Below are 166,207 nucleotides of genomic sequence, written 5' to 3' on the forward strand. Positions count from 1 at the left end.
ATATTTTTCATCCATCAGTGCGTGAGCTTCTTCTCTTGCTGCCTCACCTTCTAAAAGCTCATAGATGTGTTGATCATACTTTGGTTTGAAATCAGCAACTAACTTTTCAACTAATGGCTTATCACCTGCATAATAGGCATCACAAATTCCTACTAACGCATTTGTAGTACCTGAAACAGCTGATAATACAACTATTTTAGGCTTCTCATCTACAATTAGATTTGAAACTTGAACCATTCGTTCTGCTGAACCCACCGAAGTACCTCCAAACTTATAAACTAACATCGCACTAAAACTATTTTCTTTGTTAAATCCTTAATATTATGTTACAAATATGATCGAGCCTTTTTAGATCATGAAATTTAAACATGAAAAATACCTAAATTTCACAATGTGTTATATATAAAACAAAAGCTTTTCTACCTATAAAACATAATGAACTGAAAAATTTCAAATTCAACTACATATCATAAACGTTAATCTAGAGGCTTTAATACGAAAACATTTAAAGGAATTCACAACTAAAAACATACATTATGTAATCTGCACTACCTCTATTCAATAATGATGATAATAATTACCTTCTTTCAGACTTCTCGGTCACTTCTTATTAGATGTATTTAGAGGAAATTTGAAAAATATAATAAACTGTTAAAGTAACGTTCATTTTATTATGAAATTTATACTAGCAAAAATTTGTGTTATCTATCTTACTTTCATTTCGATTTCATGTACTAACACAAAAACAAAAGAAGATAGTCACCATGGTGACACCATTGCATATACAGAGGCTGAATGCGACTTTGGAGATATACAATCCCCAATTAATATTCTTTCACAAAGAACGAAAGGAATAATCAAGTCGAGAATCAATATCGAAGCTCATTGTAATGCTGTTGAAAACAAAGGTCATACAGTACAAATTGATTTTGATAGTACATCAAAGTTAACTTTTGGAGATGATAGATATAGTTTTAAACAACTGCACTTCCATACACCTTCTGAACATCAGATTGATGGTATTACCTACCCAATGGAAATGCATATGGTGAATGTTTTAGACAATGATGAGTCTGAAAAACCTCACTTCTTAGTAATCGGTGTTTTATTTAAAATGGGAAAAGAGAATGCGTTCTTAAATGAGTTCCTTAATAAAATACCAAGAGATCACGAAGGTCTAGTAAAGGTAAATGAAGCGGAAGTAAATCTTGAAGATTTATTTGGAAGCTATGATTGTGAGGAAATGAAACATTATTTCCATTACAACGGATCTTTGACTACACCACCTTTTACTGAAACAGTATCATGGCACGTAAACCAAGTGATCTTTGAGGCTTCTGAAGAACAGATCAAAATAATGAATAAGATTGAAGGTAATAATGCGAGACATATTCAAGACCTTAAAGGTAGATATGTAGAAAAAGAAGATCTTTATGTTTCTTCAAAATAGAGCATTAAGTACCCGTTAAAGTGGACTACCCCATCTTTAACTCAATACTTATAAAATATAGACATAGTATGATAATGAAATGAAGGTGATCTTTTGAAGGTCACCTTTTTTTGTAAGTTCAAATTCAAAATTATCTAATACTAACTCTATTTATTATTTTGCGATTACTTCCTTTAAAAAACTTTCAATAGAACCTCTATTAATACGTTTTTTAGCGTTGTACTTAAATTTGTAATTCATCATTGATCAAAATAAAAATGAATTCTGTACTTCTCAGCAACAATACAAATTATTACGATTTAATTCTCCCTTTTTTGCCCAAGTTGGAGATTTACACCAATGTAGAAGACCTTAATAAAGATGAGAATGTAGAAATCTTAATTATTGATGAAGAAGTGATTTTATACCACTTGGAGAAAAACCTGAAATTTATTAAAAACAACTTCCAACAAACATTAAAATATATTATTTCAAGAAAAAATTGTATTCAAAATTTAGAACTCTACAATTTTAATGAAATACCTCACTATATCTTACATGATGAAAATTTTGAAGACAGGATTAAGAAATATTTTTCATCCATCAATATCAATACCGACAAAAACAATTTTACTTTTTCAGATTTAATAAAGGGAAATTCTCCAGTGGTACAGAAAGTCTTTCAATTAATGAAAAAAGCTTCTACCAGTAAAATCACTGTGAACATTACAGGAGAGACCGGAACGGGTAAAGAACTTGTAGCACGATCAATTCACGAAAATTCTCAACGAAGGGACAAAAAGATGGTAGCTGTTAACATTGCGTCTATTCCAAAAGACCTAATTGAAAGTGAACTATTTGGTTATGAGCAAGGTGCATTTACTGGAGCAACTCAACAAAGATTAGGTAAGTTTGAGGAAGCCAAGGGAGGCACTTTATTTTTGGACGAAATCGGCGAACTTCCTCTAGATCTTCAAACAAAACTTCTAAGAGTCCTACAAGAAGGAGAATTAACTCGGCTTGGAGGGAATGAGGTCATCAAAACAGATATCCGTTTAATCACTGCTACTCATAGAGACTTGTATTCGGAAGTCGGAAATAATACGTTTAGAGAAGATTTATATTACAGAATTTTGGGTCTACCCGTTCATCTTCCACCACTTCGTGAAAGAAAAGAAGATATTGAGGAACTGACAGACAATTTCCTATCAATTGTTTGTAAGGAAAACAACATCAAACCACAGAAGAAATTAGGGAATAGTGCACTCAAAAAATTACTCAACTATAACTTCCCAGGAAACATTAGACAGTTAAAGGCCATCATTGATTTAAGTGTAGTGCTATCCTCTAATTATGTGATAAGTGCAAGTGATATATTAATTGAAGACCAAAAAAATGACATTAATTTACTGGAAAAAGAGCGAACTTTAGAAGAATATAACATTGAGATCATAGAACACTTTTTGAAAAAGTACTCAGGAAAGGTGAACTTTGTAGCAGATAAACTTGTCATGAGCAAGTCAAAAATTTACAAGTGGATTGCTGAAGGCAAATTGACAAAACCAAAAACCTAAATTTTATACGTATGAGTACAGTCCAAAATACACAACTATATAACCTTTCACAATTAGAAATGCTTTCAAGAGGTGACCAAGGATTTGTCGACAAAATGTTGAATTCATTTATGGGCAATCTTAAAGATGGCATCAAAGAAATAACAGACGCTTATCGTTTACATGATTGGAACACTATCGGGAAAGTAGCACATAAGTTAAAACCTTCCATGTTGGTTTTAGGAGTAACAAGTTTAAAGGAAACTATCATCTACTTAGAGCAAAATCAGAAAACAGAAAATATTGATGAAAAGGAAATCAGCAGTAAAGTGGAAGGTTTTCTTGAAAAATGCGGCATTTTGTTAATGCAGATTCAACAAATTTCCAATAATTGAGAAAAAAACTGACATCAGTCACTTAGAGGGTAAAAGTATCTATCTATTTTTGCAGGGTAAAACGAAAAATTAAATTTACTCTAATGAAACAAGTTATTTTTAGTGAACTTGCCCCTTCACCACTAGGGCCCTATTCTCAAGCTATTTTAACGAATGATACACTATATGTATCAGGCCAAATTGGCATCAACCAGTCTACTGGAGAGTTTGTATCTGATTCGATCGAAAATGAAACACACCAAGTCATGAAGAACCTTGGTTACATTTTACAAGAGGTGGGATTGACTTATGAGAATGTAGTCAAATGTAGTATCTTTGTAAGAGATATGAATGACTTTGCGAGGATAAATGAAGTATATGCTACTTACTTCAATGAAGAAACTGCTCCAGCAAGAGAGACAGTTCAAGTAGCACGTCTTCCTAAAGATGTAGGTATTGAGATCTCTTGCATCGCTATTAAATAAGCAATAAGAAACTATGTTCTATAGAATGTTTTTATCAAATGTTAGCTATAATTCTAGCATTAGTATTAATTCACAATTTATTGAAACATAGAACTTGAAAATACGTGCATAAATAGAGATCTTTTCACGAATAGGAGGATCTCTATTATCATTTATCTCCTACGCATATAAAATCAACCACCATTACAAATCAAATGACAAATTCGATTTACATCAGTACTGCCGAGCCCAATAGTGGCAAAGCCTTAGTTGCCTTGGGTATTCTTGAGAACTCATTACGTAAAAGTTCTAAAGTAGGGTTCTTCAAACCTGTAATTGGAGACTTCAATTCAGGAAAAGAAGACGAACATATTTCTTTGGTTATCGAGCATTTCGGTTTAGACCAAACACACGAAGAAGCATATGGCCTTACTTTAAAAAGAGCAAATGAGCTCATCTCTCAAGGCAAAAAAGATGAGATGCTTGAAATCGTAATCGATAAATACAAAAAATTAGAAGAGCGTTTCGACTTTATTCTAATTGAAAGTAGTGATTATAAAAATAGTATTACATTAGAACATAGCTTAAACATTGAGTTTGCGAAAAACTTAGCCACGCCTGTTCTAATTCTTACAAATGCTCACAAGAAAACGCTAGAAGACTGCTCTGATTCATTAAGAGTAGCAATTGACGAATTCAAGTCAAACGACTGCCAAGTAATTGGTGCTATTGTCAATAGAGTAAACCCTGATATTGTCACTGAAGTACATACTGGGTTAGCGGAAAAATTTGCTAGCAAAAAAATGCTTTTATCAACTATTCCTGCTGATGAAAGAATTTCTAGTCCTACCATTAGAGACATTGCCGAGCACTTAGATGCTAAAGTTTTATACGGTGTAAGAAATCTTGATGTATTGGTTGACAATATGACAATTGCTGCCATGCAAATGCAAAACTTCTTACCAAAAATTAAAGATAATTCTTTGGTAATGACACCTGGTGATAGAGGTGACATTGTTTTAGGTACACTTTCAGCACACAGATCTCAAAATTATCCAAATATTGCTGGTCTACTTTTAACAACAGGATTGGAGCCTGATGAGTCGATCAAAAGAGTAATTGAAGGTATGAAAGATATGTTCCCTGTATTATCAGTAAAAGAGAACACTTATCATACTGCCAACTCTGCTGCTGATGTTACAGCTTCAATGAGAGCAAATGACTTAACTCGTATTGCATATGCAAAAGAGCTTTTTGAACAACATGTTGACTCAAAAATGCTAGAAGAGTTATTGAGCACTGTGAAGATTGATGGTATGACACCAAAAATGTTCCAGTATACGCTTACCCAACGTGCTAAAAAGAAGAAAGCGAAGATTGTATTACCTGAAGGTAATGATCCTAGAATTCTTGAAGCAACTGCAATTCTTGCAACACAAGATATTGTTGATATTGTATTATTAGGTAAAAAGGATGAGTTAGTTGATATTGCTAGAAAAAATGCCATCAACCTTGACTTTGATCTAGTGGAAGTGATCAATCCTGTTGAATACTCAAAATTCAATGAGTATGTAAATACACTTTATGAATTAAGAAAGCATAAGGGTATGAACCTAGATATGGCTACAGATGCGATGTCTGACGTTTCTTACTTTGGTACTATGATGGTTCAAATGGGTGATGCACAAGGTATGGTATCAGGTGCAGTACATACAACAGCCGCTACGATCCGTCCAGCATTACAAGTAATCAAAACTAAGCCAGGAACATCAGTAGTTTCTTCAGTATTCTTTATGAGTTTACCTGACAGAGTATTAGTATACGGTGACTGTGCTGTAAACCCTAACCCGAACTCTGATCAGTTGGCAGAAATTGCACTTTCTTCTGCTGAAACAGCAATCGCTTTTGGTATTGAACCAAAGATTGCCATGCTTTCATACTCTTCAGGATCTTCAGGATCAGGTGAGGAAGTAGAGAAAGTACGTAAAGCAACAGAAATTGCAAAAGCAAAACGTCCAGACTTAAAAATCGAAGGTCCTATCCAATACGATGCTGCAGTTGACGCAACTGTTGGTCAGAAAAAGATGCCAGGATCTGAAGTAGCTGGTCAAGCTAACGTATTGATCTTCCCTGACTTGAACACTGGTAATAACACTTACAAAGCGGTTCAAAGAGAAACTGGTGCACTAGCAATCGGTCCTGTACTTCAAGGTTTAAATAAGCCAGTAAACGATTTAAGTAGAGGTTGTTTAGTAGAGGATATCTTGAACACAGTGATTATCACAGCGATCCAAGGTATTCAGTAGTAAACAAATATTAATAATAATACTTATTAAGAATACCCTTTACAGACTGTAAAGGGTATTCTTATTATTTTGCAAAAAATTATAATTTATAAATACTTCATACATTTCAATGAAAATTCTTGTAATCAACGCAGGTAGTTCTTCTTTAAAATACCAATTGTTCGAGATGGAAGGTGAACAAGTTCTTTGCTCGGGTATTGTAGAAAGAATTGGTTTAGAAAATGGTATTATCACGCACAAAACTTTTGATGCAGAGGGTAATGCTTCTAAAACAAAACTTGAGCTTCCTATTCCAAATCATAATGTTGGTCTTAATGAGGTAGTAAACCTACTAACTGACTCAGACAATGGAGTGATTCAAAATACAGATGATATCCAAGCAGTTGGTCATAGAGTAGTTCATGGTGGTGAGTTCTTCAACAAAACAACACTTATTAATGAGGATGTTGAAGCTAAAATCAAGGAGTGTTTCCAACTTGCACCTCTTCATAACCCTGCCAACTTACAAGGTATTTTAGATTGTACTAAAATCTTTGCTAAAGCAAAACAAGTGGCTGTATTTGATACTGCATTCCACCAAACAATGCCTGCTAAATCATACAGATATGCTATTCCTACAGAATTGTATGAAAACAATGGTATTCGTGTTTATGGCATGCACGGTACTTCTCACAAATATGTTTCTGAGCAAACTATCAAATATTTAGGTCTTGAAGGAAAAGATTCTAAAGTTATCACAGTACACTTAGGAAACGGTTGTTCTATGGCAGCTGTAAGAAACGGTGAGTGTATTGATACTTCAATGGGCTTCTCTCCTCTTGATGGTTTAATGATGGGTACTCGTTCTGGTGACATCGATCCTGCTGTAGTTTTCTACTTAATGGATAAGTTAGAAATGAAATCAGAGGAAGTATACGAACTATTAAACAAAAAATCAGGTATGTTAGGTGTGACTGGCGACAGTGACATGAGAGATATCGAAGAAAGATTTAACGCTGGTGATGAAGTAGCGATTCTTGCTCTTCACATGTACACTTACAGAATCAAGAAATACATTGGTGCTTATATGGCTGCTTTAAACGGTGCTGACGCTATTGTATTTACTGCAGGTGTAGGTGAAAATGACCACGGAGTACGTCTTTTAGCAGCCAACGAATTAGAGCACTTAGGTGTTGTAGTCGATGAGGCTAAGAACCATAAATTAAGAGCTTCTGACATTGAAGAAATTCAAGGTGCAGATTCTAAAGTGAAGGTATTAGTTGTACCTACAAACGAAGAATTAGAAATTGCTCAACAAACTTTAGAGGTGATTGGTTAATCAACTTTATTGACATAAAAAATCCCATACCAACAAACTGGTATGGGATTTTTTTTTGAAAAACCGTAATTCCAATGATGAAATTACGGCCGATAATTAGGTTTTAACAGGAAGTTTCGTCTTCATTTAACGATGTTTGTTCATCCTTATAAACCTAAGTACGGCGTTTTTATACTCTAGTTAAACCAGCTTTACACTTGTTTTGACAAGTTTACAAAAGAATAACATAGATGTTAGTTTATTAACAAGTTCTAAAGGCATTTTAGTCAATTGCCTCCAACTTTTTTCTTTCTATAATTTCGGATTGATAAGTGGTAATTTTATCTACAACAACATTTTCAGGCATTGCTTGTGATGTTGCAGTTTTACATAATACAAACTGATGATTTGACATTCTACCTACGACCCCTACTTGATCGATATCATTCATATCTAATAAATCATATAATTTATCTCTATCTTTCAGGTCGGTAACCAAATATAATTTATGGCAATGTTTTAATGCTTCTAATGTTTTAGGATTGTTCTCGAAGAAAGAAAAGTCCGTTAATACTAAGAAACCTATGATCATGTTGTTTGAGCTAGAATAGATAATCGCATCAAGTTTGGTTTCTGAAGTAGGTGCATAATCTTTTTGGATTAATATTTTATTGGTCTTTAATCCTGCCTGAAGGGCAATTGATTTTCCAAAACTCTTTTTTAGGTTTCTAAAAAGTGACTCACTGATTTCATCGTACATCAGTTTAGTCGATATATTAAGAGTAGACATGTTTGTAAAATTTAGGTTATTAATAATTATTAGCCATACGTTGTAATTCGATAATTCTGTCATCTTTTGTATTACAACAGTAAATTAAATAATACAAAAAAACATTAACCTCAAAAAATACAGATTTACTTTTGCGCAACTTTCGTTTATTTTTACATAAATCATTAAAATAATTCAATTTTAAATATGCATCATAAATTAACAACTCTGTTTCTACTCTTCTTTATTAGCATACAATTAAATGCTCAAAAACTACAGGAAGTACCTTCTGAATATTTCCCCTCATACAATGAGAACTATCAAGTCATAAACCATCAAAACTATTCAATTGGGTACAGTGAGAAACATGAGCAAGCTGCTTTTATAATTTATAAACTTACCAAAAAAGAACTCAACAAAAGTGCCGATCGATCCAATCAATTTGAGACAGATCCTAATGTCACAACATTTTCAGCTGATGGAAAAGATTATTACCAGTCTGGGTATGACAGAGGACATTTGGCTCCAGCTGCTGATATGGCTTTCAATCAAACGGCCATGGAAGAAAGTTTTTACTATTCTAATATGAGTCCTCAAGCCCCTTCTTTCAACAGAGGAGTTTGGAAAAGAATGGAAGAACAAGTAAGAGAATGGGCTCTTCAAAAAGATAGTGTAATTGTAATTACTGGACCTGTTTTAGAAGATGGATTGAATGTTATTGGTCCCAATGAAGTAAGTGTGCCTCGCTATTTTTACAAAATTGTATTATCTGAAAAAGGTAACAATGAATTTGAGGCTATAGGGATGCTCGTGAAAAACACTAAATCTTCATTGCCTTTATCACAATTTTATGTAGCTGTCGACGCCATAGAGGAAGTTACTTCAATAGATTTCTTTGCAGGACTTTCAAATCAAGAAAAATTTGAAAGTCATTATGATTCAGCATATTGGACTATTGACAACACAAAGGAAAATAATCACATTATCGAACATTCTCCCTCAAAAGAAGCCCTTCAATGTGAAGGATTTACAAAAAAAGGAGACAGATGTAAACGAAATGCGAATAAAAACTCAAAATTTTGCTGGCAACATCAATAAATCTCAAATCCATTAAGGCATTTTAGATTCTTATTCATTAAATTGTCGCTAATAGCACCCAAAATGTTATTCTCGCAAATTATATGAATGTATTTCTTCAAAATGACAAAGAAAAAATAAAGAATTCTACAGCTTCAAAAACAAAAAACCATTACATCATCCTAAATAGTAATGGTAATATAAAGTTCATCTCAAAGGGATTTTTAAATGGCGCACATACCTTTGAAGAAAATAGGTCAATAGCCGTAGGACTTTCTCCAAAAAATCAAATTGTGTTCAAACAAAAGGTATTTGAAGCTTTGGACACTCAGGATTCTATTGTCTTTGAATTTACGATTTCCATTCATGCAAAACCCCATCTTTTTAAGATTACACTTTCACCTTTTTTTATTGATGAAGCCTTAGTCAATGCCACTTTTGAGGAGGTAAATAAGGAGAAGGAACTACATTTAAGAAGGTTTAAAGACACCTATATACACTCTTTAGATGCCATTATTTGGATAGATCCCTTCTCAAAAGATGTCATCTTTTCCAACCCTGCTTTTGAAAAAATAACCGGATACACTGAAAAAGAAATACTTAACCAGTCCATCTTCAACTTAATTGCTCTAGAAGACAAACAGAAAGGAAAACACGAATTTTCATTACTAAAGAAGAACAAAAGCATAGTTACTCAAACAATTCTTATCACTAAGAAAAAGAAGAGGCTTGATGTACAACTCAGTGCTAACGTAGTGACTTCTGATAATGATTCACCCTATATCGTATGTGTAATAAAAGATCAGACAGCACTTGCAAAAGCTAGGAAAGAATTAAAAGATAACTCAAGAAGATATGAAGGGGTGCTTGACAACTCAAAAATAAAAATTTGTCAATTTGACCTTCAACTTAAGTTGTTTTGGACTGGACAATCAAATGATGCTTTGACATCTAATTTTCTATCCAAAAACAATTATGGTTTAACCATCAAAGAAATAATAAAAAATGAATCGGGTGTAAATATTTATCACCTTATGCATGAAACGCTAAAGTCACAAAACACGCAGTTTGGGAGCTTTACAATTCTATATGACAAAGAATGGAAAGTGGCTGAAGTTTTCTTTACTCCTATCTTGGAGAATGGTAAAACAGTTGGTTTAAATGTGGTTTTCTTAAATATTTCAGATCAAAAAAGAATTGAAGATAAGTTAGATCACTTCGTTTACAGGGCTGCCCATGATTTAAGAGGTCCTATTACGACAATTCAAGGATTAATACAATTGATCAAAGTTGAAGATAATGGTTCAAATTTTATAAATATGTTGGAGGAAACAGTTTGGACACAGGACATGCATCTTCAAAAAATCCTAGCTTTTTACTACAACCAAAAGAAAGAATTAAACGTTTTACCTGTCGACTTAAACAAAATTGTCTATCAACTCAACTCCTTCATCAGTAATTCTGGTTATAACATTTGTATCTCTACCAATAATCTTTCAAAAAGAGTAATCTACTCAGATGGAGAACGTATACTTCTTCTGTTCAAGAATATCTGTAGTACAATTTTACAAAATGTATCGAGAGATATTCATGTAGACCTTAAGATAGTACTTAAGGATATTAAAAATGGAATCTATTTGTCTTTTGAAGATAATGTATCTCCTAAAGACTCATTCGATTCCATTATTAATCGCAATAATGCGGTTGAATATATTCACAATGATTTTTCTAAAGGTATCTTTATCACTACTGATATCATAGAAAAATTGAAAGGGAAATATCAGGTAAATTATAATTCAAACAAAAGAATACAAATGCTTGAAATTCTTTTACCTGACCTTCAATAAAACAACTTTATTTAGTCTCTTCTGAAAGACTCAATTACTTCTTTAAAATCTGGAAATTCCTCTGAAAGATGCTCGATATTAGCAATTTCGAAATCTTCAAACTCAAATCCTGGAGCAACAGTACATCCAACAAGAACATAATCATCCTCTTCCTCCACTAAAGCTCTAGCTGCAAACCAATTACCGCCTTTAATGACATATTGAGGAACTTCTCCTTCCTTAAAGTTTTTGCCCACAATAGTTTCAATCAACTCCCCTTTGGGTGTGATTTCAACGATCTTTACTCTTGCCCCATCGTAATGATGCCAAATCTCCGTATATTTTAGTTTATGGAAAGTTGAGAACTCATTTTTACCCATTAAATAGTAAATAGCAGTAGAGGCATTTCTCTCTAATCGATCCGAATTTACCTCAATTGTCTTATGAGAACGATATGTTTCATAAAAATATCCTCCTTCAGGATGAGGAGTCATATCCAAAAATTTAATGATTTCGTCTTTTTTCATCTGTATTATTTAATTATTGAGCAAAAATATATCTCCCTACCCTATTCTCCAAAATACAAATTTTATAGACGAACCTCACATAGGTTTATGAATAATAATTGATCAAATGTTGAAATACTCTTAATTTCTACCTAATCATAATATTTATAAAAACATTATTAAGAGTAAAAAGAATAAAGTACATTTGAAATATGTAAAAACCATCATATATTGATTTGTTATGAAAAATAATATTGAACAATTTATTCAAAACAGCTTCCCTACTCTCCCATTAGACCACCCGTTAAAGCAAGAGTTCTTATCCGAAGGTGAATTAATATCAATTGATGAAGGTGAGTTTTTGATAGATCTTAATGAAGAAATGACTTTTGTACCGATTGTTACAAACGGGGTATTAAAGGTTACAAGAGAAGATGATGAAGGCAATGAACTTTTTCTTTACTATTTAGAATACGGCGAAACGTGTACTATCTCTATGATGTACCAAGAAAGTGCCGTAAGAGTGACTGCTGAAGAAAAATCCTTAGTTTACAAAGTTCCTCTGACCATTATTAATGATTGGATGGTTCGTTTCCCTGAATGGAGAGATTTTGTTATGCATGCCTATAAAATCCGTTTTGATGGTCTATTAAAAGCAATTGATGAATTAGCATTTAAGAAAATGGATGAGCGGTTAATTAACTATCTCCAAAAAGTTAGGGATATAAAAGACACAAATCTTTTACATATTTCTCATTCGGAAATTGCTTTAAACTTAAATACTTCAAGAGAAGTGATCTCAAGATTATTAAAACAATTAGAAAAAATAGGAAAAGTAAAATTAGGTAGAAATAAAGTTGAATTGCTTGCGTAACATTTATCACAGAGTAATTCTTTTGTTTCGTTAATTTTGTTCTATCATCAAATATAAAAAACACACTATGGGATTTTTAAGAAAATTATTTGGTCTTGGACCTAAAGTAGACTATAACGAATTAGTAGCAAATGGTGCTAAAGTTTTAGACGTTAGAACAACAGGCGAATTTTCTTCGGGTAATTATAAAGGATCCATCAATATACCTCTGGATCAAGTCAGTAAAAGAATGCCAGAAATATTAAAACTTGGTGAACCTTTGGTGGTGGTTTGTAAATCTGGAATTAGGGCTTCTAATGCCATTTCAAAAATTAAAAAAGCAGGCGTAAAAGAAATACACAATGCTGGAGGTTGGACCAACCTAAAGTAAAAACAATAGTACATAAAGAATGCTACCCAACAAATGTCGGGTAGTATTACTTTATATACTATTATCTATGAATACATGCTATAATCCTCCTCCACTAGATTGTAACTTTCTCTTTTGACGGCCTTGGAATTGACCACCAAATGCATACGAGAATGATAATCTATATACAGGACTTTCTTGTTGGAAATCCGTCATCTCTACAAAACCATCACCATAAGCAGTTCTTTGCTCACCACTGTAAAGAAGGTTATTGATTTTGAAACTCAAGTTTCCTTTATGATTTAAAATTGATTTTTTAATGGCCAAATCCATTGAATACTGTGGATCTGTAATTCTTTGAGCATCATAATTTTGTGCAGTATATCTACCCATTAACTGTACAGTCAATGTTTTGATTGGTGTTACTTTAGCACTCAATTTTGCTGACCAGTTTATTGGATTGCTATCCGTTGGAATAGTAAACTCCTCATTATCATCTTGAATATCCAAGTAATATAAATCAACTGAACCATTCCATTCCCACCATTTCGTCATATTGTAATTTGAAGATACTGACATACCACCGGTCATTGACTCTCCTAAGTTTCTGTAGGTAATTACGGTTAAATCTCTGTCATTATCGTATTCCACAATCTCTCTAATGATATCAGTAGAATGTCTCATATATACGGCAGTATTTACACTAAACGCACCTCCCATAAAACCGTAAGAAAGTTCCATTGAGTTAGTATATGAAGGCTGTAGACCAGGGTTACCTCTCATTACACTTTGTGGATTTGAAGACATCTCAATCGGCAATAACTGCATTACATTTGGTCTCTTAATTCTTCTACTATAGCTGATACCGACTGTATTTTTATCATCCAATTTATGTTGCACATGCAAAGATGGGAATAGTGACTGATAGTCAATAGTGTAAGTTGTATCTGCGATTGAAGAGTTTGTGATCTTACCTTCCATTAAGGCTGACTCTGCTCTTAAACCTGCTTTAATTCGCGTTTTACCCAATTGTAATGAATAAGAACCATATGCTGCGTGAACCTGTTCCAAATAAGGATAAGTATAAGATAAAGTGTCATCGTCAATAAAATTGATACTTTGAACTCTCATTTCAGCATCTGTCATTTGACCTTTATAGCCTACTTCAAAAGATGATTTATCATTAATCTGCTGATCATAATCAACACCTAATTGGCTGTAGAACCAGTTGGCAGAGTTGTTATTTCTATTAATTTGTTGCCATTCCCCATTTCCGATTTTCTGTGCATTTTGAGGTACAATATCAGCCTCTCCAATATTGGCAAATAGATCAATTTCTAAATTACCCTTCTCAAATTCTTTTCTATGATTCAAGTTGAAATTATTTCCTTGGGCTAAGTTATAGTTTTTACCCAATTGAAAATTACTATCTTCCACTTGGTCACCATTCACATATTCGTTGGTAAACTCGGATAACACATCAGATTCCCATCTCCATCTCTCAAAAGCAAAAGTTGAAGTATTCGTAGAATCCCAGAAGTAATCCATTCCTAAACGTACATTTCCAAATCTGTTATCGTCATTGATTTTTTCATTTTGACGAAGACTATTGATAGTGGTATCTGTATAATCCCTGTTTAGAGTTCTAGTGTTATCCCATTGATTTGAGCTCATGTATGTCTGCCCGAAAAAGTTTAATTTCTTTACTCTGTAATTCAAACCAAGGAACCCTGAGTATTTATTATTTGAACCTGCATTCAAACTAAAGTTACCGTTAAAACCTTTTAGAGCATCTTTTTTTGTGATCACATTGATAATACCAGAAAGGCCATCTGGATCATACTTTGATGATGGGTTGGTGATGACCTCAATCTTATCCACTGCGTCTGCAGGTAATGACTGTAAAATTTGATTGATATCCATTTGAGATGGCTTACCATCCAATAACACTCTTACATTGTTATCTCCTCTCAAAGAAATAGTACCATCAGCACCTACATTCACCTCAGGTAGTGTATTTAAAATTTCTGAAGTAGAATTACCATCAGCAATCATAGCCTCACTTACATTGATGACCTTTTTATCAATTCTATTTTCGATAAAAGATTTTTCTCCAGTGATTTCAACTTCTTCTAATTGCTCCACTGACGAAACCAAAACAATTTCACCTAAATCAAGCTTTGATTTTTTGGCTGTTAATTCAATTTCTTCGATATACTTTTCGTAACCGATAAACTGTACCACTAAATTGTATTTTCCTAACGGTACTTTTGTAAGTGAAAATTCCCCATTATCATCAGACATGGCTCCAGTAATAGATTTTTTTGAAGCATCTAATAATGCAATTGATGCATATCCGACAGGTTGATTGTTATCTTGATCAATTAAACGTCCTTTCACAATTCCTTTGGCGAGGGGCTCATTGGCTAAAGTTGTAAATGACGTAAAGATTAGGCATATAAACGTAATATATGCACATACGAGTGTAGAAGTCTTCATAGATTGTATAAAATAATTTGACACTAATAGTTAATTGCTGCTCACATGAACAGTTACATAGATTTAATTGAATGTTAATTACTTAACTGGAAGTCGATTAAGTTTCACATTCTTTAATAATTAATTCAATTATAGATGTTCAATTTTAAATTCACAAACAAATCATAGTAAAAATTATAAATTCATTAAAACAGAAGGTAATTCTGTAACACTGTTGAACACACTTGTTCATTATCGTACGAAAATTATAATTTAAACTGTTTTCAATGTTAAAGACAGGGTTTATGACAAAGGGTTGCAGGAATTCGTATTTTTTTCAAAAAAATTAAATCATTTATGTAGATTAGAAGCAAAAGGAAGAATATGAATAAAGAACAAATAAAGGAACACTTTAAAAAACAACTAGAACTACTTCAGTTAGAAAGAAAGGAAGACTTAGAACAATACAAAAAATTAATGAGTGATACCTCCATTGATGAAAGAAGAAAAAGAGGTATTTGCTGGCACCCAGTTCAACTTCAAAAAACTTCTTTTGATGCAGGAGATAGGATAATTATTGAAGTTACTCGAAATGAAAATCATAAAGAAAGTCATGTATTCCAATCGGGGAAAAGTATATCATTATTTTCTACTGCTGGTAAAAATGAAGAACATAAAGATAATGTAAAAGCAGTAGTCAATTACGTGAAAAAAGACACAATGACCCTAACACTGAATGCTGATGATGCTCCTGAATGGATAAATGATGGTCAACTTGGCGCACAATTATTATTTGATGAAAGTACGTATAAGGAAATGGAAAGAGCCATTACATTATGTTTGAACAGTGAGGACACACTATTACAAAAACATAAAAACATCTTCTTTGGAGATTTACAGGCTAAATTCAAATCAATTTACAAATACGACATACCCTATCTTAATGAGAGCCAAAACAAAGCTTTAATGAATGTATTAGAAGCTGAAGATGTAGCCATCATCCACGGACCTCCTGGTACTGGTAAAACAACTACAATTATTCAATGTATCATTCAAAACCTCAAGGATACTGATCAAGTACTAGTTTGCGCTCCAAGTAACGCTGCTGTCGACCTTTTAACTGAAAAGCTTGTTGATAAAAAAGTAAATGTGGTACGTTTGGGGCACCCTGCAAGAATTACAGATACAATCCTTCAACAAACTATTGATGTAAAAACAACAAAACACATTCGCTACAAAGAATTAAAAGCGGTAAAACAGCAGGAAAGCCAATATAGAAATGCTGCTCAAAAATATAAACGTAATTTTGGTAGAGAGGAAAGAGAAGAAAGAAGAATGCTATGGACAGAGGCCAATAAGCTAAGAAAAGAAGTAAGGTCACTTTCTGAATATATTGCTAATGATATTATCGAAAAGGCACAAGTCATTGCATGTACGCTTGTTGGGTCATCAACCCAAGTTTTAAGAGGAAAAAGATTCTCAACTGTATATATAGACGAAGCTGGACAAGGCTTAGAAGCGGCTACTTGGATTCCTATTCAAAGAGCCGACAGAATTATTCTCGCTGGCGACCACCAACAGTTACCTCCTACTATTAAGTCTATAAAGGCGGCAAAAGAAGGATTAGAAATGACATTGTTTGAGCAGCTGATTACAACCAAAAAGGTAGATGTGATGCTCCAAGAACAATATAGGATGCATGAAAAGATCATGAATTTTTCATCTACCTATTTTTACAACAACAACCTTTTTGCCAATGAAAATGTAAAAGAGCATCTCATTTTTGAAGGAGATTTACCACTAGAGTTTATCGATACGGCTGGAACAGGATTCAATGATTATACCGATCCTGAATCTCTAAGTACTAGTAATCGTGAAGAAGCCGATATTTTGCAAAAACACATGAGTGTTTATTTCGATGAAATTCAGCAAATGAATAAATTCGAGGAGGTACAAAATATTGGAGTAATCACCCCCTACAAAGCTCAAGTAAAGGAATTAAAAAGTACACTTTATCATCTAGACTTCTCTGAGGATATCAAAAACAAGATTAATATTAACACTGTAGATTCCTTTCAGGGACAAGAAAGAGACATTATCTACATTAGTTTAGTTCGTTCAAATGAAGAAGGGACAATAGGTTTCCTTCAAAATACAAAAAGAATGAATGTGGCAATGACTAGAGCTCGAAAGAAACTTGTTGTGATTGGAGATTCAAGTACAATCTGTCGACATAAATTTTACAAAGCGTTTGTGGATTACACACAAGAAATTGGTGCTTATAGAAGTGCTTTTGAGTTAATGTATTAGAGGAAAAACGTTAAAATAAAATAGCATGTTTGACTCAAATAATGATCAAACATGCTATTTTTTATTCTGTCAATCCCTGAGATATGATAACATCTTTAGCTCGTCTCAGTCCATTTTGACTTGCTTTGAGTAGCCATTTTTTATAGTCTAAATCGACATAACCTAATTCTTCTAACTCCTCCTTTTGCCTGTAAATCAATGAAGAAAGTTCATACTGACAAAAAGCATTACCCTCCTTGGCACCATTTAGGAAATAAAAGTAAGCACGTTTTAGATTAGAGTGTTTTTTACAATATCTTCCTGCATAAAAACTACTCATTGAACTTCCAATATTTACAGCTGATGTGATCTGTTCTTGTAATATTTGATGATTTTCAATAGGAACGATCCCTTCTGACTGTAAGATCGTCAGCTGAAAAATATGCTCATCATTCATCATCTCAGTATGTTCTTTTTTGAAAGTGTTATATGCCAATGTGGAGAAATTCTTCACCTCTGTTTGAGTCAATTGTATTCCATGCCTGCAATGATTCATATAGGTCACCCAAAATGACGCCTCTACATTTCCATTGCGAGCCATAGTATAAAACTCATTTGCAATTTTTTGGAGCTGAACAGAGTTCAAAAAGACTTTTTTTGAAAATTCTAATGACAAGCCTTTTAAATATGCGTAATACATATTGACCAAGATATCTATCCTTTCTTGTTCATTAACTTTGGATGTAGAACTCCTTGCTTTAAAGACAAAATCGGTAATCCCTTTGGTTTCTCCATAATACCCAAAAATGGGATTTGAAGCTAAAGTTTGTAGCTCTAATTGAATTTTCTGAGCAGTAACAATACTATCGTTCGCATTAATTTCCAGAGCTTTAATAAAATCAGCTGCAAAGGGAGAATGTTGCCCATAATCTCCATCAGGAACCGGGTTTAACCTTCCCGAACTCATTACAAATCTTCCTTTTTCTTTTAATTGATTACTCAAAAAGACATTAGCATTCCAATGATAATTTCGTGAAGCACCGCTTCTATTCCGTTGAATCTGATCATTGAAAGCTCCTCCAAAACAAACATCAACCACTAACATGACTTGTCGAGAAGGAAGATTATCCGTAATATTTTTGATATACTGAAATGGTAAATAAGTCAAAAGGTTGGGATCCAGTGCTTCATTTTTGGTTTCTTTCATCACCAAAAAACCTTCCTTATAATAGACATTATCATACGTTCCATGACCTGCTATGTAAAGTAAAAACCGATCATTGGGTTTGAGTAAAGTACGGTATTGTTTTATTGTAGAAAGTACTTGGTTAGCATCAGGATTTTTTAATATTTTAGTATTGAATGCATACTTATCAGCCAATAATTTGCTTACCTCTTCTACATCGTTAATAGGATTATTCAAGGTATTAAAATAATCATAGTCGTCCGTACCAATAAACAAAGCATATTTACGAGAGGTAATCTCCCCCTGAAACTCATGTTCATATGCAGGGTTAATTACAACACTCCGAGTAGTTTGTGCATTAGACAGCAGAAGGTTGAACAGCAAGAAATACAATAAAAGTAATATCTTTCGAAAATGTAAAGTCATAGTATCTATCTTGTAAAGCTTATGTAAAGGGGCAAAAAGTATCTAAAGTCTAAATAATTACTATAATCGTGCTAATTTTTTCGATATTTGAAAAAAATAAACTTCCATCAACTTTCAAATTAACAGTGCGAACATTCAATAAATATTATTTCTTTCTAGTATTTACTACTTTCATTTGGGGTACAAATTTCCACGTTACCCAAGTAGCATTACAATACACTTCTGCAATGCTAACAGGAACTTACCGTTACACTTTAGGGGCCATTTTGCTAGTGCTCATTATGTATTTTAAACAACCAACGAAGAAAGACATTAAAGATGCAATTCTGAAGTGGAAAAGTATTGTCTTTGTCGGTGTGGTAGGTGCTTTTGTATATAATATTCTTTTTTTAGAGGGAATGAAATATACTTCAGCTTTTAATGGCGTGCTTATCATTGGCCTTACCCCTCTAAATACGGCTTTGATCTCCATACCCATGTTAGGGTTAAGATTGACAGTAAGACAGATTCTAGCAATGCTCTTCGGTTTCTTAGGTATTTTACTTGTCTTATCGAAAGGAGATATTAGTGTCATCACCAATCTTTCCTTTTCAAAAGGAGACGTCTATATACTTTGTGCTAATCTTAGCTTCTCTTTTGGTAATGTCTATATCAAAAAATATTTAGGCGGATTCGCTCCTCTATGGCTTACAACATTAGTCACTGTAGTGGCATGTATTTGTTTCATTGGTTTTAGTATCTTCTTCGAAGATTTTATCATGCCTACAAATTATGAATATTTAAGTGCATTATTTTTCATGGGAGCTTTATCTACGGCATTATGTGGTGCTTTTTGGTTTGTGTCTATTAAAGAAATAGGCGCTGAAACAAGTGCACTGTTTATGAACTTAGTTCCTGTGTTTGGAGCTTCTGCCTCATTCATTCTAGGAGAAAAAGTTGTAACTCCTCAATTATTTGGTGGCCTACTCGTCATTATCGGTCTATTAATCAACAGCGTGAAAATTAAATCAAAAAAAGCCGTTTTAGAACACTAAAAAAGTAACGGCCTATATATAGTATTTTACTATTCTAATTCCTTATTATCTGTTCATTCTTAAATTATGAATTGGTGATAAGGAATTTGTGCTTAAGAAAAGCCTCACTTATCTAATACATCTTTAAACAAATGCTTTTTGGAAGAAGTATTAATTGCAATATTACCTGACTTTGAACTATTTACCATCGATAGAATCAAAATCAAGCAAAAAAAAATACCCATCAAAAATTGATGGGCATTAATAAAATATACTCTAAATTATAATTGATATAGTCTTTCGGCAATCTCTTTATTATGAGAAAGCCCCATTTTTTTTCTCAATCTAGACTTCGCTACATTGATGGCATTTGCCGTTGTATTTCTTAATTGTGCAATTTCTTTAGAAGACATTCCTAATTTCATGTATGCACATAATTCTCTGTCATTCTTTGTTAAGACTGGATATTGTTCTATCAGTCTTACTGAAAATTCAGCATTGACGTCTTTGATATTTCCTTGTAGCGTATGTAGCTTTTTGTCGGTATCTAATTGTGACCTCAATTCAATGATTATTTTCTGGAGATCTTTCTTGATTTCAGTTTTACTGGTAAGTTCTTCCAACTGTTGGAGTACTTTCTCCTTATTCTTCATTTGAACCAACACATTCGCATTGATACTCTCAATGTCATTTTGTTTTAACGACAATTGATTTTCTAATTCTTGATTCAGGGTACTTAGCTCATTATTTCGAGCTTCCATTTCCTTCTCTGTATTTTTAAGAATTTGATTCTTTTCATTGAAGGCTTCATGTTCAATCGTTTTAGAGTGATTTTGATAAACTCTAATTGTCAAGAATATGATTCCTAAAACTACACCTATTGTGCCAATATGAAAAATTGTGGCCTGCCAATTTTCAATATCAATATAAAATTTGACAGGAAAAAGGATTTTAACGACTACAACAGACAAAATCATAGAAGAAATAATAAAAATTGTTTTACCAGTTAATTGTTGTTGTTTTTGAAAGACCATTAAAATCATTGCAGAAAGTAGAATAAAACTTTCTAAAACCGTACATGGTACAATCAATGTAAAAAAGATGCCAATAAAAGTCATCAAAATCGCATTGAGTTGGATTGACATTTCATACCTTCTATGCTTGATAAGCTTTAAATCTAAAAATAAAGCAGCAATCATAATTGATGGCATAAGAACAGTAACTGTAGTGTTACTTACCAAAAAAAGTAAAGCAGATAGAACTGTCGTTACGATCAAAGCTTTATGACCGATTAGACAAATCTTGTTTTTTAGTACACAACTAGCCAGAGATGGTTCAGCAAAAAAATTATTTTCATGTAAAGCATAAACATCCCTAACCAAAGGACTTTTTGTTTCGAGCGAATTCATTGTAATAGTAATTAGTTAATCATCATTTTACTAATAATATGATGCAAATCTACCATGCTTTCCTCTCTTGCCTTTTCAGTAGTGTTGTAAATAATTTAAACTATGTTGCAACAGTATAAATTATCACTTAAAAAAAAAAGAGGACACATAAAATGTGCCCTCACGATATATTTTTAGATGTTTTTATTTTTTATTGATAGAAATTATTGCGACTCTCACCCCTACTAAAGCATTTTGTGAACTAATCATTTTATCTGTTCCAGCATAAAAAACATGCGTTCCATCCGTCTGCGACATCGGCATTGCTTCATTTTTTAGCTTCATTATTGATTTACCAGAATTATTGACTGTCACCACTGGAGTGAAATCCTCAATATCTTTAACCGACAGATGTATATGCTCTGTATTATTATGTTCAAACTGCTTTTCTAAAAACTCAGTATATTCAATTTCAGATTTTTTAGGAACGACAAAAGAAACCGTTGGATCTTGATCTTCTCCATTTTCAAGAGTAGTGATGATATCCTTTGTGACATCAGTCAAATAATCTTTACTATCTATAGATTGAGCAACAGAAAATTGTGAAACAATAATAGACAAAGCCAATAAAAATATCTTTTTCATAATAGTCCGGTTTTAAATGTTCCTTTAACACTATATATAAACGGATTTGTAAGGAAAAAGATTCTTATTTAAATGAAAAAGTTTCTTCGAATTGAAGTATTAAGTTGCATTAACACTATTTCACTCCAATCACCTCAATATCAAAGAATAACGTGGAGTTTGCAGGTATTGGTCCAATTGCTCTAGAGCCATACCCAAGTTCCGCTGGAATCAACAACATTGCTCTCGATCCAACAGGTAAATTCATCACACCTTCATCCCATCCTTTGATGACTTCACCCACTCCAACATTGAACTCAAACGGTCTGTTTCTATCTCGTGAAGAATCGAACTTTTTACCATCTTCTAAAAGACCAGTATAATGTACGGTTACTTTTTGTCCTTTTTGTGGCTTTTCTCCATCTCCCTTTGTTAAAACTTTTATCCCTAAACCAGAAGGTAAAAATTCATAACCAATTTTAATTTTTTCATCATTCCAAACCTCTATTGCAGTTTGTATAAATAACAACTCAATTGCAGAGATTTTCAATTTCTTATTAGTGACCATTTTTTTGTAAGAAAGAGGGTCTGATGACTTATTGAAATCAAAATCAATTCGAAGTTCTTTCTTTTTTCTATCCATATAAAAATAAGATTTACCTTCTTTAAATTTTGCACACAACCCCTCAAAACGTGTGTCAGTATAACAAAAATCAACTTCTTCTGACGCCGGATTACACTTATCGCATTGAGCATAAGCTGAAACTGAAAAAATGAACGAAAGAATTGTTGTTAGGAATAAAAAATTTTTCATGTCTAAATTAATGCGTAATTCAAATATTTTAAATCAAATATACAAGAGCTATCAAATATTAAAGAAAATTGTGTTCAAAATGTACAAAAATGAACAGTTCTTAATTTTATAATTAATTCACGACTAAAGCATAATCAACAGCTTAATCATTGATTACCAGATGTTTAATAATCATAAAATTACAAAGTAGCAAAATTGGTCAAATTTTAGATTTGATTGTTTATACTAGTAAGTTGAAAACCATATCATCTAATCACTTTTTATGATTCACAATAATGTACATATAGGAAATAATGTCTTCAAAATCACTGAAGATGCTAAATCACTTTTGGATAGCTACAGAAGTGCCTTATATGAGCATTTAAAAAATTTCAACAATTCTGAGATCATCATTAAAGAGATTGAATACAAATTAGCTGAGCTTCTTTTACCTTATATTGAAAGTGAATTTGACTTTCTTAAAGAAGATGATGTCAAACAAGCTATATTGATTATAGGTCTTCCTGATGGATACACTATTCCGGATTTACAGAAAGAACCTGAATCTCAATCTCAGTCAATTTATAATGAAACTGTTTCTTCTTTATCTCAAAAATTTAAAAATCTTTACAGAGATATCGATAGACAACAAATCGGTGGTGTTGCTGCCGGTATAGCAGATTCACTTAAAATTGATCCATTATGGATCAGACTTTTATTGATTTTACCTCTCTTCATCTTAGGGACAACTAAAGGGCCTCTGTTGACAATTGCCATTGCATATTTAGTAGGCTGGTTATTACTACCAGAAAAAAGAAATATTCAAAGAGATGAAAATGTAAGAATCTTCTTTAGAGATAAAGAGAAAAAAATCTTTGGTGGTGTTGCTGCAGGTCTCAGTAATTACCTTGGCATTGATATTAATTGGATTAGGTTAGGGTTGATATTCTGCACATACTTTTTCAATGAATTAATACTTATATATGCCGTTATATGGACTGTCACCCCTTATTCAAGAAGTTTAAAAGATAAATTCCAAAGTAAAGGTGTTCAATTCAACCTTACAGAAATTGAAGCATATCTTACGAAAACTTTCGAAAACACGAACTTCTCTAGTGAATACTTTAATAGTATCTATCAGAAGATTGAGAATACCAACTTTAAAGTAAATGCGAGTCCTTTACTTTATAAGCTTCTAAGAGGTGTTTGTTTCTTAATTGGAGCTGTATTATTCATCACAACAATCACAATGGTTTTTACAGCTATTCCAATATTAGGTATTAGCTTAAAGATTATTCCTTTATACTCAATCTTTGATTATATCAGTGAAGACATTGCCAATGAAGTCTTATTTGAGTATGATCACAACCTACTCAATACCATTCAATACAGTATACCCAATACCACTGCCATTATCAGTGCTTTACAATTTACTGTATTCACGATCTTGTTATTTGTCATAAGCACCTCTTTGATTACGTTCAAAAAGAATGTCAATAACAGCTTTCTATTTGGATTAATTACTTCAAACATTGTTTTCACTATCTTGCTTTTAACTGCTTTGAACATGTCAGTTCATAATTTTGACAATCAGGCAACACACAAAGAAGAAGTAATGCTACCACTTAACCCTATGCCTTTAGAATTAAAAATGGAAAAACTAGGTAATATTCCATTGAATGAGACAAAGGTTTACATTAATGGTTATGATGGTGATAAATTAAAACTTGTATTTTTACAAGAGGCATTAGGAAAGACGAGAGAAAGAGCAATTATAAATGCAAAAGCAATAGACTATACTTCAAAAGTAGAGGCAAATAGCATTACACTAGGTTCTCATTTTTCTTTTCCAAGAGGCGTCAAATACAGAATGCAATCTTTACAACTATTCATTTATGTTCCACATGGTAAAGAGTTTACTATTGACGATAAAATCAAAGAAAAGATAAAAGAGCAAGATATAGAATTCAAACATTACGATAAAAATAGATTTCTAATGTTCGACACCGATGACATTTGCCATTCAGTTGACAAAGAAGATCTCTATGATATTCAGAACAGCGTCAAATTTTCACGCCGTTCAAATAATAATCCTCTAACTAAACATAGTGCTTCTTTAGCATCAGATAAGAAAAAACTTCACATAAAAATATCCCCTACCGATTCATTAGAAATCTACGGAAACTTTAAAGTAGATATAAATTTTGATGAGGATATTGAATTCACAAATATCAACATAAATAGTGATCAATACTTAGTCAAAACTATTAATAAAACGCTTAAAATTTATCCTTTAAATGAACTTGACAATAACGATGAGCATACTTTGAAGATTTCCTCTCCAAAAGATATCGCATTTATAAAGTTTAATGGAAAAGGCGACTTAGACCTTGCGAAGTGTAATGTAGATACCGTAAAGCTAGAACTAAATGGAAATATTGAAGCTAATGTTGATATTGAAAGTGAGTTCTTATATACAACACTAATAGGGTCGTCTAACCTTACTTTAAACGGTAAAAGTCAAAAAGCATTTATTTTTGCAAATGATGGGTCACAAATTGAAGGGAAAGATTTTATCACACAAGAAGTAAAAGCAAAAGCAAAAGGAGTTTCAAAAATAGAAATTACTGCTGAACAGAATGCTACTATTTTTCAAACTCCTTTAAGCAAAGTGACGATATTAGGAGACCCTATTCACTTTGAAAAACACACACAACGTTAATTTATCTCTATGAGCGGTTTACGATCGCTTTTCTGTGTACTCTCCAAGCATTCAAACCTCTCACTTTTTTAGCTTCACCATAGCTTGACAATGATATTTTAGGACCACTTGTTCCATTGTCTGACATGTACTCATCAAACATCATAGCCAAGTTCATGTTTAGTGTTTTTTTCGCATCTTCTTCATCAACAAACTCAAAATCTGCCGATGTATCATCGATAACTTTTACTTTATAAACATGCTTGTAGGTCAGTTTCTTTGAGGATAAGTTCGTCAAAAAGCCATTTCCATCCGGTTCTGCATAACATATTTCAATGTAATTGCTATTGGTGATTTCATCTTCCTCTTCTGTAGCAACTACTGTTTGCTTTGAGACACTACTAGATACTGACGACGAAGACTCCCCTTTCTTACCTTTGATCTCATTGACTGTAATAAACAATTCATGTTGTTTGTCTTTTACTTCTGTAAACGAACTATTAATCTTATCAGTAAGTTTATCAATGTATGATTTATTGGTAGAAATCTCATCTCTCAACATAGTTTGCAACTCCTGTTGTCTTCTAGTCATTTCATCAGACACAGTATTCACTTGCACTACTTCGTTATCGAATTTAGAATTAAGCTGATCAATCTTTTCTGAAATATTTTCTTCGATCAGATTCATCTTGTCTCTTAATTCCAGACGTTCACCTTTGATTTTTGTAAATCTTAGATCAATTTTCTTCAACTCATTACCATGATCATCAGTCAAGAAGCTAATTTCTTTATTTAACTTCTCAAGTTGTTTTGAAAATGATTGAAGTGCATCGTCTTTAACATATTCATCCTTGATATCAATAATATTTCTTTCTACTTGGTCCAGACGAGAGAAAAACTCACGAACGGATTCCTTATTAAAAGAAGATTCATTGACCTCAGAAATTTGAGCAGAAACGGCATTTAGTTTTTCTTCAAGAGCATCAAAAACTTCTGTTAGTTCCTTCTTTCTTGATTTTTGTAAAACATCTATCTGTTCCTCTAGTTTTTCAATTTTCTTTAAACTTGATTCTAAAATCAGAATTTTCTCTTGATCTTCTTTTTCTTTAGAATCAAGTCTTTTATTTTCTGTCTCAAGGTCATTAATTCTTTGCTCAAGAATTTGAAACCTCTGTAAAAACTCAACTTGTAATAGTTTGATAGGTTCATCAACAGGAGTATTCGACTCATGTTGTTCTTTATTTATCTCACTATTTTCTTCATTCTGATCTTCATGATCAGACTCCTGTAAATTCATCATCAAAGCAAAAATAAAGTTTGCTGTTTTAGTATCCGAGACAAATAATGTTACATCATTAACGGATTTTGCTTCCAAAATATTAGAATAATTATCTACGATTTCACTTTTGTAAGCAAATAATCTATCCATGTCCCATTTAGGAGTTCTATTCGACAAAGAATACAACTCGCGGCAAATATCGTCAAAAATTAATTCATCAAGGTCATTATATTCAATAAAATCTTTCTTTGAATACAAGTTTACTCCTCTCCCCTTAAGTTTAAAACATTGTTTACCATCCCCAATATTACCTTTTCCTTCTTTTAACAAAGAGTAAAAACGGTAAACTGAAAATTCAATAATTTGAAAAAAAATGTTTCTTTTATCAGGTTGAATCATCGATGATATAGTCATATTTTCCTTAGCAAACCTTGGATTATTATTGGCTGCAAATTTAATGTAATTCATTTAATAAAGAATAGATTAATAAATCGTTAACATGTATTCACATTGGACTTATAATCTAAATTGAAGCAGTTATAAACGATCTGAATATTTTTTTCAATTTAGCTCTTACTTTACTTTATAAGAAAAAGACTAGTTTATATTCCTGTTTTAAAGTATTTAATTTATAGTATTTCTTGGATAGGTTATAATATAGTACAGGTTTTTGATTTAAAATAAAGAACAACTTACATTCGTTTTCATTCGGAAAATGTAACTTTTCGTCACATTAGGTGCTTTATGAATTATACCTTATTTTTGACAAAAGGACATGTTACAATATCCTACATGTCAACTCTTAATTAATTAAACTTTTTTAAACGCTAAAAAAATGAACTTTAAAAGTCTATTTCAATACTTTTTAACAAGCTTATTATTATTATCTCTTACTTCATGTGGACCTGAAGCTCCTGAATTTGTCACATTAAAAAATATGGAGATGTTCTCTCTTGAGGATGGGAATTTCGTTGTTAAAGCTGAAGCGGTTCTTTATAATCCAAATAGTGTTTCCATCACTATAGATGAAATACATGTAGATGTATTAGTGAATGGCAATAATATAGGTTCAGTGAACCAAAACCTTACTTCAGAAGCAAAAAAACAATCTGAATTCTCCTTACCACTCGAAGTTCAGTTTCCTCCAAAAGCTTTATTTTCAAATTTATTGGGCGGTATCCTAAATATGGCAACAGGTGAAGACTTTGAGGTAAGATATACTGGCTATGTTAAAACAAAAGCTCTTGGTGTTTCATTTAAGGTGCCTTTTGACCAAAAAGAAACAATAGGATTGAATATTCTAGACTAAATAATATTTTAAAAAAGGCTGGTTCAACTTAAGCATATGAACCAGCCTTTTTCTATGTTAGAGGTCATAGATTTTTACAAATCAAAAAAGCCTAAATTTATCTGTCAGATGTTTTCTTTGCTGAGTTTTTCAGAATAGGTAATCTATCCATAATCCAATCTAATGGAGGAACATCCCAATCAAACCTTTTCACAATATTTACCCGAAATTGCCCCATCCAATAGAGTTCTGATGAATCATCTTCTATGGCGATATTATAAGATTCAATAACGGCAGAAACTCCTACAAAATACCTCCTGTTATTATACCCCAATGCTACTCTGGAATTTAACTTGAAACCAGTATTCCATATATCTTCATTTATTCTTTCATTAGGCGTTTCATACGTGGTATTCCCATAGTTCAAACCATATCCCACAGCCAAAGCTCCTGTAAAAAAGAATCGTTTATTCATGATCAGTGAAAAGGCATAACCACCCATAACACCTCCACTGCCATAAAGACCTTTTACAATATTATTTTTCAATTGATACTTATCTCTTATATCATAAGGAATCAAAGAAGAATCTGCTTTAATTTGCACGAAATTAAGATAAGGACCATACAAAAGAGAACCCGCTGTTTTCTTTTGCACTTCTGTTTGAGCAAAGGCTGCTCGGAATGAGAATTTCTCATAATTCTGTACAAAAAGAGTCGACATTCCATAAGTATTAACGGTCATATCACCTCTTAATTCGGTCGGTTCTTTACTGTTAGGTGTTCCTAAATTTTGAGATTCAGAAACATAAAAACCATTATAAAATTGTACTCCAACATCTATAGCCACTTTTCTGCCATAAACATAAGTTCTCATATCTAGTTTATTGGTTTCCCCAAACTTATCATTATCGTCATTGATAAAAGGGAAATTTAGGCCAATATTGATTCCTAACCCTCTATAAGTAAAACCAAAACCTAGATTTAGGTTACCATTCGGGGAATACACTATCCTTTGAGAATTATTATTATTACCTGTAACTACTAAACTGTTAAACTTGTAAACTGAGTACAACCTTAAGTGCAAATCAGTATTGTAGGATTTATAAAACGTAGTGTCATGATCCAAAACGGTTTGGATAGAGTCACTTTGTGCATAAACAGTGTAATAATTATTACAAATTGCAAGTGATAAAGTTAATATGAGTACATAAGTTTTCAATCAATAGTACGTCTGTGAGTCTAAAAATGACGGGGATGAATTTAGTTATTAATCAAAATCAAGACCTAATTTCTGCTGTAAAGTTTTCAAAGCAGGGTATTTATCTTGTAAGAATTGTAATTTATCTTGAGGCGAATATAAGCGTTTTGGCTCTTTACTTTCCTCAATTTGTATCAATTTTGTTGAAATTTCAATCGTTTCATTCTTCAACTCAGTTCTAAGCTGTCTTAACAACTCAGGCCTAACAATATTCAAATGTTCACTTTGGATTGTATTTGTAATTTCAACAATAATATTCAGTTGACTATCGAGTGTAATTTCATTCTCATCTAAAAGAATGCTAGCAAATTTACTTTTCCCATTTTCTCTATACTGATCAGCGAAAGATGTCCAAACCTTTTTCGCCTGCTCTAACGTAAAAGATTGTCCGATTATAACCTTACCCTTTTTAGGTTTTGTATTCCCAAAACGAGATGGTGCCGGTGGAGGTGTTGGTTGCTGAGGTGTATTTGGAATTGAACTTGAAGCCGTCTGCTGTTGCTCAGAAGCTTTAATGCTCTTTGCTTTATTAGACAGCCCTGATTTTAATTGCTCTAAATTGCCAGATACTTTTGTAGTCGTTTGAATATGTATTTTATTCTCTTGTTCTGTTAGTTCACTCACAAGAGATTTTTTCTCAACAGTCTTTTTTTCTTTATTTAATGCGTTTTGTTTGGCTTTAAGTTCAGCTAATCTTTTTTTTTTATTTCTATCTGAGCTAAACGAATGGCTTTGTTTACATGGGCCATTTTCATTAACGCCAACTCTACATGCAAGCGCTGATTTTTACTTTCTTTGTATTTAGTATCACAGTCACTTCCTATATTTAATGCTGTCATAATGAAAGACATTGGAACTTCTTTCGCTTGCTGATCGTATCTTTGCTTAACAGAATCAGAAACATCCAACAATTCCAAGGTCACTGCATCTTTACAGACTAAAATATTTCTGAAGTGTTCTGCTAATCCATTGATAAAATTATGACCATCAAAACCTTTTCTCAAAATCTCATCAAAAATCATCAATGCTTGGGATGCATCTCCTCTATTTAAGAAATCGGTTAATTTGAAATAATAATCATAATCCAATATATGAAGGTTATCTACTGTAGTTTGATAATCAATCACATTATTATTGGAGAAAGTAACAATCATATCAAACATTGATAATGCATCTCTCATACCTCCATCTGCTTTTTGAGCGATAAGGTGTAGGGCATCATCATCTGCTTTTATACCTTCATTACCAGCAATTTTAGAAAGCTGTCCCACTATTTCTTTCACCGTAATTCTATTGAAATCAAAAATTTGACAACGTGACAAGATTGTAGGTAAAATCTTATGCTTCTCAGTTGTTGCTAAAATGAAGATAGCATAAGAAGGAGGTTCTTCTAATGTTTTAAGAAAAGCATTAAAAGCTGCTGTAGATAACATGTGTACCTCATCAATGATATACACTTTTTTCTTCCCAGGTTGAGGTGCATATCTTACTTGTTCAATTAAGTTTCTAATATCTTCTACAGAGTTATTAGAAGCTGCATCAAGTTCAACAATATTTAATGAGGCATTATTATTAAAACTTGTACATGAAGCACACTCATTACAAGGATCTCCTTCTTTAGAAAGATTATCACAATTTATAGTTTTGGCAAGGATTCTGGCATTGGTCGTTTTACCCACACCTCTGGGACCACAAAATAAAAACGCTTGTGCTAAGTGATTACTTAATACAGCATTCTTTAATGTGTTTGTGATATGTTCTTGACCAACAACAGTTTGGAATGTATTGGGACGGTACTTACGAGCCGAAACAACGAAATTATCCATAAAATCCTTTTCAGTTTCTAAAAATATTGAGTACAAAGTTAAAAAAAAGTGAGTCAGTTGAAATGTTTATCTACTTTTTCTTTTCAAACGAAGTATAACAATTTGATGAATATTTAATAGAAGAACACTTCAATTGCCAATTCCATTGCACTATTTAAATATATTTTATAATGATATATTATTTAAGGAAAATAATTATTAAATTTGTATTGTAACAAAAAGTTCTTTTCACTAAGACTTTTTACAACAAATGGAATCTGATATCGAATAGATATAATTTTTATAAACGACTAGAGACAAATTTCCAACTAATTATAAAGACATAAAATTAGAACTTTACTAATCAGACTTTTAAAGATTAATAATCTAATTTAAAAAGACAAACTTTCAATTAATCAAAAGGCCACTAAATAATAGTGGCCTTTATTTTTTGTTTTAAACATAAAAAAAAGAGCTGACTTCAAATAAAAAGCCAACTCCTTCTCTTTCTTTCCTACCCTCCCATTTGAGAAGAATAGTTTTATCTATTGTGCAAGTTTTGCTTTCACAAAAAGCTCAACATCAGACCATAACTTTGATTGTCCGTCTGCTCCTTTGTGTAAGTCATAACAAACTTTATTCAACGCGTTAATTGCATCTAGACCATTCCAAGTTGCAACATCAATTGAACCTTTCATCACGACAACGTTTTTATCCGCTTTAGCAACAAGCTCAACATCTTTCGTCATATCATTCATTGTGATGCTAACAGTAGCTTTACCATTGCTCACTGACTTTACTTCACCTTTAATCGTTTCATTATTGGCTAAAGTACCGAAGAAATATTGAACGATTTTACCGTTTCTTCCCTTATCATTCGTCTCAATAGAGCTTACAGGAATTGAAAAAGTTAAACCTGGTAAAATATCAATAGCATTACTAACTTCTGCTGTTTTAGGTGTTACATCAAACTCTAAGAACTTTCCTCCAACACCTACTTTATCAGTAGTTTTAAATGCAGTAAACGAAACAACAGTTCCATTAGGGTCATAAGAGTATTTTGCTTCTGACTTCACCTCTTCATTTGAAGATGAAGAGGAAGTTTCACTTGATTGATTAGGTGCTGAGCAACTTACTGCTGCAATTAATAAAGCTCCGATAAGATAATTAACTAACTTACTCATTTGTTTTATAGATTATTTAGTTGTTTTACAAACTGTTTAAAGTGGTTGTTTTAATTTGCGACTATAGCGTTGTAATGCTATTTCAACTTCAAAGTTGTCTTTTTCTTTATAAATTTTCAAGATTTTTGCCTCCACTAATGATTGACTTTTCAATCTTGATTTAACTTCTACTGAAATATCCATATCAAGAAAACCGATTTGTTCATCGTTCAACCTTACTACTTTTATAGCAGAACTATCAAAACGGTTCAACTCATCTGGAAGTAACATCAATAATTCTCCCTCTTTGGTTTTTTTGATTATTTCTTGTCTGTTAACACCCGTGTCTTCATTGTCGTATTTTGTACCTGCTACTTTCGTGATTTGAGGTTCTAACTTTTTAAGATTAGAAACATCATTGAATCGCTTAAGATAAAGTTGGTATTTCTTCTTTGCTTCTTCTTCTTGTTTTTTAAGAGCTTGCTTTTTTGACTTATTCTTTAACCTCAGAAAGAAAATAAAAATGATAATTACGGCAATTATTATTGACCAATTGGTTAGCGACATAAATTTACTAGTTTAAATTTGTTCGAAAATAATAGATTATTAAATGTCAAAAAATAGGAAAATATAAATATTGAATAATTCTTTAAAAAATTAAATTAATTGGATGTTTATCGGTCAAATTATAAACAATTCTGTAAAAAATATTTGTATTATCATTATCTTTAATCGTAGAAAAAGCATTTGTTATGGTTAATAAGCACCAGGACAAGAATTATACGGGATAAAAGAATAGATTAAAACGAAGAGAAAACGTTTTTGAGTGACTGCATCTTAAAATGTTTCTTCCTTATATACCCCGAAAATAGTGATCCTAGTACTAACCACAAGATTATTTAAATAATGGACATTCAAGAACTCATTTTTTCAGTTATAGGCTTAATTATTTACTGGTATTTATCAAATCTTGGAAAGAAAAAGAATGATAAAAATAAGAATAAAAATATCAATCAAGAGACTATCATTCCTCCAACCAATGAAGGAGAATTAGAGCAAACCGAAGAAACCAAAACTTACCAAAGAGAAGAGGTTAAAGCGCCAAGTTCATTTACCGATTTATTGAATATTCTATCTGACCCAGGTAAAATTCAATCTCGACAAAGAGATATCAATCCATTAGACCCTCAAAAGTCGGAAGAAAGATTATTACGTGACCTTGATCAATACAGTCCCAATAATGTAGCTGAAGACACTTATGAATCTGGAATGGATCAATATTATGATGATCAAGATGACTATCAATGGCAAGACGATTTTTCAAATGCTGATCTTGACAAAGAGAAAATAGAAAAGGGTAAATCCATTACAAAAAGTAAAAAACCTAAGAAGAAGAAGAAAGTGGCCCAATTATTTAAGAACCCTAATAGAATCAGAGATGCTTTTATTATGAATGAAATCTTAATGAAAAAGCACGAATAGGTATTAAGATAGAATATCAATCAATTGACGATTGATACTTATAAAGCCAATTTCATAAATCAAGGTCGATTATTTTTTTAGAAATAAAGGTATGTTTTCTCTAATCTTCAAATATTAAACTACTTCAATTGTCATCATCTTTGATCATCTGAATATTTGAAAGATTGATTAATTTTTTAGGATAGTCCAAACATACCCAATGTAGGAGCTCAATACTACTTTTACACACTATGAAAAAAATATTGCTCAGTATGGTTGGAGGCCTTTCATCAGAATGGCCTCGAATAGCAGCACTTTTAACGTTAGGTTTTTTTACCGGTATTTTCATGGCAAGCTACAGTGTTGCCATCAATACCTTATTCATATCTAAGTTTGGAAACGAGGATGATTTCCCTTTAGCATTAGTTACTCAGGGTGTATTGGGTATCATTTTCACAATTCTTTTCTCTAAACTTCAAAACCTCATAGGTTTCCGTACCCTAGTGTACTATACTTCATTTATCATTTTTGCGATTATTGGAAGTATCACTGGAGCTTTAATCCTTCTAGATGAAAATCAATGGGTCGTATTCTTTGGGTTTGCGACTCTTGGGCCTATTGCATCCATTTCCTTATTGATTTTCTGGGGAGCTTTTGGGCGTCTTTTTAACTTTTCACAAAGTAAACGTTTGTCAGGTGGCATTGATACAGGTCAAGCTGTAGCAACTATTTTAGCCTTTTTCTCTGTCCCAATCATTCAAAGTCTACTTCCCTCCTTTTCTTACTTATCACTTGTAGGTGCAGTCTCCTACTTAGGTTGTCTTGTTTCAACGATTTACATTTTAAGAAAGTTCAAAATGCATGCTGCTGAAGCATTGACAGTCGATGAACATAAAAAGGAACCACATAAAAGAGTACGCCTACGTGATTATAAGAAGTACTTTTTAATCATTAGTACTTTTGTGATGTGTTCAAGTTTCTCTGCTGCATTTGTAGATTATTCATTTGTGACTGTTACACCACAATACTTTTTAAAAGAACAAGAATTAGCCAACTTTCTTGCCTTCTTTGAAGCATTCGTCATTATCGTTTCCTTCTTAGTACAAACATTTTTGAATGATAAAATCTTAGAAGTTTATGGACTTCAATATTCATTAATGCTCTTACCTGGCATATTGGTCTTCTTTGGAGTGATTGATTTAGTAATTGGAGGTTTATTTGGACATAGTAAAGAGTCTGGTGCCTTTCTCATGTTTTTCCTCATTATTTCAATGTCGAAACTCGTAACAGATGCATTGAGGGACTCTTTAGAAAGCCCTACAGTCAAAATATTCTTCTTCCCTCTTCCTACGGAAATTAGATATGAAGCACAAACATTAGTAGAAGGAACTGTAGCTCAAATGTCAACTTTAGGCGCGGGTATACTTATGATCATCATCTCCAGAATGGGAGGTTACAATATTTTGTACAATAACTTCGTCATTTTTGCTATTGTAGGTCTTTGGGTATTCATTACCTTTAAAATGTATGCTCAATATCGTATTTCCCTTCAAAACTTACTGGCAGCTAATTCTACTGAGAATGCTTATTTAGATGAACAGGGAAAAAGATTCCAAAACAATAAAATTCAAAACTTATTACAGACTAGGTGGAACTCTGTTTCAACCAAACTATCGCCTCTACTCTTTAAATTAATTGAACGCCTTGATATTTTTCTTTTCCGTTCAATTTTATCAGAGAAAGGAAATCTTTTAAGGTTCGTGAATAAGAGAATTGCTTTAAGTAAAATTAAGGAGTATCGTATTTATGAAAGCACTGATGCTTTACACGAGTTTGTACATGGAACCTTTGATGATGATGAATTGATTGAAGTTGCAGAGTCATTAGCTACAGAATTAAAAGCTGAAGTACTTCTTGAAAGTGACATTGATAATATCATCGAATTAGCGAAATCTCCTGATCCTAAAAGGAGAATGAAAGCTTCAAGACTAATTTTCAATTTTTACGATGAAAAATTAGAAAATACAGTTTCTAAACTCATTAGAGATTACAATTATGATGTGAGAGTGGAAGCTATGTCATTGGTGGGCTATCACAAAATTGCAAGCCTTATTCCAGTACTAGTAGAGCGTTTATCCATTAAAGGTGATGAAAGGGTTGCCTTATCTGCAATTATTGCAGTGGGTAAAGAAGGTGCAAAAATATTAGAAAATGCCTTTCACAAAAATGGCCAAATTCAACAAACGAAACGACTAATTCTTCAAGCCTATGCCAAAATTGGCAGCGAAGAATCTGTTCAGCTTTTATCCGAAAAGATCACTTCTCCAGAGAGACGAATATCCTACGAAGCCCTCTCGCTTTTAAGTGCTTTAGGATGGAACGCTGAGGATGAATATCAAATATTATTCTTAAAAGAAGCTTTAAAAAGAGAAGCAAACAACTGTTATTGGAATATTGCAGTCTCTTTAGAACTCGAAGACAATAAAGAAAATGTATTAGTACAAAGAGCTATTCAATCTGAAATTATCAGCAATTATAATCAGATGTTCCTTTTATTAGATATGCTTTACGATAGAGGTTCATTAAAACTAATCCGTAGAAACTACGAATTAGGCACTGCTGATAGTATCGGTTATGCTGTTGAACTTCTTGATGTTTTAATTGATGAAGATATCAAAGGCTATGTACTTCCATTGTTTGAAGATGCTTCTGCCGAGGAAAGAGTTAAAAAGCTTCAAGACTTATATTACAGAGAATCTTATACAAGTGATTATGCTTTAGTCAGGCTTGCAACAAGAGATCCAAACTGGCTTTCTTCTTGGGTGAGAGCTACGGCTTTGTATGCGTTAGCACATAAACCTAGAATCTGTAATCCAAGTATGTTGGTTGGGTTCCTTTTTGATACAAATAAATTAATTTCTGAATTATCAGCTTGGATCTTAAAAGTAAACTTCCCTGATGTTTTAGAGGAATCTTTCCATAGATTAGAACATAAAGTAGAATCAGATTTAAGAGAACTTGTAAGAGATGTTGATAGCTTAGACTGGAAGACCACTCCGAAATTCACGTTTTCAAAAGCTTTATTTTTCTCGAATATCACTGAATTCCATAACCTATCTGGTGATGAACTTTCTGACTTAGCAGAGATTTCTAACTTAAGGTTTATTGAGAAGGGAAAAACAATTATCAGTGCTGAAAAACTAAAAGAGGAAGGACTTTATGTTGTAAAAGAAGGAGAAATTGCCATTGGAAATGGGGATGCTCATACCTTGTTGTATAAGAGAGGAACAATGATTGGAACTTATATTTCTACTAAAGCAGATGCTTGGATTGGAAATATGTACACCCTCACCGATAGTTATGTGTATGAGATAGATGAAAAATCATTCTTTTTACTCCTAGCCACTGATATGCATATGGTAGAAATCATCATGGATAATGTAAGAAGAGCTTTCCGTACCTCTATCAACCTACAAAAAGTAGCCTTAGAGTAAATAACCTATATCATGTTATAAGTTATTTTAAACAAAAGAAGGCTGACTCACAATTTAATGTTGAGTCAGCCTTCTATATATTATTTAAGTATCTATTAATACTTTGTATTTCTACCTGAAGCTGTAATTAATCCTTTCAACTTCGAGTTGAAAGCACTTTGTTTTACAAGCTCTTCGCAAGAGAAGTGCATTCTGTATCTCCAATAGTGATGTTTAATTGCAGGCACATTAATACGCTCATCTTCCGGATTTTCTCTTCTTAATTCACCATCAATGGCCAATAGGTCTTGTAATGGGAAGATCGTCCACATTGAATCAGCATATAAATGTTGTACCAAAATCTGCTCTGCAATCCAAGGCTCACAATGCTCAGGAGCTTCACCCCAATTCCCTAGAATTTCGTTGTAGAATCTTTGAGTATCACCTCTATCTTCTGTCCACCAACCTCTTACAGTTGACATATCATGTGAAGATGGAGACGCTACTGATTCGTAAGGATAATTACCAGGGTGACCAAAGGCGATAGTAGGATCTTTTGGCATTCTTTGAATTTCTAAGCTTAAAATCTCAAGCTCAGTCATTACACCAGGAACACAGTCAGGAACCATACCTAAGTCCTCACCACAAATCAACATGTTTGTTGCTTCTTTAATGGCAGGTAATTTCTCCATTGCTTGTGAAGCCCAAAGGTCCTCTTGACGTTTGAAGAAATAATCTACATATAAGTCCCATAAAGTATGCTTTTGATACCCTTCTAACTCATTAAAAGTTCTAGACTTATCCATGGTTACACGCGGAGCATAGTGCATTCCATCATCATAACCTAATGCAGGAATCAACAATACCTCATTATGTAAGCTGTATAAGTTATCTCTTACCGCATCTAATCTCGCTTGATCTGCCTCGTCAGCAGCTTTTAGACCATTAAAGTAAGCTTGAACTTTTACTTGAGAATCATATTCTTCTTTGAAGTCATACGCTCCAGAATATTTTTCTTTTAAGAACTCTTCTTTCACCCAATCTGTATCAGCTCCAAACATTTCTCCTAAGAAATGCTCACGAATATATGGTTTACAGAAACGATCAAAATCAAATCTTACACCTCTACTTTCAAACTCATTGATGTGTAAAGGAAGTGCTGGTCTGAACTGTCCTAAAAGACCTTGTACAGAGTCAATTGGAATCTCCCAAATACGGAAGAAACCTAAAATATGGTCAATTCTGAAAGTTTGGAAATACTGCGACAAGTGTGTCATTCTACTTGTCCACCATGCATAACCATCTTTCTTCATTGTATCCCAGTCGTATGTAGGGAATCCCCAGTTTTGACCATTGACTGCGAAATCATCAGGTGGTGCACCTGCTTGACCATTCATATTGTATAAATGTGGTGCAGTCCAAGCATCAGCTGAGAATCTATAGATACCAATTGGAATATCACCTTTTAAGACAACACCATTATCTTGAGCATACTCAGAAGCTTCAAGTAATTGTGCATGAAGATGATACTGCACGAATACATAGAAGTTAACGTCATCTTTTACTTTTGACTTAGCAGCAAATAACTTTGCAACTTCTTTCTCATCGTATTTTGCAAACTTCTCAAATTTTGAGAAATCTGGTGTCTTATATTTATCTCTGAAATAACAGAAAGCAGCATAAGGTAATAACCATTCTTCCTGTTCTTTGATAAATGCTTTTACTTTAGCATCCTTAAAGAAGCTTGCTTTTTTCTCTGTCCAAATCTCCTTAAGATAATCCATTTTTGCATTCATTACTGCTTCATAATCAACAGTATCTAATGCATTTAATTTTTTCTTAAGGTTCGCAAGTTTTGTCATCTTCTTTTTATCCTTCAAAGCACCTACTGCTTCTAGGTTAATATAAAGAGGATGCAAGGCGTATACTGATACAGAAGCATATGGATAAGAATCTACCCAAGTGTAAGTAGCCATTGTATCATTAACAGGTAAGATTTGAACCAATCTCATTCCTGTTTCTTTTGACCAATCTACTAACCCTTTAATGTCCAAGAACTCTCCTACACCAAGACCTTGCTCAGATCTTAATGAGAATACAGGAAGGGCAACACCCATTCCTCTCCAAGCTCTTTTGTCATAAGAGAATCTGTGATCTGCAAAACGAACGTAAGTTTGAGGATCATTTTCTTGAATATCAAAAACATGATCATATCCACCTTCTAATTCTACATGATTAGCATCTTTAGTTGATACTAATACATATTTATATTTTAGTTTGTGATGATTCTTTTTTAGAGGAGTTGTTACTGTCCAAAGGTTACGTTCTTTGTCGTAATTCATTGGAAGGGCATTATTGATATCCCAATTTCCTAACTCATCTACAGACCCAACTACTTTTGCTACCATGTCCTTGTTAATACGAGGCACGTTCACTTCAAAAGTATACTTTGCGTCTTTAGTTGATTTTTTGACTGCTTTTTTCTTTGGTGCAGACGTTTGGAAGATCACATCAAAAGCTGCAGTATCATAAGCATTTTCTGTCTCATGATAAGGGTTCCATGCATCTTGTAAGATGTAGTTTTTATACAAAGTTTTGTCTAGTTCCACTTTTCTTGGAGCTCCATCCTCTTTGTACACAATGCCATTTGACTTATCAACCAAAAGGTAGTTGTAAGTAAAACTCTTGGCTTTAGTTTTTGACAGATCAACTTCTGCAAACCAAACCCCACCCCCTAAATATGACATTTCTAGGGCCTCATCTTTTTTGTTTTTTCCCAAACTTGGTAAAGAACCAACAATCAGTAATTGCTGACCAAATTGAGTATCATAATGTATTTTAAAGGTCGCTTTCATTAAAGAACGATTTAATAGAATTTCCAGTTTTAATGGTTTTCAACACCACTTTGCTTAGCTAAATTACTATAATGTTATTCGTATTAAAAAGGGTTTATCATACATTTTTAAGTTTTTTTTTTCGCAACGGTTTGCGTTACGGGGTGCATGATTAAAATCATCAAATTTATTCTTCTAATGATCCTCTTTCCTTTAATTTTATACTTTTTATAATACGTTGATAAGGTTGATGTCTTTCCTTTTTTCTTGCTTCAGTTCGACCCAATAACTCCCTTTTTCCAAAATTTCAGATAAATAAAAGCTCTGTATAACACGTTCGCCTTTAGGTGTTTGGATATTAGTATTATATACTGAATAGCCTTGTCTATCGTAAATACTGAACTGAATCTTTGAATTTGAATTCACCGCTTTTAACTGCAGTTTAATTGGATTATTTTTATTTTCACTCGTGTACAATAAAACCTCCAAATAAGATTCCATTGAGAGATTTAAAGTGGAAACTACTTCTGTAAATCCGTCTTGCTCTACTTTTATTATTCTATAATATTTTGATGGATAATGGTCTAAAAATCGAATTGCCACATTAGAATTGACACTGTTCGTAGTTTCAAGTTCGGTTTTCTTAAACCAATCTTTATTGTCTTCTGACCCTTGTATAAAAAGTTTTCCATCATCAACGGTAAAAGAATTTTTGAAAGTAAGCATTACTTCTTTTCCACTTACACTTCCTTTCAAATTTTGATCTGAAGAGACATTTTCATAAGTAGATTGATCTGGTTGTTGAGCGAATGATGTACTAATAAAAAATAAGTTTATTAGTAGATAAGCTATTGGTTTCATGGAATTTAAATATAGTTCTTAGGCAAATGTTGTTTTTCTATATATTAAAAACCAATTTTTTCTCTTAATAGTTTATAATTGAACTCTAATAATAAAAAATATTAATATTTCTCCATATCTTTTAGCATTTTTAGTATTCTTTCTGCTTTAATATCTTCATTCCTAGCATTATAGATCCAATTGACATATTCCTTCTTTTTTTCGTCAGATAATCCTTTAAAATTCTCTTGCACAATGTTAGACTCCAACTCTAAGCAAGATTTAATTTCATCTGGTACAACTATGCTTGCTTCATCGAGATAAAGTCTGATTGTGACTTCATCGCCTTCTTCTTTTTTAATTTTTTTTCGGATTTGAGCTTTCACTGGCAAGAAAACATTTCCATTACCCATTGGCATTAGTTTATAACTTTTTAATTCAAATTCATCAATAAAGCCATTCACTCTTACCCAGCCAAAAGGATTGTTTTTATCCATAGGAATAGTGGGTAGTTCTGCATATGTCCAACCTCCTTTTCCTGGAAATTTTTCGAGTTTGTACTTCCCTTCTACGAGTAATATCATTTTGCACTTATTTAATAGTAATAATTGAAGCCATAGACTTGAATTTCTTCTTTGCTAACATCTAATGCTTCATTTCTGACGAAACCCATTTTCTCATACATGGCCCAAGCTAACTTCATAGGTTTAGTGGAATGTATAATTAATCGTTCTCGTTTTAAAACCCTGCCTTTTTCCAAACAATATGCAACCAACTTTTTACCTACTCCTTTTCCTTGGTGTTGATGATCCACTGCTAAAAGTCTAAATCCACAAGCATTCAATACAGAAGTAGCGGCTCCTTCTGAACCATAGTCTGACATTTCTTTTATAAAAACTACAGCCCCTGCAATCTGATCATCATCTAAAGCTACATGAATTGACACGTGTTCTTTTTCAGTCAGGTCCCCTACATTTAAAAGCATCTCATAGTATTCTGGCATTTCTTCTTGTTGCGGAAAACCTTCTAATGAGGAATAAACCTGTACCATCATTTCCCCAATCTGAGGGTACTCGGTTTGGTAGGCTTCTCTAATTACAATTTGGTTCATTATTGATTGGTCAATCTTTTCGTTGGAAGAGATAATAAAGCTTTTCTCGATTTAAATTCCTGACCTTCCACATAGATGCTTCCTGATGTTTTTAAGGCTAAGTCAACATAATCCTTCAACACAATGGGTAAGCCTTTAGAATTCAAATCAGCTCTATTCAAAATTATTTCAATGGGATGCTTGACTTGTGAAATCAAAGAAAGATCTCGGATAACGGAATTATTATCTGCTACTAATATAAATGTATTACCTTCTTTAAACTCGTTTTGAGCATTAATGATTGCTTCAATATCATTTTCAGGAAGATCACCTCCATCTCCATTGTTTTTTACTTTTGTCATCAAATTAAAAACAGGAATTACTCTACTATCCCTTATCGAATATATACCACCTGTTTTGCCGATGCTTTTTTGTGATGTGATTTTGGTATCTCCATCATTAAAGAAAACGAAACCAATCACCTGATCTTGTGCTCTTTCTTTGATCAACCACGACAACAAATCTATGGTATAAGGATACATACTACCGGTCCAATCACTAACAATCACGGCTCTATTCCAATTGTCTCTATTCTTTTCAAAGACTTCTGAAGTGATATGAATAAGTTCATCTTCTACCTTTAGTTTTTTCTTAACAAGGTGTTCAAACTTTTTGTCAATGTTCTTTTTACGAATGACTTCTTGCTCAGGTAATAATGGTTTTCGGGGACGTAAACTGTAATAGGCAACAATACCATGAAACATAGCCTCGAAGTCTGCTTTGGTTTCTCCTTTGGTCTGACGTATAATTCTCCAACGGATGATAGGATCATCAATAGACCCTTCAAACCAATGAGTGAATTGTTCTATTCTGTTGGTATTAAGTTTCGAAAAGTCAAAGTTTTTGGGGTGATCTGTATATACTAACTGAACAGAATCGATCTGTAAACTGTTGATTTCTTTGGCTTCGGGTAATTCATTTATTTCGAATTGACCATAATCCATGGGAAGGGTAAAGAAATGTTTTGTAGAATCAAAGATGACTTGATCTACATCACGATAAGAGGCACGAAAATACAATTGATGGGCAGATTGTGCCCACCCATCAATTGCAAAAAATAATATAAAAATTATTAGCCATTGGCTATTTCGTCTAATTCCATCCATCGCATCATCTTATCATCTGCTTCATCCATCACCACGCCGAGTCTTTCAGAAATTTCTCTGATTTCATCAACATCAGTGACTGAACCATCTGATAATTTACTTTCTAAATTTTCCTTTTCCTCTTCAAGTACTTCAATTTCCTTTTCTAAGGCTTCGTATTCTTGTTTTTCTTTGAATGAAAGCTTCTTAGTGGTTGTTTTAGGACGTTCTTTCTTTTCTTGCTGTTGTTTTTTCTCTTTTTCCTCACGAGCAGCAATCTTTTTCAAACGCTCCTGTTCATCCATATAAGCTCTGTATTCAGAATACTTGCCATTGAAATCTTTGATCACTCCATTGCCTTCAAAAACAAATAAATGATCGACCAATTTATCCATAAAGTACCTGTCGTGTGTTACAACTATAACACATCCTTGGAACTCTTCCAAAAAGTCTTCCAAAACACTTAAAGTAGGGATATCCAAGTCATTGGTAGGCTCATCAAGTATTAAAAAGTTAGGATTTCGCAATAAAACGGTACACAAGTACAATCTTTTACGCTCTCCACCACTCAATGTCGAGATATAAGAATGTTGTTTTTCTGGAGTGAAAAGGAAACGATTTAACAACTGTAAAGGTGTCAAAGTGCTTCCATCTGACATCGCGTGATTTTCTGTAATATCACGTACTACATCAATCACTTTTACGTCTTCATCAAAAGAAAGTCCTTTCTGAGTGTAGTAACCATAGACAATCGTTTCTCCTTTTGTAATAGTTCCAGAATCGATCGACTCGCTTCCTGTCAACATATTTAAGAAAGTAGATTTACCTACTCCGTTATTACCAACAATACCAACACGCTCTTTACGCTTGAAGATATAAGAGAAATCATCTACGATTTTCTTTTCACCAAATGCTTTATTGACACCTTCAAACTCTAGGATTTTCTTCCCTAAACGAGACATGTTTACGGCAATTTCAGCTTTTTCTTCCGTCTTTCCACTCTTCGCTGTTTTCTTCAAATCATGGAAAGCGTCCATTCTGAATTTCTGCTTTGTTCCTCTCGCCTTTGGCATTCTTCTTACCCAATCGAGTTCTTTACGCATTAAGTTCTTCGCTTTATCAACTGTTGCAGCATGATTGGCTTCCCTCTCTGCTTTCTTCTCAATGTAGTAAGAATAGTTCCCTTTATGATTATAAATTACACCGTCTTCTAATTCTAAAATTTCATTACAAATACGGTCTAAGAAATATCTATCGTGAGTTACTAAAAGAATCGACAATTTAGCTCTTGTCAAATATTCTTCCAGCCATTCGATCATGTCTAAGTCAAGGTGGTTGGTAGGCTCATCGAGAATTAATAAACCCGGCTCTTCAATTAAGATTTTACTTAATGCCACCCTTTTTTGTTGACCACCCGAAAGTGACTTCATAGGAGCCGAAAGATCTTCAATTTTAAAAGCAGTAAGAATTTGCTTCACTCTCGCTTCCGCATCCCACGCTTTCAACTCCTCCATCTTTTGTGTCGCCTTATCCAATTGCTTTAAAGTCGCATCTGAATAATCTGCACCACTATCTGCTAGTGCTTTTTCGTAATCACGTACCGCAGTGATAATTGGTGAATCACTCGAAAGTACATAATCCAAAACAGATTGATCTGGATCAAATTGAGGTTCTTGTTCTAATAAACCAACGGTAATATCTTTATTGATAGCTATCGTCCCACTATCCAAGGATTCATTTCCAACAATGGCATTAAGCAAAGTGGATTTACCTCCACCATTTTTCGCTACTAACGCTACTTTTTGTCCTTTTTGAATCCCAAAGCTTATATTTTTATATAGAGGTTTTTCTCCCCAATATTTAGTTGCACTATCAACTGATATTAAATTCATCTTTTCTCTGCTAATTTTTTTCGCAAATTAGTAAAAAACACTCAATCTAACACTTGAATTCTGTTTATGATTGTTTGTTATCTTACAAAATCTCAAACTCAATCCTCCTATTCTCTTTTCTCCCCAACTCTGTATTGTTATCAGCTATAGGTTTCTTTTCCCCATACCCCACTGCTTTCAGCCTACTAGAATCAATGCCTCTTTGAATTAAATAATTTGTCACCGCTTCAGCTCTTTTCTGCGACAGATCCAGATTATATTGGTTGGAACCGATGTTATCTGTGTGTCCAGAGATTTCTACACTTAAGCTTGGGTTTAAAATCAAGAAGTCTTTGATCTTGTTCAATTCTACATCACTTTTCTTTTGCAATACATATTCATTAGAATTAAAAAAGATATTACTCAGTGTTATGTTCGTACCATGATCTACTCTTTGAAGGAAAATATCTAAAGTGACACCTTCTACTCCTGCATTGTGCATGTCAAAAGTTAAACTTTGAAACAAATACCCTGGTTTTGATACATGCAATGCGTATTCTTCATTTTGATTTAAAACGATAAGGTATTTACCTGTTTCACCATCTGACAACACCTTTGATTCTGTTTCTACTTTGTCTAAAAGCTTTAATTCTAACTGAGCCTTGATGGGTGTCTTAGTGATCGCATCATAAACGACCCCTTTTAAATAAGTACTTAAAGATTGAGGAATAATTTCTTCAGGAAGATCAAAGGATACAATCTTACTGGTTCTTTTATTTCCTTCAATATGTTCTTTTGAAAAGTATCCCTTTTTGCCATCTGCCGAAACCACTAATGAAACTTGGTCTGCATGATCATTAATGGGATAACCTAAATTTTGGGGAGTAGTCCAATTTGGACCTTCTTTTTCTGATTTAAAAAGATCCAAACCTCCAAAACCTAAATGTCCTTCTGAAGAAAAATAGAGTGTATGACCATTTGAATGTATATAGGGTGAAATATCATCATCATAAGTATTGATAGTTTCTCCTAAATTCTCGGCTGGTGTCCATTCATTGTAAGCATTCAGGTGAGATACCCATATATCTTTTTTGCCATATCCTCCTTTTCGATCAGATACGAAATAAAGCGTTCTTCCATCCGCTGACAAAGAAGGCTGCGATTCCCAATCTCGTGAATTAATACTAGGTCCTAAGTTTTGTGGTTTAGACCATTGATCACCTATTTTTTGAGTAATAAATAAATCACAACTACCATATCCCATTCTCTCCCTTGTAGATTCACAAGAGGTGAAAATCATAATTGTCCCATCTGCAGAGATAGAACAAGTTCCTTCGTTAAAAGGTGTATTTAACTCTTCCACTCGCTGAGGAGCAGACCACTCCTCATTAAAAAAGTTTGACTTAAATATGTCCTCATTTTCTCTCTCATTGCGAGCTGTAAAGTAAAGCTCTTTTCCATCAGCGGTAATTGCCGGAAAGTATTGCTGATCTTTCACATTGACCTGATCACCAATATTTTCATAAGAGTAAGGCAATACAATATGTATGTGCTGTAAAGCATAATTCGATGAAGCCAGAATTTTATTGGCCCTCTTAATTTCTCTGTACTGCCTTCTAGTAGGATTAAAAGCTAAAAAAGATTCAGCATACCCAATTGCTTTTTCATAGTTTCCCAGAGACCATTCATATTCCGCCAAAGATAAGTGCGCTAACATGAACTTTGCATTCTTACTACAGCATTCCATCAACTCTCTATACAGTTGCCTGGCACTTTCATAGTCCTTTTCAAGGATATTTAAATAGGCTAATAAATAATAACTATCGCCATTGGTATTATCCTCTGCAATAGATTTTTCGAGGTAAACTTTGGCTTCACCAAAATTTCTTTCAGCCACTGCCTTTTCTCCTTTTTGAAAAAGTTTCACTGATTTAGACGATTGTCCAAACACAGTCGAAGACAAAACAAGAAGCAATTGAATAAGTACTAAGCTTTTTTTCATCGAATCTAAGTAAATAACTTTTCTGCCATTTCGGCTACTGTTCCAACAGGAACCACTTTCATTTTATACTTTTTAAGATCGAGGCCTTTCACATTGTATTTCGAAATATACATTTCTTTAAATCCTAACTTCTCTGCCTCTACTATTCTATTTTCAATTCTTGACACCGCTCTCACTTCACCTCCTAAACCAACTTCTGCAGCTAAACATGTAGTAGATTCAATAGATATATCTTCAAAAGAAGAAATCAAAGAAGCGACTACTGCTAAATCAATAGCCGGATCTTCTACCCTTAGTCCGCCTGCAACATTTAGGAAAACGTCTGAAAAATTAAGTTTATAACCACTTCTTTTTTCTAAAACAGCCAAAAGCATATTTAACCTTTTAGAGTCATACCCAGTAGGGCTTCTTTGAGGATTACCATAAACCGACGGTGTGACTAATGACTGAATTTCTACTAACAATGGTCTATTACCTTCCATAACTGTACCAATTGCCACTCCACTCAATCCATCATCTCTTTGAGAAAGCAATATTTCTGAAGGATTACTTACTTCTCTTAAACCACTTGCAATCATCTCATAGATCCCCAATTCTGAAGTAGAACCAAATCTATTTTTAATCGTCCTTAGAATACGGTAACTCATGTGTCGATCTCCTTCAAACTGTAAAACAGTGTCCACCATATGTTCCAATACTTTAGGCCCTGCCAAACTTCCCTCTTTGGTGATATGACCAATCATCAATACTGGCGTCCCTGTATCTTTAGCAAAACGAATCATTTCTGCAGCACATTCTTTTACTTGAGAAACACTACCAGCAGCAGCTTCTAATAATGGAGAAACCAACGTCTGAATGGAATCGATCACCATCACATCAGGTGTCATTTTCTCAACATGAGCGAATATCTTTGAAGTATCTGTTTCGGTCAACACATAGGTTTCTTCCGAAGAGAAAGGTAACCTCTCTGCTCGTTGTCTTATTTGTTGACCACTTTCTTCTCCTGACACATATAAAACTTGCTTATCTTTTAAAGATAGTGCAATCTGTAGCATTAAGGTTGATTTACCAATACCAGGTTCACCCCCAATCATGACGGCTGATCCTTGAACAATACCTCCTCCTAATACTCTGTTTAATTCTTCATCTTGAGTGACAATACGACCTTCTTTTTCGTATTTCACCTCATTTATTTTGACGGGCTTCGAAGTTTCCTGTTTAGAATTAACATACCCTCCACTTCTATCATTACTCGAAGTCATTTTCCAACTTCCCTTCTTTGGCGTTTCGTCTTGAATTACTTCTTCCACAAATGAATTCCATTCATTACACGACGGGCACTTCCCTTGCCATTTTGGTGATTCGAAACCACAATGTTGACAGAAATAGGCCGTCTTTACTTTCTTTGCCATCGTACTACTTAATTTTTTACTTTAATCCCTCCGAAGTTAATTATCAAAAAGGAATTATTAGAATTATTCTATTCTCAATATTCTTTTTTTTCAAAAAAAGAGAGCACTTTTGTGTTTATATTCTATAAGCATTAGAATCAAGTGTGATTTAAAATCATCGTTTTCTTTTGTCCTAGTGCTTAAATGAGGTAACTTCGATGAAGTTGACTTTTTAAATTCTATTTTTTTGAAATAATCTTACTGCCGAATGCTTGAATTGGTTACGTATTCAGAAAACAGCCCATTACTTTTTACACAAGTTATTTTTTGGGTACTATTTGGAGCGATCATCATCATATATCAGTTTATATATAAAAATATATCAGCAAGGAACTTCTTGTTACTTTGTGCTAGTTTGTATTTTTATTATATGTCAAGTGGCTTCTATTTTGTCTTACTGATATTTTCAACAATAGTGGATTACTATATAGGTGATGCCATCTTCAATTCAACCAACCCTTCAAAAAGAAAAAAATTAGTCTTTCTTAGTGCTTTTATTAATCTGAGTTTATTAGCCTATTTCAAGTATACATTTTTCTTTACAGAGGGCATTAATGAGTTATTTCACTTAGAACTTGAACAAGAAAATTACCTTGCTGTATTCCTAAACTCCGTCTTTGGAACAGCAATGGACACCAGCAATATTTTCCTTCCAATCGGTATTTCCTTTTATACTTTTCAAACCATAAGTTATTCCGTTGATATCTACAGAGGTGATATTAAGCCGGTGGATTCCATCTGGGATTTTGCATTGTTTGTAAGTTTCTTCCCTCAATTGGTCGCTGGTCCTATTGTAAGGGCATCCGAATTTATTCCACAAATCTACAACCCATATAAAGTAAGAGAAACCGAATTTGGACATGCTTTATTTTTGATTGCCGGTGGATTAATCAAAAAGATTTTAATCTCTGATTATATCTCCATCAATTTTGTAGATCGAATCTTTGAATCACCTTGGTCTTACTCAGGATTTGAAAACTTAATGGCTGCTTATGGTTATGCCATTCAAATTTACTGTGACTTTTCTGGTTATACCGATATTGCTATTGGAGTAGCAGTTTTGCTTGGTTTTAAGCTTCCTCTAAACTTCAACTCTCCTTATAAAGCAACTGATATTACTGACTTTTGGAGAAGATGGCATATTTCCCTTTCGTCTTTCTTGAGAGATTACCTTTATATTCCATTAGGAGGAAATCGAAAAGGAAAAATACGGACTTACATCAATTTGATTATTACTATGGTATTGGGTGGATTGTGGCATGGTGCCCATTTCCGTTTTATTTATTGGGGTATTTTACATGGTGTTGGACTTGCAGTTCATAAACTTTGGCGTGAAATCACGAAGAAAAGAATTCCAAATACTCCTCTTACCCAAGCCATAGGTGGTTTTGTAACTTTTCATTTTGTGTGTTATGCATGGATTTATTTTAGAGCCGAGGATATGCAACACGCTGAGAGTATGATCAATCAAATTTTAACCAATATTGATCTATCAATAGCGTGGGAAGTGATAGTAGCATACAAACAAGTGTTTGCCGTGATGGTGTTGGGATTCTTTTTACATTGGATGCCTCAGACATGGAAAGATAAAATGGCAATTGAATTTATTGCTATGCCTGATTTCGCAAAAGCATCTTTCCTTTTCTTCATTGGATTTATTCTTTTCCAAAGTCGATCTTCTGAAATTCAGCCTTTTATTTATTTTCAGTTTTAAGATAATGATGTTGCAGACCAATGAATGATTCTCTAAACAATATAAAAACTTCAATCTATGATAAATGCTCCCTTCAACTCAACGAAATAAGTACAGAAGTAGAAGGTAAAGAATACGATGCTAGTCGTTTCAAACTTAACAGTTATGACATCACTTACAGAAAAGCGAAAGTAACTCCTAAAAAAGCTGGGCAATTTGTAACTTTTTGGAAAAGAGATGAAAAAGGAAATACTACTCCTTTCCATTCAACAGATGCAATAGACTTTTATATCATTACTGTACAAAATGAAATGAGACTTGGACAGTTTATTTTCCCCAAATCCACACTTATTGAAAAAGGAATAATGGGTTCTGACAAACAAGAAGGGAAAAGAGGATTTAGAGTTTATCCAATTTGGGATGAAGTAACAAGTAAACAAGCAATACAAACTCAAAAATGGCAACTCAATTATTTTTATGAAGTCACTTCATCTACTGACCTCCATAAAGTTTCAGAGTTATTCAAATCGAGTTGATTTCAAAAATTGAAATAATTAAATAAAAACAAACAACTAAAATACAATAAAATGTTTATCATCAATCTAACTTATAAAACTGACTTAAAGCAGGTTGACCAATACCTTGAGCAACACATTGAATACCTCAATGAGCAATATAATTTAGGGTACTTCCTTGCTTCAGGCCGAAAAGTCCCAAGAACCGGTGGAGTAATTTTATCCAATATTGAGTCAAAAACTGAATTATTAGCCATCCTTGAAAAGGATCCTTTTCATAAGAATGAACTCGCTGATTATGATATCACTGAATTCGTCCCTAGCAAAACTTGTGATGAGTTGAAGTTTTTAATGAAGTCATAGCAGTATTTTTTAATAGGTATATCATACATTAAGTGGCTGCTTCAGGTTTTGTCCACTTAGAAGATATGTATACTGCGAGTATCAGCCCTGCCATAATCAGTGAAATAATCGCTTTTATTAGGATAGAAACCACTACAATTTTTATTGATAAATATAATGCTAGTAAGATCACTATCATTGTGATAATAATTTCTTTCTTATTGAAAACAGATAAGGTGGATTGGGAAATAAAATAGCTTGCAAAACCATAAATAAAATAACTAATAAATGTAGTTATAGCTGCTCCCATAATCCCCAAAGTGGGTAACAGTACTAAGTTTGATATTACATTAAATACTGTAACTCCTACTGATAAATTAGATAGGAATTTCGTCTTTTCTTTATATTCAAGAATTGATGTACAAAGCAGGAAATAAGGTCTGTAATTCATCGATAATATGACAACAATGGCAATAGGATATACGTCCTTTAAGCTTTCATTTCTTACCAAAATTTCAAAAATCTCTTTGGTCCAAATACTCACTGTTATTGTACTTAAAACAAAGATTATTGTAAGCTTTCGAACGATGCTCTGTATCTCATTAGTATTCCCTTTTTTATATAAATCAATAATGACCGGAACTACTGCAAAACCAACACCTTTACTCAGTTGAAAAACTCTATCTCCTATAGAATAAGATAAGTTATACCTACCAATTGCATGAATTGGAATATTCATGAATTCCATCATCACACGGTCAGAGTAATCTAAAATATAATTTGAAAAATGATGAGGCATTGTTGACATACCAAGCTTTAGCATTGTCTTTATTTTAGAAAAGGATCTAAATATGGGATAAAGTCTTATTTCAATAAAAAGAGATGTATAAGACAGTCCCATTACAATAGCTCCTGCGGCATTGGCATAAAACCATCCCATATACCCCAATTGAAGTTGTACAATAAGGTGATAATTCATGGACGTGACCAATAATCCAACTCCAATTGTTCTATAAAATAATGCTTTTGGGTTCAATTGTAACTGATGATAAATGGAACCTATAAAAGTAAAAGTTGAATTGAATAATATGGGTAATGCTGCTAAGGTTATAATCGTTAATTTATTATTTCCTGCATCTTCAGGAATCACCAAAAAAAGAACTATACTTTGAAATATGATAAAGGGAAAATTCCATACTATTAATACACCAAGCACTTTTCTCCAAACCCAGATATATTTTTGGGGATACTTGTAAAAGGCATTCATCACCACTATTGTTAATCCTAAGAACTGAAATAGCCCAATACCCATCATAAAAGCATTAACCACTCCATAAAGGCCGTAATCAAAAGCAGTAAGATGAGGTGTAATCAGGGGAAGCAAAAGCATGTTTACTACCCCTATAAACTGAGGTGCTATTCCATAGATAAAGGAATTAGAAAGTACTTTTTGAAGCATAGATTAATGTTGATCCTTTAGCAAATTAAATAGGAATAATAATTGTATTCAAGGTTAAAAAGCAATTAATATGATTCTATATGATAGGATTCCCTAAAAATTCAAAGTGCTTTATCATAATTGTCTTATTTATTCATATTTTTGTTTTTTAATTATTTAAAGAGAATGAATAAATCTACTTATATTACAAAAGAAGGAATGGAGTCTCTGCAAAACGAAGTGCAGGAGATTTGGGAAGAACGAAAAGTAGTTACTCAAGCGGTAAGTGACGCAGCTGCAATGGGCGACCGTTCTGAAAATGCCGAATATATCTATGGTAAGAAAAAACTCCGTGAGATTGATGGACGTTTAACTTACTTAAGAAGAAGAATCAATACATTAAAAGTTTTTGATCAAAAGGTAGACGACACAAGAGCCATGTTTAGTGCTTATGTAACGTTTAAAGACCAAACCAACAGGGAGATGACATTGAGGTTAGTAGGCCCTGATGAAGCTGACATCAAAAAGCAAAGTATTAGTATTGCTTCTCCAATTGGAAAATCATTATTGAATCAATCTGTCGGTGACGCAGTAGAAGTAGTTACTCCAGCCGGCAAAAAAATATTTACAATTCTTAAGGTTAAATATTAACCACATACAAGTACAATGATGAACTTTATAACAAAAAGATTTTTTTTTAGTACACTGATTACTTTGTTAATCTCTCACTTTACTCTTGCCCAAGATCTTTACGTTTTACATGTTAGTGGTGACATCTTAAATACTACCAATAATGTAAACTTGAAAGTAGGCGATATGATTAGTAAAGATGCCTCTCTTTCATTTGGTTCCAACAACGCAAAAGCCATCGTTATTGGAAAAAGCACTGGTAAAATGCTTTTAGATGGAAGTAAAAGTAAAAAATCACCTACTGGCGAATTCATGAGCTTAGTTTCTGAAGTTTTATTTCCGATTCAATCCAACAAGCAAATGAGTACTCGTAGCGTACTTTTTGAATCAGTAGCCAATATTAGTGATTACTTCAATGGAGATGCCTATGTTTTCATCACAGATTCAATCATACTAGATATTAATCAAGAAAAATACCCTCTCAACGAAGAGAAACAAATGGCTTTAAGATTTACATCAGGTGAAGAGATTTTCAACAGATGGATTCCTAATTATGGAGACAATAAGCTTCTTTTAGAGAAAGAACGATTATTTGAGGGTGCAAGCCTCGATGAAATTGAAACAGTAGATGTTTACTATGTCATAAAAGCTACTAGAAAAATTGATCATATTGGTAGTTTCAATCCTATTTTTGTCAACCAAGATCAATTAAAGGAAGAGTTGATTTCTTTAAAATCATTCCTTTCTACAAATCAGACTGAAAAAGCAGAAGAAATTCAAGCTGAACTTTACCAATATGTATTAGATATCTATGGTCAAACAGATTTTGAGATGTTTAATGAGTGGATCAAAGAAGAAGGAATCATTTAATAAAAAAATATATTCTGTAAAAAAAGCAAGGCATTATTATTGTCTTGCTTTTTTTATGATTTAAGACTTTTAATAGTACAACATGACTTCCGAAAAAAAAGACAAACGTTTAATCTTTAGAATGCAAAGGAATAAATCTCTGATGTGGGGATTATCTTCCATTAATGCAATAATAATGATGGTAGGGCTATTATTTTATATGACCATCGTATATGTAATGCCTGATGAAATTCTATTGATTGAATTAATGTCAGCCACAAGAAATGCATTATTTAAAGCAGAAGAAAAACCTTCTAAAGACCGTTTCCTTTTTGTCAACTGTTCATGGGAAAAAGATCTTACCGCTAAAGTAGACACCAATGATTTTGTGATTGGAAATGTAGATATTACCAATCGAAAATCCATTACACAATTCCTGTCACTTTTAAACCAAAAGCCTGACAATCACGAATTCCTATTAGTCGATATTCGATTTTATGATAAATCAGACGATGATAGTTTAATGGAAGCAGAATTCCAAAAAGCTAAAAACACCATTGTCTCCTATCATAAAGGAGCCAATAATGCTCCCAAATATCCTGTAGTGGATGTCCCCCTCGGTTTATCCGATTTGCAAGTGCAAGAGCTAAACCATGAAGAAACCATCACTTTAAAGTATCATTTGATGCAAGGTGATTCTTTGAAAACTACCCCCCTCTTGATGGCAGAACAAATTTATGGAGATACCTTAGAAAGAGGATATTTTTTCAGTAAGTTCAGAGGTAATTATATGCTCAATGGATATATTTTAGATTACCCAATTCGACCTTATGACTTGTTTGTAGCGAATAACTACACTTACATTCAGATGCACGAATTACTAAGTATGCCTCCTTTTTTAGTAGAAGACTTCACTAAAGATAGAATTATTGTATTGGGTGACTTTGAAGACCGAGATATTCATAAGACTATCTATGGATTTATGCCTGGTCCTCTGATTCTTACAAATGCTTTTATCACATTAGAGAAAGGCTATAATAAAATCACAATTGGCTTCTTTATATTTATATTCATCTGCTTTACGTTTATCTCCCATAAAGCACTGACTTTTAAAGATCCAATTACTGTATTTATGCAGAAATTCTTCGAATCAGATCACTTCCTTGTTGAGCTACTTCAAGATTCCCTGTTCTATCTGATTTATTTTGCTGTAATGTCAGTCATCTCTTATACCTTGTTCAATATTCACCTTACTATTCTTGTACTGTCATTCTATATGTATGCACTAGAGCAAGGATTGTTATTTTATAAAGAGTGGATAGAGGAAAAAGATGCCGAATCCGACAAAAAATTGGAAACAGAAACAGTTCAAGAAGACAAATAAATTCAGAGTTGAACAAATTTGATTTCAAATTACTTTTAGTAATATAGATCATTCAATTTTATTAAAATTGTATTGTATTTTGGAGCATGTTTTGAGGATGTACTCATTACGTGCTCTTTTTTTGAGCTAAATCAAATAAACTCGATACTTATTAATATGCATACTGAATTCAAAAAAGTAGCAATGATTGCCCACGATGGCAAAAAAGCAGAGATGGTGGGCTTTTTCAAAGATCACATGGATGTACTAGAAAATAAGCAAATTGTTGCTACCGGTACAACAGGTAGTCATTTAGTAAAAGCAGGCTTAGAAGTAGATTGTAAACTTTCTGGACCAAAAGGTGGTGATGCTCAAATTGCTGCATTAGTTGCAGAAGGTGATGTAGATGCGGTATTCTTCTTCAGAGATCCACTAGGAAAGCACCCACATGAACCAGATGTTCAGATGTTGATGAGAGTTTGTGATTTATATGATGTGCCATTAGCTACAAACCCAGCTTCAGGACACTTACTCATGGAAGGTATCAGAAAATTCTCAAAGTAATTGTACAAAAACTTTGTAAAAAAGAGAGTCACCATAAAATTAATTATGGTGACTTTTTATTAAACTAGTTGTGAGTTTGAAGAAGTAATTTCTTCCTTGTGGTTATGTTACTCATCAAAATACATTAAACTTGTCTTTCGATTTCCTGCGTCATCGGTGTACCAATTTTTATTGTTAACACCGGCACTTTCAACAAACTCTCTAAAGTTTACATATGCATTTGTAATATCTATACTTTCTTTTGGCGGGTGGAATCTGTGAGCAATGTGTAATCCCCATGGATGTCCTTCAGCCGTTTTATAATTTCCACTATCTTCTCCAGCAGTTCTTAACGATTGATCATACTTCTCTGTAGGCGTTCCATTTGCCAAGTGTAATTCGTTTGATCTCACTTGGTTGATAAAGATAAATGGATTAAAGCCCTCTACAGGGAACGAACTCATGTCCACTGGATTGACAAATGTAGTTTCAATAATGAATTCATCACTTTTCTTAATATTACCATCTCCTTTCACTAGGCCAAAGTGGTTATCAAAAACAATTAATACAGGAGCTGCAGGGTCGATTCCAGTTTCTAATCCTTTAGCATCTAAAGCAACTACCCCTGTCAATATTTTAGAACCAGTCACACTTGCTATCGAATCCGCATGAATTGGTAATTGATAAGCAAAACCACACGGCAAGTCAGAACGAACAGACTTCACAACAAAAGTAGAGTACACTTTCACCACTTTATTTTGTCCATTTGCTACAAAATTATGTCTGTATTGTACCATAATATCATTGAAGTCATAATCTCCTTTTTGTGGATATAAATCTTCAAAAGCAAATGTCCCAAACCCATTTTCACCAGGAGTATATTGATCAAAGGCTTTATCAGGATCGTCCGGATAATCATCAAAGCCATCTACGATACCGTCATTATCAGAATCCTCCCCTTCAAAGTCACTCTCACTACATCTAAACGACGTAAGGTCATTCATTTTCCTTCCCACTGAAGCTACTACTATAAATGAACCATCTTTTACATCCATATAAATCAACTTACTATTTGATTCGTTTGTCGAAGCATAGATATAGTCAAAGCGGTCTATCGTCACACCTGTAAGATAATAAGGGAAGTTATCAGCACTGACCCTAGTAGCAACCAAGTTTGTACTATCTTCATTTACAGCCAATCTGAATAAACCACCCGAACATGCTTGGTAAATTGTACCATCAGACCCGAAAGTAAGATCTCCTCCTCCATTTTGGCTATTTGAAATTCCTGTTCCGGTAAGCGTTTTGACCACATTACCATTGGTTGGGTCAATCATGGCATAATTAGAACCATTACCAATGTAAAGTAAACCGTCCCATTTATTGTAAGCCATTCTTGGGTAGCCGTTGTCTAATCCACTTATACCTGTTGTTAACTTTTTAATGGTAGAAGTAGTCTCTGTATCTTTATTGTAAGAATATAAAGTTCCGTTAACATCGTAGTAAAAAATATCGTTTTCTTGATCGTAAGCCATTGCATAGCCTCCCGTGTTGATGGTACCATAATCGGTTTGATCATAAGTATCACTTTCAATGGCAATACTAAAGAAAGCACCTTGATGATTCATTGCATATACATAATCCTCACAACTTGCTAAAGCTCTTCTATTGGATGAAGTCATTTCCTGAGCCAATTTATCAAAATCAACTTCAAGTTCATTACTAGTGACTGTTACTAACTTATACCACTCTTTACCTTTGAGTCTTTTAACAACATATAATCTTTCTACATAGGATGGCAAAGTTACTCTGTAACTAGAATTACCTTCTTCACTTGAAATAGTATTACCTAATTTGGTGTAATTACCTTGATCATCTATCATATAGATAGAATACAATGCTTTACCTGTAAAAGCAGAAGATGAAATTTCAATATTAAAAGACTGAGTTACATCATAGTTAAAATCAGCAGGTACTTCAATGTCATTTACGCTACTGTTAGTTTGGGTGGTTGGATCATTATTTAAATCGTCATTGATTTCTTCTTCAACTGTTTTGGTACATGAAAAAGTAAATCCGATAAGAGATAATATCAAACCTATTTTAATAAAGGATTGGATATTCATTATGCTAAACTATTAGGTTTTAAATGTTTACAAACGCATTTACATAACACCTCAAAAGTATTATTCATTCCAATTATGTAAGTTTGAACTTCTTAAAAAAGAATAATGTAATTTAATGACTCAAATTTCATTAATAATAATGATGTATATTGGAATAATACAATAATCAAACGAATAGCCCCTTCACTTTTGTTTCCTCACATGAAAAAGGTTTAAAGCACTTTAAAATCTCATGTAAGAAATGAGAAATACAATTTTTTCACTAAAAAAAACCACTCTAATTTTAAATTAGAGTGGTTTCAAAAATCAAGATAAAGTTTAGACTATCTCTTTCTTCCACCTAAACGGCTACGTAAAGATCCTTTCTTTTTACCTTTCATTTTATTACTCATACCTGGAATACCAGACATTTTGTTTACTTTCTTCATCATCTTACGCATTTCTTCAAACTGCTTGATCAAGTTATTTACTTGTTGCACTGAAGTACCTGAACCATTTGCTAAACGCTTCTTACGAGATTGGTTTAAGCTATCTGGATTCATTCTTTCGTAAGGAGTCATTGATTGAATGATTGCTTCTACTGGTTTGAACGCATCAGAATCAATTTCTTGATCTTTCACCATTTTGTTCAAACCTGGTACCATACCAATCAAATCCTTCAAATCACCCATCTTTTTGATGTGTTGGATTTGAGATAATAAATCATTAAAATCGAATTGGTTCTTTCTTAACTTCTTATTTAATCTTCTCGCCTCTTCTTCATCGAAAGCTTGCTGAGCTCTTTCTACTAATGAAACAACGTCACCCATACCAAGGATACGCTGAGCCATACGATCTGGGTAGAACTCATCTAAAGTATTTTCAAGTTTCTCGCCTGTTGAGATGAATTTGATAGGCTTGTCTACTACTCTACGAATAGAAAGGGCTGCACCACCACGAGTATCACCATCTAACTTTGTAAGAACAACACCATCAAAATCTAAACGATCGTTGAAGGTCTTCGCTGTATTTACTGCATCTTGACCAGTCATTGAATCCACTACGAATAGTGTTTCTGACGGGTTCAATTCTTTCTTTACAGCTTCGATCTCTGCCATCATTTGCTCATCAACAGCTAAACGACCTGCTGTATCGACTACAACAATGCTTTTACCGTTTTGTTTCGCAAACTTAACAGCGTTTTGAGCAATCTCTACAGGGTTTTTATTTTCACGTTCTGTGTAAACATCAACACCAATTTGCTCACCCAATGTTTCCAACTGATCAATAGCGGCAGGACGGTAAACGTCAGCTGCAACTAATAATACTTGTTGACCTTGTTTTTTTAATCTTAATCCAAGCTTACCTGTAAAAGTAGTTTTACCAGAACCTTGAAGACCAGAAATCAAAACAGTTGCCGGGTTACCTTGTGGAGCAAAAGCGACCATTTCGCCACCCATCAACTCAGTTAATTTATCACTAACAATTTTAGTGAATAATTGACCTGGTTTTACGTCAATAAGAATGTTCTGTCCTAAAGCTTGCTCACGAATCTCATTCGTAATTTCTTTAGCTACTTTAAAGTTAACATCGGCTTCAAGTAAAGCACGACGGATCTCCTTTACAGTTGAAGCAACGTTAATTTCACTGATCGAACCTTCACCTTTCAGGTTTTTAATGGCACGATCAATCCTGTTACTAAGATTATCAAACATATATTATATGAATTCCTTGTATTAATACTATTTCTAATTAGTCTGCAAAAATAAAATTTAATGGGATCAATTACAATAAATACTTGACTTCAATAATGATTATTTTGAATTAAATAAAAACAACAATATTCGTTAGTAATTAGTGTACTTATTATAAGAGAATTACAAAAAGGAACATGATGAGCAAATTGTATTGATTTTAACTGCAAATCAATAGATTAGTAGGTAAGTAAAACGTTTTATAAAAATAGAATGAAAAATATTCTTTAAAAAATTGAAAAAATATTCGTCTTTGATATAAGAAAATACAATTAATCGGTGTTATAGTATTATAAGATTATTTTTATCGATCTTAAGTTAATTGCTTGTGTTTTTTGTCCTGTAATCAGTATCACTTTTTTGTCAGTCAAATTATACTCACTACATAGCACAAAATTCACTGAAATATCACATTCATAACTATAATGATATATAATAGTAGACTATATCTGTATACTTTTGTAATTTTCTTTTCTTTAGTATTTGTTAGTTCCTTCGCCCAAGACGTTGAGTCATTAAAAAAACAAGCCAAATTTAATAATGACCCAGAAGCTTGGTACCAATTAGGACTAACTTATGAAGAAGGTTTGGTGGAGAAGAAAAGCATTAAAAAAGCAACTCAATATTATGAAAAAGCAGTTGTTCAAAACCACCCTGCCGCAGCATTACATTTAGCTAAAATCAAAGAAGCAAAAGGTGAGACAACTGAAGTAATCAAACTATATAACATTGCAGCCAATGGAAAGAATGCTGAAGCCCATTATATTTTAGGAAAATACTATCTCAAAGGTCAAATCGTAGGAATAGACCAAGATCAAGCAATCTATCATTTACTTAGAGCATGGGATCAAGAATTTAAGGATGCAGGAGAATTGTTGGAAGAAACAGACCTTGAGGCTTATTCTAATAAAAATAAAGACATTTTTTATCAAAAGTATTTAGGAAACAGCGGTAATGCTCAATCGGAATATGCATTAGGATTAGCTTATAAAAACGGTGATGAAGTAGAAAAAGACCTTAATAAGAGCTTCGAATTACTAACAAAAGCTGCAGAAAAAAATCACCCAGAAGCTCAATATGAATTGGCTTTATTTTATAAAAATGGCCTTATAGGAAGTAAAGATTCTAGAAAGGCAGTGGCCTTATTACTTAAGTCAGCCAACAATAAAAATAAAGACGCAGTTCAACTGTTGTCAAAAATGGATGTCAAAACTTTTGTAGATCCTAATAACCTTGATTACGTACAGTATAAAGCATTAACAGACAATGATGCTGAGGCTCAATATGAACTCTATTTATTGTATGCTAACAAAGCAAATCCAACCAAAGATGATGAATTAAAAAAGGTTGAGTTTCTACAGAGAGCAGCATTACAAGATTATCAGCCTGCTATGTTATCTCTTGCTGATTTATATTTTAATGGCACACCTCCACTCCAAAAAAGCACTACATCGGCCTTCAAATGGAGAAGGCAAGCTGCCTACGTTGGTTCTGACTCTGCTGAGTACTTATTAGGCAATATGTATGCTATGGGAGAAGGTGTAGCACAAAGTGAAGCAACTGCGATTAAGTGGTACATGAAAGCTGCGAATCATGGCGTTTATTCTGCCAAAGTAGCTTTAAAACAATATGACATCTCAAAGTACTTAGACAAGAGCGACCTTGAATATGCGACGTATTTAGCAAATCAAGGTAATTTAGATGCTCAATTAATGTTAGGTAAATACTATTACAAAAAAGAAAAAATATCAGCCATCCATTGGCTAAGTAAAGCGGCTGGGCAAAATTCTGCGGAAGCAGAACTTTACTTAGGTGATATTTATAAAGATGGAAAATGCCAGACTCCACAAGATTTATCAAAGGCTGAAGTTCATTATAAAAAAGCAATTGCATTAGGTAATCAAGATGCTTATTTAAAAATGGCACAACTTTATGCTTACCAGAAAAATACTACAACTGAAGTAACCGCTGCCAGCAACCAACCTGAAGCTATGAATTATGCAAGTCAGTACATGACCCGTTCAGTGGCTGTAGATAGTAAAAATACTGATACAAACCCTGAAGCTTATCTGATCATCGCTGATATTCAAATTCAAGAAAAAAATTACTTTGAGGCCATCAAACAATATGATTTATATATTAAAAGTTTTGATGAAGCTAATGGCAACCATAAGGAATTTATCGATGTACTAAACAAACAAGCTATCGCTTATGCTTCGGTAGACGAAGTGAGTAGTGCTTTACTTCAGATCGATATTGCTTTAGCGAAATCGGATGATTTCAGCCAACTGAAAGGCTTTAAAGATGATTATTCAAACATCAAGGGAGAGCTATTTTACACTCAAGCGACATTATTATTTCAAAAAGGTGATAAATATAAAGCTTGCAATGGTTTCCAAAAAGCAAAGGCTCTAGGTATCAAAATCGAGTCTAAATACGAAGATCTTTGTATGAATTAAGAAAGCTGAATCTTTGATTCAAAAAAAGAAGGGCATTCACAAAACTAAATGTGAATGCCCTTTTTATATGAATTATCTTAAAGACTAAGACTCCATGCTTCTGATCACTTTCAATTGATCTTTCAATTTAGCAACCTCAACTTTTGCCTCATCAATCTTTACGTTGTATTCCTCTAACAACTTGTTCGCTGTTTTTGAATTTGCAAAGAATGCTAAGTTGTTTTGCCATAGAGCGATATCGTCCTCAAGGTTTTTGATACGAGTTCTGATATTTTGCTCTTGATTTCTTAGACGGTTACCACCACCCGGAAGGTGATTGAATACTGTAGCCAACGCTTGTAGCTTACCTTTTTCGTCTAGATCCTCTGAGTTACCTACATACTCCTCTACTACAGCAACAAATTTGTCAACAATAGCATCTTTTTCTTTACGAGGTACAAAACCGATAGCAAAAAATGCTTCCGCTTTCTCATCTAATAACTTTTGGTCGAAAGCCGCTTTGTCAGCAACAAGTTTAGAAATCTCTAAACATACTTCTTCTTTCTTCTTCAAGTTTTCGATAAACTCTTTAGACTCTTCTTGACGCTTGTTACGCTTTCTTTCGAAGAATGCATCACAAGCAGCTTTAAATTCAGCATATACTGAATCTCTGAATTTTTCAGGAACTGGACCGATACCTTTCCACTCTTTTTGTAAAGCGATCAATGCATCAGCAGTTGCATTCCAATCCGATGATTCTTTTAATTCTTCAGCCTTTTCAACTAAAGCTTTTTTCTTCTCTAAGTTCACTGCTCTTTGAGCTTCTAGTACTTCGAAGAACTTGTTTTTATTCGCAAAGAATTGCTTGAAATTAGCCCAGAATTGCTTGTTGATACCATTGGCCACTTCTCTTGGAACTGGACCAATAGCTTCCCACTCTTTCTGAACTGCTAATAATTTCTTTGTCTCCTCGTTCCACTCTTTGATACGATCTGTATCGAAAGTCGAGAATGGCTCTACTTTCAAGCATAATGCCTGCTTCAATTTCATGTTTTCTTCTAACACTTTCTTGAATTCTTCAGCATGCTTTCTCTTTTTGTCGTAGATCTTATCTGAAATTTCTTTGAATGCATTCCAAATATTATCCTTCTCCTCTTTTGGAACTGGACCAATGTTTCTGAACTCTTCGTGATATTGGTTTAATGAAACAACAGCATCGTTAATATTTTCTACTTCAAGAAGTTTTTGAGCTCTTTCGATTAAACCTTTTTTCGCTTTTAAGTTCTTTTGTCTATCCAACTCTTTTAGTTCAAACTCAATGCTCATTTGATCATAGAATCTGTCTAAAAGTGCTCCATATGTCTTATAGATTTCTTCAGCATTTTGTTGAGGAACCGCACCAATAGTTTTCCATTGAGCTTGTAGTTCCTTCACTTTGTTCATTACCCCCTTGTCATCTGTTGATTCGATCAACTCTTTCACTTGGGCAATGATCATACGCTTTTTCTTTAAGTTATCATCACGCATTTTTTGCATTTGCTCAAAATGTTGACGACGGCTTGTTCTAATTGTACCGAAAGCTTCGTAAAATGCTTTTGCCTCAGCATCTGCATATTCAAAACCTTCTACATCACCATTGCTAGCTTTAAATTCCTCACGAGCTTTAGCTTCTTCTTCCTTTCTTAGCGGTTCGAAAACTTCTTTGATTTGCTTCGCGATTTTCTCAGCTTTAACAACATCAGAATTACCTACTAGCTTTTGGATTTCCTTTAAAAGCTCCTCTTTTGAGTGGCTAGAGAAATCTACATCTTCTTGTAATTCTTCTTCAACTGTGTTTGAAGTCTCATCATCACCGAAATCTGCTACGTCATCACCCATATCAGCAACATCGTCTAATTGTGGAGCAGTGTTCTCAACTGCATTAGATTCTTGGATTTCGTTTGCCTGAGTTTCATCTTGTGGTGTACCCATCTTAAAAAGCGGTTAAAAGTGCATCAATATATACTACTGACCATCCAAAATAAATGAATAGGATGGACCATTGGCCAAAAAATTACCCCATAAAAGGGATAGATTTTTCTCGGACAAAATTAAACATTTTTGCTATTTATAATAATGATTCAATCATTTTGACCCCAATTTTACAGTTTTATTAATGGAATTAAGGAAGGTCTTCTCATTTTTCTTGAATTTTTGATGTTTATCTATCAATTTTGAAAATCTGAGGACAAACAAAATATGGAAAAAAGACAAATTCAATATCAGTTTCAAGAAGATCATTTAATTAATTCTTCAAAGAATTTATTTGATGAATCCAAACTTAAAATGGAGGAAATGGTGATCAACCTAGGTCCTCACCACCCTTCTACACACGGTGTATTACGTCTTGAAGTACTAACGGATGGAGAATATGTTGTTGACTTGGTCCCTCACTTAGGCTACTTGCATCGTTGTTTTGAAAAACACGCTGAAAACCTCAATTTTCAACAAATTATTCCTTACGTAGATCGTATGGATTATATGGCTGCCATTAATTCTGAGCATGCTTTTGCGATGGGAGTTGAAAAAATGATGGGAATAGATGAGAAAATTCCAAAACGTGTTGAGTATATTAGAGTGTTAGTGGCTGAATTAAACCGATTAGCCTCTCACTTTATTGCAATTGGTACTTATGGTTTAGACATTGGTGCTACTACTCCATTCTTGTGGATGATGAGAGATAGAGAGCACATCCTTCGTCTTTTAGAATGGGTATCTGGTGCTCGAATGTTATACAATTACATTTGGGTTGGTGGCCTTTATTATGATTTACCAGTTGGCTTTGAAGAAAGATGTACAGAATTTATCAATTATTTTGAACCTAAACTTCAAGAGCTAAAAGAGCTCGTAATAGATAACAAAATATTTATCGAAAGAACAGCCAATGTAGGTGTTCTTCCTTTGGATATTGCAATCAACTATGGTACTTCAGGACCTGTTCTTAGAGGTTCTGGCTTAGCCCATGACTTGAGAAAAGTAGACGGCTATTCTGTTTACCCTGAATTGGATTTTGAAGTTCCAATTGGAGAAGGTAAAATGGGTACTGTTGGTGATTGTTGGGATAGAACTTACGTCAGGGTTCTTGAGTGTTGGGAGTCGTTGAAAATCATGAAGCAATGTGTAAAACAATTGACGACTGATCATAAACGAGACAGAACTTTTGATCCTCAAGCTTTGGTTCCGAAGAAAATCCGTCCTAAAGCAATGGATTTTTACAGCAGAGCTGAAAACCCGAAAGGTGAGCTAGGGTTTTTCTTTAGAACAAATGGTAAATCTGACATACCTGAACGTTTAAAAGTAAGAGCATGTTCTTTTTGTAATCTATCAGTCTTACCTGAAATTTCAAGAGGAGTATTATTATCAGACTTAATTGCGATAATTGGCTCAATTGATGTTGTTATGGGAGAAGTAGACCGTTAACACTGGTCATTTTTGAAAGAGAATGATATTAAAGTCCAATAAGTTTAAAAATATCAATGAATACATTAGTAATAATACAGACTTAAACATTTGTATTATCACTCATTGCTATCCGCCAGATTTTGGAGCAGCACCTCATCAGTATGCTCATATGGCGGAAAGCTTTCATGCTATTGGACACAACGTCACCGTTTTGACTTCTCACCCCTATTATCCGAAAGGAAAACTGCAACGAAAAGATTTCTTTAAGTTAAGGCGTCACACAAAGATCAACGGTATAGACGTTTTTAGGCATTGGCTAATACCGTCTCAACAAAATAGTGCGATATTACGCCTATTAAGTATGACAACAATGCTGTTAAGTATGCTTTTTTCGATGAGTCTACTTAAGAAAAAGAAAATTGATGTTGTTATCGTTCAAACACCTCCTATCACATTACCTCTATTAGGTATTCTTTTAAAAAGAATCCAAAAAGTAAAACTTGTACTTAATGTTTCAGACCTTTGGCCACAAGCCATGGTTGATTTAGGGAGTATTAAAACCAATTCTATCGCATATCAAATTTTGCATAGGCTTGAAAAATTTTATTACAGTAAAGCTGATTTTATTATTACTCAATCTGATGAAACAAAGAGCTACATCCAAGATTTAAACTTCAATGATGTTTTTCTTTATAGAATTGGTGCTGACATCAATGTTTTTCATCCTCATAAAAATGTACAAAGAGGTGAAAAATTAAAAATTGTATATACGGGTGTTTTAGGTGTTGCACATGGCATATTAGATCTCATTCAAAAAGTCTCTTTTGATGCTTTAAATTGCGAGTTGCACATCTATGGTGATGGCATAGAGAAAAACAAAATCAAGAACTATATCATCAAAAATCAACTCCAAAATGTGATTTTACATCCCAAGGTCCACTACAAAGAAGTCCCGGAGGTTGTAAAACAATATGATGTAGCACTTATTTCTCAGAAGAAATATGTCAAAGGAACTTTACCTGCCAAATTGTATGAAAGTCTTAGTTTAGGAATGCCTATTTTATTTCATGGTCAAGGGGAAGGTGAGCAATTGGTACAAAAACATCAATGTGGCTTTACTTCTAGACCTAATGACCTTGTACAATTAACCAAGAATATCAAATCTTTACAGCAGTTATCAGATAAAGAATTTCAACTTTTATCAAACCAATCTAGAAAAGCTGCTGTAAGCTATTATGATAGAGATTTACAGTTCTCAACGTTTTATGAAGCATTGAAAACCGTAACTCATCATCTTATGTTTGCATAAAAACCTTTATTGATCCACAAGGTCTGTTACCTGCTTCAAGCGTTCTTTTGCTCCTGCTAGAACTAGTGTATGATTCTCACAAAGTGTAATATCCCTAAAGTCTTGAATGAAGACTTTTTCTTCTTGTTCCTCTATTTTTTTATGTACTGATTGTGAATTCTCTTTCAAACAGATCACGGATACATGATAGTTATCTCTAAATTTCAAAGTTCTAATACTCTTACCTAGAAACACTTTCGGAACATCCAATTCTACAATGTATACACCAGGAGCCACTTCGTCCATTGCTTTCACTTGATTATTCATCAACTCCAAAGCAAACCTCTTTCCTTCTTGTTTTTCAGGGAAAATCACTCTCGATATCCCCATTTTACCCAAAACTTTGGCATGCATATCTCGAGTTGCACGAGCAAAAATCTCATGTACACCTATTTCCTTCAATGCCTCTATCGCCAATAATTTTGTCTCAAAGTTCTTACCATGTGATAAAATAACAGTATCAGTAGGCTTAATGTGTTTTTTTAGTGCTAATGGGTTAGTTGTATCTGTTTCGTAAAGATATTCAAAGCCCATCTCTCTCAACCTCTTCAAAGTGATAAAACTGTCTTTTGATTCTCTTACAGATTCAAAATCATTATGCAAAATGATTAGTAAGTCTTCTTCACTGTCCCTTAAGGTGAGGGCGACTTCAATACCAAAAGCCCCCATTCCAATTAATACAAATCGTTTTTCTACCTTTTTCATTTTTAACCAACTAAAATTGATGTTTCAGGATAACGATATTTAAAGTTATCATGATTTTCACCTAATAATGACACTAATGTAAATAATCCAATTTTACCTGAAAACATAATAAGTGCTATCAGTAACTTCCCAAATATTGAAAGTTCAGCTGTTATTCCTCTGGAAAGCCCTGCCGTTCCCATTGCTGAGAAAAACTCAAAAAATAAATCTTCTGTTTCTAATAAAGGTTCAGCAATGACTAGCAAAAATAAACCAAAGAAAGATAACAAGATGGACATCATAAACACAATGACCGCTCTACGTATAGATGACTCTTCAATGGTATTCCATCCTATATGCACATGATTATGCCCTGTTATTTGAGCCTTTAAATATTTCAAAAGAATGTAGGCCGTCGTCACCTTAATCCCTCCCGCTGTTGAGTTAGGAGCTCCGCCAACATACATCAGCATGATCATCATCATAATACTTCCTACAGATAAATCTCCCACTTCAACTACAGAAAAACCTGCAGTACGACATGTAATACTAGTAAAAAATATCTGAAATATTGAATCCGATGTAGATTGACTATTCCACAAATTAAAATCAGTAATGTATAGCCCTACCGCTCCAAAAAAAATCAAAAAGAGCGTTACATTGATGGAAATACGTGATTGTAAACAGAGATTTCTTTTAAACTTTTCTTTACGCTTAAAAACTTGACTATAAGTCTTGAAACCAATACCTCCCACTATAATCAACAACATGATGATTGTTCCAGAAAACCAATCCGTAGAAAATTCATTGCCTTGCAATCCATTTGGAAAATTTGAAAAGCCGGCATTACAGAAAGCAGAGATAGAATGAAAAATGGAAACAAAGATGCGATCTGTATTTGATAGGTTTAGATCACCCCAAGCAATATACAATGCAACAGCACCTATAAGTTCAATCGTAAAAGTGATATAAAAAATCTTCTTTAGAATATCTGCAGAAGAGCTAATACTGTCCGATTCAACCATATCTTGAATCATAAACTCTTCTCTAATTTTAACTCCTTTCTGAATCGTTAAGGCTATAAAAGTTGTCAACGTCACAATACCCAACCCACCAATCTGGAACAAGAACATTAAGATCAACTGTCCTTTGAATGTAAATACTTCGCTGATATTAAATGGAGCTAACCCTGTCACACAAACAGCTGAAGTGGAGGTAAATAATGCATCGACCCAATTAATTGGTTGTAAAGTCGCTTCGGGTAACATCAATAATCCCGTTCCCATAACAATAATAAAAAGAAGGGAACCTACAATCATTGATGTACTATTTGCAGTAAAGAATAACCATGTTGAACGGTTATTGGCTAGTGAGTCTAAACTAGCAACAATCATAATAACCTGAACTACCACAATATATGTTGACCATCCCCAATGTTCGTTATCTTCTTGATAGTTATCCATAAAGAATACTCGGACAACTAGAATAACAAGAATAGAAAATATAAAAAGGAGGTTTATTGCATTTTCCTTTATGAATATTTTCTTGTCTTTTAAAAAGAAGAGCTTTACTAGAATGACAATCGCATATGTTGTGGCAATCCATCTATCATACTTTACTACTTCTACAAGTTCGGCTTTATTTAGGCTAAAGCCCTGAGTATAAATTAATGTTGATAATGCGGCGGTTCCTAATAGTAATTCAATCTTAGGATTGTGCTTTTCTAACCAGTTCTGTAGGTTATTGATCCATACATTCCTTTGCTCAACAACAACTTTATAGATTGTCAAGACAAGCTTCAACAATCTTATTTTCTGTTTATCAGGCATTTATTAGATCTTCTTAAAGAATTTTAACTGTCTATTCACTAAATATAATTGTCTTCATTAAACAGAGTTTAAAAAACAACGTATAAATTCAAGATTAACAAAAAAAATTCACAAATCCCTCATTATTATGACACAGTTAATTGTATCGGTGAAAGATGATAAAAATGCATCTATCATTAAAGAATTATTGAAAGATTTATCCTTTATTGATAAAATACAAGAAATCAATTCAGTAGAAGAAGACCTTTCTTCAGAAGAACAATTAGAAAATGTCAAAAAACACATTTTAGCCCTCAAATCAGAACATAAAGATATATCAGTTAAAGTCGATTGGAAGGGTTAATATTTCCTAATCAAACATTTCAGGAACGTGTGCTTCATTACCTTTTACTAAATCTTCTAGACACTTTATCCACATTGGGTGATCATTAAGGCTTTCAACTAACTGCCAGTGTTCTCCCCCATTTTCCTCAAATACTTCCTTATATTCTTCGCCTACTTCCACCGTTGTTTCGAGACAATCCGCGACAAATGCTGGTGAGAACGCTAGGACACTTTTCTTACCTTCCTTTGTAAGATTGATAATAGTATCTTCGGTGTAAGGCTGAATCCATGGATCTTTTCCTAGCCTAGATTGGAAACAAACACTGTATTTATCATCTGGTAAACCTAATTCTTTTGCTATTAGATCAGCTGTTTCAAAGCAGGCTGAACGGTAGCAAAAGGTATTTTTAGGGTAACTTTTGCGAACACATTTCCCTCCTTCACCTCTTAGTTTACAACATGTTTTGATACCGGCCTTGATAATTTGACGCTCAGGTAGACCGTGAAAACTAAAAATTACGTGATCATAATCATGGGAACGTAAATACTTATTTCCAATATCAGCAAACGTCTTAATATATAATGGATGACGGTGATAATGTTGTACATAACTCACATCTGGAATGACCTGCCAGTTCTGTGTTAATTCCATTACTTTTTGAGCTACAGAACCTGTAGTAGCAGATGCGTATTGTGGGAATAAAGGAACAACAACAATTTCAGAGATATCATTCTTTCTCAACTCATTTAAGGCACTTTCAATCGAAGGGTTTTGATATCTCATCCCCAAAGCTACATGATAGCCCTCTCCTAGTCTTTCTTGAAGTAACTTCTTACATTCAATTCCATAAAAAAGCAAAGGTGAACCATTTTCCGTCCATACTTTTTTATATTCAGCAGCTGATTTTGGAGCTCTAAAAGGAGCAATAATTAAGTTGACTAATGGCCATCTTTTATAGAAAGGAATATCAATCACCCTTTCGTCCATTAGAAATTCTCTTAAATACTTTCTTACATCACCTGTATTATTGCTATCAGGTGTTCCCAAATTGACTAGTAATACCCCTTTTTTCATTTGTCGTTATGTAGTAAATGCCCCACCTCAATACATCAAAGGTGGATTAATCTCTATAAAAAACGAATCTTTACTAAATCATATTGTTTAGTAAAGATTCTACTGTTATTAAACTAACCTATATGTGTGATGAAAGTTTTAATTTTCATTCACTTTTTTGAATGCTACAATAAAATCAGCTCCTTCTCCATAAGTAGACTCACAAGAAACAGTACCATTCATATCTTCCACCATTTTCTTTACGATAGAAAGACCGAGCCCTGTACTATGTTCTCCACCAGTAGGTCTTGCTGATAATTTTTGGAATCGACCGAATAACTTTTTCATATCGTTCTCATTCAACCCAGGTCCTTCATCTTTAATATGAACCTCTAAATTATCTTCTACCTCTTGGATAAAAACACTGATCTTTTTACCCTTAGGACTGAACTTTACTGCATTGGAAACCAAGTTTTGTAATATTTGTCCAAAATAAGTTTCATCAACATTTGCATATAAATTCTCTCCTGCATCCACCTCAATCGTGATCTCTTTTTTCTGAGCTGTTAGCTCAAAGCGTTCTACCCCTTCTTTTACTAGCTTTGATATATCAAGAGGTCGAATAGTCAAGTTTGAGGCTTGAGATTCTAAAGCATTTAGATCTAATATTTGAGTAATTAGTTCTTCTTGCTTTTTGATAGAATCCTGAATCATGGAAATATATTCTTTCTGCTCAGAGCTGAATGTTTCCATATCGAACTTCATCAATTCAATCAATCCATCAATTTGACTTAATGGACTTTTTAAATCATGAGCAACAATACCGATCAAATGGTTTTTCTCACCATCTAACTCAATCAGTTCCTCATTTTGAACTTGAAGTGCTTTCGTTCTACTTTTCACTTTTTCTTCCAATTTTTCATTGGCTTCTTGAAGTGAGTAGAATAACCTTCTATTTTCAACTTTAAGATTATAAGCTTCAATGGCGTTATCAATCGTTACCATTAACTCGTCTCTATTCCAAGGTTTTGTAATGTATCGGTATACTTCACCTTTACTAATGGCATTGATAATATCTTGAACATCACTGTAACCTGTCAAAACAATACGCATGATATCAGGGTACAACTCTCTGACGTTCTCAAAAAGTTCTACACCCGTCATTTTAGGCATACGCTGATCTGAAATGACTACGCTAATATTTTGATGTTCTTCTTTTAGGATTTCTAAGGCTTCATCTCCACTATTCGCTATCAGCACTTTATATACCTTTCTGAATCCAGCTCTAAAAGAAACTAAATTTTGTTGTTCATCATCTACATAGAGTACTGTTGGTTTACTCTTTTTCGTTTGAACACTATCCATATAAATAAATTCTATCTTTTTCGCTTAGGTGCCAAAATTACAAAGTAAATAGATGTAAATCGAATAAATTATATTTTTTTTACTTACTATACCCAACTTTTGGCAATGACTTCGGAATATGAATTTTCAAATCCTCGACCTCATACTTACCTGGAATGCACATTCGCTTTAAATCTTCAATGGTCCCATGAAAAACATTAAGATCTACATCTCCTTCAATTCCACGTGAATTCCCTCTATCAGTGTATTGCCACATACTCCAATCCTTCCTTTCATCTTTCAAAATAGGCTTGAAAACTTTCCCATAAGCAGCAATCCAAATAGGATATTTCTCAAATGCTTTGCGATTATAGAAAACATCGTGATAAAAAGAATGATTGGTATAAATGATTGGCCTAATACCGTATTTCTTTTCAATTAAGTTTAACCAAATACTTACATTTTCTCTAATGGTATCAATTGGAACACCATCAAACGTTTCAACATCCAAAACCGGCGGCAGATCACCTTTCCCCAATTTCACATGCTTTACAAACCAATCTACTTGTGCATAAGGGTCCACTTTTGGTCTGTAAAAATGATAAGCTGACTTTATAATCCCCTCTTGATGTGCTGCTTTCCAATTTTTATCAAAATGATGATCTTTAATATGTTTCCCCTCCGTAGCCTTCATAAACACAAAGGAAAAGCCATCATTGACCACTTCTTTGAAATCGACATCTTTTTGATAATGGGAAATGTCAATTCCATGCACATTATAGTCTACTCTTTTTCTAAAAGTTATATTAAAAAATATAAAAGACAATAGTGCGATTACAACACTAAAGAGAATTATAAGTTTTTTCACTTTAATTACTCAATCTAAAATTACTTTTAATACTATTACCGTTCCATTTTTGAAATGGTAGTTGCTGTATAAGTACTCAGACAAAACAAAACCCACTATCAGGTTTTTACTCCAATAGTGGGTCTTTATTGTATATTATTAATTATACGTTGAATCTGAAGTGCATTACATCACCGTCTTCAACTGTATATTCTTTACCTTCAACTTGTAATTTACCAGCTTCTTTGCAAGCTAACTCTGATTTGTATTCAACATAATCAGCATAATGAATTACCTCTGCTCTAATAAATCCTTTTTCAAAGTCAGTATGGATTACACCTGCTGCTTGTGGTGCTTTCCATCCCTTACGGATTGTCCATGCCCTTACTTCTTTCTCACCTGCTGTAAAGTAAGTGATTAGATCTAATAATGCGTAAGAAGCTCTAATTAAACGATCTAGACCTGATTCAGTTAAGCCATACTCTTCTAAGAACATTGCTTTTTCGTCTTCATCATCTAAGCCTGCAATTTGCTCTTCAATCGCTGCACAAACTTTGATTAATTGTGCATTTTCTTTTTCAGCAATGGCTTTCATATTATTCACGAGGTCATTATCCTCATGAATTCCCTCTTCGTCTACATTTGCTAAGTAGATAACAGGTTTTGCTGTTAAAAGCATTAAATCTGAAACTACTTCCCATTCCTCTTCAGTGGCATCAATAGAACGAGCGTTTTCACCACTTTCTAAATGTGCTTGGAACTTCTCTAATGCTGCTACGATTTTCTTCGCTTCAGCATTACCCGTCTTTGCCATTTTAGTGTTTTTCTGTAATTTTTTCTCTACAGACTCCAAGTCTTTCAACTGAAGTTCCATATCAATTACAGCTTTATCTTCCTCTGGGTCTACTTTACCTGAAACGTGAACAATATTTGGATCATCAAAGCATCTAACTACATGGATAATAGCATCTACTTCACGGATATTGGCTAAGAATTTATTTCCTAAACCTTCACCCTTACTTGCTCCCTTTACCAAACCTGCAATATCAACGAACTCAATTACTGTAGGTAATGTTTTTTGAGGGTTTACCAATTGCTCAAGAACTTTGATTCTTGGGTCTGGAACCACTACAACACCTACGTTAGGGTCAATTGTACAGAATGGAAAGTTTGCTGACTCAGCATTTTCAGCGCTTGTTAAAGCATTAAATAACGTTGATTTTCCTACGTTTGGTAAACCAACAATACCACATTTTAATCCCATGGATCTATATCTTATTTCAGAAGATTAATTCTTTGTCTATTTTTGCATGCTAAAAAGCATGAATTCCGCGCAAAGATAATGTAAACTGTGGAATATTTAACTATAAGTCTACGATCAAAATTATCTAATACTATTTATTATGATTAATTTGCGATTACTTCCTTGAAAACATAAGAGTAAAATAATTCAATAGTATTCGTAATTAAATTACAAGCTTCAAGCAAAAGAAACTGTTTTTAAGGGAGACAAAAACAGACAGGTATATGCAGGTTTTAGACTTTATAAAATATAAATTTATAGCAGGTAATGCTCATGGATTACACTCTCCATTTGTATATGAGCTTTATACGCAGGTGATTGCACCTGAAAAGTGGTATTATATTTTTGATGAAATTGAAAATATCCGTGAGCAACTTTTGAACAATAATAAAAAAATAGAAGTAGAAGATTTAGGGGCAGGTTCAAAAGTCATCAAGCAAAAAAATAGAAAAATCTCTAAAATTGCTTCCTCTTCTTTATGTTCACCTAGGGAGGGTGCATTGCTGTTTGAAATCATAGGAAAATACAAATACAAAAAGATTTTAGAACTAGGTACTTCTTTTGGTATTTCTACTTTGTATTTATCCACTTATAGCAAAGACATACAAACTGTTACCATTGAAGGAAGTAGTACGATTGCTTCCATTGCAAAAGAAAATTTCAAAAAATTGAAGGGGGTAAATATTAAGTTGATTGAAGGAAATATAGACAATCAGCTTCAGCCAATATTAGACGATTTTGGTAAAGTGGATGTGGTCTATTTTGATGCAAATCATAAATACAAGCCCACAATGAAATACTTTGAACAATGTCTTCCTCATATTCATGAAAATTCTTTGTTCATCTTTGATGATATTTACTGGTCCAAAGGAATGAAAAAAGCATGGAATGAAATCTGCGAGCATCCTAGTGTTGGCATTTCAGTTGACCTCTATGATTTAGGATTAATATTTTTCAGGCAAAAACAACCTAAGCAATTTTTTACACTACAAAATAAACCAAATGAATAAAAAAGATTTAGAAGAAGGAACCGCTATTGATATACAATTTGAAAAAAGAGGTGGTTTCGTTCCAGTTATAGTTCAAGAAGTTGAAAATATGGAAATCCTGATGCAAGGGTGGGCTAACGAATTGGCATTACAAAAAACAATAGAGTTAGGCAAGGCTACTTTTTGGAGTACTTCTAGAGATGAGCTTTGGACAAAAGGACTCACTTCTGGTGATTATTTGGAAATCGTTGAAATTTTGACAGATTGCGACCAAGATTCACTTATTTACAAAGTCAAGATGGTGGGTAATGGAGCTTGTCATACTAAAAACAGTAAGGGAATCACACGTAAATCTTGCTTTTACAGAAAAATTGAACTTGATCAATTGTCCAATCTTGACAAATAAATGATAAAGGAGAATTAATGTTTTCGTGCATTAATTCTCTTTTTTTGGACTTGATAGCTTTCCATAAGACAACGGTATAAAGCAGGAGAAATTAATTGACATTGCTTGATCATTCCCGTTAACTGTCCCCAATTCTGAAATATTATCGAGGTAATCTGTAAATGGATTGACAAATGTGGCACTTAAACCAAACCCAAAGTTATTATCAAAATAATAAGTCATTCCTACTCTTGTAGGTAAGGACATTGCAAAATTTGAATAAGTCTCATTTTTATTTCTGGTTTCAAAGACGCCATTCGTTTCATCTTTGAAGTTTTCTATTAATTCTGTGCCTTCTTCATCCAATGGATTGAAATAAAACAACCCTACTCCTTGAGCTACATACAGTTTAAAGTGTTTACTATTTATCAAGTTAAACATCAAAGACAAACTGGTATTTAAGGTATGAGATTGAAAAAAGTTATTTGGAAAAGGTGGTTCTAGTGGTGGAAGCACGTTGGGATCATTTAATTTCTGCCCTTGAAGATATAAATAACTTACATCCAATTTTAAATTCAACCTTTTTTGAGCTCTCATTATTAGCCCAAGGTTAAAACCACCATTTACTTTTGAAAAACTTGGAGATAAATCACCTTTATAAGACCCCAACCCTACGCCTAATTCTAAAATAGATTTTGGTTTTGTAGGTAATTGATCTTGTCCAAAAGAGTGAAAGGAATAGATAAAAAAAGTAAACAGAAAGAGGTATTTCATAATCAATGTTTTCTTGCCCATTCGACAAATTTACTAATCTTCTCATCAGAAAGAATTTTCTCTTTGGTGTTAAAGTTCCTTCCCAATTCTTTTTCTGAATATGAATGATGTATAAAGTTATGGCATTTTCTACAAATATTTATGCCACTTAAGGTCATTTCTTCTTTTGTGAAATTTTTCTTAAACCATTTGTTCTTGTGCGTACTTTTGGGAATAAGATGGTGAAAGGTTAATTCTTTCTTTTTTTCACACATTTCGCAAATTCCGATCAAATCTTGCTTAGGCATATAAAAATTAAGAATGTGTATGATAATAAGATGAATATAATGGTCAAATTTTTGATTGTAAACTATAACGATTACTTTTTTAATATTATTGGATGAAGTCCGTAATAAAATCAGTTGATCATTTATTTTGTTGGAATTACTGCCTTATTATTACTAAAAATAGTTCAATTTCTTGATAAGTACGTATATACCATTAAGTAGGCTCTTACCTATGCTCAAATTAAATTTATTAATGGACTTAGTCAGAATGATACAATATTTTTTTCATATGAAACTAAAAATCACATTTTATCTAATTTTCTTAATTATACCATTCATTAGTACTGCTCAAGATTTAAAGAACAAAGAAAATGTCATTGAACAATTTATGTTGAACCCCAAAGACACTTTAATGTGGGAGTGCTATATGGGGAAATCATGGACTGTAATGAATATTTATGAGAAAGAACAATGCGTTGAACTATCTAACCGATACAGCGAAAATCTAAAGGAGAAGTTGACGCAAGAGAAAATTTCTTTTGATGAAATCAATACCAATGCTTTTGATGCTGAGGTTGATTCCATTGAAGCAACAGCCACAAAACTCCTAACCAATGATCTTTTAAAACAAGAAATAGAGTTAGAACAAACCGCTAAATCAGCTGCTGAAGCAAGTGTAGCTGAATTAAAATCACTTTCTCAAAACACTAAGAAGAACCTTCTTTTGATTGAAGATCTCTTAAAAATTAAAACTCAAGAACTTAATATTGATTACCAAGGAATTGCTTCTGAAAATGGAGAAGAGGTTTTATCAAGAATAAAAATGTATGGTCAAAAGATCTATACCACTACTTACAATCGAATCATAGAAAATAATGCCCCAAAAAGAGAATAAAGACAAATCATCTTTCTTCCAAGATGTTTGGGAGGTTGTACGCCTCATCCCTCCTGGGAGAGTCACTTCTTATGGTGCTATAGGTGCTTATTTGGGTAGAAAAGGAAGTGCACGTATGGTGGGTTGGGCTATGAATGCTTCTCACGGAGACGATACTGTTCCTGCTCATCGAGTAGTCAATAAACAAGGGTTACTTACAGGAAAACATCATTTCGATGTAAAAAATCCCATGCAAGTTCGTTTGGAAGAAGAAGGTATTGTTGTCATAGACAATAAAATTCAAAATATGGATCAGATTTATTGGGATCCTTCGATTGAATTGGAATTATAATTCAACAAAAAACATCTCTAATGTGTGGTAAAATCAAACATTAGAGATGTTTTTTTATCTACTTTACTTTTTCAACTTCTATATAATCAGGCCCTCCATCTACAGGGTACCCTTCTACTTTTTGCCCAACAATTGTCACCTCCTGATCAATATAATTATCTAGATTTACTGAACTACTTCTCAATGCATACCCAGATAAGGTATGAGTGCCATATTGGTAAGTAGTAACTCCTTGCTCTTTGATGACACCCGTAATTTCAATTGTATTTGAATTTACATCGTTTTTTGCACAAGAAAATCCTATCATGATGAATGTGACTACAAAAAGGAATATTTTCATTGTATTCATTAGCAACTCTGTTATTGTAAATAATGATAAACCCATTTTTGAATTGGGATTATATCAACCAAAATAGAAAAATGAAGAATTAATTTAAACAATTCAATTTAGAATTTTAATAGAGTGTATACCTAAAACAGGAATTTTATTCTTTATCGCTTAATTACTGTTGAGATCTGATATTCTTTTTCAGAAACAAACTCATTTGTTGTTTACTCTCCTTTATCTTTTGATAAACTCTACATATACCTCTTGAATATACCAAGGAAGCAGATGACAACTAAATAATATCAACACAATCAGATTTGATATTTCCCAATACGGTATGTTGATTCAATTCTTGGCAAATACATTCTCAATTCTCTTATTTCTTTTCTCTTTGACTTAAATATTGGTGAAAGTCCCACCCTATTCTCATTCTATTTTCAGCTCTTGTACGTTTAGGGTTTTCCTTCATAAATTCAGCGTAATAGTACTCTTCACATTCTAGTGTTTTATTGTAATATTCTAAAATACTGATCAAACTTGTAAATGTAAAACCAAACCTTTCTGTTGAAATAATACATGACAATTGTTCATTGAATAAAGGGTAAGTTAAAAGGTAACCTTCTAAATCAAATGTTCTATTTTTACGGTCTCCATAACCGTATTCAAAAATGACAGTTGTATCCGCTTTTATAATAATACTTTGACTCCCAATCCACTCCCCTTTCAATGAGAGAGCATCCCATTTATTACAGAACTTTATAGAATCAATTAAAATTGGATGATGGGTAGTTATTTCTCTTGTCATTAATTCCTTGTCCCATTGTTGATTTCCTTTTTCTAAATCAGTCCAATAATACTCTTTGGTTCTTTTGGTTAAGAGCATTCTCTCTACTAGAGATTGAGAAATAATAAGACCTTCCTCTAATTTCAATCGTTCTTCTTTTTCACCTTTTATAGTGTAATCATAAGCTTCATAATTACCTTTTTTGTTTTTTTTAAAAACTAGTTCAGTCACTTTGTTATACTTCGATCCATCAGGTGAATCTATTGCTTGGAACGTCAAAGAGGTTGGACTTTGAGCCAATAAGAAATTGGATATTAAAATCAATTGAAGGAGAGATAATAGTTTTTTCATTTCAAATCAAAGTTTTTGTATTACATCTTTAAGTAATCTTTTTATCCTTCTTTGGAGAATACATCAATTCAGCCTTTTCAGCTCCTGAGCATAAATATTATCTTCTTTTGAAGGACTAATCTCTAATGCTTCAATAATTATTCCTTTTAAGTATTCAATTTCGTAATACTTAGACAGCATTGGTTTTAATTGAGTCATTTTTTGGAGAGCTATTGAAGAAATCACCCAACCTTTATATTCATCTTCCCACTCCTCTAAAAAATCGATTAATTTAGATTGCAATTGTTGATCACACCCAAAATTCGCTAAAATCTGGATTGACATTATCTGTTCGCTTCTGGAAGTGGAATGCATGTACTTCCAACAAGATTTTTTGACAGCATTTGTATCATATTCTACATATCTATCAATCAAAATATCTAGGGGTAAACCGCTGGATGATGATGACAAAAGTTGAAATAAATCATCGGAAGCCTCTTGAACTTCATTTGTCATTAAAGTAGTCGCACAACAAGTTTTAAGCAGAGAAGATTCATCAGAATGGAGTCTTTCAATTAAAACATCATCAAAATTATGATCTTTAGCCACACCAATCAATCGATATGCAAATGCTCTTTTATTCTCATTAGGAGAATTTAAAAAAATACAAATTGAGTTTTTGTAATCTGGACTATTTCTCAAAAGTCTTAAACCGTTTGAAATAGGGTAATCTTTCAAAAGATGATCAATGCGGAAAAAGTCGTCTTGACCAAATTCATGATTGAGATTTGCACTTCTTATTTCTTTGATGAGTTTGTTTGATAAATCATCATTGGTTTCTATTAGTATATTTTCAAAAATGGTGAATAGTAATATAGTAATTGACAATAGTTTCATCTGTAAAATAATTAGGTAATCGAAAATGTAATTATTAAAGCTGAATTCTGCAGGTCGATTTTTTAATCCTACCGAATGGTAGCACAAAAACAGGGCACACATTTATCTAATAAGTACTAAGCCATAAATAGATCATATTTAATTCTTGCCTTGGCACTAAATTTTGCTTTCTAAAATAGTTAATTACCTCCTGCATTCAAAGTCTGAATTTCATATAATTACCCCTCAAAAAAGAAATAAAATAAAAAAGGATCAAGGTTCCCAAATAATAGAAACACTTGATCCCAATTTACGCCACTGACCTAATATTTGATGATTTTTAAACTGTCAATAGTAGTTTTCCTTTCACTTTACCAGCTTGTAATTTTTCATGAGCTGCCTTCACCTCATCCAATGGCATTGTTTCATAAATTGGATTAATCTTACCCTCTTCTAACCATTGGAATAATTCTTTTAAACCACTTTCTACTAATTCATATTGATGATGATAAGTCGCATATAATTCAGAAAAAGAAATAGTTGGAGCCTTTCCGAAATGTTTAATACTCTCTTCCATTAAAGAGAAATCTCCAAACCCTGCCAAAAAGCCAAAAATGACGATATGTCCTAATGGTGCTAATAACTCTAGATCATCTTTCACTGAATTGCCTACCACTGGATTGAACACATAATCAATACTATTTTCTCCTATTGCTTCCTTTACTTTTTGTTTCCAGTTATCATCGGAGGTATTGAACGCATAATTTGCCCCCCTATTTAAAGCATTCTGAACTTTCTCTTCTTTACGCTCTAAGGCAATAATGTTAAGTTTGAAAAGCTTTGAAATTTGTACTAATGCCGTTCCTACTCCACCTGAAGCAGCATAGATCAAAGCAGTTTTCCCTTCTTCAACTCTTGCTACATTTTTAAGCATATGATAAGCCGTAAAATAATTCACTGGTAAAACGGCTGCTTTCAATAAATCGATATCATCATTTAAAACGACCAATTTATCCGCATCTACTAAGGCATATTCTGCATAAACTGAAGAACCTATTACCCCAAGAAAAGCTACCTTACTCCCCTTTTCAAGTCCTGTATTATTTGCATCTTCAATAATACCAGCACCTTCTACTCCTGGTATAAACGGCAAATTTGGCATCATACCAGGAGGCATATTACCTTCCCTGATAATCGTATCGATAAAGTTAACCGGGGCGGTATGTACTTTTATTAAAACTTGACCTGCTTTTGGTGTAGGTCGATTGACTTCTTTGAGGGTTAACACTTCTGCACCTCCTGTTTCAGTGATTTGAACTGCTTTCATGGCTCTATTTTATATTTATTTGACAATACAAAAGTACCCTACAAAAGGCCATAAGGAGTAATACAAAAAAAGGAAGTGCTGTCACTTTTTACCGATTCTCTCTATATGCTTTAGGAGTAATATTGGTATGTTTTCTAAAAAAGCGACCAAAATAAGAAGGCTGACTAAATTGAAGAGTATAACTTACTTCTGCAATATCCATATCTGTATAGGTCAACATGTTTTTAGCTTCCAAAAGAATTCTATTGGTAATATGTTCTTTTGCATTTGAACCTGTATAACCTTTTATTTTATCATTCAGATAGTTTGCAGTTAAATTGAGTTGTTCGGCATAAAAGGTTACTGACTTTTGTTCGATAAAATTATTCTCCACTAAACGCTTAAATTTTCCAACAAATTGTTGCTCAGATGTTTTCTCTATGCTATCGATCTGTTTACTAAAAATAGTTTTGCTTTTTTCTAATAAAGACAATAACAAGTATTTTACTAGTTTATCATTTTCCTTCTCTTTCAAAATGAGTTTAAAAAGAGTAACTATTTCCTTTTTTTCTTCTCTATTGAGATGTACAAGATTATTTTGAAGCGTACTAAAAAAAGAAAACTCTGACACAATATCAGATACATGTGGTAATAAAATTTCAGGAGTAAAGAAAATCAGAAAACCTTTCATGGCCTCACCTCTTACAAAACTAAAAACATGCTGAGGAGATTGGAAAAACAATATATCGCGTTGACTTGAATGTACATTTTGATCAATGTGCATTTCACCATCTTGCTGAGTTTCCAAAAAAATGATAGAATAAAAATTACGCCGATGAGCAGAAACCATTTTATGGGTCCCAGGATAAGTCTCCTCATGCGTAAAAACATCGAAGCCCTTATCAATTGGTGTTCTGTTTAAACCAATAAACTGGTACAGCTCTTCAATACTGGAAATGCTTTTGATCATTTTTGCTCTATTTTCAATCTACATTGCATGAGAGAGTATCTTGTTTAATCTATGTTTTTCGAAATAGTTTTCATCATTTGGTATGACTTCACTTTCAGAAATGTATTTGACAAATGCTCCATTTGTCAAATCATAAGTCCAAATAGTAGGGTATACTTTTTCAGCAGTATCAGTAGATAAACCTAAAATTGAAACCGTTGTATTATTTTCCCAATATGCCTCTTCAGGGAAACATGTTGTACCACACATCATCAATTCAATCGCTGAAGAATCCGATGTTAAAACATTTACTAATTGAACCTTTATATCAATCTCTCTCCCTAGGTATTCTAAGCTTCCATCTTCACTTTCATAAATTTCCAATCCATAACTATCCATATCTACATAATAAGTAGAATCAGGGGAATACATAAAAGTTCTAGAAAACATTCTTTCTTGCTCCTCAAATAATCCATATCTCACTTCTCTTGGTTTGATTTGTAATGAGGTTCCTTTTACATCAAACACATCTGCTGTAATATGATGAAAATGAAGCCACTTCTCTTTCGAACTTATAGCTTCGTTTTGAGTTGAGTCATTATTGATATCATTACAGGCTGCAATAAGAATTATAATTGATAGAAAAGTGAGAATGATTTGTTTGTTTTTCATTTTCTAGATTGTTTGAGTTTGAATAGAAACTATTATTATCAATCGATAGTGTAATGGTATTTTGGTTTCAAAGTTAGTGGATTGAATATTAAAATACTTATAATTCCCTTCAATAAAAAAGCCTGAAAGAAGTACTTCAAAAAAAACACAACTTTCAGACCTTAATTGTAAAATAGGCTAAAATCTTTTTAATGCTATTCTACCTCAGCTGATAGGTTCTTGAAGAGACTAATATCTTTCATACAAAAATACATAGGTGTCTTAAAATCACCTTGTGGTCTATCTGCGGGGTCAGAAGAAGCCATATCAAACGTTAGTTTTTGAATCACTCCAAGCGAAGATAAATCTACTTTCTTCCATGTATCTAAAATATCTTCCCCTTCGGCTAAGAAAACTTCAATGGTTCCAGTTTCTTGCCCATTCACATCCCATCCTTTTACAATAATTTTAAACCAGTCCCCTTCTTCAAATTTTTTGGCGATATAATCTCCTTTTGTCATGCTTAAATAACCGTAAGCGTTATTGGTGAAAGAGATTGTATGCACTTGTACAGGTTCTACAAAAGATAAACTATCTGGATTCCATGTTGGTCCAAAAGATTTCGGTGCTTTATACATTACAATATATTGCTCTCCATCTTTGACCGGTGCAGGATATGCTGCATATTGAACGTCCAATTGATTTGCGGGATAGTTATCAGGATCAACCGATGAAGCATCGTAGTTCGACAATCCCAATCCAACGATAGTCATCATATCCAAGAAGTTAAGATTACTAATTTTCACTTTCCCATCAATAATTTTCTCGTCATAACAGTCCATTTCATTGAAGGTCTCAAAATAATTTCCTCCTTTACCCCACCAAAAAGAATTTTCAGTTGTCAGTGTTCCATCATTTAGATTTACCGTTTCATAAAGGCTTACCCACTTCGCTTTTAAGACTAAATCTTGAGTGACTATACTTTCAAAGTCAAATAATTGATCCTCTAAATACCAACCGTCAAATACAAAACCTTCTTTTGTGGGAGTTTCTGGAGATGTGACGCTTTGAGCTTCCTCTACTGTAACTTTAGTCATCTCATTTCCATTATCAAAAGAAACACTATACGTCACCTTGATTTTTTCCCATTGAGCTGTTAATGTAAAATCACTTTCTACCTCTACTTCAAAATCATATTTTTCATTGTCTTTTGTCCAATGAAGAAATTCGTGTCCTGCAAGTTCTGGATTGATTGGTTCTTTTACTTTATCGCCTTTAATGATCTCTTGTGCCTGAATTTCAGTCCCTCCGTTTGTTTCAAACGAAACTGTAAAAATATTTAGTTCTACGTCATCTTTTGAAGTACAGCCTGCGAATAAAAGAAGAGTACATAAAAGGATTTGATTGAAGAATGTGGATTGTTTGTTCATCATTTTAAAATTTTAGTATGCGTGATGAACTTCTAGGAATACTATAGGCATAACTTGCCCGTGTGGCAATAATATGATACTTAACTCCCGAAGTTTCATCCTTTTTTATTTACGCTAAGTAGGTCTCCTGACTTTGCTCTTTTCCTGAATTGCCTTCTCGTTTAAACAATGGCTTTGTAATTCAAGCATTTTGAGCTTTTACAGTTGCGGGTACAGTTCTGGATTCTCACCAGATTCCCTGTTCAAAGCGTCGTAAAAGTAGAAGGCTTATAAAGTATTAAAAATGACGGGCGTCAGTTTGCAATCTCAACTTTATATAATAAATCTTAATTGGTTAATTTTTAGATAACAACAACTACACAATGTTAAATCCATAGAGTTAGTATTAAATTCTTAACTAAAAAAATGACACAATTATGGAATGAATACCATAATTGTGTCAAAATATTTTTCTATTGATGATACCTATTACTATCCTCAGGGGCTTCTTTTCTGCTCTCATTGGTATATTCTCGAATGATTTGCCCTACTCGAATTGTATACTTTGAGAAAATAGAATTTTTTCCAGCTGCTTGCTCTTCTCGATGCAGTATATTCTTTCTCCAAGTTTCTATGGACTTTTCGTCTTTCCAATAAGAAAGTGAAAGCATCTTCTTTGGATTTTGTAAACTCTGAAATCGTTCAATAGATATAAAACCTTCCATTTCCTCCAACATTGGTCTTAATTTCGATGCAATTTCTAAGTACTCTTGTTTCTGTTCTTCCTTAGGTAATACTTCAAAAAGTACAGCTATCATTTCTCATTCTATTTAAATATTGGTATTTTAAAAGTATTACAAAGATAGTACTGTAAAAAAAATGAAAAGTTCCTTTGTGTTTTTTTAACTTAACATCTACATTTTAACTACTTGATCACTAACCGTTCTTTTTTCTTGGTACAAGGAGTCATTTCTTCAATATAAATCACGCCATCAAAGATGTTTAACCAATCTCTTCTTTCAGCACCATGTTTTAATCCCTTCATAGAAAAGATTGATTTTTTACCAGAATAAGATTTAAAATCTAAGAAAGCCTGTTTGTAACCCAATGTTTGAAAGTCATTTTCAATACTCTTCTTATATGGCTTTTTGATTTCATAATTAAACCTTTTACTCGTTTGATTAGTCCAACCTGTACTTCCACTAAATGAAGTAAAACCTATACTGTAAATTTGATCACCGAGTGCTTTGTATGTCTCACCTCCAAGCGTGACTGTTTTCTTTGATATATTTCTAGCAATATGAAAATTATGAGCCCAAACTATAATTTTTTTGTCCTTAAAACGCTTGTTCGATAACCATAGTAAATTATCGGCCATGTACTTATCACGTGTATTTAGTGTTTCTTGCATATTGGGTGCCACTCTCATTTTTGAGTAACCAATTAGGCTATGTAATTCTTGCCTCCAAAAATCATCTCTAGGGTAAGAAGAATACAATTGATCCAGTTCTTTAAAATAAAATTCTAATTCCTCTTTTTCTAGATTATTGGCATTGTTGTTTTCAACCAATACATCAAAAACGCCAAAGAACTGTTCTTCATCCGAAACTTTTAAATTATTTATTTTCAAAAACTCCCTGAATTCAGAAGCGTAATCTTTGGTAAAATAGGTTTGCATATCAAATCCCGAAATGAAAAGTGGATTTTCCGTTTTTAGTGTATTTTCCAAGTAAGAAAAAATTGGCTCACACTCTCCACACCTCGTCCATATGGGGAAAATATCCTCATAGGCATCCTCAAAATTGAGAGCATCTTTTTCAAAGGCGCCATGAAGCTGATAAAAGTTACTTTCAAAAGCGATTACATCAAATCCACACTCTTCATGTAAATATTTGACAAGCCTAGCCTTCATCAAAAAAGTCGAAGCATCACCATGATCTTGTTCCCCAAGCAGGACTATTTTTGCATCACCAATGGCTTTTTTGACGGCTTTTAAATCTTCATTTCCATCATAATTGATATCAATGGATTTGATCTCTTTCGTATTGTTTTTCACATACTCTTTAATCTCTTTTTGAGCGAACAACTGAAAAGAAATTAAAGTAAACGTCAGAATAAATAGGTATTTCATTTAAGAGTAAAATAGGGTTTAGTTTTATACATTTATTTGCTTATCTATTATTCTGACAGTGAATTAGGTTGAATGGTTTGAAAAAGGTTAGAAATAAGCTTACCTCAATAACGACTGATAATCTTTCTCGATAGTTGCTTTTTGAATAGCATAAAGGTTATTCGGGTCTCCATAAAAAATATTATAAACCACCTTTTTATACCCCCAAGTATATTCCATTGGAAACCTCCAATTGGATTTAATTTGGCACCAAGAATTGTAATTTAATGTCCCTACCTTCTTTTTAATTTTCAATTGATTCCAAAAACTAATTTCAAGTGTATTGTCTGCTGTTTTATTGATTTCCAACTGTTGTTCTCTTAACTGATGTTCATTCAATACAATTGCCTTTTTAATAATTGGAGATTCAAAACATCCCTCTTCAAAAGTTGTTTCCTGAAACACGATAGCATCAGTAGAATCAATTGGCTCAATTGGCAATATTTCTGGAACACTATTTCTCAAGGTGGAGTGAGGGAATCCTCGACTTCTTTTCGTCCAATTGGTTTGTATTTTTTGGATATAGATAATCATTTTATTTTGAGCTAATGAATGATTGAAAATTCATATTTGATCGTCATCACGAATCAAAACTTAAAAATAAGGTAAAATCAATGTCTGACATCGATTATAGGATAAGTTATAATTTTCAATTTTTGCAATGAAAGATCTTAAAATTTGTAAATCATTGAAAAATATAATGGCTTCTTCTGCAGAATCATTTTTTATTTATAATTAAGCCATAAATTGTGCTGAAATTTCAATGAAGGATTAATTAACAATTATCTAAAATGAACAAAACATCAATTTTTACAGCCTTAATCATGGCATTGATTGTGTCTATTTCTTTTACAGGATGTAAAAGTCAAAAGAAGATTGCGGAGGAGAAAGCACAAGCAGAGTTACTAGCCAAAACAAACAAAGCACAAGCTGATTTAAAAGCAATGGTCGGTAAAGAGTATGCTACTCTAGATGAAGTGACTGCCGATGAAGCTCGTTTGGAAGAAATTAAATCTTACAACTTAGAAGATGCTGAAGTAAAAGAATTAATTGGACAGGTGGAGAAAAATCTTCAATTGTCTCGCGAAGCTTTAGAAAAGAAATTAGCAGCGGAACAAAAAGCAAAAGAGGAAGCTCAAAAAACAGTTGTAGAAGAAGCTCAAAAAAGAGACATTTACTACTTATTAGATAACATTGCAGGATCAGGTTCTACTCAAGAAGGAAACTTAATGATCACTGAAGCAATGGCTATGTTTGCTTCTCCTGACGTTCCTGTTTTAATTGAAATTTATAATGATGGTGACATTGTGGACTATGACAAACCTACAACTGCTCAAAAGTACTTAGAATACCTTAAGGACGTTAACCGTAACCCTGACAAAATCAAAGAATTTAAAAAGGATGCCAACGGTAAAATCACTGAATTAATCTTAAAGAAAAGATAATCTATGAAATCTCTTCAGTATCTTTTTTTCTTCGTTTTTCTATTCTCTATCTCTAGCTACTGTAATGCGCAAAGTAGTGCAAAAGAAGTATTAGCCTCTAAACTCAATACAATATTTGAGGATATTTCAGATAGAAAAACCCCTCCAAAAGAGGTTGGACGTCTGATTGATTATGCTAATAGTCTTTTTGCTCCAAAAGCAAAAGTGGAAGTAGACTATATGGGAACGAATTTAGACGATAAATTATACAGCCCTCGAAAATATTTGATCAGGGTCAGTAAAATGCCTGAACATGGCATCATTATCAAAGCGAAAGATATTGAAGGCATTGACCACAAAGGTCGGATTACAGGTTTAAAAATTATTGAAATCATATAATTATGAATACTATAAAAAAATTAAGTATCCTATTTTTCTGCTTGATCGGACTTCAAGCTTTTGCTCAAGATGCACCAAAAGAGGAACCTCCAATGCCTCCTGCAAGAAAAGCAGCCATTGACTCTTTATCTCTTGAAAAAGTACACGATTTAAGTAAATACATCAGTAAAATTGGTGACAAAGAAACTTCTTTCTCGGAAGCGAATAGAGTCATCGAAAGAGCTTTGGAACTTTTTGTAGAAGATGCTCAAATGGGTGTTTCTACGTTAGGAAAGAAACAAGTGAGATACTTTGGAATCCGTAAGTACTTAGAGCGTTTAAATAAATTAAACTACAAGTCTGTCAATATCGATTGGTTTGACATTCAGTATATTTCAGATCTTGAAAAACAGCCTGATGGTCGTTATGTAGGTGTAATCACTATCTACCAAAAGTTTACAGGTGTAACTGAAGACGGTTTAGTGTACAAAGATATCACTAAAAAAGACATCACTGTCTATGTGGAGCGTAAAACAACACAAATTGGTGGTAGAGAAATTGGTTTCTGGGATGTACTATTAGGTGACATCAGAGTATCAGAAACGAAAAAAGGTTAATAAAAATTACCATTAGTAAAGCTTGGTTGGTATGATATTGTCAATACAATAACATAGCAATCAAGCTCTATTCATATACATGAAAAAGTTATTTACACTATTTTTTTTACTCGTTTGTTGTCAAATGAGTTTTTCCCAAACTATAGGGAATTATAAAGGGGATGAGTCCAAATTATATGCGGAGACCAAACAGTTTACGCAGTTTATGAAACGATTCAACAACGAAGAAGATAAAAACGGACAACCCTACCCTACAGGCTCTTATAAATTTAGAGAAAACACCTACCGAAAAAGTTATCTTGAAATATTGTTTGATGGGCAAAACACTGGTATTTCTCGTCAAATGAAAAATGATTTCATTGATGATGTAACCAATTCAAAATCTCCAAAATACATTGAGAAATATAATGGTGAGTATTTTGCAGAAGTAAATTCAAGGTTTTTATACAATGGACGTAATGTCAACGTTACTTTGTATATGGTCAAAGAACTCGACAGTTTAGGTTTTAAATGGGCTATTTCAAAAGTTCACTCTGAAAACTGGAATGCACTATTCAGCGATAATGACCCTAAAAGAAACTTTCTTCACCCCATGAGTCATGAGATTGACTTTATGAACTTACATAGGGCGTTTGGAGATAAGAAAGAAGTACAAGACTATGCCTCAAAAGGATATGAAGTAGACTATACCAGTATTCTTTTCTATTTAATAAAAACGGGCGACTTGAAGTTTGTAACTGTTGAAAGTATCAAATTTCATATTTTCCAAATTCATGGGTGGTATTTTACTGTTGAAAAATTTGAAAGAGATTCTTATAACTCTGGATGGTTGATTTCACAATTAATGCCTCTAAAAGAAGAAGATATAGAAACTATGAAAAAGTATGTTCTGCATAAGAACTAATCTATATCTGAATTATTTAAATGTTGATTTTTAGTAAGTAAACCATAATTAAAGATGCGAAACGGGTATCTTATTTTTCTAATGCTCTTGCTCTTTGGTATTTCTGCACAAGTAAATGCTCAAGATGGTCAAGAAAATGATATTCCTGCCGAGAAACTCAATCAATATAAATCTGAAGCCAAAGATTTGGTGATGTATTTTGAGGGGATGCTCAATGATATTGCAGGTGAAGACTATACTAACCAAGAAAAAGGTATTATTATCAATGATACTTATTTGAAGGTTTTTGCTTCTGACAAAACTCAAATCGAAGATGATTTAGATCCTAATCGTCAAGTAGTATCCAACAAAGATGCTCAGGCTTATTTGAAAGATGTTGACTTCTTTTTTAAACAAGCTAATTTTGAGTTTATCATCGAAAATATTAGCCATAGTGTTACTAATGAAGGTGTTCTTTATTTTACAGTAACACTCACTAGAAAGCTAGAAGGTATCACTGTAAGTGGTGATACGCTTGAAAACTCAATGGAACGCTTTGTGGAAATTAATCTTGATCCTGAAGAATTAGATCTTAAGATTGCTTCCATTTACACTACCAAATTAAGCCAAAAAGAAGATATGGCTTTATGGTGGAACAAACTTGACGACACATGGAGAGGAATTGTTGGTAATGGCATTATGCTTGAAAACAACATTCCATTAAGAGAAGTGATTTCTGTGATTGACACTGTAATGATTACAGAAAATGATAGTACGGTAGCATTGGACGAAAGTATTTTCAAACATCTTGAAAACTTCCTGCAAAAAACAGAATTAGACGTTTCTTTAAACCCAGTCATCATTGATTTGGCTCCGCTGAGCAAATTAAGAAGTCTAGAGGAATTAAATATTTCTGGTACTGGTGTCAATGACCTGTCTCCTATTAGAACATTGACCAACTTAAAGTCATTAAAATGTGAGATGACAGGCATTAACTCATTGGATCCATTGATTTATTGTACAAACATTGAAGTATTAATGATCAATGACACACAAGTGGAAGATCTTACTGTTGTTGAAAACTTTGAGAATCTTGAGGAATTATATTGCTTCAACACTACTATTTCAGATATTTCATCGCTTGAAGGACTTGAAAAATTAAAAGTAGTTTGGGCCAATGACACGCAGATCGCTTCAATTGATGCTTTAAATTCATGTAAGTCACTTCGTTCATTGGATATTTCAAACACTCCTATTACATCAATTGACGCTTTAATGGGACTAACGAACTTAGAACAGTTAACCATTGATAAAACAAATGTAAGTGATCTCTCTGCATTGGGTAGTACTAAAGCTTTAAAAACTTTATCTGCTGATAAGACTCAAATCAATAGTCTTTCTCCTTTAAACGCTCTTGAAAACTTAGATAGAGTTTATTGTGATGAAACGGGGATCAATACTTCAATTGCACAATCATTTATGCGTAAACATCCTAACACATTAGTGATTTACGGTTCTAACCAGCTTAAGGAATGGTGGAACGGAATGTCTGATGTATGGAAGAAAGTTTTATTAGCACAAGCAGGTTTATCAGGTAATCCTGAGAAAGAACAATTACAACAATTGGCCAACATCAAGGAGATTGATCTTTCAACTACAAACGGCATCCAAAATCTTGAGCCTTTAAGTTTCCTTGTCAACCTCGAAAAATTAAACGCTTCAAATACTGGTATTAATTCATTAGATCCATTAAAAAACTGTCCAAACTTATCAGTTCTAAATGTGAGTAATACCAATGTGAGTTCTGTTGAAGTTTTAGCAGAATTAAAATTATTAAAGAAAGTAACTTTAGACAATACAAAAGTAACTGATCTTGATCCGTTGGCTTCATTGTCTAAATTGTCTCGTCTAAAAATTAATCACACTCCTATTAGCTCAATTTCCTCTTTAAGAAACTTGAGCTCATTGAAAACTTTAGAAGCGGATAATACTCAATGTAGTGACGCAACTGTTATCAATTTTTCAAAGGAGAGTTCTGCTCAAATTATCTTTAGAACTGACAAATTAACGACTTGGTGGGGTGGCTTAAATGCTGAATGGCAAAAAGTTTTTGATCAACAAGCAAAAATTAAAGGAGATGTTCCTACAAAATATGAGCTTCATAAAATAAATATCATTGAGGAAATTGATTTAAGTAATCATAAGGTGATTAAAGATCTTTCTCCATTAACAATGTTATACAAATTGAGAGCGCTAGATATTTCTTTTACTAGGATTACTGATCTTCACCCGATCAAGAATATCTCTACTTTGGAGAAACTATCTTGTGATAATACTCCTATTTCAGATATTTCCCCTGTTGCTAATCTAAAAGGTATCAAGGAATTGAATATCTCAAATACTATTGTCACAAAATTTGACGCTCTGGATGGCCTAAACCAGATTCAAAAACTGAAAGTTTCAGGTATTGTAAAAGTGAAGAACATCTCATATGTTTCTAACATGAAAGAGTTAACTTCTTTTGAATGTTACAACACAAGTGTCAACAACTTGAAGTATTTGGTCGGACTTCCAAAACTGAAGAGTTTGAAATGTTATAAAACAAAATTGAATGAGAAAAAGGTAAATGCGTTTAAAAGCAGCATGCCAAATGTAACAGTAGATTTCTACTAATAGATCTCAATTTTAATAAAATATACGCCCTCTATTTGGTTATCAAAATAGAGGGCTTTTTCTTTGCATTATGGAAGGAGAAATTCAAAAATTTCAGGCTAGTGAAATCAACACTTTAAAAGGATTGGCAGGTGCAAAAATCAATGATGTAATTTATCATGTATGGAGTAACATTGCCAAAGACAATGAAGAGTACCAATGTTTGGATTGGTTAGAACTTCGTTTTGAGGATAAAACTAGATTGACTTTTACTGCAGGTGAAGAAAGTGACGGGATCAAAATTGTAATCTTTGATATTATTGAAGAGCGAAAAAAACTGTTAGAGCAATTCCAAGGTAAAATTGATATCAAAAGCTTTAGAGTCATCAAAATGGATCTTTGGGCTGATGTTCTTCATGAAACGATCACAGAAGTAAAACTTTCAAAAATTAAAGAAGACTTCTACCTAAATGATGAAATGATTCTTGTTTTTGAAAATGAAAATCAACTAAAAATAAGACTTTCGGAAGAAGATGGCCTAAAAGTAGAGGTTTTTGAAGACGAACCTCCAGTCATTACATCTCTGGATGATTACCCAGAACCGGAAGAAGATCTCTAAAAATAAAGGTGACACAATGGTCACCTTTTTTTATATCCTAAAAGCCAAGCCAAATGACAAAGCAAACATCCTTCTTGCAAAATACCAATCCCCATTGATTTGAAGGGCAATATTGTCAGCAATTCCCCTAGAGTATCCCCCACCAAGGGCAAAATCCGTTTGACTGACCAAAACTCCCTTCATGCTGAAATGGAAGTCAGGTACAAAGTAGATTCTATTTCCCAAGATCAGTGAGTGACGTTCATTCAAAAACTCATATCCGGCAGTTAGTGACATATTACTACTCATAAAGTAATTCATTTCTGCATTGCCATAAAAAGTTGTCTTTCCATTACTAAATGCAGGACCAATACTTCCTGATAATTCAATATTTCCTTGGTTTGAGTTTTGAGCTGATGATTCGTTAAGAAATAAAGTTAGCAGTAAAGCAAATACTAATAAAAATCTCATAAATAATTGTTCCTAGTTTAAAATGAGATCAAAAGTAATGAAGTGAATTCTTAAAAAGAGCTAAGTTGAAGTTTATTAAGTTCTTTTAATTCAAATTATTGACCATCAGACTATTGTTAAATATATAAACTTAAAATAACTAGAAGTTACTATAAACAAGCTAAAATCAAGAACTAAATGTTTAAAATAATAATTTTTACTCTTATATTTAACATTGCAATTAAATCAAACTTTTTTATCTAAGATTATATACTATCATGAAGTGGCTGTCTAAAGCAAAAAAGGACAGAGTCGTTTTTATCAATAATAAAACGAACGAAGTCACCTATTTGCCTCACACAAAAACAAGGTCATTGAATAACCCTGAAGAACAGGTACAGTTAGAAACCTATTTATCATTAATTTATGAACATGGTTATCCAGCTGAAAATGTAAGAGTTTGTGTTCCGGTAAAAATGGGCTCTGCTACCAAGGAAGCAGATATTATCACTTATAACGATCCCGAAGGATACCAGCCTTACATGATTGTAGAATGCAAAAAAAAAGGAGTTCCAGAAAGCGTCTTCCAAGGAGCAATTGACCAAGGTTTTTCTTATGCGAGTGCCACTTTAGCAAAATATGTATGGACAACAGATGGTAATAAAAATGCTTATCATGAGGTATTAAGTGACCGTATTGGTGAGCGAAAAAACAATATTCTTCCTTCTCCTCCCCCCTTTCAAGGAAGCAATAATTTTGGGTTTAAATTTAAAACCGCATTATACCGTTTATTAAACGCCCCGTTCAGGTTATTGGGTGGATTTTTTAAGATTCCGAGTATTCAAAATGCATTAATCTACATAGGCATATTACTAACAGTAATGACATTACTCACAAAAGTAGCCTTGAACAATATGCATAGTATTCTAAAAGTCTCCAATACACTATGGATGGAGTACGGAATGGATTTTTCTTGGATCTATTATGCACTAGCTTTTACGGCCCTTATGATAACTATTAGTGTAGGTGGTGCATTAAGTTTTATTCCCAACATGGGTAAAAACGCCTTAAAAAAGAAGCAAATAATTTTACTTAGTATTTTTCTATTTATTCCTGTTTGGTTTGCCGGATCAGAATTTACGAAGTCTTGGTGGAACTGGGAACATTACACAAATATGGAGCATGTAATGTGGATGTTCATGGGACCACAGCTAGCCATAGCTCCTATCCAATTAATATTATTTGCATTAATTCTCTCAATTTCAAATAAAAAGACTAAACCCACTCCACAAAGAAAAAGATTAGCGAGATAGTCAATAATTGCATTTTTATTATTAAATTATAAATAAGAATAAGGAGAAACATAATTTGTAGTTTTTAGAAATCAGAAGATTTCTGATGATCTTAAGGACACGAATGATGCTAAATTTTAACATTCGGGACAGTGAATTTTCTACAAACGTTTGATTATGTTTCTCTCATCACTTTTATACACAGATTATAAAAGAAGTTTTTTATTTTACTTTAGTATACCAATTATTAATGTTCATGCGCTCACTTGTACTATTTTTATTTCTACTTCCTTCGGTAGTTTTGGCTCAAGCTATTCAGTTCAAAAACTTATCACTAGATGACGCTTTTAAAAAAGCAAAGACTGAAAATAAAGATGTATTTATTACTGTCTACACCACTTATTGTGAAGCCTGTAATATGATGCAGGAAGAAATATTTGAAGAAAGAAAAGTAGGAAACTATTACAACCAAAACTACATCTCACTACTTATCGACGCGAACAGTCAAGAAGGAAAAAAGTTAGTGGATGAATATAAGCTTCATGACTACCCTTCTTTCCTATTTATCGATCATGATAAACAACCTCTACATTTATTCGTAGGCAATATGTCTGAGAACGAGTTTATGAAAAGCACCAAAGAAGCTAAAGATCCCAATCAACAGTTGTATACTTTAAAAAAGACCATAAATAAAAACTCGTCAATTCAAGATCTAAGTGAATATATTTATGTGACCTATAAAGCATCAATGGAAGACCCTGAAATCTTGACAGCATTCCTAAATAAAATAGAACAAGACCATATTGAAGTAAAAAGGACCTGGTTTGCTCTCAAAGAAGTGACCATCCATAATGGTTTACATTCGAAGGCATTAACTTATGTCATAAAACATGCTAGAGAAATAGAGAAACAATATGGCCCTAAAGAAATCATTCAAACTATAAATGGTGCAGCAAAAGTATCTATGCAACCTTTCGTTGAAAAGAAAGATATTAAAGGATGGCAGGATTTAATGACTTATTTAGAAAAAGAACTGGGGAAACAAGGTCAAACTTTAAATTGTGCCTACAACCCTACGTTTTATCTTAATATTGAAGATTATAACACTGCTTATTCTAAAATGCTTCAAGGGGTTGATATATTAAAAGATCGAAATCAGGAGATCAAGGCATATCTTTACCGAAATTGGGCTTGGAATATCTACTATTATTATGATGAATCAGATAAAGTTAAGACAGGCTTAGATTGGATTAATGAAGCCATCAAAGTGCATCCAACTTGTATGAACCTCGAAACAAAGGCAGGTTTATTATTTAAAAATAAAGATTATAAAGAAGCTAAAATCCTAGCAGAACAGGCTATTCAATTAGAAAAGAAAGAACACGTTCATGCAATGTTAGCGCACACAATCCTTCAAGAGCTTGAAAGTATTGAGTAAAATACGCATAAACAAATATTAATAAGAAATAAACGGCATCATTATTCATAATGATGCCGTTTTTGTATTTTGACTGCCGATAAAATAACACAAGTTAAATCTAATTGAATGACATGAAAAAAATTATTACTATACTTCTTAGTACTCTTGTTTTATGGAGTTGTTCTGAATCAAAATTTGATGGTATTGATACACAATATCACTCTTTATTAGAAAATGCTATTCATAAAGCCGGAGACAATAAAGTAGAAATCGAAAAGGCAATCAACAACGTATCAAAAGAACAGAAAAATGGCATGGCCTACCTTGTTGCTTATATGCCTGAAAGAGATCTCAAAAGTCTTACGGCATCTTACCTTATCAACAATGTTGAATTAGCATATAAAGCCAAATCAGAGTTTCCATGGGCCCAAAACCTCCCTGATTCGATCTTCTATAATGATGTTTTGCCTTACGCATTAATGAATGAAAGAAGAGACGATTGGCGACAAGATTTCTACAACCGCTTTGCCCCTATTGTCAAAGATTGCAAGACTATAAATGAAGCGATCAAAATCGTGAACGATACAATTATTGATGTAGTAAAAGTAAAGTACTCAACAGAAAGGGAAAAGCCTGACCAATCACCTTATGAATCTATTGATCAAGGTTTAGCTTCTTGTTCTGGTTTATCAGTATTATTGGCCGATGCTTTTAGAGCAGTAGGTATTCCTGCACGTTTAGCAGGCACCCCAAACTGGACCCTAAAGCAAGGAAACCACAACTGGAATGAGGTTTGGGTAAACGGACGTTGGTATTTCACGGAGTACTACCCTTCTGGATTAGATCAAGGATGGTTCCTACCTGATGCAGGTGTAGCAGATGTCAACAAACCTGAAAATTGGATCTATGCTTCCTCATGGAAACCTGCGGAACATGCTTTCCCATTAGTATGGGATTATGACATCAAATATGTACATGCTCATAATGTTACAAACAGATATATAGGTCTTTGGAAAGCTGAAGAGGCAAAAAGAGCTTCATTAGGCGATAAAATTACTGTTCGCATCAAAATGTTCAAAAATAAAGAATGTACACTAATAAGCGATAACAGAGTAGAAACACAGGTTACTCTTTCAAAAGGAAATAAAGTTATAGAAAATGGCACTACCGCTGGGCCTACAAAAGACATGAACGACATTCTTGAATTCTACCTTGACAAAGGTGAAAAATATACACTGACCTACATGGACAGTAAAGGAAATCCTTTTTCAAAAGATATTGTTGCTAAAGATAAGCCCATGGATATCACTTTATATAAAGCGATATAGTTTAATCTTTGTGCTTTATTAGAAATATAAAACATGAGTCAGCCCTCTATTATTATAGTCTTATAAATTGGGACGACTCATGTTTTCATTTATCAAACGATCTCCTTACTTCTCATTCAATCGTATAATGATCACCATCAATTTGCCAACAAGAAAATAAAAGAATCCATATAAAGTTGCATGAGATGATACCTTGAGGCCAGCTGCTAACATTCCCATTGAAACGCTTCCTACAGCTTCAATATGTATAAATGCACTGTACAAACCGATCAATTGAAAAAACACTCCTAATACAAGAGAAAATGTTGCTAGTTCGCCTGCTGCTGAGAGTGCTCTCTCTGGAGTGATTCTTCTTGATTTTATATTGAAAATTCGAACCAAAAGTAATAGTAACATTACAACTCCTGAGATTGTTATTGTTGTCATGGCTTCAATACCACCTATGTAGAAAAACTCTGCTATTGCATTCATAAGTCTAATGATTAAAAAGTTAAAGAATACCCAAACTTATACTGCTTTTATGTCTTAAATACAAAGTGTCGTTCAATGACCCTGTTTTATCGAAGGATAATCTAAAACTGTAGATTACTAATTGCTACACCTCTATTTATCTACGTACTTTGTCTATTAGTCTACAAAAAGGGAAATAATATCGACATTAAAATAATATCTCAAAAAAATTCCGAATATTTATAATATGACACAACTCAGGAATTTCATATCGCACCGTACAACTTTTGAAGTGATGTTTTGGGGGTGTTCCTTTTTAATAAATTTCTTATTCTTAGGACATTTCCATCAAGACTATTTTAATACATTTATATTTTGTTTATGCTGGTTTCCTTTTACAATTGGATTCACATTATATTTAAGCAATACATTAGTAAAGAAGTTTCTCATCCAAAAAAAATACTTCAAGTTTATCCTTTACTTGATTTATGCTATTTTAGTTAACACCTATGTTCAGATGATACTTGTAATTGGCTGCCTCATTGTGTTTGCTGATCTCCAATACAATCAGATGAACCCCATCTTAAATGATTTTTCTGTACTTTGGTTTGTCCAGTTATTTATTTCTGCCATGTATACCTCTCTAGTTCAAATCAGAGACGAACAAGAAAGAAAAGAAACCATACATCAACTCGAAAAAGAAAAACTTGAAATAGGTTATCAGCTAAAAGAATTGGAGCTAAATACCCTAAAGGAACAAATACACCCTCATTTTCTATTTAATACACTGAACAATATCTACGGTTTGGCTATTGAAAAAAGTGATGATCTTCCGAAGGTGCTATTACAATTGAGTGGTCTATTAGATTATTTGGTGTATCAATCGAAAGAGGATAAAGTAGCTTTGGCTAAGGAGGTTAAATTATTACAGGAATACATTGCTTTGGAACAACTCAGACTTGACGATCGTTTTCAACTGAACATGCATTTTGAAGGAATTAATCCTGAAATACAAATCACTCCATTTTTATTATTTCCAATGGTAGAAAATGCCTTCAAACATGGTATAAAAAAAACCAGTCAATCTGCCTATCTTAATATCATTACTGCTTTTCATGAAAACGAATTTATCTTTGAAGTTGAAAATAGTAAACCTCAACAAGTTGAATATTATAAATCTGGCGGAACTGGTTTAGAAAACTTAAAAAGAAGGCTAAATTTATATTACCCTAATCAACATCAATTTAAAATTATTCAAAATGAGGCTTATTATAAAGCCATTCTTTCCATTCAATTATGAGTATTAAAGTATTAATCATAGACGACGAACCCATCTCTAGAAGAATAACTAAAAACTTTTTATCGCAAATGGAAGGCTATGAGGTGGTTGGTGAAGCAGCCGATGCAAAAGTTGGATTTACTGAAATTGTACAAAAAGAAGTAGACCTTATTTTTCTTGATATTGAAATGCCTGAAATTTCCGGGCTAGATTTTCTAAGGTCTTTAGCGAAACCTCCTAAGGTGATTATTATCAGTGCTCACCGTGAATATGCTATTGAGGGTTTTGATTTGAATGTAGTTGATTATTTATTAAAACCCGTTTCAATGGAAAGGTTCAAGTCTGCGGTAGAGAAATATGAAGCATTGAAAACAACTAATTCCATTGATTTCAAAAAGGTCATGAGTGACAATTTATTTATCAGAGCAGACCGAAAGCACCATAAAATCAGCTTTACTGAGATTTTATATATCGAGAGTCAAGCTGACTATCTGATTATCTATGGCAACAACGATACAAAGTGGAAAACTAAAGAAACTCTTTCTGCAATAGAAACTAAACTCCCTTCTACTTTTATAAGAATTCACCGTTCTTTTATTGTGAATATGGAACACGTAAAAGCATTCAATAGGGAACTTGTGGAAATAGCTGGCGAAGAACTTCCAGTCAGTAAAAGTTTTAGAGATGTCGTTGTACAATTTTTTGAAAATTAAAACAGTCTTTATAAACAAAAAAAAAGGTAGTCCATCTAAATTTAGATGGACTACCTTTTTAATTTTAGAATGGGCTCAGTTTAGACCTTCACACCCATTACCGTAATATCATCACGTTGCTCAATTTCGCCTACTAAGTGCTGATCAAGAATCTCTTCAAGAGCTTCTTCTTGTTCTGCCATAGATTTAGTAGCATTTGAAGCAATAATATCTTTCAATTTAAGCGAACCAATCTTCTCTCTATTCGCATTATTTTGATCAACATATCCATCTGTAGAAAGATAAATAATATCTTCTTTCTGTAATACGATTGTATGTGCTGAGAATACTTTATTTTTTCTACTTGAGTAACCAATGGACTTAATATCACCCTGAATTACTTCTAACTCTTGCTTTTCTTGAGTGTAAACAAAAATTGGTCTCTTAGCACCTGAGAATTGAACATGCACACCATCAGCTTCTTCTTTCATCGCAATTAGTGCAACGTCCATTCCATCGTCATTCATTGAGTTCTCCTGTTGTAAAGATTCTTTCACCCCTACATTCAAGGCATTCAAGATCTCTACTGTATCCGTCACTCCTTTTACATTGACAATATCATTCAATAGAGTATTACCAATCATAGACATGAATGCACCAGGAACACCATGGCCTGTACAGTCTACAACTGCAATAAATTTCATTACAGTTCCATTCACTTCTTTACGTTTGAACCAGTAGAAATCACCAGAAACGATGTCTTTAGAACGATATAAAATAAAGTGGTCTTTAAAGTTTTCTTTCAGTAATGACTCAGAAGGTAAGATCGCATTCTGAATAGTTTTTGCATAACGCATACTATCTGTAATACTCTTGTTCTTCTCTGACAATTCTTTATAAGAAATGTAATTCGCTACTGCAATTGACGCATAAGATGCTAAAGCTTTTAAGTTAGAGATATTGATATCTTTGTATTGATCAATCTCTTTTGCCTGCATTGTAATCACACCTAATACCTTTGTCTCCACAATTAGTGGCATATAGATAATAGATTGATTAATTCTTGTTGGCATTTTTCTTCCTTGAGGAATATAAAGAGGGCTTTCTTCATCAAAATTATTGATGATCAATTCTACCTCATTATTGAAACACCAAGATGCTAAGCTGTAAGCATCTGAAACAGATACACTATAATAGTTTTCTAGGCCAACATCAGAAACTTGATTTCTAAACTCAAGGCGTTTTTCAAACTTATTATAAATACCAATACCAAATGTATTCGCAGGAACTAGTTCCATTACACTCTCTTGTAAATCGAGCATGTGTTTATCGAAATCTAGCGTTGCGGTAAATTTCTGACCGATATCTTTTACAGATAACATTTCCTCGTGTGATTTTACAACTTCCTCATTTGCCTTTTCTAAACGGCCAGTGATTTCTTGTAGATCATCACGTTGTTCTTTTAACTTCTGAGAGTTTTTATAGAAGAAGAAAATTAAGATTAATGAAATTGCTGCTACTACGAAATAGAGCATTCTTTCCGTTTCTACTTCTTCTTTTTCCTCCTCAATTTGAACGATTGTTGTCTCTTGATTAGAGATTTGATTACGCATTCTATCCAACATCTGTGATGTTTTATATTGTGCTTCCTCATATCTCAATTCATTCTCAATCAATGAGTTTGTTAATCTTTCAAGGTAGCTCTCTAAAGATTTTTTATTCTTAGGATTAATATCTTTGTCTAACTTTTCAGAAATCTTCTGAATTTCTTTTCTAAGGTTAGAACCATTTTCTTGTAATAATTGCTTCTCTGCCTCTAGTGAATTGAATACTGCTTGGAAGTTTTCAGAATACTCCATATTCGTTACACCTTGTCCTCCATCTTCAGAACCATCTGAGATATAAACAAACATATAATTATCCTCATAATCATACTTTGTTTTTATGATAGAATAATCATCAATTTCAAAGTTAGCTTCACTTAAAGAGTCAGCATATACTTCAAATTCACCGTTTTTGTCTGTGATAAAGTTTTTCTCATTGATTCTTACGTTTAAAGAATCAGCAGGAGAAATATCCTCATCATATACAACAACGACTAATATTGGATCAACATAAATTTCATCCTCTAAAGGTTTAGCCTGAACTTTCTTTGGTGCAGAAGTAGTTTTCTTGGCTACTTTCACCTCTTTTTGAAGACCTTCTGACGGTAAAGTAATCGTTACTTTATTTACAGTAGGATTATATTTCGTAAAATTTTTCTTGATTGGGTCTCCATCCACTAAAAAAATCGTAGAGTTCTGAATTTTGTAATTTCTATCTACAATAAGTTGGAATGCTCCTTTATCATTTGTTTTCACTGCTGAAAACTTCTGACCAGAGATCTTAACATATTTGCCACTTACAGGATTTCCATCTTTATAGACTACTCCATCAATATATACAGGAGCAAAAGTAAGAAGTACTTTAATGACATCAGCACCTTCAAACGCCCATGTTTGCATCTTATACCCCCTCTTTATAACATTAAGATTCCTAATTTTGGATGGGTTTTCAGCTGGAAATGTAAATTTTCCTTCAGAGTTAGTAGTAGCCACTTGCTTCCCTTCAAGATACACAACAGCGCTGTACACTGGTTGCTGGTCTTCATCAATAACAACTCCTTTTACTAACTTATCTTGAGCTGTTAGACCGAAGGTTGTTGTTAATAGTAAAAATAGAGTTAATATGTAACTTTTGCTTATTTGCTTCATCATTAGTAAGGATGAATGATAAAAAAATTTGACTTCATGCCAATTGTAATTATAACCAAATATAAATGAAAACGAAGCAAAACCACAATAATTAATTAATATTATTTCAATCCACCTGATATAATTTCAATAACTCACTGAATAGATTGCATTTATATAAATCATAAGTATACTTTTTACCATTATTATTTACCTTCCAAATCAGTGATTTTTTATCCTCTGAAAGAGTTAAAATAACTTCAAATTGAGGGTTTTCATCGTTGAATGCACCTTCTGAAATCATTTTTTTACATTCCCATTCGAGGTATACGACAGGATCAATTGTCCCATCATATTGATGAACGGTATCAGAATATGAAATCGTAAAAGAGAATAACCTTTCAGGTGCACAAAAATTAAATACGCCACTTTTCGCATTAAATGCGATTGATGGAGATGAGAAGGTCTGATTAATAAAATTGCTTGCTACAATCGCTGAGGGTGAACCTATTTTCACCTTATCATCATACAAAATCCAAAGGTTATCAGCCACCTGCAATGACATTTCTATTTCATGCGTACTCAACAAAATCGCCTTTTTCTTTTTCCTCGCAATACTCTTTAAAAGTTGAAAAATTTCAATTCTATTGATCAAATCAAGGTGGGCTGAAGGTTCATCCAAAAAAATCACATCTGTATTTTGTGCAATTGCCCTTGCAATCATCACCTTCTGTCTTTCTCCATCTGAGAGTGTATTTATATAACGGTCTTGTAGGTGATTAGCTCCCACATCTTTTAAAGCATCTAGCGCAATTGTGTGATCCGAATCTTTTAATTTACCCCACCAATTCACATAAGGGTATCGTCCCATCAATACTGTTTCAAAAACAGTCAATTTACCTACTATTGAAGTATTAGAAAACACAAAACTGATGAGCAATGACCTTTGTGTATTGTTCAGAGCACCTAATATTTGATCATTGATGGTTACCTGTCCTTCTAATGGAACAATCTCACCCGAAAGCGTTTTCAATAGAGTAGATTTCCCCACTCCATTGACACCAATCAGTACGTTGAATTCTCCTCTCCTCAAATGTAATTCCCCGTATTGTCCTACTACCTTTGGTGCCTCACCTTTATCTTGATAGCCTGTAATCAGGTTTTGAGTTGATAATACACTTTCATTCATTACTTTCTTCCTTTTAACATGGCTATAATCACAATTGGTGCTCCTATCAAGGATGTAATTGAGTTGATTGGAATGACGACTCCTGAATCACTAATGTGTGATATGGTGTCACAAATAAGCATCCCGATAGCTCCAATCACTGCACTTAAAGGCAATAATTTAAAGTGATCAGAAGATTTTGCTACTACTCTTGCTATATGTGGTGCTGCTATACCCACAAATCCAATCGGGCCACAAAAACCCGTGACACTTCCTGCCAGCAAGCTTGCGGATAGTATACTGAGTATTCTATATTTTTGAACAGATAACCCCATGCTTTTAGCATATTGCTCTCCTAAAAGCATTAAATTCATAGACCTGCAGAGTGTTAAAGCAATGATAAAACCTAAAATCACAAATAGGGTTAGGATCGTAATTTGCTCATAAACTATACCTCCCAAGCTACCAAATGTCCACAATATGTATTCTTGTAATTGATCTGGGTGACTAAAATATTGAGCAATTCCAACAAGTGACGCCGTCAATGCCCCAAGCATCATTCCCACAATTAACAAAGCTACATTATCATTCACCTTGTGCGCCACCAACAAAATTATAAACATCACTATACCTGCTCCAGCCGAAGCTGCGATGACAGTGAGCCAAATTCCAAAGTTTTCCAAGTATGAAATTGAATTAATACCCAAACCTATTCCTGATGATAAAGAAACCAAGGCCACTCCTAATGAAGCCCCCGAGTTAATACCTAAAACAGAAGGGCCTGCCATGGGATTTCTGAAAAGAGCCTGCATCAACAAGCCACTTATTGACAATGCAATTCCTACCAAAATAGCGACCAATGCTTTTGGTATTCTAATCAACCACAATATTGTTGCAATACTACTTTCCTCTTCCCCTCCAAAAAGGGTTTGTATAATCTCTGATATTGAAATATTCGAAGAGCCAATACTTATATCAATGAAAAACAGAGGTATAATAGTAAGGCTCAATCCTATCAATTTAATATCAATATATTTTTTATTCATAAAATTCTGTAATCCTTAAATTGCGGTTTGCAATATGGCTACATAAAATGATTTTTGTATTAATTTTAGTCACTCTTTTTGGAATGATTTACCTTTTTTAGATGATAAAAAAAATTATACTTTTTGATTTTGATGGTACAATTGCGGATACATTACCGCTTGTAGAAAGTATCATCCAAAAAATTGGCCCCAGGTATCGATTAGATCTTTCTGAACAAAGAATAAGTGTGTATAAAGATTTACCCGCTAAAGAAATTCTTCATAAGATCAAACTTAAAAAGTGGTTGATTCCTTTTTTTGTTTTGGAAATGAAATTCAGATTATATCTACAGAAATCTTCCATTGTACTTTTCCCTGAAATTAAAAACCAATTAAACCTACTGAGGGAAAAAGGATATGAACTACAGATTTTAAGTTCAAATGCATCAAATACAATAGAGAAAATCCTCCAAAAAGAAGGTTTAGAAGATACTTTTTCAACGATTCATGCTTCTTCCAAACTTTTCGGGAAACATAAAAAACTAATTGAACTAAAACAGCAGCTTGGTCCACATTTGATGTACATAGGTGATGAAGTGCGAGATGCTGATGCCTGCAAAATTGCACAAATCCCAATGATTGCCGTAAGTTGGGGTTACAACTCCCCAAAGGTTTTGAGTAAATCTCCAATCTTGGATTTAATAGACCATCAGAAAAATCTCTATCATAAGATTCATCACTATTTTTCTGAAATTCAAGAGTAAAAATACTTCAAGCTAAATTCCGATTTGTATCGGATCTAAGTTTATGTATTTTTACTTTACTTTTTTCATTTTAAGTCACAAAACATTTGCTAGAGTACAGATTCTGTTTCATTTGTTTTGACACTTACTAATCTAAATACAATGAGATCCTCTATAGCAGGTATTATTTCAGCATTTACTTTTTTTTGTATTGTCGCCTTAGACTCAAAAATTAACAATATTCCTCCATTAGGACGTTTCCTCGATCCTTTTCAAGGTTTTTGGCAAAATGAAGTGAAGAATGAAAAACTTCCAGAATCCATCCAATTACCTAAAATGATTTCTGAAGGAGTTATTTATTATGACTCTTTATTAATACCACATATTTATTCTGAAAATGAACATGACCTTTACTATTTACAAGGATATGTAACGGCAAGGCATAGGCTTTGGCAAATGGATTTCCAAGCCATGGCAGCTGCGGGAAGATTGTCAGAAGTGTTTGGTAATCTTACCGTAAAGTACGATAAAGGGATGAGAAGACAAGGACTGCAATATGGTGCAGAACAGTTCATCAAGAGTATTAAAAATGACAAGAAAATGATGTCTGTATTGAATGCTTATACTAATGGTGTCAATGCATATATTGATCAACTTTCTTATGCTGACTACCCTGTTGAATATAAATTCTTTAATTATAAACCTGAATATTGGACTCCGCTTAAAACTGCATTAATTTTTAAGTTCATTCAATATTCACTCTCTGGACCGGATTATGATTTCGAAAATACCAACTCCTTACAACATTTAGGCAAGAAGAACTTTGACCTTCTGTTTCCAGAAATTTTACCCTTCCAAGAACCTATTGCAAACAATGATTCGATTTGGGACAACTTGGAAGTGATTGAGGTAAAAGCTCCTCAAAATATGAAACTACTCTCTGGATTAAGAAAACATGCCGTAGAGAAAGATGACCCTGATAATGGAAGTAATAACTGGGTAGTGAGCGGATCAAAGACAAAAAGTGGGAATCCGATCTTATGTAATGATCCTCACCTTAGTTTAACAATGCCTTCTATCTGGTTTTCTAATCAACTTACTCATCCTAAAGGAAATGTAATGGGAATGTCTATTCCTGGTATTCCTTGTGTTGTTGTAGGTTTCAACGAAGATATAGCTTGGGGCGTTACCAGTGCGAGAAGGGATGATAGAGACTGGTATAAAATTTTGTTTCAAGACAAATCAAGAACACATTATTTGATTGATAACTATTGGTCAAAAGCTGATTTAAGAATCGAAGAAATCAAAATCAGAGATAAGGAAGCACTACTTGATACTGTCCGTTATACTCGATGGGGACCTATTGTTTATGATCAAAATTTTGGAAACTCGGACCAAAAAGAAGGTTATGCCTTACGTTGGACAGCACATGATGGTTCTAGAGAATTGAGATCGCTTTACCTTATCAATCATGCAAAGGATTATAAAGATTTTGATAAGGGACTGAGTTATTTCTCTGGTCCTGCTCTTAATTTTGCCTTCGCCTCTAAAGACAGTACAATAGCCATGAACATCCAAGGTAGATTTCCAAACCGATGGAAAAACCAGGGTAAGTTTGTATTAGACGGTACTAGGTTGGATACAAAATGGCAAGGCTTCATTCCTAACGAGCACAATATAAGAGTCATCAATCCAAAAAGTGGATATGTTAGTTCTGCAAACGAACACCCTGCCAACAATAACTATCCTTATTATCACTATGGACAATATTTTGAATACTACAGAAACAGACGTATTCATCAATTATTAGACAGTGCCAAGGATTTAACTATTGAAGAGTTGTCTGGTATGATGAATGACAACTATAGCTTATTTGCTGAAGAAAATTTAACCTTCATGCTTGATCACCTTAAAAACACGGATTTGTCTGATGGTCAAAAAAGCATTTCTGAGGAATTAAGAACTTGGGATTATTGCTATTCACCACAAAATAGTGTTTCTATTTACTTTGAAGAATGGGCCAAATCTGTCAGTGATATTATTTGGGATGAATTCCACAATCACCCCTCTAAGGAATATGCTATTCCTACAAGAGTGAACACTTTCTATTTATTACAACATAAACCAGATCTGATTTTTATTGATGAATTAGAAACTGCCAAGAAAGAAAATATTGAAGATATTATGACAGAAGCTTTTCTAGCAGCAGTAAAAAAAGTGGATCAATGGAATACTAAAAACCCTACGCTTGACCTAACTTGGGCGAATTATAAAAATACCATGGTTCAACACTTAGGTCGCCTTCCTGGATTTAATATAGAAAATGTTCAAAATGGTGGCTATAGAGGGATTGTCAATGCTACAAAAGAAAAACACGGTCCTAGTTTTAGAATGCTCGTGGAAATGACACCTCAAGGACCTGAAGCCTACCAAGTGATGCCGGGTGGTCAATCTGGCAACGCTGGAAGTCCTTATTATGACAATATGATTTCAAAATTTGAGAAAGGTGAATTGTACAAAGTCATATTCTTTGAAAAAGACGATTACTTAAAAGAGCCACCTCAAGAATTACTTAAATCAGAAAGAATAAAAATTTAACATGTATAATAATTATATAATATACGGTGCAAGTATTGCCATAGGATGTAGCTTATTACAGTTGTTTTTTCCTTGGTGGATTATTGCTTTTCCTTGTTTTGCTTTGGGTGTTTTAAAACAAAAGCAAAACTTTCTTCCTATCTTCCTTACAGGTTTCATTAGCATTGCTTTGCTTTGGGGAGTTTATGCCGCAATGATCCAAATCTATACAGGTTCAGAGTTAAGCCATAGAGTAGCTGAAATGTTTAGACTTCCTTCTAATGACTTTGTGGGAATTATCAGTGCTCTTATTGGTGGGTTAACAGGAGGCCTTTCTGCTCTTTGTGGTGCGTTGATCAAGTGGGCTTCTGTAGATTTAAAACCTGTAGAGAAAACAAATACTTCTTCTGATTAAAGCTTAGCCTTAAATAGGGATCAATGGAAAGCTCAAAAATTCTACTTAATATTTATCAAGAATTTTGAACAAGTGATTATATTTGCGACTTGAAAAGTTTTTCACAATTTTCCTATAACAAAAATGGAGCTAAATCAACTAAGTGCGGTATCACCTATTGATGGCAGATACAGAAGTAAAACCTCATCTTTATCAGAATATTTCTCTGAATATGCGTTGATAAGATATAGAGTTTGGGTAGAAATTGAATACTTCATTGCTTTATGTGAGTCACCACTTCCACAACTAGAAGGTTTTGATAAATCTTTATACGCTCCAATCAGAAAAATCTATCAAGAATTCAGCTTAGAAGACGCTGAAAAAGTAAAGGAGTTTGAGAAAGTAACAAACCATGATGTTAAGTCTGTTGAATATTTCATCAAAGAAAAATTTGACGATTTAGGTATCAAAGAGCAAAAAGAATTTGTTCACTTCGGTTTAACTTCTCAAGATGTAAACAACACTGCAATTCCTCTTTCTTTAAAGAAAGCTAACGAGGATGTTGTTATCCCAATGATCGAAGAAGTAATCTCAATGATTGACGTATTGGCTAATGAGTGGGAAAAGCAACCTATTCTTGCTTTAACTCACGGTCAACCTGCTTCACCTTCTCGTTTGGGTAAAGAATTCAAAGTATTTAGCTACAGAGCTAAAAAACAATTGGAAGCATTAAAGCAAATTCCTTACTCTGCTAAATTTGGTGGTGCTACAGGTAACTTCAATGCCCACCACGTAGCATACCCTACTATTGACTGGGTAGAATTTGGTAATGACTTCGTGAACGAGCAATTAGGTTTAGACCGTTCTCAATTCACTACTCAAATTGAAAACTACGACAACCTTGCCGCTTTATTTGACGGTTTCAAAAGAATCAACACGATCTTAATTGATTTATCGAGAGATATCTGGCAGTACGTTTCAATGCGTTACTTCAAGCAAAAAATCAATAAGAACGAAGTAGGTTCTTCTGCCATGCCTCACAAAGTAAACCCTATCGATTTTGAAAACGCTGAGGGTAACTTGGGTATTGCTTCTGCTATTTTAGAACACTTAGCAGTAAAATTACCTATCTCAAGATTACAAAGAGACCTTACTGACTCTACTGTATTGAGAAACATCGGTGTACCATTAGGACATATTCTTATTGCTTTACAGTCACTTCAAAAAGGTTTGAATAAGTTAGAATTAAACGCTGACCAACTTCAAGCTGATTTAGAAGACAACTGGGCAGTAGTTGCCGAAGCAATTCAAACAGTATTAAGAAGAGAAGGTATTCCTAACCCTTATGAAATGTTGAAAGACTTAACGCGTAAGAATGAAAAAATTACTGCTGAAAGTATTTCTGTATTCATCGGTGGTTTAGACGTACCAGAAAATATCAAAGAAGAATTGAAGAAAATTACTCCTTATAACTATACAGGAATTTAATCCACCTCACTTCTTTAAAACTTAAGGGGTTTGACTTATCTGAGTCAAACCCCTTTTCTTTATATTAAAATACCCATTATGGTAATATCATCTCTTTGATCTTCTTTACCTTGATGCAGTTCTAAAAGTTGATTTAGTTGCTCTTTTTGAGTTTTCAGAGGTAACCTTCCTACACTTTTTAATAGGTTCTCGAACATTATTCTCCCTATTTTTTTCCTTTGAGTATTATTTTGGTCAATGTAACCATCAGTTGTTAAATAAATCACGGTATTCTTATCTAACATTATTTCATTATTTTCAAATTCTCGACCTTTACGCTGTACTCCTCCAATTGCTTTTTTACTTCCATTAATTATATGAAGTTCTTCATCGGCTCTTGAGAAATAGTACAGAGGACGTTTAGCTCCAGCAAAAACTATTTTATTCTTATTTCCTTGAGGAGTAATCTTACATAAACAAATATCCATACCATCAGTGTTGGCAGATGTATCTTGTTTTAGTGCTTTTCTCACTCTTTGATGTAACCTCTCTAAAATTTCTTTTGGATCATCAATTTTCAATTCATTAATAATATAATTGAAAGACGCACTCCCTATCATACTCATAAATGCACCAGGAACACCGTGACCTGTACAATCAATTACCGCAATCAATAAACTACCATTACTTTGTCCTACCCAATAAAAATCACCTGCAACAATGTCTTTCGCTTTGTAAATTAAAAAATACTCATCAAAAACGGTTGCTAAATAATCATCACTTGGAAGTACTGCCGTCTGAATAGTCTGAGCATATCTAACACTATTAGTAATGTGATTATGTTGCGACTTTAAGGTTTCATTTTGAGTTTGTAATACCTCATTTTTTTCTTCGATATAATTTCTTTGAGCAAGAATTTCTTCTTGCTGTTGCACTAACTCCTCATTCTGAACGGTAATTTCATTTTTTTGAAGTTGAAGGGCTTCATTTTGTTTTGTGATTTCTTTTTGTTGTTCTGAAAGCTCTTCATTTTGAGCAACAACTTCCTCGGTACGTTCTTGAACAATCAGTTCCAACTTTCTTTGTTCTTTGATCAGTTTCTTGGTTCTGTATTTATAAAAAGAAATAAACGCACCAATCATAGAAAATAAGACAAAAAGTCGAAACCAAATCGTTTTCCACCATGGTGGTAATATTATAATTCTAATACTCGTTCCCTCTTCATTCCAAACGTTATGATTATTGGATGCAATCACCTTAAATGTATAACTCCCCGCATCTAAATTGGTGTAAGTTGCTGTCCTTCTATTCCCATCTCTCCATTGATTATCGAAACCTTCTAACTTATACTTATATTGATTTCTTTCAGAGTGAGTATAATTCAATGCCGCAAAATCGATACTAAAAACTGATTGCTCATAAGTAAGAATAATTTGTTCAGTTTCTTCAATGACATCTGTTAGAGGAGAACCCTCTTCTTCTAGGTTTACTTTTTCATTAAACAGTTGAAAGTTGGTGAAAACGACAGGAGGTGCAATTGTATTTTTTTTCACATCAAGTGGATCGAATAAAGTCGCTCCGCTACTATTACCAAAAAGTAGTTTACCGTTAGTTAATTTGAATACACTTCCTTTATTGAATTCTCCGTCTTGCGAAAGACTTGTTCCCAAATAATTTACAAATGTTTTTGTCTTAGGGTCAAACCTAGCAATATTATTTTTAGCGGACACCCAAATATAGCCTTCTTCGTCTTGAACCAGTGCTCTAATTTCAGGACTAACTAAACCTTCCTTTGTTCCATAGGTTTTAAAAACTCCTTTTTTAGAATCAAAGTTTGATAATCCATTGGAAGTACTCACCCATATTTCACCCTCTTTTGTTTCAATAACTTGAGTAGGCACCGCTCCACCAATTGAAGTTGAATCTGCATCATTGGGTACAAAAAACCTTAATTCCTTTGTATTCAAATTATACACATATAAACCATAGTAACTATTAAAGTATAATTCTTGTTGGCTACTTTCGAAGATGTTAAAGAACACATTTGACGACTGATTGCCAGTTATTGGAAGAATACTTTTAGAGGTGGTGTTGGTTTTAGGATTAAACATAACCAATCCTTCATCGTGAGCTATCATCCAGAAATTGCCCTTACTATCTTCATACACTTTCCATATATTATTATTAGGTATAGAAGCGATTTGTGAAGGGTCATGTAGATAGTTTTTAAAAGTCTCTTTTATTGGATCAAACACACTTAACCCTCCTGCCCATGTCCCTAGCCATAATCTTTTATCTTTTCCTTTTGTAATGGATAAAATAGAATTTGAGCTTACGCTTTTGGGATTGCCAGCGTCATAGTTCAAAACAGACATTCTCTTAGACCGCTTATCAAAAACATTTAATCCTCCACCATCAGTACCAAAATAAATTTTTTGTTGATCCTCATAAAAAGACATTACACTGTTGTTTGTCAATAATTCATAACCTCCTCTATCTTTTGAAATCAAGCTAAAAGCATTCGTTTGAGCATCACAATAATTTAACCCTTTACGAAAACCTCCTATCCATATATTACTTGAATTATCCTTGAAAAACCGAAGTATGTGGTTTTCAGAAAGGCTATTCGGGTCATTCACTTTGTTCTGAATATAATCGTGTGCATTATTTTGAGGGTTGAGTACAATCACTCCATGTGAAGAAGAGCCTAACCAAATTCTATCATTGACTTCTAAAATATCCCAAATTACATTTGTTGCTAAAGAAACATGTTGAAATTTCTTTGTGTTATGATTTAACTCAAATAACCCTCCACCATCTGTTCCTACTCTTATTTTGCCATTTTGATCTTGGTGTATAACTTCAATATGATCATTTGTAAGTCCTCCCAGGTTAGATGACTTATAAACCCTTTGCGTTATTCCTGAAGTATTGAGAACATATACCCCATCATTCTTAGTCCCTACCCAGATCTCATTTTCTTTAGAAATCAATAGATTAGTAACATGTTTACCAAACAAACTCTTTACTACTTCTTTTTTCTGGATATCAAATAAGTACAATCCTTTTAAACCACCTATCAAAAAATAGCCTGGCTTGAGAAGTTTTATATCTTTAATATCCACTAACTTTTGGTGAATCACTCGCTGAAAACAGTCCTTTTCCCTATTGTAGTAATCTATTCCTCCAGAATTTCCGACCCAAAGGATTCCATTATCATCTTCAATGATACAATTTATGTAATCCGAATTTAGGGTATTCTCATTTTTACTTGACTTTTTATAGTTTCTAAAGTTATAACCATCATACCGGTTTAAACCACTTTCGGTTGCAAACCACATAAAGCCTTTTTGATCTTGATATATATCTCTCACATGAACATGAGATAATCCATCTTGGATACTTAAACGTTCAAAATTGTATGACGTTTTTTCTGGAAATTGACCATATATTTTCAATGGTGTGACGAATATGATCAGGTAAATTGTAATTAACAGTAATTGCCCAGTTTTGTACATGTTGACTTCTAATAAATAAGAGAGTGTAGTTCAATTCATTTTCATAAGCATAGATCACTTAAAATAAGTGTACCTGCAACACCAATTTAACAACCATGTTAGAATAATGCAATAAAAACTAAATATAGTTTCATTACACATTGATAATGAAGACAATAAAAAAAGGCTATGATACAATGATCACAACCTTTTAAATATATTTTCTTTTATTATACTAACTTCTGAATAATAAAGAAGAATCACCGTAACTCAGGAAACGGTAATCATTGTCCAAAGCAGCGTTATATACTTTTCTCCAATCCTCACCAATAAACGCAGCGATCAATAATACTAATGTTGTACTTGGCAAATGGAAATTAGTCACCAATGCATCAATTACTTTAAAATCATAACCTGGCATAATGAAAATTGAAGTTTCACCACTTAAAGTGTCTACTCCTCTTTCTTCCATTAAATCTAAAACAGCCTGGAAAGCTTCTTTTCTTGAAGGTAAATCTTGGTTCGCTTTCTCATAAGGCTCCAATTTTTTCACATCAAAACTAGCATTTTTATCTTCTAATACTCGTACACCATACCAATATGTACTTTCCAGAGTCCTCATTGAAGTTGTGCCTACGCAAGCTACTTTTTTGGCATGGATTAGTGCTTTTATATTCTCTTTTGTAACAATGATTTGCTCATTGTGCATATCATGATCCGTTACAATATCAGATGAAATAGGTTTGAATGTACCTGCACTTACATGAAGTGTCACTTCTTCTTCTCTTACACCCTTGTCTGCTAATTGTTTTAAAACTGCTTCAGTAAAGTGTAAACCGGCAGTTGGTGCAGCAACAGCTCCTTCATTTTTAGAGTAAACCGTTTGATAAGTATCCTTATCTTCTTCAGTAGCTTCTCTTTTGATATAAGGAGGAAGTGGAGTATTACCCGCAGCCGAAATAATATCTACAAATTTCAGATCAGCATTTTCCCATTCAAACTTTACATACCTTTTGGTACGGTCTTCGTGACTCACCGTCAACTTCTCAATCTTCCCTTCTACCTCAACAGCAGCTTCAAGCTTTTGATCTTTCCAACGTTTGAAATTACCGATGGCACATTCCCAAACTGTGCCACTTTCTGCTAACATTGCAGCAGAAATATCTTTGGTAGGAGCTACTGGATTTAAAAGGAAAACTTCTATTTGAGCACCTGTTTCTTTTTTGAAATAAAGTCTAGCAGGTAAAACCTTTGTGTTATTAAAAAACAAAGTATAAGAATCATCGAATTCATTTACGATGTCTTTGAATATTTTATGCTCAATGTTTCCACCTTTGTAAAGCATCAACTTGGATTCATCTCTTGGTGAATGAGGATGCTTTGCAATTCTTTCTGTTGGCAGTTCATACTGGTATTCTGCCAGGTCGATTTGAGGTAATTTAATATCGTTTTCCATGCTTTCTATTTTTCAAGACTGCAAATGTCGGTATTTCATCCAAATGAACAAAACACTCTCGATTAATAGTTGATAATTCATTCGAAGTAGGAACTTTATGTTTTCATCTTTTGAGTATTCCGCATCCCCTCCTCATTAAAAATTACAATTTCATATCATAATCTGCTTAATTCTAACTACCTTTGCACCGTTTTGTGCGAAAACTGATCGTTAGTTTTCATTTTTGTCTAAAATTTTGTATCGAAATGAGTTTCTACAAATCTGTTGTCAGACCTTTCTTATTTAAGGTTGACCCTGAGAAAATCCACCATTTTACAGTTGGTTATTTAAAAACAGCCTTCTCATTACCTTTTGCAAAAAGCATTGCTAAAGGAATGTATAAAGTCAATGATACTCGACTTGAAAGAGAAGTTTTCGGTATTAAATTCCCATCTCCAGTAGGTTTAGCAGCAGGTTTTGATAAGGATGCAAAGTTAATTGATGAGTTTGAATGTTTTGGTTTTGGTTTTATCGAAATTGGAACGTTGACTCCTGTAGGGCAACCTGGAAATGAAAAACCTAGAATTTTCAGACTTCCTCCTGATCAAGGTTTGATCAACAGAATGGGCTTTAACAACGAAGGTGTGGAAGCTGCTGTAGAACGTCTGAAAAATAGAAAATCAAAGGTGATTGTAGGTGGTAACATCGGAAAAAATAAAGTTACACCTAACGAAGAAGCTGTTGAAGACTACAAAAAAGGATTCCATGCTCTTTTTGATCATGTGGATTATTTCACAGTAAATATTTCTTCTCCGAATACACCTAACTTAAGAGCTTTACAAGATAAAGAGCCTTTAAAAGAATTATTAGGTACTTTGAAAGCCTTAAACGCTGAGAAGAGTAATCCTAAACCAATCCTTCTAAAAATTGCTCCCGATCTAACAAATGAGCAATTGGATGATATTCTCGAAGTAGTTCAAGCAACGAAAATTGATGGTGTGATTGCAACCAACACTACCATTAGTCGTGAAGGCTTAAGTACACCTAAGGAAAGAGTGGAAGCCATCGGCATGGGAGGATTAAGTGGTGTTCCTGTAAAGAATAGATCCACTGAGGTCATCAAATACCTTTATGAGAAATCAGGCAAAACACTTGATATTATTGGCGTGGGTGGTATTCACTCTGCTGAAGATGCTATTGAAAAACTAGAGGCAGGTGCCAAGCTTGTACAAGTATATACAGGCTTTATTTATGAAGGTCCTGCTATAGTCAAAAACATAAATAAGGCAGTAATTAAAAAACTTCAATAAATTTTTACATTTTTCGCAACCTTATTCACAGTTGTTCGTTAATACATGTAAAGAAAGATTGTTGTAGTTAATGAAATTGTCGAGGAGAGAGCACCAAAATATTTTGGTGCTTTCTTTTTATATCTACTTTCTAGGAATCAGACAATATAATCTTCTTATCCTCAGACCATTTCACTTTTTTTCTTTCAAATAATTCATTCAACGATTTTGTGAATCCTTCCAAATCAACAGGCAGCAAAGTGCTTTCAAGTTCATGCAGTGAATAGCTATCTTCTTTTAGGGCCTCTAATATATCTTCATCATAAGATTTTACATTCTTATTCCATTGATTATTTTTTTTCTTCTGAAGGCAATTATCACAGATTCCACAATTCTCCCCTTCATAATCTCCAAAGTATTCTCTTAAGGCAATACTTCTACATTTATCTTGATTCTCAATGAAATTAATCATTGATTTTGCTTTGGAGTAATCTTGATTTTTTCGTTGAGAAAGTAATTTTTTATTGAGTGGTAATTGGTTATGCAGGTATCTTGGTAAAATAAAAGTTACCTGTGGTCTATCTTTTTTAGGTTGATAATTGATCACTTCTAGTTTATGCAATTCATTCAACATCGAAGTCACCCTATCGAGAGGAATACCATTTTTAAAGGCTATGTCTCTCTCTTCAATTCTCACAAAACTATTAAAGAGATCTCCTCCATACATTCTCAACATTCCTTTCATCATCAACTCAAAATGCGGATGACGGATGAGGTATGCATAAAAATCTTCAGGAGTAGATTTGATCATTACTGTTGGATCATGAAACACACTTTCATTGAATAATAAAACCTCCTGTTCTTCCAATCTTTTTAATGCATAATAGGTTTCTGTTGGAGGAAGGTCATATTTTTTGATAAATGGTTTGATATAAAAATTAAAGGAAGTCATCTCACCGCTTCCTACAGCCAATCGATAATGGTTCCCTAAACATTGATACACTCGTCTCAGAAAATCAATAGAAGGATGCCTCTGCTCAACCCATTCTAATAGTTTTTTTCTTTGGTCATTACTTGCCAACAATACGGCATAAGCCTTCTCTCCATCTCTTCCTCCTCTCCCGGCTTCTTGATAGTACGCTTCTAAGCTTTCTGGAGCACCAACATTGACTACAACTCTTACATCTGGCTTGTCGATTCCCATTCCAAAAGCATTCGTGGAAACGATAATTCTGACTTGACCTTTAATCCATGCCGATTGCTTTAGTTCCCTCGTCTCAGTGGGTAATCCTGCATGATAAAAATCCGCTTTGATGTATTGATTGTTCAGCCACTCCGCATACTGCATAGCTTGCTTTCTGGTACGTACATACACTATACCCGAACCCTGTACTTTATTGAGTATATCCAATAATTTACGAAAAGGTTCATCTTGTTTGAAGATAGAGAAAGATAAATTAGGACGATCAAAACTACCTTTAAATACCGTATATTTTTGAAGGTTTAAATGTTCAATGATATCTTCTTGAGCTTTTGCAGTAGCTGTTGCCGTTAGAGCCATACAAGGAACCTCAGGGATGATTTTACGAACCTCTTTAATTTTTAAGTACTGAGGTCTAAAGTCAAAACCCCACTGAGAAATACAGTGTGCCTCATCCACCACCAAAAGTCCTACAGACATTCTTTTCAGACGCTCCAAAAACATAGGCGTCTTCAACCTTTCAGGAGAAACATATAGAAATTTAACGGCACCTTGCACCACATTTTCCAATAAGATATCAATCTCTCTGTTGTTCAATCCCGAATACAATGCCTTGGCTGGAATCCCTCTTCTAGTCAATTGTTCTACTTGATCCTTCATTAAAGCAATCAAAGGAGTGATCACAATACAGACTCCTTTTCTGGCAATACCCGGCACTTGGAAACAAATCGATTTTCCTCCTCCTGTAGGCAGAAGTGCTAACGTATCTTTTCCTTGATAAGCATTTTCAATTATATCACCTTGTAAGGGTCTGAATGCATCATATCCCCAAAACTTCTTCAATATTTGTAAGAATCCCTCTCTCATTTCGCTCAATTGACATATATTTTATCAGAAATCAAATATCAGAAATTTATTTTACGAATTTCTCTCTTATTTTTGCAAAAATTTAAAAGTGGGCTTTGGTCCGCCTTTCACTTTAATTCAACATCAGCAATAACCATGGAAAATACGATTGCAAAAAAAGTTGCTTCACTTTTATTGGAAATTAATGCCATCAAAATCCGTCCTAATGCACCATTCACTTGGGCTTCGGGTTGGAAATCTCCAATTTACTGTGACAACCGTTTGTCATTATCTCATCCTCATGCCAGAACTTATATCAAAAATGCACTTTGTGCAAAGATCCAAGAACAATTTGAAGATGCCGAAGCAATTGTAGGTGTTGCTACTGCGGGTATTCCTCAAGGTGCATTGATTGCTGATGCTTTAGGTCTTCCATTTGCCTATGTAAGATCAAAACCTAAAGGACACGGTATGACCAACATGATTGAAGGTGAATTAAAAGAAGGTGCTAAAGTAGTGGTTATCGAAGACCTAATCTCTACTGGTGGTAGTTCTTTGAAAGCATCTGAAGCTTTAAAAGAGGCAGGTATTGAAGTATTGGGTATGGCTGCTATTTTCACTTACGGGTTCGACCTATCAGTTGAAAACTTTGAAAATGCAGGTATTCCTTTAGTAACACTTTCTAACTACAATGCCATGTTGGAATTAGCACTTGAAAAAGATTACATCAAATCTGAAGATATTGAATCTCTTAAGTCTTGGAGATCTGCTCCATCTGAGTGGGGAAAATAATCTCAAAGATTTAATTAATTCCATAAAAAGCCTCGAAGAATGTGATATGATTCTCTTCGAGGCTTTTTTGTGGTTTTGAGGAATACCATTATTTCTGTACAATGTAAGAAGCACGATTTAATGATGTTTTTATGTAAAACCGTCTTAAATCATGCTTCTTTTGTAATAAAAAACCTCTTTTTTGTCCAAACTTCCTATACTTTACCTAATTTAGGGAACGAATTCAGTGTGATTTCTGTTTTTTTCTTACAATGTATTATGATATTGCATTTGGTGTGATTTCTCCGGATGATGAGCAAATTACTCCAACTAGAATTGATGAGCTTTTAGCTGAGGGATATTTCAGACATGCCCGTAATATGGCATCATACGAAATGATGTATTTTGAAGACCAAATGAATGGAGTGCTTCCACTCCGATGTGCCCTCACCCCCCAAATGTTTACCAAATCACAGCGAAAGAAAATCAATCAGACATTCAGGAAATTCAATGTAGAAATCACTCCTCTGAATATCACACCAAAGCATATACAACTTTACAAAGAGTATAGACTCAATCGTTTTGAGGAGGAAGACAAGTCTTTAATAGAATACTTTGGTGTTAATGCCTTAGATGAGTTAAGTTCTCTTCCGTATAACACATGGCAAGTCAGCTTTTGGAAAGAGAATCAATTGATAGCCGCCTCCTTTTTTGATGTAGGAGAAAAAGCAATTTCAAGCTTGATGGCTATTTATGATTATAATTTCAAAAAAGACGGATTAGGTTTTATTTCTATGCTTTTGGAGATGAACTGGGCGATTGAAAATAATCATGAATTCTATTATCCAGGCTACACCCTTGACCTTCCCTCATGTTTTGATTACAAATTAAGGTTACCAAACGTTGCATTTTACGATTGGGAAAGTAAATGGCACGATTGGGGAACTGTAGACCTTGAAGGTACTAAAAGGTTCAAAACTGTTCTTCACCTTGAAAGAATGGTAAATGAAGTCAATAAATCTTGCTTAGTGAAAGGACATACCACCGAAGAGCAACAATTCTTTGGAAGTCTTTGGCATAATATGTTTGATTATACTCAGGCTGTTGAAGCTCCAATTTATGGTTCTTATCCTATCGGTCAATACCATCAAATCACAGTTATTTATTTACCTGATGAAGGTACGTTCCTTACTAAACCTCATTTATTTGATTTAAAAAATGGTATTCCGGGTGAAATAAAAACCAATTCACCAAAAGATATTGCTGAGTTTATCAATGCGTATTTTGCCCATGTACAATTAATAGAAACTAGGATTAATCAAGCCATCGGTGATTTAGAACATATCATTGATATCAGCCAAATTAAGTTTGATGAAGTGGCCGTAATGGGTAATGCTTCAAGACACCCTAATTTCAAATGGGTTTCATGTAAAAAAGGGAATCAACAATGGATGATCATGCCTTTCTGGGATGAAGATCGTCAACAATATTTTTATCATCCACTCACTTTTAAATTTATGCAAAACAGGTGGGTTTCTCCTTTCGGATTATGTACGCCAGAAATGGCATTATTGAAAATAAGTCATTACATTCGCCAAAATGAAGAGTTTGACAATGATTACTTTTCAAATCAACATAATCACGAAGAAGACTAGATGAGCATACAAGACAATTTCAAATTTCTTGAACATGTAGCCGACTCTCAACAAAAAGTACAATCTTTTGAGAATTGGCAACAAATTAACTCACATACTATTATTACTATGGCAAGGAAATTTTTGGTGGAACATCAAATCTCCGTCCGAAAAATCCCTTTGAAAACCATTCATGCTTTTATCACAGATTCTGCTCTCGAATCGCTAAAAATACAACAACAACGTTGGGCAATACTTTTTGCTAATGCTGTCACTTTCAATAACCCCTGCCAACAACACCTCACACTTGTAAAAATCCTTAGAGATGCTTCTTTGGAAGAAGTAGAAATATTGCATTACCTCAAAAAGCATTCATTTATAGAGTTTGAAACCTCTAGAATTTGGGTACCTGTTTTAGGGATGGAACAATGGGCGATCCGTGAACTAGACTGTTCTGGAATTGATATCGAAATCATTCTTGAAAACCTCTTGATGAAACGATTAATCGAAATTTCGCCTTCTCATGAAGAAATGAGAATAGCACCTTTAGGTATGCATTTCATTATGGAGTGTGAAGTTCCTTTTGGTATAAAAAAGTAGCCTCATTATCATTTACAAACTTTGATACTCACTTGGTGACTTCCCGAATTTCTTTTTAAAGGCATAGGAAAACTTTGAAATAGATTTATAACCGTATTTTCTTGAGATCTCAGTGATTGTTTGGTTGTTGGCTGAAAGACTCATTTTAGCTTGTTCTAGCCTATAATTTTGATGGAAACGATGTATTGATGTTCCAAATACATTATTAAAATCTCTTCTCAACTTAGAAACAGAAAAGCCATATTGATCTGCAATTTCTTCTAATGAAGGGGGCATTTCGTAAGTACTCAAGATATCATCCTTAATTTTAAACAAAGCCTCTAAATCATTTTGATGTAGGGACTTCTCCTTTGTGATATTCCTATTTAAAATTCTTTCATAAAAAACACCTATGATTTCACTCGCCCTTGCTATAATAAGGGAATTTTCAACAGGAACAGGTTTATTTAATTTTTTGAGGTCAAAGAGTTCTTTTAATAGTAAATTGACTTCCAAGGGCATGTGATCGTAAATCATCCATGTCTTTTCAGTATTAAAAACATCCCCGAAATAATCTGAAAACATCAAGAAACTACTCGCCATCACTTCCGTTGAGGTTCTTACGCCCAACCATTGATGGGCTTGTCCTTTTCTCATCAACACATCAAAAGTCAAAGCGGTATCAAAAATGGCCATTCCTTCAGACAATTCTACTTTAGTTTCGCCCTTATGGTGTCCCCTCATGAGGTCACCTTGATAAGAAAAACGGAAGCATAAATGTCTATTATCACCATTATTGCCATAAATTGTCAACTTATGATCTTGATGAAAAGTAACCGTATTTAGTGTAATTTCAATACCGTCTGTCATTCTAAAATACCTGACATCCAAATCCATTAAATCATGAGAGAGTCGGTAATGTTGGTCTTTTATCTCTCCACCATACTTCTCTTGTAATTGAAGAATTAAATCATGGATACTTCCTTCTTGTAATTCTATATGGGGAATATTCATTTTTTTGTTTAATTATGAAAACCTACTACCAAAATTGGCAGTAGGTTTAGTGTATATGTACTAACGAATTTAATAAAAAAGACTATTACTTATCGAATTGCTTTTTCATTTCTTCTAAATCAGTCATGAACTTTTTCATTCTGAATGTTTCATAACCAAGGTTTGAAACATCGATCTGGAAGCCCATTTGGAATGGATAACCTTCAATAGTGCCTAAGAATTCCTTTACTTTTGAACCAGCAGGTACCATTACCCACATTTGATCCACTAACCAACGGAAATACATTTCAGACTCAAACTTTGCGGTTTCAAAAGGATCTGATCTTAAGTTTGATACTGTAGGCCACGGTGTACTTTGGCGTATAGCAGTCCTGAAGTTACCTTCTGATTGCGTAAATGAGATTTTCAAGTCATCGATTCTGATTGCATCAAATTTACCGTTTTGGGCAAAGTAATAGATCTCATGACGAGGTCCTTCTTCCTCTTTACCTTGGAAATAAGGCATGAAATTGTAACCATCTAAATGTACTCTCCATTCTTTTCCATTGGCCTCAAAGCCTTTCTTTGCATCAGCTACAACATCATCATAGCCTGCCGCAGCAGCTAAAGTTGGCAGCCAATCTTCATGAGACATGATGTCATTGATTTCTGAACCTGCTTCAATCACACCTGGCCATTTTACAACTTGTGGTACTCTCATACCTCCTTCGTATGTTGTACCTTTCTCTCCATGGAATGGTGAAGTACCACCGTCAGGCCATGTAAATTTCTCAGCTCCATTATCTGTAGAGTAAATCACAATAGTGTTGTCATCAATACCCAATTCATCCAAAAGATCCAATAAAGTACCAACTTGAAGATCGTGTTCAGCCATACCATCAGGGTATAGACCTTTTCCTGTTACACCAACAGATTCAGGTTTCAATCTTGTATGCAAGTGCATTCTTGAAGAGTTGAACCAAACAAAGAAAGGTTCATCCTTTTCAACTGCATTTTCGATAAACTTTACAGAAGCCGCTAAAAATTCATCATCTACCGTTTCCATACGCTTACGTGTTAATGGGCCTGTATCTGAAATTCTACCGTCAGCATAAGAGTGAATTACACCTCTTGGTCCCCATTTCTTTCTGAACTCAGGGTCTTTAGGATAAGACTCTGTTTCTGGCTCTTCCTCAGCATTTAAATGATATAAATTTCCGAAGAACTCATCAAATCCGTGATTGGTTGGAAGGTGTTTGTCTTGGTCTCCTAAGTGGTTTTTACCGAATTGACCTGTTGTATATCCTTTTTCTTTTAATACATCACCAATTGTTGGAGCCCAATCCGGAATACCATGATCAGTACCTGGCATACCGATCGTTAAAAGACCTGTACGGAAAGGATGTTGTCCTAATGCAAAAGCCGAACGGCCTGCAGTACATGACTGTTGAGCATATTGGTCAGTAAAAATTGCTCCTTCATTGGCAATTCTATCAATGTTTGGCGTTCTATAACCCATCATACCTCTGTTATAAGCAGAGATATTCCAGAACCCTATATCATCACCCCAAATCACTAAGATGTTAGGTTGCTTTTTGCTTGATTTTTTTTTCTGAGCAAAACCTCCGAAAGAAATCAAAGTTGCTAAAATAAGTAAGGAAATCTTTTTCATCTATTCTACAATTTGTAAACAAATACGTTATCAGTGTTCCTGATATGTGTTAGAATAAACGGTCCTAAATTTAGTTTGCTTTTACTTTTGTGTTCTTAGATTTTACCGAGGTGTTCTTTTGGTATACATCTACATTTCGTCCAAAGTGATGGATAACTATTGAATTATATTCTCTTTAAGAGAATAGGTGAACAAGATCAAGGTTCCCACAATATAAGCACATTGTAAACTATGCTTTCGTTAACTTTTAATCAACATTTCTACAAACATTTATAGGCTCTACTTTCAAGCTTCTTTCTTCTTCATTTTTCCATTGATGAAAAACGAAGCAAAAAATCTAGGCTTAGAAGTCAAAAGCTAAATTCCATTCATTTTACCAATTGAAAGGATAACTCGATCAAAACTTCATCGTTTTGAGATGCTCAAACAAGAAAATCATTTTTAACGGTTCAATTCATGAGATTCTTAACGCTTTTCCCTTCAAGGCCGAAGGAAGTACTACCTTACGAATTGAGCAGAAAGACCACTGGCGCGAATGTTAAGCGATAGCGGCATTCATGTCCTTCAGATCATCAGAAATCTCCTGATTTCTAAATATCATAAATACTCGAAAATTTAGTTTACAGCGTAATAAGTATAATAGGAATTATTAATTAGTAAAAATGAAAGTAGCTTCTTCCCTTTTTAGTGATTTCCCATCGATCCATATCATTGACGACAAGGTGATCAACGTAAGCCTCTTTCTTTAAGGCTTCCAGACTATTTTTAACGTCTTCTTCACAAAGGTTGGTATCTTCCATCAAACCTTCCACCTTTCTACGTTTTTGAGGAAGTTTATTTTTCATAGCTTCCAGCACTGAAAATTCATTGCCGCTTATCTCTTTCAAATCTGTCTTATCAAATTCTATAAACTTCTCTTCATAACCTTCGGTAACAATCTCTTCCACTCCTTCCTCTATACTATTGATCTTATTCTTCAATTGTTCCATTAAAACCTTATCTCCAATAGAAGTTATAAATCGTCTGGCAAAAATACTTGCAATTAGACACAAGCCAATCAATTCTAAAAACTCTTCTGTAGTGGCTGTTTCGGGTACAAAATTGAAGGAGGTGAATTTTAAAAATAAGGGAATCATTAAGGAAGCTCCCACTCCAAGGAATAGGCATTGTAATAAAGTCTGCTGTTTATCTTCCTGACTTGGAAACTCATGAAAGTAATTAATCACTCCTCCTATTAATCCTACAATGACCAATATCAAGATGGTATAAAAAAGGCCTGAACCGAAAAAAAATTGCTGAAGAGCAGGGGGATGACTGTGCATAATATTATTGATTTTATTGTTGCTTTAGTTTCTTTTTTAAAAATAACAATTTGGTTTTGACTTTTTAAAATAAGGTCTGCGTATAATTTATTTTTTTATAAAATTCCTCAATTTTCATTTCTATTAAGGCACTCTTTGCATCAGTACACCCCATTTCAAAAGCCTTTGTGAGAAAAGATTCACTGGACTCAAAATCTTCCTGTAAATGCTTAATATAGCCCATAAGAGTATAAATTGAACGTATATTAGAATCTAAATTAACTACACTGTTTAACTCGGTTAAAGCACTATCATATTCCTGTTTTGCTGTATAATGAAACCCTTTCAATAAAAATGGCTGAATAACCATAATATTTTCAATCTTATTGATTATCTCAAGAAATCTATTCTGATTTGTCTCTTGAACAAGATTTTCAATCCAAAACTCTTTATTAAACTGCTCTTCTCCTTTTAGGTTTTTCATTAGTTTAATCCATTTTAAGCTATTGGTGGTTATTAAATCTTTATACAACTCCTCGGCTTTGTTAAATTTATTATCATGAAATAAACAAAACGACCTTATTAACTTAGCCATAGGATAATTTGGGTTTAGCTCAATACTTCTATTTATACTATTTAGAGCTTTACCGTATTTTTCTAATTTCAATAAGGTTCTTGATAAATGATAGAGTGCTAAACTGTTATCTTTTTGCAGGGATAAAGAATGAAGAAAATCGCTTTCTGCTTTTATGTAGTTTTTATCAAAGTAATGTATTATTCCTCTAGCTAGAAAATATTCTGCTTTTGAGGCATCAATTTTAAGGCATGATTCTATGTACTGAAGAGCTTTAACTCTATTATTACAATGCAAATGAAAGTTATATGCATTGTAATAGATTTCAGGCTTCTCTTTCTCAAAAGGCAAATCGTATTTATGTATTAGACTTATAGCTTCTTCAAGTAATTGGCGAGAATCTATAATATCTCCTTTTTTTAAATTGATAGCGTTAAGATACATTACATGAAACTTCAAGATGTAATACACTCTCTTCACTATTCGCAATGGGTTCTTCATTCTTAAAAAAAATTTGTGCAACGAAATATTTATCAAATATAAATCCAATTGAGAAATTAATTTCAACGCAAACAATATTGGTCGCTTTTTCTCTATCTTCCGATAAAGACAATTTTCGCTTAACATTCGCACAAGTAGAACTCTAACTCTCTGTACCTAATATACTTAAAGCTATAACAAGTTGAATCTTAATTCAACTACTACTTAGGTTTGACCTTTTATCAAAAACAAAAAACACTAGCCTGAAACAAGCTAGCGTTTATACATGTTATTGTCCTATTTTACAGTTTTAAAATTCTTTTGGTTGTACTCCTAGTTTTAATGTAGTACATCCCATGTTCTAGGTTAGAAAAATCTAAAACCGAGAAATAATCATTTTGTTTGATGAATGGCACCTTAAAAGTCATTTCTTGCCCCATTGCATTATAAACTCTTAGTTGACTTCTCTCAGCTACGGAAGCTTCAACTTTTATTTCAGTAATGACAGGGTTTGGGTAAACTTTTATATCTACTTCCAAATCATCGAAAACTACCACTCTTACGATGTCACTGTATTCAAATTTTCCATCAAAATCAGTTTGTTTTAATCGATAGAAAGAGGTCCCTTGGTAAGGATTATGATCCATCATCGAATATCTTAAGGTAACAGAGGAGTTACCTGCGCCATCAATTGTTCCGAGGGTCTCCCAATCTTGTCCAGTCTTTGAACGGTACACCGTAAAATAATCGTTATTGATTTCTGTAGAAGTTTCCCATTCCAAATAAACTTCCCCACTCGATGCTACTTCTGCTTCAAAGTAATTTAATACAATCGGTAAATCGTCTAAGTTCTGCACTGTACCAATCGTAAATCGAGCATGGTCGGTAATTACTCCTACTGCATTAAATTGGAAAATGCCATTTTCTACTTCAATCGCACCATCAATACTTGTAGCATTCTCAAATGAACCATCATTATCTGTGTCAACTAAAAGTCTTAGGCTTTCAACATCTAAAGCTTCTAGTTCAGGAAGTTCAAACTGAAGATCCACATTTCCTACATCAATAGACCTCTTGATAATGTCAACCTCACTTACTCTCCATACCCTTTCTATTCTAGCGTGTAAATCAGTAGGTTTATCAAAGTTTTTATTCATTTCGAGACCTCCATTATCGTGCCCCCAAAACATAAATTTATTGTTACTTAAATTGGTAGGATTGGAGATCGTAACAATACCCGAACCTCTTGCACTGCTATTGACATCTGAAAGAAGTTGTCCTATTCCAGCTACATCATGATCATAGTTTCCATTTAACGGTGTATCATGCTCGTATAAATCAAAGAATGATGAAATCTCAATGTCGTATTTAGCAGAAAGGTAGTTATGGACAAAATAAAGATTGAATGCACTTACTTCCTCATAGACAATAACTTCCGCTATATCTCCATGAAAGGTATTATCATTGTGCCCAAGACCAATTGTACCTATTGTAAAATTAGAAGAGGCCACCCCACTTGAAAAAGCAGTAAATGTTGTTTCTACTCCCCCATTCTTAAAAACATAAGAAAGTGAGGAACTGCTATTTTGAAAAGCCACTGAAGTAATCACGGGTTTATTTTCTGGGAAAATATCTCCCACACCTATTAATGTTCCAGCACCTGTTCCAACCACATTACTATAGTAACCACCATTATCCATGATATAGCGTCCACCATTCACCTTTTTATCACCCCATACACCACCCGGAGTAGCACTTGTAGGTTTGTAAACAGCAATAATTGTTATGTTTGGATGAAGACCATTATTTATAGACAGATCTGTCGCGATCTGATCATACTTTTTATTACCTGATCTAACACCATCAAAAGTTATTGCATCGTAGCCATTGATTGAAGAAGGGTTGATTTTAATTCCTCCTGTAATGGTATTTTTTACCGAGTTACCCGATAAATCCTCAATTGAAATAATTTTATTTTCGCTTATTATTCCTACACTCGCATTTAACCAATATTTCAAGTTAGAGGAACCGTCTGCAGAACCTATACCGCCTGGTCCTGTTTGAGTATAAGCCACTTGTAATGAACACACTACTGCTAATAAAAATAGTACAGCTTTCATCATAGTAAAACAATAAAAGTAACAAGACATCAATATTTCGGAGTGCATTAAAATACAGTAATTGTCTTCGTGTAGATTGTAATTTTTTATCGAAATACAATATTTTTATTTCAATTCTCTTTTGACTTCTATTAATGCCATAGATCAAATACTATTTTTATCATTTTTGGTTGATTGTCTTTACGTTTATTCGCTAAAACTTTTTAGCAAAAAAAGAGATTACCCTTTTTTAGGATAATCTCCAAAGTTGTCTTATTGTAAGAATGAAGTCTACCTTTAGTATATTACACTATATACTTCCTATTGATAACTTTAAGGGTCAATGGAATCGCTAACATTAGTCTACAGAGTAATACGCTCTATTCATTAGATATCTCCCAATTGAGGTCTCACTACAAGGTCTTCTACTACCGCACTGTCAGAAAGTTTGTAAGCTGACATCACTAGATCTGCAATATCTTCTGATTTCATAAAGCGGTCTTCAGGAAGGTCTACCCCTGCCCAGCTATTCGTATAAGTAGCACCAGGCATTACAGAAGTTACTTTTACATTATGAGGCTTCATTTCTTCTCTCAAACACTTCGAAAACCCTAACATGGCATGTTTTGAGATAGAGTAAGAACCCCCATTGGCATAAGCCATAAAAGAAGCTACTGAGGCAATGTTGAAGATATATCCTTTCTTATTATCTATCATTGTTTTGATCAACCCTCTTGTGATATAATAAGTAGAGTACATATTGGTTTGCATCATCATTTCAAATGCCCCTTCATCTTCATCATGAATTGAGCCCGGTACAAATACACCTGCATTATTGACTAATACTTCTATATCTTCTGATTGTGCATTTACAAAGTCAACAAAAGCTTTACAGTCTTCTTTTTTGGAAACATCTGCAGAAAATGTTGCCACTTTAACATTGTATTCATTTTCTACTGCTTCCTTTAAAGCTGACAAGTCTTCTTTGTTTCTAGCACATACTACTATATTTTTTCCTTCTTGAGCAAATTTCTCAATGATTGCTCTACCAATACCTTTTGTCCCTCCGGTTACAACGATCATAATAATCTGATTTTAAATACTTTCTATTTGTATAAGTTCCAACTTTTAACATAACAAGTCAAAACATGTCATGTCAAGTGGTCTATATTTCTTAATTTTGATTATCGAAACTAAATGAAAAAACTTATTTTACCTAATACAATGAATCGCCTAATTTTATTTTCAATTTTTAGCCTACTATGTTCGGGTGCTTTTGCCCAAGAAACATCAATTGCAAACTCTGAATCGTACAAAAACTTCAGAACTAAAGCACAAACAAATATCATATCTCTTTTTGATGGGACCTCAGAAAAAGCAATGAGCCGTATTGGTGACCTTTCTGTACTCAGTTTGAACAAACAAGACCGAAAACAGGAGTCCAACATCAAAACTATCGTTTCGCAAATGCAAAACCTTCTCAATGCTGAGGGTGAACAAGACTTTAAAAATATCAAATTCCATGGTGCTCAAAAATCAATATGTGATGGCGTTGAAACCGTGGAACTTATCAAGAATAACAGCTTCAAAATAGAAAACTTTGTTGCCTCATATCTTAACAAATATTTCAAATAAATTGACTTTATACACCCTAGAAGGTGTTTCAAAGTCACTGTTAATATGTGTTATCAGTTGATTAAAATTATATAACTATAACACTTTTTTCTCCTTACTTTGTAATGTAATTCAAGATCATGGGAGAAGAAGTATTTTTTAGTAGATGGACCAGAAAAGGCTATGCCGTTTTTAACTCTTTGAAAAAAGAGATCAGAATTGGTATGCTTGATATTCAACTTCATTTTCACTTCCCTCAAATTATAAAAGAAAGTCATTGTATTAGTGCTTTAATTATGATGAATGAGGATGAAGAATGCCAGAAAGCTGCTTCAATCACTGCTCCTGATTTGAATTCAATATTAGTTTTCAATGAAGCTTTTGTGAACAAAACTCCCAATTTGGGACCTTTGACAAGAGTCTTCTATTATTTTAATACAACAAAGCACTGATTTTTAGATTTAATAATCTAAATATCAGTGCTTTTTCTATTTTTAAGCATGAAAAAACACTACTCAAAGTTAATTGCATTCTTACTTTTCTATTCAATTGGAACCTTAGTCTGGGCTCAAAAAAAAGTTGAAGAAGACAGCACTAAGATTTCATCTTACTATTTAGAAGAAGTATCCGTAAACTCAGGACGTGTACCTCAAGTTTACTCTGAACAAGCTAGAATTATCACTTATATCGGTTCAGAAGACATCCAAAAAATGCCAGCTCAAAGTTTTGATCAGGTTCTAAAATATATTGCTTCAGTCGATTTAAAATCGAGAGGACCAATGGATGTACAAGGTGATGTCATTATCCGTGGTGGTACCTTTGATCAATCATTGATTTTATTGAACGGTGTCAATATGAATAACCCTCAGACAGGTCACCTTAATCTATTTTTACCTGTCGATATGGAAGCTGTAAATGCTATTGAAGTTTTGGAAGGTCCTGCCTCTAGAGTATTTGGTGCCAACGCCTTTACTGGAGCCATCAACGTTCAGACAAAGCCTTTGGATAAAAATAATATCTACGCCCATGTAATGCATGGAGATTACAACCTTCAAAAGTATGTTGGTAAGGTCAACCTGGCCACTGATAAAACGAGACATTTAATTACTGCTTCCTACAACAAAAGTGATGGATATACTAAAAACACGGCATTCGATCATGTCAACGCCTATTATCATGGTAGCTATGATGTAAAAGGAGGTACTTTTGATTTAACAGCCGGTTTTACTGAGAAAGACTATGATGCAAATGGGTTTTACGGTAACTCTGACACACAACATGAAAGAACTCGATTGATGCATGGTTCATTAAGATATACCAATGAAGGAAAGATTAAAGTGACTCCTATGATCTACTGGAATAAGACCTTTGATCATTATGAATGGTGGAAAGATAATCCAGTGGCAGACAATCACCATCAAGTCGATGCCGCAGGCTTTAACATCAACACAATTATTCCTTCGGTGTTAGGTAAAACTTCAGTGGGATTTGATGTAAGATATGAAGGTATACTAAGTACAAGTTTAGGAACAGATATCACTCCTATTAAAGTACCTTATGAAGATGATATTTTCTATAAAAAAGGAGCTGAAAGATTCAACTACAGTCTTTTTGTAGAGCACAATGTATTCTTTAAAAAGTTTACCGCATCGGCTGGTATTATGTTGAACTACAACACTCAAGTTGCCACTTCTCCTTCAAACAATGGATTCAATGTCTTCCCAGGTATTGACGTTTCATACGAAATCAATAAATCATTGAGATTGTTCACTACGCTTAATACTTCAATGCGTCTTCCTACTTATACTGACTTGTACTATGCGGGCCGTAATAATATTGGAAACCCAGACCTTAAAGAAGAAAAGGCAATGACACTTGAAATAGGTGCTAAGTATGAAAAAAATGGTATCAATGCTAGTATTTCAGGCTTTAGAAGATGGGGTGAAGATATCATTGATTGGGTAAAAGTAGATACAACTGATGACGGTAAAGACATCTTCCAACCTCAAAACTACAACAGTTTAATAATGAGTGGTATTTCACTTAATGCCTCATTCGACTTTAGACGTATTCTTCATCCTGAAGCATTTTTGCATGCTGTACATTTTTCTGCGGCTTACCTTACTTCTGACAAAAGTGATGAGGATTTAGGTTCTCAATACGTATTGGATTATTTGAATCGTAAAGAAACTATTGGAGTAACACATTCATTATTTGTAAAAGGACTGACTGCTAACTGGCAATTTATTCATCAGGATAGAAATGGTGGATACAATGATTACGAGTTAGGCGAAGTCAAATATGAACCTTTCTACACAATGGATCTTAAAGTAAATTACTACAGAAATAAATTTAATTTTTATGTAGAAGCTTCCAACCTATTTGATGTAGAGTATCATGATATTGGTAATATCCCAATGCCAGGTAGATGGTTCAGAGGTGGTATTAAAATGGATTTGGATTTTTAGTATCAACCTTTTAAAGTATTAATGAAGAGTCACATCACTAAGTATTTAGGGTGTGACTTTTTTTATTTTAAAAATCACAAAAGATTACAATTTGTTGGATCGCTTCTTTTATCAGTTTAGACAACTTGACTTTTCTGAATAGATCGGGCCAATATCGATGTCAGAATTAGATGATGTGACTTAATAGCAATAAAAAAACGCCTCGGCAATACCAAGGCGTTTATTATTTTTCGCTCAAAATAATTAAAAGCTTTACTTTTAATTAAAAGTCTTTATGACAATATATGTCGTAACATATTTGTTTTTTGCTATTTCTATAATTTAGAATATTGTTACGTAAAAGTAGAGACTCTAGGCAAAGGAGTCAATACCCATAAAGAGGTATTTTTCACAAAAATTCACCTTATAATCCTTTAATTTTCCATGCTGAAGCCGAATGATCGTCTGAAACTGAAATTACAGTGTCTTCTCCGACCCAAGAAAGACGATTGACAGAAGTGCCATGACCTGCATGTCTCGCCTTATCTACAACTTTAAGTAATCTCCAATCTTCAGTTCTCCAGATTTTAACGGATTTATCTTTACTACAAGTTGCAAAGTATTTCCCGTCTTTTCTGAATACGACATCATTGATGGTATACATGTGTGCAACAATATCCTGTTGTGTTTCGACAAAGCCATCTAAATTCCACACCCTTAAATGTGCATCTCTACTCCCACTCACTAAAAATTGTTGGTCAGGTGTGACTGTAAGTGCAAATACACTATTGGAATGCCCTATCAATTCTCTTACCTCTGATAAGTTTTGCATAGTATACCCTTTAATGGTATGATCACTGCACCCTACCCAAACATTTTTCCTTTTCGTATCAACAGCTACAGAACGAATTGACTTTTCTGAGGCCTTCACTTTCTTTGTAATAGTCCAAGTGGGTAAATCAACAACATATAACCATCCATCACCAGTCCCCACAAACAACTCGTTTTCGAAACGTTCTATTCCAAATACAGCCTGATCTGTTAACTTCAATGATTTTAACTCTTTACCAGAAGAAATATCCAACAAGTGAATTCCATCACCGTTTTGGCCTACCACCAATAAATTTTCTTCCACTAAAGGACACATCGAATATACTGTATTGGGTACTTTGGCGATGAGTTTACCTTTATTAGGGTCATCCAAATGCCATTCTACCACAAATCCATCTGCACCAGCAGTATAAAATTTTCCTTTATCATCAAAGTGTACTACACTGTATAATCCATCTTTATGACCTCCAAATGTGGCCAATTTTTCTACTTCTAAAATCTGTCTCATCTTGAAATTTAATTGTAGTAAGTGCAATGTAAACTAAATTACTGTTAACTTTTAATCCATATTTCTACTAGATTTTATAGGGCCTACTTTCAAGCTTCCTTCTTCTTCATTTTTGTCTTGAAACAAAAACGAAGCAAAAAATTCAAGGCTTAGAAGTCAAAAGCTAAATTCCATTGCTCTCGCCTAAATGATTTTAAACTCGCTAAAGCTCAAACAAGAAAATCATTTTTAACGGCTCAATTCATGAAATTCTTCACGCTTTTCCCTTCAAGGCCGAGGGAAGAAGTACCAAACGAATTGGGTAGAGAGTCCACTAGCGCGAAGCTAATATTAAGCGTTAGCGTCATTCGTGTCCTACAGATCAGCAGAAATCTCCTGATTTCTAAATACCATTAATCTTCGAAAACTTAGTTTACATCGTAGTAAGTTCCATTACAAAATTAAACACACTCTATCGAAATGTACCTTCTTTTTGCTCTGCTACTTAACAAATATCTTACTTTTTTGTTTCATTTATTCAATTCGCTTCCTATATCTTTGCGAAATGGGTATCATAAAACATGAACATCTTACAAAAAATATCTCCTATTTAGTATGGGCAATTGAGGAAAGTGAAGAAGAACTTTTAGCTTTTCTTGAAAACACAAATTGTAATTTTGAACATATTAAAAACCAAAAAGTAAGGTTGGAAAGTATAGCTGCAAGGGTTGCTTTACAGCATTTACTGGAAGACAGTCCGGTAGATTTTAAAGGGATTAAAAAAGAGGAAAGTGGGAAACCCTCATTAATTAATGATGAATATGGAATTTCTCTTTCTCATTCCAAAGGATATGCCGCTGCTATTATTGACCGCTCGCAAAAAAACATTGGGATTGATATCGAGAACATTCAACCCAAAGTCCTTCGCTTGATTCCAAGGTTTGCGAATGAAGAAGAGCTTGCTTTTGCCCAAAATAAAGAAGAAGACCCTACCAATGCTACTCAGATCTGGACAATCAAGGAAGCTATTTACAAGGCTTTTGGAAAGTTAAACATTGAATTTAAAAGCCAAATTAAAACGGTTTTTCAAAATTCAACTCCAAAAACGGCAATGATCAAGGCACAAAAAGGTGACTTTGTCGAATATAAACTTCAACTCGAAGAATTAGAGTCCATCAAAATTGCCATTGCTTATTTATGAGAAAAGAAATTTTCTTCCTTTAGACTTTGGCGCTTATACCAACGTCTCTCTAATCGCATCGCTTCTTTAGGGTCATGAAAAATATGGAAAGGGATGTCCAATTCTAATAACTCTTTCTTGATTTTCAACATCTCAATATCCTTTTTCCCTGAAGAAACATCACGAATCATAATACCCGAAATATTATCAGGAAATTTTTCTGCTATAAATTTGTAGGTGTATGGATCCCTCTGTCCACTATCACCAATCAACAAAAATTTGCTTTTCGGAAACTTATCGATCAAATAAGAAATTCTATCTATTTTATGTTGAGATTTTTCTAAACCAATACCAATTTTCTTTCGATTAGAAATAAAGTCTTTCCAATTTTTATGGTACCTCAAGTAGATAGGACCTTTGGGGAATTCTCTCGTTGTTAAAAATAGTTTGATGATCCAAAATAGATTCATTTCACTATTCGAAACATAAAAAAATGATGCACCCTGGGCTTTCATTTCATTATAAAACTTACTCATAGCTTTCACTTCTTTTCTCTTGAAAGCATGTCTCACTATTGTTTGAGGAATACGTTTTAAAAATGATGTAGCATGAGTAATCAATACGGTATCATCAATATCTGATATGACCATATATTTTCTTGATTCTGAAATCCTTTTGATCCCACCTTTTGAAATGCTAGGTAATTTAATTTTTTGGGTTAAACCTTTATCTAAATAAAATTTTAATGATGTATTTAGCTCCTTGTCCGTATAGTTTTTTTCTAATGTAAATTCTGATCTAAAATACCCATTTTCATCTAAACTAATCTCAAAAACTTCAGTTTCAATTTTTGCATAAATATGTGCTTGTGTAATGGGATTTTGGCTATACAACTTCCACAAACGAGATACATGTCTTCTAAAACCTTCAGGCTTTTTAGAAAGATCAAGTAGTCCTGTTTTAAAAATAAGTAGCTGCCCTTCTATAGAAAGGGTATTTTTATGCTCAAAACCAATTAAAGGCAGTAAAACCGTTGATTTACTCAAAATGAGATGAGATTAAAATGAAAAATGCTAAATACACCTTGAATCTAATCTTTTTTTGGTAAATGTGCATTATTTCAACCCTTAAAACAGGATAAAATATAAAAGGAAAAGTTAAGAGTAAGATCTTCAGCCTACTCTTAACTCGCATTATTATATTCATGGCATTTATAAATGTCTTGCACTACAAATTCACCACAAGCCCCTTAGGATAATTCTCTTCAGAAAGGGGGATACTTTGTTTTGTAACTTCCTGTTTTATGGGAATCTCTTTTGAATTTTGAGTAATAAAAAACTGAACAGAAATACTTAATAACACACCTATCACAATTGCAGCAGCGGCTTTATAGATAGGAATAGATTGCTCCAAAAACAGCACTTTTTTCTCTGATTTAAGTTCCAATGGAGGTATAGCCATCGAAATACCATCATTTACATTTTTGAATTCATGTACCATTTGATAATTCTCTTGGTACTCCTGTTGTGTCATAACCTTGAGTACCTCCTGTTTCTCCTCTAAAGTCAGTTCCTCAAAGCTTTTATGAGAAAAAAGTTCAAATAATCTATCTTCAAAATTTCCCATTGTATTCCGTTTTAAATTCCTTCATTTTAGATCTCATATTTTTCATGGCATAGAATAGTCTTGATTTCACTGTACCTTCACTACAATCCATTGTTTCTGCAATTTCTTGAATGCTCAAATTGTCCAAGTATTTTAATACAAACGTTTCTCTATGCAACTCGCTCAATGTATTTAATACTACATTCATTCTTTGGAGTTGATCTGCTTCATTGTTGGTATCAAAAACATCTTCCTCTATAGAAGGTTCTGTATTCTCCTCATTAGTATAGCGATCCAACTTCCTTTGTTCATTCAACCAATTATTTTTGGCTATCACATAAAGCCATACTTTAAAACTCTTCTTTGTATTGAAAACGTAAGACTTATGCAAAACTTTCAAAAAGGTACTTTGAGCAATATCTTTACCCAGTTCCATATTGCCAGACAGCCAACCAAGATATTTAGCCAGCATTACAAAGTATTTGTGATATAAAACTTCGAATGCTTTGGTGTTATTTCTATCTAAAAATTGAGTCATTAACTCTTCATCTGTCAAGTGATTCATTGGCTAGAGGGTTATTTATACCAAGACTCAATTTCAGCTTGTCTACCACTTTTCACCGCAATCTGATGCATCAGATGAGCATATTTCTCTGATTTTTCACTCTGCTCAATTGTACTAAAATGTTTTTTCAACTTGTTCATTCCTGGGATATAGGTTGCATTAAGGTACTTCTGAATGATAGCATCATGTGGATGATACTGAAAGTTGGTATTCAAATAATCAAGATTATATCTATTTTCAAAATTATCAATAGCCAATGATAAATTATCCAATGCTTCTTCACTGTATTGAAAAACTACTCCTGTCAAATACATATTCTCTTTGATTCCCATTTTCTCAAAAAGTTGTATATCAGTGCCGCAACCAAAATAGATTTGATAATCACTTTTAGACTCTTCAATGATATGACCTATGATAGCATTCTTAAACTCTGCCATATCCGAAAATTCATCCAATTCTTTAGTATACTTTTTAATCCCTAAATGCTGACATACTTTATCTCTATAGTTTTTATGATAACCCAATAACCATTCGTTGATAATCATTGCATTTTCCCCTACATTTTTCACCAATTGTAATACATGTCTTGGCAATGTATCCATATCACCATGAGAAAAAACAATCGACTTCCCTCTCGTTGATACCAATACATTATGATTCCAAAGGTAGGCTTGGTTAGAATACACGTTATTTTCATAGATTTTCAAGGCCACTTCTTTTGCATCATCCCATTCTTGATCGATAATATACCTTGTCAAAAGCCCCTCATAGGTTTCTATTCGGTTAGGATTAATAACGTATGCTTTTTTGAGGTAATTAAAGGACTTCTCTTTATCATCTGTATTGACGCTTTCCATCAAAAAGTACTCATATTTCTGACCAATATAAGATTTTGATTTATTGATGATAGGCTGAAGTTTTTTGAAAGTTATTGCTCTATCGTTGTTCCATGATTGCTCATCGCTTCTTTGGTAAAATGCACGCATTGCTTTGTAATAATTGTACCAAGCAGCAGCATTTTGAGGGTCTGAAGATGTTTTCGCCTCCCAAAGTTTGGATTGTTGCTCATAATATTCTCTTGTCTTTGTTTCCTTTGCAATACCAAGTATTTCTTGAGCTTCCTGAGCAAACGAAAGTGAGGAGATCAAAATGAAAGTGAAGAGTGCTATAAAATTCTTTTTCATGTGTAAAAAATTAATGTTGATTTGTCTTAGTACACATGGGAAAATGAAAGGTTCAATTGTTATAGAAAAATTATAAAAAAAACTGTAAAGTCTCCCTTACAGTTTTAATTTGCTATTCTGTGACAACCAGCCAAGGAATATTAAAATACCCTTTCAGGTAATAAACATTGACTGTGTTTCCAGATTCCATCTGTTCGTAAAATTCTTCCGAAACAGTGACAGTTTCTGGTTCTATTTGATCTCCCCATGGAGTCAACTCAAATTTATACGTTGTTGTTTTACCTGTATGGACGGTCTTTTGTATTATTTCAGCTTTATAATTGATCGCTTCACTCTCATCAAAATAACAATTCGTTGTAACGATGGCTCCTCCAGTATACATCAAAAAGAACAGTACAAGACCAAATAAAGCTCCAATATGCTTATTCTCTTTTAAATTAAATTCATTAGAAACTGCTAAACTAACACCTAATAATAGTAATGCTATGACTACGAATGGCACCCAAAAATTACTATAATCATAGATATTAAAATCAAAATAGGCCCTCCCCATCAATGCTATTGATGGTCCTAAAATAGCATAATAAATAGTCGGATAAGCACTCCCTTTTTGTTCATTAATTCTGATTAAACCTTTAAAGAAAGGAAGAATTGCAAATGCTATTAATGGGGTCAAAATTGAGAAAATAATACACAACTCGTACGGTTCTGAAACAAATAAGGTGTACACCGCAACTCCACCACCAAAAATATTAATTCCAGTAGCTACCTTCTTAGCCAAGCCTAGTTGTTCTTCTCTTTCTTCAACATTTCTTCCGAAGTCATCACTTGATAGAATCTCCTGTGTTTCAATTTCTTTGTTCAGCTCATCCAAATCTTTAAAATTAGAATAAAGCCACTCAAATATTTCTTGTCGTTTTTCAAGAGATTTTCCGAAACGGATTTTCTTATACGTTTTATCTTTTGGCTCGATGTAAGTGTATTTGTCATCAGATCTAAATCCCAAAACTTCTGAAATGGGAATATCACGATTGGACAAAAAGGAACGTTTACCGATACTCGTATTCGTAATAATTAGTTTACTTTTAGCCGTATCAATAATTCCCACTGTCATTAAAATGATCATAGGTACTGAGACCACTCCCAAAAACAACATTGCATCTTCATCAGGATGTAATATTCCATACCCTAATACAAATAAAAAAACAATGTTCATTAAAGTGGCTGTAACATAGATAAAAATAGCCCACCCTTTTGCTATTCTATATTCTCTCATAGTAATAAATGCTTTAAGTTTAGTTTGCGATAAAAGAAGTTCAAAAATAGTAGAAATTAGTAAAAAAACATCCCATCAAAGACATAATCTGTGATGGGATATTCATTATTTCCAAACCGAATGAATAATACACGCCGGTTTATTTGCTTTCATTATTGCTGAAATCACCTTGATGTCTCCATCATCGGTCACTTCATGTACGATTTTTACTTTCTCACTCAAAACAACTTCAGCGATGTAATTAATTTCTACCGCTTTCAGTATTTTCTTTTGAGTGATATCAGTCGTCAGACTATCCAACATCCATTCGAAATAACGGATATTATTGACATGGTTCACCGGATCCAAATCACTGTAAGATGCTTCTCTTTCTGAGGAGAAATCAACTTTTTCCACTCCTTTCAATTTCTTTGGAGGGCCGGAAGTCGTTAGATCACCTCTAACATGCACACAATCCTCAAATTCATGAATGGTCGTCGGGCGTCTTTTTTTCAAGTCCAACCCAAACCAGTTTGAAGAACCTTGAATCATCAATTTCCCTTCTTTGTCAAGAATTTTAAAATTCCTTTGTGAGGAAAATTTTTGAATGTCAAAAACCCAAGTTTCTATATTCAGTTGATCAGTCCATTTGGGCCAATGAAAAACTTCATATTTATAAGTTCCCAGTACCCAAGCTTTACCGACTTTCATCATCTCCCTTAATCCAAATTGCTTAGCGTTGGAATGATTACCGGCAGCTTCTTGGAAAAGCTCTGAAATAGCTGTAGGCTTTAGGGTATAATTAGGGCCGATTTGGTACGATTTCACAACCTGTTCTTCGTACCAAATCCCCTCAATTTCTTTATTCATCTTTATCAATGATTTCTACAGAGAAGGTACAACTGAATGTCTCTTCTTTTGGAAGTTTTTGATTCGCATACTTCTCTTTGAAGTTATGATTTTCATCTCTTAAATCTGCAACCCCATACCATGGTTCAATACACACAAAGTTGGCTCTTTTACCTACTGGAGTCCAAATACCCAATAAAGGCCAATCTTTAAAGGCTACTCTTAACTTTCTTGAATCATCATGACGACAAACAATATCTAATGATTCCGATTTAAAGTGATCAAAAATGATGGCATCATCTTTAAAAGTATCAAATTTTAAGTCTAAAGATTGTGCACCATTCAATGCATCTTCCTGAATGGCACCACTTCTCAAGCCATTGTCCAATAATAAACGTTGGAATTTTTCTTTTTCTGAAAACTCGATCGTATAATCTTCAAAAGAAGTATTCTTAATAAAATCGGTATTAAAGCCAGGGTGTGCACCCACTGAAAAATAGATTTCTTCTGTATCTAAATTATCTACTTGGTAGGTGATGGAAAGCTTATTTCTTTTGATCTCATAGATAGTTCTGAATACAAACTTATAAGGAAACTTTGTCATGGTGTCATGATCAAAACGCAATTCAAAAATGCAGCTTAATTCATCTTGCGTGACCACTTTGTGCTCCATATCTCTTGCAAATCCATGTTGAGGAAGTTTGTATTTCACATCGTCCACCTCATAGAATCCATCTTCTACTTGCCCAACAATTGGGAATAAAACTGGTGCATGCCTTCCCCATACCTCTTTGTCTGCTTGCCATAGGTATTCATGCTGGTGTTGTTTATGATAAATGGAATGTAATTCCGCTCCGTTCTTTGATATTTGTACTTGTAGTATAGCATTTTCTAAAGTGACGATCTTGCTCATATGTATTTCTATTTTGATGGGTATTTTAATAAAAAAATTCAAGCATTTAGTTGCAATGCTGAAGCAAAATAATAAAAATTATAGGAAGAAAAAGTGATCATTACTGATTTTATAAATCTTAGTTTTTAGATACAATTTTTGATTATTCAGAATCAATATTTTAAAGAATTTCACTTCTTAATATTCATATTTTGTAAACTAAGTTTTCTTAAACTTTCAGTCAATCTTTCAACAAGTATTTATAGCATCTACTCTCAAACTTCCTTCTTCTTCATTTTTGACTTAACACAAAAACGAAGCAACGAAATCAGGGCTTTGAACGTAAAAGCTAAATTCCCTTGCATTCGCCTCAAGTAGGAATCAATTCGGATTCACAATTAATGGCAACAAAAGTAGATCCACTGACAATGACATCAATCTTGGAGTTTTTCTCAGAAAACAATTAAATAGAAAATTACTTTTTCAATCTTAACACTATAAAACCAGGTCTCAGACTTTTAAAACAATAAAAATTAATAAAGACAACTTCCCGAAATTTATTGCGTTGTATAGAATAAAATTATTAATCAAAACCTTCAGAAAGATGACCATTAGTTTGCTACAATACATTTCTGATGTGAAAAATGAAATACAATTTTGGGAAAATGAAATTAATTTCTACCTCAATGAGATCAAGTTATTGCACATTAGATTAGACAGTTTATTGGAAAGAGATATCAATGACTATCAAGAAAATAAACTAAGAAACTTTAAAACTTTAAATTCAAATCTTAATTCAAATGCTCTAGAAATCATTCAAGAAATAGAGGAGTTTGATAATTCATTAATCGGGAAAGACAACGATAAAGAAATGAATGAGGAAACATTTGAAAAGTACCATTATTTCAAAGAAAAGTTAGACAATCTTACCAACGATTACATGGAATTTAAGGATGAGCTATTAAGGTTTACAATATCAACTTTTGCCTAAAAGATCCTTAGGTTATTTATTATTTAAAGATACAATTTCATCTTACTATTATTTAAGGGGATGAAAAAAGGGCTTCTGAAATTACGTTATCAGAAGCCCTTCCTTTATATATTGAGTTCTATTTCTTAAACTCCATTATGGTATTGAATTGCTCTTCTTTAGGTTCTGCTATCTTAAATGCCTTATTCTTATATTCCAAACTAGTTGCATTCATTCTAGCACTACTAATAGGCTGTTGATCGTAAGCTCCATTCTGGATTTTATAAAGAGCTTGATGCAACATTGGTTCGTTGATGTCTCCCCAATCGTACATCATATTATCTTCCACTGCAAAATCTACTGGAATACCATCAAAATAATTCCCTTCTCCATTTGCATTCAAAATTCTTAAAGAAATAATAGAGTATATATAAGCATCATTTTGTTCATTGGTAAATGCATAACTACCTACTGGCTTACCATAAGTGTTTTGTCCTAGTAATTGCACATCCATATAAGGCTTTAAACTATTGATCACCAACTCTGAAGATGATGCCGTTCCTCCTTCTCCAAAAATAAAGATTCTGCTCAAGTTTAAGTTAGATTCCAATAGCTCCACTTCCTGACTCAAATTACTGTCTTCTTGAAGTGAATTATGCTGGTATTTAAAAAGCTCTTTTCCATTCGCTGAACTTGGAAGCACAAATCCTGCAATTTGCCCTGCAATATTTACTCTACCACCACCATTATATCTAAGATCGAGAATCAATTCAGAAACTCCAGCACTTTTAAATTCAGCAAATGCATTAGCTAAAGCTTCCTCAGCAGTTTCAATAAAAGACTTAAACACCAAGTGTCCTACTTTTTTGCCGTTTGGTAATTCGATGACTTCTGAAAGTAAAACAGGCTTCACAATAAGCTCTTCTTTAGCAATTGTAATAGTAGTATCTCTTTCCGAACTTACTTGCACTTTTTGCCCGTTGATGTATTTCGTTACCGAAGGGATTGTAATCTGAAAAGTGTTTTCCACGCCTTTCAAGTTTTCACCCAATAAATTGCTAATTTCCTCTGAAGTGATATCACCTACAGTTTGGCCATTGATTTTATTGATACGAGTGCCTCTTGTCAAACCTGCTTCAAAAGCATTCGAGCCTGGATAAGAAAAACGGATGAATAAATCATCTGAAGTAGCATAATACAGATATATACCATGTACTCCTTCATTTCCATCTGTCAGTTGACCTGAACTGTAATAGGCTTCATATTCTGCTCTATCTTGTATCAAGCTCCACTTATCTTGTGGGTTTCTCAAAGCCACAAGCATCTCATCTTGAGAGCTATAATTCTCAATATCGATTGTTGGAAGTTCATCATTCCATAAATACCACTCCTTCATTAAGCCCTCAAGAAAAGCCATATCCGAGATTGGGGTAGAGCCAACAGGATCAGATGTTTTCTCACACCCAAAGAGAGCAATAATAATTGATAGCAGGATTGTTTTTTTCATTAAATTGGTCAACATATTCTGTTAATGTTTGTGTGTTTATACAAAAAATAGATGTTTTCTAACTTTTCTATTAATTTTTATAACATAGAAGTAATAAAGTTGTTACCTTAGCATCGAGAAAAAATTATTCTCTTTTAATTGATAACGGTTATGGGTGTAAAGTTACACTAATTAACCTAATTTTTGATAAAATTTTAACATAATTACGACCTAGATGGCAAAAGACTCGCACAGAACAAACCACCAAATCAGAGTCAAAGAAGTACGATTAGTGGGTGACAATGTAGAAAATGGAGTATACTCAAGAGACGAGGCATTCCGTAAAGCAGAAAGCTTAGGATTAGACTTAGTAGAGATCTCTCCGAACGCGAAACCCCCAGTTTGTAAAATCATAGATTACTCGAAGTTCAAATACGAACAAAAGAAGCGTGAAAAAGAATTAAAAGCTAAAGCTTCCAAAACGGTCGTAAAAGAAATTCGTTTTGGTCCTAACACCGACAAACACGATTTAGACTTCAAAACAAAGCACGCCATCAAATTCCTTGGTGAAGGGAATAAGGTGAAGGCTTATGTTCACTTCCATGGCCGTACTATTATCTATAAAGATAGAGGAAAGCAACTATTGAAAGACTTTGCAGAGAACATCAAAGAACATGGTAAAGTAGAAGGCGGAATGCGTGTAGAAGGAAGAAGAATGATCATGTTCATCTCTCCAAATGTCCCTAAAAAGTAAATATAAGTTATTGAAGCATTGAACTTACAATAATTATTTATACATTTGCATGCTTGAATTTATTCAGGCATGCATTTTTTTATGATTTTTCATAGAAAATGCAACTGAGATACCGAGGCGATTGGCTGCCGTAGGTAATCAGGTAATTAAATAAATGTTTCACCTTTAGGGTTCAGGCTCTAAATAACTGAAAGGTAAAATGCCAAAGGTTAAAACAAAATCTGGAGCGAAAAAACGTTTCAAGTTGTCAGGTACTGGCAAAATCAGAAGAAAGCACGCTTACAAGTCTCACATCTTAACGAAAAAGACTACTAAGCAAAAGCGTAACCTAACTTTAATGGGTGAGGTAGACAAGGCTGATACAGTAAACGTGAAGAAAATGCTTTGGTTATAATACCAAGCAGTCACATTTATCAAATCAACCAAATTGTATTACAAAACTTATTAAAATTAGAAAAAAATGCCTAGATCGGTCAACCACGTCGCGTCTCGCGCTAGAAGAAAGAACATCTTAAAATTCTCAAAAGGATATTATGGTGCTCGTAAAAACGTTTGGACAGTAGCAAAAAATGCCGTTGAAAAAGGATGGAGCTACGCTTACGTTGGTCGTAAACAAAAGAAAAGAAACTTCCGTGCTCTATGGATCCAGCGTATCAACGCTGCGACTCGTATGTACGGTGATATGTCTTACTCTGTATTCATGGGTAAAGTGAACAAGTCAGGTGTTGAATTGAACCGTAAAGTTCTTGCAGACCTTGCTATGAACCACCCTGAAGCATTCAAAGCAGTAATCGAGAAAGTAAAATAATTTACTTCTTGTAAGACTAAAGAAGACCTATAGCCGTCAGTGTTATAGGTCTTTTTTTTATATTGTAATTAAGTTTTTGAGGTGAAGCTCTAAAGGGTTCACTTTCAATGAAAAGAATATTTTTTCAACAACCAAGATTATTAAACTTCAGAAATGTAAAATGTATACTATGCCTACTTTTCTGAATCTTTATAAAATTACCTCCAAAATAATATGTTATCGATAAGTAATGTTTCCTTCTATTTCGGAAGTCGTACAATGTATAAAAATGCTTCCTTGACTGTTTATCCTAAAAACAGAATAGGTATAGTTGGGCATAATGGTGCGGGTAAAACAACGCTACTGAAGCTTATTAATGGTGATTTTGCTCCTGATGAAGGTCAAATCTCAATGCCTAAGGAGTGTACAATTGGTTTCTTAAATCAAGATCTATTGTCTTATCAAACGGAAGAATCGATTCTTCACGTAGCCATGGAGGCATTTGGTCCTGTTCTGAAAATACAGGAGCAGATTGATGAAATTCTTCATGAAATGGAAACTGATTATAAAGAGGAATTAGTTGAAAAATTAGCGGGTCTCCAAGAGAAGTTTGAATCGATGGAGGGCTACACTATAAAATCTAAAGCGGAAACTATTCTTGCTGGTTTAGGTTTTAAGGGTGAGGAAATGGAACAACCTCTCTACAGTTTTTCTGGTGGATGGAGAATGAGAGTGATGTTGGGTAAATTACTTTTGATGAAACCTGATGTTCTAATGCTTGATGAGCCTACCAACCACCTTGACCTCCCTTCTATTCAGTGGATTGAAAACTATCTTTCTACGTATGAAGGTGCTGTATTGATCGTTTCCCATGATAGAGAATTCTTGGATAGAGCTATCAATCAAACAGTGGAAGTTTCTTCGGGTAGATTGACTTCTTACCCAGGTAACTATTCATACTATCTTGAAGCAAAGAAAGAAAGAGCTGAACTTCAGAAAAACGCTTACGAAAATCAGCAACAAAAAATAAAAGAGACAGAACGCTTTATTGAGCGATTCAGATCCAAAGCGACAAAAGCCAAACAGGTGCAATCCAGAGTGAAAATGCTGGATAAAATGGAGATGATTGAAGATGTCAGAGATGACAACCCGGAAATCAATATGGATTTCAAGTTCACACAGCAACCGGGTAAAGTCATCAGCGAAATCAAAGATTTTGATAAAGCGTACGGCAATAAAGTCATTTTTAAAGGTGCTGACTTGACACTGATGAGAGGTGATAAAATCGCTTTAATTGGTGCCAATGGTAAAGGTAAATCTACTTTATTACGTTTGATCAGTGGTCGTGAAGGGGCTGACAGAGGAGAAAGAAAAGGTGGTCATAATGTGATTACTGCTTTCTACGCTCAGCATCAATTGGAAGACTTGAATGTAGAAAATGAAATCCTTGATGAATTGAAACAAGCCGGTTCTGAAAAGACAGAACAAGAATTGAGAAGTGTTTTAGGCTGTTTCTTATTCGGAGGTGATGAAATTTTCAAAAAAATCAAAGTTCTTTCGGGTGGAGAGAAATCAAGAGTAGCATTAGCAAAAACGCTGATTTCTGAGGCTAACTTCTTAATGCTTGACGAACCTACCAACCACTTGGATATTCCTTCTGTAAATATCCTTATCCAAGCTTTACAACAATATTTGGGTACTTACTTAGTCGTATCCCATGATAGACACTTTATCTCTAGAGTTGCCAATAAGATCTGGTACATCGAAAATGGTAAACTGAAAGAATACCCTGGTACTTATGCTGAATGGGTAGACTGGAAGAAGAAAATGGAGGAAGAGAATGCTTTACTAGCTCAATTGGATGCAGAAGAGCAACCAAAAGAGAAGAAAAGCAAGAAGAAGAAAATGACCAATAATGAGCTGAAAGAGTGGCAGAAACGCTATAAGAAAGCTAAGCAGGAAATGGAAAAGGCAGAAGAAAAAGTGATGGAGCTTGAAGAAAAGAAAGAAGAAATAGAATCTTCTTTAGCAGATCCTGAAGTTTTCGGAAATCCTGATAAATTAGCAGAAGTGAATGCTACTTATGCTCAAGTGAAGGAGGATTTAGAAGAAGTAACAGAGACTTGGGAAGAGTGGATCATGGAAGTGGACGAATTAGAAGAAATCAAGCCAGACTAAATACCCAATGAATCCTTACGATGTAGGTTATTATGAGACCGAAGACGGTCATTCTATATATTATGAACAAATTGGGCATCCTATGGGGATGCCTGTTTTGTATTTGCACGGAGGTCCGGGTGCTGGGTTAGACACTGACTATCATTTACTTCTCCCCTCTTTACAAAATATTAGACTTATCGGAATAGATCAAAGAGGTGCAGGAAAAAGCAAACCCTTAGGAAGTCTTAAAAACAACAGTATTGAATTTTTAGTCAAAGACCTTGAACAAATCAGGCAACATCTGCACATTTCTTCTTGGTATATTTTTGGCGGTAGCTGGGGCTCAACTTTAGCGTTAGCTTACTCCTATTTTCATCCTCAGCAAGTTAGAGGACTGAATTTATGGGGAATTTTCTTTGGCAATCAACAAGAGATCAATTGGCTGTATAAAGACACCGCTCCTGTTATGTATTCAGACATCTTTTCGAAGTTGTTTGACACTTCTCCCACCCATACTCCTCAAGCATTATTTTCTGATTTTGAAAAAAAGCTAAAAGTACCTGAACTTGTCAAACAATATGCTACAAAATGGCTGTTATGGGAAGCATTTACCGCAGAGCACCCTGACCCTGTTTTTGAAGACTTCAATCAATGGCAAGCCTCCCCTCAAGCAATTGCCTGTGCAAAAATTGAGAATCATTATTTCCTCAATGTCCCTTTATTAATCAATGGACAAGAAGTAGAGCACTCCTTTGAAAAGGTAGATTTTGATTTTCCTATCTATATCACCCACGGCAGAAATGATCTCGTCACACCAGCTGCGTCAGCGCTGAAGCTCAAAAGCTTATTTCCTCACTCAGAAATTAATATCATCAAAAATAGTGGTCACTCTTTGGGACATGAAGATTTAAAAGAAAGTATTTTATATTTTGGTGAAAGGCTTTTGGGATAAAGATCGAATGAATTAAAAACTCTATTAATTATATATTTTGAAATACAGCAATACATTCCTCAGAATTAGAATAAGTGAATGATTATTTCTGTATTATTTTTTAATTAATTGGATGAAAAGCTTTAAATTTGTTTACTACTAGTCCAATTGATTGACCTTTAATAATTCAAAAAATGACCACTCAACAAACTGATCTTCAAAATATAAAAAATGACATTTTGGATAATAGCACCAAAAACATGAATAAAACGTCAGTAAGTGAGGAGCTAATCATTGAATCAGCACCAAAGGAAATAAAGGATAACGCACATATTCTTGATGATTATTTTGATGCTGGCTATGCCTACAGTATCACTCAAGTTTTATTGAAGCATATTAATAGTGGCTATTTTAGAGTCAAGTTTGTTGGTTTTGACACGATTCCAGAAAGAAATAACCCTGATCACCCATTAATATATGCCAGTAATCACTCTGGTATGGCCTTCCCATGGGACGCGATTAGCTTTGTTTCAGGATTATTTGAGAAGAATAATTTTGAGATGAAAAATAGTGTAAGAGCTATCACTGCTCCTGCATTATCAAGAAGTCAATTCATGAACCCTTTTTTAATTAAAAACTTCTGGAAAAAACTAGGAGCTATTGATGCTACTTGGCTCAATTACGAAACGGCCATGCATTACAATGGCTCCAATATATTGGTCTACCCTGAAGGAGTACCTGGTATTGGAAAAGGTTTTAATAATAAATATACTTTACAGCGTTTGGCTACCTCTACGCTGAGAATGAGTATTAAATATAAGACGGATATTATTCCATTTGCCACTGTCAATGGAGAGTTTATCAACCCTTTCAGCTATAGTGTTTCTCTACTGAATGATTTCGTGCAAAAGCTCGGTATTCCATTTCTGCCTATTGGGTTTATGACAACATTAATTCCTATTCAACCTTGGTTATTTTATTTTGCATTCCCTGCCAACCTTACGTTTGTGAGAGGTAAAAGAATTAAACCTTATGAAATGCTTGACAATAGGAATATTGAGGATATTTCTGAAGAGGAAATTTTACAACTAAGTGAAACTATACATGATCAAATGCAAGTTGAATTACAGAAGGCAGTTGATCTCTATGGACAAAAGCCCTATGATTTATGGGATCTCTTAGAAATTAGTTTTAAGAATATTGGCAGAACGTTTAAGTTCTTCCCTGCACTTTGGCCTATCCTCTTCAATAAACATAAAGACGACTTTGTTAAAACAAAAGAAAAGGCTGCCTTGAATAATGGAGGAATTTACCCTCAAAAAATAGAAGAGCAATTAGAAGTTGTCCAACCTGTTGTTGATCATGATAAAGACATAGAAATCACCGTAGAAACGGTAGTAGACACACTGTTAGACAACCCTGGAATTGTACTTTTCTACACTCCAATTGCAGGATTACTACATCTTTTTTCTTCGAAATAAAAAAACTTAAATAAGAATAAAACAGCATTTGGAATATGATTTCAAGTGCTGTTTTTGTTTATTTATGCTTAGAAATGAAATCACAATAGAATGAATAAAAAAACAGTTCAAATACTTTTAGGTGTTTTAGTAGTACTTTTAATAGGTGGTGGAGCCTACTTTTATTTTCAAAGCGATTCGCCTGAAATGACCTTTATTAAGATAAAAAGATCAATTGACAATAAGGACTTACAGACGTTTAATGAATGTGTTGACGTTGATCAAGTAGTCAATAGTGTAATCGATCAATACTTAGAATATATGACCACAAAAAATAACGGAGAATTGGATATAGCAACAGGGCTGATTGCCTTTATGCGTCCCTCTATTATTGAAATGGTAAAACAAGAAATTAGAAACAGTATTGAGCAAGGGAAGATTGAAATCCCCACTGAAATGAGTATCAGTGCTGAAGTGTTAGGTCTAATGGCCATTGCGAATGGAGATGGTGCCAATTTCAAAGGCACAAAAGATAGAAAGATCTCTGAAAATCAAGCTGAAATCACTTTTGTTCTTCAACTTGATGGAGCTACAGAAACAAATGATGTACTCGTAAAATTTAGAAAAACACCTACCGGATGGCAAATTTATGATGTACTAAATCTTGGACCACTTGCTGAGACCTATGTAAAGACGCAGCAGCAATAATGCTAAAAATCAAATAAAAAAAGTGGGGATTGATGATTGGTCATTAATCCCCACTTTTTTTATCTTAAGACTGATGTATTTGATAGGGTTTGAACACCTTTTTATTCAAAACGTGAACTAACCACCAATTCTTTATTATTACCTTTCACCCAATCATAAAATCCTTCTCCAGATTTCACACCTAAGATTCCAGCTTCTACCATATTCACTAATAAAGGAGATGGAGCATATTTATCATCACCTAACCCATCTTGTAAAACCTTCATGATGGATAAGCAAACATCCAATCCGATAAAATCGGCTAATTGAAGTGGACCCATAGGGTGAGCCATTCCCAATTTCATGATGGTATCAATTTCACTCACACCTGCTACTCCGTTTTGTAGCGAGATTATTGCCTCATTAATCATTGGCATTAAAATTCTATTTGCCACAAAACCTGCATAATCATTAGCAGGAACTGGTACCTTATGGATCTTTTTGGAAACCGCTATGACTTGATCTGTTACCTCTTTTGAAGTTAAATAGCCATTGATCACTTCTACCAATTTCATCATAGGTACAGGATTCATAAAGTGCATACCGATGACTTGTTCAGGTCTTTTTGTGACAGCTCCAATTTTTGTAATGGAAATTGAAGATGTATTGGAAGCTAAAATTGCAGAAGGCTTAGTGAAACGATCTAGATCTCTAAAAATTTGAAGCTTAATTTCAACATTTTCTGTAGCTGCTTCTACCACTAGGTCAGCATCAGCAACACCCTCTTCTAATGAAGTAAAGGTTGTGAGGTTATTCAACGTTTGTATTTTCACCTCTTCTGTGATCTTTTCCTTTTTGATTAAGCGATCTAGATTCTTTGAAATAGTGGCAATCGCCTTGTCTAGTGCCTGTTCGTTAATGTCAACAAGTGAAACATCATACCCATTTTGAGCAAAAACATGGGCTATTCCGTTACCCATCGTTCCCGAACCGATTACTGAAATCTTGTTCATCAATTATTATTGTGTTTATTTATGTGTGTTGTCGCGTAGGAGATCTTTACATTCCATAAAAGAACGATCAGACTTTACCTACTATTATTGGTAAAATAACATCTAATTAAATGAAAAAATATTCATTTATAAAATGCTCAACAAATAAAAAGAAAACAATAATAAATATCCAGTTCTTTCATAGAATAACATTATAAATTATTATATGATATTGCGTTTTCATATATTTACAATTAGATTTTTTTACTGTTCATAACTTCAATATACAATCATCTATATGCAAACATCCAAAAAGCTGTTACATGTTACGTTGTGTGTATTATTACCTCTACTTAGTTTTGCTTTCTCGCCCTTAAAAAAAGGAGACCCAACATGGATTAGAAGAGAATATAGAGAGGCTTATTTCCCGAAAGATAAATTCTTAGTTGGATTTCAAGTCGCTGAGAATACAACAGTAGAACTCAAGGAAGAAAACCTGAAAAACTTAAAGCAGTTAGCACAAAATGAGCTTGCAGAAAGTGTATCTGTTCGAATTGAAAGTGTGAGTAAACTAGACATTGGCTCCGCGAGTGGTGCGTCTTACGAAAATTTCAAACAAAACAGTACTTCCTTTTCAAATGTAAGTCTTTCAGGGGTCAAAGTGGAAACACATTATGATGAGAAAAAATTGATTCTGTATGTTTTTGCTTATGTCAATATCAAAGAATTACTTCAAAGCAACAGGACTAGAATATCGACTTACATCGAAAAAATCAAAAGTACCAAACAGCAAGCTGAGAATAATATCAGTGCAGGAAATTCAGCCTTAGCAAAAAAAGCTTTAAGGCGTGTTTTACCTACATTCCGTGAAATTGAAGAGCTGTATTCTGTTTCCATCACTTTAGGCGATAAAGTTGGATTAGATTATGAAGAGTTTTTATTGCTAGAAACAGAGGTTTCTCAACTTATGGCTCAATTGAACAATAGAGAAATTGCATCTGTAAACGAATTAGCCAATGAGATCTCATCAACGCTTTCAGACCAAATCAAAGTTTCTAATCAAGGTTTATTATTAGAAAACTTTACATTTGAAGACACTAAAATGGGTAGTAAATTTTCAAGAAAACTCAATCAACTTCTTGAACTATCTTTGAGTGCTGAAGGAATGTTTAAAGTAACAAACTCTGAAAGCCCCTCTAACAAATATGTGATTACTGGTACGATATGGGAAAATGAAGGCCAACTTTCAGTCATTTCAATTTTAAGAGATATTGCGACCAAAAGTATTATTGGTAGTTCTGAAAGTAAAATCAGTATTGAAGCCTTAAACAACCTCTCTTACAAGCCTCAAAACCTACAGCAGGCCATGATGGTACAACAGCAATTCTCGAGTGATGTGATTGAGAATAGTGGTTTATCATTAGAGGTCATCACCAATAAAGGAAACAACAGTCCCATTTTCGCTATGGGAGATATCATGTCATTATACGTAAAAGCAAACCGACCTTGTAAAGTAAGGTTTATTTATCACATGGCAGATGGAACAAAAGTATTACTATTGGATAACTATACCATTGGTCAACATCAAGTAAATCAAATGGTAAAAGTAAGCCAAGAATTTCAATGCTATCCTCCTTTTGGAATTGAAACACTTCAAGCTTTTGCAAAAACAGGTGGAAACTTTGAACCTCTAAATACTACAAACCAACAAGGTTACGTTTTTATTAATGATGATATTGAAACAATCAATGCAAAAAATAGAAAAGTAATTATTGAAAATAGTGAAATAGAGGGAGCCAATGAAGTGGCATTTGCGGAAAAAAGGGTATTAATCACTACCCTACCAGCGAATTAATTCAAATAAGGCTTATAGATGTCATTCTATTTTTAACATTATTAATAAATTTGCATGATTGCTATTTAGATTTCATGCTAAGTGCACAACTATTACAACAACTTCTTTAACGTCTAGTATCAATTATGATCGATTCTATGCCATTATATAAGTATATAAAAAGCTATACTAAAGTTATATGGTTATCGCTTACATTACTTTTAGGTCTGAGTACTTTTTCTTTCGCTCAAGCTCAGAATAAAAAACAAATCAAATTACCAGACAATGTTAGTTCTCCAATGTATAGAGAGTATGCTCCTTCTTTGAATGCGGAAGGTAATATACTGATATTTCAAGCGAATAGAGGAGAGAATAGACAATGGGGTATTTACGAAACAATTACTAAAGACGAAGGTAAAACCTGGTCTGACCCTGTTGGGGTTGATAGTGTGAATAATTATGGTTCAGAAAACGATCTAATTGGTGGACCTTCCATCTCCTATGACGGTAATACATTATACTATTTTGCACACTTTGACGATGGTATTGGGGCTGAAGATATTTATTACTCTACAAGGATTGGGGACAAATGGAGTGCCCCTAAAAATATTGGTGCTCCGATCAACTCGAAATTTCATGAAAGTTTCCCATCCGTTACTGCAGACGGTCAACAAATGTATTTTATGAGAATGGACACCGTACAATCTGAAAATGGTTCCAATTGCTTTGAGATTATGGTTTCTCACAAACAAAGTGATGGTAAGTGGGGAGAACCTGAAGCTCTACCGGCTCCTATCAATATTGGTTGTGAAAAAGCACCAAGAATACTTTCAGACGGTAGAACGTTGATTTTTTCTTCCATTCGTGCAGGTGGTAAAGGTGATTATGATTTATGGATGAGTAAACTAGGCTTTAATGGCGAATGGTCAGAACCTATTAATATGCACTTTGTAAATACGAAAACGGCTGACCTTTATGCTTCAATTTCAGCATCTGGCGAGGACCTTTACTTCCTAAACAGAGGGGCTGTTGACCCAAAAGTATTAAAGAAGTTCCCCGAAGAGAAAGGACAAGAAGATATTTTCACGGTTTATATTCCGGAGGAATTCAAGCAATATAAAAGCAAAACTATCCAAGGTAGAATATTCGATATAGCCAACAATACTCCTGTTCAAGCTTCATTTATTGTAAGAGATCGTTCGACAACGGAAAAACTTTTTGAAATACCTGTAGCCGAAGATGGTCAATTTGCACTGGTGTTAACAGAAGGTATTGATTACGAAATCACGGTCAATAAAGAAGGCTACTCCACAACCATTTTCTCTGAAAACTTAATGAGTTTAGATCATTATGCAAGAGAAGAAAAAGACTTTGGATTGTTTAGTACTGCAACGCTTAATTTGGAGGTTTTTGATGCAGATATCATGCATAAAATTCCGGCTGATATTAAAGTAAAAAGTCTTACCACACAGCAATTCTTAAGTTCAGTTTCTTTTCAACAGGAAAATAAGACCTATCAATTAGCATTGCCTTTAAACGATAAGTATGAAGTTACGATTACGAAAGAAAACTTCAAACCTCAATCCTTCCAATTTGACCTAACAGGTTTCTTACTTTATCAGTCTTTTGAAAAATCAATTGAATTAAATCCTGTAAAAATCGAAATGGAATTCAATATTGAAGATGCTGTCACCGCACAAGGTCTTCAAGCTATGATTATTCTTCATAATACTGATACAGACGAAAGAATTGCTATCGCAGCAGAAAAAGGTGAAGATGGTAAGTATAAAGTAGAGGTAAGAGATGGAGCCAACTATCAAGTAGAAGTACGAAGTCCAAGAGGTTACTCTTTCTTCTCTTCAAAGTTAAAAGCCGGTACTAAGAAAAATTTTGATGTAGCACTTACCGAATTAAAACCGAATACAAAGCTACCTCTAAAAGACATCTTGTTTGAATCAAATTCATCTGAAATTATTGAAAGTAGTTACCGAGAGTTAAAACGTTTGGTAAAACTGATGAAGGATAATCCTAATATTACGGTTGAATTGGCAGCACATACAGATGATGTAGGAAGTGATCGATACAACATGAAATTGTCTGAAAATAGAGCAAAAAGTGTTGCTATGTACGTGATGCAATTTGGGATTCCAAAATCAAGACTAGTACCAAAGGGGTACGGTGAAACACAACCCGCAGTGGCCAATGATACTGAAGAAAATAAGGCTAAAAATAGAAGGGTTGAATTAATGGTTCTTTCTGTCAACAACTAAGATAATAAAGTAAGTAATGAAGACTTTTAGCAAAAATATATCGAAAGAAATTTCTTTACTCTTGATGCTGTTCCTTCTTGGTTGGCATAGCGTTGTATTTGCTCAACAAAAAGTAGAAGAAGACGAAGCAACAAAAGCAGAAAGAGAAAAATATGAGGATTTAGATTATAAAAAGTTTTTTCCTCTGTTCAAACCTACATTTGATTCAAGAATCAACGATTATACACTTCAAGACTTGAAAAAAGTCATAACGTATCAACCGTTAGAGTTGAACCCTGTTTTTCAAGTAAGTGATTATTACTTCCAACGCATCAATGACTTTGATGTGCTCAGAGAGTACCAAGCCATTCATTCTACTTGTGACTCCGCACTTCGATACATTGAGTTGTTTGAAGCTCGATTAGATGAAAAAGAAGTAAAGAAAAAAGGGAAACGTTATTATATGGAGTTTTTGAAATTCCCTGCTAATGACTCACTTCCGGATGAAAAAGTGAATATGAACCACATTCACAATGAATTGAAACGTAGAAAAGAGGTGTTAGCAGAACAAAAAGTAGAAGTAGATAGTATCTACCTCAATTTTAAGGCTAGTATTAATGAGTACTTGATTGCCAACGAGATTTTCAGAGATGTTTGTGGTACCTACCCTACCATCAAGGAATTGTATATCATGGCGGAGTATGATTCTCTTTTTGAAAAAATGGCTCCGATGAAAACGCATTACAAAAAGAGTCTTTTCTATTTTGAGCTTTACAAAAAGGCATTAGAAGTACACCCAATGGAAGGGTATACTACCACTTACAGTGTTCTTCCAATTGAGGACTACAGAATTCATGGGCTTACAAGAACAAGCTTCTTAACAGATGATATTCGTTTGTGGGATTACTCAAAATGGTATGATGAAGTATTACAATTCTACAAAGATGAAATCATCTCGATGCGCTCAATGGTGACTAGTTATGATGAAAAACTAGAAGCATTAGTACTTCAAAAACAAAATACAGCAACACCAAGCGAAGAACGTTTTTATTTGGACCTTTACACAGTAGGTAAAATCAAAAAATATGATCCTAATGCCTACCCTGTCAATATTTACGAGTACAAAGAACAAAAAATCAACCTTTTAAATCAGATTGCTTATTCTAAGGTGATCAACTCAGGACTAAAAGGAGATTTAAAATACATCAGGTCTCAGGCAGACGTTTGGACAGAAAGTGAAAAGGCGAAAGACCGAATCAACAGTATTCCAACAGACAAAGAAAGTGTTGGATATAAAAAACACGCCAAGTATTTCGAATCAAAATACAATGATAATCTACCTCTTTACATCTCAAATGAGAAGAGGTTTATCGATGAACAACAACAAAACGCGGAGAAGTTATTGAAAGAAATAATTGTCAATTACTTTTCTTCTACCCTAGCAGATTCTGCAGATTTCGTAACTTATGAAAAAGACTCTATAAGCTTAGAACCTATTCATGAAAGTAATGAATTTTTGGTACGAAGGATCAACACTTTGCATGTTCGCCCGAGTAAAGATGATCATAAGTTATTAATTGGTACCATAAAGGATGAAAAATCTTTAGAAGTCTTTGTGGCTGACCTAGACTCTGCTAATGAAATTACTTGGGTAACAAGATATCCATATAAGAAAGGTGAATATCAGGGATTACCGACTATTGATATTCCATATATCAACATAAAAGGTGGTTCATTGCACCTTATGGTCACTGTACAAGGGGTAAAAGTGGGAGAAAATCAGCTAACTTTAAACAATAAAGTTTTGATTCTTGAACAAAGATCAGGCAAATTGTTGAGAGAGATGTCTTTATTCAGCAATAAATACCCACGAGTATTCCAATACATGCAAGAGCAAAAAAGTTATTTAGTAGCCTATAAAGGCCGATCAAAAAACAATATTAATACTTACGACACTTTGAACATTCAAAACATCAAAGTGGATGGAGAAGTACTTTGGAACACCAACTTAATGATGCAAGGAATGGTCAATGAAATCATTGCTTTACCTAATGAGTATTTAGTGGTGGCCAATATTAACAAGCTCTCTAATTTAGATGGATCAAGAGTATTGACCGGTACACAAAGTAATTTTGGCTCATTTAATACAGGGATTCTGAAGCTAGACTATTATGGAACACCTATTAATGGTACTGTTCTTAGTTCAAGTGAATCCTATCAAACTATTTTTGCTCTTACCGATTATGACAATACACTAAACCTCATTGGGGTAAAGGGTGATTATAGAAATTATCAAGACTACAGTAAAAGTGAGATAATGCTTATCACACTAAAAATAAACAACCTAAAAGTGGTTGAAAAAAACATTCAATAATGGAAAGTAAAATTAAATTTTATCATCTACTTCTACTTTTCTCTTTTTGTGTTTTTAATGCAAAAGCACAAACCGTTGAACAAGTATGGGAAAAGCACATGAAGAATGCTCGTGAATGGTACGAACTTGACGAGTTTGGAAATGCTTTACAAGATTATATTAAGGCAAAAGAAACGTTACCGACTGATTCTGTTGCTTATTTAGAAGGAGCTTTAGCCGCAGCTTATGCCAACGACAATGCTTCTTTTGAAAAATTGAAAAGTGAGTTTAATTCGGTATTCAAATACACCTCTCCTACTTTCAATGAGTATTCTGAAATTATGTTCCAAGCCTCTTTAGGCGAAAATGTTTCGGAAGAACAGCTAAAAGAAGGACTGAGGAATTATCCTCATAATGCTGAAATGTATGGTGGCCCACTTCTTTCAATATATTTTGAACAAAATAAAATTGAAGAGGCCACTAAATTGTTGGAAGAATTAGTTCCGATAGCCGAAAATGCTGAATTTCCATATACGTTAGGGGTTATTTATCAGCAAAATGAAAAAATTGATGATGCCTTAGAAATGTATAATAAGGCTTTGGAAAAAGATCCAGATCATTTAGATGCCAACTACAATATTGGCACTATTTATTATAACAAGGCTGTAGGTGAAATCAATAGATTGAATCACTTGAGTTTGGAAGAATTTGAAAGTCAAAGTGCCGCTATGAACCAAGAAGCACTTGATTTATTAAAGAAGGCCAAACCTTTTATTGATAAAGCAGCTTCAGGTGACAAACATGCAACGGATGCATTTGAATTCCTGCAAACTACATTAGTCCTCATTGATCATATTCAAAATATGATGGAGACGATGGCCTCTGTAAAAACACAAGACAATAGTATTGTTTCTTTTAATGATAACGTGAGTCCTCAAGCAAGGGAGATCAATGTAGGAACACCTACAGTTGGTGCCATTGTTTCAACTCCATCTCTTGCTGCCACGACAACTCAACCCGAGAAAAGTAGTAACGAAAGAAATGTAGACATCACTGAAACTCCTCAAAAAGAAGATGCCTCAGTTCCTACAACTACACCTTCAGTGGCCACTCCAACAACGCCTGTTGTACCTACTCCTGCTGTAGCCGTTGCTAAAGAAAAGAAACCTGCTGAAAAGCTTTTACCGGCTGAATTAGTAATGTCTGACCTGCAATTTGTGTATGATGGTGGTGTAACAACGCTTTCAAAAGGTGGATCTGGCAAAATAAAACTTCGTGTAGACAACTGGGGAAAAGGAACTTCTTTCTCTCCTACAGTTAAACTTTTAGCTTCGATGTCTGTTCCTGGACTAAACTTCGACAGATCTGTAAAGCTAAAGAATATTGAGCCAGGTGATGGAATGGATGTAGAAATTGAAGTAAGCTACGCAAAACCCAATGCCGTTTCAAGAGGATTTAAAGCAATTAAGGCTCCTCAGAACAAGTTTAGAGTGATGGTGCAAGATTCCTTAAGAAACCGCTCTGACATGCAAGAATTCATGTTAAGCTTGGATCAATCTGGCGCTGATGATGCAGGTGCTGTTGTAGCCAAAACAGTACAAAAAGGTACAAACTACCTCGTATTAATTGCTTGTAACAACTATACGAGCTGGACGCCTTTAGCCAATGCAGTGAACGATGCTCAAAATTTCAAAAAAGTCTTATTGGAACATTATCATTATGATCAAGCCAATGTCTTTGAACTTTATAATGAGCAAGTGAATAAATCAGAAATCAACAAACTAGTCAGAGAACTAGCAACAAAAGTAGGTGAAGAAGACAAAGTACTAATTTACTACTCAGGACATGGCTACTATGATGAGTTTACAGAAGAAGGTTACTGGGTTCCGGTCAACGCTGCAATGACACAAGATGATATGTCTCAATACTTACCGAATGGAACGATCTTAAAATATATCAAAGCATTAAAAACAAAACATACTTTACTGATTTCAGATGCATGTTTCTCAGGTTCAATGTTCGCTAGTACCTCAAGAGGTATGATGTATGCTGACCGTGTTGAATCCTTTAAATCAAGATGGGGCTTATCTTCAGGTGGATTAACAGAAGTTTCTGATGGTAATGCAGGGGAACATAGTCCATTTAACCTTTATCTTACAAAATACCTTGTCAACAACCCCAATGAGAAATTAACGATCTCAAGCTTGGCACTTTATGTAAGACAATCTGTAATGAGTAACACCATGCAGGAACCTCAGGGAAAACCTTTAAAGAATGTTGGACATGAAGGTGGTGAATTTGTTTTCAACCTTAAAAACCCTCAATAGTCTAGTTCAGTTTTTCTATACATCTCAAGAGCACCTCAGATCATTAAAAATGGTTTGAGGTGCTTTTTTGTATTTTTTTAATCACTGGTAAGGATTATCATTAAAAAAAGAATATTTTTTATGAATTTTGTCAGACTAATTCGAACAGACAAAAACTTCATCAAAATATTACTTTTCGCAATGAATAAGAAAATCTACATTGACTTCCATTGTCATCCTTCCATGAAACCCTTCGGAAAAAGTTTCAATAATTCAGATACAAAAGGGAAAAATAGTCCTAATTTCAAAAAAAATAACAGCCTATTTCATAAGAAAAAAACGAATCCTATCAGTAAGCTATTCAACATTGTCACGACCATGACAAAATTTACGCAAACCGATTTACAGACGCTTGCCAAGGGTGATGTACACGTTATTTGTGCCGCTTTATATCCGGTAGAAAAAGGCTTTTTGATCAATAAGCTGAAGACTGGCCTCATCTCTGACGCCCTTTCCAATTTAGCGATGGGAATTGGTAAAAAACGTATTGATCATGTTCAGGAACATCGTGATTACTTTGCAGACCTTGAAATGGAATACGACTTCTACAAACAATTGGATAATCAAGTTGTGGATATTCGAGGTAAAAAGGTGAAGTACAAAATCGTTAGTAGTTATCATGAACTCGAAAATATGGAGACCACACCGGGATATACAAGCATTTATATTGTTTTATCCATGGAAGGAATGCATGCACTCAACACGGGGTTAGATTGGGAAGAAAGCAATTGTGACGAGCAAGAAGTACTTCGGAACTTGGAGACGATTAAAAACTGGGAACACCCGATCTTTTTTGTGACACTTGCCCATCATTTCTGGAACGAACTATGTGGGCAGGCGCCTTCCCTAAGTGGAATTGTGGGTTGGGCTACAGACCAAGAACATGGTTTGGATATAGGAATTACTCCTTTAGGTTATAAAGTCATCGATAAGTTGCTTGATAACTCCACTCAGAAACGAATGTTGATCGACCTGAAGCACATGAATCATAAGTCAAGATCGGCTTATTATAAACATCTTTCGACGCAATATGCATCAGAAAATATTCCTTTAATCGTAAGTCATGGTGCTCTAAATGGTCGACGAAACTTTGAGAATCCTGTACATGATCATGCTACAGGAAGTCAGTTTCTTGATGGTGAAATCAATTTCTATGATGATGAAATCATTAAAATAGTGGAAAGTGATGGAATATTCTGTTTTCAACTTGATGAAAGACGATTGATCGATGACCCCAAAAACATTAAAAAAGGTCTGACAAGGCATAAAATGAAATTTAATCAGTCACAACTTCTTTGGAGACAAATTCAACATTTTGTAGAGGTGTTACAAGCTAGAGGTTATACCAATGTATGGGATCATATGGCGATTGGTAGTGATTTTGATGGAGTCGTCAATCCATTAAATGGTTTCTGGACAGGAGAAGAATATGCTAGTCTTTCTGAGTATTTGGTAAAACACGCTTCTAGTTATCTACAATCTAACAATTGTCCTTTAAAAGGTAAAAACCGAATAACTCCAACAGAAGCTATTGACAAAATATTCCGTGCGAATGCTTTACGTTTTATGAAAAAGAATTTCAGTCAGAAAGTAGAGGGTGTAATGGTGTAGATAGAGTAATATTGTAAACTAAGTTTTTGTTAGCTTTCAACTCCTCTATTGAATAGTGAATTGTTATGCATTATGGTTCGTGAGGACGTTTTAATAAAACGCCCTTACAGTACTACATTTTAATAGATAATTTGTAAAACCTTTTTCATTTAATCTGTAATCATTTAGTAGTATCTAAATCGGCCTTGAAGGGAAAAGCGTGAAGAATTTCATGGATTGAGCCGTTAAAAATGATTTTGTTGTTTGAGCTTTAGCGAGTTTAAAATCATTTAGGCGAAAGAAATGGAATTTAGCTTTTGACTTCTAAGCCTTGACTTTTTTGCTTCGTTTTTGTGTTAAGACAAAAATGAAGAAGAAGGAAGCTTGAAAGTAGATACTATAAATGCTTGTAGAAAGAGCGAATAAAAGTTGATGATAATCTGGTTTACTGTATACCAAATTACATTGTAAACTAGATTATCCCACCTAAAGCTATTTTATCACTTTAATTTAAATGGAGTGATAAAATAGCTTGGATAAACGATATCCATTCATAATACCTAAAAACACTAAACCATTTATTTTCAGTAATTTAAAAAACAACATTAGATTTCACATTAATTTTTGTATATTCATATAACATTCTGAATAAGTAAAAAAAAGACCTGCAATTTATTTAGAAAACACACACAAATAGGATTATTGACCAGTGAAAATATTTGTGTGACTAACCCCGAAACAAAAAGTAGGTTTGCAATTATTGAAGCAACCCACTACTGATTATTCAAGAAACCTATTTCAACACCAAAAACTATTTATGAACAGTAAATTTTTCATTGACTTCCATTGTCACCCTGCTTTAAAACCACTTGGACAAAGCTTCAATGACAATAGAATTACTGGAAGAAACCATCAAAATTATAAAAAGAACAATAGTATATTTCACCAAATTAAACCCAATGTTTTTAAGAAAGTATTAAATCTTATTTCATCCTTAACGAAGTTTACCCAAACTGATTTAATGACTTTAGCAGAAGGTAACGTGCACATCATCAGTGCATCCATGTACCCTATTGAAAAAGGCTTTTTAATCAACCGTTTTAAGAAAGGCATCATCACCAATACCATAGGAAGTCTAGCCATGGGCGTTGGTAAAAGAAGAATAGGGTTTATTCAAGATCATGATAACTACTTTAAAGATCTTGAATTGGAATATGAGTTTTACAAGGAACTCGACAATAAGATTGTAACGGTGAGAAATAAAAAAGTGAGGTATAAAATTGTCAATCACTATCAAGAGATTGAAAAAGAAATTCACTTACAAAATGGTATTAAAACCATCTTTATTGTGCTCTCTATTGAAGGGTTACATTCCTTAAATACAGGTCTAAACGCCAAAAAAAGTAAATGTAATCCACTCGAAGTCAAAGCCAATGTAGACAAGATAAAAGCATGGGAACATAAAGTTTTGTACGCGACGGTAGCCCATCATTTTTGGAACGAACTCTGCGGGCATGCCACCTCTTTAAGAGGGATAGTAGATTGGATTACAAATCAAGATTATGGATTAGATAGAGGAATTACCACCTTAGGTTATGAGGTCATTGATAAGCTGCTTGACAACCAAAATGGGAATAGAATTTTGATTGATGTAAAACACATGAATATCAAATCTCGAAATGCTTATTATCAATATTTAGAATATAAATTTCCGGATGAGAATATTCCCATTATTGTTAGCCATGGTGCTTTAAATGGATTGAAAAGTCACAAAAGCCCTATCAATGCCATTCCTGTTGGGAGGTCTTTTATGGGAGGTGAAATCAATTTTTATGATGATGAAGTGGTCAAGATCGCCAAAAGCAAAGGGCTCTTTTGTTTCCAACTAGATGAACGAAGGCTCATAAAGGATATCAAAAATGTCCCTAAAAGTTTCACCAAAAGAGGAATGTTGAGAAACAGGTCGAGATTACTTTGGAATCAGATTCAACATTTTGTAGAAGTTTTAGATCGAGCATACCTTTCGAATATCTGGGATAATATGGCTATTGGAAGTGATTATGATGGTATTATTAACCCTCTTAATGGCTTTTGGACAGCGAAAGAGACAGAAAGTTTATATAGTAATCTGGTGACGCATGCAAAAAACTATTTTACTTCACCAACATGTCCTCTTCAACCTCAAAATAAGATTGCTCCTTCAGTTGCGATCGATAAGATTTTTCGCTTAAATGCTTTGCAATTTTTGGAGAAGAATTTAAGAAATACTACCCCCAAAAAACTTGTTCAATAAAAAAGAAAACCTCATCAAAACGAAGTATCGTTTCATGAGGTTTCTTTGGTTGTTTGAGTCCATGAACTCAAACGTATAGGCGAAAAGTAATTTACTCTGTCATTCCTGCTTCTGTAACGTAAGCAGTATATCTTGCTTTATAGTCATCAATAAATTTATCTATTGAAGCAAGTTGTCTTTTGTATTTGCCTTCTCCAAGCACCTTTAACTGTGCAGAATGTATTGCTACCTTTTTAAAATCTCTAGTGAATAAGGCTGCTGCTACTATATTAAAATGTAAACCTCCCGCTACTTTTGCATTAATCTTTGCTTTCTTATCTCCTGTATTTTTTTCTTCCAAAGATTTCTCCCAAACAGCAATTGCTAAATCCAAGTACTCTTTTGCTTTATTAAAATCTGATTCATTTTCCAATAAATGATAACCTAATATTGCATTGTTATACGCTTCGGCATGTTCTGGATAAATATTCTTTTTTTCCGCTCCCATAAACACTTTAATGCTTTTTTCCTTTACAACATAACCAAACAAATCGTTCAATAAATCATTGGCCTTGTTCATCGTCAGCATTAGCAACATATCTTCATTTTTACGAATGTCAGTTACTCTTTCTCTTAACCAAATTTCTTCCAACTGTACCGAATCTTTTTCTTCATCACGAATTACACGTGTAAAGTTATTAGAGTCATTGACAAAGCCATCGTATAAAATATTTCCGTCTTTAGTAGTTGCTGTTACTTTTACAGGGTTTTTAATCGTATACACATAACCATGATATACAGTATCATTTTCAACCACTAATTGACGATCAGTGTGTTCCATTCCAAGAAAAGTAAACTTAATAGTCGTTGCTGCACTTTCATCTACTGATATCCCTTTTAAAGAAATACGAGAATGTACTTGTGCTGAGCCATCTATCACTTTTGGATAAACAGGAGTTAGCGGGTAAGGTTGCTTTTTAACTAAAGTATCTGAAGGTCTACCATCACCCAATATGATATTAGACATGATTTTACTTCCTGTTGATGAAGAATCATAAGCTGCTTGTCTTCTTTTTAAATCGGCAAGATCCTCAGCATACTTTTTGTCAATATTAGCGACGATTGTTTCATAATCTTTTTTCATTTTAGCTACAGTCTCTTTATTTGATGATTCTGTAGTAAACTTGACTTTTCTTTCTGCTTTAGGAAAAGGTTTTGACGGGTATTGTAAATAACTGAATTTTACTTTCTCATTCTTTACTTTTTGAGCAAAACTAGAGATGTTTATTAGCAATAAGGAGAAAGCTAAAAGTAGGAAGTATTTCATAATTTTAGAGTAGTTGAGAGTGCGCAATATATTATTAAAAAAATAGTGGCTGAAGTTCACCCACTTCTTATTTAATTCATCAAAAAATTGAAAGTCGAAATTAACAAAGAAAAAACAATAATTAAAAATTGATAGTGGAGACTTAGTACATTGTAAACTAAATTATCGTCA

137 protein-coding genes and 1 riboswitch (1 of these 138 cut by a window edge) are annotated in these 166,207 nt (G+C 33.6%); of the genes, 68 read left to right on the top strand and 69 right to left on the bottom strand.

The features are described 5' to 3' along the window. Nucleotides 1-285: the start of an aspartate kinase gene (locus PL77_RS00970; protein WP_044200743.1), read on the bottom strand. 1,041 nt of this gene lie to the left of the window's left edge; only the first 285 of its 1,326 coding nucleotides appear in the window; it begins with the start codon at nt 283-285; its stop codon lies off the left edge, out of view. 388 nt (nt 286-673) lie between these two features. Between PL77_RS00970 and PL77_RS00975 the strand changes: the two genes are divergently transcribed. From PL77_RS00975 to PL77_RS01000, 6 genes are all read left to right on the top strand, one after another. Beyond that, nucleotides 674-1,450, top strand: coding sequence for a carbonic anhydrase family protein (locus PL77_RS00975; RefSeq protein ID WP_052444071.1), 777 nt, complete (start codon nt 674-676; stop codon nt 1,448-1,450). A gap of 257 nt (nt 1,451-1,707) precedes the next feature. After that, on the top strand, nt 1,708-3,003 hold the full coding sequence (locus PL77_RS00980; protein WP_052444072.1) for a sigma-54-dependent Fis family transcriptional regulator: 1,296 nt from the start codon (nt 1,708-1,710) through the stop codon (nt 3,001-3,003). A gap of 11 nt (nt 3,004-3,014) precedes the next feature. Next, nucleotides 3,015-3,377 carry an Hpt domain-containing protein gene (locus PL77_RS00985; RefSeq protein ID WP_044200745.1) on the top strand — a complete coding sequence of 121 codons (363 nt, stop codon included), beginning with the start codon at nt 3,015-3,017 and terminating at the stop codon, nt 3,375-3,377. An 83-nt stretch (nt 3,378-3,460) separates the two neighbouring features. Continuing rightward, a complete protein-coding gene (locus PL77_RS00990) occupies nt 3,461-3,841 on the top strand; it encodes a RidA family protein (RefSeq protein ID WP_044200747.1) in 381 nt (126 codons plus the stop codon). A 194-nt stretch (nt 3,842-4,035) separates the two neighbouring features. After that, entirely contained in the window at nt 4,036-6,126 is a 2,091-nt protein-coding gene (pta, locus tag PL77_RS00995) for a phosphate acetyltransferase (RefSeq protein WP_044200748.1), read from the top strand. 109 nt (nt 6,127-6,235) lie between these two features. After that, nucleotides 6,236-7,444, top strand: coding sequence for an acetate/propionate family kinase (locus PL77_RS01000; RefSeq protein ID WP_044200751.1), 1,209 nt, complete (start codon nt 6,236-6,238; stop codon nt 7,442-7,444). Nucleotides 7,445-7,706: 262 nt separating this feature from the next. Here PL77_RS01000 and PL77_RS01005 read toward each other — a convergent pair whose 3' ends face one another. Further along, the gene (locus PL77_RS01005; protein ID WP_156152200.1) at nt 7,707-8,213 is read right to left on the bottom strand and encodes a hypothetical protein; all 507 of its coding nucleotides are present in this window, start codon (nt 8,211-8,213) and stop codon (nt 7,707-7,709) included. Between the two features lie 186 nt (nt 8,214-8,399). On the opposite strand from PL77_RS01005, the gene PL77_RS01010 reads away from it, so the two are divergent. Both PL77_RS01010 and PL77_RS01015 read left to right on the top strand, forming a co-directional pair. Further along, a complete protein-coding gene (locus PL77_RS01010; protein WP_052444073.1) occupies nt 8,400-9,290 on the top strand; it encodes a DNA/RNA non-specific endonuclease in 891 nt (296 codons plus the stop codon). Nucleotides 9,291-9,373: 83 nt separating this feature from the next. Next, nucleotides 9,374-11,116, top strand: coding sequence for a PAS domain S-box protein (locus PL77_RS01015; RefSeq protein WP_044200754.1), 1,743 nt, complete (start codon nt 9,374-9,376; stop codon nt 11,114-11,116). Between the two features lie 11 nt (nt 11,117-11,127). Here PL77_RS01015 and PL77_RS01020 read toward each other — a convergent pair whose 3' ends face one another. Next, nucleotides 11,128-11,622, bottom strand: coding sequence for a cupin domain-containing protein (locus PL77_RS01020; RefSeq protein WP_044200756.1), 495 nt, complete (start codon nt 11,620-11,622; stop codon nt 11,128-11,130). A gap of 220 nt (nt 11,623-11,842) precedes the next feature. Here PL77_RS01020 and PL77_RS01025 point away from each other — a divergent pair, with 220 nt between their 5' ends. Together PL77_RS01025 and PL77_RS01030 are read left to right on the top strand one after the other, a co-directional pair. Further along, a complete protein-coding gene (locus PL77_RS01025) occupies nt 11,843-12,475 on the top strand; it encodes a Crp/Fnr family transcriptional regulator (protein WP_044200758.1) in 633 nt (210 codons plus the stop codon). A gap of 67 nt (nt 12,476-12,542) precedes the next feature. Continuing rightward, nucleotides 12,543-12,845: a rhodanese-like domain-containing protein gene (locus PL77_RS01030; RefSeq protein ID WP_044200760.1), complete on the top strand. Its 303-nt coding sequence runs from the start codon at nt 12,543-12,545 to the stop codon at nt 12,843-12,845. Between the two features lie 78 nt (nt 12,846-12,923). Here the strand turns inward: PL77_RS01030 and PL77_RS01035 are convergent, their stop codons facing one another. Continuing rightward, nucleotides 12,924-15,323: an outer membrane beta-barrel family protein gene (locus PL77_RS01035; protein WP_044200763.1), complete on the bottom strand. Its 2,400-nt coding sequence runs from the start codon at nt 15,321-15,323 to the stop codon at nt 12,924-12,926. Between the two features lie 363 nt (nt 15,324-15,686). Here PL77_RS01035 and PL77_RS01040 point away from each other — a divergent pair, with 363 nt between their 5' ends. Further along, on the top strand, nt 15,687-17,612 hold the full coding sequence (locus PL77_RS01040; RefSeq protein WP_044200765.1) for an AAA domain-containing protein: 1,926 nt from the start codon (nt 15,687-15,689) through the stop codon (nt 17,610-17,612). Nucleotides 17,613-17,673: 61 nt separating this feature from the next. Here PL77_RS01040 and PL77_RS01045 read toward each other — a convergent pair whose 3' ends face one another. Continuing rightward, nucleotides 17,674-19,203, bottom strand: coding sequence for a caspase family protein (locus PL77_RS01045; protein ID WP_044200767.1), 1,530 nt, complete (start codon nt 19,201-19,203; stop codon nt 17,674-17,676). A gap of 125 nt (nt 19,204-19,328) precedes the next feature. Here PL77_RS01045 and PL77_RS01050 point away from each other — a divergent pair, with 125 nt between their 5' ends. Further along, nucleotides 19,329-20,237 carry a DMT family transporter gene (locus tag PL77_RS01050; protein ID WP_156152201.1) on the top strand — a complete coding sequence of 303 codons (909 nt, stop codon included), beginning with the start codon at nt 19,329-19,331 and terminating at the stop codon, nt 20,235-20,237. A 260-nt stretch (nt 20,238-20,497) separates the two neighbouring features. Here PL77_RS01050 and PL77_RS01055 read toward each other — a convergent pair whose 3' ends face one another. The 3 genes from PL77_RS01055 to PL77_RS32370 form a co-directional block, all read right to left on the bottom strand. Continuing rightward, nucleotides 20,498-21,625, bottom strand: coding sequence for a hypothetical protein (locus tag PL77_RS01055; protein ID WP_044200771.1), 1,128 nt, complete (start codon nt 21,623-21,625; stop codon nt 20,498-20,500). Between the two features lie 183 nt (nt 21,626-21,808). Further along, nucleotides 21,809-22,249: a hypothetical protein gene (locus tag PL77_RS01060; protein WP_044200773.1), complete on the bottom strand. Its 441-nt coding sequence runs from the start codon at nt 22,247-22,249 to the stop codon at nt 21,809-21,811. A gap of 115 nt (nt 22,250-22,364) precedes the next feature. Then, the gene (locus PL77_RS32370; RefSeq protein ID WP_052444074.1) at nt 22,365-23,042 is read right to left on the bottom strand and encodes an FKBP-type peptidyl-prolyl cis-trans isomerase; all 678 of its coding nucleotides are present in this window, start codon (nt 23,040-23,042) and stop codon (nt 22,365-22,367) included. Nucleotides 23,043-23,304: 262 nt separating this feature from the next. Here PL77_RS32370 and PL77_RS01070 point away from each other — a divergent pair, with 262 nt between their 5' ends. Further along, the gene (locus PL77_RS01070; protein ID WP_044200775.1) at nt 23,305-25,743 is read left to right on the top strand and encodes a PspC domain-containing protein; all 2,439 of its coding nucleotides are present in this window, start codon (nt 23,305-23,307) and stop codon (nt 25,741-25,743) included. A gap of 7 nt (nt 25,744-25,750) precedes the next feature. Here PL77_RS01070 and PL77_RS01075 read toward each other — a convergent pair whose 3' ends face one another. After that, complete coding sequence (locus PL77_RS01075; RefSeq protein ID WP_044200777.1) at nt 25,751-27,469, bottom strand: hypothetical protein; 1,719 nt, start codon at nt 27,467-27,469, stop codon at nt 25,751-25,753. A gap of 367 nt (nt 27,470-27,836) precedes the next feature. On the opposite strand from PL77_RS01075, the gene PL77_RS01080 reads away from it, so the two are divergent. Further along, nucleotides 27,837-28,310, top strand: a complete 474-nt coding sequence (locus tag PL77_RS01080; protein ID WP_044200779.1) for an LEA type 2 family protein — start codon at nt 27,837-27,839, stop codon at nt 28,308-28,310. 97 nt (nt 28,311-28,407) lie between these two features. On the opposite strand, the gene PL77_RS01085 is transcribed toward PL77_RS01080, so the two are convergent. The 5 genes from PL77_RS01085 to PL77_RS01105 form a co-directional block, all read right to left on the bottom strand. Then, nucleotides 28,408-29,508, bottom strand: coding sequence for a DUF4421 domain-containing protein (locus PL77_RS01085; protein WP_044200780.1), 1,101 nt, complete (start codon nt 29,506-29,508; stop codon nt 28,408-28,410). A 48-nt stretch (nt 29,509-29,556) separates the two neighbouring features. Continuing rightward, nucleotides 29,557-30,171 (bottom strand): hypothetical protein, encoded by a 615-nt coding sequence (locus PL77_RS01090; protein ID WP_044200782.1) that lies wholly within the window; start codon nt 30,169-30,171, stop codon nt 29,557-29,559. A gap of 65 nt (nt 30,172-30,236) precedes the next feature. After that, a complete protein-coding gene (locus tag PL77_RS01095; protein WP_044200784.1) occupies nt 30,237-31,373 on the bottom strand; it encodes a DNA polymerase III subunit gamma/tau in 1,137 nt (378 codons plus the stop codon). Nucleotides 31,374-31,897: 524 nt separating this feature from the next. Continuing rightward, nucleotides 31,898-32,536, bottom strand: coding sequence for a YceI family protein (locus tag PL77_RS01100; protein ID WP_044200785.1), 639 nt, complete (start codon nt 32,534-32,536; stop codon nt 31,898-31,900). A gap of 36 nt (nt 32,537-32,572) precedes the next feature. Next, the gene (locus PL77_RS01105; protein WP_044200788.1) at nt 32,573-33,082 is read right to left on the bottom strand and encodes an HIRAN domain-containing protein; all 510 of its coding nucleotides are present in this window, start codon (nt 33,080-33,082) and stop codon (nt 32,573-32,575) included. A 339-nt stretch (nt 33,083-33,421) separates the two neighbouring features. On the opposite strand from PL77_RS01105, the gene PL77_RS01110 reads away from it, so the two are divergent. Together PL77_RS01110 and PL77_RS01115 are read left to right on the top strand one after the other, a co-directional pair. Beyond that, a complete protein-coding gene (locus tag PL77_RS01110) occupies nt 33,422-33,997 on the top strand; it encodes a hypothetical protein (RefSeq protein WP_044200790.1) in 576 nt (191 codons plus the stop codon). A gap of 230 nt (nt 33,998-34,227) precedes the next feature. Next, nucleotides 34,228-37,470 (top strand): hypothetical protein, encoded by a 3,243-nt coding sequence (locus PL77_RS01115; protein ID WP_156152202.1) that lies wholly within the window; start codon nt 34,228-34,230, stop codon nt 37,468-37,470. 95 nt (nt 37,471-37,565) lie between these two features. Here PL77_RS01115 and PL77_RS01120 read toward each other — a convergent pair whose 3' ends face one another. The 8 genes from PL77_RS01120 to radA form a co-directional block, all read right to left on the bottom strand. Beyond that, nucleotides 37,566-40,304 (bottom strand): 4-alpha-glucanotransferase, encoded by a 2,739-nt coding sequence (locus PL77_RS01120; protein ID WP_044200794.1) that lies wholly within the window; start codon nt 40,302-40,304, stop codon nt 37,566-37,568. Between the two features lie 207 nt (nt 40,305-40,511). Continuing rightward, nucleotides 40,512-41,144, bottom strand: coding sequence for a hypothetical protein (locus PL77_RS01125; protein ID WP_044200795.1), 633 nt, complete (start codon nt 41,142-41,144; stop codon nt 40,512-40,514). A gap of 101 nt (nt 41,145-41,245) precedes the next feature. Then, the gene (locus PL77_RS01130; RefSeq protein WP_044200796.1) at nt 41,246-41,707 is read right to left on the bottom strand and encodes a YdeI/OmpD-associated family protein; all 462 of its coding nucleotides are present in this window, start codon (nt 41,705-41,707) and stop codon (nt 41,246-41,248) included. An 11-nt stretch (nt 41,708-41,718) separates the two neighbouring features. Beyond that, entirely contained in the window at nt 41,719-42,234 is a 516-nt protein-coding gene (locus PL77_RS01135) for a GNAT family N-acetyltransferase (RefSeq protein ID WP_044200799.1), read from the bottom strand. Next, nucleotides 42,234-43,379: a hypothetical protein gene (locus PL77_RS01140; protein WP_156152203.1), complete on the bottom strand. Its 1,146-nt coding sequence runs from the start codon at nt 43,377-43,379 to the stop codon at nt 42,234-42,236. Before PL77_RS01140 ends, PL77_RS01135 begins: the two co-directional genes overlap by 1 nt. Continuing rightward, a complete protein-coding gene (locus tag PL77_RS01145) occupies nt 43,346-45,250 on the bottom strand; it encodes an ABC-F family ATP-binding cassette domain-containing protein (RefSeq protein ID WP_044200803.1) in 1,905 nt (634 codons plus the stop codon). Before PL77_RS01145 ends, PL77_RS01140 begins: the two co-directional genes overlap by 34 nt. An 82-nt stretch (nt 45,251-45,332) precedes the next feature. Beyond that, on the bottom strand, nt 45,333-47,231 hold the full coding sequence (locus PL77_RS01150; protein ID WP_044200805.1) for an OmpA family protein: 1,899 nt from the start codon (nt 47,229-47,231) through the stop codon (nt 45,333-45,335). Between the two features lie 5 nt (nt 47,232-47,236). After that, entirely contained in the window at nt 47,237-48,643 is a 1,407-nt protein-coding gene (gene radA, locus PL77_RS01155; protein WP_044200807.1) for a DNA repair protein RadA, read from the bottom strand. A 454-nt stretch (nt 48,644-49,097) separates the two neighbouring features. Between radA and PL77_RS01160 the strand changes: the two genes are divergently transcribed. The 3 genes from PL77_RS01160 to PL77_RS01170 are packed head-to-tail and all read left to right on the top strand — an operon-like array spanning nt 49,098 to nt 51,253. Continuing rightward, complete coding sequence (locus tag PL77_RS01160; protein ID WP_253273947.1) at nt 49,098-50,396, top strand: MBOAT family protein; 1,299 nt, start codon at nt 49,098-49,100, stop codon at nt 50,394-50,396. A 20-nt stretch (nt 50,397-50,416) separates the two neighbouring features. After that, nucleotides 50,417-50,911: a MepB family protein gene (locus PL77_RS01165; protein ID WP_044200811.1), complete on the top strand. Its 495-nt coding sequence runs from the start codon at nt 50,417-50,419 to the stop codon at nt 50,909-50,911. Nucleotides 50,912-50,962: 51 nt separating this feature from the next. Continuing rightward, on the top strand, nt 50,963-51,253 hold the full coding sequence (locus tag PL77_RS01170; RefSeq protein ID WP_044200813.1) for a YciI family protein: 291 nt from the start codon (nt 50,963-50,965) through the stop codon (nt 51,251-51,253). Between the two features lie 28 nt (nt 51,254-51,281). On the opposite strand, the gene PL77_RS01175 is transcribed toward PL77_RS01170, so the two are convergent. Further along, nucleotides 51,282-52,691 carry a polysaccharide biosynthesis C-terminal domain-containing protein gene (locus PL77_RS01175; RefSeq protein ID WP_044200814.1) on the bottom strand — a complete coding sequence of 470 codons (1,410 nt, stop codon included), beginning with the start codon at nt 52,689-52,691 and terminating at the stop codon, nt 51,282-51,284. Between the two features lie 165 nt (nt 52,692-52,856). On the opposite strand from PL77_RS01175, the gene PL77_RS01180 reads away from it, so the two are divergent. From PL77_RS01180 to PL77_RS01195, 4 genes are all read left to right on the top strand, one after another. Next, entirely contained in the window at nt 52,857-53,321 is a 465-nt protein-coding gene (locus tag PL77_RS01180; protein ID WP_044200816.1) for a GreA/GreB family elongation factor, read from the top strand. A gap of 15 nt (nt 53,322-53,336) precedes the next feature. Continuing rightward, nucleotides 53,337-54,170 carry a hypothetical protein gene (locus PL77_RS01185; RefSeq protein WP_044200818.1) on the top strand — a complete coding sequence of 278 codons (834 nt, stop codon included), beginning with the start codon at nt 53,337-53,339 and terminating at the stop codon, nt 54,168-54,170. Nucleotides 54,171-54,252: 82 nt separating this feature from the next. Next, nucleotides 54,253-55,533, top strand: coding sequence for a hypothetical protein (locus PL77_RS01190; protein ID WP_044200820.1), 1,281 nt, complete (start codon nt 54,253-54,255; stop codon nt 55,531-55,533). 156 nt (nt 55,534-55,689) lie between these two features. Beyond that, entirely contained in the window at nt 55,690-56,076 is a 387-nt protein-coding gene (locus PL77_RS01195) for a methylglyoxal synthase (protein WP_044200822.1), read from the top strand. A 107-nt stretch (nt 56,077-56,183) separates the two neighbouring features. On the opposite strand, the gene PL77_RS01200 is transcribed toward PL77_RS01195, so the two are convergent. Together PL77_RS01200 and ffh are read right to left on the bottom strand one after the other, a co-directional pair. Next, complete coding sequence (locus tag PL77_RS01200) at nt 56,184-58,181, bottom strand: LruC domain-containing protein (RefSeq protein WP_044200823.1); 1,998 nt, start codon at nt 58,179-58,181, stop codon at nt 56,184-56,186. A 323-nt stretch (nt 58,182-58,504) separates the two neighbouring features. Continuing rightward, complete coding sequence (ffh, locus tag PL77_RS01205; RefSeq protein WP_044200825.1) at nt 58,505-59,875, bottom strand: signal recognition particle protein; 1,371 nt, start codon at nt 59,873-59,875, stop codon at nt 58,505-58,507. Between the two features lie 464 nt (nt 59,876-60,339). On the opposite strand from ffh, the gene PL77_RS01210 reads away from it, so the two are divergent. Then, entirely contained in the window at nt 60,340-62,373 is a 2,034-nt protein-coding gene (locus PL77_RS01210) for a tetratricopeptide repeat protein (protein WP_044200827.1), read from the top strand. Between the two features lie 84 nt (nt 62,374-62,457). On the opposite strand, the gene PL77_RS01215 is transcribed toward PL77_RS01210, so the two are convergent. Continuing rightward, on the bottom strand, nt 62,458-64,323 hold the full coding sequence (locus tag PL77_RS01215) for a DUF349 domain-containing protein (protein WP_052444075.1): 1,866 nt from the start codon (nt 64,321-64,323) through the stop codon (nt 62,458-62,460). 267 nt (nt 64,324-64,590) lie between these two features. Here PL77_RS01215 and PL77_RS01220 point away from each other — a divergent pair, with 267 nt between their 5' ends. Then, the gene (locus tag PL77_RS01220; protein WP_044200828.1) at nt 64,591-65,811 is read left to right on the top strand and encodes an NADH-quinone oxidoreductase subunit D; all 1,221 of its coding nucleotides are present in this window, start codon (nt 64,591-64,593) and stop codon (nt 65,809-65,811) included. A gap of 22 nt (nt 65,812-65,833) precedes the next feature. Next, nucleotides 65,834-67,102, top strand: coding sequence for a glycosyltransferase family 4 protein (locus tag PL77_RS01225; protein WP_082026340.1), 1,269 nt, complete (start codon nt 65,834-65,836; stop codon nt 67,100-67,102). A 6-nt stretch (nt 67,103-67,108) separates the two neighbouring features. Here the strand turns inward: PL77_RS01225 and PL77_RS01230 are convergent, their stop codons facing one another. Together PL77_RS01230 and PL77_RS01235 are read right to left on the bottom strand one after the other, a co-directional pair. After that, nucleotides 67,109-67,846, bottom strand: coding sequence for a TrkA family potassium uptake protein (locus PL77_RS01230; protein WP_044200832.1), 738 nt, complete (start codon nt 67,844-67,846; stop codon nt 67,109-67,111). 2 nt (nt 67,847-67,848) lie between these two features. Then, a complete protein-coding gene (locus PL77_RS01235) occupies nt 67,849-69,654 on the bottom strand; it encodes a TrkH family potassium uptake protein (RefSeq protein WP_044200834.1) in 1,806 nt (601 codons plus the stop codon). Nucleotides 69,655-69,781: 127 nt separating this feature from the next. Between PL77_RS01235 and PL77_RS01240 the strand changes: the two genes are divergently transcribed. Then, a complete protein-coding gene (locus PL77_RS01240) occupies nt 69,782-69,997 on the top strand; it encodes a hypothetical protein (protein WP_044200836.1) in 216 nt (71 codons plus the stop codon). A 6-nt stretch (nt 69,998-70,003) separates the two neighbouring features. On the opposite strand, the gene hemH is transcribed toward PL77_RS01240, so the two are convergent. The 4 genes from hemH to ychF all read right to left on the bottom strand — a co-directional run bounded on the left by hemH (nt 70,004) and on the right by ychF (nt 74,487). Continuing rightward, the gene (hemH, locus tag PL77_RS01245; protein WP_044200838.1) at nt 70,004-71,053 is read right to left on the bottom strand and encodes a ferrochelatase; all 1,050 of its coding nucleotides are present in this window, start codon (nt 71,051-71,053) and stop codon (nt 70,004-70,006) included. Between the two features lie 138 nt (nt 71,054-71,191). After that, entirely contained in the window at nt 71,192-72,397 is a 1,206-nt protein-coding gene (locus tag PL77_RS01250; protein WP_044200840.1) for a hybrid sensor histidine kinase/response regulator, read from the bottom strand. Between the two features lie 79 nt (nt 72,398-72,476). Continuing rightward, nucleotides 72,477-73,244 carry a glycoside hydrolase family 25 protein gene (locus PL77_RS01255; RefSeq protein ID WP_172665784.1) on the bottom strand — a complete coding sequence of 256 codons (768 nt, stop codon included), beginning with the start codon at nt 73,242-73,244 and terminating at the stop codon, nt 72,477-72,479. A 142-nt stretch (nt 73,245-73,386) separates the two neighbouring features. Then, nucleotides 73,387-74,487 (bottom strand): redox-regulated ATPase YchF, encoded by a 1,101-nt coding sequence (gene ychF / locus PL77_RS01260; RefSeq protein WP_044200841.1) that lies wholly within the window; start codon nt 74,485-74,487, stop codon nt 73,387-73,389. Nucleotides 74,488-74,750: 263 nt separating this feature from the next. On the opposite strand from ychF, the gene PL77_RS01265 reads away from it, so the two are divergent. Together PL77_RS01265 and PL77_RS01270 are read left to right on the top strand one after the other, a co-directional pair. Beyond that, a complete protein-coding gene (locus PL77_RS01265; RefSeq protein WP_044200842.1) occupies nt 74,751-75,536 on the top strand; it encodes an O-methyltransferase in 786 nt (261 codons plus the stop codon). Then, nucleotides 75,529-75,921, top strand: coding sequence for a phosphoribosyl-AMP cyclohydrolase (locus PL77_RS01270; protein ID WP_044200844.1), 393 nt, complete (start codon nt 75,529-75,531; stop codon nt 75,919-75,921). Before PL77_RS01265 ends, PL77_RS01270 begins: the two co-directional genes overlap by 8 nt. 30 nt (nt 75,922-75,951) lie before the next feature. Here the strand turns inward: PL77_RS01270 and PL77_RS01275 are convergent, their stop codons facing one another. Together PL77_RS01275 and PL77_RS01280 are read right to left on the bottom strand one after the other, a co-directional pair. Continuing rightward, the gene (locus PL77_RS01275; protein ID WP_044200846.1) at nt 75,952-76,695 is read right to left on the bottom strand and encodes an outer membrane beta-barrel protein; all 744 of its coding nucleotides are present in this window, start codon (nt 76,693-76,695) and stop codon (nt 75,952-75,954) included. Further along, on the bottom strand, nt 76,677-76,961 hold the full coding sequence (locus PL77_RS01280; RefSeq protein WP_044200848.1) for a hypothetical protein: 285 nt from the start codon (nt 76,959-76,961) through the stop codon (nt 76,677-76,679). Before PL77_RS01280 ends, PL77_RS01275 begins: the two co-directional genes overlap by 19 nt. Before the next feature lie 268 nt (nt 76,962-77,229). On the opposite strand from PL77_RS01280, the gene PL77_RS01285 reads away from it, so the two are divergent. Continuing rightward, complete coding sequence (locus tag PL77_RS01285; protein ID WP_156152204.1) at nt 77,230-77,835, top strand: hypothetical protein; 606 nt, start codon at nt 77,230-77,232, stop codon at nt 77,833-77,835. Further along, entirely contained in the window at nt 77,816-78,166 is a 351-nt protein-coding gene (locus PL77_RS01290) for an MGMT family protein (RefSeq protein WP_044200852.1), read from the top strand. Before PL77_RS01285 ends, PL77_RS01290 begins: the two co-directional genes overlap by 20 nt. A 58-nt stretch (nt 78,167-78,224) precedes the next feature. On the opposite strand, the gene PL77_RS01295 is transcribed toward PL77_RS01290, so the two are convergent. From PL77_RS01295 to PL77_RS01340, 10 genes are all read right to left on the bottom strand, one after another. Beyond that, entirely contained in the window at nt 78,225-78,515 is a 291-nt protein-coding gene (locus PL77_RS01295) for a hypothetical protein (RefSeq protein WP_172665785.1), read from the bottom strand. A 355-nt stretch (nt 78,516-78,870) separates the two neighbouring features. Continuing rightward, a complete protein-coding gene (locus PL77_RS01300) occupies nt 78,871-79,629 on the bottom strand; it encodes a hypothetical protein (RefSeq protein WP_044200856.1) in 759 nt (252 codons plus the stop codon). A 63-nt stretch (nt 79,630-79,692) separates the two neighbouring features. Next, a complete protein-coding gene (locus PL77_RS01305; protein ID WP_044200858.1) occupies nt 79,693-80,505 on the bottom strand; it encodes a hypothetical protein in 813 nt (270 codons plus the stop codon). A gap of 319 nt (nt 80,506-80,824) precedes the next feature. Next, nucleotides 80,825-81,811 (bottom strand): zinc-binding dehydrogenase, encoded by a 987-nt coding sequence (locus tag PL77_RS01310; protein ID WP_044200860.1) that lies wholly within the window; start codon nt 81,809-81,811, stop codon nt 80,825-80,827. 88 nt (nt 81,812-81,899) lie between these two features. Continuing rightward, nucleotides 81,900-82,760: an AraC family transcriptional regulator gene (locus PL77_RS01315; RefSeq protein WP_044200862.1), complete on the bottom strand. Its 861-nt coding sequence runs from the start codon at nt 82,758-82,760 to the stop codon at nt 81,900-81,902. Nucleotides 82,761-82,778: 18 nt separating this feature from the next. Next, the gene (locus PL77_RS01320; RefSeq protein WP_044200864.1) at nt 82,779-83,411 is read right to left on the bottom strand and encodes a hypothetical protein; all 633 of its coding nucleotides are present in this window, start codon (nt 83,409-83,411) and stop codon (nt 82,779-82,781) included. A 194-nt stretch (nt 83,412-83,605) separates the two neighbouring features. Beyond that, nucleotides 83,606-84,823, bottom strand: a complete 1,218-nt coding sequence (locus tag PL77_RS30080) for a DUF4465 domain-containing protein (RefSeq protein ID WP_052444077.1) — start codon at nt 84,821-84,823, stop codon at nt 83,606-83,608. A gap of 96 nt (nt 84,824-84,919) precedes the next feature. Next, nucleotides 84,920-85,106: riboswitch (cobalamin riboswitch) on the bottom strand. 166 nt (nt 85,107-85,272) lie between these two features. Continuing rightward, a complete protein-coding gene (locus tag PL77_RS01330; RefSeq protein ID WP_044200866.1) occupies nt 85,273-85,617 on the bottom strand; it encodes an antibiotic biosynthesis monooxygenase in 345 nt (114 codons plus the stop codon). A gap of 107 nt (nt 85,618-85,724) precedes the next feature. Beyond that, nucleotides 85,725-86,930 (bottom strand): erythromycin esterase family protein, encoded by a 1,206-nt coding sequence (locus tag PL77_RS01335; protein ID WP_044200868.1) that lies wholly within the window; start codon nt 86,928-86,930, stop codon nt 85,725-85,727. Between the two features lie 99 nt (nt 86,931-87,029). Beyond that, nucleotides 87,030-87,503: a hypothetical protein gene (locus PL77_RS01340; RefSeq protein WP_044200870.1), complete on the bottom strand. Its 474-nt coding sequence runs from the start codon at nt 87,501-87,503 to the stop codon at nt 87,030-87,032. 257 nt (nt 87,504-87,760) lie between these two features. On the opposite strand from PL77_RS01340, the gene PL77_RS30085 reads away from it, so the two are divergent. The 6 genes from PL77_RS30085 to PL77_RS01370 all read left to right on the top strand — a co-directional run bounded on the left by PL77_RS30085 (nt 87,761) and on the right by PL77_RS01370 (nt 93,542). Then, the gene (locus tag PL77_RS30085) at nt 87,761-88,414 is read left to right on the top strand and encodes a hypothetical protein (RefSeq protein ID WP_052444078.1); all 654 of its coding nucleotides are present in this window, start codon (nt 87,761-87,763) and stop codon (nt 88,412-88,414) included. Between the two features lie 3 nt (nt 88,415-88,417). Further along, nucleotides 88,418-88,792, top strand: a complete 375-nt coding sequence (locus PL77_RS01350; protein WP_044200872.1) for a hypothetical protein — start codon at nt 88,418-88,420, stop codon at nt 88,790-88,792. Nucleotides 88,793-88,794: 2 nt separating this feature from the next. After that, nucleotides 88,795-89,388: a hypothetical protein gene (locus PL77_RS01355; RefSeq protein WP_156152206.1), complete on the top strand. Its 594-nt coding sequence runs from the start codon at nt 88,795-88,797 to the stop codon at nt 89,386-89,388. A gap of 124 nt (nt 89,389-89,512) precedes the next feature. Further along, nucleotides 89,513-90,292 carry a hypothetical protein gene (locus PL77_RS01360; RefSeq protein WP_044200873.1) on the top strand — a complete coding sequence of 260 codons (780 nt, stop codon included), beginning with the start codon at nt 89,513-89,515 and terminating at the stop codon, nt 90,290-90,292. Nucleotides 90,293-90,346: 54 nt separating this feature from the next. Further along, entirely contained in the window at nt 90,347-92,944 is a 2,598-nt protein-coding gene (locus PL77_RS01365) for a leucine-rich repeat domain-containing protein (RefSeq protein ID WP_082026342.1), read from the top strand. Nucleotides 92,945-93,014: 70 nt separating this feature from the next. After that, nucleotides 93,015-93,542 (top strand): hypothetical protein, encoded by a 528-nt coding sequence (locus tag PL77_RS01370; RefSeq protein WP_044200877.1) that lies wholly within the window; start codon nt 93,015-93,017, stop codon nt 93,540-93,542. A 30-nt stretch (nt 93,543-93,572) separates the two neighbouring features. Here PL77_RS01370 and PL77_RS01375 read toward each other — a convergent pair whose 3' ends face one another. Next, nucleotides 93,573-93,992, bottom strand: coding sequence for a hypothetical protein (locus PL77_RS01375; protein ID WP_044200880.1), 420 nt, complete (start codon nt 93,990-93,992; stop codon nt 93,573-93,575). A 257-nt stretch (nt 93,993-94,249) separates the two neighbouring features. Between PL77_RS01375 and PL77_RS01380 the strand changes: the two genes are divergently transcribed. From PL77_RS01380 to PL77_RS01390, 3 genes are all read left to right on the top strand, one after another. Then, entirely contained in the window at nt 94,250-95,284 is a 1,035-nt protein-coding gene (locus tag PL77_RS01380) for a type I restriction enzyme HsdR N-terminal domain-containing protein (RefSeq protein ID WP_044200882.1), read from the top strand. Between the two features lie 235 nt (nt 95,285-95,519). Further along, nucleotides 95,520-96,701, top strand: a complete 1,182-nt coding sequence (locus PL77_RS01385) for a DUF255 domain-containing protein (RefSeq protein ID WP_044200883.1) — start codon at nt 95,520-95,522, stop codon at nt 96,699-96,701. A 113-nt stretch (nt 96,702-96,814) separates the two neighbouring features. Beyond that, nucleotides 96,815-98,011 (top strand): transglutaminase family protein, encoded by a 1,197-nt coding sequence (locus PL77_RS01390; RefSeq protein WP_044200885.1) that lies wholly within the window; start codon nt 96,815-96,817, stop codon nt 98,009-98,011. A 105-nt stretch (nt 98,012-98,116) separates the two neighbouring features. Here the strand turns inward: PL77_RS01390 and PL77_RS01395 are convergent, their stop codons facing one another. Beyond that, nucleotides 98,117-98,482, bottom strand: coding sequence for a hypothetical protein (locus tag PL77_RS01395; protein ID WP_044200886.1), 366 nt, complete (start codon nt 98,480-98,482; stop codon nt 98,117-98,119). Nucleotides 98,483-98,978: 496 nt separating this feature from the next. On the opposite strand from PL77_RS01395, the gene PL77_RS01400 reads away from it, so the two are divergent. Both PL77_RS01400 and PL77_RS01405 read left to right on the top strand, forming a co-directional pair. Next, complete coding sequence (locus PL77_RS01400; protein WP_052444080.1) at nt 98,979-99,761, top strand: sensor histidine kinase; 783 nt, start codon at nt 98,979-98,981, stop codon at nt 99,759-99,761. After that, nucleotides 99,758-100,453: a LytTR family DNA-binding domain-containing protein gene (locus tag PL77_RS01405; RefSeq protein ID WP_044200887.1), complete on the top strand. Its 696-nt coding sequence runs from the start codon at nt 99,758-99,760 to the stop codon at nt 100,451-100,453. Before PL77_RS01400 ends, PL77_RS01405 begins: the two co-directional genes overlap by 4 nt. An 80-nt stretch (nt 100,454-100,533) precedes the next feature. Here PL77_RS01405 and PL77_RS01410 read toward each other — a convergent pair whose 3' ends face one another. The 3 genes from PL77_RS01410 to PL77_RS01420 all read right to left on the bottom strand — a co-directional run bounded on the left by PL77_RS01410 (nt 100,534) and on the right by PL77_RS01420 (nt 105,378). Next, nucleotides 100,534-103,188: a SpoIIE family protein phosphatase gene (locus PL77_RS01410; protein ID WP_044200889.1), complete on the bottom strand. Its 2,655-nt coding sequence runs from the start codon at nt 103,186-103,188 to the stop codon at nt 100,534-100,536. Nucleotides 103,189-103,291: 103 nt separating this feature from the next. Continuing rightward, entirely contained in the window at nt 103,292-104,353 is a 1,062-nt protein-coding gene (locus PL77_RS01415; protein WP_052444081.1) for an ABC transporter ATP-binding protein, read from the bottom strand. Next, complete coding sequence (locus tag PL77_RS01420) at nt 104,353-105,378, bottom strand: iron ABC transporter permease (RefSeq protein ID WP_044200890.1); 1,026 nt, start codon at nt 105,376-105,378, stop codon at nt 104,353-104,355. Before PL77_RS01420 ends, PL77_RS01415 begins: the two co-directional genes overlap by 1 nt. 101 nt (nt 105,379-105,479) lie before the next feature. On the opposite strand from PL77_RS01420, the gene PL77_RS01425 reads away from it, so the two are divergent. From PL77_RS01425 to purB, 4 genes are all read left to right on the top strand, one after another. Then, nucleotides 105,480-106,121, top strand: a complete 642-nt coding sequence (locus PL77_RS01425) for an HAD hydrolase-like protein (protein ID WP_044200892.1) — start codon at nt 105,480-105,482, stop codon at nt 106,119-106,121. A 141-nt stretch (nt 106,122-106,262) separates the two neighbouring features. After that, nucleotides 106,263-108,698 carry a penicillin acylase family protein gene (locus PL77_RS01430; RefSeq protein ID WP_044200894.1) on the top strand — a complete coding sequence of 812 codons (2,436 nt, stop codon included), beginning with the start codon at nt 106,263-106,265 and terminating at the stop codon, nt 108,696-108,698. A gap of 1 nt (nt 108,699) precedes the next feature. After that, nucleotides 108,700-109,092: a hypothetical protein gene (locus PL77_RS01435; RefSeq protein ID WP_044200895.1), complete on the top strand. Its 393-nt coding sequence runs from the start codon at nt 108,700-108,702 to the stop codon at nt 109,090-109,092. Between the two features lie 123 nt (nt 109,093-109,215). Next, nucleotides 109,216-110,559: an adenylosuccinate lyase gene (gene purB / locus PL77_RS01440; RefSeq protein WP_044200897.1), complete on the top strand. Its 1,344-nt coding sequence runs from the start codon at nt 109,216-109,218 to the stop codon at nt 110,557-110,559. Nucleotides 110,560-110,618: 59 nt separating this feature from the next. Here the strand turns inward: purB and PL77_RS01445 are convergent, their stop codons facing one another. Then, nucleotides 110,619-114,056 (bottom strand): two-component regulator propeller domain-containing protein, encoded by a 3,438-nt coding sequence (locus tag PL77_RS01445; RefSeq protein ID WP_044200899.1) that lies wholly within the window; start codon nt 114,054-114,056, stop codon nt 110,619-110,621. Nucleotides 114,057-114,270: 214 nt separating this feature from the next. Further along, a complete protein-coding gene (locus tag PL77_RS01450) occupies nt 114,271-115,491 on the bottom strand; it encodes an S-adenosylmethionine:tRNA ribosyltransferase-isomerase (RefSeq protein WP_044200901.1) in 1,221 nt (406 codons plus the stop codon). A 245-nt stretch (nt 115,492-115,736) separates the two neighbouring features. On the opposite strand from PL77_RS01450, the gene PL77_RS01455 reads away from it, so the two are divergent. After that, nucleotides 115,737-116,780 (top strand): quinone-dependent dihydroorotate dehydrogenase, encoded by a 1,044-nt coding sequence (locus PL77_RS01455; RefSeq protein WP_044200903.1) that lies wholly within the window; start codon nt 115,737-115,739, stop codon nt 116,778-116,780. A 130-nt stretch (nt 116,781-116,910) separates the two neighbouring features. Here PL77_RS01455 and PL77_RS01460 read toward each other — a convergent pair whose 3' ends face one another. Continuing rightward, complete coding sequence (locus PL77_RS01460; protein WP_044200905.1) at nt 116,911-118,827, bottom strand: ATP-dependent DNA helicase RecQ; 1,917 nt, start codon at nt 118,825-118,827, stop codon at nt 116,911-116,913. Between the two features lie 135 nt (nt 118,828-118,962). Between PL77_RS01460 and pyrE the strand changes: the two genes are divergently transcribed. The 3 genes from pyrE to PL77_RS01475 all read left to right on the top strand — a co-directional run bounded on the left by pyrE (nt 118,963) and on the right by PL77_RS01475 (nt 121,811). Further along, on the top strand, nt 118,963-119,598 hold the full coding sequence (pyrE, locus tag PL77_RS01465; protein ID WP_044200907.1) for an orotate phosphoribosyltransferase: 636 nt from the start codon (nt 118,963-118,965) through the stop codon (nt 119,596-119,598). A gap of 251 nt (nt 119,599-119,849) precedes the next feature. Continuing rightward, the gene (locus PL77_RS01470; protein ID WP_044200908.1) at nt 119,850-121,232 is read left to right on the top strand and encodes a hypothetical protein; all 1,383 of its coding nucleotides are present in this window, start codon (nt 119,850-119,852) and stop codon (nt 121,230-121,232) included. After that, nucleotides 121,233-121,811, top strand: coding sequence for a hypothetical protein (locus tag PL77_RS01475; protein WP_044200910.1), 579 nt, complete (start codon nt 121,233-121,235; stop codon nt 121,809-121,811). A 12-nt stretch (nt 121,812-121,823) separates the two neighbouring features. On the opposite strand, the gene PL77_RS01480 is transcribed toward PL77_RS01475, so the two are convergent. The 6 genes from PL77_RS01480 to PL77_RS01510 all read right to left on the bottom strand — a co-directional run bounded on the left by PL77_RS01480 (nt 121,824) and on the right by PL77_RS01510 (nt 129,992). After that, nucleotides 121,824-122,804 carry a helix-turn-helix transcriptional regulator gene (locus PL77_RS01480; protein ID WP_044200913.1) on the bottom strand — a complete coding sequence of 327 codons (981 nt, stop codon included), beginning with the start codon at nt 122,802-122,804 and terminating at the stop codon, nt 121,824-121,826. Between the two features lie 85 nt (nt 122,805-122,889). Beyond that, the gene (locus tag PL77_RS01485; protein ID WP_044200914.1) at nt 122,890-124,455 is read right to left on the bottom strand and encodes an arylsulfatase; all 1,566 of its coding nucleotides are present in this window, start codon (nt 124,453-124,455) and stop codon (nt 122,890-122,892) included. Nucleotides 124,456-125,108: 653 nt separating this feature from the next. Next, complete coding sequence (locus PL77_RS01490) at nt 125,109-125,777, bottom strand: YEATS-associated helix-containing protein (RefSeq protein WP_044200916.1); 669 nt, start codon at nt 125,775-125,777, stop codon at nt 125,109-125,111. 64 nt (nt 125,778-125,841) lie between these two features. Further along, complete coding sequence (locus tag PL77_RS01495) at nt 125,842-126,774, bottom strand: hypothetical protein (protein WP_044200917.1); 933 nt, start codon at nt 126,772-126,774, stop codon at nt 125,842-125,844. A gap of 338 nt (nt 126,775-127,112) precedes the next feature. Then, nucleotides 127,113-128,933 carry a T9SS type A sorting domain-containing protein gene (locus PL77_RS30090; protein ID WP_052444082.1) on the bottom strand — a complete coding sequence of 607 codons (1,821 nt, stop codon included), beginning with the start codon at nt 128,931-128,933 and terminating at the stop codon, nt 127,113-127,115. A gap of 363 nt (nt 128,934-129,296) precedes the next feature. Next, a complete protein-coding gene (locus PL77_RS01510) occupies nt 129,297-129,992 on the bottom strand; it encodes an SDR family oxidoreductase (protein ID WP_044200921.1) in 696 nt (231 codons plus the stop codon). Between the two features lie 114 nt (nt 129,993-130,106). Between PL77_RS01510 and PL77_RS01515 the strand changes: the two genes are divergently transcribed. The 3 genes from PL77_RS01515 to PL77_RS01525 all read left to right on the top strand — a co-directional run bounded on the left by PL77_RS01515 (nt 130,107) and on the right by PL77_RS01525 (nt 132,991). Further along, on the top strand, nt 130,107-130,544 hold the full coding sequence (locus PL77_RS01515; RefSeq protein WP_044200922.1) for a hypothetical protein: 438 nt from the start codon (nt 130,107-130,109) through the stop codon (nt 130,542-130,544). 119 nt (nt 130,545-130,663) lie between these two features. Further along, nucleotides 130,664-130,975 carry a hypothetical protein gene (locus PL77_RS01520; RefSeq protein WP_044200925.1) on the top strand — a complete coding sequence of 104 codons (312 nt, stop codon included), beginning with the start codon at nt 130,664-130,666 and terminating at the stop codon, nt 130,973-130,975. A 48-nt stretch (nt 130,976-131,023) separates the two neighbouring features. Then, nucleotides 131,024-132,991, top strand: a complete 1,968-nt coding sequence (locus PL77_RS01525; RefSeq protein WP_044200927.1) for a TonB-dependent siderophore receptor — start codon at nt 131,024-131,026, stop codon at nt 132,989-132,991. Nucleotides 132,992-133,394: 403 nt separating this feature from the next. Here the strand turns inward: PL77_RS01525 and PL77_RS01530 are convergent, their stop codons facing one another. Further along, nucleotides 133,395-134,309, bottom strand: a complete 915-nt coding sequence (locus PL77_RS01530; protein WP_044200929.1) for a WD40 repeat domain-containing protein — start codon at nt 134,307-134,309, stop codon at nt 133,395-133,397. 544 nt (nt 134,310-134,853) lie between these two features. On the opposite strand from PL77_RS01530, the gene PL77_RS30095 reads away from it, so the two are divergent. Further along, complete coding sequence (locus PL77_RS30095; RefSeq protein ID WP_052444083.1) at nt 134,854-135,489, top strand: 4'-phosphopantetheinyl transferase superfamily protein; 636 nt, start codon at nt 134,854-134,856, stop codon at nt 135,487-135,489. On the opposite strand, the gene PL77_RS01540 is transcribed toward PL77_RS30095, so the two are convergent. From PL77_RS01540 to PL77_RS01570, 7 genes are all read right to left on the bottom strand, one after another. Further along, complete coding sequence (locus tag PL77_RS01540) at nt 135,480-136,514, bottom strand: phosphatase domain-containing protein (protein ID WP_044200930.1); 1,035 nt, start codon at nt 136,512-136,514, stop codon at nt 135,480-135,482. The genes PL77_RS30095 and PL77_RS01540 overlap by 10 nt on opposite strands. A gap of 181 nt (nt 136,515-136,695) precedes the next feature. Beyond that, nucleotides 136,696-137,094, bottom strand: coding sequence for a hypothetical protein (locus PL77_RS01545; protein WP_044200932.1), 399 nt, complete (start codon nt 137,092-137,094; stop codon nt 136,696-136,698). Beyond that, complete coding sequence (locus PL77_RS30100) at nt 137,081-137,638, bottom strand: RNA polymerase sigma factor (protein WP_052444084.1); 558 nt, start codon at nt 137,636-137,638, stop codon at nt 137,081-137,083. Before PL77_RS30100 ends, PL77_RS01545 begins: the two co-directional genes overlap by 14 nt. An 11-nt stretch (nt 137,639-137,649) precedes the next feature. After that, nucleotides 137,650-138,822, bottom strand: coding sequence for a hypothetical protein (locus tag PL77_RS01555; protein WP_044200934.1), 1,173 nt, complete (start codon nt 138,820-138,822; stop codon nt 137,650-137,652). 112 nt (nt 138,823-138,934) lie between these two features. Then, entirely contained in the window at nt 138,935-140,098 is a 1,164-nt protein-coding gene (locus PL77_RS01560; protein ID WP_044200936.1) for a hypothetical protein, read from the bottom strand. 105 nt (nt 140,099-140,203) lie between these two features. Next, nucleotides 140,204-140,947: an acyl-[acyl-carrier-protein] thioesterase gene (locus PL77_RS01565; RefSeq protein ID WP_044200938.1), complete on the bottom strand. Its 744-nt coding sequence runs from the start codon at nt 140,945-140,947 to the stop codon at nt 140,204-140,206. Then, the gene (locus PL77_RS01570) at nt 140,940-141,839 is read right to left on the bottom strand and encodes an aldose 1-epimerase family protein (RefSeq protein WP_044200940.1); all 900 of its coding nucleotides are present in this window, start codon (nt 141,837-141,839) and stop codon (nt 140,940-140,942) included. Before PL77_RS01570 ends, PL77_RS01565 begins: the two co-directional genes overlap by 8 nt. A 583-nt stretch (nt 141,840-142,422) precedes the next feature. On the opposite strand from PL77_RS01570, the gene PL77_RS01575 reads away from it, so the two are divergent. Continuing rightward, nucleotides 142,423-142,809: a hypothetical protein gene (locus PL77_RS01575; RefSeq protein ID WP_044200941.1), complete on the top strand. Its 387-nt coding sequence runs from the start codon at nt 142,423-142,425 to the stop codon at nt 142,807-142,809. Nucleotides 142,810-142,927: 118 nt separating this feature from the next. Here PL77_RS01575 and PL77_RS01580 read toward each other — a convergent pair whose 3' ends face one another. After that, nucleotides 142,928-144,295, bottom strand: coding sequence for a S41 family peptidase (locus PL77_RS01580; RefSeq protein WP_172665787.1), 1,368 nt, complete (start codon nt 144,293-144,295; stop codon nt 142,928-142,930). Between the two features lie 214 nt (nt 144,296-144,509). Here PL77_RS01580 and infC point away from each other — a divergent pair, with 214 nt between their 5' ends. The 7 genes from infC (at nt 144,510) to PL77_RS01615 (ending at nt 151,074) form a co-directional block, all read left to right on the top strand. Continuing rightward, nucleotides 144,510-145,028 (top strand): translation initiation factor IF-3, encoded by a 519-nt coding sequence (infC, locus tag PL77_RS01585; protein ID WP_044200944.1) that lies wholly within the window; start codon nt 144,510-144,512, stop codon nt 145,026-145,028. 199 nt (nt 145,029-145,227) lie between these two features. After that, nucleotides 145,228-145,422, top strand: coding sequence for a 50S ribosomal protein L35 (rpmI, locus tag PL77_RS01590; RefSeq protein WP_044200946.1), 195 nt, complete (start codon nt 145,228-145,230; stop codon nt 145,420-145,422). A gap of 66 nt (nt 145,423-145,488) precedes the next feature. After that, entirely contained in the window at nt 145,489-145,836 is a 348-nt protein-coding gene (rplT, locus tag PL77_RS01595; protein ID WP_044200948.1) for a 50S ribosomal protein L20, read from the top strand. A gap of 213 nt (nt 145,837-146,049) precedes the next feature. Then, a complete protein-coding gene (gene abc-f, locus PL77_RS01600; RefSeq protein ID WP_044200949.1) occupies nt 146,050-147,993 on the top strand; it encodes a ribosomal protection-like ABC-F family protein in 1,944 nt (647 codons plus the stop codon). 7 nt (nt 147,994-148,000) lie between these two features. After that, the gene (locus PL77_RS01605) at nt 148,001-148,927 is read left to right on the top strand and encodes an alpha/beta fold hydrolase (protein WP_044200951.1); all 927 of its coding nucleotides are present in this window, start codon (nt 148,001-148,003) and stop codon (nt 148,925-148,927) included. A 173-nt stretch (nt 148,928-149,100) separates the two neighbouring features. Beyond that, nucleotides 149,101-150,387 (top strand): hypothetical protein, encoded by a 1,287-nt coding sequence (locus PL77_RS01610; RefSeq protein WP_052444085.1) that lies wholly within the window; start codon nt 149,101-149,103, stop codon nt 150,385-150,387. Nucleotides 150,388-150,477: 90 nt separating this feature from the next. Then, nucleotides 150,478-151,074: a hypothetical protein gene (locus tag PL77_RS01615; protein ID WP_044200952.1), complete on the top strand. Its 597-nt coding sequence runs from the start codon at nt 150,478-150,480 to the stop codon at nt 151,072-151,074. Between the two features lie 101 nt (nt 151,075-151,175). Here PL77_RS01615 and PL77_RS01620 read toward each other — a convergent pair whose 3' ends face one another. After that, on the bottom strand, nt 151,176-152,066 hold the full coding sequence (locus PL77_RS01620; protein WP_044200954.1) for a 3-hydroxyacyl-CoA dehydrogenase family protein: 891 nt from the start codon (nt 152,064-152,066) through the stop codon (nt 151,176-151,178). Between the two features lie 277 nt (nt 152,067-152,343). Between PL77_RS01620 and PL77_RS01625 the strand changes: the two genes are divergently transcribed. The 6 genes from PL77_RS01625 (at nt 152,344) to PL77_RS01655 (ending at nt 164,730) form a co-directional block, all read left to right on the top strand. Then, nucleotides 152,344-153,900 (top strand): hypothetical protein, encoded by a 1,557-nt coding sequence (locus PL77_RS01625; RefSeq protein WP_044200956.1) that lies wholly within the window; start codon nt 152,344-152,346, stop codon nt 153,898-153,900. Nucleotides 153,901-154,025: 125 nt separating this feature from the next. Continuing rightward, nucleotides 154,026-156,149, top strand: a complete 2,124-nt coding sequence (locus PL77_RS30105) for an OmpA family protein (protein WP_052444086.1) — start codon at nt 154,026-154,028, stop codon at nt 156,147-156,149. A 16-nt stretch (nt 156,150-156,165) separates the two neighbouring features. Beyond that, on the top strand, nt 156,166-158,502 hold the full coding sequence (locus PL77_RS01640) for a hypothetical protein (protein WP_044200958.1): 2,337 nt from the start codon (nt 156,166-156,168) through the stop codon (nt 158,500-158,502). Further along, nucleotides 158,502-160,808, top strand: coding sequence for a caspase family protein (locus PL77_RS01645; protein ID WP_044200960.1), 2,307 nt, complete (start codon nt 158,502-158,504; stop codon nt 160,806-160,808). Before PL77_RS01640 ends, PL77_RS01645 begins: the two co-directional genes overlap by 1 nt. Nucleotides 160,809-160,988: 180 nt before the next feature. Beyond that, complete coding sequence (locus tag PL77_RS01650) at nt 160,989-162,458, top strand: membrane dipeptidase (RefSeq protein ID WP_044201055.1); 1,470 nt, start codon at nt 160,989-160,991, stop codon at nt 162,456-162,458. Nucleotides 162,459-163,254: 796 nt separating this feature from the next. Beyond that, nucleotides 163,255-164,730 (top strand): membrane dipeptidase, encoded by a 1,476-nt coding sequence (locus PL77_RS01655; RefSeq protein WP_044200962.1) that lies wholly within the window; start codon nt 163,255-163,257, stop codon nt 164,728-164,730. 91 nt (nt 164,731-164,821) lie between these two features. Here PL77_RS01655 and PL77_RS01660 read toward each other — a convergent pair whose 3' ends face one another. After that, nucleotides 164,822-166,036 (bottom strand): hypothetical protein, encoded by a 1,215-nt coding sequence (locus tag PL77_RS01660; protein ID WP_044200964.1) that lies wholly within the window; start codon nt 166,034-166,036, stop codon nt 164,822-164,824. Nucleotides 166,037-166,207: the final 171 nt, after the last annotated feature.

Source organism: Flammeovirga sp. OC4 (assembly GCF_000812565.1).
Taxonomy (GTDB): Bacteria; Bacteroidota; Bacteroidia; order Cytophagales; family Flammeovirgaceae; genus Flammeovirga.

Bases quoted from the DNA above. Each gene is read 5' to 3' on its own strand.
- PL77_RS00975 (WP_052444071.1), top strand. From the start codon at position 674: ATGAAATTTATACTAGCAAAAATTTGTGTTATCTATCTTACTTTCATT.
- PL77_RS00980 (WP_052444072.1), top strand. From the start codon at position 1,708: ATGAATTCTGTACTTCTCAGCAACAATACAAATTATTACGATTTAATT.
- PL77_RS00985 (WP_044200745.1), top strand. From the start codon at position 3,015: ATGAGTACAGTCCAAAATACACAACTATATAACCTTTCACAATTAGAA.
- PL77_RS00990 (WP_044200747.1), top strand. From the start codon at position 3,461: ATGAAACAAGTTATTTTTAGTGAACTTGCCCCTTCACCACTAGGGCCC.
- pta (WP_044200748.1), top strand. From the start codon at position 4,036: ATGACAAATTCGATTTACATCAGTACTGCCGAGCCCAATAGTGGCAAA.
- PL77_RS01000 (WP_044200751.1), top strand. From the start codon at position 6,236: ATGAAAATTCTTGTAATCAACGCAGGTAGTTCTTCTTTAAAATACCAA.
- PL77_RS01005 (WP_156152200.1), bottom strand. From the start codon at position 8,213: ATGTCTACTCTTAATATATCGACTAAACTGATGTACGATGAAATCAGT.
- PL77_RS01010 (WP_052444073.1), top strand. From the start codon at position 8,400: ATGCATCATAAATTAACAACTCTGTTTCTACTCTTCTTTATTAGCATA.
- PL77_RS01015 (WP_044200754.1), top strand. From the start codon at position 9,374: ATGAATGTATTTCTTCAAAATGACAAAGAAAAAATAAAGAATTCTACA.
- PL77_RS01020 (WP_044200756.1), bottom strand. From the start codon at position 11,622: ATGAAAAAAGACGAAATCATTAAATTTTTGGATATGACTCCTCATCCT.
- PL77_RS01025 (WP_044200758.1), top strand. From the start codon at position 11,843: ATGAAAAATAATATTGAACAATTTATTCAAAACAGCTTCCCTACTCTC.
- PL77_RS01030 (WP_044200760.1), top strand. From the start codon at position 12,543: ATGGGATTTTTAAGAAAATTATTTGGTCTTGGACCTAAAGTAGACTAT.
- PL77_RS01035 (WP_044200763.1), bottom strand. From the start codon at position 15,323: ATGAAGACTTCTACACTCGTATGTGCATATATTACGTTTATATGCCTA.
- PL77_RS01040 (WP_044200765.1), top strand. From the start codon at position 15,687: ATGAATAAAGAACAAATAAAGGAACACTTTAAAAAACAACTAGAACTA.
- PL77_RS01045 (WP_044200767.1), bottom strand. From the start codon at position 19,203: ATGACTTTACATTTTCGAAAGATATTACTTTTATTGTATTTCTTGCTG.
- PL77_RS01055 (WP_044200771.1), bottom strand. From the start codon at position 21,625: ATGAATTCGCTCGAAACAAAAAGTCCTTTGGTTAGGGATGTTTATGCT.
- PL77_RS01060 (WP_044200773.1), bottom strand. From the start codon at position 22,249: ATGAAAAAGATATTTTTATTGGCTTTGTCTATTATTGTTTCACAATTT.
- PL77_RS32370 (WP_052444074.1), bottom strand. From the start codon at position 23,042: ATGAAAAATTTTTTATTCCTAACAACAATTCTTTCGTTCATTTTTTCA.
- PL77_RS01070 (WP_044200775.1), top strand. From the start codon at position 23,305: ATGATTCACAATAATGTACATATAGGAAATAATGTCTTCAAAATCACT.
- PL77_RS01075 (WP_044200777.1), bottom strand. From the start codon at position 27,469: ATGAATTACATTAAATTTGCAGCCAATAATAATCCAAGGTTTGCTAAG.
- PL77_RS01080 (WP_044200779.1), top strand. From the start codon at position 27,837: ATGAACTTTAAAAGTCTATTTCAATACTTTTTAACAAGCTTATTATTA.
- PL77_RS01095 (WP_044200784.1), bottom strand. From the start codon at position 31,373: ATGGATAATTTCGTTGTTTCGGCTCGTAAGTACCGTCCCAATACATTC.
- PL77_RS01100 (WP_044200785.1), bottom strand. From the start codon at position 32,536: ATGAGTAAGTTAGTTAATTATCTTATCGGAGCTTTATTAATTGCAGCA.
- PL77_RS01105 (WP_044200788.1), bottom strand. From the start codon at position 33,082: ATGTCGCTAACCAATTGGTCAATAATAATTGCCGTAATTATCATTTTT.
- PL77_RS01110 (WP_044200790.1), top strand. From the start codon at position 33,422: ATGGACATTCAAGAACTCATTTTTTCAGTTATAGGCTTAATTATTTAC.
- PL77_RS01115 (WP_156152202.1), top strand. From the start codon at position 34,228: ATGAAAAAAATATTGCTCAGTATGGTTGGAGGCCTTTCATCAGAATGG.
- PL77_RS01120 (WP_044200794.1), bottom strand. From the start codon at position 40,304: ATGAAAGCGACCTTTAAAATACATTATGATACTCAATTTGGTCAGCAA.
- PL77_RS01125 (WP_044200795.1), bottom strand. From the start codon at position 41,144: ATGAAACCAATAGCTTATCTACTAATAAACTTATTTTTTATTAGTACA.
- PL77_RS01130 (WP_044200796.1), bottom strand. From the start codon at position 41,707: ATGATATTACTCGTAGAAGGGAAGTACAAACTCGAAAAATTTCCAGGA.
- PL77_RS01135 (WP_044200799.1), bottom strand. From the start codon at position 42,234: ATGAACCAAATTGTAATTAGAGAAGCCTACCAAACCGAGTACCCTCAG.
- PL77_RS01140 (WP_156152203.1), bottom strand. From the start codon at position 43,379: ATGGATGGAATTAGACGAAATAGCCAATGGCTAATAATTTTTATATTA.
- PL77_RS01145 (WP_044200803.1), bottom strand. From the start codon at position 45,250: ATGAATTTAATATCAGTTGATAGTGCAACTAAATATTGGGGAGAAAAA.
- PL77_RS01150 (WP_044200805.1), bottom strand. From the start codon at position 47,231: ATGAAAAAAAGCTTAGTACTTATTCAATTGCTTCTTGTTTTGTCTTCG.
- radA (WP_044200807.1), bottom strand. From the start codon at position 48,643: ATGGCAAAGAAAGTAAAGACGGCCTATTTCTGTCAACATTGTGGTTTC.
- PL77_RS01165 (WP_044200811.1), top strand. From the start codon at position 50,417: ATGAATGATTCTCTAAACAATATAAAAACTTCAATCTATGATAAATGC.
- PL77_RS01170 (WP_044200813.1), top strand. From the start codon at position 50,963: ATGTTTATCATCAATCTAACTTATAAAACTGACTTAAAGCAGGTTGAC.
- PL77_RS01175 (WP_044200814.1), bottom strand. From the start codon at position 52,691: ATGCTTCAAAAAGTACTTTCTAATTCCTTTATCTATGGAATAGCACCT.
- PL77_RS01180 (WP_044200816.1), top strand. From the start codon at position 52,857: ATGAATAAATCTACTTATATTACAAAAGAAGGAATGGAGTCTCTGCAA.
- PL77_RS01185 (WP_044200818.1), top strand. From the start codon at position 53,337: ATGATGAACTTTATAACAAAAAGATTTTTTTTTAGTACACTGATTACT.
- PL77_RS01190 (WP_044200820.1), top strand. From the start codon at position 54,253: ATGACTTCCGAAAAAAAAGACAAACGTTTAATCTTTAGAATGCAAAGG.
- PL77_RS01195 (WP_044200822.1), top strand. From the start codon at position 55,690: ATGCATACTGAATTCAAAAAAGTAGCAATGATTGCCCACGATGGCAAA.
- PL77_RS01200 (WP_044200823.1), bottom strand. From the start codon at position 58,181: ATGAATATCCAATCCTTTATTAAAATAGGTTTGATATTATCTCTTATC.
- ffh (WP_044200825.1), bottom strand. From the start codon at position 59,875: ATGTTTGATAATCTTAGTAACAGGATTGATCGTGCCATTAAAAACCTG.
- PL77_RS01210 (WP_044200827.1), top strand. From the start codon at position 60,340: ATGATATATAATAGTAGACTATATCTGTATACTTTTGTAATTTTCTTT.
- PL77_RS01215 (WP_052444075.1), bottom strand. From the start codon at position 64,323: ATGGGTACACCACAAGATGAAACTCAGGCAAACGAAATCCAAGAATCT.
- PL77_RS01220 (WP_044200828.1), top strand. From the start codon at position 64,591: ATGGAAAAAAGACAAATTCAATATCAGTTTCAAGAAGATCATTTAATT.
- PL77_RS01225 (WP_082026340.1), top strand. From the start codon at position 65,834: ATGATATTAAAGTCCAATAAGTTTAAAAATATCAATGAATACATTAGT.
- PL77_RS01230 (WP_044200832.1), bottom strand. From the start codon at position 67,846: ATGAAAAAGGTAGAAAAACGATTTGTATTAATTGGAATGGGGGCTTTT.
- PL77_RS01235 (WP_044200834.1), bottom strand. From the start codon at position 69,654: ATGCCTGATAAACAGAAAATAAGATTGTTGAAGCTTGTCTTGACAATC.
- PL77_RS01240 (WP_044200836.1), top strand. From the start codon at position 69,782: ATGACACAGTTAATTGTATCGGTGAAAGATGATAAAAATGCATCTATC.
- hemH (WP_044200838.1), bottom strand. From the start codon at position 71,053: ATGAAAAAAGGGGTATTACTAGTCAATTTGGGAACACCTGATAGCAAT.
- PL77_RS01250 (WP_044200840.1), bottom strand. From the start codon at position 72,397: ATGGATAGTGTTCAAACGAAAAAGAGTAAACCAACAGTACTCTATGTA.
- ychF (WP_044200841.1), bottom strand. From the start codon at position 74,487: ATGGGATTAAAATGTGGTATTGTTGGTTTACCAAACGTAGGAAAATCA.
- PL77_RS01265 (WP_044200842.1), top strand. From the start codon at position 74,751: ATGCAGGTTTTAGACTTTATAAAATATAAATTTATAGCAGGTAATGCT.
- PL77_RS01270 (WP_044200844.1), top strand. From the start codon at position 75,529: ATGAATAAAAAAGATTTAGAAGAAGGAACCGCTATTGATATACAATTT.
- PL77_RS01275 (WP_044200846.1), bottom strand. From the start codon at position 76,695: ATGGGCAAGAAAACATTGATTATGAAATACCTCTTTCTGTTTACTTTT.
- PL77_RS01280 (WP_044200848.1), bottom strand. From the start codon at position 76,961: ATGCCTAAGCAAGATTTGATCGGAATTTGCGAAATGTGTGAAAAAAAG.
- PL77_RS01285 (WP_156152204.1), top strand. From the start codon at position 77,230: ATGAAACTAAAAATCACATTTTATCTAATTTTCTTAATTATACCATTC.
- PL77_RS01290 (WP_044200852.1), top strand. From the start codon at position 77,816: ATGCCCCAAAAAGAGAATAAAGACAAATCATCTTTCTTCCAAGATGTT.
- PL77_RS01295 (WP_172665785.1), bottom strand. From the start codon at position 78,515: ATGAATACAATGAAAATATTCCTTTTTGTAGTCACATTCATCATGATA.
- PL77_RS01300 (WP_044200856.1), bottom strand. From the start codon at position 79,629: ATGAAAAAACTATTATCTCTCCTTCAATTGATTTTAATATCCAATTTC.
- PL77_RS01305 (WP_044200858.1), bottom strand. From the start codon at position 80,505: ATGAAACTATTGTCAATTACTATATTACTATTCACCATTTTTGAAAAT.
- PL77_RS01310 (WP_044200860.1), bottom strand. From the start codon at position 81,811: ATGAAAGCAGTTCAAATCACTGAAACAGGAGGTGCAGAAGTGTTAACC.
- PL77_RS01315 (WP_044200862.1), bottom strand. From the start codon at position 82,760: ATGATCAAAAGCATTTCCAGTATTGAAGAGCTGTACCAGTTTATTGGT.
- PL77_RS01320 (WP_044200864.1), bottom strand. From the start codon at position 83,411: ATGAAAAACAAACAAATCATTCTCACTTTTCTATCAATTATAATTCTT.
- PL77_RS30080 (WP_052444077.1), bottom strand. From the start codon at position 84,823: ATGATGAACAAACAATCCACATTCTTCAATCAAATCCTTTTATGTACT.
- PL77_RS01330 (WP_044200866.1), bottom strand. From the start codon at position 85,617: ATGATAGCTGTACTTTTTGAAGTATTACCTAAGGAAGAACAGAAACAA.
- PL77_RS01335 (WP_044200868.1), bottom strand. From the start codon at position 86,930: ATGAAATACCTATTTATTCTGACGTTTACTTTAATTTCTTTTCAGTTG.
- PL77_RS01340 (WP_044200870.1), bottom strand. From the start codon at position 87,503: ATGATTATCTATATCCAAAAAATACAAACCAATTGGACGAAAAGAAGT.
- PL77_RS30085 (WP_052444078.1), top strand. From the start codon at position 87,761: ATGAACAAAACATCAATTTTTACAGCCTTAATCATGGCATTGATTGTG.
- PL77_RS01350 (WP_044200872.1), top strand. From the start codon at position 88,418: ATGAAATCTCTTCAGTATCTTTTTTTCTTCGTTTTTCTATTCTCTATC.
- PL77_RS01355 (WP_156152206.1), top strand. From the start codon at position 88,795: ATGAATACTATAAAAAAATTAAGTATCCTATTTTTCTGCTTGATCGGA.
- PL77_RS01360 (WP_044200873.1), top strand. From the start codon at position 89,513: ATGAGTTTTTCCCAAACTATAGGGAATTATAAAGGGGATGAGTCCAAA.
- PL77_RS01365 (WP_082026342.1), top strand. From the start codon at position 90,347: ATGCGAAACGGGTATCTTATTTTTCTAATGCTCTTGCTCTTTGGTATT.
- PL77_RS01370 (WP_044200877.1), top strand. From the start codon at position 93,015: ATGGAAGGAGAAATTCAAAAATTTCAGGCTAGTGAAATCAACACTTTA.
- PL77_RS01375 (WP_044200880.1), bottom strand. From the start codon at position 93,992: ATGAGATTTTTATTAGTATTTGCTTTACTGCTAACTTTATTTCTTAAC.
- PL77_RS01380 (WP_044200882.1), top strand. From the start codon at position 94,250: ATGAAGTGGCTGTCTAAAGCAAAAAAGGACAGAGTCGTTTTTATCAAT.
- PL77_RS01385 (WP_044200883.1), top strand. From the start codon at position 95,520: ATGCGCTCACTTGTACTATTTTTATTTCTACTTCCTTCGGTAGTTTTG.
- PL77_RS01390 (WP_044200885.1), top strand. From the start codon at position 96,815: ATGAAAAAAATTATTACTATACTTCTTAGTACTCTTGTTTTATGGAGT.
- PL77_RS01395 (WP_044200886.1), bottom strand. From the start codon at position 98,482: ATGAATGCAATAGCAGAGTTTTTCTACATAGGTGGTATTGAAGCCATG.
- PL77_RS01400 (WP_052444080.1), top strand. From the start codon at position 98,979: ATGATACTTGTAATTGGCTGCCTCATTGTGTTTGCTGATCTCCAATAC.
- PL77_RS01405 (WP_044200887.1), top strand. From the start codon at position 99,758: ATGAGTATTAAAGTATTAATCATAGACGACGAACCCATCTCTAGAAGA.
- PL77_RS01410 (WP_044200889.1), bottom strand. From the start codon at position 103,188: ATGATGAAGCAAATAAGCAAAAGTTACATATTAACTCTATTTTTACTA.
- PL77_RS01415 (WP_052444081.1), bottom strand. From the start codon at position 104,353: ATGAATGAAAGTGTATTATCAACTCAAAACCTGATTACAGGCTATCAA.
- PL77_RS01420 (WP_044200890.1), bottom strand. From the start codon at position 105,378: ATGAATAAAAAATATATTGATATTAAATTGATAGGATTGAGCCTTACT.
- PL77_RS01425 (WP_044200892.1), top strand. From the start codon at position 105,480: ATGATAAAAAAAATTATACTTTTTGATTTTGATGGTACAATTGCGGAT.
- PL77_RS01430 (WP_044200894.1), top strand. From the start codon at position 106,263: ATGAGATCCTCTATAGCAGGTATTATTTCAGCATTTACTTTTTTTTGT.
- PL77_RS01435 (WP_044200895.1), top strand. From the start codon at position 108,700: ATGTATAATAATTATATAATATACGGTGCAAGTATTGCCATAGGATGT.
- purB (WP_044200897.1), top strand. From the start codon at position 109,216: ATGGAGCTAAATCAACTAAGTGCGGTATCACCTATTGATGGCAGATAC.
- PL77_RS01445 (WP_044200899.1), bottom strand. From the start codon at position 114,056: ATGTACAAAACTGGGCAATTACTGTTAATTACAATTTACCTGATCATA.
- PL77_RS01450 (WP_044200901.1), bottom strand. From the start codon at position 115,491: ATGGAAAACGATATTAAATTACCTCAAATCGACCTGGCAGAATACCAG.
- PL77_RS01455 (WP_044200903.1), top strand. From the start codon at position 115,737: ATGAGTTTCTACAAATCTGTTGTCAGACCTTTCTTATTTAAGGTTGAC.
- PL77_RS01460 (WP_044200905.1), bottom strand. From the start codon at position 118,827: ATGAGAGAGGGATTCTTACAAATATTGAAGAAGTTTTGGGGATATGAT.
- pyrE (WP_044200907.1), top strand. From the start codon at position 118,963: ATGGAAAATACGATTGCAAAAAAAGTTGCTTCACTTTTATTGGAAATT.
- PL77_RS01470 (WP_044200908.1), top strand. From the start codon at position 119,850: ATGTATTATGATATTGCATTTGGTGTGATTTCTCCGGATGATGAGCAA.
- PL77_RS01475 (WP_044200910.1), top strand. From the start codon at position 121,233: ATGAGCATACAAGACAATTTCAAATTTCTTGAACATGTAGCCGACTCT.
- PL77_RS01480 (WP_044200913.1), bottom strand. From the start codon at position 122,804: ATGAATATTCCCCATATAGAATTACAAGAAGGAAGTATCCATGATTTA.
- PL77_RS01485 (WP_044200914.1), bottom strand. From the start codon at position 124,455: ATGAAAAAGATTTCCTTACTTATTTTAGCAACTTTGATTTCTTTCGGA.
- PL77_RS01490 (WP_044200916.1), bottom strand. From the start codon at position 125,777: ATGCACAGTCATCCCCCTGCTCTTCAGCAATTTTTTTTCGGTTCAGGC.
- PL77_RS01495 (WP_044200917.1), bottom strand. From the start codon at position 126,774: ATGTATCTTAACGCTATCAATTTAAAAAAAGGAGATATTATAGATTCT.
- PL77_RS30090 (WP_052444082.1), bottom strand. From the start codon at position 128,933: ATGATGAAAGCTGTACTATTTTTATTAGCAGTAGTGTGTTCATTACAA.
- PL77_RS01510 (WP_044200921.1), bottom strand. From the start codon at position 129,992: ATGATCGTTGTAACCGGAGGGACAAAAGGTATTGGTAGAGCAATCATT.
- PL77_RS01515 (WP_044200922.1), top strand. From the start codon at position 130,107: ATGAAAAAACTTATTTTACCTAATACAATGAATCGCCTAATTTTATTT.
- PL77_RS01520 (WP_044200925.1), top strand. From the start codon at position 130,664: ATGGGAGAAGAAGTATTTTTTAGTAGATGGACCAGAAAAGGCTATGCC.
- PL77_RS01525 (WP_044200927.1), top strand. From the start codon at position 131,024: ATGAAAAAACACTACTCAAAGTTAATTGCATTCTTACTTTTCTATTCA.
- PL77_RS01530 (WP_044200929.1), bottom strand. From the start codon at position 134,309: ATGAGACAGATTTTAGAAGTAGAAAAATTGGCCACATTTGGAGGTCAT.
- PL77_RS30095 (WP_052444083.1), top strand. From the start codon at position 134,854: ATGGGTATCATAAAACATGAACATCTTACAAAAAATATCTCCTATTTA.
- PL77_RS01545 (WP_044200932.1), bottom strand. From the start codon at position 137,094: ATGGGAAATTTTGAAGATAGATTATTTGAACTTTTTTCTCATAAAAGC.
- PL77_RS30100 (WP_052444084.1), bottom strand. From the start codon at position 137,638: ATGAATCACTTGACAGATGAAGAGTTAATGACTCAATTTTTAGATAGA.
- PL77_RS01555 (WP_044200934.1), bottom strand. From the start codon at position 138,822: ATGAAAAAGAATTTTATAGCACTCTTCACTTTCATTTTGATCTCCTCA.
- PL77_RS01560 (WP_044200936.1), bottom strand. From the start codon at position 140,098: ATGAGAGAATATAGAATAGCAAAAGGGTGGGCTATTTTTATCTATGTT.
- PL77_RS01565 (WP_044200938.1), bottom strand. From the start codon at position 140,947: ATGAATAAAGAAATTGAGGGGATTTGGTACGAAGAACAGGTTGTGAAA.
- PL77_RS01570 (WP_044200940.1), bottom strand. From the start codon at position 141,839: ATGAGCAAGATCGTCACTTTAGAAAATGCTATACTACAAGTACAAATA.
- PL77_RS01575 (WP_044200941.1), top strand. From the start codon at position 142,423: ATGACCATTAGTTTGCTACAATACATTTCTGATGTGAAAAATGAAATA.
- PL77_RS01580 (WP_172665787.1), bottom strand. From the start codon at position 144,295: ATGAAAAAAACAATCCTGCTATCAATTATTATTGCTCTCTTTGGGTGT.
- infC (WP_044200944.1), top strand. From the start codon at position 144,510: ATGGCAAAAGACTCGCACAGAACAAACCACCAAATCAGAGTCAAAGAA.
- rpmI (WP_044200946.1), top strand. From the start codon at position 145,228: ATGCCAAAGGTTAAAACAAAATCTGGAGCGAAAAAACGTTTCAAGTTG.
- rplT (WP_044200948.1), top strand. From the start codon at position 145,489: ATGCCTAGATCGGTCAACCACGTCGCGTCTCGCGCTAGAAGAAAGAAC.
- abc-f (WP_044200949.1), top strand. From the start codon at position 146,050: ATGTTATCGATAAGTAATGTTTCCTTCTATTTCGGAAGTCGTACAATG.
- PL77_RS01605 (WP_044200951.1), top strand. From the start codon at position 148,001: ATGAATCCTTACGATGTAGGTTATTATGAGACCGAAGACGGTCATTCT.
- PL77_RS01610 (WP_052444085.1), top strand. From the start codon at position 149,101: ATGACCACTCAACAAACTGATCTTCAAAATATAAAAAATGACATTTTG.
- PL77_RS01615 (WP_044200952.1), top strand. From the start codon at position 150,478: ATGAATAAAAAAACAGTTCAAATACTTTTAGGTGTTTTAGTAGTACTT.
- PL77_RS01620 (WP_044200954.1), bottom strand. From the start codon at position 152,066: ATGAACAAGATTTCAGTAATCGGTTCGGGAACGATGGGTAACGGAATA.
- PL77_RS01625 (WP_044200956.1), top strand. From the start codon at position 152,344: ATGCAAACATCCAAAAAGCTGTTACATGTTACGTTGTGTGTATTATTA.
- PL77_RS30105 (WP_052444086.1), top strand. From the start codon at position 154,026: ATGATCGATTCTATGCCATTATATAAGTATATAAAAAGCTATACTAAA.
- PL77_RS01640 (WP_044200958.1), top strand. From the start codon at position 156,166: ATGAAGACTTTTAGCAAAAATATATCGAAAGAAATTTCTTTACTCTTG.
- PL77_RS01645 (WP_044200960.1), top strand. From the start codon at position 158,502: ATGGAAAGTAAAATTAAATTTTATCATCTACTTCTACTTTTCTCTTTT.
- PL77_RS01650 (WP_044201055.1), top strand. From the start codon at position 160,989: ATGAATAAGAAAATCTACATTGACTTCCATTGTCATCCTTCCATGAAA.
- PL77_RS01655 (WP_044200962.1), top strand. From the start codon at position 163,255: ATGAACAGTAAATTTTTCATTGACTTCCATTGTCACCCTGCTTTAAAA.
- PL77_RS01660 (WP_044200964.1), bottom strand. From the start codon at position 166,036: ATGAAATACTTCCTACTTTTAGCTTTCTCCTTATTGCTAATAAACATC.